The organism is Nocardia sp. NPDC056000 (assembly GCF_042269265.1).
GTDB lineage: Bacteria > Actinomycetota > Actinomycetes > Mycobacteriales > Mycobacteriaceae > Nocardia.
Genome location: NZ_JBHJXS010000013.1, coordinates 145731 through 376416 on the forward strand (window position 1 = coordinate 145731; position 230686 = coordinate 376416).

At 66.2% G+C, this 230686-nt stretch carries 199 protein-coding genes, 3 tRNA genes and 2 pseudogenes (2 of these 204 only partly in view); 90 read left to right on the forward strand and 114 right to left on the reverse strand.

Annotated elements, in window-relative coordinates:
• The 8 genes from ACFC4D_RS34160 to ACFC4D_RS34195 all read right to left on the reverse strand — a co-directional run.
• Nucleotides 1–498 carry the start of an acyl-CoA dehydrogenase family protein gene (locus ACFC4D_RS34160; protein WP_376069384.1) on the reverse strand. 720 nt of this gene lie to the left of the window's left edge, so 498 of the gene's 1218 nt are visible here — the first part of the coding sequence; it begins with the start codon at nt 496–498; its stop codon lies off the left edge, out of view.
• Complete coding sequence (gene sfnG / locus ACFC4D_RS34165) at nt 495–1646, reverse strand: dimethylsulfone monooxygenase SfnG (protein WP_376069386.1); 1152 nt, start codon at nt 1644–1646, stop codon at nt 495–497. Before sfnG ends, ACFC4D_RS34160 begins: the two co-directional genes overlap by 4 nt.
• A gap of 90 nt (nt 1647–1736) precedes the next feature.
• Nucleotides 1737–2648 (reverse strand): LysR family transcriptional regulator, encoded by a 912-nt coding sequence (locus ACFC4D_RS34170; RefSeq protein WP_376069390.1) that lies wholly within the window; start codon nt 2646–2648, stop codon nt 1737–1739.
• 121 nt (nt 2649–2769) lie between these two features.
• On the reverse strand, nt 2770–3390 hold the full coding sequence (locus ACFC4D_RS34175; RefSeq protein WP_376069393.1) for a GNAT family N-acetyltransferase: 621 nt from the start codon (nt 3388–3390) through the stop codon (nt 2770–2772).
• A 94-nt stretch (nt 3391–3484) separates the two neighbouring features.
• Nucleotides 3485–3556 (reverse strand) — tRNA-Val (locus tag ACFC4D_RS34180).
• 64 nt (nt 3557–3620) lie between these two features.
• Nucleotides 3621–4085: a peroxiredoxin gene (locus ACFC4D_RS34185; RefSeq protein WP_375968374.1), complete on the reverse strand. Its 465-nt coding sequence runs from the start codon at nt 4083–4085 to the stop codon at nt 3621–3623.
• Nucleotides 4086–4174: 89 nt separating this feature from the next.
• Nucleotides 4175–4600: a DUF3052 domain-containing protein gene (locus ACFC4D_RS34190; RefSeq protein WP_364638242.1), complete on the reverse strand. Its 426-nt coding sequence runs from the start codon at nt 4598–4600 to the stop codon at nt 4175–4177.
• Between the two features lie 126 nt (nt 4601–4726).
• Entirely contained in the window at nt 4727–5284 is a 558-nt protein-coding gene (locus ACFC4D_RS34195; protein WP_364638245.1) for a hypothetical protein, read from the reverse strand.
• A gap of 211 nt (nt 5285–5495) precedes the next feature.
• On the opposite strand from ACFC4D_RS34195, the gene aceE reads away from it, so the two are divergent.
• The 6 genes from aceE to ACFC4D_RS34225 all read left to right on the forward strand — a co-directional run bounded on the left by aceE (nt 5496) and on the right by ACFC4D_RS34225 (nt 14020).
• Nucleotides 5496–8369 (forward strand): pyruvate dehydrogenase (acetyl-transferring), homodimeric type, encoded by a 2874-nt coding sequence (aceE, locus tag ACFC4D_RS34200; protein ID WP_376069782.1) that lies wholly within the window; start codon nt 5496–5498, stop codon nt 8367–8369.
• A 45-nt stretch (nt 8370–8414) separates the two neighbouring features.
• Entirely contained in the window at nt 8415–9713 is a 1299-nt protein-coding gene (locus ACFC4D_RS34205) for a helix-turn-helix domain-containing protein (protein WP_364640355.1), read from the forward strand.
• A gap of 127 nt (nt 9714–9840) precedes the next feature.
• Nucleotides 9841–10755, forward strand: coding sequence for an ACP S-malonyltransferase (locus ACFC4D_RS34210; protein WP_376069396.1), 915 nt, complete (start codon nt 9841–9843; stop codon nt 10753–10755).
• 105 nt (nt 10756–10860) lie between these two features.
• Nucleotides 10861–11160, forward strand: a complete 300-nt coding sequence (gene acpM / locus ACFC4D_RS34215) for a meromycolate extension acyl carrier protein AcpM (protein WP_364638251.1) — start codon at nt 10861–10863, stop codon at nt 11158–11160.
• A gap of 10 nt (nt 11161–11170) precedes the next feature.
• Nucleotides 11171–12421 (forward strand): KasA/KasB family beta-ketoacyl-ACP synthase, encoded by a 1251-nt coding sequence (locus ACFC4D_RS34220; RefSeq protein ID WP_375968375.1) that lies wholly within the window; start codon nt 11171–11173, stop codon nt 12419–12421.
• Between the two features lie 168 nt (nt 12422–12589).
• Nucleotides 12590–14020, forward strand: a complete 1431-nt coding sequence (locus ACFC4D_RS34225) for a carboxyl transferase domain-containing protein (RefSeq protein ID WP_364638257.1) — start codon at nt 12590–12592, stop codon at nt 14018–14020.
• Between the two features lie 107 nt (nt 14021–14127).
• Here ACFC4D_RS34225 and ACFC4D_RS34230 read toward each other — a convergent pair whose 3' ends face one another.
• The 6 genes from ACFC4D_RS34230 to ACFC4D_RS34255 all read right to left on the reverse strand — a co-directional run bounded on the left by ACFC4D_RS34230 (nt 14128) and on the right by ACFC4D_RS34255 (nt 19691).
• Nucleotides 14128–15519, reverse strand: coding sequence for an FAD-binding oxidoreductase (locus tag ACFC4D_RS34230; RefSeq protein ID WP_376069399.1), 1392 nt, complete (start codon nt 15517–15519; stop codon nt 14128–14130).
• Between the two features lie 258 nt (nt 15520–15777).
• Complete coding sequence (locus ACFC4D_RS34235) at nt 15778–16191, reverse strand: hypothetical protein (protein ID WP_375968377.1); 414 nt, start codon at nt 16189–16191, stop codon at nt 15778–15780.
• A 65-nt stretch (nt 16192–16256) separates the two neighbouring features.
• Nucleotides 16257–16790, reverse strand: a complete 534-nt coding sequence (locus ACFC4D_RS34240) for a DUF3145 domain-containing protein (protein ID WP_364638265.1) — start codon at nt 16788–16790, stop codon at nt 16257–16259.
• A gap of 119 nt (nt 16791–16909) precedes the next feature.
• On the reverse strand, nt 16910–17722 hold the full coding sequence (locus tag ACFC4D_RS34245) for a serine hydrolase domain-containing protein (protein WP_376069402.1): 813 nt from the start codon (nt 17720–17722) through the stop codon (nt 16910–16912).
• 10 nt (nt 17723–17732) lie between these two features.
• Entirely contained in the window at nt 17733–19163 is a 1431-nt protein-coding gene (locus tag ACFC4D_RS34250) for an amino acid permease (protein ID WP_376069404.1), read from the reverse strand.
• Nucleotides 19164–19316: 153 nt separating this feature from the next.
• Nucleotides 19317–19691: a MerR family transcriptional regulator gene (locus tag ACFC4D_RS34255; protein ID WP_376069407.1), complete on the reverse strand. Its 375-nt coding sequence runs from the start codon at nt 19689–19691 to the stop codon at nt 19317–19319.
• A 45-nt stretch (nt 19692–19736) separates the two neighbouring features.
• Between ACFC4D_RS34255 and ACFC4D_RS34260 the strand changes: the two genes are divergently transcribed.
• The 3 genes and pseudogenes from ACFC4D_RS34260 to ACFC4D_RS34270 form a co-directional block, all read left to right on the forward strand.
• Nucleotides 19737–20507: an alpha/beta fold hydrolase gene (locus ACFC4D_RS34260; RefSeq protein ID WP_376069410.1), complete on the forward strand. Its 771-nt coding sequence runs from the start codon at nt 19737–19739 to the stop codon at nt 20505–20507.
• Between the two features lie 36 nt (nt 20508–20543).
• Complete coding sequence (locus ACFC4D_RS34265; protein WP_376069414.1) at nt 20544–21734, forward strand: serine hydrolase domain-containing protein; 1191 nt, start codon at nt 20544–20546, stop codon at nt 21732–21734.
• A gap of 112 nt (nt 21735–21846) precedes the next feature.
• Nucleotides 21847–22845 (forward strand): annotated as a pseudogene (locus ACFC4D_RS34270) (agmatine/peptidylarginine deiminase); the annotation flags it as partial.
• Here ACFC4D_RS34270 and ACFC4D_RS34275 read toward each other — a convergent pair.
• Together ACFC4D_RS34275 and ACFC4D_RS34280 are read right to left on the reverse strand one after the other, a co-directional pair.
• Nucleotides 22842–23438 carry a DinB family protein gene (locus tag ACFC4D_RS34275; protein ID WP_376069417.1) on the reverse strand — a complete coding sequence of 199 codons (597 nt, stop codon included), beginning with the start codon at nt 23436–23438 and terminating at the stop codon, nt 22842–22844. The pseudogene ACFC4D_RS34270 and the gene ACFC4D_RS34275 sit on opposite strands and share 4 nt — an antisense overlap.
• A gap of 122 nt (nt 23439–23560) precedes the next feature.
• Complete coding sequence (locus ACFC4D_RS34280; protein ID WP_376069420.1) at nt 23561–24616, reverse strand: phosphotransferase family protein; 1056 nt, start codon at nt 24614–24616, stop codon at nt 23561–23563.
• A 125-nt stretch (nt 24617–24741) separates the two neighbouring features.
• Here ACFC4D_RS34280 and pabB point away from each other — a divergent pair, with 125 nt between their 5' ends.
• A complete protein-coding gene (gene pabB, locus ACFC4D_RS34285) occupies nt 24742–27342 on the forward strand; it encodes an aminodeoxychorismate synthase component I (protein WP_376069423.1) in 2601 nt (866 codons plus the stop codon).
• Between the two features lie 24 nt (nt 27343–27366).
• Here pabB and ACFC4D_RS34290 read toward each other — a convergent pair whose 3' ends face one another.
• Nucleotides 27367–27855 (reverse strand): hypothetical protein, encoded by a 489-nt coding sequence (locus tag ACFC4D_RS34290; RefSeq protein ID WP_364638288.1) that lies wholly within the window; start codon nt 27853–27855, stop codon nt 27367–27369.
• Between the two features lie 104 nt (nt 27856–27959).
• Here ACFC4D_RS34290 and ACFC4D_RS34295 point away from each other — a divergent pair, with 104 nt between their 5' ends.
• On the forward strand, nt 27960–29642 hold the full coding sequence (locus tag ACFC4D_RS34295) for a TerD family protein (protein ID WP_376069426.1): 1683 nt from the start codon (nt 27960–27962) through the stop codon (nt 29640–29642).
• Between the two features lie 219 nt (nt 29643–29861).
• Here the strand turns inward: ACFC4D_RS34295 and ACFC4D_RS34300 are convergent, their stop codons facing one another.
• The gene (locus ACFC4D_RS34300) at nt 29862–30665 is read right to left on the reverse strand and encodes a hypothetical protein (RefSeq protein ID WP_376069429.1); all 804 of its coding nucleotides are present in this window, start codon (nt 30663–30665) and stop codon (nt 29862–29864) included.
• 80 nt (nt 30666–30745) lie between these two features.
• Here ACFC4D_RS34300 and ACFC4D_RS34305 point away from each other — a divergent pair, with 80 nt between their 5' ends.
• The 3 genes from ACFC4D_RS34305 to ACFC4D_RS34315 all read left to right on the forward strand — a co-directional run bounded on the left by ACFC4D_RS34305 (nt 30746) and on the right by ACFC4D_RS34315 (nt 34103).
• A complete protein-coding gene (locus ACFC4D_RS34305; RefSeq protein ID WP_376069432.1) occupies nt 30746–31975 on the forward strand; it encodes an MFS transporter in 1230 nt (409 codons plus the stop codon).
• Nucleotides 31976–31978: 3 nt separating this feature from the next.
• Nucleotides 31979–32350 carry a metalloregulator ArsR/SmtB family transcription factor gene (locus tag ACFC4D_RS34310; RefSeq protein ID WP_364638300.1) on the forward strand — a complete coding sequence of 124 codons (372 nt, stop codon included), beginning with the start codon at nt 31979–31981 and terminating at the stop codon, nt 32348–32350.
• A gap of 139 nt (nt 32351–32489) precedes the next feature.
• The gene (locus ACFC4D_RS34315) at nt 32490–34103 is read left to right on the forward strand and encodes a flavin-containing monooxygenase (RefSeq protein WP_376069435.1); all 1614 of its coding nucleotides are present in this window, start codon (nt 32490–32492) and stop codon (nt 34101–34103) included.
• 76 nt (nt 34104–34179) lie between these two features.
• Here ACFC4D_RS34315 and ACFC4D_RS34320 read toward each other — a convergent pair whose 3' ends face one another.
• Nucleotides 34180–35211 (reverse strand): alpha/beta hydrolase, encoded by a 1032-nt coding sequence (locus ACFC4D_RS34320; protein ID WP_376069785.1) that lies wholly within the window; start codon nt 35209–35211, stop codon nt 34180–34182.
• Between the two features lie 277 nt (nt 35212–35488).
• Between ACFC4D_RS34320 and ACFC4D_RS34325 the strand changes: the two genes are divergently transcribed.
• Nucleotides 35489–36859 carry a serine hydrolase domain-containing protein gene (locus tag ACFC4D_RS34325; RefSeq protein WP_376069437.1) on the forward strand — a complete coding sequence of 457 codons (1371 nt, stop codon included), beginning with the start codon at nt 35489–35491 and terminating at the stop codon, nt 36857–36859.
• 39 nt (nt 36860–36898) lie between these two features.
• Here the strand turns inward: ACFC4D_RS34325 and ACFC4D_RS34330 are convergent, their stop codons facing one another.
• Nucleotides 36899–40195: a BTAD domain-containing putative transcriptional regulator gene (locus ACFC4D_RS34330; protein WP_376069440.1), complete on the reverse strand. Its 3297-nt coding sequence runs from the start codon at nt 40193–40195 to the stop codon at nt 36899–36901.
• A 51-nt stretch (nt 40196–40246) separates the two neighbouring features.
• On the opposite strand from ACFC4D_RS34330, the gene ACFC4D_RS34335 reads away from it, so the two are divergent.
• The 5 genes from ACFC4D_RS34335 (at nt 40247) to ACFC4D_RS34355 (ending at nt 45797) form a co-directional block, all read left to right on the forward strand.
• The gene (locus tag ACFC4D_RS34335; protein ID WP_376069443.1) at nt 40247–40657 is read left to right on the forward strand and encodes a PaaI family thioesterase; all 411 of its coding nucleotides are present in this window, start codon (nt 40247–40249) and stop codon (nt 40655–40657) included.
• A gap of 103 nt (nt 40658–40760) precedes the next feature.
• Entirely contained in the window at nt 40761–41837 is a 1077-nt protein-coding gene (gene mraY / locus ACFC4D_RS34340) for a phospho-N-acetylmuramoyl-pentapeptide-transferase (protein ID WP_376069446.1), read from the forward strand.
• 131 nt (nt 41838–41968) lie between these two features.
• Nucleotides 41969–42874, forward strand: coding sequence for a metal-dependent hydrolase (locus ACFC4D_RS34345; RefSeq protein ID WP_375968393.1), 906 nt, complete (start codon nt 41969–41971; stop codon nt 42872–42874).
• Between the two features lie 5 nt (nt 42875–42879).
• Nucleotides 42880–43989 carry a PDR/VanB family oxidoreductase gene (locus tag ACFC4D_RS34350; RefSeq protein WP_375968614.1) on the forward strand — a complete coding sequence of 370 codons (1110 nt, stop codon included), beginning with the start codon at nt 42880–42882 and terminating at the stop codon, nt 43987–43989.
• A 44-nt stretch (nt 43990–44033) separates the two neighbouring features.
• On the forward strand, nt 44034–45797 hold the full coding sequence (locus tag ACFC4D_RS34355; RefSeq protein WP_376069449.1) for an SDR family oxidoreductase: 1764 nt from the start codon (nt 44034–44036) through the stop codon (nt 45795–45797).
• Nucleotides 45798–46301: 504 nt separating this feature from the next.
• Here the strand turns inward: ACFC4D_RS34355 and ACFC4D_RS34360 are convergent.
• The 3 genes from ACFC4D_RS34360 to ACFC4D_RS34370 all read right to left on the reverse strand — a co-directional run bounded on the left by ACFC4D_RS34360 (nt 46302) and on the right by ACFC4D_RS34370 (nt 48544).
• Nucleotides 46302–46793, reverse strand: a complete 492-nt coding sequence (locus ACFC4D_RS34360) for a hypothetical protein (protein ID WP_375968395.1) — start codon at nt 46791–46793, stop codon at nt 46302–46304.
• 99 nt (nt 46794–46892) lie between these two features.
• On the reverse strand, nt 46893–47906 hold the full coding sequence (locus ACFC4D_RS34365; protein ID WP_375968396.1) for a TerC/Alx family metal homeostasis membrane protein: 1014 nt from the start codon (nt 47904–47906) through the stop codon (nt 46893–46895).
• 209 nt (nt 47907–48115) lie between these two features.
• Nucleotides 48116–48544, reverse strand: a complete 429-nt coding sequence (locus ACFC4D_RS34370) for a nitroreductase family deazaflavin-dependent oxidoreductase (protein ID WP_364638334.1) — start codon at nt 48542–48544, stop codon at nt 48116–48118.
• A gap of 126 nt (nt 48545–48670) precedes the next feature.
• On the opposite strand from ACFC4D_RS34370, the gene ACFC4D_RS34375 reads away from it, so the two are divergent.
• The gene (locus ACFC4D_RS34375; RefSeq protein ID WP_375968397.1) at nt 48671–49051 is read left to right on the forward strand and encodes a DUF4234 domain-containing protein; all 381 of its coding nucleotides are present in this window, start codon (nt 48671–48673) and stop codon (nt 49049–49051) included.
• A gap of 161 nt (nt 49052–49212) precedes the next feature.
• Nucleotides 49213–49286, forward strand: a tRNA-Ile gene (locus ACFC4D_RS34380).
• A 767-nt stretch (nt 49287–50053) separates the two neighbouring features.
• Here ACFC4D_RS34380 and ACFC4D_RS34385 read toward each other — a convergent pair.
• The 6 genes from ACFC4D_RS34385 to ACFC4D_RS34410 all read right to left on the reverse strand — a co-directional run bounded on the left by ACFC4D_RS34385 (nt 50054) and on the right by ACFC4D_RS34410 (nt 58017).
• Entirely contained in the window at nt 50054–51154 is a 1101-nt protein-coding gene (locus ACFC4D_RS34385; RefSeq protein ID WP_376069452.1) for a helix-turn-helix domain-containing protein, read from the reverse strand.
• 971 nt (nt 51155–52125) lie between these two features.
• A complete protein-coding gene (locus ACFC4D_RS34390) occupies nt 52126–53049 on the reverse strand; it encodes a TIGR03564 family F420-dependent LLM class oxidoreductase (protein ID WP_376069455.1) in 924 nt (307 codons plus the stop codon).
• A 121-nt stretch (nt 53050–53170) separates the two neighbouring features.
• The gene (locus ACFC4D_RS34395; protein WP_376069457.1) at nt 53171–53947 is read right to left on the reverse strand and encodes an SDR family NAD(P)-dependent oxidoreductase; all 777 of its coding nucleotides are present in this window, start codon (nt 53945–53947) and stop codon (nt 53171–53173) included.
• A 120-nt stretch (nt 53948–54067) separates the two neighbouring features.
• On the reverse strand, nt 54068–54649 hold the full coding sequence (locus tag ACFC4D_RS34400; RefSeq protein ID WP_376069459.1) for a putative glycolipid-binding domain-containing protein: 582 nt from the start codon (nt 54647–54649) through the stop codon (nt 54068–54070).
• A gap of 21 nt (nt 54650–54670) precedes the next feature.
• The gene (gene aspT / locus ACFC4D_RS34405) at nt 54671–56353 is read right to left on the reverse strand and encodes an aspartate-alanine antiporter (RefSeq protein ID WP_376069461.1); all 1683 of its coding nucleotides are present in this window, start codon (nt 56351–56353) and stop codon (nt 54671–54673) included.
• A gap of 29 nt (nt 56354–56382) precedes the next feature.
• Nucleotides 56383–58017, reverse strand: a complete 1635-nt coding sequence (locus ACFC4D_RS34410; protein WP_376069463.1) for a bifunctional aspartate transaminase/aspartate 4-decarboxylase — start codon at nt 58015–58017, stop codon at nt 56383–56385.
• 169 nt (nt 58018–58186) lie between these two features.
• Here ACFC4D_RS34410 and ACFC4D_RS34415 point away from each other — a divergent pair, with 169 nt between their 5' ends.
• From ACFC4D_RS34415 to ACFC4D_RS34425, 3 genes are all read left to right on the forward strand, one after another.
• Nucleotides 58187–59335 (forward strand): asparaginase, encoded by a 1149-nt coding sequence (locus tag ACFC4D_RS34415; protein ID WP_376069465.1) that lies wholly within the window; start codon nt 58187–58189, stop codon nt 59333–59335.
• 93 nt (nt 59336–59428) lie between these two features.
• Entirely contained in the window at nt 59429–60091 is a 663-nt protein-coding gene (locus tag ACFC4D_RS34420; RefSeq protein ID WP_376069468.1) for a lysophospholipid acyltransferase family protein, read from the forward strand.
• A gap of 61 nt (nt 60092–60152) precedes the next feature.
• Nucleotides 60153–60329 carry a DUF6374 family protein gene (locus tag ACFC4D_RS34425; protein ID WP_375968405.1) on the forward strand — a complete coding sequence of 59 codons (177 nt, stop codon included), beginning with the start codon at nt 60153–60155 and terminating at the stop codon, nt 60327–60329.
• Nucleotides 60330–60391: 62 nt separating this feature from the next.
• Here ACFC4D_RS34425 and ACFC4D_RS34430 read toward each other — a convergent pair whose 3' ends face one another.
• From ACFC4D_RS34430 to ACFC4D_RS34455, 6 genes are all read right to left on the reverse strand, one after another.
• Complete coding sequence (locus ACFC4D_RS34430) at nt 60392–62344, reverse strand: amino acid transporter (protein WP_375968406.1); 1953 nt, start codon at nt 62342–62344, stop codon at nt 60392–60394.
• Nucleotides 62345–62524: 180 nt separating this feature from the next.
• Nucleotides 62525–63205, reverse strand: coding sequence for an N-acetylmuramoyl-L-alanine amidase (locus ACFC4D_RS34435; RefSeq protein WP_376069788.1), 681 nt, complete (start codon nt 63203–63205; stop codon nt 62525–62527).
• Between the two features lie 139 nt (nt 63206–63344).
• Nucleotides 63345–63761: a MarR family transcriptional regulator gene (locus ACFC4D_RS34440; RefSeq protein WP_364638365.1), complete on the reverse strand. Its 417-nt coding sequence runs from the start codon at nt 63759–63761 to the stop codon at nt 63345–63347.
• Nucleotides 63754–65127 (reverse strand): MFS transporter, encoded by a 1374-nt coding sequence (locus tag ACFC4D_RS34445; RefSeq protein ID WP_376069471.1) that lies wholly within the window; start codon nt 65125–65127, stop codon nt 63754–63756. Before ACFC4D_RS34445 ends, ACFC4D_RS34440 begins: the two co-directional genes overlap by 8 nt.
• A 50-nt stretch (nt 65128–65177) precedes the next feature.
• Nucleotides 65178–66089 (reverse strand): hypothetical protein, encoded by a 912-nt coding sequence (locus ACFC4D_RS34450; RefSeq protein ID WP_376069474.1) that lies wholly within the window; start codon nt 66087–66089, stop codon nt 65178–65180.
• A gap of 164 nt (nt 66090–66253) precedes the next feature.
• Complete coding sequence (locus tag ACFC4D_RS34455; RefSeq protein WP_376069477.1) at nt 66254–67243, reverse strand: zinc-binding dehydrogenase; 990 nt, start codon at nt 67241–67243, stop codon at nt 66254–66256.
• Nucleotides 67244–67834: 591 nt separating this feature from the next.
• Here ACFC4D_RS34455 and ACFC4D_RS34460 point away from each other — a divergent pair.
• From ACFC4D_RS34460 to ACFC4D_RS34495, 8 genes are all read left to right on the forward strand, one after another.
• On the forward strand, nt 67835–70075 hold the full coding sequence (locus tag ACFC4D_RS34460; RefSeq protein WP_376069480.1) for an ATP-binding protein: 2241 nt from the start codon (nt 67835–67837) through the stop codon (nt 70073–70075).
• Nucleotides 70072–70494: a roadblock/LC7 domain-containing protein gene (locus ACFC4D_RS34465; RefSeq protein WP_364638379.1), complete on the forward strand. Its 423-nt coding sequence runs from the start codon at nt 70072–70074 to the stop codon at nt 70492–70494. The genes ACFC4D_RS34460 and ACFC4D_RS34465 overlap by 4 nt, the downstream gene beginning before the upstream one ends.
• Nucleotides 70491–70847, forward strand: coding sequence for a DUF742 domain-containing protein (locus tag ACFC4D_RS34470; protein WP_375968411.1), 357 nt, complete (start codon nt 70491–70493; stop codon nt 70845–70847). Before ACFC4D_RS34465 ends, ACFC4D_RS34470 begins: the two co-directional genes overlap by 4 nt.
• Complete coding sequence (locus ACFC4D_RS34475) at nt 70828–71430, forward strand: ATP/GTP-binding protein (protein ID WP_375968412.1); 603 nt, start codon at nt 70828–70830, stop codon at nt 71428–71430. Before ACFC4D_RS34470 ends, ACFC4D_RS34475 begins: the two co-directional genes overlap by 20 nt.
• The gene (locus ACFC4D_RS34480) at nt 71427–72680 is read left to right on the forward strand and encodes a cytochrome P450 (RefSeq protein WP_375968413.1); all 1254 of its coding nucleotides are present in this window, start codon (nt 71427–71429) and stop codon (nt 72678–72680) included. The genes ACFC4D_RS34475 and ACFC4D_RS34480 overlap by 4 nt, the downstream gene beginning before the upstream one ends.
• The gene (locus tag ACFC4D_RS34485; protein ID WP_376069483.1) at nt 72677–73900 is read left to right on the forward strand and encodes a cytochrome P450; all 1224 of its coding nucleotides are present in this window, start codon (nt 72677–72679) and stop codon (nt 73898–73900) included. Before ACFC4D_RS34480 ends, ACFC4D_RS34485 begins: the two co-directional genes overlap by 4 nt.
• Nucleotides 73901–73991: 91 nt before the next feature.
• Nucleotides 73992–74693 (forward strand): hypothetical protein, encoded by a 702-nt coding sequence (locus ACFC4D_RS34490; protein ID WP_376069486.1) that lies wholly within the window; start codon nt 73992–73994, stop codon nt 74691–74693.
• A gap of 146 nt (nt 74694–74839) precedes the next feature.
• Nucleotides 74840–75103 (forward strand): GlsB/YeaQ/YmgE family stress response membrane protein, encoded by a 264-nt coding sequence (locus tag ACFC4D_RS34495; RefSeq protein ID WP_375968416.1) that lies wholly within the window; start codon nt 74840–74842, stop codon nt 75101–75103.
• Here the strand turns inward: ACFC4D_RS34495 and ACFC4D_RS34500 are convergent.
• The 10 genes from ACFC4D_RS34500 to ACFC4D_RS34545 all read right to left on the reverse strand — a co-directional run bounded on the left by ACFC4D_RS34500 (nt 75076) and on the right by ACFC4D_RS34545 (nt 90491).
• Nucleotides 75076–75960 carry a class I SAM-dependent methyltransferase gene (locus ACFC4D_RS34500; RefSeq protein WP_376069489.1) on the reverse strand — a complete coding sequence of 295 codons (885 nt, stop codon included), beginning with the start codon at nt 75958–75960 and terminating at the stop codon, nt 75076–75078. The two genes, ACFC4D_RS34495 and ACFC4D_RS34500, sit on opposite strands and share 28 nt — an antisense overlap.
• Before the next feature lie 17 nt (nt 75961–75977).
• A complete protein-coding gene (car, locus tag ACFC4D_RS34505) occupies nt 75978–79484 on the reverse strand; it encodes a carboxylic acid reductase (RefSeq protein WP_376069492.1) in 3507 nt (1168 codons plus the stop codon).
• A gap of 104 nt (nt 79485–79588) precedes the next feature.
• The gene (locus ACFC4D_RS34510; RefSeq protein ID WP_376069495.1) at nt 79589–80254 is read right to left on the reverse strand and encodes a hypothetical protein; all 666 of its coding nucleotides are present in this window, start codon (nt 80252–80254) and stop codon (nt 79589–79591) included.
• Between the two features lie 99 nt (nt 80255–80353).
• Entirely contained in the window at nt 80354–81148 is a 795-nt protein-coding gene (locus ACFC4D_RS34515) for an IclR family transcriptional regulator (protein WP_376069498.1), read from the reverse strand.
• 25 nt (nt 81149–81173) lie between these two features.
• Entirely contained in the window at nt 81174–82733 is a 1560-nt protein-coding gene (locus ACFC4D_RS34520) for a GMC family oxidoreductase (RefSeq protein ID WP_376069501.1), read from the reverse strand.
• On the reverse strand, nt 82730–84274 hold the full coding sequence (locus ACFC4D_RS34525) for an APC family permease (protein ID WP_376069503.1): 1545 nt from the start codon (nt 84272–84274) through the stop codon (nt 82730–82732). The genes ACFC4D_RS34520 and ACFC4D_RS34525 overlap by 4 nt, the downstream gene beginning before the upstream one ends.
• A gap of 36 nt (nt 84275–84310) precedes the next feature.
• Nucleotides 84311–85810, reverse strand: a complete 1500-nt coding sequence (locus ACFC4D_RS34530) for an aldehyde dehydrogenase family protein (RefSeq protein WP_376069506.1) — start codon at nt 85808–85810, stop codon at nt 84311–84313.
• Entirely contained in the window at nt 85804–86931 is a 1128-nt protein-coding gene (locus ACFC4D_RS34535) for an aromatic ring-hydroxylating dioxygenase subunit alpha (RefSeq protein ID WP_376069509.1), read from the reverse strand. The genes ACFC4D_RS34530 and ACFC4D_RS34535 overlap by 7 nt, the downstream gene beginning before the upstream one ends.
• On the reverse strand, nt 86928–88067 hold the full coding sequence (gene solA / locus ACFC4D_RS34540; RefSeq protein ID WP_376069512.1) for an N-methyl-L-tryptophan oxidase: 1140 nt from the start codon (nt 88065–88067) through the stop codon (nt 86928–86930). The genes ACFC4D_RS34535 and solA overlap by 4 nt, the downstream gene beginning before the upstream one ends.
• A gap of 3 nt (nt 88068–88070) precedes the next feature.
• A complete protein-coding gene (locus ACFC4D_RS34545) occupies nt 88071–90491 on the reverse strand; it encodes an FAD-dependent oxidoreductase (RefSeq protein WP_376069791.1) in 2421 nt (806 codons plus the stop codon).
• Between the two features lie 222 nt (nt 90492–90713).
• Between ACFC4D_RS34545 and ACFC4D_RS34550 the strand changes: the two genes are divergently transcribed.
• Together ACFC4D_RS34550 and ACFC4D_RS34555 are read left to right on the forward strand one after the other, a co-directional pair.
• A complete protein-coding gene (locus ACFC4D_RS34550) occupies nt 90714–91052 on the forward strand; it encodes a bifunctional 3-phenylpropionate/cinnamic acid dioxygenase ferredoxin subunit (protein ID WP_376069515.1) in 339 nt (112 codons plus the stop codon).
• Nucleotides 91049–92329, forward strand: a complete 1281-nt coding sequence (locus tag ACFC4D_RS34555; protein ID WP_376069518.1) for an NAD(P)/FAD-dependent oxidoreductase — start codon at nt 91049–91051, stop codon at nt 92327–92329. The genes ACFC4D_RS34550 and ACFC4D_RS34555 overlap by 4 nt, the downstream gene beginning before the upstream one ends.
• 151 nt (nt 92330–92480) lie before the next feature.
• On the opposite strand, the gene ACFC4D_RS34560 is transcribed toward ACFC4D_RS34555, so the two are convergent.
• From ACFC4D_RS34560 to ACFC4D_RS34580, 5 genes are all read right to left on the reverse strand, one after another.
• Nucleotides 92481–92819, reverse strand: coding sequence for a YdeI family protein (locus ACFC4D_RS34560; protein ID WP_376069521.1), 339 nt, complete (start codon nt 92817–92819; stop codon nt 92481–92483).
• Between the two features lie 77 nt (nt 92820–92896).
• Nucleotides 92897–93253: a cupredoxin domain-containing protein gene (locus ACFC4D_RS34565; RefSeq protein WP_376069524.1), complete on the reverse strand. Its 357-nt coding sequence runs from the start codon at nt 93251–93253 to the stop codon at nt 92897–92899.
• A 69-nt stretch (nt 93254–93322) separates the two neighbouring features.
• Nucleotides 93323–93739, reverse strand: coding sequence for a hypothetical protein (locus tag ACFC4D_RS34570; protein ID WP_376069526.1), 417 nt, complete (start codon nt 93737–93739; stop codon nt 93323–93325).
• Nucleotides 93740–93815: 76 nt separating this feature from the next.
• Nucleotides 93816–94667 (reverse strand): hypothetical protein, encoded by an 852-nt coding sequence (locus ACFC4D_RS34575; RefSeq protein ID WP_376069529.1) that lies wholly within the window; start codon nt 94665–94667, stop codon nt 93816–93818.
• Nucleotides 94668–94823: 156 nt separating this feature from the next.
• Nucleotides 94824–95279, reverse strand: a complete 456-nt coding sequence (locus tag ACFC4D_RS34580; protein ID WP_375968432.1) for an SRPBCC family protein — start codon at nt 95277–95279, stop codon at nt 94824–94826.
• A gap of 90 nt (nt 95280–95369) precedes the next feature.
• On the opposite strand from ACFC4D_RS34580, the gene ACFC4D_RS34585 reads away from it, so the two are divergent.
• The gene (locus ACFC4D_RS34585) at nt 95370–95813 is read left to right on the forward strand and encodes a DoxX family protein (RefSeq protein WP_376069531.1); all 444 of its coding nucleotides are present in this window, start codon (nt 95370–95372) and stop codon (nt 95811–95813) included.
• Nucleotides 95814–95879: 66 nt separating this feature from the next.
• On the opposite strand, the gene ACFC4D_RS34590 is transcribed toward ACFC4D_RS34585, so the two are convergent.
• The gene (locus tag ACFC4D_RS34590) at nt 95880–96740 is read right to left on the reverse strand and encodes a patatin-like phospholipase family protein (protein WP_376069533.1); all 861 of its coding nucleotides are present in this window, start codon (nt 96738–96740) and stop codon (nt 95880–95882) included.
• A gap of 83 nt (nt 96741–96823) precedes the next feature.
• Between ACFC4D_RS34590 and ACFC4D_RS34595 the strand changes: the two genes are divergently transcribed.
• From ACFC4D_RS34595 to ACFC4D_RS34635, 9 genes and pseudogenes are all read left to right on the forward strand, one after another.
• The gene (locus tag ACFC4D_RS34595; RefSeq protein WP_376069536.1) at nt 96824–97900 is read left to right on the forward strand and encodes a DUF5753 domain-containing protein; all 1077 of its coding nucleotides are present in this window, start codon (nt 96824–96826) and stop codon (nt 97898–97900) included.
• Between the two features lie 38 nt (nt 97901–97938).
• Nucleotides 97939–98088, forward strand: a pseudogene (locus ACFC4D_RS34600) (DUF397 domain-containing protein); the annotation flags it as partial.
• Between the two features lie 121 nt (nt 98089–98209).
• On the forward strand, nt 98210–98533 hold the full coding sequence (locus ACFC4D_RS34605; protein ID WP_364638453.1) for a hypothetical protein: 324 nt from the start codon (nt 98210–98212) through the stop codon (nt 98531–98533).
• Nucleotides 98533–99891, forward strand: a complete 1359-nt coding sequence (locus ACFC4D_RS34610; protein ID WP_376069539.1) for a hypothetical protein — start codon at nt 98533–98535, stop codon at nt 99889–99891. Before ACFC4D_RS34605 ends, ACFC4D_RS34610 begins: the two co-directional genes overlap by 1 nt.
• A 128-nt stretch (nt 99892–100019) precedes the next feature.
• Complete coding sequence (locus ACFC4D_RS34615; RefSeq protein WP_376069541.1) at nt 100020–100397, forward strand: hypothetical protein; 378 nt, start codon at nt 100020–100022, stop codon at nt 100395–100397.
• A 1-nt stretch (nt 100398) separates the two neighbouring features.
• Nucleotides 100399–100743, forward strand: coding sequence for a hypothetical protein (locus ACFC4D_RS34620; RefSeq protein WP_376069544.1), 345 nt, complete (start codon nt 100399–100401; stop codon nt 100741–100743).
• A 64-nt stretch (nt 100744–100807) separates the two neighbouring features.
• The gene (locus tag ACFC4D_RS34625) at nt 100808–101356 is read left to right on the forward strand and encodes a hypothetical protein (RefSeq protein WP_376069546.1); all 549 of its coding nucleotides are present in this window, start codon (nt 100808–100810) and stop codon (nt 101354–101356) included.
• A gap of 136 nt (nt 101357–101492) precedes the next feature.
• On the forward strand, nt 101493–102584 hold the full coding sequence (locus tag ACFC4D_RS34630; protein ID WP_376069549.1) for an RNA ligase (ATP): 1092 nt from the start codon (nt 101493–101495) through the stop codon (nt 102582–102584).
• Between the two features lie 271 nt (nt 102585–102855).
• Nucleotides 102856–103068: a hypothetical protein gene (locus tag ACFC4D_RS34635; RefSeq protein WP_375968443.1), complete on the forward strand. Its 213-nt coding sequence runs from the start codon at nt 102856–102858 to the stop codon at nt 103066–103068.
• A 55-nt stretch (nt 103069–103123) separates the two neighbouring features.
• Here the strand turns inward: ACFC4D_RS34635 and ACFC4D_RS34640 are convergent, their stop codons facing one another.
• The 5 genes from ACFC4D_RS34640 to hxsA2 form a co-directional block, all read right to left on the reverse strand.
• Entirely contained in the window at nt 103124–103879 is a 756-nt protein-coding gene (locus ACFC4D_RS34640) for a hypothetical protein (protein WP_376069552.1), read from the reverse strand.
• Nucleotides 103880–103996: 117 nt separating this feature from the next.
• Complete coding sequence (gene hxsC / locus ACFC4D_RS34645) at nt 103997–105157, reverse strand: His-Xaa-Ser system radical SAM maturase HxsC (RefSeq protein WP_375968445.1); 1161 nt, start codon at nt 105155–105157, stop codon at nt 103997–103999.
• Nucleotides 105154–106608, reverse strand: a complete 1455-nt coding sequence (hxsB, locus tag ACFC4D_RS34650) for a His-Xaa-Ser system radical SAM maturase HxsB (protein ID WP_376069555.1) — start codon at nt 106606–106608, stop codon at nt 105154–105156. The genes hxsC and hxsB overlap by 4 nt, the downstream gene beginning before the upstream one ends.
• Nucleotides 106609–106611: 3 nt before the next feature.
• A complete protein-coding gene (locus ACFC4D_RS34655) occupies nt 106612–106902 on the reverse strand; it encodes a hypothetical protein (RefSeq protein WP_375968447.1) in 291 nt (96 codons plus the stop codon).
• Nucleotides 106903–106976: 74 nt separating this feature from the next.
• On the reverse strand, nt 106977–107546 hold the full coding sequence (gene hxsA2 / locus ACFC4D_RS34660) for a His-Xaa-Ser repeat protein HxsA2 (RefSeq protein ID WP_376069558.1): 570 nt from the start codon (nt 107544–107546) through the stop codon (nt 106977–106979).
• Nucleotides 107547–107972: 426 nt separating this feature from the next.
• On the opposite strand from hxsA2, the gene ACFC4D_RS34665 reads away from it, so the two are divergent.
• Complete coding sequence (locus ACFC4D_RS34665; RefSeq protein WP_376069560.1) at nt 107973–110045, forward strand: AAA family ATPase; 2073 nt, start codon at nt 107973–107975, stop codon at nt 110043–110045.
• Nucleotides 110038–111294, forward strand: coding sequence for an McrC family protein (locus ACFC4D_RS34670; RefSeq protein ID WP_376069563.1), 1257 nt, complete (start codon nt 110038–110040; stop codon nt 111292–111294). Before ACFC4D_RS34665 ends, ACFC4D_RS34670 begins: the two co-directional genes overlap by 8 nt.
• A gap of 2273 nt (nt 111295–113567) precedes the next feature.
• On the opposite strand, the gene ACFC4D_RS34675 is transcribed toward ACFC4D_RS34670, so the two are convergent.
• A complete protein-coding gene (locus ACFC4D_RS34675) occupies nt 113568–114170 on the reverse strand; it encodes a hypothetical protein (protein WP_376069566.1) in 603 nt (200 codons plus the stop codon).
• A gap of 308 nt (nt 114171–114478) precedes the next feature.
• Here ACFC4D_RS34675 and ACFC4D_RS34680 point away from each other — a divergent pair, with 308 nt between their 5' ends.
• The gene (locus ACFC4D_RS34680; RefSeq protein WP_376069569.1) at nt 114479–115036 is read left to right on the forward strand and encodes a hypothetical protein; all 558 of its coding nucleotides are present in this window, start codon (nt 114479–114481) and stop codon (nt 115034–115036) included.
• A 274-nt stretch (nt 115037–115310) separates the two neighbouring features.
• On the opposite strand, the gene ssb is transcribed toward ACFC4D_RS34680, so the two are convergent.
• Nucleotides 115311–115721 (reverse strand): single-stranded DNA-binding protein, encoded by a 411-nt coding sequence (gene ssb / locus ACFC4D_RS34685; protein WP_376069572.1) that lies wholly within the window; start codon nt 115719–115721, stop codon nt 115311–115313.
• Between the two features lie 335 nt (nt 115722–116056).
• Between ssb and ACFC4D_RS34690 the strand changes: the two genes are divergently transcribed.
• Together ACFC4D_RS34690 and ACFC4D_RS34695 are read left to right on the forward strand one after the other, a co-directional pair.
• Nucleotides 116057–116470 carry a hypothetical protein gene (locus ACFC4D_RS34690; RefSeq protein WP_376069575.1) on the forward strand — a complete coding sequence of 138 codons (414 nt, stop codon included), beginning with the start codon at nt 116057–116059 and terminating at the stop codon, nt 116468–116470.
• A 462-nt stretch (nt 116471–116932) separates the two neighbouring features.
• Complete coding sequence (locus tag ACFC4D_RS34695) at nt 116933–118234, forward strand: hypothetical protein (RefSeq protein WP_376069577.1); 1302 nt, start codon at nt 116933–116935, stop codon at nt 118232–118234.
• Here ACFC4D_RS34695 and ACFC4D_RS34700 read toward each other — a convergent pair.
• Complete coding sequence (locus tag ACFC4D_RS34700) at nt 118221–118967, reverse strand: 2'-5' RNA ligase family protein (protein WP_376069580.1); 747 nt, start codon at nt 118965–118967, stop codon at nt 118221–118223. The genes ACFC4D_RS34695 and ACFC4D_RS34700 overlap by 14 nt on opposite strands.
• Before the next feature lie 133 nt (nt 118968–119100).
• Between ACFC4D_RS34700 and ACFC4D_RS34705 the strand changes: the two genes are divergently transcribed.
• From ACFC4D_RS34705 to xerC, 10 genes are all read left to right on the forward strand, one after another.
• Nucleotides 119101–119577 carry a hypothetical protein gene (locus ACFC4D_RS34705; protein ID WP_376069583.1) on the forward strand — a complete coding sequence of 159 codons (477 nt, stop codon included), beginning with the start codon at nt 119101–119103 and terminating at the stop codon, nt 119575–119577.
• Nucleotides 119577–119834, forward strand: a complete 258-nt coding sequence (locus ACFC4D_RS34710) for a hypothetical protein (protein WP_376069586.1) — start codon at nt 119577–119579, stop codon at nt 119832–119834. The genes ACFC4D_RS34705 and ACFC4D_RS34710 overlap by 1 nt, the downstream gene beginning before the upstream one ends.
• The gene (locus ACFC4D_RS34715) at nt 119834–120091 is read left to right on the forward strand and encodes a hypothetical protein (RefSeq protein ID WP_376069589.1); all 258 of its coding nucleotides are present in this window, start codon (nt 119834–119836) and stop codon (nt 120089–120091) included. Before ACFC4D_RS34710 ends, ACFC4D_RS34715 begins: the two co-directional genes overlap by 1 nt.
• Nucleotides 120091–120324 (forward strand): hypothetical protein, encoded by a 234-nt coding sequence (locus ACFC4D_RS34720; RefSeq protein WP_376069592.1) that lies wholly within the window; start codon nt 120091–120093, stop codon nt 120322–120324. Before ACFC4D_RS34715 ends, ACFC4D_RS34720 begins: the two co-directional genes overlap by 1 nt.
• Complete coding sequence (locus ACFC4D_RS34725) at nt 120324–120611, forward strand: hypothetical protein (protein WP_376069594.1); 288 nt, start codon at nt 120324–120326, stop codon at nt 120609–120611. The genes ACFC4D_RS34720 and ACFC4D_RS34725 overlap by 1 nt, the downstream gene beginning before the upstream one ends.
• A 5-nt stretch (nt 120612–120616) precedes the next feature.
• On the forward strand, nt 120617–121858 hold the full coding sequence (locus ACFC4D_RS34730) for an FtsK/SpoIIIE domain-containing protein (RefSeq protein WP_376069597.1): 1242 nt from the start codon (nt 120617–120619) through the stop codon (nt 121856–121858).
• Nucleotides 121855–122043 (forward strand): hypothetical protein, encoded by a 189-nt coding sequence (locus ACFC4D_RS34735; RefSeq protein ID WP_376069600.1) that lies wholly within the window; start codon nt 121855–121857, stop codon nt 122041–122043. Before ACFC4D_RS34730 ends, ACFC4D_RS34735 begins: the two co-directional genes overlap by 4 nt.
• A complete protein-coding gene (locus tag ACFC4D_RS34740) occupies nt 122040–122354 on the forward strand; it encodes an RRQRL motif-containing zinc-binding protein (protein ID WP_376069602.1) in 315 nt (104 codons plus the stop codon). Before ACFC4D_RS34735 ends, ACFC4D_RS34740 begins: the two co-directional genes overlap by 4 nt.
• On the forward strand, nt 122351–124096 hold the full coding sequence (locus tag ACFC4D_RS34745) for a replication initiator (protein ID WP_376069605.1): 1746 nt from the start codon (nt 122351–122353) through the stop codon (nt 124094–124096). Before ACFC4D_RS34740 ends, ACFC4D_RS34745 begins: the two co-directional genes overlap by 4 nt.
• 378 nt (nt 124097–124474) lie before the next feature.
• On the forward strand, nt 124475–125773 hold the full coding sequence (gene xerC, locus ACFC4D_RS34750; protein ID WP_376069608.1) for a tyrosine recombinase XerC: 1299 nt from the start codon (nt 124475–124477) through the stop codon (nt 125771–125773).
• A 29-nt stretch (nt 125774–125802) separates the two neighbouring features.
• Here the strand turns inward: xerC and ACFC4D_RS34755 are convergent.
• Nucleotides 125803–125875 (reverse strand) — tRNA-Asn (locus tag ACFC4D_RS34755).
• Nucleotides 125876–126049: 174 nt separating this feature from the next.
• Between ACFC4D_RS34755 and ACFC4D_RS34760 the strand changes: the two genes are divergently transcribed.
• On the forward strand, nt 126050–126295 hold the full coding sequence (locus ACFC4D_RS34760; RefSeq protein WP_364638469.1) for a hypothetical protein: 246 nt from the start codon (nt 126050–126052) through the stop codon (nt 126293–126295).
• Nucleotides 126296–126373: 78 nt separating this feature from the next.
• Here the strand turns inward: ACFC4D_RS34760 and dnaG are convergent, their stop codons facing one another.
• Nucleotides 126374–128302, reverse strand: a complete 1929-nt coding sequence (dnaG, locus tag ACFC4D_RS34765; protein WP_376069610.1) for a DNA primase — start codon at nt 128300–128302, stop codon at nt 126374–126376.
• A 94-nt stretch (nt 128303–128396) separates the two neighbouring features.
• Between dnaG and ACFC4D_RS34770 the strand changes: the two genes are divergently transcribed.
• The 3 genes from ACFC4D_RS34770 (at nt 128397) to ACFC4D_RS34780 (ending at nt 130298) form a co-directional block, all read left to right on the forward strand.
• A complete protein-coding gene (locus ACFC4D_RS34770; protein WP_376069612.1) occupies nt 128397–128987 on the forward strand; it encodes an energy-coupling factor transporter transmembrane component T family protein in 591 nt (196 codons plus the stop codon).
• 70 nt (nt 128988–129057) lie between these two features.
• Nucleotides 129058–129627: a biotin transporter BioY gene (locus tag ACFC4D_RS34775; RefSeq protein WP_376069615.1), complete on the forward strand. Its 570-nt coding sequence runs from the start codon at nt 129058–129060 to the stop codon at nt 129625–129627.
• Entirely contained in the window at nt 129624–130298 is a 675-nt protein-coding gene (locus ACFC4D_RS34780) for an energy-coupling factor ABC transporter ATP-binding protein (protein WP_376069617.1), read from the forward strand. The genes ACFC4D_RS34775 and ACFC4D_RS34780 overlap by 4 nt, the downstream gene beginning before the upstream one ends.
• Nucleotide 130299: 1 nt before the next feature.
• Here ACFC4D_RS34780 and ACFC4D_RS34785 read toward each other — a convergent pair whose 3' ends face one another.
• From ACFC4D_RS34785 to ACFC4D_RS34800, 4 genes are all read right to left on the reverse strand, one after another.
• A complete protein-coding gene (locus ACFC4D_RS34785; RefSeq protein ID WP_376069619.1) occupies nt 130300–131388 on the reverse strand; it encodes a DUF4190 domain-containing protein in 1089 nt (362 codons plus the stop codon).
• Between the two features lie 91 nt (nt 131389–131479).
• Nucleotides 131480–132742 (reverse strand): deoxyguanosinetriphosphate triphosphohydrolase, encoded by a 1263-nt coding sequence (locus ACFC4D_RS34790; protein WP_364638486.1) that lies wholly within the window; start codon nt 132740–132742, stop codon nt 131480–131482.
• A 2-nt stretch (nt 132743–132744) separates the two neighbouring features.
• Nucleotides 132745–133323: a YdcF family protein gene (locus tag ACFC4D_RS34795; protein WP_364640376.1), complete on the reverse strand. Its 579-nt coding sequence runs from the start codon at nt 133321–133323 to the stop codon at nt 132745–132747.
• Nucleotides 133324–133442: 119 nt separating this feature from the next.
• Entirely contained in the window at nt 133443–134138 is a 696-nt protein-coding gene (locus tag ACFC4D_RS34800) for an MBL fold metallo-hydrolase (RefSeq protein ID WP_375968458.1), read from the reverse strand.
• A gap of 63 nt (nt 134139–134201) precedes the next feature.
• Between ACFC4D_RS34800 and ACFC4D_RS34805 the strand changes: the two genes are divergently transcribed.
• Entirely contained in the window at nt 134202–136184 is a 1983-nt protein-coding gene (locus ACFC4D_RS34805; RefSeq protein WP_376069622.1) for a TPM domain-containing protein, read from the forward strand.
• Between the two features lie 293 nt (nt 136185–136477).
• Here the strand turns inward: ACFC4D_RS34805 and ACFC4D_RS34810 are convergent, their stop codons facing one another.
• The 6 genes from ACFC4D_RS34810 to ACFC4D_RS34835 form a co-directional block, all read right to left on the reverse strand.
• On the reverse strand, nt 136478–137083 hold the full coding sequence (locus ACFC4D_RS34810) for a response regulator (protein ID WP_375968460.1): 606 nt from the start codon (nt 137081–137083) through the stop codon (nt 136478–136480).
• Nucleotides 137080–138306, reverse strand: a complete 1227-nt coding sequence (locus tag ACFC4D_RS34815; protein ID WP_376069625.1) for a sensor histidine kinase — start codon at nt 138304–138306, stop codon at nt 137080–137082. Before ACFC4D_RS34815 ends, ACFC4D_RS34810 begins: the two co-directional genes overlap by 4 nt.
• Nucleotides 138307–138420: 114 nt before the next feature.
• On the reverse strand, nt 138421–139854 hold the full coding sequence (locus ACFC4D_RS34820) for a molybdopterin-dependent oxidoreductase (RefSeq protein WP_376069628.1): 1434 nt from the start codon (nt 139852–139854) through the stop codon (nt 138421–138423).
• Nucleotides 139855–139947: 93 nt separating this feature from the next.
• Entirely contained in the window at nt 139948–154020 is a 14073-nt protein-coding gene (locus ACFC4D_RS34825; protein WP_376069631.1) for an amino acid adenylation domain-containing protein, read from the reverse strand.
• A gap of 6 nt (nt 154021–154026) precedes the next feature.
• Entirely contained in the window at nt 154027–154740 is a 714-nt protein-coding gene (locus ACFC4D_RS34830) for a DUF6875 domain-containing protein (protein ID WP_375968464.1), read from the reverse strand.
• 190 nt (nt 154741–154930) lie between these two features.
• Nucleotides 154931–156322, reverse strand: a complete 1392-nt coding sequence (locus tag ACFC4D_RS34835) for a glycine--tRNA ligase (protein ID WP_364638511.1) — start codon at nt 156320–156322, stop codon at nt 154931–154933.
• 243 nt (nt 156323–156565) lie between these two features.
• Here ACFC4D_RS34835 and ACFC4D_RS34840 point away from each other — a divergent pair, with 243 nt between their 5' ends.
• The 3 genes from ACFC4D_RS34840 (at nt 156566) to ACFC4D_RS34850 (ending at nt 158487) form a co-directional block, all read left to right on the forward strand.
• Entirely contained in the window at nt 156566–157546 is a 981-nt protein-coding gene (locus ACFC4D_RS34840; RefSeq protein WP_376069634.1) for a hypothetical protein, read from the forward strand.
• Nucleotides 157547–157779: 233 nt separating this feature from the next.
• The gene (locus ACFC4D_RS34845) at nt 157780–158070 is read left to right on the forward strand and encodes a metalloregulator ArsR/SmtB family transcription factor (protein ID WP_364640379.1); all 291 of its coding nucleotides are present in this window, start codon (nt 157780–157782) and stop codon (nt 158068–158070) included.
• On the forward strand, nt 158071–158487 hold the full coding sequence (locus ACFC4D_RS34850) for a Fur family transcriptional regulator (protein WP_364638517.1): 417 nt from the start codon (nt 158071–158073) through the stop codon (nt 158485–158487). It begins immediately after the preceding gene.
• Between the two features lie 71 nt (nt 158488–158558).
• Here ACFC4D_RS34850 and ACFC4D_RS34855 read toward each other — a convergent pair whose 3' ends face one another.
• Entirely contained in the window at nt 158559–159530 is a 972-nt protein-coding gene (locus ACFC4D_RS34855; protein WP_375968466.1) for a hypothetical protein, read from the reverse strand.
• A 103-nt stretch (nt 159531–159633) separates the two neighbouring features.
• Between ACFC4D_RS34855 and ACFC4D_RS34860 the strand changes: the two genes are divergently transcribed.
• Complete coding sequence (locus tag ACFC4D_RS34860; RefSeq protein WP_375968467.1) at nt 159634–160260, forward strand: TetR/AcrR family transcriptional regulator; 627 nt, start codon at nt 159634–159636, stop codon at nt 160258–160260.
• A gap of 45 nt (nt 160261–160305) precedes the next feature.
• On the opposite strand, the gene ACFC4D_RS34865 is transcribed toward ACFC4D_RS34860, so the two are convergent.
• The 3 genes from ACFC4D_RS34865 to recO all read right to left on the reverse strand — a co-directional run bounded on the left by ACFC4D_RS34865 (nt 160306) and on the right by recO (nt 162515).
• Entirely contained in the window at nt 160306–160719 is a 414-nt protein-coding gene (locus ACFC4D_RS34865; RefSeq protein ID WP_375968468.1) for a hypothetical protein, read from the reverse strand.
• Nucleotides 160716–161519, reverse strand: coding sequence for an isoprenyl transferase (locus ACFC4D_RS34870; RefSeq protein ID WP_364638526.1), 804 nt, complete (start codon nt 161517–161519; stop codon nt 160716–160718). Before ACFC4D_RS34870 ends, ACFC4D_RS34865 begins: the two co-directional genes overlap by 4 nt.
• 228 nt (nt 161520–161747) lie before the next feature.
• Nucleotides 161748–162515, reverse strand: coding sequence for a DNA repair protein RecO (gene recO, locus ACFC4D_RS34875; RefSeq protein WP_364638529.1), 768 nt, complete (start codon nt 162513–162515; stop codon nt 161748–161750).
• Nucleotides 162516–162769: 254 nt separating this feature from the next.
• On the opposite strand from recO, the gene ACFC4D_RS34880 reads away from it, so the two are divergent.
• Nucleotides 162770–164191: an amidase gene (locus tag ACFC4D_RS34880; RefSeq protein ID WP_376069637.1), complete on the forward strand. Its 1422-nt coding sequence runs from the start codon at nt 162770–162772 to the stop codon at nt 164189–164191.
• 37 nt (nt 164192–164228) lie between these two features.
• Here ACFC4D_RS34880 and era read toward each other — a convergent pair whose 3' ends face one another.
• The 6 genes from era to ACFC4D_RS34910 all read right to left on the reverse strand — a co-directional run bounded on the left by era (nt 164229) and on the right by ACFC4D_RS34910 (nt 169624).
• A complete protein-coding gene (gene era / locus ACFC4D_RS34885) occupies nt 164229–165170 on the reverse strand; it encodes a GTPase Era (protein ID WP_364638534.1) in 942 nt (313 codons plus the stop codon).
• A complete protein-coding gene (locus ACFC4D_RS34890; RefSeq protein WP_376069640.1) occupies nt 165167–165577 on the reverse strand; it encodes a cytidine deaminase in 411 nt (136 codons plus the stop codon). Before ACFC4D_RS34890 ends, era begins: the two co-directional genes overlap by 4 nt.
• Nucleotides 165570–166892, reverse strand: a complete 1323-nt coding sequence (locus ACFC4D_RS34895; protein ID WP_376069643.1) for a hemolysin family protein — start codon at nt 166890–166892, stop codon at nt 165570–165572. The genes ACFC4D_RS34890 and ACFC4D_RS34895 overlap by 8 nt, the downstream gene beginning before the upstream one ends.
• A complete protein-coding gene (gene ybeY / locus ACFC4D_RS34900; RefSeq protein ID WP_376069646.1) occupies nt 166889–167455 on the reverse strand; it encodes an rRNA maturation RNase YbeY in 567 nt (188 codons plus the stop codon). Before ybeY ends, ACFC4D_RS34895 begins: the two co-directional genes overlap by 4 nt.
• Before the next feature lie 22 nt (nt 167456–167477).
• On the reverse strand, nt 167478–168551 hold the full coding sequence (locus tag ACFC4D_RS34905; RefSeq protein ID WP_375968618.1) for a PhoH family protein: 1074 nt from the start codon (nt 168549–168551) through the stop codon (nt 167478–167480).
• 170 nt (nt 168552–168721) lie between these two features.
• Nucleotides 168722–169624 carry a LysR family transcriptional regulator gene (locus ACFC4D_RS34910; protein ID WP_376069794.1) on the reverse strand — a complete coding sequence of 301 codons (903 nt, stop codon included), beginning with the start codon at nt 169622–169624 and terminating at the stop codon, nt 168722–168724.
• 367 nt (nt 169625–169991) lie between these two features.
• Between ACFC4D_RS34910 and ACFC4D_RS34915 the strand changes: the two genes are divergently transcribed.
• Entirely contained in the window at nt 169992–171059 is a 1068-nt protein-coding gene (locus ACFC4D_RS34915; RefSeq protein WP_376069649.1) for an MFS transporter, read from the forward strand.
• A gap of 88 nt (nt 171060–171147) precedes the next feature.
• Here the strand turns inward: ACFC4D_RS34915 and ACFC4D_RS34920 are convergent, their stop codons facing one another.
• The 6 genes from ACFC4D_RS34920 to hemW all read right to left on the reverse strand — a co-directional run bounded on the left by ACFC4D_RS34920 (nt 171148) and on the right by hemW (nt 177293).
• Entirely contained in the window at nt 171148–171888 is a 741-nt protein-coding gene (locus tag ACFC4D_RS34920) for a 16S rRNA (uracil(1498)-N(3))-methyltransferase (RefSeq protein ID WP_376069652.1), read from the reverse strand.
• A gap of 4 nt (nt 171889–171892) precedes the next feature.
• Nucleotides 171893–173044, reverse strand: coding sequence for a molecular chaperone DnaJ (dnaJ, locus tag ACFC4D_RS34925; protein ID WP_375968473.1), 1152 nt, complete (start codon nt 173042–173044; stop codon nt 171893–171895).
• Nucleotides 173045–173080: 36 nt separating this feature from the next.
• The gene (hrcA, locus tag ACFC4D_RS34930) at nt 173081–174121 is read right to left on the reverse strand and encodes a heat-inducible transcriptional repressor HrcA (RefSeq protein ID WP_375968474.1); all 1041 of its coding nucleotides are present in this window, start codon (nt 174119–174121) and stop codon (nt 173081–173083) included.
• 163 nt (nt 174122–174284) lie between these two features.
• Entirely contained in the window at nt 174285–174611 is a 327-nt protein-coding gene (locus ACFC4D_RS34935; RefSeq protein WP_376069655.1) for a hypothetical protein, read from the reverse strand.
• Between the two features lie 141 nt (nt 174612–174752).
• Complete coding sequence (locus ACFC4D_RS34940) at nt 174753–175952, reverse strand: epoxide hydrolase family protein (RefSeq protein WP_376069796.1); 1200 nt, start codon at nt 175950–175952, stop codon at nt 174753–174755.
• Between the two features lie 129 nt (nt 175953–176081).
• A complete protein-coding gene (gene hemW, locus ACFC4D_RS34945) occupies nt 176082–177293 on the reverse strand; it encodes a radical SAM family heme chaperone HemW (protein WP_376069658.1) in 1212 nt (403 codons plus the stop codon).
• Between the two features lie 211 nt (nt 177294–177504).
• On the opposite strand from hemW, the gene ACFC4D_RS34950 reads away from it, so the two are divergent.
• Nucleotides 177505–178341 (forward strand): immunity 49 family protein, encoded by an 837-nt coding sequence (locus tag ACFC4D_RS34950; protein WP_376069661.1) that lies wholly within the window; start codon nt 177505–177507, stop codon nt 178339–178341.
• 3 nt (nt 178342–178344) lie between these two features.
• On the opposite strand, the gene ACFC4D_RS34955 is transcribed toward ACFC4D_RS34950, so the two are convergent.
• Complete coding sequence (locus ACFC4D_RS34955) at nt 178345–178752, reverse strand: SgcJ/EcaC family oxidoreductase (protein ID WP_375968478.1); 408 nt, start codon at nt 178750–178752, stop codon at nt 178345–178347.
• A gap of 388 nt (nt 178753–179140) precedes the next feature.
• Between ACFC4D_RS34955 and ACFC4D_RS34960 the strand changes: the two genes are divergently transcribed.
• The 5 genes from ACFC4D_RS34960 to ACFC4D_RS34980 all read left to right on the forward strand — a co-directional run bounded on the left by ACFC4D_RS34960 (nt 179141) and on the right by ACFC4D_RS34980 (nt 184785).
• Nucleotides 179141–180931: a nitrite/sulfite reductase gene (locus tag ACFC4D_RS34960; protein WP_376069663.1), complete on the forward strand. Its 1791-nt coding sequence runs from the start codon at nt 179141–179143 to the stop codon at nt 180929–180931.
• A 15-nt stretch (nt 180932–180946) separates the two neighbouring features.
• On the forward strand, nt 180947–181657 hold the full coding sequence (locus ACFC4D_RS34965) for a phosphoadenylyl-sulfate reductase (protein WP_376069666.1): 711 nt from the start codon (nt 180947–180949) through the stop codon (nt 181655–181657).
• Complete coding sequence (gene cysD, locus ACFC4D_RS34970) at nt 181636–182562, forward strand: sulfate adenylyltransferase subunit CysD (RefSeq protein ID WP_375968480.1); 927 nt, start codon at nt 181636–181638, stop codon at nt 182560–182562. The genes ACFC4D_RS34965 and cysD overlap by 22 nt, the downstream gene beginning before the upstream one ends.
• A complete protein-coding gene (locus ACFC4D_RS34975) occupies nt 182562–183860 on the forward strand; it encodes a sulfate adenylyltransferase subunit 1 (RefSeq protein ID WP_376069668.1) in 1299 nt (432 codons plus the stop codon). Before cysD ends, ACFC4D_RS34975 begins: the two co-directional genes overlap by 1 nt.
• Nucleotides 183861–184053: 193 nt before the next feature.
• Nucleotides 184054–184785 (forward strand): sirohydrochlorin chelatase, encoded by a 732-nt coding sequence (locus tag ACFC4D_RS34980; RefSeq protein WP_376069799.1) that lies wholly within the window; start codon nt 184054–184056, stop codon nt 184783–184785.
• 206 nt (nt 184786–184991) lie between these two features.
• Here the strand turns inward: ACFC4D_RS34980 and ACFC4D_RS34985 are convergent, their stop codons facing one another.
• The gene (locus tag ACFC4D_RS34985) at nt 184992–185210 is read right to left on the reverse strand and encodes a hypothetical protein (protein WP_364638575.1); all 219 of its coding nucleotides are present in this window, start codon (nt 185208–185210) and stop codon (nt 184992–184994) included.
• 181 nt (nt 185211–185391) lie between these two features.
• Between ACFC4D_RS34985 and ACFC4D_RS34990 the strand changes: the two genes are divergently transcribed.
• The 3 genes from ACFC4D_RS34990 to ACFC4D_RS35000 all read left to right on the forward strand — a co-directional run bounded on the left by ACFC4D_RS34990 (nt 185392) and on the right by ACFC4D_RS35000 (nt 187596).
• Nucleotides 185392–185949, forward strand: a complete 558-nt coding sequence (locus ACFC4D_RS34990; RefSeq protein ID WP_376069671.1) for a hypothetical protein — start codon at nt 185392–185394, stop codon at nt 185947–185949.
• A gap of 62 nt (nt 185950–186011) precedes the next feature.
• Complete coding sequence (locus ACFC4D_RS34995) at nt 186012–186659, forward strand: HAD family hydrolase (RefSeq protein WP_375968484.1); 648 nt, start codon at nt 186012–186014, stop codon at nt 186657–186659.
• Between the two features lie 175 nt (nt 186660–186834).
• Nucleotides 186835–187596, forward strand: coding sequence for an SDR family NAD(P)-dependent oxidoreductase (locus tag ACFC4D_RS35000; RefSeq protein ID WP_375968485.1), 762 nt, complete (start codon nt 186835–186837; stop codon nt 187594–187596).
• A 534-nt stretch (nt 187597–188130) separates the two neighbouring features.
• Here ACFC4D_RS35000 and ACFC4D_RS35005 read toward each other — a convergent pair.
• The 9 genes from ACFC4D_RS35005 to ACFC4D_RS35045 form a co-directional block, all read right to left on the reverse strand.
• Nucleotides 188131–190578 (reverse strand): hypothetical protein, encoded by a 2448-nt coding sequence (locus tag ACFC4D_RS35005; protein ID WP_376069674.1) that lies wholly within the window; start codon nt 190576–190578, stop codon nt 188131–188133.
• Between the two features lie 573 nt (nt 190579–191151).
• Entirely contained in the window at nt 191152–192741 is a 1590-nt protein-coding gene (locus ACFC4D_RS35010) for an FAD-dependent oxidoreductase (RefSeq protein ID WP_376069677.1), read from the reverse strand.
• A 15-nt stretch (nt 192742–192756) separates the two neighbouring features.
• Entirely contained in the window at nt 192757–193761 is a 1005-nt protein-coding gene (locus ACFC4D_RS35015; protein WP_364638592.1) for a diiron oxygenase, read from the reverse strand.
• 145 nt (nt 193762–193906) lie between these two features.
• The gene (locus tag ACFC4D_RS35020) at nt 193907–194944 is read right to left on the reverse strand and encodes an Hsp70 family protein (RefSeq protein ID WP_376069680.1); all 1038 of its coding nucleotides are present in this window, start codon (nt 194942–194944) and stop codon (nt 193907–193909) included.
• 317 nt (nt 194945–195261) lie between these two features.
• Nucleotides 195262–197097 carry an N-acetylmuramoyl-L-alanine amidase gene (locus tag ACFC4D_RS35025; RefSeq protein WP_376069683.1) on the reverse strand — a complete coding sequence of 612 codons (1836 nt, stop codon included), beginning with the start codon at nt 197095–197097 and terminating at the stop codon, nt 195262–195264.
• 180 nt (nt 197098–197277) lie between these two features.
• Nucleotides 197278–197727 (reverse strand): Rieske (2Fe-2S) protein, encoded by a 450-nt coding sequence (locus tag ACFC4D_RS35030; RefSeq protein WP_375968490.1) that lies wholly within the window; start codon nt 197725–197727, stop codon nt 197278–197280.
• 93 nt (nt 197728–197820) lie between these two features.
• The gene (locus tag ACFC4D_RS35035; RefSeq protein ID WP_375968491.1) at nt 197821–198381 is read right to left on the reverse strand and encodes a DUF6529 family protein; all 561 of its coding nucleotides are present in this window, start codon (nt 198379–198381) and stop codon (nt 197821–197823) included.
• 166 nt (nt 198382–198547) lie between these two features.
• Complete coding sequence (locus ACFC4D_RS35040; protein WP_376069686.1) at nt 198548–199204, reverse strand: hypothetical protein; 657 nt, start codon at nt 199202–199204, stop codon at nt 198548–198550.
• Nucleotides 199205–199219: 15 nt separating this feature from the next.
• A complete protein-coding gene (locus tag ACFC4D_RS35045; RefSeq protein WP_376069690.1) occupies nt 199220–199798 on the reverse strand; it encodes a sigma-70 family RNA polymerase sigma factor in 579 nt (192 codons plus the stop codon).
• Between the two features lie 233 nt (nt 199799–200031).
• Between ACFC4D_RS35045 and ACFC4D_RS35050 the strand changes: the two genes are divergently transcribed.
• From ACFC4D_RS35050 to ACFC4D_RS35060, 3 genes are read left to right on the forward strand one after another with little or no spacing between them, the layout of a single operon-like run.
• A complete protein-coding gene (locus tag ACFC4D_RS35050; RefSeq protein ID WP_376069692.1) occupies nt 200032–200409 on the forward strand; it encodes a hypothetical protein in 378 nt (125 codons plus the stop codon).
• 56 nt (nt 200410–200465) lie between these two features.
• On the forward strand, nt 200466–201215 hold the full coding sequence (locus ACFC4D_RS35055; protein ID WP_376069694.1) for an SDR family oxidoreductase: 750 nt from the start codon (nt 200466–200468) through the stop codon (nt 201213–201215).
• 41 nt (nt 201216–201256) lie between these two features.
• Nucleotides 201257–202009, forward strand: a complete 753-nt coding sequence (locus tag ACFC4D_RS35060; protein WP_376069697.1) for an alpha/beta fold hydrolase — start codon at nt 201257–201259, stop codon at nt 202007–202009.
• Nucleotides 202010–202018: 9 nt separating this feature from the next.
• Here ACFC4D_RS35060 and ACFC4D_RS35065 read toward each other — a convergent pair whose 3' ends face one another.
• A complete protein-coding gene (locus tag ACFC4D_RS35065) occupies nt 202019–203398 on the reverse strand; it encodes a bifunctional lysylphosphatidylglycerol flippase/synthetase MprF (protein ID WP_376069699.1) in 1380 nt (459 codons plus the stop codon).
• A 110-nt stretch (nt 203399–203508) separates the two neighbouring features.
• The gene (locus ACFC4D_RS35070; RefSeq protein WP_375968498.1) at nt 203509–204507 is read right to left on the reverse strand and encodes a DUF5996 family protein; all 999 of its coding nucleotides are present in this window, start codon (nt 204505–204507) and stop codon (nt 203509–203511) included.
• 187 nt (nt 204508–204694) lie between these two features.
• Here ACFC4D_RS35070 and ACFC4D_RS35075 point away from each other — a divergent pair, with 187 nt between their 5' ends.
• Entirely contained in the window at nt 204695–205075 is a 381-nt protein-coding gene (locus ACFC4D_RS35075; protein WP_375968499.1) for a hypothetical protein, read from the forward strand.
• Nucleotides 205076–205184: 109 nt separating this feature from the next.
• On the opposite strand, the gene ACFC4D_RS35080 is transcribed toward ACFC4D_RS35075, so the two are convergent.
• From ACFC4D_RS35080 to ACFC4D_RS35090, 3 genes are all read right to left on the reverse strand, one after another.
• The gene (locus tag ACFC4D_RS35080; protein WP_376069702.1) at nt 205185–206129 is read right to left on the reverse strand and encodes an ARPP-1 family domain-containing protein; all 945 of its coding nucleotides are present in this window, start codon (nt 206127–206129) and stop codon (nt 205185–205187) included.
• Nucleotides 206126–207547 (reverse strand): vWA domain-containing protein, encoded by a 1422-nt coding sequence (locus tag ACFC4D_RS35085; protein WP_376069705.1) that lies wholly within the window; start codon nt 207545–207547, stop codon nt 206126–206128. The genes ACFC4D_RS35080 and ACFC4D_RS35085 overlap by 4 nt, the downstream gene beginning before the upstream one ends.
• 159 nt (nt 207548–207706) lie before the next feature.
• Nucleotides 207707–209548, reverse strand: a complete 1842-nt coding sequence (locus ACFC4D_RS35090; RefSeq protein WP_376069802.1) for an alkyl/aryl-sulfatase — start codon at nt 209546–209548, stop codon at nt 207707–207709.
• A 464-nt stretch (nt 209549–210012) separates the two neighbouring features.
• Here ACFC4D_RS35090 and ACFC4D_RS35095 point away from each other — a divergent pair, with 464 nt between their 5' ends.
• Nucleotides 210013–210633 carry a TetR/AcrR family transcriptional regulator gene (locus tag ACFC4D_RS35095; RefSeq protein ID WP_376069708.1) on the forward strand — a complete coding sequence of 207 codons (621 nt, stop codon included), beginning with the start codon at nt 210013–210015 and terminating at the stop codon, nt 210631–210633.
• A 236-nt stretch (nt 210634–210869) separates the two neighbouring features.
• Here the strand turns inward: ACFC4D_RS35095 and ACFC4D_RS35100 are convergent, their stop codons facing one another.
• Nucleotides 210870–211997: an acyl-CoA dehydrogenase family protein gene (locus ACFC4D_RS35100; protein ID WP_376069711.1), complete on the reverse strand. Its 1128-nt coding sequence runs from the start codon at nt 211995–211997 to the stop codon at nt 210870–210872.
• 9 nt (nt 211998–212006) lie between these two features.
• Entirely contained in the window at nt 212007–213170 is a 1164-nt protein-coding gene (locus ACFC4D_RS35105; RefSeq protein WP_376069714.1) for an acyl-CoA dehydrogenase family protein, read from the reverse strand.
• Between the two features lie 101 nt (nt 213171–213271).
• Here ACFC4D_RS35105 and ACFC4D_RS35110 point away from each other — a divergent pair, with 101 nt between their 5' ends.
• The 3 genes from ACFC4D_RS35110 to ACFC4D_RS35120 all read left to right on the forward strand — a co-directional run bounded on the left by ACFC4D_RS35110 (nt 213272) and on the right by ACFC4D_RS35120 (nt 216474).
• Nucleotides 213272–214225, forward strand: a complete 954-nt coding sequence (locus ACFC4D_RS35110) for a patatin family protein (RefSeq protein ID WP_376069717.1) — start codon at nt 213272–213274, stop codon at nt 214223–214225.
• Entirely contained in the window at nt 214222–214806 is a 585-nt protein-coding gene (locus ACFC4D_RS35115) for a QsdR family transcriptional regulator (protein WP_376069720.1), read from the forward strand. The genes ACFC4D_RS35110 and ACFC4D_RS35115 overlap by 4 nt, the downstream gene beginning before the upstream one ends.
• A 150-nt stretch (nt 214807–214956) precedes the next feature.
• Nucleotides 214957–216474 carry a DUF222 domain-containing protein gene (locus ACFC4D_RS35120; protein ID WP_376069723.1) on the forward strand — a complete coding sequence of 506 codons (1518 nt, stop codon included), beginning with the start codon at nt 214957–214959 and terminating at the stop codon, nt 216472–216474.
• Between the two features lie 190 nt (nt 216475–216664).
• On the opposite strand, the gene ACFC4D_RS35125 is transcribed toward ACFC4D_RS35120, so the two are convergent.
• Entirely contained in the window at nt 216665–218836 is a 2172-nt protein-coding gene (locus ACFC4D_RS35125) for a heavy metal translocating P-type ATPase (protein ID WP_376069725.1), read from the reverse strand.
• Nucleotides 218837–218909: 73 nt separating this feature from the next.
• A complete protein-coding gene (locus ACFC4D_RS35130) occupies nt 218910–220199 on the reverse strand; it encodes a serine hydrolase domain-containing protein (RefSeq protein ID WP_376069728.1) in 1290 nt (429 codons plus the stop codon).
• Between the two features lie 292 nt (nt 220200–220491).
• Here ACFC4D_RS35130 and ACFC4D_RS35135 point away from each other — a divergent pair, with 292 nt between their 5' ends.
• Nucleotides 220492–221145, forward strand: a complete 654-nt coding sequence (locus ACFC4D_RS35135) for a zinc ribbon domain-containing protein (protein ID WP_364638657.1) — start codon at nt 220492–220494, stop codon at nt 221143–221145.
• A 129-nt stretch (nt 221146–221274) separates the two neighbouring features.
• Here ACFC4D_RS35135 and ACFC4D_RS35140 read toward each other — a convergent pair whose 3' ends face one another.
• From ACFC4D_RS35140 to ACFC4D_RS35150, 3 genes are all read right to left on the reverse strand, one after another.
• Entirely contained in the window at nt 221275–221520 is a 246-nt protein-coding gene (locus tag ACFC4D_RS35140; RefSeq protein ID WP_364638660.1) for a hypothetical protein, read from the reverse strand.
• A 106-nt stretch (nt 221521–221626) separates the two neighbouring features.
• Entirely contained in the window at nt 221627–223051 is a 1425-nt protein-coding gene (locus tag ACFC4D_RS35145) for a DUF1254 domain-containing protein (protein WP_376069731.1), read from the reverse strand.
• Between the two features lie 79 nt (nt 223052–223130).
• On the reverse strand, nt 223131–224651 hold the full coding sequence (locus ACFC4D_RS35150) for an MFS transporter (RefSeq protein ID WP_376069733.1): 1521 nt from the start codon (nt 224649–224651) through the stop codon (nt 223131–223133).
• Between the two features lie 72 nt (nt 224652–224723).
• Here ACFC4D_RS35150 and ACFC4D_RS35155 point away from each other — a divergent pair, with 72 nt between their 5' ends.
• A complete protein-coding gene (locus tag ACFC4D_RS35155) occupies nt 224724–225329 on the forward strand; it encodes a TetR/AcrR family transcriptional regulator (RefSeq protein WP_376069735.1) in 606 nt (201 codons plus the stop codon).
• A 1-nt stretch (nt 225330) separates the two neighbouring features.
• On the opposite strand, the gene ACFC4D_RS35160 is transcribed toward ACFC4D_RS35155, so the two are convergent.
• From ACFC4D_RS35160 to ACFC4D_RS35175, 4 genes are all read right to left on the reverse strand, one after another.
• Entirely contained in the window at nt 225331–226593 is a 1263-nt protein-coding gene (locus ACFC4D_RS35160; RefSeq protein ID WP_376069737.1) for a hypothetical protein, read from the reverse strand.
• A complete protein-coding gene (locus ACFC4D_RS35165; protein ID WP_375968622.1) occupies nt 226590–228044 on the reverse strand; it encodes a tetratricopeptide repeat protein in 1455 nt (484 codons plus the stop codon). Before ACFC4D_RS35165 ends, ACFC4D_RS35160 begins: the two co-directional genes overlap by 4 nt.
• Nucleotides 228045–228111: 67 nt before the next feature.
• Nucleotides 228112–229392 carry a hypothetical protein gene (locus ACFC4D_RS35170; protein ID WP_376069740.1) on the reverse strand — a complete coding sequence of 427 codons (1281 nt, stop codon included), beginning with the start codon at nt 229390–229392 and terminating at the stop codon, nt 228112–228114.
• Nucleotides 229389–230686, reverse strand: partial view of a hypothetical protein gene (locus tag ACFC4D_RS35175; RefSeq protein WP_376069805.1) — the 3' portion only. It continues 334 nt past the right edge of the window; only the last 1298 of its 1632 coding nucleotides appear in the window; the start codon falls outside the window, past its right edge; its stop codon occupies nt 229389–229391. Before ACFC4D_RS35175 ends, ACFC4D_RS35170 begins: the two co-directional genes overlap by 4 nt.

Below are 230686 nucleotides of genomic sequence, written 5' to 3' on the forward strand. Positions count from 1 at the left end.
CGCCACAATGTAATCCGCGTACAGCGAGCCGGTGCTGTAGAACTTCGTGCCATTGAGCCGCCAGTGCGCACCGTCGCGAGTCAGCTTCGTGCGATAGTGGTCGACCGCGCCGACACCCGGTTCGGTAATGGCATTGCCGACCAGACTGCCCTGCGCCACCGAACGCAACCACTGCTCGCGGGCCGGACCGGGCTCGGCCAGCAATTGGTCCTCCACGAAGGAGAAATGCACCCGAAGCGCCTGCGGCAGATTGGATTCCGCGGCCGCCAGCTCGATCAACTGCCGGAACAGCTGGCGGACCGTGACGCCGTACCCGCCGAATTCGACCGGTACCCGCAGCGCGCCGAACTTCGCGGCCCGCAACAGGTTCACCTCCTCGAACAGCAGTCTGCGATCGGTTTCGCGTTGTACCGCGCCCTCGCCTATGCGAGCGAAGATGGGGCCGAAGATCGCGTCCAGTTCGGCGTCGGTGGTGGACTTCGCCTCTACGGTGGTCATCGCGCCACCCCCACCGGCTCGGGAGTGCCCGCAAGCAATTCGGCTTCGAGTTCCCGCACGATCGGCAGCACCCGACTGCCGAAATACTCGACTTCCTCGTGATAGTGCAGGAATCCGAGCAGCAGCAGATTCACCCCGCGCTTCTTGTACTCGATGATCCGGTGCGCGATCTGCTCGGGCGTGCCGATGAGCTTGGAGCGGAAACCGTCGTTGTACTGCACCAGATCCTCGAAGGACGAATCGGCCCACATGCCGCGCTTGTCGCCGGCGGAATTGCCCGCCTGCTGCACCGCGCCCCGGAACCCCTCCACCGCTTCGGGATTGGCCTTGGCGACGATCTCGCGCAGGGTCTCCTTCGCCTCTGCCTCGGTATCGCGGGCGATCAGGAATCCATTGAGCCCGAACTTCACCGTGCGGCCGTGCTCGGCGGCCGAGGCGCGGACCTCGGTGATCTGCTCGGTAATGCCGTCGTAGTCCTTGCCATTGCTGAAATACCAGTCCGACACCCGGCCCGCCATCGCGCGTGCCGCGGTCGAATTGCCGCCCTGGAAGATCTCCGGATGCGGGCGGCCCTCCGAGGTCAACGGCTTGGGTTTGAGGTCGTATCCGCGCAGTCGGTAGAAGTCGCCCGCGAATTGAGCCGCATCCTCGGTCCAGCTCTTGCGCAGCACCTCGATGAATTCCTCAGAGCGCCGGTAACGTTCGTCATGTTCGAGCCACGGTTCACCGAGCGCGGTGAACTCACCCTTGAACCAGCCGCTCACCACATTCACCGCGGCCCGGCCGCCGGAAAGGTGATCGGCGGTGGCGATCAGCTTCGCCAGCACACCGGGCTGCCACAGCCCCGGATGAACGGCCGCAATCACTTTGAGCCGTTCGGTGGCCAACAACAGCGCCAGGCTGAAACTCGTCGACTCATGTTGGTACGCAGCGCCATAACTCGCCATGTACCGCACCTGAGTCAACGCGTATTCGAACCCGTTGTTCTCGGCCAGCACCGCAAGTTTCCGGTTGTACTCATAACTCCAATCGGTGCGCTGCTCGATATCACTGATGACAAGACCGCCACTGACATTTGGCACCCAGTAGGCGAATTTCAAAGGTTCTGCGACACTGTCGAATTCGCGGTTCACGAACGATGAAGTCATGAGCACCACCTTAAAATTGACGAAACATGCTGTCCAACAGGCATTTTCGATGTCGTGATAAGTTTTCCCTACCACCGTGCGCAGGAGTGTTCAGGCCGCTCGCACACCCAGCGCACCGGCGCGTCTGACCAGTGCGTCATGCAGGGCGCGCGCCGCCTGCGGAGGTGCGGTGGATTTACGCCGTTGCGCGACCAACAGCACTTCGGTAGAACGACAATCCAGCGGACGCCACGTAATCACGCCACTCGTTTCCAGCGGATCATCCTGAATGCTGTAATCGGGAAGTATGGTGGCCCCCAAGCCATTTGCCACCATGATCTTCCCCATTTCCGCGCCATCGACGGAATATGAGAACAGCGGCTGCCTCCCATCCAGCAGCCGATGCACGAACCGGTGCATCACATATCCGGACCGCATGACGATCAACGGCTCCCCCAGCAGATCATCAACCCCCACAACGGATAACCGCGCCAGCCGACTATCGGCCCGCACGCATACCACCGGCCGCCCCCGCAACAACTCCGTACTGTGAAACTCCGGAGCCAGATCATCCCCCCGCAAATAATTCACCAACCCCAGATCGAAACTCCCCTCCCGCAGGGCGATATGAATCTCCCCCTGCTGCGCATCCACCACCTCCACCTGTGTCTGCGCATGCGACTCCCGAAACTCCCGGATAGCGGGCAAAACCAGTGACACCGTAGCCGCACTAACGGTCCCCACCCGCACCATCCGACTAACCCGATGCTGCTCATCCGCCGCCCGCCGCAACGAATCCACCGCTTCAACGACCTGCGCGATATAGGGCAACAACTCCCGCCCCTCAGCACTGATCCGAGCCCCCGACCGCCGCCGATCCAACAGCTCCACCCCGAGCTCCCGCTCCAGATTCCGCAGCGTCTCACTCAAAGCAGGCTGCGAAACATGCAATTCCTCAGCGACCCGCCGCAAAGACCCCAACCGGGTAACGGCCTGCACATACTCGAGCTGCTCGATCCGCATAGATCCCTCTCCATCAGCGATCCCGCACGCCCTCCCCTCCCCAAGGGTGCAGCGCCATCGCCCCCGGCAAGAGGGTTGCAATCACGAAGAATCAATACGCCCGACCCGAAGCCGCACGAACTCAGGGTTCGTACCGCATAAGCCAGTTACGCGGCCCGCCCTTCGGCAGCTCGAGCGTCGCAACCACTTCGAACCCGAACCGCCGGTAATACGGAACGTTCTCGGCTTTCGCCGTCTCCAAATGCGCCGGCAGCCCATCCGCCGCACACCGCGCCAACCCCGCCGTCATCAACGCCCGCCCATACCCCCGCCCCCGAACCTCCCGATCGGTCGCGATCGCCATCAAATGCCAATGATGTTCCGCGACATGCGCACCCGCCAGCTGCCGCGCCCCCTCCATCATCAGCGGCACCCGCGACCCGAAAATCCGCCGCCGCCGCACCCAGTCCGCCAGCGTCCGCGGCGTCCGCACCCGAGTGGTATTCATCCAGAGCGCCGCGCCCACAATCCGATCCCCATCCACAACGGCGAGATCGACACCCTCACTCGTCCGCCCCGACTCCATATAGGAATCCTCGAACGCCATCCGCAGCTCCCTCAACCGCGACCCCGCATGCGGATGCATCCACCGCGCATACGGATCACCCTCGAACGCCTCCGCGAGCATTCGCGCCACCGCCACCTTGTCGACCGGCACCCCGCGCCGAACGGTCTCGCCGAATACGCCCGGGTCCTCGCTCACCACTCCGCCTCGCCAATCCTGTGTTCCACCGCGCGAATCGCCCCCGGACGAAAACCGGCAGGTACCTATCGGTACCTGCCGGTTGATTCGAGAGTGGGCGCAGAGGGTTTCGAACCCCCGACCGCTGGTGTGTAAAACCAGTGCTCTACCACTGAGCTATACGCCCGAGTCGTCCCGGCGGGGCCGGGTCGGATGTCGTTCGCGGATCCGGGGGATTCGCGGGTGACGGGTTATGAATCTAGCGCGGCGAGGGCTTTCTCCCAAGCCTGCTGGTCACGGGCCTCTCCGGGGCCGTTCATTTCGGCGAAACGGATGATTCCGTCCTTGTCGATGACGAACGTTCCGCGGTTGGGGTAGCCGGATTTCTCGTTGAAGACGCCGTAGGACTGGGCTACCGCGCCGTGCGGCCAGAAGTCGGACAGCAGGGGGAAGGTGTAGCCCTGTTCGGCTGCCCAGATCTTGTGGGTGGGCGGGGGGCCTACCGAGATCGCGAGGATTTCGGCGTTGTCGTTCTGAAACTTGGGGAGTTCGTCCCGGACCTTGCACAGCTCGCCCTGGCAGATACCCGTGAAGGCCAGGGGGTAGAAGACGACCAGGACGTTCTTCTCACCGCGGTAGCTCGACAGCGAGACTTCCTGGTTGTTCTGGTCCTTCAGGGTGAAGTCCGGTGCGACCGTGCCGACCTCTAGTGGCATGCGAAACCTCCATCGTGTCCGGGCATTCGAGGACGGCGTGCCACGACATGTGACACGCCGTCCATTCGAAGACCTTAGCGAAGACGCGGTCAGCGCTGCTTCGAGGGCGTCTTGGGTTGTACCAGGCGGCTTCCCGACCAGTCGTTGCCCAGGCTGATCGACGAGGTTTGGGTCAGGCCCGCCGGAGATGCGGACTCGGCGATTTCCGCCGGATCCACATGGCCACTATGGCCGGTCTTGGGTGTCAAGACCCAGACGATGCCGTCATCGGCCAGCGGGGTGATCACGTTGAGGAGTTCGTCGACCAAGTCGCCGTCTCCATCCCGCCACCACAAAAGCACGACGTCGACGACCTCATCGGTGTCTTCGTCGAGCATTTCGGACCCGATGGCCTCTTCAACGGCGGCCCGCAGGCCGTCGTCGGTATCCTCGTCCCAGCCCAGTTCCTGAATCACCATTCCGTGAGTAATGCCAAGCTTCTGAGCGTAGTTCTGCGCGTCCGCCGCGGCGACCACGGTGGCGTCCTCCTCAACTCCAGACAATAGGTAGATGCAAGCGAACATGGTTATGGCCCGTAGCGCAAGCTGATCGGCCGAATTCGCACCCTAAATGTCGTATGTGAGACCTCACGCCCACCCGGATCACCGTGCCGGGCAAGCGTTCCGGACCGCGTTCAAAGCATCGTTGACCTTGTGACTCGCGTCATTGAGCGGTCCCACCGACGAGCTGTTCGTCATTTTTCGAACTTCCGCGGCCAATCCGCGCGCCGCGCCGATGTAATCGGTGAACTTCTGCGCCAGATCGGCCGCCAGGTCCGCACCGGACGCGGTCACCCGCCCCTCGACCGTCTTCGCCGCATCGTCCAAAGCGTTCGCAGCGGCCTCCCGCTTATCGGCCTGGTCGGCGGTCTGCCCGTCGTGCGCGTCCACGAAATCGTTGTAGCGATCCACAGCGGTGCCCGTGGTAGCGCGGAACGGATCGCAGTTATCGGTCACCGCCTTCGCCTGCGCGGCGGCGGCTTTCGACGCCGCGGCCGCCGTCGACGATGCCGCGGCCTCGGCCTTGTACGAGGTCGCATCCGCCTGATTCACCGTCGCTGTACCCTCGACGGTGCTGGCGCAACCTGCGACAACAAGCCCCAGCCCGACCGTGACGGTCGCACATGCCAATCCGAACCCACGCGGGTTCAGCAGCTTCATCGTCTCCCCGTTCCTGCCTGAGCCGGTTCCCTGGAGAACGGTACTGGATCGTCTGCTGACATGATGAGCTGGGACGCATCATGCACAAGGATGTGAGATGCGCCCCAAACCAATCGTTACGGGTATGCCGCACACCAGCGACTGCCCGGGTGAATGACGCCTATCAGATGTCCCACCCTGTGTACGAGGAGCAATCGTCTTGACCGACCTGATGCACCCCAATCCTTCGTCGAGTCCCACAAACGGCACGGCACGAAATCGCCCGGCGGGGGGCCGGGTCCGAGTGATCCGCGAGGGGGTGGCGTCATACCTTCCGGACATTGATCCGGAGGAGACCAGCGAATGGCTGGACAGCTTCGATGAAATGCTCGAGCGTGAAGGACCGGGTCGCGCCCGCTACCTCATGCTGCGGATGCTGGAGCGTGCCGGCGAACGCCACGTCGCGATCCCCGCGCTGACTTCGACCGACTATGTGAACACCATCCCCACCGAGAACGAGCCCTGGTTCCCCGGCGACGAGGAAACCGAACGCCGCTTCCGCGCCTACATCCGCTGGAACGCCGCGGTCATGGTGCACCGCGCCCAGCGCCCCGGAATCGGTGTGGGCGGCCATATTTCGACCTACGCGTCGTCATCGGCCCTGTACGAGGTGGGTTTCAACCACTTCTTCCGCGGTAAGGATCATCCCGGCGGCGGCGACCAGGTCTACATCCAGGGCCACGCCTCCCCCGGTATCTACGCGCGCGCCTTCCTCGAGGGCCGCCTCACCGAAGACCAGATGGACGGGTTCCGCCAGGAGTACTCCCACGGCGGCCCCGGAGCCGGTCTCTCGTCCTACCCGCATCCGCGACTCATGCCGGACTTCTGGGAATTCCCCACGGTCTCCATGGGTTTGGGCCCGATGAACGCCATCTACCAGGCGCGTTTCAATCACTACCTGCACGATCGCGGTATCAAGGACACCTCAGATCAGCACGTATGGGCCTTCCTCGGCGACGGCGAGATGGACGAGCCGGAATCGCGCGGCCTCATCCAGGTCGCCGCGAACGAGGGCCTGGACAACCTGACCTTCGTCATCAACGCCAACCTGCAGCGCCTGGACGGCCCGGTGCGCGGTAACGGCAAGATCATTCAGGAACTGGAGTCGTTCTTCCGCGGCGCCGGCTGGAATGTCATCAAGGTGGTCTGGGGCCGCGAGTGGGACTCGCTACTCCAAGCCGACCGCGACGGTGCGCTGGTCAACCTGATGAACACCACCCCCGACGGCGACTACCAGACGTACAAGGCCAATGACGGCGCGTACGTGCGCGAACACTTCTTCGGCCGCGACCCGCGCACCAAGGAGCTGGTGAAGGGCCTGTCCGACAGTCAGGTCTGGAACCTCAAGCGCGGCGGCCACGACTACCGCAAGATCTACGCGGCGTACGCGGCGGCCATGGCGCACAAGGGCCAGCCGACGGTCATCATCGCCAAGACGATCAAGGGCTACGGCCTGGGCAAGCACTTCGAGGCTCGCAATGCCACGCACCAGATGAAGAAGATGACGCTGGACGACCTCAAGTCGTTCCGCGATGTGCAGCGCATTCCGATCACCGATGAGCAGCTCGAGGCCAATCCGTATCTGCCGCCGTACTACCACCCCGGTATGGACGCGCCGGAGATCCAGTACATGATGGGCCGCCGTAAGCAGCTGGGCGGTTTCGTGCCCGAGAGGCGTACTGCAGCAAAGCCTCTGCAACTTCCGGGCGATGAGGCCTACCGTTCGGTCCGCAAGGGCTCGGGCAAGCAGAGCGTGGCCACCACGATGGCCTTCGTGCGCCTCATGAAGGAACTGTTGCGGGACAAGGAAATCGGCAAGCGCATCGTGCCGATCATCCCCGACGAGGCCCGTACCTTCGGTATGGACTCGTGGTTCCCTTCGTTGAAGATCTACAACCGCAACGGTCAGCTGTACACATCGGTCGACGCCGAATTGATGCTTGCCTACAAAGAGTCGAGTATCGGCCAGATTCTGCACGAGGGCATCAACGAGGCCGGATCGACCGCGTCCTTCACGGCCGTGGGCACCTCGTACAGTACGCACGGCGAGCCGATGATCCCGCTGTACATCTTCTACTCGATGTTCGGTTTCCAGCGCACCGGGGACGGTCTGTGGGCCGCCGCGGATCAGATGGCGCGCGGATTCGTGCTCGGAGCAACCGCCGGGCGAACCACGCTGACCGGAGAGGGCCTGCAGCACAACGACGGTCACTCACTGCTGCTGGCGTCGACCAATCCGGCGTGTGTCCCGTACGACCCGGCCTTCGCCTTCGAAATCGCCCATATCGTGCGAGATGGCTTGCGCCGCATGTACGGCGGCGGCGTCGGCGTCACCGGATATCAAGAAGCCTTGCCGGGCACCGATCCCGAAGCGCATTCGGAGCATCGCGACTTCGGCGGCGAGGACATCTTCTACTACATCACCCTCTACAACGAGCCGCAGTCACAGCCGGCCGAGCCGGAGAACCTGGATGTGGAGGGCCTGCTCAAGGGCATCTACCTCTACAAGCGCGGTGGTGAGGGCGCGGTGCGCGCCCAGATCCTGGTCGCGGGCGTCACCATGCCCGACGGCCTGCGCGCCCAGGAGATGCTGGCCGAGGAGTGGGGCGTACAGGCGGACGTCTGGTCCGTGACCTCCTGGGGTGAGCTGCGAAAAGAGGCTCTCGCCAAGGAGATCCAGAAGTTGCGGCATCCGGACACCGATCCGGGCCAGCCGTACATCACCCAGGCGCTCGGACAGGCCGAGGGCCCGTTCGTGGCCGCCTCGGACTGGATGCGCGCGGTACCGGATCAGATCCGCCAGTGGGTACCGGGCAAGTTCATCTCGCTCGGCACGGACGGTTTCGGCTTCTCCGACACCCGCCCGGCAGCCCGCCGCGTCTTCAACGTGGATGCCGCATCGATCGTGGTAGCGGCCCTTTCCGGGCTCGCCGAGGCCGGAAAGATCGACCGCGCCAAGCTGATCGAGGCAGCCGCCAAATACCGCATCGACGATGTGAACGCCGCGCCGAAGGCGGCACCCGGTAGTGAAGGTGGCGACGCATAACGCACGATTAACACCGTGGAACGTAAACCGCCGAGGCCGCGCCGGATCAACGAAGGCTCCTCCGAACACGAGGTCTACCTTCCGACCGGCGCGCTCTCGCCGAACCGCCAGACCCGAGATCCCCTACCGGACACGCTGCTCAAGCGGGTAAAACAGTTCTCGGGCCGACTCTCCACCGAGGCCGTGTCCTCGATGCAGGAGCGGTTGCCGTTCTTCGCCAATCTGGATGCCGCGCAACGCGCCGGCGTCCAGATGCTGGTGCAGACCGCGGTGGTGAACTTCCTGGAGTGGCTGCAGGATCCGGAGAGCGATATCAGGTTCAGCCTGGACGCTTTCCAGGTCATCCCGGACGATCTGGCGCGGCGGCTGACGCTGCGCCAGACCGTCGACATGGTCCGCGTGGCCATGGAATTCTTCGAACAGTGGCTGCCCGCGCTGGCGCGCAACGACCGGCAGCTGGTGGCATTGACCGAGGCGGTGCTGCGATACGGCCGTGAGCTGGGCTTCGCGGCCGCCTCTGTGTACGCCAGCGCGGCGGAATCACGCGGTGCGTGGGATACCCGGCTGGAAGCGCTGGTCGTGGACGCGGTGGTGCGCGGCGATACCGGTCCCGAAATGCTCTCCCGCGCCGCGACTCTCAACTGGGATGCCACCGCACCGGCGACGGTGCTGGTCGGCACGCCCCCCAAAGATCAAGTGGCCGTGGTCGGTTCGGTGCATTCGGTGGCCGCCCGGCACGGCCGCAATGCCCTGGCCGTAGTACAGGGTTCACGCCTGGTCATGGTGGTCAGCGGCCATCTGGGCGACACCATGTATCCCTCGCCCTTCCTCGCCGACCTGCTCAGCGAGGCTTTCTCGGACGGTCCGGTGGTCATCGGCCCGACCACCCGCACGCTGTCGGTCGCACATATAAGTTCTGTCGAGGCGATGGCCGGTATGGAGGCCGTGGTGGGCTGGCGCAGCGCGCCACGCCCGGTGCACGCGACCGAACTTCTGCCCGAGCGTGCGCTTTTGGGAGATCGTGCCGCGGTAACCGCCCTCAACGAGCTGCTTGTGTTACCGTTGGCCGCCGCTGCGGGCGAGCTGTCCAATACCTTGGACGCCTACCTGGACTGCGGCGGTGCTGTAGAGACTTGCGCACGGCAACTGTTCGTTCATCCAAATACCGTCCGCTATCGGTTGAAGCGAATCGCCGACATCACGGGACGTGATCCGATGAACCCGCGCGATGCCTACGTGTTACGAATCGCGTCCACGATAGGTCGCCTGACGCGAATCCGTAACGAATCGCCTACTTCGGCCCCAGATGTAACCCCCGTCACAGAACCTAAAGATGGGATGTAACGCGTCTGGGGAATCGGACGATCCGACCAACCCACGTGCCCTTTTGTAGACTCCTCACAAAAGACTCCGGCAAGCTTCATTCGCGCCGACATCTCGTGAGATGGGCACCACAGTGTTTTCTAGAGACGTGATCGCAGTGTTCGCCCCAGGACAGGGCTCTCAGACACCCGGCATGCTCACCCCTTGGCTCGAACTGCCCGGCGCGGCCGATCGAATCGCGCTGTGGTCGAAGGCTTCGGGACTGGACCTGCTGCGGTTGGGTACCACGGCGACCGCCGAGGAGATCACCGATACCGCGGTGACTCAGCCTCTGGTGGTCGCGGCAGCACTTCTGGCCTTCGCGGAAATCCCCACGGATTCGCTTCCCGCGGATACCATCGTCGCCGGACACTCGGTAGGCGAACTTGCCGCCGCCGCCATCGCGGGGATCATCTCCTCCGATGACGCGGTAGCACTGGCCGCTCTCCGCGGTGCGGAGATGGCCAAGGCTTGCGCACTCGAGCCGACCGGTATGTCCGCGGTGCTCGGCGGTGACGAAGCCGTCGTGCTCGCCCGGCTCGACGAACTCGGCCTGATCCCGGCCAACCGCAACGCGGTCGGTCAGATCGTGGCGGCGGGTAAGCTGGACGCGCTCGCAGAGCTTGCGAGCAACCCGCCCGAAAAGGCGCGCGTCCGAGCCCTTCCCGTCGCAGGCGCTTTCCACACCGCGTTCATGGCACCCGCCCAGGACGCAGTGGCAGCGGCCATCGCCAAGATCGCTCCCGGTGAGCCGATCCGGACCCTGCTGTCGAACTTCGACGGTAAGCCGGTGAGCTCCGGACAGGATGCGGTCGATAAGCTCGCTGCCCAGGTCACGCGCCCCGTGCGCTGGGATCTGTGCACCGAAACCGTTCGCGCGGCAGGTGTTTCCGCGGTGGCAGAGCTGCCACCGGCCGGCACCCTGGTCGGCATCGCCAAGCGGGAGCTCAAGGGCACCCCGAATCTGGCGCTGAAGACTCCCGCGGACATCCCCGCGCTGGCCGAACTCACCACCACGGGCTAGCTTGACTCGCGGCTCGCTTCGTCAACGGCGACGAAGGCAAACGAGCCGCAAGCACGAAAACCAAAAAATCGACCCACTACAGGAATCAAGAAGGGAGCCACCACAGTGGCCGCTCTGACCCAGGAACAGATCGTCGAAGAGCTCGGCAAGATCATCGAAGAGGTGACCGGTATCGAGCCCTCCGAGGTGACCATCGAGAAGTCCTTCGTCGACGACCTGGACATCGACTCCCTGTCGATGGTCGAGATCGCCGTTCAGACCGAGGACAAGTACGGCGTCAAGATCCCGGACGAGGATCTTGCCAGCCTGAAGACCGTCGGCGACGCCGTCTCCTACATCCAGAAGCTGGAGGCCGAGAACGCCGACGCCGCTGCGGAGCTCAAGTCCAAGTTCGGAAACGAGTAGGACCGCAACTGTGACCACTCCTTCCACCTTGAACGGGAACTTCCCCAACGTTGTCGTCACGAGCATGGCGGCGACCACGTCGATCGCCGGTGACGTCGATGCGACGTGGAAGGGACTCCTCAACGGCGAGAGCGGCATTGACGTTCTCGAGGACGACTTCATCGAGGAGTACGACCTTCCGGTTCGCATCGGCGGACACCTGAAGGTGTCGCCGGACACGCTGCTCAGCCGGGTCGAGATCCGCCGTATGGCGTATGTCGAGCGGCTGGCGACCGTCCTCGGTCGCGAAGTCTGGAAGAACGCCGGCTCCCCCGAGGTCGACCCGCTGCGCCTCGGCGTCGCGATCGGCACCGGCCTCGGTGGCGGCGACGCGCTCATCGATTCGGTCGACAAGCTGAAGAACGGTGGCTATCGCAAGATCTCGCCGCTGGCTGTTCAGATGGTCATGCCGAATGGTCCCTCCGCCGTTGTCGGTCTCGAGCTCAAGGCCCGGGCAGGAGTGATCACTCCGGTCTCGGCGTGCTCGTCGGGTTCGGAAGCCATCGCCAACGCGTGGCGGATGATCGTCATGGGTGACGCCGATATGGTCGTCACCGGTGGCGTCGAAGGCTTCATCGATTCGGTGCCGATCGCGGCCTTCTCGATGATGCGTGCGATGAGCACTCGCAACGACGATCCGAAGGGCGCTTCGCGTCCGTTCGACAAGGATCGTGACGGCTTCGTCTTCGGCGAAGCGGGCGCACTCATGGTCGTCGAGACCGAGGAGAGCGCCAAGGCTCGTGGTGCGACCATCCACGCCCGGTTGATGGGCGCGGGCATCACTTCGGACGGCTTCCACCTGGTGGCGCCGGATCCGGAGGGCACGGGTGCCGGTCGGGCCATGCAGCGCGCGATGCAGACGGCGGGTCTGTCCCCCAAGGACATCACCCACGTCAACGCGCACGCGACTGCCACCCCCATCGGTGACACCGCGGAGAAGAACGCGATTCACAAGGCTGGCGTTGCCCATGCCTCGGTCTACGCACCCAAGTCCGCCCTGGGCCACTCGATCGGCGCCGTCGGCGCGCTCGAGTCGGTACTCACGGTCCTCAGCATCCGGGACGGCATCGTCCCTCCGACGCTGAATCTGGAGAACCAGGATCCGGAGATCGACCTGGATGTCGTGCACGGCGAAGCTCGTCGTCAGGACATCGAGTACGCGATCAACAACTCTTTCGGTTTCGGTGGGCACAATGTCGCGCTCGCCTTCGGCCGGTACTGACGCACCAACTGGTGCACCGATAACTCGGCACCGCAGCGCCGGTTTGTAAGACAAGTGGTCCCGGCGGGGATTCGGATGCGATCCCGCACCCGAATCCCCCCGGGACTTCGACATTTTCGCAGCCGCTCTCAGGCGACCGCACTTCCTTAATCAAGAGGAGAGTATGCGATGACCATCATGGCTCCGGCTCATGCCGACACCGCGCTCGATCCCCGCGACCCGCTGGGTCGATTGCAGCGCTTCTTCGATCCCGGGACCGTGCTCCCGCTGCATCCCCGTGACAAGTCCGGCGTACTCGCCGCCATGGGTGAGGTCGATGGCGTTCGCACCGTCGCCTACTGCTCCGACGCGACCGTCATGGGCGGTGCGATGGGTGTGGAGGGTTGCAAGCACATCGTCGACGCGATCGATACCGCGATCGACTCCAAGATTCCCGTTGTCGGCATCTGGCATTCGGGCGGCGCCCGGCTCGCCGAAGGTGTCGAGGCCCTGCACGCCGTCGGACTGGTCTTCGAGGCCATGGTTCGCGCGTCCGGTCTCGTCCCGCAGATTTCCGTGGTGCTCGGCTTCGCCGCCGGTGGCGCCGCGTACGGTCCCGCACTCACCGATATCGTGATCATGGCCCCCGAGGGCCGTGTCTTCGTCACCGGTCCCGACGTGGTCAAGAGCGTCACCGGCGAGAACGTGGATATGGCGACTCTGGGCGGGCCGGTCACGCACGGCAAGAAGTCGGGTGTGTGCCATATCGTCGCCAATGACGAGGCCGATGCGCTGCATCGCGGGCGTCGGCTGGTGTCGATGTTCGCCGAGCAGGGCGAGTTCGATCTGGTCGCCGCCGCGCACGGCGATGTCGATCTGAAGGCCATGCTGCCCGCGTCGGCCAAGCGCGCCTACGACGTGAAGCCGATCGTGCACGAGCTGCTCGACAATGTCGACGGCGAAAGCTCTTTCGAAGAATTGCAGGGCGGGTACGCGCGGTCGATCGTGACCGGTCTGGGCCGTCTCGGCGGGCGCACCGTGGGTGTGCTGGCCAACAACCCGATCCGCATGGGCGGCTGCCTGAACTCCGAAAGTGCCGAGAAGGCAGCGCGTTTCGTGCGCCTGTGCAACTCGTTCGGCATTCCGCTGGTGGTCGTCACCGATGTGCCCGGCTACCTGCCCGGTGTGTCGATGGAGTGGGAGGGCGTGGTCCGCCGCGGCGCGAAGCTGCTGCACGCGTTCGCCGAAGCCCGCGTCCCGCGCGTCACCCTGGTGACCCGGAAGATCTACGGCGGCGCGTACATCGCGATGAACGCCCGCTCGCTCGGCGCCACCGCCGTATATGCCTGGCCCGGTTCCGAAGTCGCCGTCATGGGCGCCAAGGCCGCCGTCGGCATCCTGCACAAGCGCGCCATCGCCGCCGCTCCGGAGGAGGAGCGCGAGGCCCTGATCGAGCGCCTGACCGTCGAGCACGAGCAGATCGCGGGCGGCGTGGAACGCGCCGTGGCGATCGGCGTGGTGGACGAGGTCATCGATCCGAGCAAGACCCGCTCGATCATCGCCGCCGCACTGGCCGCGGCCCCGTCCCGCCCGAGCCACCTGAAGAATATCCCGCTGTAGGGATTCGCACGTAAAGCCCTGCGGGGCACAGTAAATGGGCGGCCTCCCCGGAGGCCGCCCATTTTCGTATCCGCACCAGCGCAGGCCGCTATGACACCGCGACCGGATCAGGCCGGGCGGATGTTGGCGTTGTGGTGCAGGATGTTGTCCGGGTCCCAGGTGGTTTTGAGGGTGGCGAGGCGGGAGTACTTGTCGCCGTAGGTGTCTCGGATGCGCTGTTGGTCGTCGTCGACGAGGAAGTTGATGTAGCCGGCGTCGGAGCGGGCGTGTGGGAGCAGGGCGTCCCAGGTGTCGCGGACCCAGGCGCGTTCGGCGTCGAAATCGGCGGGGTCGGGGCACAGGGCGCTGAGGTTCACCGCCCAGCAGGGTTGCCGGGAGCCGCCGAATGCCGTTGCGTCATCGGCTGTTTCGGAGTAGCGGCCGCGCAGCGGGAAGATGGGGGCGATGGTGAGGGGGGATTTGCGCCGGGGGAAGCGGGCCACCAGTTGGGCGATCACCTCGGCGTTGAGATCGTCTATGTAGAGCGACTTCTCGTAGGCGGGCAAACCGCGCGGGGCGGCATCGTCGAACATCTGCTGGAGCGCGGTGTACGGGATGGGGGTGACCAGTTCCCAGGCGGGGGCCGGTGCCGCCGCGCGCAGGGGTGCGACCACCTCGGCCAGTTCCTCGGGAGTGCCGAAACCTACTACGGCAGTGACGAATCCGGGCTGGCCCTGATACTGCTCGGGGACGAACGGCAGCGGCGGAGAGCTGACGGCCAGCAGTGCGCCGGTGTATCCGTCGGGCAGGGTCTGCATGCGCTCGACGCCCGCCGCGAGTCCCGCCTCCCCGTCCGCGGGGGTCCAGTAGAGCATGGTGAGCTGGGCCAGCGGCGGCAGATCATGCAGGGCGAAGGTGAATTCGGTGACGATGCCGAAATTGCCGCCGCCACCGCGGATCGCCCAGTGCAGGTCCGGATTCTCATCGGCGGAGGCCGTGACGATATGACCGTCGGCGGTCACCACCTGTGCGGAAATCACACTGTCACAGGACAATCCGCAGCGCGCGGTGAGCCAGCCCATACCGCCGCCGAGGGTGAGCCCGCCGACGCCGGTATCGCTGATGAAGCCGCCGGTGACCGCGAGCGCATGCTCGGCCGTCGCCGCGTCGACCTGTGCCCAGGTGGCCCCGCCGCCGACGCGGGCGGTCTTGGTTGCCGGATCGACGGTGACATTCGCGAGCGCACCGAGATCGATGAGCATGGCGTCATCGGCGACCGCGTGCCCGGCGTAATTGTGTCCTCCACCGCGCACGGTGAGATCCAGTCCGTGCCGCCGCGCGTGCAGCAGCGCCCTCGCCACGCCCGCGGCGGACGCGGGCTGCACGATGACCGCCGGTCGGCGGTCGAAACTTCCACTCCATACCTGCCGTGCCGCATCGTATTCGGCGTCTTTCGGGGTGATCACCACGCCGTCGATGGTGGCCCGCAGCCCTTCGATATCGAATCCAGCCGTAGTCACAGTGCCGCTCCCTCGCGTACCGCGTCAGGTTCGCCGGGGGTGAGGACCGGGGTGCGTGGCGTAATCGCACCCCGCGCGGTCTCCACCGTCGCCCGGCACTGACGTGTGTCTGTCGCCACACCAGCACTACGGGCGTGCGGGGGGCGAAGTTCATCGCGCACGATGCGGTCGGGCGAGAGGGCTCGAAAGGGTGGATCCCGGCCAAAAGCACGCCGGGATGACGGTGGGCCACCCGCCCATGACCGGGACCGAGATTATCTACGAGAGCATGCGCACCTTGTCGGCGGATTCGTTCTGGCTGGCGCACTCCTGGAACGGATTCGGATCGCCTTGGCGCTCACCGCATACCCAGCGCATATCGGCCACCTCGATGGCCACGTCCCCCTCGGACTTCTTGGTCCGCTCCTGCACATAGCTGGTGGCCACGGACAGCGCCGTGGGGCAGAAATCCGCCCCCTTGGTGGTGAAGGTGACCACGGCGAGCCCATTGGGCCCGGAGCCGCATTGCACGACCTCCTGCCCGGGGAGCGGCTGGGCCGCCATCGCGGGAACGGTGGTGGGTTTGGCCGCGCTGGTGACCGCGGCCGAACTGTCGCCGTCCCCGCACGCGGTCAGCGTGAGCGTCGTGGCGGCGAGTGCCGCGACGGCCAGCGGACCCAGGATTCCTCGCACCGCAATCTCCTTATCGCACAGAACCGATGATTACTGTCGGGCGTGTCGTGCGGCGGAGGCGACCGTCAGCCGACGTCGCGGCGCAGCCAGGTGACCTCCGCGCCCTCACCGCCGAGGCGGAAGGGTTCGAGGGCATCGTCCCATGCCGTGCCCAGTGCGCGATCGATCTCGGCGGCAATGTCATTGGCGGATCCGCGGCCGCGTTCGCGTGCCTCGGCGACTATCGAGCGCAGTCGCATCTCCCCCACCATGACATCGCCGCTGGCACCGGTCGCGCCGTGCCAGAGGCCGAGGCCGGGCACGAAGCTGTAGCGCTCACCGTCGACCCCTTCGCTGGGATCCTCGGTGACCTCGAAGGCTAGGACGGGCCAATCTCGCAATGCTCCAGCTAACCGTCCACCGGTACCGACTGGCCCGTACCAATCGGTGGTCGCCCGCAAATTTCCGGGGGCCGCGGGCTGTGCGGTCCAACGGAGTTTCGCGGGCGCCTTCAAGGTGGAGGTGAGCGTCCATTCGATATGCGGGCACAGCGCCGCCGGCGACGAATGAATGTAGACCACACCAGACGTCGCGTCGGCGAACTGACTCGTTCCGCGCACCACTAACACCTCCGGCTTCGACGGGGACGTCTTCCCCAACGACCCGCTCCAGCCAGTGTTGCCCGAGCTTACTGGAGTGCCCGGAGTTACGTGTGTTACTTGTCCGCCGTGTCGTGGTTCTAGGCAAACTCCGCGATCACGGCATCGCTGAGGGTCGGCCATGCCGCGCGCGCCCAGTCACCGAAATTTTCGTCCGCCAAAGCGAGACACGCCATGCCGACTTCCGGATCAACCCAGAGGAATGTTCCCGATTGCCCGAAGTGCCCGAAGGTGCGCGCGGAATTCGCGCCACCGGTCCAGTGCGGGAGTTTGTGATCCCGAATTTCGAAACCCAGCCCCCAGTCGTTGGGACGCTGCGACCCGTAACCCGGAAGTACGCCATTGCGTCCCGGGAACTGCACTGTGCTTGCCTCGGTGAGCAATTCGGCACTCAAGATAGTGGGGTTCAGCAATTCACCGGCGAACCGCAGGAGATCTGCGACCGAGGATTGCCCCGCATGTCCGGCGGGCCCGGCCAGCACCGAGGACGTCATGCCGAGCGGTTCGAAGACGGCCTCGTGCAGGTAGCGATCGAAGGGAATCGCGGTTTGCTCGGCGACGAAATCGGCGAGCAGTTCGAATCCGGCGCTGGAGTAGATGCGCCGCAGACCCGGTTCGGAGAGCACCTCGGTGGTGTCGAAGGCCAGGCCGGAGGTGTGCGCCAGCAGATGCCGCACGGTGGAGCCGGGCGGTCCGGCGGGCTGGTCCAGTTCGACCGCGCCCTCCTCGACGGCCACCAGAACCGCGTACGCCACAAGGGGTTTGGTCACCGAGGCCAGTCGGAACACCCTTTCGAGCTCGCCCTCGGTATCGGTGACGCCCTTATCCCGGACCACGACACCGGCCGCGGCATGCCGGACCGGCCATTGACGAATCTGTTCCAGCGCTCGCACGATCACGAGCCTACGAGTCCGCGGTGATGGCGTCCGGCCGGGTCCGATTCAACGCGGACCGGCGGCGGCCATAGCTGAAGTACACCACCAGCCCGACCGCCGACCACAGCGTGAAGGCCAGCCAGGTGACCGCGGGCAGATTCCGCAGCAGCCACAGGCACATGCCGACGCCGAGCAGCGGCACCAGCGGGACGAGCGTCCGGAAGGTGCGCGGCAGGTCGGGTTTGGTGCGGCGCAGCACCAGCACGCCGACATTCACCAGGCCGAACGAGACCAGGGTGCCGATATTGGTGGCATTGACCAACTCGCCCAAGGGGATCAGCGCGGACAGCACCGCGACCACGCCGCCGACGATCAGGGTATTGGTGGTCGGCACCCGCTTGGCCCCGACCTTGGACAGCACCTTGGGCATGAGGCCGTCGCGGGACATGGCGACCAGGATGCGGGTCTGCCCGTACAGCACGGTCAGCACCACCGAGGCGATGGCGATGACCGCTCCGGCCGCGAGAATCGTTGCGGGCCAGCTCCTCCCGGTGACCTGCTCCAGCACGGTCGCCAGCGAGGCCCCCGAACTGCTGACATCGTCCACGCCGACGGCGGCGACGGCGGTGAGCGCGACCAGCACGTACACCAGGGTCACGATGCCGAGCGAGATGATGATGGCGCGCGGGAGATCCCGCTGCGGATTCTTGGCTTCCTCACCGGCGGTGGAGGCGGCGTCGAAACCGATGAACGAGAAGAACACCATCGAGGCCGCCGAGCCGATACCGGCGATACCCGCGGGCGCGAAGGGGTGCAGGTTATCGGAGTTGAAGGCCGTAACCGCCACCGCCACAAAGAAAATCAGCACCGCGATCTTGATCAGCGTGGTGACGGTGGTGACCCGCGCACTCTCGCGAATCCCGCCGAGCAGTACCGCGGCCGCGAGCAGCACCACGACCGCGGCGGGCAGATTGACGACCCCGCCCTCGCTCGGCGCGGATGACAGCGCGTCCGGAATCCGCCAGCCGAGCGTCGATCCGAGGAATTCGTTCAGATACGCGCCCCACCCGACCGCGACCGCCGCCACCGAAACCCCGTACTCCAGCAGCAGGCACCATCCGCACACCCACGCGATGATCTCGCCGAGCGTGGCATAGGTGTAGGAGTAGGCCGATCCGGAAACCGGCACGGCCCCGGCCAGTTCCGCGTACGACAGCGCCGAGAAGAGAGCAGCCAAGGCCGCGATAGCGAAGGAGACGACCACCGCGGGTCCGGCCAAAGGCGCGGCCTCCCCCAGCACCACGAAGATCCCGGTCCCCAGCGTCGCCCCGACCGATAACGCGATCAGCGGTACGAGCCCCATGCTCCGCCGCAAGGCGGTGTGCTCACCATCGGAGGTGAGCTGCTCCACGGGTTTGGTCCGCAGCAACGCTGCGGTAATCGACGAGAATCCTGACACGTCCCGCCACGCTACCGGCTCGAACCGCTCTTACCCGCACGCAACCCCGGTGATGAGGGATGCGAGCACAGATGCAGCAATCAGCTCGCGAAGATCGGGCATATCGCGAAAGGTGTGGATCCTGCCGGATGACTACGGCGAATGCGGGTCGAATCAGGTTCCGTAGGGGCGGGATTGGACGGCCTGTTGTTGCAGGGCCAGGAGGGCGCGGCGGTGGGTCAGTTCGGCTATTTGGGTGTCGAGGCGGGTGAGGCCGTCGTGCACGATTTTTCGGGAGTGGTCGCAGTGGGTGATGCCGGTGTCGATGGCGCAGGGCAGTAGGGCGCGGATATCGCGGGTGGGCAGGCCCGCGTCGAGGAGTTCGCGGATGCGGTGGACTCGGGTGGGGGCGGAGTCGTCGTAGCTGCGGTAGCCGTTGGGGTCGCGGTGTGCGGTCAGCAGGCCCTGCTCCTCGTAGTAGCGGAGCAGGCGGGGTGCGACGCCGGTGGTCTGTGATAGTTCGCCGATCAGCACTGTGACCTCCGGCATTCGGGGTTGACCTTCACATCCATGTCAATCCCTAACGTCGCTGCCATGACGAACATTTCGCTCTCCACCACGGTCACCGGATCCGGCCCCGCACTGCTGCTCGCGCACGGTGCGGGCGGCGGCATCCAGGCGAATTTCGGCGGACTGATCCCGCTGCTCGCCGAACGGCATCTCGTGATCGGCCCCGATTACCCCGGCGATGACACCGTGCTGGAGCTGGATGCCCTGGCGGACGCGCTCGTCGCCGAGGCGGATGCGGCGGGGGCGGCGGAGTTCACGATCATCGGATATTCGCTGGGCACCGCGGTGGCCGTGCGCGCCGCCGTCCGCCATCCCGAGCGGGTCCGCGGCCTGATTCTCACCGCCGGTTTCACCCGCCCGGACAATCGCGCGCGGCTCAATGTGCAACTGTGGCAACGCGCCCTGGCCCTAGGTGACCGGGAGTTGTTCGCGCACATCGCACTGCTGGCAGGATTCAGCGCCGATTTCGTTAACGCGCTCTCCCCCGAACAGCTTTCGACGGTGCTGGAACAGCTGGCCGCGAGCGTTCCGGGCGGGACGGCCGCCCAGGCCGCGTTGATCGAGACCGTCGACACCACCGCGGATCTGGCGCGCATCACCGTGCCCACGCTGGTGATCGGCCTGACCGGCGACCTGCTCTCCGATCCCGCGAACGCGCGCCGTCAGGCCGAGGGCATCGCCGGTGCCGAATATCTCGAACTCTCCGGCGGCCATGTCGTCATGCTGGAGAATCCGGAGCCCTGGCATGCCGCGATTCAGGACTTCCTCGCGCGCATCCCCGCATCGGCGCACTGACCCCGCCCGGTGTGTCCGGTTACGATCGGACCCACCATGAGTGAGCAGGTCACGGTCCACGGTGAGGTGGACAGCGGGTTCGGTGCGGTCGCGGATGCTTTTCGGCGGAACTTCGCCGCGCACGGGGAGATCGGCGCGTCGGTCGCAGTCTTCGATGGCGACCGGCCGGTGGTCGATCTGTGGGCGGGTCATCGGGATCGCAAGCGCCGGGTGGCCTGGGAGCGGGACACCATGGCTCCGGTGTGGTCGTCCACCAAGGGCATGACGGCCTTCGTCATCGCATCCGCCGTATCGCGCGGGCTGCTCGATTACGAGGCTCTGGTAGCGAGGTACTGGCCGGAGTTCGGGGTGCACGGCAAGGAGTCGATCACCGTCCGGCAGTTGCTGGATCATCAGGCGGGCCTGGCGGCGCTGGATCGCACGGTGCGCTTGCGCGATATGGCCGATCTGGACGGCCTGGCCGAGATCCTGGCCGCGCAGAAACCCTTGTGGCGACCGGGAACCCGGCACGGGTATCACCCGATCACCGCGGGGCTGTATCAGGGTGAGTTGATTCGGCGGGTGGATCCCGCGCATCGCACGCTGGGGCAGGTATTCGCGGAGGATTTCGCGAAGCCGCTCGGCCTGGACTTCTATATCGGCCTGCCGGAATCGGTTTCGCTGGATCGGGTCGCCGAACTCTCCGCCACCGAGGGCCTGGATATCCTGCGCTACGAGCGCGATCTGCCGGTGCGCATCGGCGTGCAGCTGTACGCCAAGCGCGGACTCTCGTTCCGCGCCTTGAACTCTCCGCAGGTGGGTGCGCCCGCGCGCGCCGCACGCCGGGAATTCCTGGAGGTGGAGAGCCCGGCCGCCGGTGGCGTCGGCACGGCTCGCGCGCTGGCGCGGGTGTACGGCGCGGCGGCGGGCGGCACCGCTGAGCTGCCCATCGACGCGAAACTGTTGGACCGCTTGGCATCCGCCGAAACCGCGAAGGACGTCCCGGCCGAGGATCTGGTGCTGCTCACCCCGAGCCGCTATCACCTGGGCTTCCGGAAGTCCTGTGGCAGTTTCCGTTTCGGTACCGATGCCCGCGCGTACGGCACCACCGGTTACGGCGGTTCCTTCGGATTCGCCGATCCGGCAACGGGTCTGGGCTTCGGCTACACCATGAATCGCCTGGGCATGGCGGTGCTGGACGATGTACGCTCCCGGAATCTGCGCGAGGCCTTGCGTCGCAGCGTGTGACCGCGTTCCTACCCGGGACCGCCGGTCCCAGCGGCTAACCTCGTATTCGCCAGCGGTTTGCCCGCATATCCGGACGGGCGCCCACGAGGTCAGGAGCCGTTCGATGCAGCGATACCGCATGCCCGAGGAAGGCCGCCCGCACCAGCGCACCTGGATGGCCTTCGGTGCGAGCGAACGGGTCTGGACCGCGGATCTGCTACCGATGGCGCAGCGCACGCTGGCCGATATCGCCCGCGCCATCGCGCGGTTCGAACCGGTGTCCATGCTGGTGCGCCCCGAGGAATTGGCGGTGGCACGCGGTCTGGTCGGCCCCGATATCGAATTGCGGGAAGCGCCGCTGGATGATCTGTGGCTGCGCGATTCCGGTCCGGTCTTCGTGGTCGACGAGACCGGCGCGCAGGCCGGTGTCGACTTCAATTTCAATGGCTGGGGCGATAAGCAGGAGCATGCCGAGGATGCCCTGGCGGCCAGTTTCGTGACCGCGCAGGCGGGTGCGGAGGCGGTCCACACCGAACTGGTGCTGGAGGGCGGCGGTATCGAGGTGGACGGCGCGGGGCTGGCCATCATCACCGAAAGCTGTGTGCTGAACGACAATCGGAATCCGGGCTGGACCAAACCGGAGGTGGAGCAGGAGCTGGAACGACTGCTCGGCATCGAGAAGATCATCTGGCTGCCGGGTATCGCGGGTCGCGATATCACCGACGGCCATACCGATTTCTATGCCCGCTTCGCCCGGCCGGGCGTGGTGGTGGCCGGGCTGGAGAACGATCCCGACGCCTACGACTACGAGGTCACCCGCACGCATGTGCAGATCCTGCGCGAGGCCACGGACCAGCATGAGCGCCCGCTGCGCCTGGAGGTGATCGAGGGCCCGGACACCGTCCGCCCGGAGTGGATCGACGCCGATTTCGCGGCGGGCTACCTCAACTTCTACGTCTGCAACGGCGGTGTCATCGCCCCGGAGTTCGGTGATCCCCCGCGCGATGCCGCCGCCAAGACCACCTTGGCGCGGTTGTTCCCCGATCGTGAAGTGGTGCAGTTGAATATCGACGCCATCGCGGCGGGCGGCGGCGGTATCCACTGCACCACGCAGCAGCAACCGCGCGTCTAAGCCGTTGCGGCGCGCCGCTTCTCGACATCGTGCACGTGGTGCACGAGATCGTGCAGGAAGTAGCTGCCCAGGGTCCGCACGGTGAACAGCGATCCATTGCTGCGCTTGGCCGGGCGATCGAGTTCCGCGGCGGGCACGGATTCGTATGCGCGAGCGGTGTTCTCGGCGGCATCGCGCAGGTCGGCGGCGACCTGCGCGATGCGCTGCGCGGCGTAATCCTCCGCGAGCGCGGTCTCGTCCTGATCCCAGTTGGCGAACATGGGAATGCCGGATTCGTCGATGACGACCGCGGCGTCGTAACCGCCGATCACCGGTCCGGGCCGCGCGGATCCGGTGCGGGTGATATCGAGCCGATGCTCGAAGATCCGGCACACATCGCGCACGTGCGCGGCGTATTCGAGGGTGGACCAGGTCGAATCATCCGGCCGCACAGCGGCATTCGGGTCATCGAGGGCGGCGGTCAGAGCGGCGGCGCTGCTGCGCACCTGACCCGGGATGGCATCGAAACGCACGGCGCTCGGGTCGTACCCGCATTCGTCGCAGGTGCGTTCGAGCACCCAGGTCCAGTCCTTGGCATCGGGAACGATCGGCATGCGAACAACGTACGATGGCGCAAGCTTTTCGGCCACCAATATCCCGCCAGGCGGCATAAAGATCGCGACAAGTTTGCCGAACCGCGAGTGCCGCCCCGCCCGAGCGGGGCGGCACTTGAGCCTCACTCCATCAACTGATGCGCCTTGCCGAACAACTCCAGGGTGATGGCGTGCAGGAAATCACCAACCTGCTTGGGCGCCTTGCCCGCGGCCGCGCGCGCGTACGTGCCCTCCAGCACGATGCCGAGCTTGAAGCACGCCAGCACCGTGTACCAGGTGACATTGCTCAGATCGCGGTCGGAGAACTTGCCGTAGTGCTCGATCATCTCCGCGGCGGTGGGCAGGCCGCCGACCGCGCCGAGGGTGCCGATGAGCGCGGCCCCGGTGGTGCCGGGTTCGGGGCGGGTGGCGATCTGCCAGCCCAGATCCAGCAGCGGATCGCCGATGGTGGACATTTCCCAGTCGACCATGGCCGCGACCTCGGGGCCGTCGAAGGAGAACATCATGTTCGCGAGGTGGCAGTCGCCGTGCAGAATGCCGGGCGTCCATTGCGCGGGGCGGTTGCGGTCGAGCCAGTCGCCGACCCGGTCCACGCCCGGGATCTCGGGCCCGGCATAACCCTCGTTGACGCTGTAGGACTCCAGTTCCTTGAGCCAGCGCGGCACCTGACGTTCCAGAAACCCTTCGGGCTTACCGTAATCCGCGAGTCCGAGCGCCTCGTGATCGAGCGAGCCGAGCCGCGCGATGGCCTCCACGGCGGACAGGCCCATCTGCCGCCGGATCTCCGGATCGCCCGCGTGCAGCGGTGGCAGTTCGTTCTGCGGGTTGAAGCCGGTGATCGGTTCCATGAGATAGAAGTTGGCCCCGATGAGCGATTCATCGGCCCCGGCCGCGATCACCCTGGGCGCGCGGATACCGGTTCCGGCGAGAGCCTCGAGAATGCGCGATTCGCGGCGGATCACATTATTGCTCGCGGCCCGCAGATGTTTGGGCCCGCGCCGCAGCACGTAGTCACGACCGCCTCGAGTGAAGCGCAGCATGATGTTCTGGGTGCCGCCGCCGAGGGGTTTCACCTCCTCGAAGTCACCGCCGGGCAAGCCCTGCTCGTCCATCCACTTCCCGACAACGGCGAAATCGACGATGTCGCGATCCACATCGACCGGCTGCACTTCAGACATGTCCCACATTGTGCCGTAACCGTCCAGCACAACTGAAGGCATATGCCCGCAGAAGTGGTTTCGGCCTCGTTCACGCAGGTCGAGACCGGGGGCGCGAACGGTGGTGGCGTAAAGTTGCCAGCCAAATGCGCACGCTGCTGATCGACAACTACGACTCCTTCACCTACAACCTGTATCAGCTGATCAGTGAGGTGAACGGGGTGGAGCCCGTTGTCGTGCGCAATGACGAGGTGCGCGAGCTGTCCGAGTTGGAGCTCGGCCGGTTCGACAATATCGTCATCTCCCCCGGACCCGGCCGCCCCGATGTCGCGCGCGATTTCGGTATCTCCGCCGCGCTCATCGCGCATGCCGAACTGCCGTTGCTCGGCGTCTGCCTCGGTCATCAGGGCATCGTGCTCGGCGCGGGCGGGCTGGTGACCGCCGCGCCGCGGGCCCGGCACGGGTTCCCGGATCGCATCACCCATGACGGCCGCGACCTGTTCGCTGATGTGCCACAGGATTTCACGGCCGTGCGCTATCACTCGCTCGCGGCGGCCCGGCCGCTGCCGGAAGCGCTGGAGGTCACCGCGACCACCTCCGACGGTGTCGTCATGGGGGTGCGACACCGCACCCGCCCGCAGTGGGGCGTGCAGTTCCATCCGGAATCCATTGCCAGCGAGTACGGCGCGCAGCTGCTGCGGAACTTCAAGTCCCTCACCACCCTTCACGCCGGACGCCGATGGCTGCGCGGCGCGGTGGTGGCGCTGCGGCCCGCCGAGAGCGCGGATGTGCCCGCGCTGGCGGCGATTCGGGCGACACCCGAGGTGCGCCGCTGGTGGCAGACCGACACCGATCCGAACCCGCAGATCGAAGCCGAACTCGCGGACCCGGATTCGCGGGGCTGGGCGATCGAATACGACGGCCGGGTGGCCGGGCTGATCCAGTGGTACGCGGAAGAGGATCCCGAATACCGGCACGCCGGAATCGATATCTACCTCGATCCGGCACTGCACGGGCGCGGTATCGGCACCGACGCGGTGCGCACGCTGTCCCGGCATCTGTTCACCGAGCACGGCCATCACCGGCTGGTCATCGATCCGGCGGCGGACAATGCCGCGGCGATCGGCTGCTATCGCAAGGCCGGATTCCGCCCGGTCGGCCGGATGCGGCAGTACCAGCGCGGCAGTGACGGCAGCTGGCAGGACGGGCTGATGATGGAAATGCTCGCCGACGATATGGTCGCCGAGCCGCTCGCCCCGGACACCGAAAGCACCCTGCCCGCAATCGATTGCACGGTCGAACAGGTCGTGATCGAGCGCGCCGTGGACACGGAGGCATTGTTCCTGCGGCTCTACGCGGACGCACCGGCCGCCTTCTGGCTGGACAGTGAACATGTGGAGCCCGGCCTGGACCGCTTCTCCTTCCTCGGCGACGGATCGGGTCCGCTCGCCGAAATGGTCCGCTACCGCGTGGGATCCGGTGCGGTGCAGGTGGATTCCGTGACCGGCACCCGCACGGTGCCCGGCGGGGTACTGGATTACCTATCCGGCGAACTACGCCGCCGCCGCATCGAATTCCCGGACGTACCTTTCGATTTCGTCGGCGGTTACGTCGGCTACCTCGGCTACGAGATGAAGGCGGACTGCGGAGCCCGCGCCGCCCACCACTCCCCCACCCCGGACGCCCAGTGGCTCTTCGCCGATCGCGTCATCGTGGTCGACCACGAGGCCGGCCGCACCCACCTGCTCGCCCTCGCGGAATCCCGCACCGCCACCCCGGATTCGCTTGCCGCCGCGCGGGATTGGCTCGCCGCCACCCGGGCCATCGTGGAGACGCTGCCGACCTGGGAGAATCCGCCGGATCTGGCGCTGCGCACGGATGAGGGCGTGGTCGCGCCGCTGCTGACCCGGGGCCGGGAGCGGTATCTCGCCGATGTCGCGGCGTGCCAGGACCAGTTGCACGCGGGCGAGTCGTACGAAATCTGCATTACCGACAGCGCATACCTCCCCGCCGACAGCGACGGGTTGAGCGTCTATCGCACGCTGCGGCGCTGTAATCCCGCGCCCTACGCGGCTTTTCTGCGTTTCGAGGACCTCGAGGTGGCGTGCTCCTCACCTGAACGTTTCCTCAAACTGGATCGCACCCGCACGGTGGAGAGCAAGCCGATCAAGGGCACCGCGCCGCGCGGGGAGACGCCCGGCGAGGACGATCGGCTGGCGGAGACCCTGGCGCTGGATCCCAAGACGCGCGCCGAGAACCTCATGATCGTGGATCTGCTGCGCAATGATCTGGGCCGGGTCTGCGAGATCGGCTCGGTGCACGTGCCCAAGCTCATGGCGGTGGAGACGTATACGACTCTGCACCAACTGGTTTCGACGGTGCGCGGCACCCTGCGCCCCGGACTCGGCGTGATCGACGCACTGCGCGCGTGCTTCCCCGGCGGCTCCATGACCGGTGCGCCGAAGCTGCGCACCATGGAGATCATCGACGCCCTGGAAACCGAAGCCCGCGGCATCTATTCGGGCACCATCGGCTTCCTCGGCCTCGGCGGCACCGCCGACCTGAATATCGTCATTCGAACCGCGGTGCGCCACAACGGTTCCTGGCGCGTGGGCGCGGGCGGCGCGATAGTCCTGGACTCCGACCCGCACGACGAATACCAGGAAATGCTCTGGAAGGCCGCCGCCGCCCTGCGCGCCCTGCCCGGCCTGGCTGTCGCCCCGAAGGCACCCCTCCCCTCGGCCTGAGCGCGCGATATCCGGGCGCGAACGCTATTTGATGCGACGGGGTTTGGGCGCGGGTTCCGGTGCGGCGGTTTCGCGGATGGCCCCGGTGAGGCGGCCGAGCAGGGAGACGCCGGGGAGCTTCTCCAGGCGGCCGAAGGCGTCCTCGGCGACGGCGCTGAGGCTCTCCAGTCGGGTGAGGAGCTTGTCGTAGGCGACGAAACCCGGCTCGGCCAGCGCCAGGGTGCGGTCCAGGCGGTCGATGGTGGAGTTGAGGCGTTCGATCGCGATGGTGAGGTTTTCGATGAGGTCGGGCAGTTGCGCCGCCAACTGCATCGACGCCGGTGGCAGCCGCACGGCGGTGTCGAATGCCTGGGTCGCGGTGAGCTGGGCGGAGTCGAGCGCATCGCCCGCCGCGGCCTGTGCGGCCAGCACCGCGGCCTGTGCGGCGGCGAGGATATCGCTGGGCATGGGCACGCGCGGGGCCTGCGGCTTACCGCGCGGCGGCTGCTGGCCCGGTTCCTTCGGTGAGGTCATGAGTCCACTGTGCCGCAGCGGCGGCCTCCCGTAAATCACGTTCGGACCGGGTGTTTTCCGGCGGCTCCGAAGCTGTCGGGGGTGCGTGGCATAGTTCGATCACAATGAAACTCACCAAGGGTGGCCATGCGCCGGTTCCGACATCGCTTCTGACGGTTGTCCTTTCGTGGCAATCCGATCATGAGGTGGATGCGCACGCCTTGTTATTGGCCGAGGACGGCCTGGTCCGCTCGGACAGAGATTTCGTTTTCTTCAACGCTCCCCGGCACGTCTCGCAGGCGGTGACGCTCGATCCCGAGCCCGCGCCGGGCACCGCGCGGCTGTCGGTTTCGCTGCCGCGCACCGAATCCGAGGTGGCACGGATCGCGGTGACCGGTTCGGTGACCGGCTCCTTCGCCGACGTCCCGGGCTTGATCCTCACCGTCTTCGACCACAATCGCCCGGTGGCCTGGTTCGAGGTCACCGCGGCGGAACCGGTGCGCGCCATGCTCTTCGGCGAGTTCTACCGCCGCGACGGCGACTGGCGATTCCGCGCGATCGCCCAGGGCTGGGCGAGCGGGCTGGCCGGAATCGTCACCGAATTCGGGGTGCGGGTGGATGATCCGGCCGACGCGGGGCGGGCCGAGCCACCCGCCCGCGCGCCCGGCTCGGAGCCGTCACCGCGTCCGGGGCGGCGCGGATTCGCCATCGAACGGGAGGTGCCGCCCGCTCCGCCGGTGCTGCCGCCGAATCCCGAACGGGCGGACTGGCATCCGGATCCGCATGGGCCGGGGCTGCGGTGGTGGGATGGGGAGGCGTGGACGGCGACCACGCGCGCGGCACTGTCCGTGGACGCCCGGCACTGTGCGCGCTGCGGGCGGCCGCGCCGCTGGCGGTTGTTCGGCGGCCCGGCGCTGTGCCGGGAATGCTCCGAGGAGATCGAGAAGTACCTGTCGGGGTGGCGCGGCCGCGCCGAACGGGTCTTGCGCACCGCCGGACCGCGAGGTTCGGAGTGGGACAAGCTGTGGGCGGCGCTGCGCTATCAGCGCATCGAGGCGGCGGCCGGATTCGGCACGCTGCGGCCCGCGGCGCAGGACCATATGGAACGGCTGGTCACGTTCGCGTTCGCGGACGGAGTCATCGATCAGTCCGAACTGGACGATTTCGAGGCCGCGATCGCCGCGCTGGCGCTGGACGGCCCGCTCATCGAGGATCTGCGCCGCCGCATGGGGCGCGGCCGCATGCTGACTCGGCTGCGCTCGGGCGAGCTGCCGGTGCTGGGCGCGACCGGCCTGCACCTGGATCCGGCGGAGCGTCTGCATCTGAATGTGCCCGCCATCCACATCAGGCAGTTGGCACGCGGCCCCAAGCTCACCGAGGGCCGCCTCATTTGCAGCAATAAGAAGCTGCGTTTCACCGGCCCGGATACCGGCACCGAAATGCCTTGGGCGCGCGTGGTTTCGGTGACCGCGATGAGCGGCCGGGTCTCGGTGGCCGCCACCTCCGCGCGCGGCGGCGCGGTCTTCGAGGTGGCCGATCCCGATCATGTCGCCGCCACCATGGAGGGTGCGCTGCGGGTGGCCAAACGCCTCACGCTGTCACCGGGCCGCCGCGATACGCGCAGTATCTCGCAGGAGATCAAGGCCCAGGTCTGGCAGCGGGACGGTGGTAAATGCGTCGAGTGCGGCGAGAGCCACTATCTCGAATTCGACCACATCATTCCGTTGAGCCGGGGCGGAGCCACCAGCGCCGCCAACCTCCAGATCCTGTGTCGCGCCTGTAATCGCGCGAAGGGTGCCAATCTCTGACTGTCGTGCGCCCCATTGCGCAAACCCCCCGACCACGCTGTCGGGACGCCGTCACCAGATCCGATGGAGCCGGGTCGATGACCTGACTCCATTCTCGGCGGCCGTGACCAGGCACGACATCGGTAATTCCCCCGAGATACCCCGTATTTCTCCCGGGGTACGTATGGTCCGCGCGGCGCAGTCGCCGTCACCTTCGCGGTGTAGTCGCCCGGTGGCCGGTCAGTTGCGGCGCACGCGCTGCACGGCGGGTTCGGCGCAGAATTGCTGGGTGGCCTCGCCGAGGCTCAGTCCGGTGATATTGAGTCCGCCGGAATCGATTGTGGTGCAGGTGGTTCCGGCGACCTTGCCATTGCCGTCGTCAATCGGGCGGACCTGGGCGGTCAGCAGCGGATGCAATTTGTCCGTCATGAAGGTCCAGAATTCGATATCCCAGGCGGCATAACCGGCGCGCGAGGACACCACCACGTAGTTCGCGGCCGAGGTGTCCATACCGACTCCGGCCAGTTCGCCCGAGCGGTGATAGTCGAGGGCGTCACCGGTGGCGTGGTAGATCGCGTAGCGCGCGTTGGCGGTGGCCAGGGCGAGCGGAATGATCAGTTCATCGCGTCCGTCATTGTCCAGATCGCGGAGTTTGGGGACGGTTCCGGCGACATCGGTATCGGATTCCACGATGGTCTGCCGGGCCGAGCCGTTCGCATCGAGCACCGCGACGGTGGTGGTCATATGCGCCCGGCTGCCGGTATGCCGGATCTCGAAGCCGAGTCCGGCGATATCGTGGGATTGCAGCCGGCAGTCGGGAGCCGTTGCGGCCGTGCCGATATCGCCGCAGGGCTGCATCACCGCGCCGGGGGCGGCACTGGGCGGGGTGGCGGGTTCACCGGTGGGCGCGACGGTGGTCGAGACGACCGGGGCGGCGCTGCCCGCGAGGTTCGGCGCGGGTTCGGCGCTGCCATGTGAATCGCAGCCCGAAAGTAGTAGTGCGGCGACTGCGGCCGCGGTGCCGACCGCCGGGTTCCTCCCCATACCGGCGAGGATAGCCGTCTGCCGCCCGCTACACGACGTCATGTGCACATCTGCGCACTCATTGGCGTATGCTCGGCGCCATGCTCGATGTCCTGCGGCACACTCGATTCCGGCGACTGTTCACCGCGCAGGTGGTCGCACTGCTGGGTACCGGCCTGCTCACCGTGGCGCTCGGCCTGCTCGCCTACGATCTGGCGGGCGCTCGCGCCGGAGTGGTGCTCGGCACCGCGCTCGCGGTCAAGATGCTGGCGTATGTGGCTGTCGCGCCGTTGATTTCGGCGCTCACCGAGCGGGTGCCGCGCACCGTACTGCTGGTCTCGGCGGACGTCCTGCGCGCCGCGATCGCGCTGGCGCTGCCGTTCATCACCCGCACCTGGGAGATCTATCTGCTGATCGCACTGCTGCAATCGGCGTCGGCGACCTTCACCCCGGCATTCCAATCGGTGATTCCCAACGTGCTCCCGGATGAGCGGGATTACACCCGGGCGCTGTCGCTATCGCGCCTGGCCTACGACATGGAATCGCTGCTGAGCCCGATACTGGCGGCCGCTGCGCTCACGGTGATCAGCTATCACGCGCTGTTCGTCGGCACCGCGGCCGGTTTCGTGGTGTCGGCGACCATGGTGCGCGCCGCGCGCCTGCCCCGGTTCACCGGTGACAGTTCCGGACCACTGTGGGCACGGATCACGCACGGGGCGCGCATCATGACGCGGCGTCCGGTACTGCGCGGCCTGCTGGCCATGAATCTGGTTGTGGCGGCGGCTACTTCACTCGTCGTGGTGAATACCGTCGTCTATGTCCGGGATCGGCTCGGCGGCACGAATTCCGATGTGGCGCTGGCGCTGGGCTGTTTCGGGCTGGGCTCCATGCTGGTGGCGCTCATGCTGCCTCGCATCCTGACGGGCGTCCCGGACCGCGCGGTCATGCTGACCGGATGCCGCATCCTGCCGGGGGCATTGGCCGTGGCGGCGGTGATTCCGCTGCTCGGCCCATTCACCGGCAGCGCACTGCTGTCCGTGACCTGGATCGCGCTCGGTGCGGGCACCTCCATGATCAACACCCCGTCCGCGCGGCTGCTGCGCGCCGAATCCGATTCCGCCTCCCGCACCGCGGTTTTCACCGCGCAGTTCTCGCTCTCGCACGCGTGTTTCCTGCTCACCTATCCCATCGCGGGCGGGCTGGGCGCGGTGGCCGGGCTGCCGATCACGGCGGTGGTACTCGCGGTGATCGCTACACTGGCAGCTACGACGGCCGCGCGGGTGTGGCCCGCGCTCGCCCCGGTGGGTGGTGAGGTGACGGCAGGAAGGTGAGTCATGGTGAGCAAGAGCAATGCGAAACCATTGCCCGCCGCTGCCAGTCTCACGCATCCGGTCGATCCGGACCAGGCCCGCCTGGACGCGGCGACTGCCACCTTCCGCATGCTGTCCGACCCCACCCGCCTGCATATTCTCTGGATTCTGGCCGACGGCGAGGCCGATGTCACCGCGCTCACCGAGGCGTGCGGCGCATCCCGCACGGCGGTCAGCCAGCATTTGGCCAAGCTGCGATTCACCGGTCTGGTGGATACCCGGCGCGATGGCCGCCGCATCATCTATCGCATTCGGGACGGTCATCTGGCGCGCCTGGTCCGCGAGGGCCTGAACCACGCCGATCACATCGTCACCGGTGAACCCGCGCACGAATAGCGCGCACTCCCCCGTCGTTCCGAACGGGACTTTTCTCGTCCGTCTCCTGGTCAGTGGGACGTACCCTCGCGGCCGGTCGCCGCGCGCTCAACGATATGCCTAATCGAAATAGTTTCTGAATGAAGTCGAGAGGGCACGCATGCATGCCAGCGCCGAGCAGGCCGAACAAAACGATGTGATCATCATCGGCGCCGGATTCGCCGGTCTCTACGGTGTCCATCGGGCCGCCCGGGCCGGATTGAACGTGCTGGGCCTGGAGGCCGGCGAGGATGTGGGCGGCACCTGGTTCTGGAATCGCTATCCGGGCGCGCGCTGCGATGTGGAGAGCGTGGACTACTCCTATTCGTTCGATGACGATCTGCAGCAGAGTTGGACCTGGACGGAGCGTTTCGCCGCACAGCCGGAGATCCTGGCCTACATCCGGCATGTGGCCGATCGCTTCGATCTCAAGCGCCACTACCGTTTCGAGCAGACCGTCACCGCCGCGCATTTCGATGACGAGGCCGCCATCTGGACGATCACCACCGCCTCGGGCGATGAATTCCGTTCCCGTTTCGTGGTTTTCGCCACCGGCTGCCTGTCCGCGCCGATCAAGCCGAATATCCCGGGCGTGGAAACCTTTGCGGGCGAGGAGCTTTTCACCGCGCGCTGGCCGGAGGAGGGCGCGTCCTTCGCGGGCAAGCGGGTCGGCGTGATCGGCACCGGCTCGTCCGGTATCCAGGCCTCCCCCATCATCGCCCGGGAAGCCGAGGCGCTCACCGTCTTCCAGCGCTCCCCCAATTTCAGTGTGCCCATGCCGAATCGGCCGTGGACCGCGCAGGAGCAGCAGGATATCCGCGCCACCTACGGGCAGCGCCGGGAGAAGTCCTACTACGCCCCCGCCGCGACCCCGCATCCCAGCCTGCAGACCAAGGCGCTGGAGATGAGCCCCGCGGACCGCGAGGCCGCCATGGAGGACCGCTGGAACGGCGGCGGCGTGCTGTTCAACAAGGTGTTCCCGGATCAGAACAGCGATATCGCGGCCAATGAGATCGTGCGCGATTTCGCGGTCGCCAAGATTCGCGCCAAGGTCGAGAGCGATGCCGTCGCAGCGGATCTCATTCCCACCGATCATCCGATCGGCACCAAGCGCATCTGCACCGACTCGGGCTACTACGAGATGTTCAATCGCCCGAACGTCACACTGGTGAACCTGCGCCGCGAGCCGATCGAGGAGATCACCCCCACCGGCATTCGCACCGGGGACAAGTTCATCGAGATCGACACCCTGGTCTACGCAACGGGATTCGACGCCATGACCGGCGCGCTGTTGCGCATCGACATCCGGGGCGCGCGCGATACCCGGCTGCGGGACACCTGGGCCGACGGTCCGGTCACCTACCTGGGCTTCGGTATTCACGGTTTCCCGAATATGTTCAGCATCAACAGCGTCGGCACCCCGTCGGTGATGGCGAATATGGTGCTGCACTCGGAACAGCAATTGGATTGGGTGCTCGCGCTCATCGAACATTGCCGCGCACAGGGGATTCGACAGGTCGAGGCACGCGAGGAGGCGGCGGCCAAATGGACCGATCACCTCATGGAGGTCGCCGAGGGCACGCTGTTCGTCAAGGCGAACTCCTGGTACATGGGCGCGAATGTGGAGGGTAAGAAGCGCGTATTCATGCCGTACATCGGCGGTTTCGGCAATTACCGCCGGTTCTGCGATGACGAGCGCGACAGCGGGTATCCGAGCTTCGAACTCAGCTCGTAATCGGTAACGAGAAACCGGCTCGCCTCCACATCCCCTTGGAGGCGAGCCGGTGTCTTTGTGTGCGAAGAACTTCCGGTCAGGCGGGCAGGCCGAGTCCGGCTGCCAGCACCGGCCAGGAATTCTTCAGGTCATCCTGCCAGTAGCCCCAGGAGTGGGTTCCGGTCGGTGTGAAATTGAAGGTGGCCGGGATGCCGAGCTGGCCGAGTTTGGCCTGCAGATTATGCGAGCAGTAATTGGTCGCGGCTTCCAGGGTGCCGCCGACGGTGACCTGATTGGCCAGGCCACCGACGCCGGGCAGGGTGTGCGTGCCGTCCAGGGTGTCCCACGGGCCGGGCAGGCCGGAGCCGCTGGAAATATAGAGATCGACGCCGCGCAATTGATCGGCGTGCACATACGGGTCATTGGCGGCCCACATCGGATCACCCTGCGGGCCATACATATTCGCCGAATCTCCGCCGCCCGCGGCGACGACGGTATTGACGAAGTTGTAGCCCAGCGGATCACTGATCTGGGCGCAGCCGCTGTACGAGGCCACCGATTGATAGAGACCCGGTGCGGCGATGGGCAGCTGCAATACCGACGTGCCCGCCATCGAGAGTCCGGCGATGGCGTTGCGCCCGTTGGTGTTCAACGCCCGATCGATGAGCGGCGGCAACTCCTCGGTGAGGAAGGTCTTCCACTTGTTCACGCCCAGTTTGGGATCCGGCTCGCGCCAATCGGTGTAGTAGCTGAATTGACCGCCGACCGGCTGCACCACATTGACGTTCTTATCGGACAGGAAGTTCAGCACATCGGTCTGCTTCTGCCAGGTGGCCGAATCCTCGCCGCCGCCCGCGCCATTGAGCAGGTACAGCACCGGGGCCGGGGCGGAGGTGTCGGCGGGGCGCTGCACATCGATCTCGATGTTCTTGTCCATGGCGGCCGAGTAGACCTGGAGTTTCACGGTGCGGTCGTCGCCGGGGGCGCTGGAGACGATCTTGGAGCCGTCAGCGGAGGTGCCGGAGGGGCTCAATGCCGATTCCGGTGCGGCGGACGCGGTACCCGCGGCGATTGGTAGCAGGACGGTTGCGGTCAACGCGACAACCGCGCCGCCCAAGGTCTTCGACAATCGCACGCGGGTGATCTCCTCGTTCAGATGGCTATTTCCGCTCGGAAAGAAATAAGCCTGCCCCAGTTCACTGAGCGTTTGCTAGCGCGAACCTGATGGGCCGCTGAGAGAGGTTCCTGACCAGCGCGAAGCACCCCGGAATCCGTGCTGTCGATGATCGGTCCGGTGCTGTCAGCGCACTGTCGGCCGACTGTCAGCGGCGCTCGGCAAGCTGATTTCAGACCGGATGAGCGGCACCGAACGAGCCGCCACCGCACCCACGGAAGAGGTAATCGAAATGTCCGAAATCGCGCTCCAGGAATTCGTCGCCGCCACCGCCGAGAAGTTCGGCATCCCCGGCATCTGCGTCGGTATCCGGGTCGACGGCCGCGAGATCTTCGCCGCGCACGGCGTCACCAGCATCGAGAATCCGCTGCCCGTCGACAAGGACACGCTGTTCACCGTCGGCTCGGTCAGCAAGACCTTCACCGTCACCGCGATCATGCAGTTGGTCGCCGAGGGGAAGGTCGAACTCGACGCACCGGTGCGCACCTACGTACCGGAACTGACCCTGATCGACGAAACCTCCGCCGCGACAATCACTGTCGGGCAGCTGTTGAATCACACCTCCGGACTCGAATGGAATGTCATCAACGACACCGGTGAGGGCGATGACGCGCTGGCCCGGTTCGTCGCCGAATTGGCGGAGATCCCGCTCATCGCCGCGCCCGGCGTGCGCGCCTCCTACAGCCAGGCCGGATACAACCTGCTGGGCCGCGTTATCGAGAAGGTCACCGGGCAGCCCTTCGAGGATGTCGTGCGCACCCGGGTGCTGGCCCCGCTGGGCCTGACCGCCACCGGCTACCTGCGCAACGAGCTCATGACCCGCCGCTTCTCGGTCGGCCACGAGCGCGGCGAGGATGGCGAACTGTCGGTGATCCGCGCCTGGAACGGCACCCGCGCCAATAACCCGGGCGGCGGCATCTCCTCCACGGTCACCGAGCAATTGCGCTGGGCGCGTTTCCAACTCGGCGACGGCACCACTGAGGATGGCGAGACCGTCCTGCCCGCCGCGTGGCTGGATCTGATGAAACAGCCCACCGTGCAGCTGAAGTCGAGCACCCTCGGTGATGCCCTGGGCCTGTGCTGGTTCCTGCGCGATGTCGACGGCGTCCGCACCGTCGGCCACGGCGGCTCGGCCTTCGGCCAGTTCGCGGAACTGCTGCTGGTGCCCGAACGCGATTTCGCCATCTCGGTCATGTCCAACGCCAGCCCCGACGGCATCCCCGCCAATGTGGCCATCGTCCGCTGGGCCCTCGAGCACTACCTCGGCGTCATCGACTCCGATCCCGAACCGATCGCCCACGACCCCGACCGCGCCCGAGAACTGGTGGGCACCTACGACATCGACGCCATGACCATGACCGTCCTGATGGACGACACGGGCCTATCCCTGGAATGCAAGATCAAGCCCGAAATCCGCGCCGCCTCCGACACCGACCTCCCCCAGGACCACCCACCCTTCCCCTTCGGCCTGCTCCCCGGCGACGACGACGAATACATCATCACCGAAGGCTCCTTCAAGGGTCAGCGCGGCTACTTCAGCCGCAACACCTCCGGCAAGATCACCGGCCTCGACCTGGCAGGCCGCCTCTTCACCAGGGTCTAGCACCACCGGGTGGCGGACTACCCGCCACCCGGCTCGGTGTCAGGGCGTTGGTAGTTCGGCGCGGAGGCGGGCAAGGGCTTCGGTTCGGGGGAGGTCGGAGCCGGTGAGGTAGGCGGTTCGGAAGGGGTGTTCGCCGAGGCGGGTGATGAGGTCGGTGATGAGGGTGCGGAGTTCGGGTTCGCCGTCGTCGAATACGCCTCGGATTACGGCGCTCAGGCCCAGTGAGGTGGCTGCGGCGGATGGATCGTCTTCCAGCAGTTGCAATTTGGCCAGTAGTTCCGCCGCCTGGGCGGTGGCCTCGGTGACCGCTGCGACGTCACCGTAGACGAATGCGCCCTCGATGACCTCGGGGAGGAGTCTGCGGGCTGCGGCGGCGGAACCGTCGGCGAGCCGATCTGCCATGCGCGCCATCGCGATTCGGTTGAGTACGATGCCGTCGGGGACCGGCAACCGCCCGATGCGCTGTTCGAGCAGATCCAGATCGCGTTCGGCCTGCGCCACATCGCCTGTGCGGCGGTGCAATTCGGCCTCGCTGAATCCGAGGACGGCCGTCATTCGGGCATACCCGAGTTCCTCCGCCACCCGCTGTGCGGCGCGGATATCGTTCTCGGCTCCGGCGAAGTCCCCGCTGCGCATGCGTTCTCGGGTCAGTTCGGTGCGGCTGGTGAAGACATCGTCTTCCATCCCGAGTTCGGAGGCGATGACCACGGCTCGCCCGAAGGCCGCGATGGCGTCGTCGTGCGCGCCGCGCAGCGAATGATCCCGCCCGACCGCGAGCAGGGCCATGCCGAGCCCCCAGCGGTCCCCGGCGATCTCGAAGTCCCGCAGGGCTTCCCGCCGCTCCACGGCTCCGGCGAGCAGCTCACCGCGCCCGGTGAATGCCATATCCCGTGCGAGGTGCGCACTGGCCCGCAGCCACGGGTCGGGCCATTCCAGCGCACGTTCCAGCTGCTGCTCCCCCAGCTCATCCTCACCTGCTTGAAATGCGAGCAGCGAAGTCCACAGCGGCAGTGCGGGATGGAATTCCAGCGCCCCGGTCCGCACGCAGTCCTCGACCAGCTCACGCACCGACACCGATTCGTCGGCGGGCGCTCCGGCCATCAACTGAATCACCCGGTAGGCCGCTCGCGCGTCCTCCGGTAGCTCGTCACCGAAGCGCAGGACACCGGCGATGGCGGTCTCGAACTGGCTGCTCATCCCCCGAATCCCCCAGTACCAGAACATCGCCCGCGTGAACCGGCTCGCCAACTGTGCCCGTCCCGCAGCATCGAACTGCCCCGCTTCGCGCTCTCCGGCGGCAGGTGGTTGGGCTGCACGGAGAGCGGCGGCCATATTCGCGTGTTCGGCGTCGAAAACGGCGATGGCGCTGAGTTGTTCGCCGGTGCGAAGCAAAGGTTCGAGTTGTTCGGCAAGGACCAGGTAGTGGTGGGTGAAGACGGCGGTGAGGTCATCCCCTGAGTTCACGAGTTGCTCGGCGGCATAGGCGCGAATGGTTTCGAGCATGCGATAGCGGGGTTGATCATCATCCGACGCCTGCACCACGGACTTCTCGACCAGCGCGCCGAGAAGGTAGACGATATCGTCGGCCGGGAGCGCGTCATCGGCGCAAATGGCTTCCAGCGCTTCGATTGTCGCGCCGCCGGGGAACGCGGACAGGCGGCGGGCGAGAATGCGCTCCGAATCCTCCAGCAGATCCCAGCTCCACTCCACCAGCGCGAGCAGGGTGCGCTGGCGCGGTAGGGCGGTACGGCTGCCAGAGGTGAGCAGCCGGAAGCGATCATCCAGTCGGCGAGCAATCTGATCGATGCTCATGGCGCGGAGTTTGGCGGCAGCCAGCTCCAAAGCCAGTGGGACGCCGTCAAGTTGGCGGCAGATCTCCACGACCGGTCCGAAAGTGCGATCGTCCAGGATGAACCCTGGGCGCACGGCGACGGCACGATCGAGAAACAGCTGTACCGCCGGGGACCGCTGCGCGACAGCGGCTTCGGTAACCGATGCCGGTACCGCGAGCGGCTCCAGGTGGCACAGCGCCTCACCGGTGATGGCGAGCGGCTCGCGACTGGTGGCGAGAATCCGCAACTGCGGCAGCCGATCCAGCAGTCGCGCGGCGAGTTCGGCCGCGGCCGCGATGACGTGCTCGCAATTGTCCAGAACCAGTACCGCCGCACCGACATCGAGCAGTTCGGCAAGTCGCGCGGTCTTATCCGTCGCACTCCCGTCCGCGGCCCGATCCAACGCTCCCGCAACAGCATCGGCGAGTTGATCCGGTGCCCCGATCTCGGCCAGCGGCACGAAGAACACGGGTCCACCGCCATACCGGGACATGGCTTCGAGCGAAAGCCGAGTCTTCCCCGCCCCACCCGGCCCGACAATGGTGACCAGCCGCGATTCCCCGAGCAGCCGCGCGACGGCAGCCAATTCTCCATCCCGCCCGACGAAGCTGTTCAACCGAGCGGGCAACGTACTCCCGACGGGTTCCCTACGCACGGGCGGACTTTCGAGCTCCCCGCGCAACAGCGCGAGATGCGTATCGCGCAATTCCGCCGAGGGATCGATCCCCAGCTCATCCCCGAGCCGCTCGCGCATATCCTCGTACACCGCGAGCGCATCGGACTGCCGTCCCGCCGCGGCCAGCGCCCGAATGCGCAGCGCGGCGAGCCGCTCACTCAGCGGATGCGCACTCCCCTCGACCTCGAGATCCACGAGAATCTCCGCGAATCGCCCCACTTGAATCTCAGCGGCAAACCGATCCTCGACCGCCCCGGCCCGCATATCCTCCAGCCGCGCGGCCACGGACCGCACGAACGGCGCATCCTCCACATCCCCGAGCACCGGCCCGCGCCACAACCCGAGCGCCTCGGTAAGCGCCACCGACGCGGACTCCGCTCGCACCCGCGCGGATTCACCCCGCCCCGCGCCCGATTCGGCCTGCCCGGCCGCGAGTTCCCGCCGCCCCCGCTTGACCAGCTCCTCGAACCGCTCGGCATCAACCTCGACCCCGGGCAATCGATACCCGCCCGCCCCGAGCTCCACGGTCCCCGCCCCGCCCAGCGCCCGCCGCAATCGCGAAACCAGCGCCTGCAATGCCCCCGCCGCATCCGCGGGCGGCTCCTCCCCCCACAATCCGTCGATCAGCGCCCCCACCGGTACCGCCCCACCGGCCTCCAGTGCCAGCCGGGCCAGCAACATCCGCACCCGAACCCCACCGACCTCGATGGACGTCCCATCCTCGGCCCACGCCACCACCGGCCCCAACACACCTACCCGCACCCGCCGAGTCTGGCAGAACCGCACCGCCGCATGCGAGCCCGTGGTGAAGGCATGGGCAGTCCGCATTACCCCCGAGGTAATCGACGCGGATCACTCCCTTCAGGCACAGTCGATCTCATGACTGAATCTCCATTGGATCCGATCGGCGCGAAACTGTTCAGCACCATGCCGTTCGCGGACCGGCTCGGTATCGAGGTGCTCGAGCATGGTCCGGAGCAGGTGCGCAGCCGCCTGGCCTGGGATGAATCGCTGTGCACGCTGGGTGGCGGTTTGCACGGTGGCGCGCTGATGGCGCTGGCGGATTCCACGGGTGCGGTGTGCGCGTTCCTGAATCTGCCCGAGGGCAAGCAGGGCACCACTACGGTGGAGTCGAAGACGAATTTCCTGCGCGGTGTGCGTTCGGGCTATGCCACCGCGACGGCGCGCCCGCTGCACGCGGGCCGCAGTTTCATCGTGGTGGAGACCGAAATCCGGGATGACGCAGGAAAACTCGTCGCCAAGGTGACCCAGACGCAGGCGGTGCTCTAACCGTCCCACCCCCGTGCTGCCCGTTGAGCCGAACCCGCCTGTGAACCGTGGTACCTGCTGGCGATAGCGTCATGACGAACGTTCGGCAGCATGAGGTGGTCAGATGAGGCAGATTCTTTTCGCGGTGATGATCGCGCTCGCGGTGTCGATAACACTGACACCGCTGCTCATCAAGCTGTTCGCGAAAAGGAATGTCGGACAGGAGATCCGGTCCGACGGCCCGGCCAGTCATCAGGCCAAGCGCGGCACCCCGACCATGGGCGGTATCGCCATCCTGGTCGGTATGTGGGCCGGGTACCTGGGCTCGCATCTGATCGGAATCCGCTATGACGCAGAGGGTTTGACCGTCTCGGGCCTGCTGGTGCTGGGCCTGGCGACCGCGCTGGGCATCGTCGGCTTCCTGGACGACTACATCAAGCTCACCAAACGCCGCAACCTCGGCCTCACCGCCAAGGGCAAATATCTGGGCCAGCTCACCGCCGCCATCGTTTTCGGTGTGCTGGCGTTGCGCTTCCCGAACAGCTCCGGCCTGACCCCGGGCAGCCGTCACCTGTCCTATGTCCGCGACTACACCTTCCTGTCGTTCGGCGTGGTCGTCTTCCTGATCCTCGTGGTGTTCCTGGTGGTGGCCTGGTCGAACGCCGTCAATATCACCGACGGCCTGGACGGTCTGGCCGCGGGTTCCATGGCCCTCGCGCTGGGCGCGTACGTGATCGTCACGCTCTGGCAGTACACCAACGCGTGTTCCATCAAGCCCGGCCCGGCCTGCTATCAGGTCCGCGACCCGCTGGATCTGGCCCTGGTCTGCGCCTCGGGGGCGGCGGCCTGCATCGGCTTCCTGTGGTGGAACGCCAATCCGGCCAAGATCTTCATGGGCGATACCGGCTCGCTGGCGCTGGGCGGGCTTATCGCCGGCATCTCGATCACGACCCGCACCGAACTGCTCATGGTGGTGATCGGCGCGCTGTTCGTGGCGGAGATTCTGTCTGTGCTGCTACAGATCGCGGTCTTCCGGACCACCCGGACCCGGCTGTTCAAGATGGCCCCGTTCCATCACCACTTCGAGCTGAGCACCTGGCCGGAGACGGCGGTGATCATCAGATTCTGGCTGCTCGGGGGCATTTCCGCAGGCGTCGGCCTGATGCTCTTCTACGGTGAGCACCTCGCCACGGCACATTGACGGTTTAGCTGTTACTGGCGGTTCCATATATGCGTAGAATATTGCTACGCTCACGCAGCAAACGATGACCGGGCCCCGCGCCCGGCCGTCACGCCACAAAGTTGTGTCATTGGAACTAACCAGGAGTATCGATGAAGCTACTTCCGAAACTGGGCCGCCGTACGGTGATCGAACCCGGCGAGGTAGCCCTGCACGCCCGGAACGTGCGATTCGATTGGTCGAACACCAAACCGGTGTGGATGGCCTCCGAACCCATCGCCTCACATGTCCTCAATGCGCTGAGCATGCTGCTGCCCGAGGGCGAGCGCATGTTCCTGGTCACCTACGGCGAAGCCCTGGAACTGGTGCGCGACGAGAAGCTGCGCGAGGCCATGATCGGCTTCATCGGCCAGGAATCCATGCACGCCGAAAGCCATAACGGAGCCCTCGAAGAGGTGCTGGCCACGCACGGCATCGACGTGGAACCCTATGTGCGGCAGGCGGAATTCCTCTTCCGCAAGACCCTGGGCCACCGCGAGATGCCCACCGCCGCGGCCCAGCAGCAGGTGCTGGTGGAACGCCTGGGCGTGATCGCGGCGCTGGAACACTTCTTCGCCTTCCTCGGCGATTGGATCCTCAACGCCGATCTGGAGAAGTTCGACGCCGACCCGCAGATGCTGGACCTGTTCCGCTGGCACGGGGCCGAAGAGGTCGAGCACCGCATGGTCGCGCACGATGTCGCCGAGTACTTCGGGGTGGGCTATGTCCGCCGCGGGGCGCTCATGCTGCTCGTCTTCCCGATCTTCATCGCACTGCTGCTGCGCGGCACCAAGTACCTGGTACATCAGGATCCGGCGCTGCCCAATCACCGGTATCCGGTGCTGGTGCTGCGGATCTTCGCGTGCATGTGGCGCGGTTCGGTGCCCGGTATCCCGTCGCTGCTGATCAGCGCCCTGTCCACGTTCAAGCCCGGTTACAGCCCCGAACCCGTTGGCTCGACCGCGCAGGCCGTGGCGTACCTGGCGCAGTCCCCGGCGGCTCGGATCATGGCCTCGTGACCACCATGAACACCATCCGGCCGGTTCCCGCCACGCCGCCGGCGGACCTGTACGGCAGGGAGCGCGTCGATCGCGCCACCCGCGTGCTGGATCTGATCGCCGAATCACGGCTGCGCTGGACCACTTTCGTGAATCGGAAGCAGCCGCCCGCGGCCATCGACGACCGGCGCACCCCGCTGGTGCTGGTGGAGCGCCGAGTGGAGGCGCACGATACCGATGTCATCAGCCTGATGTTCACCGCACCGGACGGCCGGGCGCTGCCGGAGTGGCGGCCGGGCGCGCATCTGGACCTGGAGCTGCCTTCGGGCAAGGTGCGGCAGTACTCGCTGTGCGGTGATCCCGCCGACCGGCACGCCTATCGAATCGCGGTGCGCCGCATACCGAATGGTGGCGGTGGCTCGCTCGAGGTGCATGAGGCGCTCACCGTGGGCACGGCGGTCACCGTGCGCGGACCGCGCAATGCCTTCCCGTTCGTGCTGCCCGGTTACGGATCCTCCGCCGCCCGAGTGCATTTCGTGGCGGGCGGGATCGGCATCACGCCGATTCTGCCGATGATCCGCATGGCGCATCGCCTCGGCGTCGACTGGACCATGACCTATGTCGGGCGCAGCCGGGACACGATTCCCTTTCTCTCCGAAGTGGAATCGTTCGGATCGCGCGTCAGCGTGCGCACCGATGACGAGCACGGACTGCCCACCGCGGCCGATCTGCTGCCCGGTGTCGGCCCCGATACCTCGGTCTACTGCTGCGGTCCGGTCATGATGACCCAGACCATCGCCGACGCCGTGCGCGATATGCCCGGCGTGGAAATGTATTCCGAGCGTTTCTCACCGCCGCCGGTGGTCAACGGCACCGCCTTCCAGGTGGAGCTGGCCCGCACCGGTGAGGTCATCGACGTCCCCGCCGATAAGTCGGTGCTCGAAGAAGTGCTCAAAGTCCGCCCCGACAGCGCGTATTCGTGCCGTCAGGGTTTCTGCCGCACCTGCCGGGTGAGCACACTGCGCGGCGAGGTGGATCATCGCGACACCGTGCTCACCGATACCGAGCGCGCCGCGGGCGACATGCTCATCTGCGTATCGCGTTGCACCGGTGACCGTTTGGTCCTGGACCTCTAGACCTCAGCCCTGGCTCCATTCCTCCGAGCTTCGTGGAGAAGACCGTGACCGAACAAACCATCATCCCCGCCTCCGAGCGCATCGTGCGCAGCGGCGAATTCGATATCGCCGTCTACGAATACGGTGAGCCGTCCGCGGAAACCATTGTGCTGGTGCACGGCTGGCCTGATGACAATCACCTGTGGGATCGGGTGGTGCCGCTGCTGGCCGACCGCTTCCACGTGGTCACCTACGACACCCGCGGGCACGGGCGGTCCACCCGCACCGATCGCACCGAGGACTACCGGCTCGAGCATTTCGCCGCCGACTTCTTCGCGGTCGCCGACGCGGTCAGCCCGGACGCGCCCGTACACGTGCTCGCGCACGACTGGGGTTCGGTGGAGATGTGGGAGGCGGTGTGCGAACCACAAGCCGCCGAACGCATTTCGTCCTTCACCTCGGTATCCGGCCCGAACCTGGACCATATGGGCGCGTGGATGCAGAAGAACGTGGCGCGCGGCAAGCTCTGGGGGCCGTTCACCCAGCTGCTGTCCTCCACCTACACCGGCCTGTTCATGACCCCGGTACTGCCGCGCGTACTGCTGCGCCCGCTGGGCACCGAGAAGGTGTGGTCGCGGTTCGTCGGGCTGATGAACGACACCTCGCCGGAGAACATCAAATTCGGGCCGGAGTTCCGCCGCGACTTCTTCGACGGAATGCGCATCTACCGCGCCAATATCGTGCAGCGGGTGACCGGTCCGCGCGAGCGCCGCACCGAGGTGCCGGTGCAATTGGTCATCGCGCGCCGGGATGTGGCGGTGCGCGCCGCACCGTACGCCGACACCAAGGAGTGGGCGCCCAACCTGTACCGGCGTGAGGTCGGCGGCGGGCACTGGCTGCCGTTCTCGCATCCGGAATTGCTGGCCACCTCGACCATCGAATTGATCGATTCGCTGCGCACCGGGGAGACTTCGCGGGCGCTGCGCCGTGCCGAAGTCGGCCGGGAGCAGCGGCCTTTCGAGGATCAGCTGCTGGTCATCACCGGCGGCGGCAGCGGTATCGGCCGTGAGACCGCGCTGGCCTTCGCCCGGCAGGGTGCGGAGGTGGTGCTCTCGGACATCAACCTCGATTCCGCCAAGGAGACCGCGGAACTCATTGCGCGCGAAGGCGGTACGGCGCACGCGTACCAGCTGGACGTATCCTCCGAGGCCGCGGTCACCGAGCATGCCGCCGCGGTGATCGCCGCGCACGGGGTGCCGGACATCCTGATCAACAATGCGGGGATCGGGCAGGCGGGCGATTTCTTCGACACGCCCGCCGCGGAATTCGATCGCGTGCTCAATATCAATCTCTACGGCGTGATCAATGGCTGCCGCACCTTCGGTAAGGCCATGGCCGATCGCGGGCTCGGCGGGCACATCGTGAATCTGTCGTCGATGGCCGCCTATACGCCGCAGCGCGGTTTCTCGGCGTACTCGACGAGTAAGTCGGCGGTATTCATGTTCTCCGACTGCCTGCGCGCGGAATTGTCCGGCAAGGGTATCGGCGTGCATACCATCTGCCCCGGTATCGTGCACACCAATATCGTTGCCAACACTCGTTTCTCGGGCGTCTCGGCCGAGGTCGAGGCCGCCAAGCAGGAGCGCTTCGACAAGCTGTACGCGGCCCGCCGCTACGGTCCGGAGAAGGTCGCGGCGCAGATCCTCAAGGCTGTCGAGCAGAACCGTGACGTGGTGCCGGTGACGCCGGAAGCCTGGTTGCAGTACCGCTTCAACCGCTTCGCGCCGGCCGTGGCGCGGTTCTTCGCGGCGCGCGTGAAGCTCACGTAACACGAAATAAGCATGTGCCCCTCGCGGATATCCGCGGGGGGCTTTTTCGTGTCCCGAAATTGCGTGTACCCAGCAGCTCGGGCGTTCACACCCATTTCCATTCCCCGAATTGCGGGGTCTGTCGAGCCGTCTTGCGGCGCTGTAGTTTTCAACTACAACAAATGACACCGGGGAGGTGAATCGCAATGCATGGGATCATTGCCTGCATTATTTTCGTGGCTCTGGCGGTGCCGGTCGCGGTGTTGATCTGGTCGAGCAATCGCGCGGAGATCAAGAGTCGGGGGCGCCGCAATCGGAGTTCGAGCTACCGCTACGGCAGCAAATACGGCGGCAGCGGCAGCAGCGGTTCGGCAAGTTGCGGCGGCGGCGGTTGCGGCGGCGGGCACGGTCACGGCGGCGGCTGCGGGGGCGGTAGCGGGTGTGGCGGGGGCGGCTGCGGCGGTGGTGGGGGCGGCTGCGGTGGCGGCGGCGGAAGTTGAGCTATCGATTGCGGCGCTGCGGGTTTCAGGCTTCGGCCCGCAGCGCCGCTTCGATGAGATCGACCCGCTCACCCGGGACACCCCACGGGTCATCCACTCCCACAACGGTATCCAGGTCCCACAGCACGCACTTCTCATCCGGCTGCGCCACCATGCTCCAGGCGACCACGGTGCGGCCGAGTTGATCGGACATCGGATCATCCGGATTGCCCGAACCCTCACCGGCCGGGAAGTGGTGCAGGAAGCGGCCGTACGCGCTGTCGCAGAAGCGCTGATAGCGCATGGTGCACAGGATGAGTCCGTGCCAGGCTTCATCGACGGCGAACGACGGCATTCCGATCACCTGCCCGTCCCGCATGGCCGCCCCGCAGCAGCGAAGCCATTGCCGCAGACCGGTTTCCACCAGGTCGCGGGGCTGCCAGGGGCAGGTCTTGTAGACGGCTTCGGGGAGCACCAGGTCCCGCACCGCGTTATTGATCCGGTCGACCCCGAGTGGCCGGAAACGTTGCAGCATCATGATTCACGGTACTTCGAGAAGTCGGGGACGCACATGGCGGTGATTCTGGGGGCTGCCGGAACGGCGAACCGCCGGGCATGGCTGCCCGGCGGTATCGGCTCAGTTGGCGGTTTCGATGTCCCGGTTCTGGCCGCGGGTGGCGCGCAGGCTGGTGAAGGTCACCGTCGCCAGCACCACCACGATCACCACCAGCGAGGCGGCCGTCGGAATGGTCGGCACGCCGCTCCAGACGCCGTGCGCCCAGTGCAGCACCAGCTTCACGCCGATGAAGGCGAGGATGGCGGCCAGGCCGTAGGCCAGGTGCACCAGTCGCGAGAGCGCGGCGTGCAGCACGAAATACAGTGCGCGCAAACCGAGTAGCGCGAAGGCGTTGGTGGCGAAGACCAGGAACGGGTCACCGGTGACCCCGTACACGGCGGGCACGGAGTCGACGGCGAAGACCAGGTCGGTGACGATCACGGCGGCGACGACCAGCGCCAGCGGGGTGAGGGCGCGGCGTCCGGCCTCGATCACGGTCATCTTGGTGCCGCGGTAGTCATCGGTGACGGGCATGAACCGGCGCATCAGCTTCACCGATTTCATGGACGAGACATCGACCTCCTGGTCGTGCCCGCCCGCCGCGTCGGCCAGCAGTTTCACCGCGGTGACCAGCAGAATCAGACCGAACAGCAGGAAGGCCCAGTCCAGTGTGGCCAGGGCGGCCGCGCCGAGTGCGATGAAGATGCCGCGCAGGACCAGCGCGCCGGCGATGCCGTAGAGCAGCACCCGCTGTGCCAGCGCCACCGGGACCGCGAAGGCGGACAGCAGCAGCATGAACACGAAGAGGTTGTCGACCGAGAGCGATTTCTCCAGCAGATAACCGGTGAAGAACTCCAGCCCGGTCTCATTGCCGTTGCGCACCCACAGGAAGATGCCGAAGGCCACCGGTAGGGCGATGTAGAAGACCGTCCACCCGATCGCCTCGCGCATCGAAACCTCGTGCGGGCGGCGGGTTATCGCGAAATCCAAGACCAGCAGCGCCAGCACCACACCGATGGTGCTCGCCCACAACCAGGGCGTTCCGATGGATTCGATGGCGGCGGGGCTCGCCAGGAATGATAGATCAGTACTCATAGGACCTCCTCGGGCAGGAAAAACCGCCTGAGGTCTCCTTCACCCGTGTCCATGGGCAACCACCCGGGGATCACGATGGCGCGATCCGTACTGACCGGAATGATTCTTGGGAAGTACTCCCCTCGTCCGCAGAGGATAGCGGACCTTTAACTCACCTGTCCAACACGCCGCGCCGTGGTCTCGCTCACCCCGGCGCGGCTTTTGCGCCTCTACCTGGGGCTGAGCACCACGACGGCGATTTGCCGGGAAGTCTTCTTCTGATACTCCGCGTATCGCCCGCCATTGACCTTGTCGACCAGGGCGAAGCGGCGCGCGTACTCCGGATCATCCGGATAGGTCGGCGTGGCGGTCACCTGAATCTTGGTGGTCCCCACCTGAATCTCGCAGTCCGGCTTGGCCTTCACATTGGCCAGCCAGCCCGGCGGCCGCGACGATCCGCCATTGGAGGCCGTCACCAAGTAGTCCTTGCCGTCCTTGGCGTAGGTGAGCGCCGAGGTCCGCGGCTGGCCCGTCTTGCGCCCGACGGTCCGCAACAACAGCGTCGGATTCCCGAACAGCAGCCGATGCCCGACCAGCCCGCCGCTCTTCTCATAGATCCATTGATGCCCACGTAGCACATTCACGAACAGATTCGCCATGACTTCCTCCCGCTGAGTGGTAACGCCACCCTATGCGGTTCACGATCTGCTCACGAAGCCGCCACTACGGTTGCCTCGCTCGCAACACCGGGAGCTCCAACTCCCCTACACACCACCAGGATTCACATGAACCCCACCCAGCTGGCCACCCCCATCAAAGAACGCAACCCCGTCCTGGTCTGGCTAGTCTGGCCCCTGATCACCCTGGGCATCTACTTCTTCGTCTGGTACTACAAGATCCACAAGGAAATGGCCGAACTCCGCCGCGACCCAGACGCCCCCGTCGCAGGCCCCCTCCTGGTCATGATCTTCCTGTCCTGGACCGGCATCGCCTTCCTGATCAGCTTCTGGCGCACCGGCGACCGCATCAAAGCTTCCCAAGAGGCCGCAGGCCTCGAAGGCACCTGCAACCCCCTCCTCGGCTTCCTCCTGAACTTCGTCTTCGGCCTAGGCATCCTCTACTACCAGCTCGAACTCAACAAGATCCCCGCTCGCTTCGCCCAGTAGCGGAACCCACTCTCCCCATACACTTTTGAGGCAATCCACTCCCCCGCCGACCCCATCGGCGGGGGTTTCCCAACTCAACCTACGACACCGTAGCCCCCAACTAGGCATCCCCCACCTGGTCGGGGTAACATCGCGAGGCCCGCAGCTCCCCGCAGCGGTCAGGGGCGGTAGCTCAGTCGGTTAGAGCCGTGGACTCATAATCCATTGGTCGCGGGTTCGAGCCCCGCCCGCCCCACTTGCATCCCCTGAACTGCAAGAACTTGACACAGACTCATATAGACGAATCAATACACAACACGTATAGCTATGTATTCGATGCGCAAGACTCATCAGCTACCTCATCCAGAACGAACCGCCTTCTCTCGCACCGAAGATCACTCGTGACCATGGCAGCAGGTTCATCGAGTTGCTACTGACGCGACCGAACAAGTGCTCAGGCAAGTCGCTCGCCCCGAGTACGCACGAAGCAACTACCGGGTGTTGCAACAGGCCTTCAAATACCCTGCGACAGAGGGGATCAAAGTCACTGATCCCTTCGAAAAAACGACCTTGCCCGATGCTCGAAGATCCCGCAGTGGTCCCCCATACGACGCGATCCGCGCCCTGCTCGCGAGTGCGCGGGTACAGAATTCGAAGCCCTTCGCGATACCGCCACCATCCGGATATTCACCGATACCGGCTGCCGTGCAGGCGAACTCGCCGGGCTCGACATCGCGTTCGCCGAAACGCGGCCATGGTCATCCGTGAGGGGCCGCAGACCGCAGATAGCTCCGTGCGACGATGAAGCCAAAATGACGAGACCTACCGGGACGACTGCGCTCGGAGAGCCCACCAGAATCAGCTGACCTTATCGGCCGATCTTCCCCACAAATAGATATCGAAAGCGGGGTCCGTACCTGTTCCAGCCAGGCACGGGCCCTGCGCCTTGCTCAACCAACCCGGCAGTACGACTTGCACGGGCAGGCATGAGCTCCAAAGGGAGCGGCGACAACACAGCCACTATCAGTCGTCTTCGTCAAGGCTGTTGAGGCGGCGATGGATGTCCTCGATCCGGGCTGGAACGTTACAGTCGCCTTGACGCACCGGAACCTGGAACAGCGCCGAACTCATTCGGCCTTCGGTCTTGACGGCACCGCGGACGATGAACGGAATGCGATCGGGAAGCTGTTCTGGAATAAGGATCGCGAATATCTCACCAAGAGCTGCTGGTGTACGGCACATCTTGATCCCCATAATCTCGGGATAGACAAGGGCTTCGATTGCCCGCATATATCGATCCCTCGCGCCGATATCGATAGGGCACCCGTTAACCTCCGCAAGGAAGTCGCGCCCGTGCAGATCCTTCACTGTCCTGGCTCCGATAACTATAAGCCCGCCCTTGGCAGAGTTCGCGAACGCCGCAACATCACTGGCGATGTCGATACGACTGCGGTCTTGTTTCGGATAATGAGAATCCTTGGCGTCCAGGGCTTCCGACTCGACCGTGCCAAGTAGAAATTGCGTTTCACTCGATTCAATGGCAAAGAACATCTTTGCAGGCGAGGCAGAAAAAGGCTCGTTCATGACAATATCACGCATCTGTGACACCATGAACGCCATGTCGCGCACCGTAATGTCATTGGACGGTAGGACAGTCAGCTCGCAAGATGCACCGTCGCTGCTGTCAGCATAAAATTTCGTCTCTATGCAGGTCATCCCTCGGGCTGCCAGGGGAGCCTTGGTCAGTGAACGAATGGTTTGGTCGGTAAGGGTGGAATTTCGAGGTAAAACTACATCGATGTTGAACTCGAAACGGCCTTCGCGACAAGCCATTATGAGCATGTCTTTAGGATACGGATAGTTTGCTGCCCAGGCCGACCGAAAGACACCTACGGAAGCAGGAAAATAGTCGATGGAGATCGTAGACATGGGGTCAACCGTGGTGTCACTGTCCGCAACTGCCTGCCTCATCACCTCGGAAATTTCTCCGGCGGTGATGTCCTGGAACTCTTCCAGCCTCCCAACTGTGAATTCATATGGGTCATAGCTAGCAAGTACACGCTCGTTTGGATCGATAAACGCACGCCTATGTTTATCCCATCGAATTCTTGCATTATCTGTCATCGAATACCTCTCGCAGAGTAGCATTGCCTTCCAGAAGATTGCGGCAAATCGCGTACGCCGCAATCTGATCAGTGACAGAACCCTATCCGACGATTAACAGGCCAACCAACGAAATCCAAACACGACAAATCGTCAGGTACCGACACGATCGAGCCGTCTAGCGACGACCACAGGCGGTGGGCGGCGGCGAGACCAACGCCTGCCTCTCCACCCATTGGAGGGATGCACCACCCGCGGCCTTTGTGGCTCAATTGGTTGAGAACCGAATGAGTTTGGTTCCGCTCTCGATAATTCGTTACGGCGGCGTCTGGTCGGATCGAGAGGTGAGCTCATGGCCATCCCATGCACAGTCACCGCACTGGCGGTGTTACCGGTCCTTGCTGCCGCCGGGCACGGTGTAGCCAATGCCGCGCCGGGACGACCAGGTTTGGCGGTGCCGGGGGAAGACAATCCGGGCTGCGCACGACGCCAGATCCGCCAGTTGCACCGAGCATGGCGGACTATCCTCCGGACCTACCCGCGCGGGCCACGACCGCAACAGCAAAACAGCCCACAGCCAAACCCTCTGGCGCCACAGTCTCAGACCGCCGAACCTGAAGTGCAGCAATCCGACACAGTGCCAGACGTTGCACCGGCTGACCCGCATACGGTGCGCACCAGGAACACCACGATGGCGGTGCCGGATTGGATTGATACGAAGACTCTGGACAGGGCGCGGGCGTATCTGGACCATGTCGAATGGCAGATCGCCGCCGGATATGACAGTGCCGGATTCCCAGAACGAAGCCGACCGTCGCGCCGCCTCGACAGCGACCGGTGCCCTGAGCTGGCCGTACCATAGGAACGGAAAATCATTTCCGTGCCGGCATCTCTGACCGGTTGTGGGACGTCGGATATGCCTTCCTCTCGCCAGATGCCACCGAACGCCGCTTCCTTGGGAAGTGCGGTTGAGCGCGCCGCGCGCAGTCAACTCATGCCCCGACACGGTCAGCAGCGAGTTGGCCTGCCAGTTTCCAGGTGCGGCGTTCGTCCTCCTGGGTGCTCAGATCGGTGCTGGTGATGACTACTTCGGTCGCTCCGGCTTCGAAGTAGCGGTGGATGCCGGCGGTTATGGTTTCCTCGTCGCCGATCAGGGCCAGGTCTGCGGCTCGGGATGCGCCCTCCAAGTTGATTACTCGGCTGTAGGAGGGGATCTGTTCGTAGAAGGACAGTTTGTCGTGGGCGTGGGCGCGGACCGTCTCGGTGTCGGCGGTGACCACGGCTGGGACGAAAGCGACGACGCGGGGTTTGGTGGTTGATGCGCGGGTGACCGCAGGGACGATGTGGGTGGTCAGGGTTTTCGGACCGGCCAGGTAGGGGAGGATGCCGTCGGCGAGTTCGCCGCTGACGGATAGCGCCTGCGGACCCATCGCGGCCACCAGCACGGGGGGTCGGGGTTGAGCGCCGGGGACTGCCGTTGGCAGGGTCGGTGTGACGGTCAGCAGTTCGCCGTGGAAATCGGCCGTGCCGGTCTCTAGTAATTGCATTGTCGCGGTGAGGAATTCACGCAGACGAGCGATGGGGCGATCGAATGGCGTTCCGAACGCGTCGGCGACGAGTGTCGAACCTACAGCCAGTCCGAGGTGGTAGCGGCCATGTGTCGCGGCCTGTGCGGTTTGGGCCTGTGCGGCTACGTTCACCGGGTGGCGGCCGATGACGGGGATGGCCGAGGTGCCTACCTGGAGGCCGGGGACTTCGCGGCCGACGATCGCGGCCAGGGCGGGTGAGTCGTAATCCATGCGCTGGCCGAACCAGGCGGATTTCAGGCCGAGGTCGTGGGCCGTTCGAGCCTTGGCCACGATGGCGTCGACGTAGTTCTCCACGTTCGTGGCGGCCAGCGCGATTCCGAGAGTCATTCCATTGGCAACCCTGGTGCAGTATCGACTGTTCCCACATGCGCATTGAAATCAGTTTGAGCACAACGGTTTTGGAAATGCGGTACGCCCGGATACTTCCAGCGCGTCCACGACCGTCGGGTCAGTCGACGCGGTAGCGGGTGGCGAGGGTGGGGCTTTGGCTGTTGAAGGCGGCGAGGTCGGCTTCGAAGACCTTGGGGAGGAGGGTGGGGTCTTCGACGCCGGGGGCGCAGACGATTTCGCCGATTTCCAAGCCGCGGAGGCCCGCGGTGACTACGTCGTCGGCGGACATGCGCGGTACGGCGCTCAGGTCGAGGCCCTGGCGTTCGTGGAATTCGGTGGCGACTGCGCCTGGGCAGAGGACCAGGACTTTGACGCCGGTGTTTTCCAGTTCGGCGCTGAGGGTTTGGGACATGGCGACGAGGTGGGCGAGGGTGCCCGCGTAGACGGCGCGGCGGGGCATGACCGTGGTGGGGGCGGGGCCGCTGAAGGCGATCATGCCTGCGACGTTGATGATCGCCCCGGTGCCGCGCTGCTGCATGCCGCCGACCGCCGCGCGGGTGATCAGGGTGGGGGCCAGGACTTTGACGGTGACCAGTTCGCGGGCCTTGTCGGCGGGAAGATCGGCGAGGGGCATGTAGTAGGCCACGCCCGCGTTGTTGACCAGCAGGTCGAGGGGTTCCGTGGCGGCTTCGGCGACCGCGTCGATGCCTTCGATGGTGGAGAGGTCGGCGGCGAGGGGGCGGATTACGCCGTCGGGAAATTCGGATGCGAGTTCCTCGAGGCGATCGGTGCGCCTGCCTACCGCGATGACGGAATAGCCGTCACCGGCCAGGCGGCGGGCGAATGCCCGGCCGATACCCGAGGTGGCTCCGGTTACGAGGGCTAGTTTGGTCATGGCTACTCCCTGGTCTCGGACGAGGACACACGTGCGGGGACAGCGCGATACAGCGAATATCGCTCCTGCCACCGTAGCCGCTGGTCGGCGAAATTCTCTGAGGCGCGGAGCGATTCGGGATCAGACTGCGCGGGTCGCGATTCCGGGGTAATCCACCACGAGCCCGGAGGCGTCGTAGATCAGCGTGCCGGTGAAATCGAAGACGGGAGCGGCGTATTCGTACCGATGGTGCCCGTCGGAATCCGGAATGCGCTCGTAGTGCTGCTCCAGGCGATCGACCGTGAGGTCGGTGGCACGGATATAGGCCGCTGGGGCGGGGGAATTCGCGCCGACGGACAGGTTCAGCCGATGGATGGGGAAAGCGTTGGTCATAGCGGAGGATTCGAGGTCTATGTCGAGGCACCCGTCGAGATGCGGTGCGGGGGCACCGTTCACGAGCCAGTGCGCGGTGCCGTCGGTTTCGAGTTTTATCGATCGCTGCCCGGATCGGGTCCGGCTGGTGATGCGGGCCGCTCGGGTGGACCAGTCGGGTGCCAGGGCGATGCGGTACTCGACGATCCAGGTCTCACCGAGTTCGATTGCGGTGGTGCAGCCTTCGATACGAAGCCCGTTCCCGAGCCGCTCGAAGTAGGCCACCTCGAAGCCGGAACGAGCGTCGGAATGCGACCATGCCGCGGACGCGGGAGGAGGCGTGAATGTCATGGCCGCCTCCCATCTTCCGCATCAGGATATGGCTTCGGTCATGGCCACGGCTATGGGTCCGAGCAGTGGAAGCGCGACATTCGAGAGCGCGTAGACGATCGTGTACGACATCAAAGGCGTCGCATTGCCCGCCACCTGCTGCACCGCCGTAATGCCGGGCGTCGAGCATTGCTGACCCGTGATCGCGCCCAGCGCAAGCGGCGCAGGGAGTTTCATGAACTTCCAGGCCACCACGAGCGAGATGCACGCGGGAATGGCGGTCATGAGAATGCCCGCGATCGGAAGCCCGAAGCCGAACTTCTGCACCAGGTCCACGGCTTGCGGTCCGGAGGTCAAGCCGACCACGGCGATGAACACCGAGAGCCCGAGGGTCTTGATGACATCGGCTGCGGCAGGCGCGTATTGGCCGATCTCGGGATTCCTGGAGCGGAACCACCCGAAGAGCAGACCGGTGAGCAAGCACCCGCCACCGGTGCCGAGGGTCAGCGGGATACTCCCCACCTGCACAACGATTTTGCCGATCATGAAGCCGAACGCCACACCCAGCGCGATGTAGATGATGTCGGCCTTGACACTCGGATCCAACCGATAGCCAAGCGACGGAACGACTTTGGCGAGATCAGCCTTGGACCCGGTGAGCCGCACCGTATCTCCGCGCTGCACCGCCATACTCGTATGCAGCGGCAGATCCTTGTCCTCGCGGACCACGCCGGTGACGTACAGCCGGTTGCCGAGCTGTTTGTCGATATCACCGAGGGTGGCGGCGGTCTGCCGGTGATCGAGCACCACCTGATCGATCTCCAGCGCGGTCTCCAGATCCGAACTGGGCACGATCTCCGGCCCGATGGCGTCCTCCGCGGGCACCATATCCGCGCGCGGCCCCACCACCAGCACCTGATCCCCGGCCCGCAGCACGACATCATCGGCGACGGCGATCGCCTTGCCGCCCCGCAACATTCGCTCCACGGTCAAATGCCCGCCGAGATCCGCGGTCACCGTCGCGATGGTCTGCCCAGCCACCCGCTGCACCTGGAAGGCCCGCCCGATGAGATCGGGCGCGGCGGCGACTTCCGATCCATCGGAGTCGTCATCACCGCCACCGAGCTGCTTCCACAGCTTCGCCGCCTCATCGCGCAGATTGATGCGCATGACGAGCGGGAACACCTGACTCGTCAGCAACACCACCACGATTAGCCCGCAGATGTACGAAATCGAGTACGCCGTACCGACATTCGCCTGCATGGCCGCGATCTCGTCGGCGGGCCGATCGAGCCGCGAGATCGCATCCGTCGCGGTGCCGACCGCCGCCGATTCGGTCGCTCCACCCGCGAGCAGCCCGGACGCCGTCCCCGGATCGAGCTTCATGACCACCGTCGCGACCGCGGTGATCGACAGCACGCTCGCCACCTCGATCAGCGTGAAAGTGCCGTACTTCAAGCTCTTTCGGTTCAAACTGCCGAAGAACGTCGGCCCCGAGATATAGCCGAGCGTGAAGATGAACAGCGCGAAGGCGATATTCTTCACCTGCGCGTTCACCGTGATGTGCCCGGCCATGCCGACGAAGATCGCCACGATCAGGGTTCCGGCCACACCGCCCAGCGACAGTTTCCAGATCCTGATCTTGCCGATCGCGTAACCCAGTGCCAGGCAAAGGAATAGCGCGGCCTCGGGGGTGTCCTGCAGGAATCTTTTTATCGCATCCATGAAACCGTCCTCGATCGAAGCGAGCCGGATCAGCGAGTCTTGGTGCGGTTCTGAAACTCCGAGTGGTACTCATCCATGATCTGCCGCAGCCACTGCCCGATCTGCGCGTAGCTGTCCTGCCGGAGATTGGCCATCGAGACGCGCACCGACCATTGCGGTCCGTCGAACCCGCCGCCGTTGAGCAGCACGATCGACCCCTGTTCGGCCAGCCGGAAGACCGGATCGACCGGTTCGTGCTCGGTTTGCAGCCACTGGGCGAACTCCGCGCTCCAATGCTGTTTCACCCACACCATCAGATCGAGTTCGACGTAGTAGTTGGCCGCGTTGGGATCCGGCGGCACCGGCACCTGGAGACTCTCGGCGAGCGTCTTCAACCGGCGCGCGATGATCGCCTCGCAGTTCTGCTTGTGCCGCGCATCCTTGTCGAGCAGATCCGCGAGCGAGAACAGCGCCATCTGAACCTGTTGCGGCGTGGACAATCCGGCGGTGTGATTGAGCGCCACATCCCGCGAATCCGCCACCATGCGGTCGATGAATTTCAGCTTCTCCGGTTGCAGCGCGATGGTGGAATACCGTTTGGTCAGCGCATCCCGCTGTGCGGTGGGCAAATTCGCGATGCGCGGGTCGAAGATATTGTCCTTGGCCACCGCGATGACGCCCAAACGCCAACCGGTGCAGCCGAAATACTTGCTGAACGAGTACACGCCGATGGTATTCGCCGCAGCGATCGACATCAGCGATTGGAAGCCGTCGACGAACGTCCCGTACACATCATCGGTGATGATGGTGAGGTTCGGATTCTCCTTCGCCGCGATCTGCTTGATGCGTTCCAGCGTCGCCGAATCCAGCATCACCGAGGGCGGATTCGAGGGATTCACCAGAAACAGCGCCTTGACGCTGGGATCGGCGAGCTTCTCGATTTCAGAGGCCGGGTACTGCCAGGTATGCATTCCGTCCGGCGCGTTCTTCGACGCCTGCACCTCGACCACATCGAACTGATACCGCTCCAGATGCGGAATTTCCAGGTACGGGGTGAAGATCGGCGTCATGATCGCGATCCGATCACCGGGCGCGAGAATGCCGTTGACCACGCAACTGTCGAACAGATAGCACATGGCGGCGGTGCCGCCCTCGGTGGCGAACAGATCCCAGCCGCCCGCGGGCGCACCGCCCATCGCCTGGTCGAGGTACGCGTGCACCACCTGTTCGATATGCGTGAGCATGCGATCCGGGACCGGATAGTGGTCGCCGTGGATCGCGTCGGCCAACTCCCCCACCCAGGCGTCGGCGTCGAATTTCAGTGTGCCGACACCGTATTCGACCGCACCGCGCAGCAGTTCCACCTCGTCGCTCGCGGGTTCGGCGGTGAGGAATTGCTCGAATCGCGCCGCGATTCCAGCGGATTGCGGCATGCCGCCCAGCCCCGGAAACTCATCCCAGTCCCGGACGGCCTCGGTGACCGCGAATCGCCCGAGCAGATAGAACGCCGAGCGCGGTACGACGGAGGTCCAATTCGGATTGCCGCGACCCGCGTTGATCATCGCGTGCGCGGTCTTGTGCATATTCTCATCGGCCAGATCGATGAGTTCGTCTTTCAGTTCGAACGGGCTGAGCCGTTCATACTTCTTCTCGGTACCGCGATCGACCTCATTGTCCACGCTCATCGTCCAACCTCCGTATGTCGAAGTGCGGTCGATCCGTATCCAGCGCATACCGTGACATGCGTAAATGAATGCCGACTGTCACGACACGCTATCTCGCGAGGTTCGAAATCTGGTTGTCACAGCGGTGGTGCTGCAACGCTATCGCGACACGATCCGACAGGAGAGCACAATGGCGCGGATATCCATTTTCGGGATGGTCGGCTTGGCGGCCTGTTCGGCAGTGCTGGTGGCGGGATGCGCGAATGGCTCGACCGATTCCGAGTCGGCCGCGCAGTCCTCGGCCGCTTCGCAGACCGCTACGAGCACGGCGAAGAGCACCCCTGCTCCCGGTCAGCTCCCCCGCATCACCATTCTGGCCACGGGCGGCACAATCGCGGGCAAGGCCAATGCCAACTCCGCAGTCGGCTACACCGCCGGTGAGGCGACCGCACAGGATCTCATCGACGCGGTGCCCGGTATCGACAAGATCGCCAAGCTGGACGCGGAACAGATCGCCAATATCGGCAGCCAGGATATGAACGACGAAGTGTGGCTGACCTTGGCGAATCGGATCAATCAGATCTTCGCCGACGATAAGGCCGACGGCGTGGTGGTCACGCACGGCACCGACACCATCGAGGAGACGGCGTTCTTCCTCGATCACGTGGTCGCGAGCCCCAAACCGGTGGTGCTGGTGGGCTCCATGCGCCCCTCCACCGCATTGAGCGCCGACGGCCCGGCCAATCTCCGCTCGGCCGTCCAGGTCGCCGCCGATGCCGATGCTCGCGACCGCGGCACCATGGTCGTCCTCAACGACACCATCCACGGCGCGAAGGATGTCACCAAAACCAACACCACCAGCGTGCAGACCTTCGTCTCCCCGAATACCGGCCCGCTCGGCCACGTCGACGCCGCCGCGGTCACTTTCGCCGAACCCGCCTCCGCACACCCGCGCCTGACCTTCCCGGTCCCGGGCAAATCCCCCCTCCCCCAGGTCGCCATCGTCTACTCCCACGCGGGCATGGACGCCACCCAGGTGAACGACGCCCTCGGCCACGGCGCGCAGGGCATAGTCCTGGCGGGCGTCGGCGACGGCAATACCGCCAAGCCCGTAGTAGCCGCCCTCAGCGCCGCTGCGGGCAAGGGCGTCCTCGTAATCCGTTCCAGCCGAGTCGGTTCCGGCAGCGTGGTCCGCAACGCCGAACTCAATGACGATGAACTCGGCACCATCTCCGCCCTGGACCTGAACCCCGCCAAGGCCCGCATCCTCACCCAACTCCTGCTCGCCAACGGCATCACCGACAAGGCAAAAGTCCAGCAGGACTTCGCCGATTGCTGATCGCCATTCATTGAGTAGTTACCCCGTGTCGCGAGCGCGGACCGGCGACAAGGATGGAAGCTGTTCGCGGACACACCGATTGCGGGGGTTGTGATGGAAGAGGATGCGGGGCAGCGGCCGAAGGGGCTGGGGAAGCGAGCCTGGGTGGTCACCCAGTTCGTGCGGCGGATTCTGCGGGCGCTGGCCTGGTCGAATTTCGTGCGGGTGACCGTGATCGGGCGGGAGCTGGTGCCCAAGGCCGGGCCGGTCATCATCGCCAGTAATCACATTTCCATGTTGGACGCGGTGTTCCTGTGGGGTGCGCTGCGGCGCCGCGCGGTGGCGATTGCCATGGCGGAGTTGTGGACCTGGCCGGTGGTGGGGTGGCTGGTACGGCGGCTGGGGCAGATTCCGGTGGTGCGCAAGGACAGTGGGTCGGGGCAGAGTGCGCTGGAGCGGGCGGAGCAGGTGCTGCGGTACGGCGGGGTGTTGATCATCTATCCGGAGGGGCGGTTGGTGGCGGCCGGGGAGGATGAGCCGTACAAGCCGGGGGTGGCGAAACTGGCGCTGGCGACCGGGGTTCCGATCATTCCGGTGGGGACGAGTGGCACCGATCGGGTGCTGCCGATGCGGCGGGTACGCGGGGACGGTCCGAAGTTCGATCGATCGCAGCAGGTCACGATTCATTTCGGGTCCCCGGTCGACCCGGCCGAGTTCGATGATCCGGAGAAGTTGCTGGATCATCTGCGGCAGCGGATCGAGGGCCTGAAGCAGTGAGATCAAATCGCAGACCGTTCGGTATCGAACAAAGGTTCGACTCGAGGTAATCTCTCGGGCCATGCCGGAACTGTCCAGACGCGATTGGGCGACGATGAATCTCGAGCAGGTGCGGCGGCAGCTGCTCGATGCCGCCGCGTTCGGCAAGTACCTCACCCCCGAGCAGCTCGAACACGCCGCCGGGAAGATCGGTGAGGGATTGCGGGTCTTCAAGGAGGAGACCGAGCCACCCCGGTGATCGGGCATGCGAAAGCCGAGCGGGCATGAAAAAGGCCGGTACCGCGCGGGCACCGGCCTGGATCAGCTGTCCACGTGTACGTGTGGCCGCTGCGAGCGGCGCGGTACCGCGCGCCGCAGGATCTCCCGCGTCACCGGCGCCACCTCGCCCTCACCGAAGAACATGAAGCGCACCAGATTGGTGAGCGGATTGCCTTCGGTCCATTCGAAATACACGTGCGGCGGCGTACCGGTGCGATCGCGAATCGCCAGCAGAATCGCCGCGATGGAGTTCGGCACGGCCGCCGCCTCCACCGAAAGGATGTGGTACTGATCCACTTCGACATCGGTGACCAGCAGTTCCGTGCTGAACTCCGAAGGGTCCTTGACGATCACCTCGAGGAACAGGATCGGATCATCCTCCGGAATATGGCTTTCCCGGCGCTGATCGGCTTCCTTCTCCGCGTACTCCTCCGGCTCCCGCTTATCGATATCGTGCGTGACGATCCGGACCTCACCGCGCGCGGCCAGCAAATCGATCAAATCCGCCGCCCGCTCATCGAAAGTAACTGTCACAGCCCGCAATTCGAAGGCCCGGCGGAAGCGCGAGGCGAACGAGACCACCAGCGTCGCCACGATGAACAGCAGCGCCAGCTGCGCGCCCTCGGGCTTCTCGATGACATTGTCGATCGTGGTGTACACGAAGATCGCGGACACCACGCCGAACGACACCACCCGCGACCGCTGCCCCTGCCGCGCCGCCGACAGCGTCACCGCGACGGCCGCGGAGGTGATCAACACCAGCACACCGGTCGCATACGCCGCGCCCTGCGCATCGACACTGGCATCGAAATACCAGGTGATGCCGAAGGCGATCGCCGCGAAAACCAGTACCAGCGGCCGAATCTGGCGCGCCCACTCCGGTGCCATGCCGAAGCGCGGCAGGTACCGCGGCACCAGATTCAGCAGTCCGGCCATGGCGGACGCGCCCGCGAACCACAGGATGGCGATGGTGCTGATGTCATAGACGGTGCCGAAGGTATTGCCCAGCTGCTCATGCGCGAGATACGCCAGCGCGCGGCCGTTGGCCGGTCCGCCCGCCTTGAACGCGTCCTCCGGAATCAGCACGGTGGTAATGAAACTGGTGACGATGAGGAAGCCGCTCATGATGAGCGCGGCGGTGGTCAGCAGTTTGCGCGCGCCGAGGATGCGGGCGCGCGGATGCTCCTCGGTGTCCTCCGGACAGCCCTTGATCTGCGGCATGACCGCGACCCCGGTCTCGAATCCGGACAGGCCCAGCGCCAGCTTCGGAAACACCAGCAGCGCAACGCCGATCATGGCGATCGGACTGCCGTGCTCGGCGGTGAGCGCGTGTCCCCAGTCGGTGACCATGGACCCGTGCTGGATCACCGCCACCACACCGCGAATGGCGACAACCAGATTCAGCGACAGATACACACCCACGAGTACGACGGCGATCCCGATGGCCTCGCTGAACCCCTTGAGGAACACCGCCGCCAGCAATGCCAGCAGCACCAGCGTGATGAGCACGTTATGCCCGTGCAGCGCATCGGGCATGAGCGGATTCTCGACGATATGCGCCGCGCCGTCGGCCGCCGACAGCGTCATGGTGATGGTGAAGTCGGTGGCCGCGAAGCCCAGCAGCACCAGGATCAGCAGTTTGCCCCACCAGTTCGGCAGGAATTTGGCAAGCATGGCGATGGATCCGCCGCCGTGCGGACTCTCCTTGGCGACCCGCCGGTACACCGGCAGCGCGCCCAGCAGCGTCAGCGCCACGAGTACGAGGGTGGCCAGCGGCGACAGCACGCCCGCGGCCAGCGCCGCGATTCCGGGCTGATAACCGAGCGTCGAGAAATAGTCGACACCGGTCAGGCACATCACCTTCCACCAGGAATGCTGATGTTCCTTGGGCGCGCGTTTGGCCATGGGTCCGGGTAGTTGGGAGTGTTGCTCCCCCGCGTCCTCCAGCAGCCAGGCCGCGAATCGCGTGCGTAGCGCAGGCTCGGTCGTGGTCAAGAGAGTCCTCCCCGGAACCCGTGTGTCCGGTTTCCCGGAATCAGCCGAAATGTCGTGGCCAATGTACTCACGGCGCGCCGAGGACAGACACACCCCGCGCCGCGAGTCGCGCGGGGTGCTGTGCTAGCCGGGAAGGCCCGCGGAAAGACCGGAGCGAGCTAGCCGAGAAGAGGAAACGATCTAACCCAGATACGCCATGACGGCATTGGTGAGCGCCGTCGCCAATCGGGCACGCCCGTCCGGGGATTCGAGAATTGCCGCATCGCCCGGATCGCGCATATTGCCGCATTCGACCAACGCCGCCGGGCGCTCGGCGAGATTGAGCCCCGCGAGGTCCGCACGCGGGTTCATCCCGTTCGAACCGACATAGGTGGAGGGCGTGAAACCGGCCCCGACCAGTCCGTCGCGCAACGTGGTCGCCAACCGGCTGGACGGCTCGCCCTGCGAATCATTCACCGCGGGAGAGGAATAGGCCACGTGGAAACCGTGCGCACCGGCGGGCGCGCCATCGGCGTGAATGGAGACCACGGCCGCCGCGTTCACCCGCTGTCCGAGGGTGCCGCGCTCATCGACGCAGGGTCCGACGCCAGTGTCATTATCGCGGCTCATCACCACGCGAATCCCGCGCTGGCTGAGCAGATCCCGCATGCGCAGCGCCACATCGAAGTTGAATTCGTGCTCGGTGTAACCGTCATTGCCATTGGTGCCGGTGGTGTTGCAAGCCTTCATACCGCCGCGCCCGTCGGGCACCTGGGCATTGATCTCATCGGTATGCGAAGCGCCGCCGCCATTGTGGCCGGGATCGAGCACCACCACGCGTTCGGCGATCGGGAAGATCGGCAGCGCGGGCAGATCCGCCATCGGGCGATGCTGTCCGGGAACGGCCGCCGCCCCGGTACCTCCCGCCGCGATCAGCAGAGCACCGGAAATGGCCGCCAGAGCTTTCCAAGGTCGCTTGCGCACCCGGCCCACCATACGGGCCGAAGCGCGCGGCGTTAAGTCACTCCTCGAGCTTGCGGAGCAGTTCGGCGAGTGTGCGCAGTTCGTCCGGGGTGAGCGCGGCGGCCGCCGCCGGCGCGGGATCGGGCGTGGCGAGCGCGTCCAGTACCAGCTCGCGTCCGGCCGGAGTGAGCGAGACCAGTTTGACCCGCCGATTGCCGGGATCGACCTCGCGCACCACCAGTCCGCGCTCCTCGAGATCATTGACGTTGACGGTCGCCGCGGGCGCGTCCATGGTGGCGGCGTGCGCGAGTTCCTTGACCGACAGCGGTCCCGGCAGCAGCCGCTTCATGATGCGAAACCTGCTGAACGGCAACCCGGTTCGCTCGACGACGGCGCGTTTCCAGCCGTCCCGGGAGTCCATCACCAGGTGGGTCAGCTGCCGCCAGACCTCATCGGGGGTGGGCGTGTCAGACATGTGCGGGGACCTTCTGTTCGAGCAGGGGTGCGACGCGGTCGCGGGTGCGGTACGCCCACGAGGTGTTCGCGGCCACGCCGAGCATGGGCACGGTGACCGCGAGCGCGGCAATGGTCCACCACAGCCCCGCTCCGGTGAGCGCACCACACAGTGCCACACCGAGGCTGACGCCGACCTGACGGCTGGTGGAGGCGACCGCGGCGGCGGCCCCGGCGCGATCGAGCGGCATACCGCTGACCGCGGCGGTGGTGATGGGCGCGTTGACCATGCCGAAGCCGATACCGAACACCGCGAACATGATGATCAGCTGCCACTGCGGGGTGGCCGGGGCCAGCCGGGTCAGCGCGACCGACGCGATCGCCATCAGCGTGCCCGCGATGACCAGGGACGGCCGGGTGCCATAGCGGCCGACCATGCGCCCGGAGATGGGCGAGAAGATCAGCATGCCGATCGCCATGGGCAGGTACAGCAGACCGGTGTGCACGGCCGAGAACTCCCGTGTCCCTTGCAGATACAGCGAGATATCGAACAGGAACGCGCCCAGTGCCGCGAAGGCGCACACCGCGGTGATGGTGGCCGAGGCGAACGGGACGCTGCGGAAGAAGCGCAGATCGATGAAGGGCGTGGGATGCCGCGACTCATGCCAGAGGAATCCGGCCAGCGCGGCGGCGGTCAGCGCGAAGATGACGGGTTTGTGCTCGATCAGCCCGAACACCAGGGTGAACATGAAGGCGATGGCCAAAAGCTGTCCGGCCCAATCCATTCCGCGCGGTTGACTCGACTTGGATTCGGGCACGAAGAGCGTGGTGAGCACCAGGGCGACGGCCACGATGGGCAGGTTGATCCAGAACACCGACTGCCAGCCGAGCGAATCGATGAGCAGTCCGCCGACCAGCGGTCCCATGGCGGTGGAGATGCCGACCACCGCGCCCCAGACGCCAACGGCGCGTGCGCGTTCCATGCGCCCGGTGAAGACCGTGGTGATGATCGACATGGCCACCGGATTCAGCATGGAACCGCCGATGGCCTGCAAAAACCTTGCGCCGATGAGGATTTCGATGGTGGGCGCGAGGCTGCACAGCAGTGAGCCCAGCGCGAAGGTGAGCAGCCCGATGCGGAACACGCGCTTGCGGCCGATGCGGTCGGCCATCGCGCCGGACAGCATGAGCAGGCTGGCCAGGGTGAGGGTGTAGATGTCGACGATCCACTGCAACCGGGTGAGCGGTGCGCCGAGATCGGACTGGATGGTGGGGATGGCGACGTTCACGATCGTCGCGTCCATGGAGGAGATCAGCAGGCTGAGGCAACAGGTGATCAGGATGAGCGTCTTGCGCTCTTTGCTGAGTTCCCCAATAGCTGTATTCACACAACGATTGTGAAACTAAAACTATTCGATGGCAATAGCTGTGTGCCAGGTCACCGCTGAGGTGCGGGTCCGCCCGCCGGACCGGGCTGGCCGGGCAACATTCCAGCCAGGCCGGGCATCGCCGCGGGAAGACCCGGAACCGAGTCGAAGAAGTCGGCAAGCGGGGCGAGCGTCCCGCCCAGCGGTGCCAGGAAACCCGGCACCGGGCCGAGGACACCGGAGAGGGTCTCCAGCACATTGGTGAGCGGTCCGAGTTCACCGGCTTCGGCCGCGAGCACATCCTCGGTCTGCTCGGCGGCGCTGCCGTAGGTGTGCGCGGTGACGGTGAAGCCCGAACCGAAGGAGGCCGAGGCGACTTCCGGAACGCCCGTATCCGCCCAGCCCCATTTGGTGCCCTTGATATGCGGCAGCCGCGAGGTGCCCCAATCCTGCTTGGTGCCATCGGCGGCGGTCGTACTGGCCTGCTCCATCCAGTCGAGGATGGGACTGTCCGGATCATTGCGGACCTTGGCCAGCAGGAAATCGGCCATATCGGCGGTGCTGGTGGAGGACATGCCCCAGTCCGCGCCGCCGTGTGTGGCGGGGAGTTCGTATTCGGCGGCGACCGCGTCGATGGCTCCGGGATATTTGGCCGCCATGGCGTCGGCCGCGGCATCGTCGGAGTAGCGAATCATGCGCTCCCCCAACTCTTTATCCTGCGGAGAACCGTCGCCGTGCCGGAGCGCGTAATCGGCGAGGTAGAGCTTGGCGATGGACAGCCCGCCGCGCGATTCGGTTTCGTTCTCGGTGCCCCACTTCATGCCCGGCACGATCGAGCGCAGTGAGATCGCCGTGCGCGGGGGCACCTGCCGATGTTCGCCCGGCTGAGGCTCGTGCGGTTTCGGCTCCTGCGCCGCCGCCGGGGCCGAGCACACGCAGACACCCACCGCGACCGCACCGATCAGCCCTGTCCAGTAGCCCATCGCAACCTCCGCGTCGAGCCCCGCCCGCCGTCCAGCTTGCCCGCCGCCGCGCCTGGGAACTGGGAAAACGCCCCCGACACGCCGACTGCCGGGGCCGACCGCGGCGCTCTGGCGGCGATCGACCCCGGCAGTCGGTCCGAATGGACGGCCCCGGCGCTATGCGATCAGACGGTGAGGATGGTGCGCCCCGCCGCGGCCCGGGATTCGATGGTGCTGTGCGCGGCGGCGGCATCCTCCAGGGCGAAGCGCTGCCCGATGACGACCTCGAGGCGTCCCGCGGCGGCTTCGGCCTGAACGCGGTCGTGCAGTGCGACCCAGTCGGTGCCCGCGGCGGTGATATCGAAGAGGGTGAGCACCGTGATATCGCGCGCCGCCGCGGCTTCGGCGTCGACAGCCGCGAATCCGCCTGCCGCATTGCCGTATCCGAGCAGGCGCCCACCGGCGACCAGGGCCGCCACGCTGTCTCCGCCGATCCGCCCGCCCGCGCCGTCGAGCACCGCGTGCACGCCGCCGGTGATTTCCCGGACCTGATCGACCCAGTCCGGCCGGGAGTAGTCGACGACCGCTTCGGCCCCGAGTCGTTGCGCCAGTGCGAGTTTCGCCTCACCGCGCGCCGCGGCGATGACGCGGGCCCCCGCCGTGCGGGCGAGCTGGATCAGCAGGGTGCCCAATCCGCCTGCGGCAGCGGTGATCAGGACCCATTCGCCCGCGCGCAGTTCGGCGCGATCGGCAACGGCCAACGCGGTGCGACCGTCATGCACCAGGGCCACCGCCTGATCCAGGGTCAGATCCTCCGGGACGATCGAGAGGGTGTCGGCCTTGGCCAGCACCTTCTCGGCGTAGCCGCCGGTCGGTGTGCCGCTGGCGATTCCGCTGTCGGCGGTGGGGGTGGCGACTCGGCGGCCGATCCATTCCGCGTCGACGCCGGGGCCCACCGATTCCACCACGCCGGACACCGCTCCGCCGGGGACGAACGGCGGATGCACCGGGAAGTAGTCGCGACCGGCGCCGCTGCGCAGCATGGTGTCCAGGAACATGACGTCGGCGGCGGCCACCGCGACCACCACTTCACCGGCTCCCGCCACCGGATCGGGCACCTCATTCACCGCCAGCACTTCCGGATCTCCGAATGCCTTGGCTTCGACAACGCGCATCGCCCTAACCTTTCCGCCGTACCGGATAACTGACACCACCCTCCAACCTCAACATTGGTTCAGGTCAAGCGGTGCTGCGTTATCGCCGGTGTGATGCGTACTACAGGGAGCGGTCTACGGTGCCCGGGCCGCGGCCGTACCGGGCACCCGCGCTCCGCTGACAGCCCGGAAATGAATCGCCCCGACCGCCGGACATTCGACCCCCGCCGGGGCGTCATCAGTTGAACATTTCCGGTCAAGTTCGGTCGGGCGGTGTGTGTTTGCCGTGGTGTGACTGCGGGGCCGGACGTCGAGGCGATCGCGGCAGCTCACGATCACCGGGCGCGACGGCATCGGTGGTGCGGGCGTGAGCAGGTCGAAAACTGATTCTGTACAGCCGATTACGGCCCGGCGACGGTGGTCCCAACTGACGGGATAGCGCGTTGCCTGGGCGTTCGCGCTCGGGTAGCGCCGGACATGCCGGACGCATATGCTCGTCCGCTAGATCCGAATCCGCTTGCCGGTGCACATATTTGGCGTGCTCCGCCATCGAGCGGATGCGGTCGCATCGTGGAACTCGCCCCGGTGCACATGCGTGCGGAAGTGCAAAGCTTGTCGGAGTCATCGAATCCCAGGGGATCATCGAATCCCAGGGGCGGGGAGCCGGATACCGTCGACGGTGCACGGCTGCCGTTCGGGACGCTGCTGGGATGTGCCGCGGTGACCGCGATCGCGGTGGGCGGCACGGTATTCGCGGCCCCGGACGATATGCGGATCGCGGTCGGAATCGGCGGCGGTATCGCGGCGGTGCTGCTGTGCGCGGCGATCACCGCGGCGGCCTATTTCCGGTCCTTGGCCGGGCGTGCGGGTCAGGTGGGCGATACCCGGGCCGGGCACGCCGAGGCGCGGACCGCGGCCGTCATCGCCGAGGCGGAGGCGCGACTCGCGGACGGGCAGCAGCGAATTCAATCGCTCACCGAGGCGGTCGCGGTCAAGACGCGTGAGGCCAAGGAGAGTGAGAATCGGCGCGCGGCGGCCATGGCGGCGTTCGCGGGTGCGGCCGGTCGTATGCAGGCCATGAGCACCTCCATGCTCGCCGAACTGCGCGAGATGGAGCATCGGCACGCCGATCCCAAGGTGCTGGCCGATCTGCTCGAGCTCGATCACCGCACCGCGCAGGCGGGTCGGCTCGCCGACAGCGTCGCGGTATTGAGTGGTGCGCGCTCCGGACGCCGGTGGGCCAAACCCATTGCCATGGAATCGATTCTGCGCGGGGCCATGGGCCGTGTCGCGGGTTACCAGCGCATCCGGTTGCGGGCGGTCACCGATATCGCCGTCGCCGGGCACGCCGCCGAGGGCGTCATGCACGCGCTGGCCGAACTCCTCGACAATGCCTGCAATTTCTCGCCGCCGACCACCGAGGTGCACGTCTACGCCGCGGAAGTCCCCGCGGGCGTGGTGATCACCATCGAGGACAGCGGCCTGGTCATGAGCGAATCCGCCCTGCGCCGCGCCGAAGCCACCGTCTCCGGCAAATCCAATCCCTCGGGACTGGGCAACCCCGGCTCCAATCCCGCGGCGGCCCCGGGCATCTCGGACCTGTCCTCCCTCTCCGGCACCCGCCTGGGCCTGGCCGTCGTCGGCTACCTGGCCCGCAAACACGACCTGACCGTCTCCTACCGCCCCTCCGCCATCGGCGGCACCGCTGTAGTCGTGGTCGTCCCCCGCGAACTCACCACCCGCATCGACCGCACCCCCGGCGCCCTCTCCGCCATCCCCCTCCCCGCCCGTCTCCCCGCCGACCTCCCTCCCGCCTCACCCCCGCGCTCCGACACCATCCCGGCCCTCATGACCGTGGACATCACCACCACCGCCCCACCTCAGGCAGCCCCCCGCCCCGATTCCCCGAACGCCGACCCGAACCCCACCGGCCCGATCCCACGCCGTGCCGAAATCCATTCCGGCCCAACACCGGACACGTCATCGGGCGAGCGGGCGCAACCTGCGGACAGCAGTGCCGCCGAGCAGGGCAGCACCCCGGCGGCCGCCATTTCCTCTGGCGCAATCGGATTCGCCGGGCCCGAACGCGGCGGACAACCTGCGGGCAGGCCGGGAGCACCGACTCCCGGCGCGGTGCCCGATCCCTCCCGCGCACCCGAGCCCGTCACCAACCCCAACGCCAACGCAGCTAACCGGGCCCCGGGACAGCGCACCACAGCGTCCAACCCGGGTGCTCCGTTGCCAATCCCCTCCGGCACAGCCGAATCCGCACCTGTCGTGCGATCCGGCCAGCACACCGGCGGGGTGCCGGTGGGTACCGTGGCAGGACAGGACAGGGCGGCGACACCGTGGTTCCGAGAGACCGCGCCGAGCCCCGCCTCGGAGCGCAATAGATCCAATGCCGCTGCACCACATGCTGATTCAATTCCCACGCCCGCCGGTAGCGGAGTACAACCGGCAGGGTCCAGCGGCCAGCACCCCGGTCCCGTCGGTTCCGGTGGCTATCACCCCGGTTCGGCACCCGGATTCTCCGGTAGCACTTCGGTTTTGCCGGATCGCATGTTCGATTCCGGTGACAAGAGCACTGCTGTAAAGCCTTCCGCGCCCGCCGGATCGACTCCTGCGGCCCCCGGCTCGGCAGCCCCACTCCCCTCCGGATTGCCGCGCCGCGTGCGGGGGCAGACCCTCGCGCAGGTGCATCCCGAGGGGCTCGCTGCGCCCGAAGCGCCTCCGCGCGGGGTGGCGCGGCCGGTGTCGCCGGGCGCGCTGGGGGCATTTCAGCGAGCGGTCAACGGGCGCGAGAATGCCGGTACCGCAATACCTTTCCCGTCGGCCTTGGAGAGCGATAAATGATCCCGTCCGCCACGCAGCTGGGCTGGCTGCTGGAGCAGCTACTCACCCGTACCCCGCGCGCCAGGCATGCCCTGCTGCTGTCCGGGGACGGGTTGAAGATCTGCCACACCCCGGAGCTGGCCAATGACAGCGCCGATCAGCTGGCGGCCATCGCCGCCGGTATTCAAAGCCTTTCGCACGGTGCGTCGGTGGAGTTCGGGGATGGGCGCGGCGGTGTGCGCCAGTCCATGACCGAGTTCTACGGCGGCATCCTGTTCATCGTGGAGGCGGGGGTGGGCGCGCATATCGCGGTGGTCGCCGCCGAGGACGCCGACGCCGGACTGGTCGGCCACAATATGCGCGAACTGGTGGAACAACTGGGCGAGCACCTTGCCGCGCAGCCGCGGGTGCGCGATCCCCGGGGAGCTGGCGTGTCGTGACCAGGCCAGACGAGGATCCGGATCGGCTCTACACGCTGACCGGCGGCCGCAGCCGACCGGATTCGGATGCCTTCGATCTGGTCACCCTCGTGGTGAGCGAATGCGATCCGGCGCCGGGCATGCAATCCGAGCATGCCGCGATTCTGGAGATCTGCCGCTCCCCCACCGCCGTGGTGGAGATCGCGGCGGAATTGCGACTACCGGTCGGCATCGCCACCATTCTGCTGTCGGATCTGCTGCACGCGGGCAAGATCACCGTGAGGCATCCGCGGTATGACCCTGCCTCGCAATGGCATTCGCTGCCCGACACCACCACCCTGGAGAAGGTGCTCGTTGGACTCCGCAATCTTTGACCCTCGGCCGTCCCGCGCCGCCGCACCCCTGCACGCCTCCGCCAGCAATGGCCTCAAGATCGTGATCGTCGGCGGTTTCGGCGTCGGCAAGACCACCATGGTGCGCGCGGTCAGCGAGATCCGGCCGCTCGATACCGAGGCCACCATGACCCAGGTGGGCGTCGGCGTCGACGATCCGGCGGGTTCGCCCGGAAAGTCCACCACCACGGTGGCTTTCGACTTCGGCCGCATCACCATCGACGCCGAACATGTGCTGTATCTGTTCGGCGCGCCCGGACAGGAGCGGTTCTGGTTCCTGTGGGACCGGCTGTTCACCGGCGCGCTGGGCGCGATCGTGCTCGTCGATCAGCGCCGAATCTCCGACTCCTGGTACGCGATCGACCGGCTCGAACATCAGCGCACGCCGTTCATCGTGGCGTGCAACAACTTCGGCGCGGACTTCGATCCGCGCGAGGTGCGCGAGGCGCTGGATCTGGATCCGCACGTCCCGCTCATCGATTGTGATGCGCGGCAGCGTGATTCCTGTAAGCAGGTGCTGATCACCCTGGTCGAATACCTCTACACCCCGGAGACGCTGTCATGACCTCGCCCGAGCCCGCCGCCTGCCCGGTGCGGCCGGGCGTCGTACCGCTGAGCGGCCCGCGCTTCCACACCGATCCGCACCACCTCTACAACGATATGCGCCGCGAACACGGCGCGGTGGTGGCGGTGGAACTGCCCGGCGGCGTGCCCGCGTGGCTGGTCATCGGCTATCGCGAAATGCATCAGGTCACCAATAGCCCGGAGTTGTTCCCGCGCGATGTGAGCCTGTGGAATCAATGGGGCAATATCCCCGAGGACTGGCCGCTGCTGCCGATGGTCGGGCAGCCCATGCCGTCCATCTACTTCACCGCGGGCGCGGAACATCGCCGCCATCTCGCCATGGTGGAGCCCGCGCTGGAATCGGTGGATCCGTTCGAATTGCGCAGGGTCTGTGAGAGTTTGGCCGATCGGCTGATCGACGCCTTCTGCGGTCGCGGCTCCGCCGATCTCATGGCCGAGTTCGCCGAACCGCTGCCCGTGCTGACCTTGGCCGCGCTGCTCGGCTTCCCCGATTCGGACGGCCCGCATCTGGCCTGGTCCATGAAGGTGATGGCCAATGGCGGCGCGGACGCCCAGGCCGCGCATCTGCAATTCATGGGTCATATGCAGCGCCTGGTGGCGATGAAGAAGGCCATGCCCGGTGACGATCTGACCTCGCGCATGCTGGCGTATCCGACGCCGTTCACCGATGAGGAATACATCAACGACCTGATGGCGATCACCGCCGCCGGGCATCTGACCACCTGTGACTGGCTCGGAAACTCGGTGCGGCTCATGCTCACCGACGATCGGTTCGCGGCCGCGCTGGGCGGTGGCCGCCGCAGTATCAGTCAGGCCATGAACGAGGTGCTGTGGGAGGAGTCCCCGACCTCGATTCTGGCCGGGCGCTGGGCGGCACGCGATACCCGCCTGGGCGACAAGACGATTCGCGCCGGGGATCTGCTGCTGCTGGGTCTGGCCGCGGCCAATACCGATCCGCATGTGCGCCAGCATGTTTCGGAGGGTATGCAGACCGGCAACAGCGCGCACTTCGCGTTCAGCCACGGTGAGTATCGCTGCCCGTTCCCGGCGCAGCATATCGCCGAGATCATCGCCCGGACCGGTATCGAGGTGCTGCTGGATCGGCTGCCCGATATCGATCTGAGTGTGCCCGCGCGGAACCTGATGCGCCGACCGTCTCCATTCATGCAGGGAATGTCTTCTCTCCCTGTTGTTTTCAGCCCAGTTCGTGCCGTCGGAGGTTTCCAGTGAGTTCCGCATGCCCACACGCCATCGCCATCGATCCCATGGTCTCCGATCTGGCCGGTGAGACCGCGCGCCTGCGCGAGGCCGGTGCGGTGACCCGTATCGAACTGCTCGGGGTGCCCGTCTGGACCATTACCGAGCATGCCCTGGCCCGTCAGCTGTTGACCGATACCCGCCTGGTGAAGGACATCAATTCCTGGGGGCTGTGGACCTCGGGCGTGGTGACCCGGCAGTGGCCGCTGATCGGCATGATCGATGCCGGGCGTTCGATGTTCACCGTGGACGGGGCCGAGCATCGCCGGTTGCGCATCAAGACCACGCAGGCGCTGACCCCGCGCCGCCTGGAGGCGCTGCGGCCGTCGATCGAGGCGCTGGTCGCGGAATTGCTCGACAATCTCGAGGCCGCCGCGCGCGAGGGCGAGGTGGTGGATCTCAAGCAGGTCTTCGCCTATCCGCTGCCGATGCGGGTGATCAGCGAGCTCATGGGTGTGGAGCCGGGCGATCAGGCCATGCTGCTGGACTGGTACAAGAAGTTCTTCTCCATGATGACCCCGCAGGATGAGCGGCTGCGCGTCATCGACGCCATGGACGTGTACTTCACCGAGATGGTGCGCCGCAAAACCGCTTCTCCCGGTGACGATCTCACCAGCGCGCTGATCCTGGCCGATGAGGGCGGCGATCCGCTCACCGAGGAGGAGGTGGTCGGCAATCTCAAGGCGCTGGTGGCCGCCGGGCATGAGACCACGGTCAGCCTCATCGTGAATACGGTGCGCGCCTTGCTGACTCGCCCCGAACAGCTGGAGGCGCTGCGCAGCGGTGATGTGGACTGGAAGCAGGCCATCGAGGAGACGCTGCGCTACGACGGTCCCGTCACGCATCTGCTCATGCGCTTCGCCACCGAGGATATTACGGTGGGCGACACCGTGATCGAGAAGGGCGAAGGTGTGGTGATCTCCTACCGCGCCGTCGGCCGCGATACCGCCGTGCACGGCGCGGACGCCGACGAGTACGACATCACCCGCACGACCGCGAACCGCAATATCTCCTTCGGCTACGGCCCGCACATCTGCCCCGGCGCGGCGCTGGCCCGCTTGGAAGCGGCTATCGGCCTGCCCGCCCTCTTCGAGCGTTTCCCGGGCCTCAAGCTCGCGATCCCGGACGAGGAGATCACCCACCTGCCGGTCCTGACCCAGAACGACGTGGCCGCTCTCCCGATCAGCATCTGAGCTCCGGCGGCCGATGCTCGAGGCATCGGCCGCCGTACTCGCCCACCGCACCTCCCGGAATTCGCGGCAACCGCCTGGCATGCTGTGGCGCGTGATGACCAAGGGAGCGATTTCAGCGATCCTGTGCGCGGTGCTGCTCACCACGGGTTGCGGTGGCACCAAGAGCGATTCCGGCGCGGGTTCCGGTACCCCGCAACCGAGTACGCCCCGCGATCAGCTGCTATTGAGCGCTTCGGAGTTCCCGCCCGGCACCAAGCCCCTGGACATCCCCGCCGATAAACTGCGCTCCAGCGTCACCGACCTCGGCGACATCATGGCCAACTCCACCGTCACCCCGCCGGATTGCCGTGGCCCGCAAGTGGATCTGGCCGCCCTCAGCAACGATCTGCTGAGCACTTCCGCCATGTCAGCCGCCGCCACCGAGAACATGGACATCTACATAGAGTTCGTCTCCCCCAAAACCGCCGACCTGAACCTCATGATGGACACCAACACCAAGTGCGCCCACCTGAGTTCGATCAGCACGGTCGACGGCCAACAGGTCGAAACCAAGGTGGATATGGAAAAACTCCCCGCCACCCTCGACGGAGTCGATTCGGTCGCCTACAAGGCCACCAGCACCTCCGCCCTCCCCGGCACCCCCGCCACCACCCGCACCGCCTACCAGGGCTGGGCCACCCTCCGCGGCCTCACCATCGCCGCCCGCTCCGCCGCCCTCTCCGGCACCCCCGACCAAGCCGCCTTCCAAAAATTCTTCGCCGCCGCCGTGGAGAAGGTCCGCAACTCGAAATAGGGCTGCCGCGCACGGACGCAACGGGATTCGGCGGTGATGGCAGATGTTCACGAACCGGACGCGCTGATGTCGGGCGACACGCTCTTCTGGGCGGTTTGTTTTGCTACCGTCGAGTTCGCGACATCCGCACGGCTAGGAGCATTGCCATGGGCATTATCGCCATGATCATCATCGGCCTGATCGCCGGCGCCATCGCCCGGCTCCTTGTTCCAGGTAAGGAAGATTTCGGGTGGATCGCCACGATCGTGCTGGGGATCGTCGGCGGGTATGTCGGCGGTACGCTCGGCAGTCTGGTGTTCGCACCGCATAAGTTCAGCGTGCATCCGCCGGTATCGCATACCTTCCTCGGGGCGATCGTCGGCGCGGTTATCGTGCTGGTCATCTACAAGTTCGTGAAGGCCCGGGTCTGATCCGCACCGTGCGTGGCGCGCAGTACGTGAGGCATGTTGCCGGACTGCGGGTTTCGTGGTGTGCCGAACAAGTCGGCGATGATGTCGGGGGCCGTGTGGTCCTCGATATCGGTGTAGCCCAGGCCGTGCAGTAGCTCGGCCATATCGGCGGGCGTGAAGTAGCTCAGGAATGGTTCGCCGACCGCGCCCACGCGGGCGGCGCGGGCCTCTAGCGCCGCGCGTTCCTCGGCGGTCTCGCCCGGGCAGAGGTAGTCGAAGATCACCTGTGCGGTATCCGCCTGTCCGGCAATGTAATCCAGGGTGCCGAGAATGGCCTCGCGGGTGAGGTACATGATGACGCCCAGCCAGACGAATACCGCCGGCCGGGTGCGATCGAAACCCGCCGCGCCCAAACCCGCTGCCAGGGTGTTGGTTTCGAAGTCGACGGGGACGTAGGTCACCGATTCCGGTACGGGGATATCGGATTTCGCCAGTTGGCGGCGCTTCCACGACTGGGTGTCGGGATGGTCGACTTCGAAGACCCGCAGCTCGGGGTAGGGATTGCGATAGGCGAACGTGTCCAGGCCCGCACCGACGATGACGACCTGCCGGGTGCCGGTGGCGACGGCCGCCGCGACGGTGTCCTCGGCAAAGCGCGCACGGGCCGCGAGGAAGATGCGGCGACGCCGATTCAGGTCCGGATCCTCACCCGGCCGGGTGCTCGGTGTCGCGTGCCGCTGTGCGACGACCGTCGCGTCCACGCCCAGAATCCGCACCGCCAGTGGATCGGTGAAGATGCGCGGCTCATCGGCGAACTGGTGGTAGGCGCGGGCGTACGCGGTGGCGAGGGCGGTCCGGCTGGGTTGACCGTTCTCCATGGATCGAGCCTTTCGGGCTAGAGCAGTCCGCGCAATCGCAGATCGGTCACGTATTTGCGGATCAGTTCCGGTGTCAGATGCGGGATATCGCGGTCCGGGCCGATCTCGGCATCCTGTACGGCCGCGTGGAATCGCTTGGCGGGCAGGGCGGAACCGGGAATCGGCAGGCCGGGGTACCGGTAGGCGTGCAGCAGCGGCAGCACCGACGCCTGGCGTTGCGGTTCCGGTAGTGCGCGCAGCGCGGTGTCGAAACGGGTGAACCAGTTGTCGTAGTCGTCGAGGCGGTCGATGGCGTTGCCGTCATCGATCAGCCAGTCGACGAAGGTGTCCAGGGAGATGCCGTCATCGTGCGGGTTGAAGACGTCGAAGGTCTGGAAACCGGTGCTGTCCGCGCCGAGTACGGTGATGGCCGCCGCCGTGAAATCGACGGGCAGCCCGTCGTAGTGCGCGCGCTGCCGGTTGCCCTGGGAATCGGTGCGGTAGAAGGACTTCGGCGCGATCCCGGTGGCGAGCAGGCTGAGCAGCAGGCGGCTGAACATATCGGTGAGGTTGAACTGGCCCGCGTAATCGCTGTGCGCCAGAATCATATCGGAGCGGAAGACCGCCACGGGCAGGCCGAAATGCTCGTGCGCCTCGCGCAGCAGCACCTCACCGGCCCATTTGCTATTGCCGTAGCCGTTGGCATATCCGTCGCCGACCCGGCGTTCCGCGCTGATCTGGCGAATATCGGCGTCCTCGTCGAAGAGTTCCGGATCGACCTGATCGGCGACCGCGACCGTCGACAGATAGGTGACCGGCTTCATACGCGAAGTCAGTGCCAGCCGGATGATCTCGGCCGTGCCCGCCACATTGGGCTCGAACAGGTGGTTGTACGGCAGCACGTGATTCACCAGCGCGGCGGGATGCACGATTGCATCGACCTGCTCGGCCAATCGATCCCATTCCGGCTGTGAGAGACCGAAATTCGCATCGCCGATATCACCGGCCAGCACGATCAGATGACGGTCGGCCAGTTCGCGGTATTCGCGCAGCAGCCCGGCATCACCCGAATCGAACGCGGCATCGAGCCGCGCCCGAGCCGCCGCCGGGGTGCTGCCGCGCACCAGGCAGATGACCGTGCCGTCCGAATCAGCCACGCGCCGTAGCCATTCCAGGCAAAGGAAGCGGCCGAGGTAGCCGTTCGCGCCGGTCAGGAATACGGTGCGCGGCGACTCGGCGCTACCCTCCAAATCGGTGGCGGCCGCCAGTGTCGCGGCATCGATGAACTTGTCCAGGGTCAGATCAGCGGCGCGAATGCTGTCGCCACCACCGTGCACGGTCGCGGCGGTAGGACGTTGCGATCCCGAAGCACGCTGCTGCTCTACATAATCCGCGAGCGCGGCCAGATCATTGGCCGGGCTGACGATCACGCTCACCGGCACATCGACACCGAGGATATCGGTGAGCAGCGTGGCGAAGGACAGCGCCGAGAGCGAATCACCGCCGAGATCCGCAAAATGCGCATCGGGCCGCAAATCACCCGCCGCACAACCCAATAGCGCACCGGCGGCGCGGCTGACGGTCTCGAGCACAGGCCGGTGCGCCGCGTCCTGGCGCAGCGCCGCGAGCTCATTCGCCTGTGCGGCCGCGAGCTCGGCGTACAGCTCCTCGAGCCGCTCCCCGTAGCGCTCTTTCAGCTTGGGCCGCAATAGCTTTCCGAGCCCGGCGAGCAGCCCGTTGTCCATGGTGAACGGCTCGGTCTCGATGAGGAACGCCCGCGGAATCTCATACGATTCCAGTTCCGCCTCACGCGCCAGCCGTTGCAGCGATTCGTTCAACGCTTCGCGCAGCGCCGCACTGGTGGCCGCGTCCGGCCCGGCGGCCAAGGCTTCCTCGGTCGGCACGATCACGGCCAGCAGATACGCCCGCTCACTATTGCCGTACACGTAGATCTGCCGAATCAGCGGACTGGTGGCGTACACCGCCTCCAGCTTCGCGACGGTGACGAACTCACCCTGCGACAGCTTGAGCACATTATTGCGGCGATCGACGTAAACCAGTTCGTCCGTGCCGATTTCGGCCACGATGTCACCGGTGCGATAGAACCCGTCGGCGTCGAAGATCTCGGCCGTGATATCCGGGCGCTTGAAGTAGCCCGGAATCATGACGGTGGTCTTGAGCAGCAATTCCCCACGCGGATACGGCTTATCGGTGCCGTAGTACCCCAGCTCCGGCACATCGACCAGCCGGTAGTCCAGCACCGGCGGCCGGGCCAGCCGATTGTCGAACAGGATGCCGCCGCCCGCCTCGGTGGACCCGTAGCCATTGTGCAGCTCGAGTTCCAGCAGCGATTCCATGAAGGTCTTCATTTCGGCCGAGATGGGCGCGCTGCCCACCATCACCCCGAATATCCGTCCGCCCAGCACGCGTTCGCGCAGTTCGGTTTTCACCTCGCGCACGGCGTCATCGCGATCGGCTCCGGCCGCGACCCGGCCGCCGACCTCGCTCAGGAAGCGCTGGAACACCATGTCGCACACGCGCGGTACGAAGAAGAATTCGGTGGGCCGCACCAGCGCGATATCCTCGAACAGCGTCGAAAGATCGCTGACCGCCGCGAAATACGCGGTGCCACCCCGGGACAGCGCACCGAGCAGTGACAGCCGCCCCGCCACATGACTCATCGGCATGTAGCTGAAATTGATTGCGGGAATGGGTGATTGCGCAGCGCCACCGGTCCACATGGCGTTCACCAGCCGCGCCGGATACATGGCTCCCTTGGGCGCACCGGTGCTCCCGGAGGTGTAGATGAGCAGCGCCAGCGCCTCGGAGTCGACCGGGACGGCCGCGACCGGCGGCAGCGAGCGCCCGCGCTCCAGCACCTGTGCCAGCGTCTCGATCGCGATCGAGCTGCCGTCCCGCAGCAGTCGCGCCCGCGCGGATTCCAGTGCGGCGCGGTGATAGTCGTCGTCGGCATGGAAGTCGATGACGATCACCGCGGGCGTCAGTCCCTCGGGAATGGCCGTCAGCGCAGCGTCCAGCAATTCCAGACTGACCGCGAGCACCCGCGGCGCGGTCTCGGTGAGGATCGAATTCCACTGCGCCACAGCCGCACTCGCCTGCAATGGCACGCAGACCAGCCCGGAGAGCTGGCACGCCAGATCAACGGTCGTGTAGTCGGCGCTGGTGAACCCGAGCGTGGCCACGAATTCCCCGGTCCGCACCGGATTCGGATCGTCCCACCACGCGGCCCGCAGCGCGCGGATCCCCGCCGCCAGCTCGGCGTAGGTGATGGTGTCGTACCGGTCCACCGGCCGCCGCGTCTGCCGCCCCTGCGCATCGGTGACTACCTCGTACGCCCGCTCCCCCAGTGCGGGGCGCTCGGCATACCGTTCCAGCACGATCGAGATGATCTCGGCGGGCGCGAGCCCGGCCCGCCGAATCTCCGCATTGACCTCGTCACTCTGCAGTGCCGCACCAACCTGCGCATCGGCCAGCAGATTCGCGATCCGCTGCCTGCGCTCAGCCTCCGACGTGCCAGTGTCCACGACGACCCCTCAGACGTTTAGCATAGCTAACCAGATTACGGTGCGCCCGCAACCCCGGAATGTCAAGCATCCCCGCTATTCGCCCGAAAAATCACGCGTGTCCGCTATCTCCCCAGCAGATCCGCCACCCGCACCAGCGGCGCGGCATGCGCGAAGATCATATTAGGATCGCGCAGTTTCCCGGATACCGCTGTGCAACTGAGCAATTCCGCCCCCACCAGACTCCACGGCGGCACCGCGCCGGCCATTTGCGCATCGATCAGCGCCGGACCCACCAGCGCCTTGGCCGCGACCGGATCCCCGCACTTGATCCGGAACCGCGAATCGAACGAACCATTACCGGTGGCGGTCGGCTTATCGCCGAAGATCGCCCGCCCCAGCTGGGAGAACGCGCCGCGCGGCTGTATGGAGATGGCCGGGTACGGCCGATGCAGCAGCACCATCACCGCGATGAAGTGATGTGTGGTCCACGTGGTCGAGCCGTCACTACCCGAGGACGACCCGTGTTCGGTGTCATAGGAGTATTCGGCCACCGTCACCGGACGTCCGCCCAGCCAACCGGTCATGGTCACGCCGAGCCTGCGCCGCCGCAGCCCCGGCAGTCGTGCGGCCCACCCGGCGCTTCCGCGCACCTGGAATGACCAGCCCTGCGCGACCGCCCAATTCCACAGCATCTCCTGCCGCACCCGCTCGGCGCGCGCGGCCGCCGACGCCAGCGCGACCGCGAACACCACCGCGCCCAGCAGCATCAGCGCGATAATCCCCACCACGGCGACTCCCCTCCGCGTTCCACCGATCTCATTTGTCGGTGAATCCTGGCGAGTCGATCTTGCGGAGCGCTTAACAGTCGCCTGTCATGGCCGCGCGACTCAGCCGGTGTAGCCGAGGCGGCGCGAAATGGTGTGCGCGGAATCGATTGCCTGGCGCGCGGTTTCGGGGAATCGGGCGGGCGGCAGCCGGTAGGACGGCCCGGAGACGCTGAGGGCGGCGATGATTCGGCCGTCACTGTCGCGGATGGGGGCCGCCACCGCGTTGAGCCCGATCTCCAGTTCTTCCTCACAGGCGGCCCAGCCCTGGCGGCGAATCTGCTCGAGCTGGGTGCGCAGCGCGGGAAGTTCGGTGATCGTATTGGGGGCGAAGGAATCCAGGCGGCGGGACAGGTGGGTGCGCAGTTCGGTCGCGGAGAGTTCGGCGAGCAGCACCTTGCCGCTGGAGGTGGCGTGCGCCGGGCAGCTCTGCCCGACCCAGGTGCGCAGGGCCACGCCCGCGGAGCCGACGGCCTCGGCGACATTGACTATGCGGTCACTGTCCAGGATGGCGATATTGGTGGTCTCACCCAGACGCACCGCGAGTTCATCGCACACGTCCTGACTCTGGCGCGGCAGATCCATATGGGCGCTGGTGGAACCCGCCAGCCGCACGATGGTGAAGCCGAGGCGGTATTTGCCGCGCTCGGAGAGCTGTTCGACATAGCCGCGCGATTCCAGCACGGCGATGAGCCGGGACACCGTGGATTTGTGCACCCCGAGTTCGGCCGCGATCTCGGTGACCCCGGCCGCCCCCAGTTTGGCCACGATCTCCAGGGCGGTCAGCGCGCGGTCGACCGACTGCACCGCCGCGCCTTCCTGGGATTTGCCGGACCCCTCGCCCGCTCGGATAGCCATAACGATTCCAGTGTAGGTGCCGAGATCACCGCCCCGCCGCCTTGATCAGGTCCGCGCACTTCTCCCCCATCGCCATGATGGTGATATTCGGGTTCACGGCGGGCAGTTTCGGCATGGCGGAGGCGTCCACGACGCGGAGGTTTCGCACACCCTTGACCCGTAATTCCGGATCCAGCACCGCCATCGGATCATCCGGTGCGCCCATCCGGGCGGTGGCCGCCGGGTGATAGACGGTGTTGTGCGTGCGGTGCATGTAGTCGATGAGGTCGGCGTCGGTGACGGCCTCGGGACCGGGTGCGAGTTCGCGCGCCACCCAGTCGCGCAGCGGGGATTGTTCGGCTATGCGCCGCGCCAATCTGATGCCGTGCAACATGACTCGCTCATCGTGCCCGTCCGGATCGCTGAAGTAGCGCGGGTCCACGCGCGGTTTATCGCGGAAGTCGCGGGACCGCAGGCGTACCGTGCCGCGCGAAAGTCCCTGTGTCACATTGGGTGTGAGGCAGAAGCCGTTCTCGGTGGTCGGATAGCCCCAGCGCACGGTGTTCATATCGAAAGGCACACTGCCGTAATGCATCATGAGATCGGGCTGGCTCAACCCGTCCGCGGTGGTGGCGAACAGGCCGATTTCCCACCATTGCGTGGAGCTGGTGACCATGGGCCGCGACGCCTCCCAGAACACCAGACCCTCGACGTGATCATCGAGGTTGGAGCCGACGCCGGGCGCATCGGTCCGGACTCGAATTCCCATATCCCGCAGGTGGTCCGCGGGTCCGATGCCCGACAGCATGAGCAGTTTGGGGGTGTCGATGGCCCCGGTGCTGATGATCACCTCGCGCCGCGCCCGCACGGTGTCGAAGCCGGTCAGATCCGGTCGGCGGTACCGCGCGCCGATCGCGGAATCGGTGTCGTCGAACAGGATTTCGCTGACCCAGCACCCGGTCCGCACCTCCAGGTTCCGCCGCTGCCCGATAATCGGGTGCAAATAGGCGTGCGAGGACGACATGCGGTTGTTGTCGCCATCGGCATTGATTTGGAACCAGCCCGCGCCATTGCGGACGGTGGAACCCCGATTGAACTGCACCGTAGGCAATCCCACCCGCGCGGCCGCCTCCAGCACGGCGTAGCCGCACGGATCCTTGGGCGGGATATCCAGCAGCCGCACCGGTCCACCGCGCCCGTGCTGTGCACCGGGCGCGTCATTGTTCTCCAGCTTGGTGACGTACGGCAGCACTCCCTCCGCACCCCAGCCTGCCGCGCCGAGAGCCTCCCACTCATCGAGGCCCTCGGCGGGCGGCCAGAACGCGATACACGAGTTGTGCGAGGAACATCCGCCCAGCACCTTGGCGCGGGCATGCCGCAGGAAGCTGTTGCCGGTCGGCTGCGGTTCCACCGGATAGTCCCAGTCGTAACCGGATTCGAGCAGCAGCATCCAGTCGGTCAGCCGCCGGATCTTGTCATCGCCGATATCGGATGGCCCGGCCTCGACCAAACACACTGTGACCGAGGGATCTTCGCTGAGCCGCGCGGCGACCACGCATCCGGCGGAACCGCCGCCGACGATGACGTAGTCGAAGGTATCGGTCATGACGCCGCCTCGGCGGCGGGCGCGGCATGTGAGGCGAGCACGCCGATGACGCGAATTCCCCTGAGCGCGTACCAGATCAGGCCCGCGCCCAGAATCGCGCCGATGTAGATGAACGCGCCCCAGGTGTTGTACCAGGGCCCGCCGTAGACGGCCTCGCGCGGCCAGGCCAGGTTGATCGCCATGCCCAGACCCCACAGCACCGCAACGATATTCACGAACATCCCCCAGCGGCCCATGCTGAAGTAGCCGTTCTCGGCGAGGTCGCTCGGCGGCCAATTGCCCTTGAACCGCTGCCACAGCATCGGCCCGGTGACCATGAGATACGCCAGGTAGATCATGATGACCGCGATCGACGTCAGCACCGTGAACACCTGCGGCTGACCGATATTCACCACCAGGATGAGCGCCGACAGCACGCCGATGATCACCGCCGGGACGACCGGCGCGGAATGCTTGACGCTGAGTTTGGCCAGCCGCTCGGAGAACGGCAGCGCGTTATCGCGAGCCATGGCGAAGGTCAGCCGAATCCCGGCGGTGTGCACCGCCAGCGAGCACACGATCACCGCGATCACGATGCACACCAGGAACACTCGCCCGAGCCAGCCCGTCATGACCTGCTGCACGATGTATTGCAATCCGCCGTCGGTGGTCCCGAGCTTCTCATCGGACAGATTCGGCGCGGCCATCACCGCGAAGACCAGGATCGCGCCGCCGATGACGAAGGAGGCCAGCAGCGCGCGCAGAATCGCCTTGGGCGCGGTGCGCCGCGGCTCCACCGTCTCCTCACCGAGCGAACTGGCGGTATCGAACCCGTACATGACATAGCCCGAGGCCAGCGAGGCGATGAGGAAGGCGCTCAGATACCCGCCGCTCTGCCCCGCGCCATAACCGTTGGCGGAGAAGAACACACTCGGACCGCGCGTCACGTGCAGCCCCAGAATGATCGCGATCAGCACCGCGGCGATGAGTTCGATGAATACCCCGGTGCTGTTGATCCGCGCCATCAGCTTCACGCCGAAAGCGTTGACCACGGTGGTGAATACGATCAGCACGGTGCCGAGCACGACCGCGTTGGTGGCGTAATCGTGCTCGCCGGTCCCGTCCCCGATGATCTGGAATCCGCTCCATAATCGGGGCAGATTCAACTGCAACGCCAGCACCACCGCCGACAGTGTGACAATCGACGCGGTCAGCATGAGCCATCCCGCAGACCAGCCGACCAGCCTGCTGCCCAGCTTCTTCGACCAGTTGTAGACCGATCCGGCCACGGGATATTTCGCCGACAGTTCCATGAAGCACAGCGCCACCGCCAACTGCCCCAGGAACACCAGCGGCCACGACCACAGATATGCGGGACCGGCTGTGCTGTAACCGAAATAGAAGAGCTGGAAGGTGCCGGTCAGAATGGAGATGTAACTGACGCCCGCGGCGAAACTGGAGAATTTGCCGATGCTCCGGCTCAGGGATTCCCGATAGCCGAATTCTTCCATGCCGTGGTCGCTCGGTGCTGCGGAGGGAGTGGGGGGACGGGTGGTCGTCATGACGGCCCAACTTTCGAGAAAAGCAGCGGAACATATTCAGTTGTCGGCGGCGAACCATCCACCCACCGCGGGTGCGGTGTTGTGCCAGATGTGTTTGGTTTCCTGGTATTCGGCCAGGCCACTGGGGCCGAGCTCGCGGCCGGTGCCGGAACGGCCGAAGCCGCCCCATTCGGCCGCGGGGGTGTAGTAGCCGAAGTCGTTGAGCCACACCGTGCCGTGGCGCAGGGCGCGGACCATGCGCTCGCCGAGTGCGGTATCGGCGGTGCGCACACCCGCGGCCAGGCCGTAGGCGGTGTCATTGCCCAGTGCCAGCGCCTCGGCTTCGGTGCTGAAGCGTTCCACGGTGAGGATGGGACCGAAGGTCTCCTCCTGCACCAGGCGCATCCAGCGGCGGCAATCGTCGAAAATAGTTGGCGGGTAGTAGCTTCCCTCGGCGAGCGCGGGGTCCGCCGGGCGTTCGCCACCGGTGATCAGCGTCGCGCCCTCCGCGATGCCCAGGGCCACATAGGCTTCCACCTTCGCGCGATGCTGTTCGGACACGAGCGGACCGGTCTCGCTGGCGGGGTCCAGGCCCGGGCCGATGCGAATGCGCTCGGCCCGGCGCGCCAGTTCGGCGACGAAGCGGTCGGCGATGGACTCGTGCACGATCAAACGCGTTCCGGCCGAACAGACTTGGCCCGAGTGCAGAAATACCCCGGTCAGCACGGCATCCACGGCACTGTCGAAGTCGGCGTCCGGGAAGATGATGTGCGGGTTCTTACCGCCGAGTTCCAGCGCCACCCGGGTGATGTGGGTGGCGGCGGTGCGGGCGATGGTCGCCCCGGTCTGCGCGCCTCCGGTGAAGGAGATCAGGTCCACGTCGGGGGTGTCGGTGAGCGCGGAACCGACTGTCGCACCGCTGCTTTGGATGAGGTTCACCACGCCCGTCGGCACCCCGGCCCGGTCGATCACATGGACGAGCGCGATGGTGCTGAGTGGTGTGACCTCGCTCGGCTTGGCCACCATGGTGCATCCGGCCGCCAGTGCGGGTGCGATCTTCCACGACATCTGGAGCAGCGGATAGTTCCACGGTGCGATGAGCGCGCACACTCCCACCGGTTCACGCACCACGCGGCTGATGACCGCCGGATTCCCGGTATCGATGAGCCGATCCGCCTGGGTACTGGCCAGATTCGCGTAGTACCGGAAAACCGCGATCACATCGTGGATATCGATATAGCTCTCGCGCAGGGTCTTACCGGTATCGAGGGTTTCGATGTGCGCGATCCGATCCCGCTCGGCATCGAGCAGTTCGGCAATGCGCAGCAGATAGCCGACGCGCTCCGCCAGCGGGGTCTGTGGCCAGCCGCCGGTATCGAAGGCCGCTCGTGCGGCGGCCACGGCGGTGACGGCGTCCGCGCGATCGGCCTCGTCGATGGTGACGATCACCGAACCGTCGGCCGGATTGACTATGTCCCGGGTGCCGCCGCCCGCGGCGTGCACCCATTTGCCGTCGATATACAGATTCGGCGCACTACAGAGCTCTTCGCCTAACATGATTCGCCGATCTTCTTGCGGGTCCACTCGTGGAATTCGGCAATGTGATGTTCGGCCGGCACCAGTACGCCGCCCTTGCGATAGGCGCGCGAGGACATGGCGGGCTGGGTACGTTCGCACGCGGCGAAGTCCTGTTCGTTCACCCTGTGGAACAGTTCCACGGAATGGTCGAGCACACCCCCGGATTCGATGACATCGGGTGCGTACAGCCAATCGCATTCCACAATGGTGCGATCATGCGCCATCGGGTACATGCGGTGGAATATCACGTGGTCGGGCACCAGATTCACGAAGACGGTCGGCCGAATGGTGATGGCGTAGTACTTGCGATCCTGTTCGGGAGCCAGGCCGGGCAGCGGATCGAATCCGGCGCGGCCGTCGACGGTGAATCCGTCGATGCGATCACCGAATTCGGCTCCGTGGCCGACGTAGTACTGGGCCGCGAAACCGCCCGCGAACTCGGGTAGCACCTCCACCAGCTCCGGGTGGATCGTGGCGCAGTGGTAGCACTCCATGAAGTTCTCGACGATGAGTTTCCAATTGGCCGCCACGTCGTAGACCACCCGTTTGCCGACGGCCAGTTCCGCCATGTCGTAGTGATCGATGGCGGCCGGATCGCCGAGGCGGGCGGTGGCCGCGCCCATCACCTCGGTCTCGAACGAGGGCGGATCATCGGCGAGGCAGACCCAGGCGTAGCCGAGCCATTCCCGCAGGGCGACCGGAATCAGACCGTAGGCGACCCGATCGATCGGAGCTCCCGAATCATCTTGGAGGGAACCGAGATTCGGTGCGGCGATCAGCTTCCCATCCAGGCCGTACGTCCACGCGTGATACGGGCAGCGCAGATTGCGCCGCACCTGACCTTCGGATTCGGTGCAGATCATCGCGCCGCGGTGCCGGCAGATATTGAGGAAGGCGCGCAGTTCGCCATCGTGGCCGCGCACCACCAGAACGCTCTCCCGGCCGACCTGCACCCGCCGGAACGCGCCCGGGTCGGCCAGATCGCCGGAGCGGGCCGCGCAGAACCACATCTGTTCGAAGATGTGCTCCTGTTCGGCGGTGAAAACGGCCGGGTCGCAGTAGTACTCACCGCCGAGGGTGGGGATGAGATCCGAGGTCACAGGGTCACCAGCCTTTGCGGGGCGAACAGATCGATGGGGTGCCGGGTGCCGCCGGTCATGGCGAGCTCGGCCAGGATCTCGCCGACCACGGGCACGAATTTGAAACCGTGCCCGGAGAATCCGCAGGCCACGGTGACGGCGGTATGCGCCGGATGCCTGGCGATGACGAAATGCTGATCGGCGGTGTTGGCGTACATGCAGGTGGCGGCGTGCAGCAGGCGTCCGGCCAGGGCGGGCAGCAATTCGGTTACCCGGCTGCGCATTTCGGTCACCTCCTGCGCGTGCACCTCGCGATCGATGGTGTCCGGGGTGCACACGATGCCCTTGCGGAAGAACGCGGTTTTCACGCCGCCGTCCGTGCCGTCGATGGCGGGGAAGCCGTATATCTGTGCGCCCGCGTCGTTTTCGGCGATGTAGATGGGATCGCGTTCGAATTTGGCCGCGCCGATCACCGGCTCCAGCCAGTACATGACCTGGCGCTCGATCTCGATGCCGACGCCCAGGTCCGCCAGTAGTTTCGGAGCCCAGGCACCGGGGCAGATCACCAGCTGCCCGGCGGTGTGCACACCCGTGGCGGTGGTGACGGTGACTCCGCCGCCGGACTCCTTCCAGTCCTGCACCTGTTCACCGAAGCGCAGCGTCGCGCCCGCCCGTGCGGCGAGTTCGAGGTGTGCGCCGACGGTCAACTCCGGTCGCGCGAAGCCCGCCTGTTCCTCGTACAACCCGATGAAATGCGGCTCTGGCGCGAAATTCGGGAAGGCTTTGCGGATTTCGGCGGCGTCCATCACCTCGTGCGGTAGCGACCAGGCCCGGGAGGCGCGCAGGCTGCCCGCGACCGTGAGACTCTCCGGCGGGCCGACGTACAGACCGCCGGTGAGGCGGTACACCTCATCACCGGAGTCGCGGGCCAGCTGCTCCCATAACTCGTAGGAGCGCAACAGGAGTGGAACGTACGCCGGATCCTCGAAATAGGACTGGCGAATGATGCGGGAACCGCCATGACTGGAGCCCCGATTGTGCGCGGGCGTGAATCGCTCCAGCCCGAGTACCCGGTACCCCTGTGCCGCAAGGTGATACGCGGCGGCACTGCCCATACCGCCCAGGCCGATGACGATGACATCGTAGGTGTCGGACATGTGCTACCTCCGGATCAGCGACATCTCGGGATCGACCACCGGCTCGGCATGCACCCGGGCGGTGAATGTCTGCGTCAGATAGTCGATCTGGACCTGGGCACCGGGCTCGACGGCGGTGGGCAACCAGGCGTACGCGATACAGCGGCCGATGGTCGCGGAATAGCCCGCGCTGGTGATGTAGCCCGCGACGACGCCGTCGATCGTGACCGGCTCCTTACCGAGTACCACCGCGTGCGGATCGTCCAGGACCACCGAACGCAGCGTCTTCTGCGGCGGGACAGCCGATTCCAATGCGGCCTTACCGATGAACGACGCCTTGCTCTGCCGCACGGCGAAGCCGACTCCGGCGGCCTCGGGCGTGTGCTCGGCGGTCATATCGGTGCCCCAGGAGCGATAGCCCTTCTCCAGCCGCAGACTGTTGAAGGCGATGCGCCCGGCCGTGATCACCCGGTGCTCCGCACCGGCATCCCACAGCAGATCCCACAGTGCCGCACCGTGTTCGGCGGTCGTATAGATCTCCCAGCCGAGCTCGCCGACGTACGAGACGCGCATCATGGTGACCGGGATACTGCCCAGATGGGTGCGTAGCGCCCGGAAGTAGCCGAAACCCTTGTGCGAGAGGTCATCCGCGCACAGCGGCTGCACCATATCGCGCGCCCGCGGCCCCCAGACGCCGAGACAGCAGGTGCCGCCGGTGATATCGCGGACGGTGACACTGCCGTCGCCGGGGAGATGCCTGGTGAACCAGTCGAAATCCAGCGGGCCGTTCGCGCCGACCTGGAACAGCTGATCACTCAATCGGGCCACGGTGAGATCGCTGCGAATACCGCCGTTGTAGTCCAGGAGCAGGGTGTACGTCACCGCGCCGGGCTTCTTGCCGACATCGTTGGTGGTCAACTGCTGTAGGAACGCCGCCGCGCCGGATCCGCTCACCTCGTAGCGGGTCAGCGGGGTCATGTCGTACATGGCGACATGCGTTCGCGTCCAGCGTGCTTCGGCTATCGAGATGGGTGAATAGAAGCTGCCGGACCATTCGTCGCGCACCGGGAAGTCCACGCCCTGGGCCGCGAGTTCGGCCGTCAGATGCGCATTGGCGTCGAACCAGGCCGGGCGCTCCCACAGACCGCCCTCGAAGAAGTACGCGCCCAGCGCCTTTTGGCGCGAATAGAACGGGCTCGTGCGCAATCCCCTTGGCGCACTGCGGTATTGATGGGGATGAATGATGTCGTAGACCTCGACGAACGCCTGCATGCTGGTGCGCCGAATGAAATCCGGGCTGTGCGCGGCGTCCTCGAAGCGGTACAGATCGCATTCGTGCAGATCGATTTCCGGTGTGCCGGTGACGATCCACTCCGCCACGGCCCTGGCGACACCGGCCGAATGCGTCACCCACACCGCCTCGGCGACCCACAGCCCGGCCATATCGCGATGTTCGCCCAGGATCGGGAAGCCGTCGGGGGTGAAGGAGAAGATGCCGTCGAAGCCCTCGGCCAGCTCGGCCGCACCCAGGGCGGGTAACAGCCGCTGACTCTCCCGCCAGGCCGGTTCGAACTCCGCCGGGGTGAACGGCAGCATGGAGGGCATGGATTCGGATGCGGTGTCTTGCAACAGCGTTCGCATATCCACGGGCCGGGGGTCGTGACCGTAGTAGCCGATGCCGATGCGGTCGCCGTAGGTGCGGTAGTACAGGTCGGCATCCTGATGCCGGAGCATGGGCAGGCGTTCACCGCCGTCGAGGGCGGGCACCGGGCCGGTCTTGGCGAACTGGTGCGCCATGGGGACCAGCGGCACCGTCAGGCCCACCGCGCGCCCCAGTTCCGCACCCCAGAAACCGGCGGCGCAGATCACCACATCGGCGGGGAATTCCTGACCGTCGGCGGTGCGCACGCCGGTGACGCGGCCGTCACCACGCAGGATTTCCACCACCTCGCAGTAGGCCAGGAATCGTGCGCCCCACGCGATGGCGCGCCGGGCCTGCGCCTCGGCGGCGGTCAGCGCGAGCGCCAAACCGTCTGTGGGCGTGTGGTATCCGCCGAGAATGCGATCCGGATCGAGTAGCGGATGCAGTTTGGCGCATTCCTGCGGATCCAGCAGCCGGGATTCGATACCCCAGGATTTCGCCCAGCCGTGGCGGCGGTGCAGATCGGTCCAGCGCTGCGGGGTGGTGGCGACCTCCAGACCGCCGACCGGGTCGAACGCCTCCAGTTCGGTGAATTTCTCCACGGTGTACCGGGCCAGTTCCGCCATGGTCTTGGAACCGTTGGTCTGGAACACCAAACCCGGTGCGTGCGAAGTGGATCCGCCGGTGCGGAAGAGCGGTCCGCGATCGGTGACGGTGACATCGGTCCAGCCGAGCCGGGTGATTTCGTCCGCCAGCGCCGTGCCCACGATTCCCGCACCGATGATGACGACTCGCGGCTGCATCACCGAGCCTCCAAAGTGTTGCGTATTGCGCACCAAGTGCCGTAATACGCAACTATGCTCCGCCCGCCGGATCGGCCTGTCAACCGGAATGGCGAAATACGTATTCCCTTTGTTTCCCGGGTGTTTCGGCTGCTGTTGACGGGTCCGGCGGGAGCGGCCAAACTGTTGCACATAGCGCGACATAACGCGTCATTCGCAACATACCTCGTTCCGGGAGGGCCCATGCCCGCATCGATCCCATCGCTCACCCTGCTGGCCGGACGCCTGAGCGCGTTACCGGTGGGCGAGGTGCTCACCGTGAATCACCCTGGCCTGCCGCCGATTTCGATCTTCCACACCGAGCACGGGCTCTTCGCCATCGACGACACCTGCACCCACCAGGACGCCTCCCTCGCCGACGGCTGGGTGCAGGACTGCACCGTCGAATGCCCCCTGCACGAATCCTGTTTCGACCTGCGCACCGGCGCTGCCTCCGGCCCGCCCGCCAAACGCGCTGTGCGCACGCACAGGGTCGAGGTCCGCGGCGACGACATCATCCTCACCCCGAACACCGACTCATGACCCCCTCGATCGCCATTGTCGGCGCATCCCTAGCCGGACTCTCCGCCGCCCGCGCCCTGCGCGCCCGCGGCTTCCCAGGCCCCATCACCCTCATAGGCGACGAACCCCACCTCCCCTACGAGCGCCCCGCCCTCTCCAAGCAATTCCTGCACACCGGAGAGCCGATAAGCCTCCTCGAAGACCATTCCGAGACAACGGCATTGGACGCGGAATGGCTCCTCGGCCACCGCGCGATCGACTTCACCCCCGGCTCGGCTCGAACCGACACGGTCGGCGCGACCGCCGGGTCGCTCGCCGATCGGCATGCGGGCACCTGGTCAACCACATCCGGCGCGCACCGTGTCGATCGGCGCGATGAACACCCCGCCGCCGATGGCTCGCGGCATGTGATCACGCTGGAGGGCGGCGGGGCGGTCGTAGCGGACATCGTCGTTCTCGCGACCGGGGCGCGGGCCCGCCGCTTCCCGGACCTGCCCGGGGCACACTACCTCCGCAACCTGGACGACGCCGCGAGGCTGCATGAAATGCTCAGGCACACACGGAAACTCGCGATCATCGGCGCGGGATTCATCGGCGCGGAGGTGGCCGCTGCCGCGCGCGAGCTCGGCGTCGACGTCACGCTCATCGATGCCGCCGCCGTACCCGGCAGTGGTGCGCTCGGCGAGAGCGTCGCCTCGGCCTGCGCGGCGCTGCACGCGCGGCACGGAGTGCGCCTGCTGACGGCCACGCGAATCGAAGCCGTACTGCCCGGGGCGGTTCACCTCGTCGACGGTCAGCGTGTGGCAGCGGACGCGGTACTCGTCGGTATCGGCTCACTGCCGAACACGGAGTGGGCAAGTTCCGCGAATCCCCTGCTGCACAGCCCGAATGGGTTCCCGGTCGACCATCTGGGGCGCACCGCGATTCCCGGCGTCTACGCCATCGGCGACTGCGCGCGCGTTGCCGATCCGGTAACCGGCGGGCACTCTCGCACCGAGCACTGGCACGCCGCCATCGCACAGGCGAACACCATCGCGGCCGAAATCACCGGAACCGCACCGCCACCGCGAACCGCGCCCTACTTCTGGTCCCACCAGTACGGCAAGCTGCTGCAACTCGCGGGCGATCCCTCCGCCGCCACCGGCCTGCGAGTGATAGACGGCGCACTCGACGACGAATCCTTCACCGTGCTCTACGAACTCGATGACATTCCGGTGGCCGTCTGCGCCCTGGACAATCCACGCCTGTTCACCCGCCACCGCAAACAACTCGACCGGGCGTTGGCCGCAGTTCATTGACCTGCGCCACATCGACTTTCGAGCGCCGCTGCGGCCTAGTTCCGGGTCCAAGACTGTTCACGCGTCAATCAGCCCGTCATCCCGAAGGGGATTCCCGCACGATGTTTCCGGACGCGGCACCAGGGCGATCCGACCTGTTCGCGATCGGATGTCACGCCCACCGACCGTCGGACCGAGCGGCGGCGACTTCCGCGAGACCCGGGGCGCGCATGCGACCGGCTTCGGTCAGCGCTGTCACGATTTCGATATTGCGGCGCGACCACGGGCTGCGCCGCCGCCTGCGCGAATAGCGTTGCAGGAACGAATGTTCGTCGAGGGCGCGCCGGTGGCTGTCGATCCAGCCGTAGCAGAGTCCGATTTCGGCGGCCTGCTCGATGCTGATCAATCCGGTGGTGCCCTTCTTGCCGATGCGCAGCCACGCGTCATCCGCGTCGGCATGGTGTGCGGCCAGCCAGGATTCCCACTGGGCGGGGTTCTCGAACTCGTACACGGTTACCTCCTCGATCGGCGTCGAGGACCATATTCCGCCGCAAAGTGCTCACCGAATGAGCACTTTACCGAGATCGATTACGCGACGACCAAAGTCGCCTTCATACCGGAGTGGTACTTGCAGTAGAAGTCGTAGGTGCCCGGTGCGGTCGGCGCGGTGAAGGTGACCGTCTGCTTCCCCTGCACCTCGGTGTCGAACGCGCCCCCGGTCGCGGTGACCGTGTGCTCATCGGTGTCGTCATTGCGCACGGTGATCGTGGCACCCGCCTTCACACTGGCCGGGGGCATGAACATGTGCGCGGAGATGGTGACCTGATCGGCGACCGTATCGCTCGGCGCACTCGAACTCGAACAGCCCGAGGCGATCAAAACCGTTGCGGCAGCCGCGCACACGGCTCCGATGATCCGGCGGCGGACAGGGGTAGGGGTGGACATGGCGTCCTCCTTCGAGGAATTCCTATCCCCTGTTCACGCGATGCGAGCCCGCGCGGTTCACCCGGCCGATCAGATATCGGGCTCTTCGATCACATGCAGGCGGGAATCGGCGTCGCCGTCGACCGCGGGCCACGGCAGCGGAGAGGCGATCGGATCCGCGATGCCGAGCACATCGGCCGCGGGCTTGGTCGCGATCGGAATCGCCAGCGAGATCGCGCCCATCGCCGTCGCCGAGCCATCGCGCGCCGGACGCATCGGCCGCGCCGGCTCATCGGCGAACTGGTCCGCGATGCGAATGATGCGCCGCTGCAATTCGATCAATTCGATCAGATCGCGATTGACGGGCAGCCCGGAATCCGATGCCGACGCCACCGCGCGCACCGCTTCCTCGTGCGCTGCGAATATGGCTTCTCGAAGTCGCGCCGACACCCCCGCTTCCCGCCCGGACGTCCGCTGTACCCGAGGGCCCCCCTCACCGGTAGTCACCTCTCAACAGTACCGCGCGCCCACCCCTGCATCGGGGAACCGCAATCCCATACTCGCGGCGTCCATTTCGTCCTGTTCAGATTCCCATGGCGTCGCGGAGCACCCCGATACCCGCGGTGAGCGCCGCACCACCGGCCGAAATACTCACCGCCGGTTGACTGCTCAGCAGTACGACGGCATAGCGCAGATCGCGCCCGACCAATCCGGTGGTATTCAGCACCAGCGATGAGCCGTACCACATCCAGCCCTGTTTCACCGCCCAGTCACAGCCGCGCATGGCATCCGGAATGCCGAAATACTGGTCGACACCATCGGCGGCGATCTCGGCGGCCTGCCCCATGGCGTCCAGGATCACCGACCGCGCGGGCGCGGGGGCCTCATTCACCAGATACCGGTAGATGGCCATGACATCCCTTGCGGTGGTGCGGGTTTCGCCCCACTGCCCGGTATCCGACGCCGCCGCGGTGGCAGTCAGGCCGATCCGCTCGGACATGCGCGTGATGATCTCCGCACCACCGCCCGCACCCCACAGCCGACTCGCGATGGCATCGTCACTGGCCGAGAGCATGCGCTGCACGGAAGCCGAATCCTGTTGTCCGGCACCGTCTCCCAGTGCGTCCAGGGCGATCAGCAGTTTCACCACCGAGGCGGTGTAGAACTGCTTGTCATCATTCACCCCGGCGAGCAGCGCACCGGTCTCGGTGTCCACGACCTCGATACCGGTTTCCGCGCGGGCCGCCACCGCCTGCACCGCGGCCTGCATCCGCTGCGCCAGCGCGCTCGGCGGGATCGTGATGGTGGCCGCCGGTTTGGCATGCGACGGATCCGGCGGCAGGGCCGCCGGGCGAGCCGAGGCCACCGGCACGGTCAAAATCGATGAAATCCCCATCGTGGCAACCGCAATGGCGGCGCGGACCGCGAAACCCATGACTCTCCCTCACAACGAACCAGCCGGTCGAGCCGAAGAGCCCTCGTCTCAACCAACCCACGAACTACACGGATCGTACTAATTCCGCATTAATTCGCCAGTTGTACAGCTGGATTCGATGTTACGTTCAGGAGAATCAACTATTTCCGCAATGAGTCACGGCTGTTCAGCGAGCGCGGCGAGGCGATCGACAGAGGCCAGCAACCGCTCCGACGTCGTCGCCCGCGCGCGCACTTCACGCTTCTCATCGTTCAATTCGGTCCAGTCGTAGGTGTGTGTCACCTTGGTGCGGCCGTCACCGAGCGGCTGCACCGACCAGCGCCACAGATGACCCGGCGGTTCCTTACCCGGTTCGGACGGCAACCAGGCAATACGCTTGCCCTCCACGAACTCCACCACGTGGTTCTCCCGGACCGCGCCATTGGTGAGCGTCATCAGGAACACCTCGCCAACGCCGCGAACCCGCTGCCCGCCAACGGCTTCCGCCAGATTGTCATTCCCGTCCCAGCGCGGCTGCTCCGCCGGATCGGCGATCAGCTCGAAAACGCGCTCCACGGGAGCGTCGATCTCCCGGCTGGCGGAGACGACGCGTGGTATCTCGGTATCCGTCATGCCCTGATCAAAGCACAGAACCAAGCACCTCGCGGGTTCGTATTCATAGGTAGGCACACCCCCCGAGCCGCACATCCAACGGAGCACGCCATGCACCTGCTGACCGCCGCACCGACCACTGCGGCCAAACCCACCGTCCTGACCAACGTCGTCCTGGCGCTCTTCCGCGTCCTGGTCGGCGTGTCCTTCGCCTTCCACGGCTGTTCCACACTCTTCGGCAAACCCGTGGCGCCGCACGGCGCATTACCCGCGGTCGGAGCCTGGCCGTCCTGGTGGGCCGGAATGATCGAACTGGTCGCGGGCGCTGCGGTCGCCCTCGGCCTCGGCACCCGGATCGCCGCCCTGCTCTGCTCGGGCGCGATGGCTTACGCGTTTCTGACCGTGCATCTGAAGCACGGCATTCTGCCGATCAAGAATGGCGGCGAACCCGCGGTGCTGTTCTGCTGGTCGTTCTTCCTGATCGCGATCATCGGGCCGGGGCCGTACTCGCTGGACGCCCTGATCGGGCGTTACCGGCGAGGATCGGCGGACTGAGCCCCGGCCCGGGGCGTACCGGCGCGCTGGTCCGGGTTACCAGCGCACGCGGATGGGCCGGTTGGATTACCGGCCGAGTTCCGCGGCCTGAGTCCAGAGTCCGGCGACGCGCGCGGACTCCGACTTGCCCTGCGCCCGTCCGGCATTCGCGGCGGGCACGCGGGTGGCGGCGTTGAGCGGGTCGGTCCCGAATGCCTCGAGCGAAGCCTCATCGGGCGTGATCACCTCGACCCGCGCGTCCCGCTCGATCAAATCGGCGACCTGCTCCCCCAGTGCGTCATCGGGGAGCGGCGCGATCACCAGCACGCGCTCGAACCCGGACGCCAAATCCGCATTGGCCGAACTGCGCGCACCGCCGTCGATATAGCGCACCCCGTCGATCGTGTACGGCGGCCACACCAGCGGCACCGCCGAGCTGGCGGTCACGGCATCCACGAGCGAAACGCCCGAATTGCGGTCGAATACCCGCAATTCGCCGGTCAGCGCGTCGACGGCGGTGACCAGCAGCGCTCGCTCCGGCCATTCGTGCACCGGCAGCCGCGATTCGACCACCGCTCGCCGCGCGCTCTCGGGCACGGTCTCCACCTCCAGCGCCAGCTCTCCCAAATGCCGCCGCGCGCCCATCGGATCACCCTCAGCCTCGGCGTGAATCGCCGCGACCTGCTCCCACACCTCCTCGACCGGAGTCCCCTGCGGCGTCAGCTCCTGACTCCACACCGCCGAATCCACCTGCCGCCGGAACAACTCCTCCCACGACAGGCCGCTGCTGATCTGCGCGGCGACGTTCGCCCCGGCCGACGTCCCCACGATCAACTCGGCCTCGGTGATATCCACCCCCGCATCGGCCAACCCCACCACCAGCCCATTGGCCCAGGCGATTCCCGCCACTCCCCCGCCGCCGACTACCAACGCCCGCCGCACACCCATACCCGCTCCTAAGTCTCGCCCGACTCACTCCATCAACCTCAACCCTTACCAAGTCCATCCCCGAGCCTGCCGCCCGGGAGCACATGAATGTTCGATCTCTCCGCATATCGGTCAACCTCGACACTGACGATCCGGCCCGCTTCCATCCGTCTGGCACAGAACACCGGATCGCAGTCGCGGTGAATAATCGAGGCTTCGAGCGCCTCGGCCGCGTTCATCGCGATGTCGTCGTCACGAACGTGGCAGTCTTCCAATCGTTCCAAGCGCGGGCCGTAGAATTCCACGGTCTTCTCCTTCCAATTCTGTTGCCGCAGTCCGGATCTGGCGAGTTTTCCGCGATGCCTGCCACGCAGGTCCCGGCCGATGGCTGCCGTAATGCATTGGCGGTCGCGAATTTGAATACGCACCGTGCGGTTTTCATTCGCGGCGAAGCGCCGCCGATCTCACCTTCTACGAAGCGGCCACCACCGTCCGCTCTGACACTGTGGGAAGAGGTGCGCGAGCAGTCCAAAGCGCAACAGCAGCAGGGTAATTCGAAGGGATTTTGGCGACCGTACGCTGACCAGTACGAGGCCCATTTCCCGCACTATCTGCGACTGGAGTCCGCCGCGGACCGGGTGACCACACATCAACTCGTCATGGTGCCGGGGTTGCTGCAAACGCCCGACTACCGCCGCAGCGTGATCCGCATCGATGAACCGGAGCTCTCAGCGGTCGATCTGGAACGCCGGATCGAACTGACAACACGTCGGCAAGCGCGGCTGGATCAGCCCAATTTCCAACTGACGGTGCTGCTTTCGGAGGCGGTGCTGCGGCACCAACCCGCACCCCCCGAAGTTATGGCGGCACAGCTGAGTTGGCTCGCCACATCGGGTGAGCGGGAGAACTTCAGCATCCGCGTCGTGCCGTTCCGGGTCGGACCGCATCAGGGACTCACCGTTCAATCGTTCACCCTGCTCGAATTCCCACCGCTCGACAGGGGACTCGTGGAGCCGCCCGTGGTCTACGTCGAAGGTGCGAGTAACACCGCTGTCTATCACGAGCGAGCAGACGTGGTGGACAGGTATCGGACGACCATTTCGGCCCTCACGGCGGTAGCGTTATCAGAACAGGCCAGCAGAGATCTGGTGTTGCAGTGCGCAAAGGAGTATGCGGCGTGACGGGACCGGCATTCGGCATTTGGTAAAAGTCGAGCAGGTCGGAAGGCGGCAAAGCCTGCGTCGAAGTCCGGCACGATCCCGGCGCGACCCTGGTGCGCGATACCGAGGATGACGGTCGCGGGCCGGTCCTTGCGTTCTCGGGTGACGACTGGGTGACGTTCATCGCCAGTCGCGTCTGGGAGGGCTGAGAACGCCTCGAGCTGATCTTGGCGGTGCTGTCAAGCCACTGAAAGTTCGAGCTGCACAAGGGTTCTCGATCGGTTAATCTCGCGCTGTCGTGGGGCAGGACGGTTAATTGATCGGGGGAACATGACTGACATCCTCAAGGTCGACGCGGATGCGTTGCGTGAGCTGGGCAAGACGCTGACGGGGCAGGCCGATGCCATCACCGGCATCAAAATCGATGTGGCGGTGACCATGCCGGGATCTCCGGTGCACGAGGTCTCCGCCGCGATCGACGAGAACACCGAGGCAGCTTTCCACGCGCTCGGTGATCGCGTGCGAAATATGGCCCGGGTGGCCGGATCCGGCGCGAAGACGTACGAAGAGGTCGATACCGCCTTCGGTGAACAGTTCGGACAACTGATGGGCGAGGCGGGCCGCCTGCCCAACGGCAAGAAGATTCCCGACTGATGACGACGATCAGCCACGTGCGCGGCTGCCTGCCCTCCACCATGGTCGACTTCGGCAAAGCCCTCGATACGGGAACCACCGAATTCACCAAACAGGTGGGCAATATGAGCACCGCCGTCGACAAGACCACCGCCAACTGGAAGGGCGCGGCCAGTTCCGCCGCGACCGCCGGGAAGATCTCACAGCGGTTGACGGGCACCAGGATCGACGAAATCGTCACCGCTGTCGCCGACTACTACAAGACCTACGGCGGCCGCCTGGACGCGACCCGCACCGCGGTGCTGAAGATCGTCGACCAGTCCGCACCCGCCGCGGGCATGAAGGTCGCCGACGACGGAACCGTCACTGCGCCAAAGTATCCGGGCGTTCCCGGTGACATCATCGCCCAGCTCATGCAGAACAAGCTCGACGGGCAAGCATCCTGGCTGCAAACCCAATTGCAGGAACTGTTAAAGGAATTCGGCGAGGGCGAGGATCAGGCCGCCACCTCCATCAAATCGGGTGTGACCGCGCTCGCGACGCTGAAGGACACGCCGACCGGGCCGATGCCGGACCTCGCGCCCATCCCGCCGCCCGTCTCACCCGATGGCAAGTATCGGATCGGTGATCCGAAGGAACCCTTCCTCAAACACGACGACACCTTCATCTACGACTCGAAGGACGGCAACTTCAGCGACTGGCTGGCCAAGCAGAAGTGGCAGGCGAAACTGCTCGGCGGCGAATACGTGAAGTCCGACTTCGACGATGCCACCGCGCTGTACCGGCACTACTGGGACAACAACGGCAAGAAGATGGAGTTCGACTACGACGAGGCGTACCGCGAGGACAAGAACATTCGCAATTCGGTCGACTCCGAAGTCAACCGAGCCGCCATGGCGGCGGACTACTTCGCGCGCACCGGCAATACCAACTTCAAAATCACCGGCGACCCGAATACCGTTGCGGGCAAGAACTATCCGGCCACCGAGAACTGGCAGAAGGCCATCGGCGGGCATCAACAGTGGAGCCACGCCAATGTGCGGGTCGAAGGCAATCGCGTCACCATGGACGTAACCGTCGAAGCGCAGGACTACTACGACTTCGACAAGGGCAAGAGCGATATCGGCACCGGCGCAAAGGATAACGAGAACGGCCGCTTCACCGAGATCGGCTGGGCGAAACCCTTCGAAACCCACGGCACCATCACCCGCACGGTGTCCTGGGATGTCGGCCAACCGCCCTCGAGCGGCGTCGTCGCGGAAACCTCCAACCCCGACCGCAATCCGGGCCGCGAGGACCGTTCCGACGGCCGCGGCGACGGCGATGACGGCCGCATGCCCGATAACGATCGCAATACCGGCGGAGCACGACCCAAATGAGGAAGCCATCGCGGGCATACGCGCTGCGACCGCTACTCGCCGGTGCGATCGCGACCGTCCTCGCTGCGTCCGTAATCGGCTGCACCACAACATCTTCCGATCCGAATCCGCAGGAAAGGACCAGCACCGTGTCCGAAGAACTGCGCCACAACGCCGAGCCGTTGCGCAAGTACTTCCCCCTCATCGGCGACCCGGTCGCCGTGACCTGGACCAGCCGAGACAATTCCCGGGGCGGCCCCGGTCTGGTCACCTACTGGCTCGAAGCCGTAGTCGAACTGGCCCCGGCCACCGCTACCGACCTGCGCACCCGCTACGCCACCGGCGAATCCACTCAACCGACCGGACTACCCGCCGCCCTGCAAACCCAGGTCCCCGCCGGAAAGTACGCCACCAACCCGGATTTCGACACCGCCCTCGGCGGCTCCCCCGAATGGAACGGCACCGCAACCGGATACCTGCACAGAGAACTCCCCATCCTCGTCTTCACCGCCATGGCAGGAGGCTGACATGCCGAGCGAACACGACGAACTAGGCGTGAAAGTCCAACGCGCCCAACACGCCTTGGCCACCATCCGCGCCACAGCCACAGTCGACGGCATCACGGTCGAAGTAGACGCCCAAAACCATCTACTCGCAATCAGCGGCCCCCAAGGCAATTCCATCCTCACCGCCTACCAGCAAGCCCTCCACGAGATCCAATCCCAAGTGGCAGAAGCCATGCGCGAACTGAACTCCGACCCCCAAGTCGAATCCGCCCGCGCCTTCACCACCGCCAACCCCGCCTCCCTCGAAGCCGCCCGCCTCGACCGCGCCGAAGCCGAAGTAGACAACTACTTCGAACGCAGCTGGTAAAGGCACTACCGGCCCTCTGCTGACTGCAAGGCGGCCGTCGCCCCTGCAGTGTAGCGTCCTGCTCATGTCGGATCGGGGGATCGAATACAAGCCGGGGATGGATGATCCCAAGCGGGTGTCGATGAATAGGTTTCTGCCGCAAGGGGTTTTGCGGGCGGAGATCAGTTATCGCAAGCCTGGCGGGTTGAAGGGGACGCGGGTGGTGGCGCGTTCCGAAGCGGAGTTCGCGATGCTGCGGACCGCCGTCCACGAGGGGTATGGCGAAGTCTGGCGCAAGCCGGAACAACTGTCGTTGAGTGAAGCCGAGGCTTACATCAAGAAAGTTTCGGACCAGTTGGCCCAGGAGCAAGAGGAGATCAAGCGCAGGCGCGAAGCGATCGACCTATCCTGCCCGTGGTGCAAACAGCAACGCACCTACATCGGCATACTCGGGCTCGTCACCGGCACAGCCCGGTGGCTATCGGACCGCCCCTCCGAATTGAGCCAGCAGGTCATCAACCAACACGCCTACCGCTGCAACCTGTGCGGCTCGATGCAGTTCTTCGCGGATGGCTACCTTGAGCACCCGCTACCCGGCCGAGCCGCTCCCAACGACCGGCCGCCGTTCGGCTGACGCACCAACAGGTTTCGGTTGCGCGCTGAATTCAATGGCAATTTCCGCGCCGTCGGCACCCGTCCGCGCATGCGAAATCCGGTGGACTCGCTGTTGACCGCGCACCTACCCTCGCACGATCGGAGGGAGAGAATTCATGTCCACACTCAAGGTCACCGTCGAACGGCTGGTCGTGCATCCGCATCCGAACGCGGATCGGTTGGAGCTGGCGCAGGTTGGGCTGTATCGCGCGGTTGTGGCCAAGGGGCAGTTCGCGACTGGAGATTACGCGCTGTATATCCCGGAGCAGGCTGTGTTGCCGGATGTGCTGATCGAGGAGCTCGGGCTGACGGGGAAGCTGGCGGGTGGGGCGCGTAATCGGGTGAAGATCGTTCGGCTGCGCGGTGAGGTCTCGCAGGGGATCGTGTGTCTGCCCGCGCTGATCGGGGAGGTGGATCTTGCGGCGGCGGCTGCGGCGGGAACTGACTTCGCCGAACTGCTCGGGGTAACCAAATGGGCTCCGCCCGTACCGGTTTCGATGTCGGGGCAGGTTGAGTCCGCGCCGGAGTTGATCCGTTGGATCGATGTGGAGAACATCGCGCGCTACCCGGAGATCTTCACCGCCGGCGAGCACGTCATCGCCACCGAGAAGATTCACGGTAGCGCCTGCCTGTTCACCTATGACCGCGCCAGCGACCGAGTACTGGTGTCCTCCAAGGGAATCGGCGCACAGAACCTCGCCATCGCCGACAGCGATGCCAACCTGTACTGGCGCGCCGTCCGCCGCTTCCAGCTCCCGGACATCGCCCGGAAGCTGGCCGCCACCCTCGACGTCGACCGCGTCGCCCTCTTCGGCGAGGTCTACGGCGCGGGCGTACAGGACCTGCACTACGGGGCGAACGCCGGACAGAACGACACCATCGGCTACGCGCTGTTCGACATCGCCGTCGGCACGGAAACAGACCCCCGCCGTTGGCTGACCCCCGCCGAAATCGACGTCGCCCTCGAAGACCTGGCCGCGGACATCCCCCGCGTACCGGTGCTCTATGACGGCCCGTACGACATCGACACCCTGCTCCAGCTCGCGAACGGCACCGAAACCATCACCGGCACAGCCACCAACATCCGCGAGGGCCTGGTGGTCCGCCCAGCCACCGAGCGCTACTCCGAAATCCTCGGCGGCCGCGCCATCGGCAAACTCGTCTCCCCCGCCTACCTGCTCCGCAAGGACGGCACGGAATACGAGTAACCACCACCGACTGACGCCCGGCGCAACACCCGCGCCGGGCGTCAGCCATTTCCACACCGGCAGAACAGAGTTCCGGATCTCCTTCTCTGTGAAGCCGGATTGCGCGGCATCACTGCCGTGCGTAGTCTTCCCGCCGGGGCGGGGATAATCGGGGATCTCCAAGTTCTGCGTGATGCATCCCGGTACCGGGGGATCTGATGCGCATGTGCCGCAAACCAATTCACTCCGGCCCAGCAGTATGTCAGCTCAATTTCGATCAGGAGTTCACTCAGTGGCCTTGCGCAACACCATTCGCACCGCGATGACCAGCGTCATCTTCATCTCCGCCATCGCCGCGGCCGCAGCCGCCCCCGCGACCGCCGAAGCCCCCCTCACCCCGGTGGCAACCACCACCCCCGACTCCGGCTCGGCCTCGGGCAGCGCAACCGCCGTACAAACCCTGCTGGACGCCATCACCTGCCCTTTCGTAAAGGTGCACTGCTGATCGCTAGCGCATAACAGCGAAACCGTCTCCGATTCCGCTTTGGAATCGGAGACGGTCACCAGCGCAGACCAGGCGGCCAAGCCCCCGAACGAAAGCTGACACCGTACCTCTGGTGCGCACGACGGCCTTCGAGGACGGCGAGGATCGTAATCGTGACGCACCCGCCCAGCAGCAGGGTAAGATCCACCCGGGCCGGCAGCAACGTCGATTCCCGGGCGGTGAGATCGATGGCGGCAACCGTCCAGGTCACAATGACGGCCACGGTCGGCCCGAGCAGCAGATGCCCGTCGACGGCATTGAACCAATGCTTGGTAATCAGAAAAGTCGCACGGATCAGAAACGGCACGACCGCCAGCCCGGAAGCCATGACCGCCACCACCGCGATCAGACCCGGCACCGGCCCCGCGAATCGATCGAATGTCGACAACAACGCCGGAACCATGGCCAAAGCCGCGACACCTGCGATACAGATCCCCATCGTCCGCAGCGGATGAGCCAACTGTGCAGCAGTATCAGCCCGGTGCGCCGAATAGGTCACCGCCAGGATCACGACCATGGCGATCAAACAGACCGGAAACGCGACTATCGCCGACAGCACGAGACGTTGAACGCTCGCGAATGCCATACCTTCAACCGCGCTGCCCGAATACTCCCCGAGCACCAAGATATTGATAACCAAACCGAGCACCGTCCGAGCCGTCGCCAAGTCATCAACGGCCCGATCCAACGGCGCCAGCCGGTATCGCGGCTCGAAAAGCCTGCCCGCCAATCCCCACCCGTACCCAATCGGTATGGCCAGCAGTCCCCACATCATCCCCTCCCCCGCCGGACCTACCCAATCACGTTGGCGCACAACAGCTACCGAAGAACCATTCTGTTCAGCCGCGCAGCAGCGCACCCAGCGAGATTCGTGTGAATTGGCCTGACCTTAGATGGCGGCAATCCCCCGACTGAACTTCGGTCGGCCTGTCGAGAAGAAGCCGGCACATTCGTGGCGCATCGAGCAGTTGTCACACTCCGCGACGTACGCGTTCTTCCAGTCCGAGATCGACTGCACAGCGAACGGCCGGATGCTGGCATCGAGGACGCACAGGGGCAGGTTGTAGATCGAAACGTTCACCCCGGCAACGGACAGGGCGTCGACACCAGCCTTCAACTGCTCCTGGTAATCGACGGGATCGATCCACAGTGTGGCGTCGTTGGCGACCGCGAAGCCGGTGTTTTCCATGCCCATCAGAGCCACATGATCGACGAATGGAAGGTTACGCGCGATCCACGAGCAAGTCTCACGGAGACGCTGCGCGGTGATGGCGTGCAGAACAATACGAATCTCGACCCGCTGCCCTAGGTTCTTGAGTCGGAGCACGCCGAGAACAGTTTCATCGAACGCGCCCGCGGCCTGAACCACATAGTCGTGAATGTGATCCACCGCCGCATAGATCGGTATACCTGCTGAGAGCTGCGGATGCCCGACCTCGGCCCAGGCGTGCGCGACCTCGGGAACGGAGAAGGCGCGCCCGTTGGTCAACACGTGAATCGCGGTGTCCGGGAGCAGATCCCGCGACAGCTCCAGCAGCCCGATGAATCGGCGCCACTCGGTGAGCGGTTCCCCGCCGGTGAACGTCAGTGCGGGAGTCGCCGGGTCGAGCAGTGACAGTGCCTCTGCGATCTCGTCGATCAGCCAGCCATCATCAACCTTCTTCGGCGGCTGCGAACACATCAGGCAATAGTTGTTGCAGCGTTCGGTGACGAGGAAGAAGTTGTGCCGCGACGACCGACGGTAGAGCAACCTCACTCGACCCGACCGCGGGTAGATGCTCATCACATCGCCATCGCCGACCTCGGCGAACCCCGCCGGAAGTCGGAGGTAGCTCGTCGACGCGCCGTCCGGGCACACATCGCGCCCCACCGCGATCCGGAATCCATTCGCCTGCGCCGTCTTCCAGTCGCCATCATCGACGATCAGCGCGGCATCGCGATCATCAGACGGGGCACTGTTCGGGGGACGGAGCCGCACGATCCGGTTCTCGTCACCGAGGCCAACGTTGTCCGCCGCCGGTGATCGTCCTACCAGCAGAAGAGGTTTCATGACGCCCACTCCCGAAGAACGGCGGCGTCTTCGGGTGAGTGTTCCAACAGTTCGAACAAGTGAGTGATCACGCCCTTCTGTCGCTCACAGAACTCGGATAGCGGTTTGATCCCCAGCAGATCCCCCTGTGTCGCATGGTGATACACGGGGTCCGCGCCGCAGTTGGGCTCGAATACGCACGTCGAGCACTGTGGAGCCGTTTGGGTCAGCGAATCCGCCACCGCCGACACCAGCGTGTCGGACAACACGAGATCTCGGTAACCATGCTCATGAACATTGCCGAGTTCGAAGCTGCGGTCCCCCATTTCGGCGAGCATCCGCGCCTCGTCCGAGGCGAATACGGTGCCGTCATAGTTGTAGACCAGCGCACCGAGCCCGATCCCCGCCGGACTTCTCAGATCGACATACCCGATGGGCTCATCGCTCAGCATCCGGCGAAGGATCAGGGCCGAATAGAACTCGGGAAACCAGCGCCCGGACTTGTTGATCTCCAGGATGTAGCGAAGACCGCGCTTCCAGAATTCGAGCCATTCTCGGGCGTCGTACTTGTGGAACTGCTTGGTCTTGATCGCATGACCGTACGGGGACAACGGCCTCAGGAAGATGCCGTCGAGACCCTGCGCGAGGTATTCGTCGACGATCTCCTCCACACGATCCAAACTCGCTTCGGTGGTGGTCATCAACGCACCGACCCGGTCCGGACCGAGCCGCTCTCGAATGCGCCCGATTCCGGCCACCGCGAGCTCGTAGCTGTTCTGGCCACGACGGGGCCGATTCTTGTTGTGCAGATCGCGCGGCCCGTCCAGCGACGTACTGAGCAGAACATCGTGCTCAGCGCAGAACTCGAGCACTTCGTCATCCAGGAGTGCCAGGTTCGTCGTGATCACGAATTGCAACTGCTTGCCCAGGGGCATCGCACGCTCCTCGGCGGTCACGACGATCCACCGGATGAGCTCGAAGTTCAGCAGCGGCTCCCCGCCTTGAAACTCGATCTTGATCATCGGTGCCGGCGCGGACAGCGCGATATCCAGTGCCCTGGACGCCGTGGCTCTGTCCATGTCGTAGCGGACGCGGTCCTTGCTCTGACGCGACACCTGGCAGTACGGGCAGGAGTGCTCGCATCGCAGCGTGACAACGAACAGGTGCAATGGCGTGGCGGCGCGCAGGAAGCTCAGGCGGCTTCGCAGACGAAGGGCGAGAAGCTGCTGCGGTGCGCGCTGATCGGCCGATCCGATGAAGAGCTTCTCGAAAGCCCTTTCATATAGCCCGTCACCGGGGGTGAGATCGAGCGCGCACAACCGTTCCAGCTCGGTTGCCGTCATTTCCGCCATGTCGCCAACCATGTTGCCGACGAGGAAGCGGTCTGCACCGAGCCGCTCGAACCGAATGGGCAGGAGTCGCAGCCGGGATGTGTCGGGACGGAACGAGTCCGCCGAGGCGAAGCCGACCAACGGTCACTCCCCCTCTGCCAGCGATCCGAATGCCAACGCGACGATGACATCGCGATACCGGCCGGTCTCACGACCGACCTTCTCGCGCAAGTTCTCGTCCGTCACGAGATTCAGGAAATGAGTGCGCAACTCATCACCCCGGAGCTCTGACTGCGTTGGTGAGAGCCGACAGACGTATCGCCCGTCTGCTTCGTCGATCTGGCATGCCGCCTGCCCGATCAAGCGGTAAGCGGCCTCCTGCAGCGCGTCGAGCGACTGCACCGACCTGCTGAAGTCGACAACCAAATCAGACACTGACATCACTCGATCCCCTCACAGAACACGAAACCCACACTCGCCGAGAGCACCTGGCATAGTTCACCGCTCGGTCACTGAGGGGGCACCGCAGTCGCGTCAACCACCGTGCACTGGTCCAATGCTCGCTGGGCAAGATCCTCGGCCTCGGTCGCAGCGAGGCCGAAGACCTCCTGCAGTTCGCGCGCGATCTCATTCAGGCCGAGGCCCTCCTTTGCCCGCGTGCACGCCAGAGGGAACGGATCGGGAGCAGGCTGCGAGCTGGTCGGTGGGGTCGTGGTCGGCGGCGGAGCGGCCGGTGTGGTCACAGCAGGCGGTGGGATGTACGGCACATTCGGTCCGCCGAGCCCCGGACTGGAAGACGCATGAGAGGCATGCGAGGAATGGGATGAGTGAGATGAATGAGAACCATGCTGCGCGAACAACTTGCCATCGCTGGTGCGATGCGTCGTGAAGCTCATCAACTCGACGTCGTTCGGCAAGGCGACCTGACGCTCCGGCCGGGCCTCCTCCCGTGCCGCCGTGACGCGAGGTTCGTCCGTTCCCGTCGAGACGGACGCCTCCGCGATTGCCTGTGCGGCCGTGGGGATCGCGAGCGCGGCGAGGGCCGCCGTCAAACTCACGATCTTCGGCGTCTCACGCATTCGTACCTCCCGAAATCGAACCCGAGTTGACCACGGCGAACGAAATGTCCGTACGTTCCATCGCCACTCCCCCTCCATCACCACACAGATGATCTTCGAAACTTGTTGCCGCAAAGAGTATCTCGCCCGCCACCGCACCGTTACACATCGAGGCCACACGCGCCCGCCACAGCCACTACCAGCGCCGACACCGGCCGACCGCCGTGAAATCAGGACAAACACCGCATCCTGCCCTGCGGCAACGGATTACGGCTCGCGATCACGTTGTCGGCGGCCTCGTGGCGCCCTCATCTGCTGACGACGACTCAGCAACAGCACCTGGGATGTGCTCGCAGTCAAGTCTTCCCTATGTAACGACACTGTCGCCCAATGGATTTGAATACCGAGCAGCTGAATAGCCCACTTGTCGATACAACGAGGAAGCCCATGGATCTTCACGGCGCAATCGAGGATTTCGACCGCCCCGGCACTGCCGAGCATCTCGCGCTGGTCGGCCAGCAACGCCAGGAGGTCCTGACGCAGTTCCCGCTGGAAGCGTGGCAGGAACTGCCGCTGCGGCGATATGCTCTAGGTTTGGGCAGCGACGGGGACGAGGTTCCGTACTGCAAGCTGATGGAGTTCGGGACTCCGAATCTTGGCCGCCTCGGTGGTGGTAGCGCCAGCAAACACATTATCTTCCGCCATAATTCGGGGGAATGGAGACTGGCACCCGCACTGCACGGACTCGATACCGACACCGCGTGGGAACGGCTCCGCGGCGAGTTCGTCACCGCGTTCGATGCCGCCGCACGGAGTGACTTCGCCGCACTCGACGAGCTCGAGATCCTTCGATCCGGGCAGTCGCTGGTGACGAAAACCCTGTCCACCTACTTCCCGCAACACTTCTTACCGATCTCCTCGGTCTCGCACCTCAGGTCGTTCATCGAATTGTTCGGCGGCACACCCGAACCCAATGCAGCCGCATGGCGGGCGAACAGGCAGCTGCGCGAACTGGTCAACCTCGAACCTGAACTGCGCGACTGGAATCCGCACGAGGTGATGTTGCTGCTGTACCAGGCTTTCGACCCCCGTCCCACCAAACGCACCGTCTGGAAGATCGCCCCCGGCAACAACGCCCGCTACTGGGGCGACTGCCGCACAGGGGAATTCATCTGCGTCGAATGGGACGAGGTCGGCGACCTGAGTCAGTACACCAGCGACACCGAACTCAAACACGCCCTCGACCAGCACTGGCCCGAAACCACCAGCGGTAACAAGGCCAAGGCCCGGAATCTGTTGGCCTTCCGTGATCTCGAACCCGGCGACCGCATCGTCGCCAACCGCGGCATGTCCCAAATCCTCGCCATTGGCACCGTCACCGGCGGTTACCGATTCGACGAAACCCGCACCGCGTCAAAGCATGTCGTGCCCGTCGACTGGGACACTCACTACGCGCAGGAACTGCCCCAACCACAGCGCGGCTGGAGGCCGACCTTCGCCAAAGTCCCCGAGAAGCTGTTCCAGTCCATCCTCGAGAGAGGAATTGAGAATCTCGCCGAGACCGTGGCCCATTTATCGGTGCCGGTACCCGAAGACGTTGCCCCGGTTTTGGCGGCACTGGACCGGAAGAGTCAGGTGATCCTGCACGGGCCGCCCGGCACGGGAAAGACCCGTCTGGCGCTCAACGTCGCGCTCGCCACGAGCGGTCGTACGGCCTTGATCGACGCACCGGATCGTTCCCGCGCCTTAGCCGACATGCTTGCGGCAGGCCGTGTCTGCTTGGTGACCTTCCATCCGTCCTACGGATACGAAGATTTCGTCGAGGGCTACAAACCTGACCACTTGTCCACCGACCCCGGCTTGCAGCTCGCCCTGTCCGACGGGTTGTTCCACGAACTGTGCACTGCGGCCGCCAAGGACCCGGACCGCCCATTCCTGCTGATAATCGATGAGATCAACCGTGGTGATCTGCCACGCATATTCGGTGAACTGATCACGCTACTCGAGCCCGACAAGCGCGGAATTCCGGTGCGCCTGCCGATCAGTAAGCGCGAGTTCGCGGTTCCGCCCAATGTACGGATCATCGGCACCATGAACACCGCCGACCGTAGCGTCAGCCACCTCGATGCCGCGATCCGCCGCCGTTTCGCCTTCCTGCACATCGGCCCCGATCCCGAACTCCTGTCCAGCAGCATCGGTCCGCTCGATCTGGCGGCCTTTCTCGAAGCGCTGAACACCCGCATCACCGCGTGTCTGGACGCCGACCACCAGATCGGCCATGCCTACCTGCTGCGTGGGGACGAGCCCGTCGCAACCGAGGAGGAACTGGCCGCCGCCTTCTATCACGACATCGTCCCCCTGATCGAGGACTACTCCCTTGGCCGCACCGAACTGCTACGCAGGATCCTGGGCCGCCTGGTCGATGCCGACACCGGTCGGCCCGCTCAGATCGCGGTGCACGATCTCGCCACCTCTCTCGCCGCCGAGTTCACCACCGGGAGTGGCGAACTCGATGACTGACCTCTGCCTGGCCGAATACGAATCGGTCGTGGTGCGCACCGACCAAGTCACCGACAGCGACCTCGAGCGGCTGCGCGCCCTGCAGGCCTCCAAGCGATTCACCGTGACTCCCGAACGCACCGGTTGGCGCCTCACCGCGAGCGCGACTGTCGGTGTACTCGGACTCGACCGCCTGCGTCTGATCATCACTCCCAAGATCGCCTTCGACGAGCCATCGCTGCTGCGGTGGCTTTGCTATGCCGCCCACACGCCCGTACCCACCGACGCCACCCACCGCTGGATTTCCGGCCGGCACGGCCTCACCGATGTCATCGCTGCGGCGCTGCTCGATGAATGCCGAAACCTTCTGCGGGACGGGCTGCGCCGCGATTACATTCGCCGGGCCGCCGTGGACAGCGTGCTGCGCGGACGCCTGGACGTGGCAGCGCAGGTCTCCCGGCGATACGGCATGGTCGACAAGTTGCACATGCAAACCTTCGACCGCGACATAGACATCTGGGAGAACCGCGTCTGCGGCACAGCCCTGCGCGCCGCACGCACCTTGGCGATCGACGATCATCTCGCACACCAACTCGGCACCATCGCAACGGAATTCCCGACAGGGATCATTCCAGGCGAGGCGGTTCGGCTGCTCGACCGCGCCTCCTACACCCGCGTAAACCATCGCTACCGCAACGCACACCAGTGGGCGGGACTGATCCTACGTGCGGGCGGCGTCACGAATCTGCTGACCGATCAAGGACATTCGGCCGGCAGCCTGCTGTTGGACATGCCCCGTTTGTGGGAAGCCATCGTGCACCGCCTCCTCAGCGACGCCGCCGCCCCACTCGGCGGCACCATCGTCTCCTCGACCGGACAGCTCGGCCTCACAATCCGTGGTGACCTGTCCTCACGGCCGCCGTTTCGGCCCGACGTGCTGCTGCGACTACACACCGGAACGCCCAACGAGGCGCTGTTTCCAGCCGACGCGAAGTACAAGCATTACGCCACCCGCACCGTCAGCGCGGCCGACGTCCATCAACTCCTCACCTACATCGTCGGCTACAGCCCCGAACACACGCCGGTCGCCGCGATCGTTCATCCGCAGCCTGACGGCAATACCCGTCGCACTCTGCGGGTGAACGGCAACGGCCGGCAGTTGGGCAATGTCCATGTGCTGGGCATCGACACCCACACCGAACCGGCGCGGGCAGTTGAATGGGTTCGCGCGACGCTCTGGGTCGACGGCACCACCACCAACGCGAACTGAGGCCACCGCCCTGGTCGCGACGGACGTCACCGGCCGCCGAAGTGGTAAGCCCAGTACGGGTGATCGCGGAGAGTGTCGATGTCCTGTCGGGGTTTGCCGTCGAACACGAAGCCGATCACGTCGTCAGAGATCGGAGAAAGCCCGCGGGCGAGTGCCCACACCGGGTTTTGGTTGGTGTACAAGAAGTACGCCCGTGGCCGTTGCAGGGCCGGATTCCAGTCCACCTTGACCGAACAGCCGTCACCCGGGTTGGCCGTTTTCGTCCCGGTGAGGTGGAAGTCTATGACCGACAGCAGTTTTCCGCACCGGTCGAAAGCATGTCGCCGGTGGCGTTATTGCCGACTCTGTGCGGCAGCATGCTCGGTGGGATTCGCGAGATTAGCTCGACGACGAGAAAGCCCCTCATCAAGGGGCCGCTTTAGGCTCCCCCATCTGGACTCGAACCAGAAGCCTGCCGAGCGCGTGAGTCCTTCATTAATTCACGCAACCACAGCTGTCAATGATCGCTCGAAATGCGTTGTCCAACAGTCAGATCGCTCGGCAATCACAGGCGGTCAGCATTCTAGGACGACCCGACACGACTCGGATCGCCGCATACTTTGGTGAGACTTCCTTGCGGTTGAGTGCAACGGAGCAACCTCTTGTCGCCTCTGCCGGAAGTCAGTCCTGAAAGGACCTGTCGGACCCGTCAGTAGTTGGCTCGACCGCCTTCAGCTGAATCGCAAGCGCTAAGTTTGGCGGTTGAGCAGTCAGATCTGACGCTTCTTCGGTCAGATCTGACTCAATTCAAACGATGGTCGGCAATCTCGCTGTGCGAGTGGGGTTCTGCCGATAGCCTGTAGCCGCCTCGTCCTCCCGGGAGAGCGATGTCCGTCCGTGTGACGGCCGTTGCTTGCCCTGAAGGAAGGAGGTGATCGGATGGCAAAGCGCCATAACAAGAGACGGAAGACCCCGCACGCGATGAGAATCGCCGTGGAGGTCTCCGTCGGGTGTCCAGGTTGGCTGCCGGTACTACTGCTCTTGCTCTGCTGGCATTGATCTGAACCTCGGAGGGCGGCTCTGCCTGTTGCCGCAGGCATCCGCCCCTTCTTGTATCGAGATCCCGGGCGAGGGATTAGTCCCGTCCGCTGGACGGGCCTTAGGTTACTTGACGTTGAACAGCGTGAAGCCCTAATCGGGTTATATATCAACCTTCCGCCTTATGCCTTAACCATCTGGCTAAGACACCAACGCTGGTCTGCGACCTTATCGGAGACCATCCCGCTAACACATAGGCGCTGGTCCGAGACTTCGCGACTTCTCTTCCCCTCTTCCTCATATAGGCCGCCCTCGGCGGTTGCAGTGCGGGTCGAGGATGCCGAAGGCACCACGCAGCGACCACCCGGTGGGTGGTCCTAGACACGTGCTCCTGGAGCGAGATAATCGGGCCGTTGAGGAAGCGGGGGAACCCTTAGCAGGGCTAGGCGGAACCGGTTGCGGGCCTGAGTCTTAAATCTAAGTAATAGGCGAATTCGGCAGCTATTCGCGTTAGGTGGGTGCCGCGACCGGGTGCCGGATGGGCATCGGCCGCCGCGTCGGCGAGGTCGGTAAGTCCGACGCTGGGATGGGGCTGAGCGTCGGCAGAATCGGTGCCGAGTTGAAAGGCCAGGGCGGGAAGGTCATGCGGCGCTGGTGGATTCGCGGTTATGTTCGGAGCGATATCGAGGCGTTGTTTTGGACCGGTCAGAGCGGTCGGGCCTGGTGCTGACGGTCTGGGCATAGGGCTCGGCTGGCGTGGGCGGCCGCCGGATTCGCCTATTGCTTGGATCAATACAGCGGTACTGGGCGTCGTCGACGCTCCGGGCGGGGAGAGCCTGCGGAGCCCGCCCGCACGGTGGCGCAGTGCAGCGGCGGCGCACAGCACCACCCTTGATCATCATGCAGCGGCAATCTTGCACGTCACCGGCGGCACAGAGACCGGTCCCGACCAAGGTCACGAGGGAAATGGACGAGTATCGACTTTTGTGCGACTTAGTTGAGGATTTCGCCCCGTGCAACGAGAACAGGCCCCGACCGATGATTTCATTCATCGGTCGGGGCCTGTTTAGGCTCCCCCATCTGGACTCGAACCAGAAACCTGCCGAGGGTCAGTAAGGGTGCTACCTCAGACAACACGATCGGTCAACTTACAGCCGAAACCTGTTGCATACCAACGGATATTCAGATGTCGCCGGGATCTCGGACAACCCGACGCAACGGAGATGCGGTTGGGATTCGTGGACACTTGTTGGCACCTAGAGCAAGTCCCCAGGATGAATCACTCGACACACAGCGGAGTTCGACGGATCGTCCCATGCCTTCTTCACCGCGGCGAACAGCACATCGATCTGCACACCCGTCTGGGCACCCACCGACCGGCTCTTGCTCCAGTCCACAGACCGCCAAGTACCGTCTCGCTTTCTGGTGGACGCATTGGCCAAGGGCTGCAAATCCGCTTGGATGCGGTGTTCCAGCCCGAGACCAACGGCCTCACGCCCAAACTTCTGGATCAGGATTTCGGCCTCGGGAAGTTGCGGCCACGAGATCACGACAACACGATTCCAGATTTCGGGCGGGAACGTGTTGGCCAGATGATGACTCTCGCCGATCGCCAGATCTCGCAGTCGGCGCTCCGCTTCGTTGGTCTGGCCGACGTAGAGCAGACCCCACTCGAGCCACACGGCGTACAAGACAGAACCGGAGATCGCCGGTTCTCCGTTCTTTCCAGGCCCGGCGAGCGCCAGTGCGAGTGCGTGCGCAAACCGATAGCGGGTTTGCCGCCACGATTCCGCGGCCTCCCTGGTCGCGGTGATGTCCTTGAGCACATTCCGCCAAGCCGTGGCGGCTGAATCCTGCATGGTGTCAAACATACTGCTGGACTGATGATTTCAAACGTTGCACGTGGCTTCGAAGATGTCGAGGATCTTGAAAATAAGGTTTGCGCTCCTGCGGTGATCATGCTGAAGCGGCGTTTGTGCCGGGCGAATCGTCTCATTAGTTCGTGCTGCTTCCGAGCTCTTTGCAGCCGCCGACGGCCTGGTGACGGTCTGGGAGATGAAACAGGACCTCAGATAAGCGAGGGGATCCAGTTCGGGCCAATGTTGTTGCGCCCGTGGCAGTTAACAGATTCAATGCTGGCAGTGGTTCACATCATCTGGGGGGCAACATGGTCAGCCAGCTCATTGCGATCGGTGCGGTACTCGTCGGCGCGATGGCGACGTACTTCGCGACCTACCTGTTGACACGGCAGCGAAACCAGTACGAGCTCTCCACACGTTGGGATAGCAAGAAGCTCGACGCCTATGAGGCTTACATCGATCGTGTACGAGCGAATTGCTCGGCGGCGGCAACCCTGTACAACGCATACCGACGTGGAGCGCCCCAAGCGGGTTCTCTACCGGAGAGCGAGTTGCGAGACGCCGTGAATGAGGCCGCCCGCGTTCGGAGTCGCGCGTTCGAGAGGGTGGTGCTGCTTGGAAGTGGGGACGTAGTTGAAGCGGCTCATGCTCTGAATGTCGTCGTTGAAACGCTGATGTACCAGTCTCGAGGTGAGGTGGCAGGTGCACACCCAGAATGGCTGCAGCGCTTTAGGGACGTGTTTAAGGCGATCAACGTGTTCCATGAGGTTGCGCGGAAGGATCTTGGAGTACGTGGGTCCGTCAGCAGCGATGGTCGTCCTCAGCGGGAGCTCTTGATGCCGCCAGGGGAGCTCGAACAAGGTTGACATGCAGTTGCGGACTGTACTTCTCCCTGCTTCCTCATACTGGCCGTTCCCGCGGCCGGGCGGGCCTGTCAACCCCGAAGAGCGCAGCGTGGGTTGACTGGCTTGATCGGCTGTTTGGGACAATTGGCCGCTGAGGAAGCGTCCTGCGTTGGGTTCCTGCGTCTGGGTGTTCGGTTCCGATCTATCTAAGTAATAGGCGAATTCGGCAGTTGTTCGCGGTAGGTGGGTGCGGGGACCGGACCCGGTGGTGCCGGGCCCGGTCGTGCTGGGTGGTTCAGAAGGGGGGTTCGGTGCCGTTCTGGGTGGAGGCGGGGGTGCGCTGGAGTCGGGTGATCTTCACGTGCTGGCCTTTGAGCTCGGCGCTGATGGTGTCGGCGGTCAGTTCCAGTCCGGCGTTGGGCTTGCCCTCCTTGTCGAGGTAGGGGTTGGCCAGGAGCCGGTGTCCGGTGACCGTGACCAGATCGCCCTTGAAGAGGCAGTTTCCGGCTGTTTCGGCCAGGTCTTCCCAGCAGCTGACGCGGATGGCGGTCTTGTTCGCATCGACCCATTCGTTGCGGTCGCGGTCGAAGCGGCGGTCGTTGGTGATGACGGTGAAGTTGGTGACCATTTTGCCGCCCGTGGTCGCGCGGGGGACGGGGTCGGCGGCGAGGCGGCCGGTGATGCTGACGTGCAGGTTGCTGGACATGACGGTGGCCTCCTGGGGGTGGAGTCCGGAAGTGGCCGGGCTCTCGGTGGCTGGTGGGACGCCGGACACTGGGGCGGTGCCTGCGCGGTCCTGTCAAGGCTCGGCGCGGGTTCATCTCCCTGAAAAAGATTGTGCGGCAGCTCAATTGGGAGATGAATTCGTGGTGACCAGTGGCTTGGTCTTGGCGGGGGTGTGTGGGTGCTGCCATGGTGGCTTGCGCCCCGCCGGACATCGAGAGACCGGTTTCCGGGGTCCGCGCTCGGCTGGCCGCTGGCGTGGCTAGTGGCCTGAATGCCAGTGGCACTGGACGTTTCGATGGTGGCCGCGGTCCTCGCGTGAGCGTGGGTGGTGGAATGGGCGGCGGCTGCATCGTTGTCGGCGGCGGCCGCGGCTTCGATCGTGGCGCAGGGGGCGGTGCGGGCGAGACCGCGATCCGTGGCGGCCGTTGGGGAGATCAGGCAGGGACGGCCGGAAGGTGCCTCTTCACGGGTGATGTGGGCGTGGTGGCCGGGTGCTGGATGCTGGCTGGGCGCTGCCTCGATGAGGTGGGTAAGCCGGAGGCCGGACTGGGGCTGAGCGTCGGTGGCATCGGCGTCGAGCTCGAAGGTCGGGACGGGAAGGTCATGCGGCGCTGGGGCATTCGCGTCTTCGGCCGGAATGGTGGCGAGGCGTCGTTGTGGACCGGTCAGCGTGGCCGGGACCGGTGTCGCCGGGTCTGGGCATCGGGCCCGGCTGCCGTGGGCGGCTGACGAATTCGCCTATTACTTCGATCATTGCGGGGTGAGGGGGTGTGCCGCGACGCACCGACGCTCCGGCCGGACGGAGCCTGCGGAGTTCGGCCGTCGTGGGGCGCAGTGCGGCGCGGCGCGCGCCAGCGCGTCGCCTTGATCCTGTACGGCTAAATTCGGCAACCACCTGACCACACGTCGGGGCTGGAAGCCGGGGACCGCTGGAACATTCCCGTTCCAACGCAACAACTTCGGAACGCGATGGGGAGCGCAAAGCCGGGGACCGCTCGCGCTCATCCCATCTAGTCCCCAAATGCGGCAGCGCTCCAAACCAAGCGATGCCCTGCGGCACTTCCGCCGCCGAATTCATTACCGCCGCTAGTAGAATTCCCGAAAATGCGTCGAAAAACTTTGCGCAAGTTGGGTTTTCAGGTCGTACACTGAGATAGCGGGCTATCTATGGTGGGGATCAGGTGGTTACCCATGGCACGAGTTCCACAGGAAAACAAGAAGCTTACTGCGGTCATGCTGGAGGCTGGCGTTCTCGCCACCGGACTGGCAAAGCGCATGCAGGATCACAGCCGGACCGATGGCGGCCCGGAGCTATCCACCAGTCACACGCTTGTGAAGAAGTGGATGGACGGCATCGTCGGTCAGCCGAACGAGCGTTCCTGCCGCGTGATGCTGGCGGTTCTGGGGACAAAGCTCAATAGGGATCTGCGACCGGCTGATATCGGATATCCCGACATCGTTCTGAGCCAGGAACCAACTCAGGACGCACCGGAGGCATTCGAGAACCCGCTGGTGATCACACAGAGATTGCAGTGGTTGGGCCAAATTGACGTGGATGACCCGGTGCTGGATATCGTCGATTTCGCGGTTGCCGACATCATCGATCGATACGAAGTAGAGGGACCGAAACGGCTCGCTCCAGAGGTGATAGCTCTGCGATGCCGAATCGATGAACTGCTTCGCCAGCGCCAGCACCCGAGGCAAGTTACCCGGCTGTATCAGTTGGCTACCAAGCTATCCGGGATGCTCAGCTACATGGCGGTCAATCGCGGTCGATTCGTTCACGCCAGCATGTACGCAAAAGAAGCCTTTCATATCGCAACCTTGTTGGAAGATCCTCAGCTGCGTGCGTGGGTTCGTGGAACCGAGAGCTTCTGTGCGTACTACATGGGAAAGTACGACACAGCCGCGACGCTTGCCGAGGACGGACTGCGGTACGCCTCCGATGGCCCCCAGGCCATCCGCTTGCTGTCGAACGGCCTGGCGCGAGCCCGAGGAAAGATGGGCGACGCCAACGGGGTTCACTCGGCCATCAATCACGCAAACACGCTCGCTGAACGTCTTCCTACACCGACCGGACTGTCACCTGCGCTCACGTTTGAGCCGTACAGCCACGCCAGGCTCGCGGCCAATGCGGCAACCGCGTACCTATCCGCGGGCGACTACGACCGGACCCTCCAATACGGTCATCAGGTAGAAGCACTCGTAGACGAGTCCGATTCTGTCTGGAGTCGGTCGCTGGTTCGTCTGGACATCGCAACGGCGCTGCTGAAATCCGGTAGCCCAGACGTAGAGCAAGCGGTGCATCTGGGGTCCCAGGCATTGACCTTCTCAGAAGAGCGGCCCATACGGTCCGTCTGGCAACGCGCGCACGAGTTCGGTTCAGCCACAACGTCATTCGATGCGACCGGCGCGCACGAGTATCAGATCGTCCTCCGAGACTGGGCCGATCGGGTCCGCGAGTTCTCTGCGCCAGCGACTACTCGACGTTAGAGCCGAGTTCGAGCGCGGCTACATCGTGCCAGCGGTATGCGCTCGACTCACGACGCAGGCGGACAAGCTTTGCGGTATCGACACGGACGGTGACCGGGGAGATATCCCGGATCTGAGAAACCTTTGAAATCAAGGGTTCTGCACGTTGCCTGCGGTTGCTGTAACCGATACCGAGATGCGGGCGCAGATTCTGGGTTTCCGCGGTTTTCAGGTGCGGAAGAACCGACAGCGTCGCCGCTCGCACGGTTTCATGGATTGCCAGTATCTCGGACCATGGCGATACCGAGAAACGGATGGCACCGTGAGACCCCGCAAGCGGCCCTACCGTGAGTTCAAAGGGTTCGACCTTGCCGAGCCCCTTCTGCGCGCAATCGGCAATCGCTGAGATGTCGCCTTCGGCGATCTGATCGCGATTCCCAATTTTCAGCAGGGTGATGTGCAGTCCATCGATGGGGACAAAGTCCAGTTCGACTACGCCGAGTTCTCGCTGGCATCGTTCAGTCATCTGGGACAGCGCCTGGTCATCGAACGTCAGATACCAGAAATAGGTCTCCTGATCAGCTGACCACACGCTGCGAGTCCAGTGGTTTTCCATGTAATCGATGCCGCGAAATGCGTCCCAGTCGTTCTCCCGGATGGACTCATGGCTCGTAATCGATCCGGGCATTGAAGCAGGAAACGGCCCTGATTTGGCGGGGTCGTTCAGCGGCTCGGAGTCATGGCTGGTCTGCACCTCCAACACACTACGTGTGCCCCCCGTGAGTCATGTGCACCCTTCGTGTGCGCTGTTTCGCACTCTTCATTCCGAGTTTCCTGATGTGGCAAGACATTTCAGCTCAGGGACACCGAAGGAAGGAATCAGCGCAATGGGAATCAAGAAGGGGCATCGGTTTCCGGCGATGCACGATGCGGCGTTCGAGAAGGGCGTGCTGCTGCTCGATGGCATCGAGCCGGTCTACAAGTACAACGAGCGGCGGCGGGCGTACACCACGGAGCAGGACCGGGACGAGGTCACCGGGCTGTTGATGTGGAAGGCCCGGTTGATGGACCTGGACGCGGACGTCAAGGACAAGCAGGCGGGCGTCAATCTCATCTTCCTGGCCGAGGTCCGGCCGATTCCGGTCGGGCGCGAGTGGCGACCGGGTGTGTGGGAGATCGAGCTGGAGGGCCTGACCGTCGAGGCACGGGCCAGTGTTGCAGGTGATTTCGCGACCATGTCGTACACGTATCGGGCGACCGGGATCAAGGGTGACACGTCCGGGGCCAAGCAGCCGCCGGTTGATGCTCCGGCCACGCGTCCGGTTCGTTCGGACAAGTCCGCGGCGGATAAGGCGGTGGCCTGATGCCCTCGCATGTGAACGTTCCGTCCGAGCACGGAGAGCTGCGAGCGATCAAGTACGAAGCGGCTTACGTGCTGAACTACGGGCCCGAAAACCGTAGCGCGCTTGAGATTCCGGCCTATGTGTCCTTTCGGGTCGGTGATGCGCGGGTGGCGTTGACCGTCACCGATGCGCAGGACTTGCTGGAGGCGCTGCCGAGCGTGCTGGCTCAGCACGACTATTCGGAATTCGTGACCGTTGATCCGAAGGCGGTGGCGTGATGTCGGCCTCGGTTTACGCCCTGGCCCGTGAAGACCGGCTGACCGGCGTGCGCTATATCGCCGGGCATCACTACTTCTACGGCTCCAATGATCGGCACGGCATCGAGGTTCCGCCTTCGGTGTCGGTCGACTTCCTGAAGGGTTCGCTGGTTCTGGATATCGCCGACGCCCGGGACCTGTTGGAGGAGCTCGCGGTGGTCCTGGTGGAACATGCTGTGGCGCTGAAGGATTCGCACGGCCCGAAGGCGGTGGCGTGATGAGCGAACGCGTGTGGATGCAGGTGTCGTCGAGTTGCCATCAGGGCCTCGATGATCAGCGCATCGAGATCTACTACAGCACCGCGGTGGACATGGTCCTGATCACCGTCGGTACCGGGGAGATGTACATCCCGGTCGCGATGGCTGCGGCCATGGTCGGGGACTTCGTGAGCGCGGTCGAGGCGGCGCTGCGTGCCCAGGTGTCCGCTCCGGCGGACGGGCAGGTGGCGTGATGAGCCTCAAGAGCTATCACACCTGGGTCGCGGTGCTGACCGGTGTCGCAATGATCTGGGTGGTTCCGGCAGCACTGTTGATGGCGTTCGGCCACCGCCCAGAGGTTCCGATGGTCGATCCGGTGGTGTCATCGACGACGGCGTGCGTGATGTTCTGTGCGCCTTCGCAATCGGCCGCCGCGACTCCCAGCACTGCTGCGCCGGTGTGCAAGTTCCTGTGCGATGAGCCGCCGTTGCCGACTCCGGGTGAGTTGTGCCGGTTGTTCTGCGAGTTGGGACAGGGGTGATCGAGATGCTGTTCACGGTTGGGGTGCTCCTGGTGGGCACCCTGTCCGCGCTCTGGGCCTATCGACGCGCGGCCCGGGGTGTGCCGTTCACGCGAATGATGGCACAGGCTCCGGATGAATTGGTCACGGCGGTAACGCGTTTGGCGGGCAACGGCCAGCGCAACCGGATGCTCGCGACCCTCAAGCTCGGGTCGGTCGAGGCGGGGTTCCCGCGGCTGGAGTGGTGGGACTACACCGATTTCGGTCTGATCGCGGAATTCACGGTGCTGGGCGGGCAGTCCACGAAGACGTGGACCGATGCGGAAACCCTCGATGCAATGGCGCATTACCTGGGGGTTCCCAAGGTCACGGTGACCTCGCCGGGGCCCTCGCGGATCTGCTTGGAGATGAGGGCATTCGATGTCCTCGCCACGGCGGCAAAGGTGCCGCAGGTGGTCGCCGACGATGTCGATCTCGAAGCAGTACCCACCGGGATATTCGAAGACGGCAGCACCTGGTGCGTGCCGATCCAGGGAAGTCACGTGCTGCTGGCCGGGCGCACCGGGTCGGGCAAGTCCGGGGTGCTGTGGTCGCTGATCAACGGTATGGGTCCGGCGATCCGATCCGGGCGGGTCGATCTGCGGGTGATCGACCCGAAGGCTATGGAACTGTCGTTCCTGGAACCGCTGTGCACCCAGTTCCAATGCACCGAACCCGAAGACATGGTCGCGTTGCTCGAAGGCACCGTTCGCGATATGCGCGAGGCCACGCACCGCTATCGGGGCAAGGTCCGCAAACCCGTGCCGACCCCGGAGAATCCGCTCACCGTGGTCATCATCGATGAGGCGGCCACCCTGAGTGCGTTCTCTGATCCCGAACTGCGGCGCAGATTCGAACGCGCTCACGGCATGCTGCTCTCGCAAGGGCGGGCCCCGTTGTTCTCGATCATCGAAACGGTGATCGATCCCTCGAAAGACACCGTGCCGCAACGGCAGCTGTTCCCGTACCGGATCGGTTTGGGCATGGACGAGTCGGGTCAGGTGGACATGATCCACGGGCGCGGTGCCCGCGAGCGGGGCTCGCACTGCGATGAGATCCCGACTACCACGCAAGGGGTCTGCTACGTGCAGGAGGACGGCAAGGCCGGATTCCGACGGGCTCGTGCCTTCCACGTCCAGGACGCCGATGTGGACCGCATTGTGGCCGAGTACGCGCCACTGCCGCGTCCGATCAACCTGGCGGACTTCGGAGAGGACACCGCGGCATGAATGGGCATGTACAGCTACGGCTGGTCGGTCACCTCGGCGATATCACGATAGTTCTTGCAGAACTGCTGGCGTCCAAAGCCTTTCGCATCGTGGTGAACGAGCGTCCGTATCCGAGTCGGCATATTCCGGCGGTCCGGGTGTACGTCGAATTGACCCTTCCAACGGGGAAGGTGGACCGGCCATGATTCCCGAATATCCGTGGAGGTGCGCACCGCGGCACCTGAGGACTCGGCGGCAACTCGCGGCTGACGGATTACGCCCGAACGGTCAGGACATCGCCGGGCGAATCCGGTACCGGCGCTGGGGTCGACAGCAATTCACCTACCTGTATGACGTGGAATTGGCTGCGCCGAAACGGGTTCCGTCTCCAGCACAGTTGGCGGCACTGCGCAAGGCCACACGCGAGCACCAGTTACGGGCGGCGGAACGGCACGGCATCGACCGCTCGGCCTTCGACCCCGATCGGGCTGGACGTGTGGATGGAGTCGCGGCATGAGCATCACTGCCGTTGTCGAGGGCGGTCTTCCCGGAGATGATTCGGCGGAGACCGCCCCCGGTCCCTCGCTTACCCATGAGACTGCGGCTCAGCGGCGGGCCCGCCCATCATTCCTGGAGATCGCGGAAGCGGCGGCCGACAACTTCGGGGTATGCCGCCGGCCGATTCCGATGCGCGTCTACGACCCGCGCACCGGAATGGCTGAATACGTTGGCGCACCGTGCAAGGCGACCTTCGACAGCATCTGTCCCTCATGTGCGGCGCGGGCCCGCTCGCTGCGGATTCAGCAATGCCGTGACGGATGGCATCTCGATGAAGAACCCAGCACCGCCACCAACGAGATCACCACCGAACAAATCGATCTGTTGGAGACGCGGGCCCGCATGGTCCAGGACTACCAGCACGCCAAACGCGATGGCGATACCGAACGCATCGAGGCGATTCGGGCCAGTGTCCGCGGGCTCGATGAACAGTTGCGTGAGACCGGAATCCGGCGCGGCATCCCGCCCTTGGATCCGGTATCGAAGAAGCGGCGTACCCGGTCGACGCGTCGTCGGCAGGATGCGCCGGATCTTCCGCGGCGGCGAGTCGATCAGCGCACCATCGGCCGTGAATACGCGGGCGCGTTCCGGCCGTCGATGATGGTCACCTTCACCATGCCGTCCTACGGCAGAGTGCACCGCGGTGGCGCAGTGGATCGCAAGGGCCGCTCCTGCGGGGACGGCTCGCCGGTCGATCCGAAGTCCTACGACTATGCACGGGCAGCGCGGGACGTGGTCCATTTCGCTGCGCTGGTGGATCGGCTCATGCAGAACCTGCGCCGGGTGGTCGGCTGGAACGTGCAGTACTACGCGGTCGTGGAACCCCAGCGTCGCGGAGCCCCGCACGTGCATGTGCTGATCCGCGGCACTATCCCGCGTGAGGTGATCAAACAGGTGGCTGCGGCGACCTATCACCAGGTGTGGTGGCCGCACCACGATGAAGAGGTCTACGGCGCCGGGCGGATGCCGGTGTGGGATGCGAGCCGAAACACGTTCGTAGACCCCGATACCGGGGATCGGTTGCCGTCCTGGGATGAGGCGCTGGACATCCTGGACACGGTCGACGATCTCGAACCCGCACATGTTGTGCGCCTCGGTGCGCAGTTCGATCGACAGGACATCCGCGGAGTGCTCGGCGGCACCGAGGAAGCCGGACGCCATATCAGCTACGTCACCAAATACCTGACCAAGGCCATATCGGAGATTCTCGAAGCACCGAATCAACGCACCGCCGACCACTACAACCGGCTTCACGACGAACTGCAACGCACCCCGTGCTGCGAGCAATGCCCGGTCTGGCTGCGCTACGGCATCGTTCCTCAAGGCGTCACGGGCAAGACCATTCCCGGTCGTTGTCGGCGCAAAGCACACCGCCGGGACATGCTCGGGCTACCCGGTCGTCGGGTGCTGAACTCTCGGCAGTGGAGCGGGAAAACCCTGCCAGACTACAAGATTGACCGCGCCGAATTCGTCCGGCAACTCCTGGCCAAGGTCGGCATCGTCAAACCCGACACGACCCACCTGAAGATCACGCCCGTCGAGCCGGGTGACACCTCGGTGCCTCCCCGTGAGCACCTGATCATGGCGGCCGTCACCAAGCGTTCGGCTTGGCGGATCGAGTATCAAGACGCGTTAGCGAACCTGGGACCGCCTGGTGCACAACATGTTTCGTCAACCCCCGAAGTCTCGTGGAAGGAATGAAGATGCAGTTGAGTCGAACGGATACGGCGTCCGCCTCGCCCAATGTGGTCAGGTGGGTCGATACCAATGCAGCGGCGCGGATTGTGTGTTGCCACCCGGAGGTCTTGCGGCGGTGGCATCGTACGGGTACGGCACCGTTTCACCTGCCGAGCCCGAAACGGCGTGGGCGCAAGTACCTATGGAATGTCGAGGCGCTGTTGAATGCGATGGAGGAGATCGACAGCGACGACCGGCCAGCACGTCATGGCTAAGTCCGGTCGTCCTAGACAGCCCCTCGGTGTGCCGGGTGCGGTGCGGCTGATTGAGGTTCGCCCTGGTCACTGGTTGGCAGACACCTGGGTTCGTGACCGTAGTGGGCGACTGCGACGGGTTCGGCGGATGTCCCCACCGCGGTTCGACAGCATCGGTCGAAGGATTCCGGATAAGGACGGCGGCCGCGCGGATGCCGCGGTGCGGGCTGCTGCTGGGGCGCTGATTCCTGATATCGGCAGCGAGGTGACGGCTACAACGACGGTGGCGCAGTTGTGGGTGCTGTATCGGGTGCATCTGGTGAGGAAAGGCCGTGCTGACAACACCCTGCGGCTATACGACCGCTGGGCGGGGATGTTGGTGCAGGAGTATGGCTTTCGACGAATCGTGTCCGAAGAGTTCACGACGGCTACCGCGGAAGCGTTTCTGGACTGGGTTGCGGAGAACCATGGTCGCGGTTCCATGCTCAACGCACGATCGATGATGTCCGGCATGTTCCGGTTCGCAGTGCGCAAATGTCCGGCAGTTCTCGTGAATCCGGTTCGGGAAGCCGAGATTCCAGAGAATGTATCCCCCAAGGGGCGTACCGGTGGTGCCGCAAGTATCGAGGCAGAGGATCTGCGATTCATCCTGGCGTCGGTGTACTGGTCCACGGTGCCGTGTCCGCGCAAGCTGACCCATGCGGAGCAGAAGCGTGGAATCCGTTCGTACACACCGCCGACGGTCGCTGAGTACTGCGAGGACGCTGATCTGGCGGATTTGATTGCGATCATGGCGGCCAGTGGGCAGCGGCCGAGCCAGGTGCTCGGGCTGGCATGGCCCTTCTTCGATCGAAGGAAGAAGACCATTCGAACGGTCGGCAAAGTGATTCGGGTGACGGGCAAGGGTCTCGTGCGGGTGGTGAAGGACAACGATCCGAAGAACCCTCAAGGCACGATCGCTCTTCCGGATTTCGCAGTCGACATCTTGATACGTCGGTGGGATCGGATGCAGGAACGTAAGCGTGAAAACCCGCCGCCGGACGACTATCCGGTGAACCTGATCTTCCCCTCATTCGACTGGACATTGCGCGACCCAGTGAACGTCAATCATCAATGGCAGCGGGTACGCGAAGCACTCGGACTTCCGGACGCGCTGAGTCCGTACGCATTCCGTAAATTCATGGCGCTGCTGCTCGATGACGCCGGATTGTCGGCGCGGGTCACCGCTGATGTGTTGCAGCACGCTGACCCTGCGATGACCCAGCGCAAGTACATGGCCCGCGGTCGTGTCCATCATGATGCGGCGGCGCTGCTTCATAACGCCGTCGTCGGCGGGCTGGTGGATTTGGACGACCAAGGTCATCCCGAGAATGGACGTACCCCGAGTTTATGGACACTTAATGGACAATTTCGGGGTTCGGGAACGACTTCGGCCCCTGACCGGTGATTTCTCACGCTGGTCAGGGGCCGAATAGGCTCCCCCATCTGGACTCGAACCAGAAACCTGCCGATTAACAGTCGGCTGCTCTGCCAATTGAGCTATAGGGGATTGTGTCCCGGTTGCCCTCTCGGGCGACCGGAGAAAACTTTAGCGTATGGGTTGTTCAGTTCCCAAATCGTGGCTCTACCTGGGGACATGCGGGTGGAGGGGCGGCGTCGACAGGGGGCGGGGCTTCGGGCAGGATGTACACGCGGACAGGGCCAACGGGAGGAGCTTCTCGACATGCTGCGGTTGATCATCGGCGTCGCGGCCGGGTATGTGCTGGGCGCGAAGGCCGGGCGAGCCCGGTATGAGCAGATCAGTAAGACTACCCGCGCCATCAGTGAGAGTCCGGTCACACGGAAATTGGTGCAGGCTTCGCGGCAGCGGCTGTCGGACAAGTTGAGTACGCAGCCGAAGCTGGAGCCCATGGAGCCGCTGGATGAGCGCACCACGATTCTGGTGCCGCACGACCAGTTGCGGCGGTAGCTTTACCGCAAGACCACGAAACACCCGAAGTTGGCGGATCTCAGCCAGTTTCGGGTGTTTCGGCGTGTAACCGGGGGGTTAGCGACCGCCGAAGTCGTCGGAATTGCCCATGGCCTGGGTGAGCAGGCTCTTGCGGTACTGCTCCAGCGCGACCAGGTCACCGAACAGGGCGAAGTACGCCTCGGACTGTTCGGTGGAGGAGATGCGCTGCAACTTGGACTTCAGTTCGGCGATCTGACGACCGACCCACGCCTCCTGAACGCGCGCCAGCACGCCGGTGACCAGACGGGGGATATCGGCCTCGGATTTCACCGGTAGCTGCTCTGCGGCCAATTCGGACACCAAAGCGCGCATGGTGAGATCGTCGGTGTTGTCGGCGACGGCGGCCACCCACTCCGCGCCGCCCAAACCCGCTGCGGTACCGCCCGCTTCGACGATCGCGGCGCGGGTCGCCACATAGGCGGCGTGCGTGAAGGCTTCGGGTTCAAGGGAATCGAAGACCGGGCCCGCGAAGGCGGGGTACTGCAATGCCGCCGTCAACGCCTGTCGCTGCGGAGCCAGGACCGGATCGCGCGGGTTGGGGCGCGCCGCCGGTTGATCGGTAACCGGTTGCGCCGCTTCACGTTCGGGCACACCGGTGCGGCGGGTGCCGCCCGCCGCGGCGCCGCGGGCGCTCTTGCGAGCCTCGTCACCCACCCGGCGGACGACCATCTGGATGTCATCCCAGCCGACCCAGCCCGCCAGCTTGGTGGCGTACGCCTTGCGCAGCGCGTTGTCCTTGATCTGCGCGACCACGGGCACACCGCGGCGCAGCGCGTCGACCTGCCCCTCGGGCGTATCGAGATTGTGCTCGGCGAGCAGACCGCGAATCACGAACTCGTACAGCGGAACTCGGCGCGCCACCAGGTCGCGGACCGAACCGTCGCCGCTGCGCTGGCGCAGTTCGCACGGATCCAGGCCGTCGGGAGCCACGGCGATATAGGTCTGCCCGGCCAGCTTCTGATCGCCGGAGAACGCCTTCAAAGCAGCGGCCTGACCGGCGGCATCACCGTCGAACGTGTAGATGATCTCGCCGCGCCAGAAATTGTCGTCCATCAGCAGCCTGCGCAGCATGGCGAGATGTTCGTCACCGAACGCCGTACCGCAGGACGCCACAGCGGTTTTCACGCCGGACAGATGCATGGCCATCACATCGGTGTAGCCCTCGACCACCACCGCCTGATGCCCCTTGGCGATCTCGCGCTTGGCCAGATCCAGCCCGAACAACACCTGAGACTTCTTGTACAGCACCGTTTCCGGGGTGTTGATGTACTTGGCGGTCATGGTGTCGTCATCGAACAGGCGGCGCGCGCCGAAACCGATCACATCGCCGCTGAGATTGCGGATCGGCCACAGCAGACGGCGGTTGAAACGGTCCATGGGGCCGCGCTGACCCTGCTTGGACAGACCCGCCGCCTCCAGCTCCTTGAACTCGAATCCCTTGCGCAGCAGATGCTTTGTGAGGGTGTCCCAGCCGCCGGGCGCGTAGCCGCAGCCGAACTGCGCGGCGGCATTCGCGTCGAAATTGCGGTCGGTGAGGTATTTGCGGGCCGTCTCCGCCTCGGGCTCACCGAGTTTGGCCGCGTAGAACTCGTGCGCGGCGACGTTCGCGGCAACGAGCCGGGTGCGGGTGCCGCGATCGCGCTGCACCGAGGTGCCGCCACCCTCGTAATTGATCTTGTAGCCCAGCTTGTCGGCGACCTGTTCGACCGCTTCCACGAAACCGATGTGCTCGATCTTCTGAAGGAAGGCGAAAACGTCACCGCCCTCACCACAGCCGAAGCAATGGAAATGACCGTGATTGGGCCGCACATGGAACGATGGCGACCTCTCATCGTGGAAGGGGCACAGCCCCTTCATGGAGTCAGCACCGGCACGCTTGAGCGCCACGTACTCGCCGACCACATCCTCGATCCGAGCGCGTTCACGAATCGCCGCGATATCGCGGTCTGGAAGTCGGCCTGCCACGCAGCGAGTCTAGCTCGCCCGGCTCCCCTGAACTCGGTCGCACGGCCCGGGAGCCATTGACCGCACCGGGGGCGACGTCTGCCAGGATCTACCGGTGCTCAGCCTCTATCACGACTCTTCGACCCCGGTACACAGCGTGCCCGCCGGGGCGAAGCTCGTGGTACTCGCTGTGGCCGGAACCGCGCTCTTCTTCGTGCCGTCGATCATGTGGCTGGCGATCGCGCTCGCGGTTGTGCTGGCGCTGTACGCGATTGCCCGCATCCCCTGGCCCGCGACCGCCCGCCAGGTGCTGAGCCTCGCGCCATTCCTGGCCCTGATCATGCTCGCACAGCTGCTGTTCACCGGTTGGCAGAGCGCGGTCCTGGTCGGCGAACGCGTACTCACCCTGGTCCTGCTCGCCAATCTCGTGACGCTCACCACGCGCACCTCGGCCATGATCGACACCATCGAAAAGGCACTGCGCCCACTGCGTCCCCTCGGTGTGCGACCGGATCGCGTCGGCCTGCTGATCGCGATGACCATCCGATTCATCCCGGTCATTTGCGAACAAGCCGAGCTGGTGCGCGCCGCGCAACGGGCCCGCGGCATCGAACGCAGCACCGTATTCCTCATCCCCCTGCTGATTCGCACCCTGCGCATGGCCGATCAGGTCGGCGAGGCCTTGGACGCGCGCGGCCTCGACTGACGAGTTGCCGGAAGTGTGCGCATCAGACGTGGCCCACCACCCCGGACCCCGGTCCGCATAGGATGCCCCGGTGCGTAGTAGGGATTTGGCGCAGGTAGCGCTGTTCGCGGCAATCATGGTGGTACTCGGGTTCTTCCCCCTGATCCAGTTGCCGGGTGCTTTCGCACCCTTCACCTCGCAAACCCTCGGCGTGATTCTGGCGGGCGCGATCCTCGGCGCGAAGCGCGGCTTCCTGGCGATCCTGCTCTTCGACGCACTGGTGTTCATCGGCCTGCCGGTGCTGTCCGGCGGCCGCGGCGGCCTCTCGGTGATCATGGGACCGACCGGTGGCTTCGTCATCGCCTATCCGATCGGCGCACTGGTGATCGGCCTGCTCACCGAACGCCTGTGGCGGCACTACAACCTGCCGATCGCCTTGGCGATCAACTTCTTCGGCGGCGCGGTCGTGCTCTACGCCATCGGCGTGCCGTGGATGGCGGTGGCCGCGCATCTGCCGCTGCACAAGGCGATCGTCACCTCGGTCGCGTTCCTGCCGGGCGATGTGGTGAAAACCGTGATCGGCTCATTGGCCGCTCTCGCGGTGCGCCAGGCCTATCCGATGATTCCGGATCCTTCGAAGAAGAGTGCGGCCCGCGCGTGATCGAACTCGACGCCGTCTCGCACAGCTTCGGTGACCGCGAGGTGCTGGCACGCCTGGATCTGACCCTCACCGAACGCCGAATCGCGGTGATCGGCTCCAATGGCTCGGGCAAATCCACCTTCGCGCGCCTGCTGAACGGTCTCCAGGTCCCCAGCCAGGGCCAAGTGCGAGTGGACGGCCTCGACACCCGCAAACAGGGCCGGGCCGTGCGCCGCCGCGTCGGATTCGTCTTCCAGGATCCGGACGTGCAGATCGTCATGCCGACCGTCGCCGAGGATCTGGCCTTCGGCCTCAAACACCACGGTCTCGCCAAAGCCGATATCGCCGAACGGGTTTCGGAGGTCCTGGCCGAATACGGCCTCACCGAATTCCGTGATCATCCCGCGCACCTGCTCAGCGGCGGGCAGAAGCAATTGCTGGCCATCGCCGCGGTGCTGTCGATCCGCCCCGAGCATGTGATCTTCGACGAACCCACGACCCTGCTGGACCTGCGCAATAAACGCCGCATCACCCGGCTGCTGCGCGAACTCCCGCAGCGGATCGTGGTCATCTCACACGATCTGGACCTGCTCACCGACTTCGACCGGGTGCTGGTCTTCGACGCGGGCCGCCTGCTCGCAGACGGCCCGCCAGCCGAAACCATTCCGTTCTATCTGAACCACTGCGGCTGAATCAGCGCGGCAGTTTGCTGTTCAGCTTGGTCTCATCGTCCTGGATGGCGATGCACTGCACCGACGGATCGGTATTCCACTCCGACTGGCTGTGCGGCCGGTAGTAGAGGTAGCTCAGGCCGGAAACCTTGGAGTCGATCCGGTCGAACACCTCGGCGCATTTGGTCTCGGCGTAATCCTTGGACTGCTGATCACCCTGGAAGCTGGGCAGATTGAAGTTCAGGAACACCTCACCGTCATGCGCGCTGGTGCAGGAGGTGACGGTCGCACCGCTGATCGACACCTTGCGATGCACACCGTTGACGCAATCGCCGTCCTTGAGATTGCGCAGCAGCGTGTACCCGGCACCGGACGTGGACGGCGCCGTGGTGGTCGGCAGCGCGGGCACCGAGAACGACGGCATCGCCGGCATCGAGAACGACGGCGGCGGCGAGATCGAGTCGACGCTGTCCTTCGTATCCGCGACACCCACCGCGAACACGATGACGCCGACCAGCGCCCACACGCCCGTCAAAATCAAGCCGGTGATCGCCAATCCCTTGCCCTGCTGATTGCGATCCTTGATCTGGCTCAGCGAGATCACGCCGAACGGCACCGAGAGCAGGCACATGCCGAGCAGACCGGTGATCAGCGCCGCGATGGCGAAACCATTGGTGCCCTGCGGCGGACCCGCCGGACCCTGCGGCGGATACGGCTGGGGGTACTGCTGAGGCGGGAACTGCTGATAGCCACCCGAACCGCCGTAGGGGTCCGCCGGGAACCCACCGGCGGGCGCATACCCCGGCTGTTCCGGGTAGCCACCGGGCGCGGTGTAACCCGGCTGCTCGGGGTATCCGCCGGGCGCGGTGTACCCCGGCTGGCCCGGATAGGGCTGCTGCGCACCGTAAGCCGGATCCGACTGATTCGGCCACTGCGGCTGACCCCAGGCCGCCTGCTGATCCTGGGCCGGAGCGCCCGGATACGGCGGCTGCTGCGATGACCACGCCACCACCGTCGGATCCGGGGCGGACGGCTGTGCGGGCTGCTCGCCCCCGGCCTGCTTGTCCAGCCCGACGGGCTTATCCGGCGAATTCGGGTGATTCGGATCCACGATCCCCCCTCCGCGGACTCGTTGCGGCCCGCTCTAGCGAATTTTCCCGCTCACCGTAGCGGTTTCCGATTCGGTCCGCGAAACCTATATATCAGGGGATTACCGCGGCGACCCGCTCCAAGCGGCTTTCGGTGTACGAGGCGATCTGATCGACGATCACCCGAACCCGAGCGGAGTCATCGTTCGCATCCTCCCACCAGGGCAGCAGCAGCCGGTCCAGGCCACGCGGGGCGATATCGAGCAGATGATGCGCCACCATCAGGATCCGTTCGCGCTGCCCCGCCTGGCGGACCTGATGGATCGGATCGGACAGCACATAGCGCAGCGCCATGGTCTTGAGCACCGCGACCTCGGCCGCCACGATCCGCGGCACCTCCAGATCCGCTGTGTACCTGCACAATTGGCGACCGCCCCAGGCGGCGCGGGTGGCCTCGACGGCGGCGGTGGCGAAACGGCCGACCAGATCGCTGGTGAGGCTTTTCAGCGCCACCGACGACGCCAGCGAACCGTCATAGGAGGCCGCGGCGGTGACCACCGGAAGTTCGGACAGGCGCTGCGCGGCCGCCACCAGATCATCCACACTGGGCGATTTCTTCTGGCGCGCACCGAGTTCCGCGAGCGCGGCCTGTTCCACCGGATCCGCCAGCGCGCGCAGATCGATGCGGCCGACGATGATGCCGTCCTCCACATCGTGCACCGAATAGGCGACGTCATCGGCCCAGTCCATGACCTGCGATTCCAGGCACTGCCTGCGATCGGGCGCGCCCTTGCGGACCCAGGCCAGGCGATCCATATCCACGTCGTACGCGCCGAATTTGGAGCCGGGACCTGTTCTGCCCCAAGGGTATTTGATGACCGCGTCCAAAGCCGCACGGGTCGGGTTCAACCCGTAGCTCTGCCCCTGCTCATCGATGACCTTGGGTTCGAGCCGGGTGAGAATGCGCAGGTTCTGCGCATTGCCCTCGAATCCCCCGTGCGCGTCGGCGAATTGGTCCAGGGCCTTCTCGCCATTGTGCCCGTACGGCGGATGCCCGATATCGTGCGCCAGCCCCGCCAGATCCACCAGATCCGGATCACAGCCCAGACCGTCGGCGATGCTGCGGCCGATCTGCGCGACCTCCAGCGAATGGGTGAGCCGGGTGCGCGGGGTATCGCCATCGCGCGGACCCATGACCTGCGTCTTGTCCGCGAGTCTGCGCAATGCCGCAGAATGCAGCACCCGCGCTCGATCGCGTGCGAACTCGCTGCGCCGCGCCGGGGCGGGCGACCAGCTCAATCCGGCGGTTCTATCGGTCTCCGGGACCAGGCGCTCCCGATCGTGCTCGCTGTACACCCGGTCGTAGTCGATGCGCATATTCACTGCTCCGCCGTGTAGGTGAAATCGGCCGAATAGTGGGTGAGCTGGTACCACAGCAGCGCGAAGGTCTCGCGAGTTATGCCGTGCGCCTGCGATTCCCGTGTGTACACCGCGGGCCCGGTCCTGGTCGGCGCGGTCCATGCCGAGAGTCCGGCATCGCGCGCCATGGTGCGGGTGCGCAGCGAATGCCAGGGATCACTCACCAGCACCACCGACGACTTACCGCGTGCCAGTAGGGCTCTGGATACCGCTTCGACGCTCTGCAAAGTGTCCGAACCGGTTTCCACCGCCAGCACCCGATCCGCCGGGACGCCGCGATCCTTGAGATAGTTCTTGCCGGACGCGGCCTCGGTGTAGTTGTCCCCCACCTGTTTTCCGCCCACCGTCACGATGAGCGGGGCCACACCCTTCTGAAAAAGCTTGTACGCCTGATCCAATCGGGCCTGGAAGACCGAGGAGGGGGTGCCGTCGTACTGCGCGGCCCCCAGCACCACGATCGCGTCGGCGGGCGCCCAATCATCGATGCGGGCCACCTGCCAGACCCGCACCGCGGTACCGCCGATCACCAGCAGCCCCATGAGCACCCCGCCGATCAGCAGTCGACGCGCCCAGGCCAGCCATCCCGCGACATTGCCGTCATGGGACTGGTCGACCTGCGCCGGCGCCGAGGCGGGCTCGAGGTCGCGGTTCCGGAGTTTTACCAACCGCGCCGCCGCCACTCGGGCAATTGCGGGCGCTCCACACCGAGGGTGGTGTCATCGCCATGGCCGGGATACACCACGGTGTCATCCGGGTAGCGGGCGAAAAGCTTGGCTTCGACATCGCCGAGCAATGAGGTGAACTCCTCCGGCGAGCCGGTCTTGCCGACGCCGCCCGGGAACAGCGAATCTCCGGTGAACAGGTGGGTGCGGCCGTCGCCGTCGGTGTAGGCGAGCGCCACCGAACCCGGGGTGTGACCGCTCAGGTGAATTGCCTCGAACTCCAGCTCGCCGATGCGGATCTTGTCACCGTCGGTGAGGATGCGGGTCGGCGGGACGGGCAGCGCCTCGGCATCGAGTTCGTGCGCGGCGGACGGAATCTCGCGGGCGGTGAGCACATCGGCGAGGGCCCACCAGTGATCCGGATGGCGATGCGTGGTGACCAGCAGCTCGACCCCCTGGGGAGCCTCCTGATCCAGCAATTCCAGAATGCGTTCCGCCTCATTGGCGGCGTCGATGAGCAGCGTCGAGCCGGTTCTCGCGCACTGCACCAGGTACACGTTGTTATCCATGGCGCCCACCGACATCTTCACGATGCGCGCGCCGGAAACGCTCCGCTGCTGCGGGTTGGAGCCGGGGGCGAGATGACCCGTGTACGGGGAATCGATCGTGATCACGCCTTTGATCGTAGTCATGGCCGCCGACACGGGTGACCGGATGAAACCTCGCGCCCCGCGTGCGCCGGATAGATTCATACGATGCGGCTTCCGAAGCAGCTCTCCATGCTGCTGTCCGGCTTCGTGCTGGCCTTGATTGTTCCCATCGGCGGGGGCGCTCCCGCGCACGCCGAGCAGCCGCAGCGGCTGCCCAGCTATGTCACCGATCTGGCGGGCGCGTTGCGCGGCGGGCAGACGGCTCAGGTGCAGTCGGCGATCGACGAGCTGTACACGAAAGACCATGAGCGACTGTGGGTCGTGTATGTCAACGACTTCGCGGGGATGGACGCGCAGAGCTGGGGTGAGCAGACCGCGAAGGCCTCCAACTTCGGCAATCGGGATGTGCTGCTCGCGGTCGCGGTGGGTGATCGCGGGTATGCGTTCACCGGCAGCGCGCCCGAATCGGTCAGTGAGAAGCAGGTCGATCAGCTGCTGATCGATCAGGTGGAGCCCAAGCTGCGCGCCGGGGATTGGGCAGGGGCGGCGATCGCGACGGCTAATGGCTTGTCGGCGGCCATGAATGACACCGGGGGCGGGACCAGCATCTGGGTGGTGCTGATCCTCGTGCTCGTGGTGGCGCTGGTGGTGGGCGCGGTGCTGCTGTGGTCGCGCGGGCGCAAGGCGCGGCGTTCACGCGCCGAGCTGGAGGCCGCGCGCAAGGTCGATCCGGCGGACACCGCGGCGCTCAACGCACTGCCGCTCGCCGCACTGGACGCGCGATCCAAAGAGTTGCTGGTCGATACCGACAATGCGATTCGCACCAGCGCAGAGGAATTGCGGCTCGCCACCGATGAATTCGGCGCGAGCGCCACCGCGCCATTCACCGCGGCGCTGGAAGCGGCGAAGAACGCGCTCGCCAAAGCCTTTTCCATCCGCCAGCAACTCGACGACGATATTCCCGAAACACCCGAGCAACAGCACACCATGCTGGTGGAACTCATCGGCACCTGCGGGCGCGCGGATCAGGAACTCGACGCCAAAGTCACCGAATTCGACGCCATGCGGAATCTGCTCATCAACGCGGGCGAACGATTGGACGCGTTGACCCGGGATCTGGTCGAGCTGACCGCCCGCGTGCCCGGCTCGACCGCGACGCTCGCGCAGCTGGTGGCGGCGCAACCGGCGTCGGTGCTGGCACCCGTACATGACAACGTGAATATGGCGCAGGAGCGGATCACCTTCGCGGACAAGGGCATTCAAGAGGGGCGCGCGGCGGCGGCCCGGCCCGTCGGCGAACAGGGTGCGGCGGTGGCGGCCATTCGCGGGGCGGAGGCGGCCATCAATACCGCACGGACACTGCTGGATGCGGTCGATACCGCCGCGACCGATATCGACCAGGCGCGCGCCGGACTGCCCGGCATCATCGAGGAACTGCGCATGGATCTCGGCACCGCGGCGGCCCTCACCAAACACGGCGGGCCCGAACTCGCGACCGCTGCTATCGCCGCGCGCACCGCGCTCGATGAGGCGAGCCGGGACGGTGCGACCAATCCGCTCGGGACGTTCCAGCGGGCGGTGGCCGCGGATACCGTGCTGGACAAGGCGATTGCCGCCGCCACCGATCGCAAGGTCGCCGCCGAAGACCTCGCGCGCCGCCTCGATCAGGCGATGACCGCGGCCCTGAGTCAGATCAACGCCGCCACCGATTTCATCAGCACCCGGCGCGGCGGCGTCGACGCCGAACCCCGCACCCGCCTCGCCGAAGCCCAGCGCAGCCTCGACCAGGCCCGCCAACTCACCGAATCCGATCCCGCCCAAGCCCTTACCGAGGCCCAGCGCGCCACCGAACTCGGCACCCGCGCGCTACTCACCGCCCAGGCCGCCGTCCGCGAATGGCAATCACAACAGGCAAGCTCCAACTCCCAAACCGGCGCCATCCTCAGCGGCGTCCTCATCGACGGCATGCTGCGCGGCATGGGCAGCGCAAGCCGCGGCGGCGGCGGTTTCAGCGGCGGCAACTACGGCCCCGGCTCCTTCGGCGGCTCCGACGGCTCCCGCCGCATAAGCCGCGGCGGCCGCTTCTGAGCGGCGGCAGCAACAAGGGAGCGCGGCACCATTGGGCGTGGATCCCGGCCAAAAGCATGCCGGGATGACGGGGAGATCCGCTACGAAACGGTTCTGACCGCAGAGTGAAGCCACTCGCAGCGGCGGGTTCCGACCGACGGCCCCGCCGGTTCGCGCAGCGGTGAACTATTCCTGCAACCCCCGCGCCCAGGCGTGGGTTCCCCACAAGGTATCCACGGGATTGCACGAAAAGTTCACCAGCCCAGCACAGTCGGCGCGATGAGCGTGGCCCCGGCAGTGTGGGAAGGCGCGTGTCAGAGCCAGCCGAGGCGCTCGGCGGCCTTCACTGCTTCGGCGCGGGTGCGGGTGCCGGTCTTGCCGATTGCGGAGGAGAGGTGGTTGCGGACTGTGCCTTCGGAGAGGTGGAGGGATTTGGCTATCGCGCCCGCGGTGGCTCCGTCGGAGGCTGCGGCGAGGACTTCGCGTTCGCGGGCGGTGAGGGGGGAGGTGCCCGCGGTGAGGGTTTCGGTGGCTAGGGCGGGGTCCACTACGCGCAGGCCCATGTGGACTCGGCGGACGGCGTCGGCGAGTTCGCGGGCCGGGGTGTCCTTGACCACGAAGCCGTCCGCGCCCGCGTCGATGGCGCGGCGCAGGAAGCCGGGGCGGCCGAAGGTGGTGACCATGAGGATGCGGACGGAGGGGTGTGATTTGTGGAGTTGGGCCGCGGCCTCGATGCCGTCCATACCGGGCATTTCCACATCCAGCAGGGCCACATCGGGATTCGTGCGTTCGACGGCGGCGAGCACCTCATCGCCGCGGCCGACCTCGGCGACTATCTCCAGATCGTGTTCCAGGCCCAGCAGCGCGGCGAGTGCGCCGCGCACCAGTGCCTGATCGTCGGCGAGCAGAAGTTTGATCATCGCGGGTCTCCCATCGGTGCCGCCGGAAAGCTTGCCAGTACCCGCAATCCGCCCTCCGGCCGGTTCGCCACGGTGAGCGTCCCGCCGGTGGCGCGGACCCGTTCGGACAGGCCGGACAGGCCGGAGCCGAATTTCCCGTCGCCCAATCCGCCGCCGTCATCGCTGATCTCGATGCTGAGCGGGGACACCCGCACGGTGGCGTGCCGGGCTCCGCTGTGTCGGACGATATTGGTGACCGCCTCGCGCAGCACCCAGGCGAAGACGACGCTGTGCCGGGTGGGGAGCCCATCCGCGACGGGCAGATCCGCCTCGATCTCGGCGGCGCGCAATGCCGTTCGCGCATTGGTGAGTTCGCCCGCGAGCGATACCTCGCGCAGGCCGCCGACGGTGCTGCGCACCCCGGCCAGCGATTCGCGGGCCAGCCGTTCCACGTCGACCAGTTCCTGTTTGGCGCGCTCCGGATCGATCTCCATGAGCCGTTGCGCCAGTTCGGTTTTCACCGTGATGATGGTGAGCGAATGGCCGAGGATATCGTGCACATCGCGGCCCACCCGCAGGCGTTCCTCCGCGATGGCCAGTTCGGTCAGCTGCTGCCGGGCGAGATTCAACTGCTGATTGCGCTGGATGAGCTGACGGATCCCGCCCACCGCGAACGCGGACATCGCCATCGATTGGATGATGTCCCAGTCGGGCGCATCACCGGCCACCGCCTGCGGAATGACCGCCGTCACCAGGATCAACCCGATCAGTGTCGGAATAGCCTGCGCGATAGGCAGTGTGAAGGCCAGGAACGAAGCCGGATAGACCGCCAGCGGCACCGCATGCGAATGCAGCGTCACCGCGACCGCACCGAGCAGCGCCAATTGCAGGGCGAGCAGCGGGAATACCAGGCGCGATGGCGGGTTCGGCCAGGCCGGCCCCGTCATCGGCAATTGCAGCAGCCGCCAGAACGAGCCGATATAGGCGATCCCGAACGCCACGATCGCGATGAGCGTGTACACCCGGGCCACATCACCGTCGAGCTCCCAGGCCCGGCGCAGCGGTGTGATCAGGTACACCGACCATACGGCCGCGAAGATCCAGCCGAATCGCCGGCGCCGCGCAATACTCTCCCGACTGTCCACCACATCGCCGGACGTTACCGCAGGCCACGACGGCAGGCGACGCTCGAGGATCTCGTCCGCCCAGCCGACCCGACCGCGGCCCGGCACCGGAGTATTCATGACTCCACTATCGAACGGGCGGGCGGCCGAAACCCCACACGTCCGTCATGTTCTACCTATGACAGATGTCATCGTCACAGGTAGGCGCGATCCGCGGCCGTTCGCGCGACAGCCTCAGATGGTGAGGGTCACGGTGTGGAAACCGCTCGGGCCGGAGGGGAAGCTGGGGCGGTCGACGCCGTCCTGCACCTCTCCGGAGCGGCCGGTGACGCGGGCCTGGATGGTGTGCGTGCCGGGTGGCAGATCCACCACGGTGCGCCAGCGCCGCCAGGCGGCGGGTGCCGACTCCGCACCGAGTTCGGTTGGGGTCCAATCGGTTCCGTCCACCCGGATATCGACGGCGGATACACCCTGGGGCGGTGCCCAGGCGACACCGGCGACGGTGGTCTTGCCCGGACTGCCCGCACCCGGCGATGCCACATCGATGCGGGATTGCGGTGTCACCCAGAGGGTTTCATTGGTCCAGCCGCGCTTCCACCAGTAGTCGACGTGCGAATCGTCCGAGAGTTCGAGTTCGGAGATCCACTTCGCGCCCGTGTACTGGCCGTAGATTCCGGGCACGAAAACCCTTGCGGGGAAACCGTGTTCGGGCGGCAGCGGTTCACCGTTCATGCCGATGACCAGGTAGCCGGGCAGCTCCCCCGTGCGCAGCTTCGCCATATCCAGCGAGATCGTGTAGCCGTCCACGGCGCGGGTGACCAGCCGGGTCGCGTCGGTGTCCGGCATGGCGTGATCGAACAGCGCGGTCAGCGGCACCCCGAACCAGCGGGCATTACCGGCCCGATGCTGTCCCGGCGTGTTGTGCACGCACACCATGACCGCGTCGAATTCCACCGCCTGTTCGGCCAGATCCGCCAGCGACAGCCGCAGCGGATGCGCGACCTTACCGGTGATGGCGAGCCGCCATTCGCGCGGATCGATGCGCGGCGGCCGCGAATTCACGTCCGCCACATAGAATCTGCCGACCTTGGTGATCAGCGGCGACAATCCCGGTTCGGAACCGAGCCCGTCCTCGGCCATCGGCACATGCGAACCCATCGGCCCGAGCTGCCGCACCCGTTCGCCGTGCCGCTTATCCGCGCGCCGGATGAGGGTCTCGGCGGCCGCGAGCATGCCGACTCCGCCTGTGGCCCAGAGCAATCCGGACCCCAGCCCACCGGGCGAGCGGCGCAGTCCGGCGCGCAGTACACCCGCCGCCGCGATACCGCCGAACGCGCCCGCGGCCGACCGATTCGCACCGCGCAGCGCCAGCGCGCTCGCCCCCGCACCGAGCGCCGCCACCGCGGGCGTGCGCAGGCGCTCGGGCAGCAGGGCCAAACCCGCCGATCCGGCAACGACATTCGCCACCACGGCGGCGCGAGTGGCCTCCTTGTCGTACCGTCCGGCCCGGGCGACCATGGCCTCCACCACCGGAACGGGCGCGATATCGGCCCCCAGCCGCCCGATCCCGTCGATCACCGAACCGCCCCGGGTCGCGGCAAGCAGTTCTCCGGCGCCGAGCGCACCCAGCCCCACCGCCGCCGCGCGCAGCAGCCGTCTCCCGTTCACCGACACAGTCCGAGCCTTCCGTAGCCGAGCGGGTTGTCCCCGCCCATTCTTCACCAGCCGGAAGCCATGCCAATAGGATTCGCCCGGCCACCCTCATAGCCGATCCAGATATGCGGTGATCAGCGGGCCGATCTCGGCCAGCGCGGCGGCGGTGACCAGTTGGTTGTGGGTGAACACGACCGGATGTTCGGTGATCGCGCCCGCGATGAACGGACGCCAGGTCGCGATATTCGGCGTCGGATCCGGATTGCCCGCGGCGGAGACGAACATCAGATCACCGTCGAAGACATCGGGTCGATGGTCGGAGATCTGCCGCAGCAGATGCTGCAGATCGCTGTAGAAGTGCTCGATTTCGGTTGCGGTGAACGAGATTCCGGAGGCGGCCAGCAGGTCCGCTGCCTGCGCGGGGGTTATGCCCTCGAGACCCGCGGGCACATCGATGCCGCCGAATTCGGCGAGCAGCATGGCCAGCGGCGGCAGGTCGGCATCGGCGGTGATCCGTACCTGAGCGCGGGCGTCCATCATGATCAACGATGGGACTCGCGCACCGCGACCGCGCAATTCGACCGCGATGGCGTGCGCGATGGGACCGCCCGCCGAATAGCCGAGCAGGTGATACGGCCCCTCGGGTTGCACCCGGCGGATCTCCTCGACATAGCGCACGGCCAGATCGCGAATCGTGCGGTCGGCGGTGCCGCCGTCGACCACGCCCGGCGATTGCAGTCCGTAGACCGGGTGGGCGCGATCGATGTACTGCACCAATCCGCCGTAGCACCACGCCAATCCGACCGCCGGATGGATACAGAACAGTGCCGGTCCGTCACCCGCCGGGCGCATGGGGAGCAGTACCCGCAGCGACGGTTCCACGCCCGGCTGTTCGGCGGCCTCGGCGAGCCGCCGGGCCAGCGCGGCGGGGGTGGGGTCCAGGAACATCCATTGCAGCGGCACCGGGATGCCGGTGCGTTCGCGAACCAGGGTGACCAGCTGCACCGCGGCCATGGAGTTGCCGCCGACCTCGAAGAAGTTGTCGTCCACGCCGATCCGATCGGCCGCCAGCACGGTCTCGAAGGATGCGGTGAGGGCGCGTTCGGCATCGGTGCGCGGGGCGCGGTAGGGACGCCGCTGCGGCTCGGGGTGAATATTCACCGCGGGGGCGTCCTCGTCATGAATCCTCGCCGTGAGGGGCGGGAGTCCACCCGCCTCGACCACACCGATCGGGGCGTCCGGGGTGGCGGTGACGGCGGCGATCAGGGCGATGAAGGCGTCGGTCATGGATCGTGCGGTGGCGCGGTCGAACAGATCGGTCGCGAAGGTGAGCGCACCGGTGATGCCTGCTGGTTCACCCGCGGGGCCGAACTGCTCGGCAAGCATCCATTCGAGATCGAACTTCGAACCGGGAGCAGGCGCCTCGAACGGGCGAATCTCCAAGCCCGGCAGTGTGGTTCGTGGAATCCGCACATTCTGGAAGGCCAGCAGCACCTGGAACAGCGGATGATGCGCGGTGGAGCGGGCCGGGGCAAGCGCCTCCACCAGGCGTTCGAAGGGCAGATCCATATTGCCGTAGACAGCCAGATCGGCGCGGCGGGTGGCCGCCAGGGTCGCGGCGAAGTTCGCGGCCGGGTTCAGGCGCGAGCGCAGTACGACCGTGTTCACGAACATGCCTACGAGATCATCGAATTCGCCGTCACCCCGGCCCGCCACCACTGAGCCGAGCGCGATGTCGGTCTCATCGGAGAGCCGGGCCAGCAGTACCGCCAGGGCGGCGTGCACCACCATGAACGGGCTCGCACCCTGTGCACGGGCGAGCACCTGGACGCGATCGTGAACCACTGCGGGAATGGCGAATTCGATGCGGTCGCCGATACCGGACGGGAGTTCGGGCCGGGGGCGATCGACCGGGATGCGGTGCACCTCGGGCAATCCGGCGAGCGTGCCGCGCCAGAAGTCCAGTTGGCGGTGCGCGAGGCTCTCCGGATCGGTGTCGGAGCCGAGCAGATCACGCTGCCAGAGCGCGTAATCGGCGTATTGCAGCGGGAGCGGGGTCCAGTTCGGCTTCTCACCCGATACCCGGGACAGATACGCGCCCAGCACGTCTCGTGCCAGCGGGGCCATGGACCAGCCGTCGGCGGCGATGTGATGTACGGCCAGCGCCAGCACCGCGTATTGGGGCGCGGTGTGCAGGACGCAGACACGTAGCGGAGGTTCGCGGGTGATGTCGAAGCCTCGGGACAGCTCCGACATCAGGCGCTGCGTGACTTCCCCTACGTTTGTGGCGATTTCGGTGACGGGGGTGGCTCCCGGCGTGGCGGGGAGGATCTCCTGATACGGCAGGCCGTCCGAGTCCACGGGGTAGATGGTGCGCAGGGTTTCGTGTCGTTCCACCACATCGTCGATGGCGGCGCGCAGTGCCGAGATATCCAGTGTCCCTTCGATTCCGAACGCACCCGGAATGTTGTAGACGGGCGATCCGGGGTCGTAGCGGTTGAGGAACCACATGCGCTGCTGTGCGGCCGAGAGCGGAATCCGTTCGGGACGCGGCCGAGGGCCGGGGCGGGGGCGATCGGCGGCCGCCCCCGAGACGACGAACGCGGCCAGTTCGGCCACCGTCGGTGCGTCGAAGAGGGCCCGGACCGGAACTGACCGATCGAGTAGACCACCCAGCCGGGCCACCACCTGGGTGGCAATGAGCGAATTACCGCCCAGGGCGAAGAAATCGTCATCGCGCCAGACCTGATCGATGCCGAGCACCTCGGCGAAGACCGCGGCCACCGCCTCCTCCTCGGGGCCGATCGCCGCCTCGTGCGTACCGGCGATGAGCTGCGGTGCGGGCAGGGCATCGCGGTCGAGCTTGCCGTTCGCGGTGCGCGGGAGCTCATCGAGCACCGTGATGGCAGCCGGGACCATATAGGACGGAAGCCTCTGCGCCACCGAACGCTTCAGCGCCACCGGATCCACCCCGGCTCCGGTCTCCGGAATCACGTAGGCGACCAGCATTCCGCCGCGAGCGTCCTCGCGCACCAGCGCGACGGCGCGGGCCACGGCCGGATCGGCGATCAGAGCGGCCTCCACCTCACCCAACTCGATGCGCAGGCCGCGCAGCTTCACCTGGGTATCGGTGCGGCCCAGATACTCCAGATCGCTATTGCGACGGCGGACCAGATCGCCCGTGCGGTACATGCGCCGCCCCGGCACGAACGGATCGGCGACGAAGCGGGCGGCGGTCAAATCTGCGCGGTTGTAATAGCCACGCGCCAAAGGGATTCCGGACAGATACAGCTCGCCGATCACACCCTCGGGGACGGGACGCATCCGATCATCCAAGACCAGTGCCCGCACACCCGGAGCGGGTGCGCCGATCGTGATCGGATCACCCGGGCGCAGCGGTGCACTGCCAGTTGCCCACACCGTGGTCTCGGTGGGGCCGTAGTCATTGAAGTGCAGGCGATTCGGCGCGGACCAGGCCGCGACCAGTTCGGGCGGGCAGGGCTCACCGCCGGTGATGATCACTCGCAGTCGATCCACACCTGCCGGGTCGACCGTCGCCAGCGCCGACGGTGTAATGGCGATGTGTGAGACCTGCTCCCGGGCGAGCAGTTCCGCGAGGTCCGCGCCCGCGAAGACAGTGGGCGGAGCCACCACCAGTGTCGCGGCCGCGCTCAACGCCATGGTCAATTCCAGCACCGAGGCGTCGAAACTCGGTGACGCCACCTGCAATACGCGGGAATCGGAGGTGATTCCGTCACGAACACGCTGTGCCTCGGCAAGATTCGCCAGACCGGCGTGCGTCACCACCACGCCCTTGGGCGCACCGGTCGATCCGGAGGTGAACATGACGTATGCGGGGTTCCCGGGGTGTGCCCGCAGTGCGAGGCCATCGAACGATCGGCCGAGCCGATCAGACTCTGCGGTGCGGCTTTGGTCGGCATCGTCACCTCGCGGCAGACTGGACTCGTCACTACGTTCGGTCTCGGGCTGCGCCGCAGCGGATTTCGCGGTGAAGTCGGCGTCGAGGCACCACCAGTCGACGGTATCGGGCAGACGGTCACGCTGTGCGGAAACCGTCAGGCCGAGGGGCACGCCGGAGACTTCGACGATGCGGGCTATGCGCTCGGGCGGGTACGCCGGGTCGACGGGGACGAAGGCCGCGCCGGTGCGGGTGATCGCCCAGATAGCGAGGATGGATTCGATCGAGCGCGGGATACCCACGGCCACCAGGGCTTCCGGCCCGGCTCCGGCGCGGGTGAGACTGTCGGAGAGCTGCCTCGAACGCTCATCGATCTCGCGGTACGTGAGTCGGCGGTCGCCGCAGGTCACCGCGATGCCCTCGGGGTTGGCGGCGACCGCTTCGGCCATGAGTTGGGCCAGTGTGCGGGGCGCGGCAGCCGGGGTCATCTCGGTTGACAGCTGATCCCGCTCGGCGGTCGTCAGCAGGTCGATATCGCCCACCGGCAATTCGGGATCGGCCGTGACCGTGGCCAGCAGCCGCACCAGGCGATCGGCGAACGCGGCGACCGTTGATTCGTCGAAAAGGTCTGTGGCATAGGCGCATCGCAGTTGCGTGCCATCCGCATCCGCGACCACCGTCACACTCAGGTCGAATCGAGTGTTGCTCTGCGGCAGATCGATTGGAGCCACCGTCAGCTCGGGCAGGCGGAGTTCCGGAATCGTCAGGTTCTGGTACACCAGCATGATCTGCACCAGCGGATGCCGGGCCTCCGAACGCGCCGGGGCGAGCACCTCGACCAGTCGCTCGAACGGCACATCGGCATGCTCGAAGGCGGCCAGATCGGACTCCCGCACCCGGTCCACCAGGGCGGCGAAGCTCTCCCCCGGCTCGACGCCGGTGCGCAGCACCAGGGTGTTCACGAACATTCCGACCAGCTCATCGAGGTCCCGATGCCCGCGCCCCGCCACCGGGGTGCCCACCACCACGTCCCCGCTGCCGCTCAGCCGGGCCAGCAGCACCGCCAGCGCGGCGTGTACGACCATGAACGGGGTAGCCCGGTGCCTCCGGGCAAAACGGTCGATTCCGGCCGTCAGGGTGCCGTCCAGCCGGGCTGTCGTCTCCCCCGCGCGATGGCTCGCACGCGCCGGACGCGGCCGATCGGCGGGCAACTCGACGTGATCCGGCAATCCCGCCAATGTCCGTGACCAGTACTCCACCTGCCGAGCCAGCAGCGACCCGGAATCCCCCTCATCCCCGAGCCGCGCCAACTGCCACAGCGTGTAGTCCGCGTACTGCACCGGCAGCTCCGCCCACGCGGGCCGCTGCCCCGCCGCCCGCATCGCATACGCCGCCGCCACATCCCGGGTCAGCGGAGCCATCGAGAAACCATCGGTGGCGATATGGTGCGCAACCAACACGATGACATGCTCTTCCACATCCGAGTCTGCATGCGATGCCGCAGCGCCTTGATCAGATACGGCGAGCGGCCCATTCGAGGGCACCGGAAGCGACCCGCCCGGCATAATGCGGAACAGCCGCAAGCGCAAAGGGACAGCCGCGGTGACGTCGAAACCGCTTGTCACAGTATCGATCACCGCGGCAGCCAGTCCTTCGGCGGCAATCGCGACGGGTTCCAGATTCAGCGGCACCTCGTCGACGGTGAGCACAAGCTGCCCGCCGACGCCGTCGATATCGGGGTACACGGTGCGCAGGCTCTCATGCCGCTCGAGCACATCGCGAAGCGCGGCCCGCAGCGCGACCCGGTCCAATCGGCCCGAAAGCCGCAGCGCCACAGGCACGTTGTACGCGGGCGAAGCGGGATCGTAGCGATTCACGAACCACATGCGCTGCTGCGCGGGCGACAGCGGCACCGGATCCGGGCGCGGGCCCGGCACCAGCGCAGGACCGGATACGCGGCGCACCTCGGTCTCGGTCAACAGCCGAGCCAGATCGGCGACAACCGGAGCATCGAACAGCAGTCGAACCGGCACGGGAGAACCCAGCTCGGCTGCGAGGCGGGCCGCCACCCGGGTAGCGATCAGCGAATCGCCACCGAGGGCGAAGAAATCGTCACGAGCACCCACACGTTCATGACCGAGCACCTCGGCGAAAGTCTCGGCGATCAACACCTCGACCCCAACCGGCTCGACGTACTCCGCTTGCGCCACTTCAGGTTCCGGCAGCGCGCGCAAATCGATCTTGCCGGTCCGGGTCCGAGGCAATTCCGCGAGGATCTGAATGCTCGACGGCATCAGATAACGCGGCAGCCGAACCACAGCCCAGGACATGAGGTCCGTCGCGGCCACGTGCGCCGTCACAGCTGCGGCGAGGGTGACGTAAGAAACCAACATTGTTGCACCGGTAGCGGTTTCCCGCGCCACGGTAACCGAGGACTCCACCCGCGGATGGGTGACGAGCATGGCATCGACTTCACCGGGCTCGACGCGAATCCCACGCACCTTCACCTGAAAATCCGTACGCCCCACATACTCGAATCCCGCCGCGGTACAGCGCATCAGGTCACCGGTGCGGTACATACGCTGTCCGGCAGAATACGGATCGGCGACGAACCGGCTCGCGGAAAGTCCTGCGCGCCCGGCATATCCGCGTGCCACGCCCGGACCGGACACATACAGCTCACCGACGGCTCCCATCGGTACCGGGCGCAACCAGCCGTCAAGCACCAGCAGGGTCGCACCGGGGACCGGAGCGCCCAACACGGCGGCAGTCTCGGCCATCATCGGCTCGCCGTATGCGGCGGCGATCGTGGTCTCGGCTGGTCCGTACGAGTTCACCATGATGCGTCGCGGCATGTCGCGGGTAGCGGTCATGCGGGTTACCAGGGCGGGTGGGCAGGGCTCGCCGCCGGTCGCGATGACGCGGACCGAGTTCAGGGCCTCGACGTCCACGGTCGCGAGGACGGTGGGGGTGCAGATCAGGTGGGTGGTCGAGCTCGCGATGAGAGCGGCGCCGAGTTCGGCACCGGCGTTCGCTTCCGGCGGGGCCACGACCAGTGTTCCTCCGGCCGCGAAAGTGCTGAGCCACACCAGGATCGCGGCGTCGAAGGCCGGGTTGAGGCAGTGCAGCACTCGGGTGTCGCGGTTGAGGAGACAGTGCTGCGCGGTGGCATTCGTGAGGTTCGCCAGGCCGGTATGGGTGATGGTCACGCCCTTCGGTGTGCCGGTGGAGCCGGAGGTGAAGATGACGTAGGCCGCGTGGTCGGGGCGCAAGGGGGTGGTGCGGTCGGCGTCGGTGATCCGGTCGGCGGGCGACTCTGCCAGCAGGGCAGACGTTTTCGCGGAGTCGAGCAGCAGCCAGGGCAAATCCTGCGGTAGATCGCCGGATACCGTGGAATCGGCGATGCCGAGCAAGGCATCACATTCGGCGGCGATGGCCGCGGTCCGGTTCGCGGGCTGGGAGATATCCACCGGAGCGAAAGCCGCGCCGGATTTGGCGATGGCCCAGATGGCCACCATGGCGGAGAGCGTGCGCGGGAGCGCGACGAGTACCGTCCGCTCCGGCCCCGCCCCGGCTTCGATCAGCAGGCGCGCCAAACTATTTGATCGAGCGTCGAGATCCGCGTAGGTCATGACCCCCGCGCCGAGCCCGGAGCGGTCGAGCACGCCGGAGCCTTCTCGCGGGTCCATGACGCGCCCCGCACCACCGTAAGCCTCAGTACGCGCAACCGCGTTCAGTCCGGACTCGGTGAACGCGACCGTATCCACGTCGGCCTCGGTGAGCGCGACCGCGTCCGGCAGCCCGGCGGCGATGAGCAGGTCGGGGAGCAGGCGTATCGGATCGGCCGGTGCGCCGTGCCGGACGGCCGGGGAATCCAGCACATCGCCGGAGGACAAGGCGCTGACTCGGCGTTGCGGATCCTCGGTGAGGGCGATCAGCAGGTGCGCGAGGGACGCTGCTATCGAATTCGCTTGCGTGTCATCGAAATAGCGGGGTGATCTGGTCAGCTCCAGGCGTAATCCGGTATTGGCGTAGGTGGCCAGGGAGAGGGGGTAGTGGGTGCCGTCGTGTGCGCGGATGCTGGTTACGGACAGTTCGGCTTGGTGGGTGGCGGCGGTCAGGGCGGCGGCGTCGACCGGGTAGGACTCGAAAACCGTTGCGGTGTCGAAGAGGGGGCCGAGGCCGGTGTGGGCGTGGATCTCGTCCAGGCCGAGGTACTGTGCGTCGGCGAGGGCGGCCTGTTCACGCTGTACGCGGGTCAGGAGATCGGCGACGGTTTCGCGCGGGTTCAGGGTGATGCGGACCGGGACGGTGTTCACCAGCATGCCAACCATGCGGTCGGAACCCGGTAGCTCCGGTGGCCGTCCGGAAACCGTTGCGCCGAAGACGATATCGGCCGAGCCGGTGAGCGTGCCGAGCAGCAGCGCCCACGCCGACTGGACGATGGTGTTCACGGTGACCTGGCAAGAGGCGGCCAGTGCGCGCAGACGTTCGGCGGCGTCATCCGGCAGGGGAACCGCGTGCGCGACCGGTGCGGTGGCTGTATCGGCGCGCGGGGCGGCGGGCGCGACCAAGGTCGGGCCGTCGAGATCGGCCAGCGAGCGCGCCCACACGTCCCGGGCCCGCTCGGTATCGCGGCCGGAGAGCCATGCGAGGTAGTCGCCGAACGGGACCGGCGGCGCGAATCCGCTGTCGTCCCCGGAGGTTTCGTACAGGCCGACGAGTTCGGCGAACAGCAGCGGCATGGACCAGCCGTCGAGAATCAGGTGGTGGTTCGTGATGACGAGCCGATACCGGTGCTCGCCCATCGCGAGGCACAGGAATCTGATGAGCGGCGGCTTCGGCACGTCGAAAGGCTTCGAAAGCTCCTGCGCCGCTATCGCATCCAACTCCGACTCGGTCGCGCCGAAAGCCTCGCGATACTCGCACGGGGCCTGCGCGCGGGCGGCGATGACCTGCACCGCGTGCTCTCCCGACTGCGTGAAACCCGCCCGCAGCACTTCATGCCGTTGGACCAGCGCCTGGGTGGCCGCCGTCAGGCGAGCCGGATCCAGATCGCCTTCCACATCGATGACTGCCTGCACCGAATACCCATCGGCCTCGCCCCCGGCCAATTGCGCCTGGAACAGCAGTCCGCGTTGCAGCGGGGTCAGCGGCAGCGCGGTGTCCAACCGTCCGTAATCCCGCTCCCACGAATCAATTTCGCACTGCGTGACAGCCAAGAGAGGCACATCGACCGGTGTGATTCCACCGGCCTCCGGATCGCGAATCGAATCGGCGATCTCCTCCACCGCCGCCGCCCAGTCGCGCGCGAGTGTCTCGACTTCACCGCTCTCGATAGCCCCGGGGGCGTACTGCCACACCGCCCGAATCCGCAGTCCGCGCTCCGACTCCAATGCCACCGCGTCCACGGAAACCACGGCGGCCAAAGGCATTTCCGGGTCAGCGTGACCGCCGAGACGGGCCGCCATCCCTACCGGCAACCACTCCCCCGCAATCTCGAGCGCCGGAATCACGCCGAGATAGTTGAACCCCACCTGTGGCTCCGGTAACCGAGCCAGGCCCGCACCGGTGTTCCCGTTCGAATACCGCAGCAGCCCGTATCCGAGTCCGCCCCGGGGCACACTTCGCAATTGCTCCTTGACCAGTTTCAACGCTCCCACCGCCGAATCCACGGCAACGGGTCCCAGTCGTACCGGCACCTGCGCGGTGAACCAGCCGACGGTCCGCGACAGCTCCGCGCCCGGCACCACCGTCTCGTCCCGCCCGTGTCGCTCGACTGCGACAACGGTTTCCGAGTCGACGGTCCCGCGGCGACGAGCCAACGCCAGGGCCAGCCCGGCCAGCAGCGCATCTTCGACGCCGCAGCGATAGGCGGCGGCGATCCGGCTCACCAATATTGCAGAGGCGGTATCGGATATCTCGACTTCGAGCCGCCCAACCGAGTTGTGCGTATCGACCGCCGGGTCCAGCCGCCTCGTGCCCAACAGCGGGTCCTCGGCCAAAACCGTTCGCCAGTAGCCATATTCACTGCTGGGCCACACCGGGGTCTCGACGCCCGGCATTGCCTCCGTGCCCGCCAAGTCGCGGGCTTCCGCGATATCGCGCAACGCGTGCGCCCAAGCACGCATGGAGGTGCCGGTGGGTTGCAGGACCGGAACGGCCCCGGCGGAAGCCTGGGACCAGGCAGACATCAGGTCCGGCAATAGAATTCGCCACGACACCGCGTCACAGGCCAGATGGTGCACCGCGATCACGAGTCGGCCGGATACGCCGGGACCCGCATCCAGCCAGGTGAGCGCGACCATGATTCCGGCACGCGGGTTCAACCGCGTCACCGCCGCGGCCAACTCGGGTCCGATCGCATCGGCAATATCTGATGCCGTATCGCGGGACGGTCGGGTGACGGTCTGCGAGACCGTCGAATCGTATTGGGCACAAGCGACTCTCGCGAGCAGAGCGGCGGCATCCACCAGGTGCGGCGGCTGCACCTCCAACTCCAGCCCGGATGCGGCCGGAACGATACGAGCGCGCAGCATGTCATGCCGCTCCAGCAGCGCCTGAACGGTGCGGGTCAGCGCCGCACGGTCGATTCCCAGCGGCAGCTGAACGACCATCGATTGGGCGAAATGCTCCCAGCCCGGCCGGGACAACAACCACGCCGCGACCGGGGTGAGCGGCAGCCGACCCACACCACCACCGGGCAACTCGGCGAGCTGCGCGGGACGATCATCCGCGAGAGCGACAACGGCGGCCAGACCCGCCGGGGTGCGGTGCTCGAAAACCTCCCGCGCCGAGAAGATCAACCCCGCCGCCCGCGCCCGCGAGACCAGCGTGATCGCCATGATCGAATCGCCGCCCAGCGCGAAGAACGAGGTATGCGGCCCCACCTCGGCCGTACCGAGAATCTCGGCGAACAGCGTGCACAGCATCCGCTCGGTCGCACTCGCCGGTTCCGCGCGCTGAACAGGCTGCGCGACAACGGGTTCGGGCAGCGCCCGCCGATCAACCTTGCCATTCGCCGTCAGCGGCAACGCCCCCAGCACGGTGACCGTGCCCGGCACCATATAGGGCGGCAGCCGCCGCGCGGCATGATCCAGCAGATCCGCCTCGGTGACATTCACCCCCGCGTGCGGCACGACATACGCCGCCAGCACCGTCCCCCCACTCGGCCCCGGCCGCGCCACCGTAACCGCGATCTCCACCGCCGCATGCGCATTCAGCGCCGCATCGATCTCCCCCAGCTCGATCCGCATACCCCGCAACTTGACCTGGAAGTCTCCTCGCCCCACGTACTCCAGCACCAGGGCGGGGCGGCTGCCGCGCAGTTCGGAATCCACTTCCGACGCAGCGGGAGTCGAGACCGACCCGAGCGTCCAGCGGACCAGATCGCCGGTGCGGTACATGCGACCGCCACCGGGGGCGGGGACGAAGCGTTCGGCGGTCAGGCCGGGTCTGCCGACGTAGCCGCGTGCGACACCGGGGCCGGTCACATACAACTCACCGGCGACGCCGATGGGGACCGGGCGCAGCCAGCGATCCAGGACCAGCATGCCCGCACCGGGGATGGGGTCGCCGATGCCCGCGTTCTCACCGGGCACCAGGCCCTTGGTGTAGGTGACGGCTACGGTGGATTCGCTGGGGCCGTAGGAGTTGAGCAGGTCGCGGCCGATTCCGAAGCGCGCCACTATATCCGGCGGGGTCGGCTCGCCGCCGGAGGAGACCGCGCGCACGCCGTCCAGAGCATCCGGCTCCAGGGTGGACAGCACCGCCGGGGTGGAACACACCTGGGTGATGCCGTAATCGCGGACCAACGCCGCCAACTCGTCCCCGAGCACCGGATCGGATTCGGCGACAACCAATGTCGTGCCGGAGGCAAAGGCCATCAGCCATTCCAGCACCGACGCGTCGAAACTCGGGTTCAGGCATTGCAGCACCCGGGCACCAGGGGCGACCCGGTATGAATCAACCACCGCCGCAGCCAAACCCGCGAGACCCGCATGGGTCACCACCACACCCTTGGGCGTCCCCGTCGACCCGGAGGTGAACACCACGTACGCCGGGTTGGCCAGCCGTGGCCGACCGCGCAGCTCATGCGCGGCCAGCGGATCGGCGGAGTACCGCACCCCGGGGCCTTTGCCGCCCAGGTTATTCGGCGAATCCGGGCCTGCGCCGCGATGCAGCGCATCCACTGCAGCAGGCGCAGAATCCCCATCGGGGCGATCGGACGCGGGAATACCGGGAACGTCCTCGGTGGGCGCTCCAACGGAGTCAGGGGCACTCGGTCCAGCGGTCGCGACAGGCGGTGCGCTCCGCAGACCCTGGATGAACGATTCGTTCGTCACGCGTTCGGCCGGGCCGTCCGCGTCGGGCTGCTCGGAGAGCAAGTGGTCCAGGGGAATCCAGCGCACCGCGTCGGGCAGGTCGGCGCAATTCGTAAGGGTCAGGCCCAGGGTCGCGCCGCATTCGGAGGCGATGCGCGCCATTCGGTCGGCGGGCATGGCGGTGCCCAGCGGTACGAAGGCGGCCCCGGTCTTGGCCACCGCCCACAGCGCGACCATCGCCTCGATGGAGCGTGGGAGGGCCAGCAGCACAGTGGATTCCGGGCCGAGCGCCGGGGATGACGCGTGTGCGGCTTCGGCGGATTCGTGTAGGAGCCTGCGCGCCAGGCGATTCGACAGCGCGTCGAGTTCGCCGTACGTGAGTTGGCGGTCTCGGCCTATGACGGCGAGGCCGTCACGCCCTGCCTGTCGCAGCCCCGCTGCCAGAATCTCCGGTAGCAGGCGGGGTTCCGGGGCTTTCGCGCCGTGTGAACCCGCGAGCAGTGGCTTCTCGTCGGCGGTGTAGTACTCCAGGGATGTCAGCGGCGTATCGGCCTCGGCGGACAGCAGGGATTCGAGCAGGGTCAGGAAGCGGCGGTGCTGGCGGGAGAGCGAATCCTCTTCGTACAGACGGGGATTCGCCGCGAAGTCGACGTGAATCGGTGCGCCCGCACCATGCTGGTAGAAGTTGACGAACAGGTCCTCGATCGGGCCTGAGGTCAGCACGTGCAGGCTGGAATCGACTCCCGCGAAGTCGATTCCGGCCGGGAACAGCATGATGTTGATGACCGGGCCGACGAAGCCGCGACCGAACTCCGGCCGTGCCGCGTCCCCTCGATCCTCGCCCGGCCGCATACCGTCGCCGCCCGACGGCACCCCCGAATCAGACTCGGCATCCACGCCGTTCGTGGGCCGATCCCCCGCACCCCAGTGCATATCCTCGGCGCGAAAACGCTGGTGGCGCAAGGCTCCCGAGGCCGCCACCCGAACCGCGTCGAGAACCTCGCCCACCGTGCCCTCGCGGGGCACGCGGAGGCGCAACGGCACCACATTGGCGATCATGCCGCCGGAGCGGCGCAGTACCGCCGTGGTGCGGCCCGAGACCGGCAGGCTCAGCACCACATCCTCGGTGGCGGTCAGTCGCGCGTAGTACAGCGCGAGCGCCGCCATCACCACGGTCGCCGAACTGGCGTCGAAGCGATGCGCCGCGCTCTCCAGGCGTGCGGCGATATCGGCTCCGAGTTGGGCGCGGGCTTCGCGGCCCAGGGCGCAGGCGGGGGCGGTGGCCGAGACCAGGCTGCACCGTTCGGGCATGCCCGCGGTGACCTCGCGCCAGTACCGCTCATCGGAGCCGAAGCGGCTCGAATCACGGTATGCCAGTTCGGCTTCGTGCACCTGTAGCAGGGAAGCGGCGGTGCCCGCGGGCGCGGGTTCGCCGCGTACGGCCGCGTTGTACAGCTCGGCGACCCGGTACAGCATGGTCACCGAACCGAATCCGTCGATGAGAATGTGGTGGGCGCGGGTGTACCAGAGGTGATGGTCGGGCCCGACCCGGATCACCACGGTGATGCCCGCCCGCTCACCCAGCAGATCGATGGGGGCAGCCACATCCGCGCGCATCCATTCCAGCGCCGCCGCAACGGGTTCCGCCCGATCGGCGAAGTCCGCGAACTCCACCGCGGGCTCGATATTGGGGTCGACGACCTGGTAGGGCCGGTCCTCGATCTCCACCAATCGCAGTACGCCGGAACCGAATTCGCGCCCGGCGACGGCCGCGGCGTTACGCAGTGCCCCCAGATCGAGCGGCCCGCGCATCTCGATGTACTGCGCCTCCGACAACGGCACGCTCGGATCCAGTTGCTGCGCATACCACATGCCGAGCTGGGCCGGGGAGAGCGGGAAGACTGTGGCGGTCTGTTCCGCCGCGAGTTCGCGCGTCATAACGCCTCATCGAGTACCGGTCGAACACGATTCGTCTTCCCGCTGTTCCTCATACGCCGGAACCCAGGAGTCGGGACGGGCCGTCAGGCGACCCACCATGACCGTCCGCACATGTGCGGGCAGACCGGGTGCGAACTTGCGCACATACGCGTCCATCCATTCCGGCTTTTCCAGCAGGAAAGGAAAATCGGTTGTCATCATCGAGCGCACCACCAACATGGGCAATGGCGCGTCCAATGGCCGGAAGTCTTTGTTCCACAATCCCGGCTGATCGCATCCCGGATAGAATTGCCCGAGCATCGCACCGCGTTCGACGAATTTGGTCTTGAATTCCGCGTGAATCTCGTCGATCAATGAATAGTCAACTAAATTCGGGAATACCGTGATCATTCCGCGCAACACCGATGTCGAACTGCCATTGCCCGTCGGCAGTTCGGGATAGACCTCGAGGGCGTCCTCGATGATGGCCCGCACCCACATCGGTCGCGGCTCCGCGGCCGGGACCTGCGCGAGCCACAGCAGGTCCCGCCGCATGGACGGTTTCACATACGGACATACCGGTCCGTCACGGCCCAGTTCGGGACTGGGTCGGGTCAGAAAGGAATCAGCCCAAGATCGAAAGGCCGCAACCGTGGAACGGGCGGCAGGACAAGACGATCCAGAGTCCCCCAATGAGACCCATTGCAGCCCCGAACGGGGGCCGATAACAAGCTCGCTCATGACTCACCTCGACAGATTGAGCTACAGCGACAGGCGCCGTTGCCCCATACCTATCAATACTGCTCCGGTCATGGGCCGTTAACACGAGTAGTGGCATACCCAATTGCCAATCAGCGCCCCGAATTTCAGGGGCAACCGAATAAAGAAAAGACCGGTCAGGCATTGACCGGTCTTCCTCGGGAGTCGGAAATCAGGCGCCGATCAGGCGCGCGGCCAGGTAGCCCTCTACTTGATCAAGCGCGATTCGCTCCTGCGCCATGGAATCCCGCTCGCGCACGGTCACCGCGTGATCCTCGAGCGTGTCGAAGTCGACGGTGATGCAGAACGGGGTGCCGATCTCGTCCTGACGGCGGTAACGGCGGCCGATGGCGCCCGCGTCATCGAACTCGACATTCCAGTTGCGGCGCAGCTGCGCGGCCAGATCCTTCGCCTTCGGCGACAGCTCGGCATTGCGCGAGAGCGGCAGCACCGCGGCCTTCACCGGCGCGAGACGACGATCCAGGCGCAGCGTGGTGCGATCCTCCACACCGCCCTTGGCGGTCGGCACCTGCTCCACGTGATACGCGTCCACCAGGAACGCCATCAGCGAACGGGTCAGACCGGCCGCGGGTTCGATCACGTACGGCGTGTAGCGCTCACCGCTGGTCTGATCGAAGTAGCTCAGATCCTGTCCCGAATGCTCGGAATGGGTCTTCAGGTCGAAGTCGGTGCGGTTGGCGACGCCCTCGAGCTCACCCCACTCGCTGCCCTGGAAACGGAAGCGGTACTCGATATCCACCGTGCGGGTGGAGTAGTGCGAGAGCTTCTCCTTCGGATGCTCGTACAGACGCAGGTTCTCCGGATCGATGCCCAGATCGGTGTACCAGGCCAGCCGGGTGTCAATCCAGTACTGATGCCACTGCTCGTCCTCACCCGGCTTGACGAAGAACTCCATCTCCATCTGCTCGAACTCGCGGGTGCGGAAGATGAAGTTGCCCGGGGAGATCTCGTTGCGGAAGCTCTTGCCCATCTGGGCGATACCGAACGGCGGCTTCTTACGCGCGGTGGTCTCGACGTTCTTGTAGTTCACGAAGATGCCCTGCGCGGTCTCCGGCCGCAGGTAGTGCATGCCCTCTTCGGACTCGACCGGGCCCAGGTACGTCTTGAGCATCATGTTGAAATCGCGCGGTTCGGTCCACTTGCCGACGGTGCCGCAATCGGGGCACACGATGAGCTCCATGGACACCGAATCCGGATCATCGAGCTTGTGCTTCTCGGCGTACGCCTCCTGCAGGTGGTCCTGCCGATGCCGCTTATGGCAGTTCAGGCATTCCACCAGCGGATCGTTGAACACCGCGACGTGACCCGAGGCGACCCACACCTGACGCGGCAGGATGATCGACGAATCGAGGCCGACCACATCCTCGCGGCTGGTGACCATCGAACGCCACCACTGCCGCTTGATGTTCTCCTTGAGCTCGACACCCAGCGGTCCGTAATCCCACGCCGATTTGGTGCCGCCGTAAATCTCACCGCTCGGGTACACCAGACCCCGTCGCTTGGCGAGGTTGGCGACGGTGTCCACCTTCGACTTGGGTGCCACTGAGGAAATCTCCATCCGGTCCGTGAAAACTACAAGGGACGTGCTCAAGCCTATCGGTACCGGGCTAGGCGATATTCGCCGGGAGCGAGCATGGCCCCGAGGGTGGGTTCGCAGGTCGCTGCCCCTGGGATTCGGGGATACGTTCCGGGGTCGCCCACGCGAGATAGTAGGTAGGGCGACCGGTCTTTCCCTCGGGATCACGCCGCTGTCGCGGGCAGTGATGACGGCAGGGCCGGGGGCGACATGACGTGGAACTATCCGAGCGACGACGACGAGTACAAGCCTTGGGACCACATCTCGACGCCCGCACCGCCACCCGCACAGCAGCCCGGGGTACAGCCATCCGCGCCGCCGCCGGGACCGCAACCGCCGCGCAGGTGGATGTCGATCGCGCTCTGGCTGTCGCTGCCGGTACTGCTGGTCGCGTGGTTCACGGTGCCTCGGCTACTGCCGCACGATGATCGGTCGATCAAGGCCACAATTCCGGCGATACCGACGCTGACGACGCTGCCCAACGGGTATCTGCGTGTGAATCCGGACCATCCGTTCCGCGATACTCCCGCGAATCAGTGGCGGGAAGGGTCGGACGGTATCGAGGAACCGCCCGCGGTACCGGTCGGCCGCTTCCCGATCGAGCAGGTGGCGGCGGCGCAGGACCGTGCCAAACAGCTGATCGTGCTGGCGCGACTGGATCAGCACACGCTCGACACCGGGGACGCCGAACCGATCATCGCCCTCGTCGCGCCGGGGCAGGGCGCTGAGATCCGGTCCAAGTCGGCGCCGGGGAACGAGGCCGAAACCTGGTGGGTCACAACCAAACTCGCACCGGGATTCAAGCTGCTCCCGGCCCGCCCGCGCGTCAACGGCTCCATGTCGGCCACCCAGGACGACAAGGGCGAGCTGGTGATCAAGACGAATTACCTTGTCGCGTACGCCTTCCAGGCGCCCGATCCGAAGGCGATCAGCGATCCGATGGAGATCATCGTGCTGGTGCGCGAGGAGATCGACTACACCTGGGTCGACGACTCGGCCTACGACGCCCCCTCGCAGGGTATGTGGCTCGACCACGCCAGCTCGTTCACGTACGCGGGCAACTGTGCCTGGTTCAAGAAGGGCTTCCTGGCCCCCTCCTACAGCGACACCCCCAGTTACGGCACCCAGGTCCGACCCACCGAACAGTACTTCGACCCCACCATCCCACTCCCCACCGAAAACGATTGCTGACCGGGCGCTGGAAGCCGCCCGCGACATGCCCGGCCGTCTCCTTCGCGAGAACTCCTCCGAGTGTCGGGTTTGACATGCATATGCTTGCATATAAGAATGGCATCGGTTTCCAATAAGGAGTTGGTTCGATGACCACCGACAGTGGTGCCCCCCTGCGGCGCTCACGCGTCGCCACCGAGGCCCCGACCGCGATTCCGCACGACCCGTACCCGTATCGGTCGCCCCAGCCGCCCATGGTGCCCTCCCGCACCATTCTGGACTCGGCCGGCGAACTGCTGCGCGCCCTGGCCGCACCCGTGCGCATCGCCATCGTGCTGCAACTACGCGAATCGCCGCGCTGCGTCCACGAACTGGTCGACACCCTCGGGGTGACCCAGCCGCTGATCAGCCAGCACCTGCGAATCCTCAAGTCCGCGGGCGTGGTGCGCGGGGAGCGCACCGGGCGCGAAGTGATCTACGAACTGGTCGACGAACATCTGGCGCATATCGTCATCGATGCCGTCGCACACGCAGAGGAGGGGTGAGTGGTGGGAACAACCGAGAAGACGGTCGGCGTCCGCAGCACCCGTCAGCGCAGCGCCATCGCGGCGCTGCTCGCCGATATCGACGAGTTCCGGTCCGCCCAGGAGCTGCACGATGAACTCCGGCGGCGCGGTGAGGGCATCGGACTGACCACGGTCTATCGGACGCTGCAATCACTCGCCGAGGCCGGACTGGTCGACATGCTGCGCACCGACTCCGGCGAGTCCGTGTACCGGCAGTGCTCCACCGGACACCACCATCACCTGGTGTGCCGCCATTGCGGGCGCACCGTGGAGGTCGAGGGACCGACCGTGGAGGCGTGGGCGGATTCCATTGCGGCGGAACACGGTTTCACCGATATCAGCCACACCATGGAGATCTTCGGCACCTGCGGCGGCTGCGCGAGCGGCAAGAGCTGAGAGCGTCGGCCGAACGACGTATTGCGCCTCTTGCAGTGAGACTGCAAGGGGCGCAATGCATTCGGCGATTGTCAGCCAGCGACGGGAACGGGCTCCCTGAGATCGGCCGTCGCGGTCGCGGGGCGCGAGCGCAGAATGCCGATGCCCAGCAGCGCGAGAGCGGCCGCGGCCCAGACCAGTAGGACCGTCAGCGGGCCGCCCGCCTTCGCGCCGTCGAAGAAGGCGACCGAGCGGAGCAGACTGGCGGCGGCACCCGGCGGGAGCAGCTGGCCGATCGTGCCCCAGGGCCGCGGGAGCAGTTCGGGCGCGGAAGTGGCCGCGGAGAACGGGTTTCCGATCAGCACGATGAGGATGGCGGCCAGCCCGATACCCGCTCGGCCGACCGCCGCGGCGAGGCCGACGACTGTTCCGGCGACCGCGAAGGACACCAGCCCGGCTATCGCGGCGAGGGTCAGGTAGGAACCGGGGAGCAGGGACAGCCAGCCGCTGATGATGCTCATGCTGAGCAGTCCACCGGCGATCGCGAAGGTCGCCAGACCCAGGCCGCGCGCGGGAATGGACGGGATCAGCAGGGTCAGCAGAACGCCCGCGGCGATGCCGGACAGGGCCAGGGGCAGCACCATCGCGCCGAAACCGGTGCCGCGCGGGTCATCCGGATCGGCGGCGATCACATCCCGCACGGCCGGGGCGGGAGTCCCGGACAGCTGCTGCGCGATGGCCGAGAGCTGTTGTGCCACCGCCGGACTCGCGGCGGAGGCGATCAGCACCACCGGCTGACCGCCGGTCACGATGGCCCCGTACACATCCCGGTCTGCTATAGCGGTACGAGCGGCGGATTCGTCTGCGACGGTACGGATATCGAAGGCGTCGGCGTCATGTTCGGCCAACTGCTGCGCTACGGCCGCGGCCTGCGGGCCGGTGACGGCGATGGGCAGTTCGCGGGGCTTGATATTGGTGGCGGGCCAGGCGAAGGCGATGAGCATGATCGCTTGGATGAGGGCGGCCGCGAGGCCGAAGGCGACAGCGCGCTGGGTGGTGGTCATCAGGCACTTCCCGTAAATCGGATGTTCGTTCTCTTTTATTGGGACAACCCTGACATCGAGCTGTCAGCTTGTCAAGAACGGATATTCGTTTTACTTTGGGCGTATGCCCAGAGTCAGCGAAGAACACCTGGAACGCCGCAGACAGCAGATCCTCGACGCCGCGCAAACCTGCTTCGCCCGCAAGGGTCTGCACACCACCACCATGCAGGACGTCTTCGCCGAATCCGGGCTGTCCGCGGGGGCGGTGTACCGCTACTTCAAATCCAAGGACGACATCATCGCGGCCCTCACCACCGAGGCCACCGTCGATCTGCGCGCCGCCCTGAGCGAAGCGGTCTTCAGCGATCCGCTGCCCACTCCCCCGGAGCTCATCCTCACCATCTCCGAAACCATCGTGCGACTCTCCGGACCCGGCGGCCCGGTCCGGCTCATTCCGCAGGCCTGGGCGCTGGCGCTCACCGACGCCAATATCGCCGACTACGTGCGCACCAATATCGGTGGCATTCGGCGACTCTGGGTCGACTACGCCATCCGGATGCGCGAAATCGGCTGGCTCCCACCGGATGCCGATGTCGAGGCGGTGGCCAAGGCATTCCTCGGCCTGCTACCCGGGTTCATCCTGCAATTCCTGATCCTGGGCGATACCGACCCCGAATCCTTCGCGCGCGGAGTCGAACAGATGCTGCCCGCCTACGCGAGACTGCCGCTGCCCGAAACCTCGCCCAACTGAGCCGGATTCACCGGCGGCAGCGAAAACCGTTGCCGCCGTGCGGATTCAGGGCAGCACCAGGCCCTGGCGGGCGCGGCCCGCACCGGACAGCACCAGCAGCAGCATGGTCGCGAGCGCTTCATCCTCGAGGCCAGCGGCCGGGAACGTGTAGCGCAGGATGATGTCCGCCAGCTTGTCATGGCCGACGATCGTGATCGAGCCGAACTGCAGCGCCGCGTTGCGTTCGGCAACGCGCTTGTGCAGCTGCGGTTTCAGCGGGCGATCCCAGGCCAGCACACAGGTGAGGGTGAGCACATCCAGGCCGGGGGCCAGATTCACCCCGCGCAGTGAGCAGAGCGCGCCGTCGAATTCGAAACCCAGACCGCCGCCCTCCTCGACCCGGACCGCGACGTCATAGCGGGACAGCGCGGCTCCGGCGCGCGCCTGCAATTCCGCCGCCGGGGCGATCGCATCGCTCACTTCGCGCCACCGAAGCGGCGGTCGCGCTTGGCGTACTCCAGGCAGGCGTCCCACAGGTTGCGGCGGTCGAAATCCGGGAAAAGCGTTTCCTGGAACACGAATTCGGCGTACGCGGACTGCCACATCAGGAAGTTCGAGGTGCGGAACTCACCCGACGGGCGCAGGAACAGATCCACATCAGGCATATCCGGCTCATCCAGGAAGCGGGCGACGGTGTCCTCGTTCACCTTCTCCGGATCGATCTCGCCGGACTTCACCCGGCGCGCGATTTCCCTTGCGGCATCGGCGATTTCGGCGCGACCGCCGTAGTTGACGCACATGGTCAGCGTCATCACGTCATTGTCCTTGGTGAGCTCCTCGGCGATCTCGAGCTCCTTGATCACGCTGCGCCACAGGCGCGGCCGGCGGCCCGCCCAGCGCACCCGCACACCCATCTCGTGCATCTCATCACGCCGACGCCGGATCACATCGCGGTTGAAGCCCATCAGGAACTTCACCTCGTCCGGGCTGCGCCGCCAATTCTCGGTGGAGAAGGCGTACGCCGACAGCCACTTCACCCCGATCTCGATACAGCCCTCGACGGTATCCATGAGCACCGCTTCCCCGCGCTCATGCCCCGCGGTCCGCGCCAGCCCGCGCTCCTGCGCCCAGCGGCCGTTACCGTCCATCACCAGCGCGACATGCCTGGGCACGAACTCGGCGGGAATCGCGGGCGGCGTCGCACCCGAGGGATGCGGCGAAGGCGGACGCACCGCGCGCTGGACAGCGGAAGGTTTGCGAGTACCGATCACGCCCACCATCCTGCCCGATGCCCCCAACCCCGCGAACACACCCACGGACTTCCCACCGACTCCCCACACTTCCCCCACACCGACCGGGTCGACGCGGTATCGGGAGCACGGTATGCCGCCACGACGAAACGCACCGAGCGCGCGTGCCGGAGCAGCTATCTCGCCACGCGGCGAGCCGGCCGATACGACGAGCCGGACATGGACACGCTCGCGGCAGGGGTTGCGCGACTTGCGGGATCAGCCGACGGCGGCGGATTCGGCGGCTTCGTGTGGGCGGGTGCGCTCGATCAGGGGCAGGGTGCGGAGTTGGCGTTCGAGGTGCCATTGCAGGTGGGCGGCGACCAGGCCGCTGGCTTGGCGGCGGAGGTTGTCGGGGACGGCGTTGACGCCGGACCAGTCGCCGCGGTGCAGGGCGCTGAGGTGTTCGAGGACGCCGAGCATGGGGGTGGCCGAGCCCGGGGGACGGCAGTGCACGCAGACCGCGCCGCCCGCCGCCACGTGGAAAGCGCGGTGCGGGCCGGGGGTGGCGCAGCGGGCGCAGTCGTCCAGGGCAGGGGCCCAACCGGCGAAACCCATGGCGCGCAACAGGAATGCGTCGAGGATGAGTTCATGCGGGCGGATGCCCTGCGCGATGGCGCGCAGAGCCCCGGCGGTCAGGGTGTGCAGTCGAGGCGCGGGCGCGCGCTCTTCACCCGCTAGGCGTTCGGCGGTTTCCAGGACTGCGCAGGCGGTGGTGTAGCGGCCGTAATCGGCGACGATGTCCGAAGCGAAGGCTTCGACCGTATGCACCTGGGTCACCACATCCAGATTGCGCCCGGGATGCAACTGCACGTCCACATACGCGAACGGCTCCAGCCGCGCACCGAACTTGGAGCGGGTGCGGCGCACGCCCTTGGCGACCGCGCGCACCAGACCGTGCTGGCGGGTCAGCAGGGTGACGATACGGTCGGCCTCGCCCAGCTTGTGCTGGCGCACCACTACCGCATTGTCTCTGTACAACTGCACCGCAACAGTCTCGCACGCGATACCGACCGCGCGACGACCCATGCGAGCGCGCCGAAAGATTTGGTACGGGCGCGAATACCGGAAACTCCCGATGCCCGGCATCCGATCGCCCGTCTGTGCAGCGCCGGGATCGCAGCAGCCCCGAGGATATCGCCGACTGAGAACGCTCGGGTTCCTAAATGCCCGCGAACCCTGGACGTGTGACCAGAATCGCGCTAGGTTTCCGGCGTGCGGCAGGGAGACGGGACTCACGAATGACCACGGCATCGGTACATGAACTCGGGTTGGCGGAGCTGGCGGCGGCGCTCGAGCGGGGGAAGATCAGTTCTGTGGCAGCTACCGGCGCGGTGCTGGATGCCATCGACGCGAGTCAGGATGGGCTCAACGCGTTTCGGATCGTGCGGCGGGAACAGGCGCTGATCGAAGCCGCCGAGGCCGATCGGAAATTGGCGGCGGGTGAGCGAGCACCGCTGCTGGGAGTGCCCATCGCGGTGAAGGATGACACCGATATCGCCGGCAGCCCAACGGCTTTCGGGTGCGGTGGCGAATTCCCGGACAAGACCGAGGATGCGGAATCGGTGCGCAGACTGCGCGCGGCGGGTGCGGTGATCGTCGGCAAGACCAATACCTGTGAGCTGGGGCAGCTTCCGTTCACGAGCGGTAATGCGTTCGGGCACACCAGGAATCCGTGGAGTGCCGAGCACACGCCGGGCGGGTCGTCCGGTGGGTCGGCGGCGGCGGTCGCGGCCGGATTGGTGCCCGCCGCACTGGGTTCCGACGGTGCGGGGTCGGTGCGCATTCCGTCGGCGTGGAACAACCTGGTGGGCATCAAACCGCAGCGCGGGCGCATCTCCACCTGGCCGCTGGCCGAGGCGTTCTACGGGCTCACCGTGAACGGGCCGCTGGCGCGCACGGTCGCCGACGCGGCGCTGCTGCTGGATGTGGCGGCGGGACCGCACGCGGGCGATCTGCATACGCCGCAACCGATTCGGGCCTCCGACGCGGTCGGCCGCGATCCGGGCAAGCTGCGCATCGCGCTGTCGCTGCGCACCCCGTTCACGGCCATCAAGACCGCACTGGATCGCGAGGTGGAGGCGCGCGTGCACGACACCGCCAATACCTTGCGCGGTCTCGGGCACGAGGTCACCGTCGCCGATGTGCACTACGGCGTACTGCTGGGCGCGACCTTCCTGCCCCGCTCCATGGTCGGCATCCGCGACGCACTGAATCGCCTGCCCGGCGCACAGGTCGATCCGCGCACCCGGAGCAATGCCGTCACCGGCCGCGTACTCGGCCCGGCGCTCTTCGCCGCCCGACGCGCGGAACCGTTGCTGCGCATGCGAATCGGCCGCTTCTTCGACAATTACGACCTGGTGCTGGCCCCCACCACCGCCACTCCCCCGCCCGGCGTGCACGAGATCGACGATATCGGCTCGTGGGCCACGGACCAGCTCATCACATCCTCGTGCCCCTACACCTGGCCGTGGAACGTGCTGGGCTGGCCCGCAGTGAACATCCCCTCCGGCTTCACCGACGCGGGCCTGCCCGTCGGCTCCCAGCTCATGGGCCCCGCCAACTCCGAACCCCTGCTGATATCGGTTGCGGCCCAACTGGAATCCGAACTCCAATGGCACAAACACCGCCCCACCCCTTGGTGGAATCGCCCCGCCGCCTGACCAAGATCAGGCGGCGGCATCACGCGGGTAGCCGGTGTCAGAAGCCCAAGCGGCCCAGCTGTTTCGGGTCGCGCTGCCAATCCTTGGCCACCTTCACGTGCAGGTGCAGGTAGATGCGGGTGCCGAGGATCTTCTCGATCTGCTTGCGGGCGCTGGTGCCGACCTCTTTGAGGCGGGCGCCGCCCTTGCCGATGATGATGGCCTTCTGACTGGGGCGCTCCACGTAGAGCAGGGCGTGCACATCGAGCATGCCCTCGTGGGTGCGGGTGCCCTCGGTGGCGGTGTCCTCGTTCTCCTCGCGCTCGAGGATGTCCTCGATCACGACCGCGAGGGAGTGCGGGAGCTCATTGTCCAGGCCCTCGAGCGCGGCTTCGCGAATGAGCTCGGCCATGAGGGTTTCCTCGGGCTCATCGGTGAGTTCGCCGTCCGGGTAGAAGGCCGGGCCCTCGGGCATCTGCGAGGCGATGACGTCGATCAACGTCTCGACCTGCTCACCCTTGACCGCGGAGACCGGCACCAGTTCGGCTTCGGGGCCGAGCAGCGCGGATACCGCCATGAGCTGATGCGCGATGGCGTCGCGGCTCACCTTGTCGATCTTGGTGACCACACCCAGCAGCTTGGTCTTGGGGGCCATCAACTTGATCTGCTCGACGATCCACCGGTCACCCGGGCCGATCTTCTCATCCGCCGGAATGCAGATGGCGATCACGTCGACCTCGGAATAGGTATCGCGCACCAGGTCATTGAGCCGCTGTCCGAGCAGCGTGCGCGGCCGGTGCAGACCGGGGGTGTCCACCAGGATCAGCTGCGCGTGCTCACGATGCACGATGCCGCGAATGGTGTGCCGGGTGGTCTGCGGGCGCGAGGAGGTGATGGCGATCTTCTGCCCCACCATGGCATTGGTCAGCGTGGACTTGCCGGTATTCGGCCGCCCCACGAAACATACGAAGCCCGAACGGAATACGTCTTTACTGCTCATTCGAATACCTCCGACTCGGTTTCCAGATCGAAGCCCTCGGGAATACCGGGCCGGGTAGCCGGGTCACCTTCGACCGGCCCTTCCACTACCTCGAACACCGAGCCCTTGGCATCGGTGAACACGATGCGCGCCGTCGCCGACACCTCACGCACCGCGTGCACGCCGGGGTCGGAGAACCGCCCGGCCACCACCACCGCGGCCTCGAAACCCTCTGCGCCACTGGAGATCGCGGCCGCCACCGCGGCTTGCAGAGCGGTCAGCTTCAGACTGGTCAGACCGACCTCGCCCGCCGCGTAGGTGCGCCCATCGGTATCCCGGATGGCCGCGCCCGCCGCACCGCCGGTGCGGCCCATCGCGCCGCGCGCGAGGATCAACAGTTTGCCGTCCTCGGCGTCCAAGTCAGTCATCGGATTCTCCCTCTTGATGTGCGCCGTCCGGTTTCCCTTCGGCCGCTTCGTTTTTGGCTTTCTCCAGCGGGCGGCGCACCACGACCGTGTGCACCCGCACCCGGCCGCGCGCATCCGAACCGCCCTCACCGCGCAGCTGCAGACCGTGGATCACGGCCTTGGAACCCGGCAGCGGGACACGGCCCAGCGCATGCGCGAGCAGGCCGCCGACGGTGTCGACATCCTCGTCGTCGATTTCCATATCGAACAGGTCGCCCAGATCCTCGACCGGAAGTCGCGCGGAGACACGGTATTTGCCCGGGCCGATCTGCTCGACGGGCGCGGTCTCATCGGTGTCGTACTCGTCGGCGATCTCACCGACGATCTCCTCCAGCACATCCTCGATGGTGACCAGTCCGGCGATACCGCCGTATTCGTCCACCAGCACCGCCATATGGTTGCGGCGGCGCTGCATCTCATCGAGCAGGGCGTCCAGGGGCTTGGAGTCCGGCATGAAGACGGCGGGGCGCATGACCTCGCGCACCTTCACCTTCTTGGCCCGATCCGCGTACGGCACAAGGTCTTTCAGGTACACGACGCCGAGAATGTCATCGACGTTCTCACCCACCACCGGAACTCGGGAATGCCCCGACCGCACCGCGAGCGACATGGCCTGCGCCGCGGTCTTCTCCGCCTCGATCCAGACCATCTCGGTGCGCGGCACCATGACCGCGCGCGCGGTGGTCTCGCCGAGTTCGAATACCGACTGGATCATCCGGCGTTCCTCGGCGTCCACCACCCCGCGCTCACCGGCCAGATCGACCACCTCGCGCAATTCGATCTCGGAAGCGAAGGGGCCGTTGCGGAATCCCTTACCCGGGGTGATGGCATTACCGACCAGAATCAGCAGGCGGCTGATCGGACCGAGCAGCGTGCCGATGGCCTGCAAGGGCAGCGACGCGCCCAGCGCCAGCGAATACGCGTGCTGGCGGCCCAGCGTACGCGGGCCGACCCCGATCACCAGATAGTCGACCAGCACCATGACCGCGGCCGTAACCACCAGTGCCGCAACCTCGTTCAGCCAATCCAGCAGCACCGCCGCCAGCAGCACCGTCGCGGTGATCTCGCACAGCACGCGCAGCAGCACCATGAGATTCACATAGCGCGGGCGATCGGCGATGATCTTCGCCAGCCGAGTCGCACCGGTGCGATCGGCGCGCACCATATCGTCAACGCGCGCAATCGAAATCGTGTTCAACGCCGAATCCAGCGCGGCGAAAACACCGCCGGCCGGAACCAGCACTACGGCCAGCAGCAGCAGGACGAACGAATTCACGCGGGATCCAGCGGATCACCGGAATCGGTGAAACCGGTCTTACCCAGCAGGCGGCGATCACGCTCACGATCCCGCTCGGCGATCTCGGCACGCACCTGCGCCTGGCGCAGGCTCTCGTACCAGCCCTCCAGCAGCGAGGCCTGGAGCGCGAACATCTCCTTCTCCTCCTCCGGCTCGGCATGGTCGTAGCCGAGCAGGTGCAGGACGCCGTGCACGGTCAGCAGGGCGAGCTCGTGATCCATGGAATGCCCGGCCTTCTCGGCCTGCTGGGCCGCGAACTCGGGGCAGAGCACGATATCGCCGAGCATGGAAGGGCCGGGCTCGGCGGCATCGGGCCGCCCGCCCGGCTCCAGCTCATCCATGGGGAAGGACATGACATCGGTCGGACCCGGCAGGTCCATCCAGCGCATGTGCAGGTCCGCCATGGTGTCGAGATCGACCAACACCATCGACAGCTCCGCGGCCGAATGGACATCCATCTGACCGATCGCGAAGCGCGCGACGCTGACCAGTTCCTCTTCGGATACTTCGATACCCGATTCGTTGGCGATCTCGATACTCACCCGCTCAGCCTATCGGCCGAGTTCAGTGCCGCCCCTCCCGGCTCGCGGCACGCCGCTGCGCGCGGTTGCCCGGATAGTGCGCCACCTGTGGCCGGGACTCGGCCTCATAGCGGTCGTAGGCGTCCACGATCTCGCCGACCAGGCGATGCCGGACGACATCCGCGCTGGTGAGCTCGGCGACGTGAATATCGTCGACATCGGCCAGGATCTCGGTCGCGGCCCGCAGCCCCGAACGCGAGCTGCCGGGTAGGTCGACCTGGGTGACGTCACCGGTCACCACGATCTTCGACCCGAAGCCAAGACGCGTCAGGAACATCTTCATCTGCTCGGCCGTGGTGTTCTGCGCCTCGTCGAGAATGATGAACGAATCGTTCAGGCTGCGGCCACGCATGTACGCCAGCGGCGCGACCTCGATGACGCCCGCGGCCATGAGCTTGGGAATGGCCTCGGGATCCATCATGTCGTGCAGGGCGTCGTAGAGCGGGCGCAGGTACGGATCGATCTTCTCGTTGAGGGTGCCGGGCAGGAAGCCCAGCCGCTCACCCGCCTCGACCGCCGGACGCGTCAGGATGATGCGGGTGACCTGCTTGTTCTGCAGGGCCTGCACCGCCTTGGCCATGGCCAGATACGTCTTGCCGGTACCGGCCGGGCCGACACCGAACACGATGGTGTGATGGTCGATGGCGTCGACATAACGCTTCTGGTTCAACGTCTTCGGGCGAATGGTCTTACCGCGCCGGGACAGGATGTCCAGGCTCAGCACCTCCGCCGGGGAATCGGAGGAACCCTCGGTGAGCATGGAGTAGGTGTGCCGCACCGCCTCCGGACTGACCTGGCGATTGCGCGCCGTCAAGGCCACCAGCTGCGCGATGACGCGCTCGGCGAGGGCGATATCGGCGGGCTTGCCGGTGAGAGTGACGGTATTGCCGCGGACATGGATATCGGCATCGAGGAGTCGCTCGAGCTCACGCAGGTTCTCATCAGCCGAACCCAGGAAACCGAACACCGATTCCGGTGCCAATTCAATGCTGGAGCGAACGGTCCGGCCCGCCGGTCCGGACCCATTGTCGCCGGCGCCGATGCCGACATTGGGGATGTTCTGGTCGCCGATTTTGCCTGGTGTACTCAAAAGTGACTATGGCCTGCTTCCCGGTCTAGAGAGTCACATCTTTGATGGAAGTTTACCGCCGCCCACCGACACCGCCCAGTGAATAAGCCGCTACCGGCAGGGTGACGCGAGAACGCCGCATCGCCGCTGCCTGGGCGTTATGCGCCGCCGGAGCGCTGTTGCGCCCAATCGACGGTGAAATCGCGAAAACGGCGCACCGCGTCCGACGGCGCGCCGCCGGTGCGCCAGATCAGGCCGACCTCGCGCACGGCGTCCGGTTCGGCGAGCGGGATGAGCGCCGCGTCCGGTTGCGGGCCGCCGGTCAGCGGATATTCCAGCGGCACCACCGAAACGCCCAAACCGACCGCCACCAGACCCGCGATGGTGCCGAGATTGCTGCATTCGAACCCGATGCGCGGCCGGAAATCCGCCGCCGCGCACAGCTCGTCGAGCACCTGCCGCATACCGAATCCCGGATGCATGGCGATGAACTCGGCATCGGCCACCTCCGCCAGCCGCACCTGCCGCCGCGCCGCCAGCCGATGATCCGGCGGCACCGCCAGCGCCAGCCGCTGCCGCAGCAGCGGCCGCCACCCGACTCCCGGCCGCTTCGGCCGGGGCGACAACATCCCCAGGTCGGCGCTGCCATCCAGGACCACATCGGTGACGATGTCGGCGGCGTCCTGTTGCAGGGTGAAGGTGATCCGGCCGGACACCCGCCGGAATCCGGCGATCAGCTCCGGCACCACCCGAGCGCCCAGCGAATGCTGGAAAGCCAGCCGCACAACGCCTTTCGCCGGATGCGCCAGATCCGCGAGTTCGCGTGCGGCGGAGTCGAGCTCGGCCTGCGCGCGCCGCGCGTGCTCGTAGTAGACCCGCCCGAAATCATTGAGCGCCAACCGCTTTCCATAGCGATCGAACAGCCGGACACCCAACCGCGCCTCCAACCGGGCCAGCATCCGCGACAGCGTCGGCTGCGTCAGATGCAACCGCTCCGCCGCCACCCCGACCCGCTCGAGCTCGGCCAGCGTGATGAACCAGTGCAGATCCTCACCGGCCACGAGCGCCCCCGTCAGTTGGACGACCACGCATGGCCCGCTTCGACTCCGCATGGGTCACCACTGACGAGTGCGGATTGTCACTCCGCATGGTCGGCCTCCCTCCGAGTAGCTGTACTAATACCGCAGGTGCATGAACTAGGACTTGATTATGCATTTCCTTTGGAATCGGGGCGCGCTCATGCTCGGATGATGACCGCCACCGTGCTCGATTCCGATGACATCGCGGTGCATGAGCGTCGAATCACGGTCGCGCTCTTCGCCGCCGGGCTGACCACCTTCGCTTCGATGTACAGCGCGCAGGCGCTGCTGCCGAGCCTGTCGATCGCGTTCGGGGCGACTCCGGCGCGTGCGGCGCTGGCGGTATCGCTTGACCACCGGGCTGCTGGCATTGGCGATCGTGCCGATGAGTGTCCTGTCCGATCGAGTCGGGCGCACCCGCGTGATGATCGGATCGGCCGTGGCGGCCAGCGTCATCGGGCTGTTGCTGCCGTTCAGCCCGACGCTGGACGTGCTGCTGGCCGGGCGGGCGATACAGGGTGTGGCGCTGGCCGGGGTGCCCGCCGTGGCCATGGGGTATCTGGCCGAGGAGATCGGGGCGGCCGGACTGGGGGCGGCCATGGGCGTCTACGTCGCAGGGACCAGCCTGGGCGGATTGACGGGGCGGCTCATCCCGGCGTTCACCTTGGAAGTCGGATCGTGGCGCTGGGGCGCGGCAACGATCGCCATCGCAGCGGCGGTATGTGCCGGGATCTTCGTGCGAATGCTGCCGCAATCGCGCCGATTCACCCCTCAGCCGCTCCAAATACGCACTGTCGCCGCCGGTTTCGCGGCACACCTGCGGGATCGCACCCTGCTGCCGCTGTACGGTCTGGCGTTCGTGATGATGGGCGGTTTCGTCTCGCTGTACAACTTCCTCGGCTACCGACTCACCCGCGAACCATTCGGGTTATCTGCTGCCACAGTGGGTTTGGTGTTCGTGCTGTATCTCGCGGGTACGGCCACCGCCGCCGCCTCCGGCCGGATGACGGCGCGACTCGGTCGATCCCGCGTCATGGGGCTGGGGCTGCTCGGCATGATCATCGGGCTGCTACTGACCCTGCCAGACCTCTTGCCGGTCATCCTCTTCGGCGTACTGCTCTGCACCGCAGGCTTTTTCGCCATCCACGCCGCCGCCAGCAGCTGGGTCGGCGCGGCGGCCAACGGCAATCGCGCGGCGGCGTCCGCCCTGTACATGTGCGCCTACTACCTGGGCAGCTCCATCGCCGGTGGACTGGGCGGGCTGGTCTTCGGCCGCTTCGGCTGGCCCGGACTGGCGGGGTACGTCGCGGCACTGGTCGCGCTCGCAGCGGGTCTGATCGGCACGCTGACGATGCGCTCGCGACCCGCGCCGATCGAATCACCGGTGACCGCAACCGATTCCATGCGGTCTTCGTAGCGCACTCGATATCGGGGCGGCAATGATGGCCTCGAACACAGCATCCGGTGCGAACTCAATGACCGGGTCGGCTCGGCCGGGGTGCGCGTTACCAGCGCGGGGTCAGTGCGCCCAATGCGCCGAGAGCCACGGCCGCGGCGGTGGACGTGCGCAGCACGGTGGGACCGAGCAGAACTATGTCCGCGCCCGCGTCGGCGAGGGCCGTCAGCTCCGAATCGTCCAGGCCGCCTTCGGGACCGACGATGAGGACGACCTCGGGGACGCCGTCGAACGGCAGATCGGTGAAGCGGCCCGCGCCGGATTCGTGCAGGGTCGCGACGATCGCGCCGTGGGATTTGGCTTCGCGCACCAGGTTCAACAGGTCGCGGGTGTGGTGCAGGTCGGCTACATCGGGGATATAGGGGCGGCGGGATTGGCGGGCGGCCTGTTTGGCCGCGGTGCGCCATTTCTCGACGGCTTTGTGCGCCTTGTTCTCCCATTTGGAGACGCAGCGAATGGCCTGCCAGGGGACGATGGCGTCGGCCCCCGCCTCGGTCATGAGTTCGACCGCCAGTTCGGAGCGTTCCGATTTGGGCAGCGCCTGGACGACCGTGACCTGCGGGGTCGCCGGTGCGGCGACCCGGCGGTCCAGCACCTTCAGTTCGAGGCGATCCTTTTCGGCCGCAACCACTTCGGAGTCGGCGAGCAGCCCGTTGCCGTCGGAGAGCGTGATGGGCTCTCCGACGCGGATGCGGCGGACGGTCGCGGCGTGGCGGCCTTCCGGGCCGTCCAGCACGGCCGTGGCACCCGGTTCCGGGATGTCGTCGAGGTAGAAGACGGTGGCGGCCAAGGGATCAGCGTCCGCTGAAGGAGGCGCGCAGGCGGGCGAACAGACCGCTGTTGTGCTCGGACTGCGTGGAGAGCACCTCGGTGCGCTCATTGGGTCGCATGCCCTTGTACTTGCGCAACAGTTCCTGCTGCTTGGAGTCCATCTTGGTGGGGATGACGATGTCCAGGTGCGCGATCAGATCACCGCGGGAGTTGGCGCGCAGCTTGGGCATACCGTGGCCGCGCAGCACCGAGACCTCGCCGGGCTGGGTGCCCGCGGGAATGGTGAGCTCGACCGGGCCGTCCAGGATGGTGTCGATGACGACCGTGGTGCCCAGCGTCGCGTCCACCATGGGCACGCGAATGGTGCAGTGCAGATCATCGCTGTCGCGCACGAAGGTGTCGTGCGGCTGCTCCACGATCTCGACGTAGAGGTCACCGGCGGGACCGCCACCCGGGCCGACCTCACCCTGTGCGGCCAGGCGCACGCGCATACCGCTGGCCACACCCGCCGGAATCGGCGCGGCGATCTCGCGGCGCGAACGCACGCGACCGTCGCCACCGCACTTGCGGCAGGGGTCCGGAATGGTCTCGCCCGCGCCACGGCAGGTGGGGCACGGCCGCGAGGTCATGACCTGACCCAGGAACGACCGCTGCACGGTCTGCACTTCGCCCGCGCCACCGCAGGTTTCGCAGCGCACCGGCTTGGAGTTGCCGTTGGTGCCCGAACCCACGCACACATCGCAGAGGATGGCGGTGTCGACGGTCAGGTGTTTGGTGACACCGACCGCGCACTCCTGTAGCGAGAGCCGGGTGCGCAGCAGCGAATCCGCGCCGGGCTGCACCCGGCCGCGCGGCTTGCGCGGGTTGGACGTGTTCATCCCGCCGAAGAAGGCCTCGAACACATCACCCAGACCGCCGAAGCCCGCACCGGAGAATCCGCCGCCGGCGCCGCCGCCGGATTCCATCGGGTCACCGCCGAGGTCGACGATGCGCCGCTTCTCCGCATCGGTCAGTACCTCGTAGGCCGTCGACACCTCGCGGAAGCGCTCCTGCGCCTCCGGTTCCGGGTTGACGTCGGGATGCAGTTCACGCGCCAGCTTCCGATAGGCGCGCTTGATCTCCTGGTCGGTCGCGTTGCGTGCGACGCCGAGCAGTGCGTAATAGTCCCGTGCCACTTGTGCTCTCTAGTCCTGTTTCGTCTCGCTGGTTGCTCACCGTTCGGCGAGCACCTCACCGATGTACCGGGCCACGGCCGCTACCGAGGCGATGGTCCCCGGATAGTCCATACGCGTCGGGCCCAGCACCCCCATGCCGCCAAGAACGGTACCGGGCATCCCGTATCCGGTGGACACCACCGCCGTTCCACGCATCTGTTCGACCTTGGTCTCCTCCCCGATCTGCACGGTCACGGTACCCGGCTGCTGTGAGGCGGCCAGCAACTTCAGCACGATGACCTGTTCTTCCAGGGCCTCGAGGACTGAACGCAGGGAGCCCGGGAATCCGTTCCCGGCGAAGTCCCCGGCATTGCGGGTGAGGTTCGCGGTGCCGCCCAGCACCAGGCGCTCCTCGGGATGTTCGACGAGGGTTTCCACCAGCACCGTGGAGACTCGGATGAGCACATCGCGCAGCTTGCCGGTGGAGTGCTCGGGGAGTTCGGCGACCGAGGCGGACGCGGAGGCCAGGCGCTTGCCCTCCATGGCCTTGCCGAGCATGGCGCGCAGTGCGCCCAGATCGTCATCGCCGACGATATTGCCCAGATCCACCAGACGCTGATCGACGCGACCGGAATCGGTGATGACCACCAGCAGCAGCCGGGCCGGATTGAGCGCCACGACTTCGATATGCCGGACGGTGGAGGCGCTCACGGTCGGGTACTGCACCATGGCGACCTGACGGGTCAGCTGCGCGAGTAACCGGACACCGCGGCGCAGCACGTCATCGAGATCGACACCGCTCTCCAGGAATTCCATGATGGCCCGGCGCTCGGCATTCGAGAGCGGCTTCACCTCGGAGATGTGATCGACGAACTGCCGATAGCCCTTATCGGTCGGTATCCGCCCCGAGCTGGTGTGCGGCTGGGTGATGTACCCCTCGGCCTCGAGCACCGCCATGTCATTGCGGACGGTCGCACTGGAGACACCCAGATTGTGCCGTTCCACCAGCGTTTTCGAGCCGATCGGCTCCTTGGTCGAAATGTAGTCCGCGACGATCGCCCGCAGGACCTCGAGCCGCCGTTGCTCCGTGGTCGACATTCAGCCCCACCTCCTCGCTCGCGTTCGGGTTCACCGTGACCGCTGCCGTGGGCAGTGCGCGGATGATTCCCTGATAGTCGCGCTCCAGTTTAGTTGCCGATCGGCAAATTACCTGCGCGACCTCAGCGCGATCCGGGGGCGGGACGGAACGCCGGGGTGTGGGTCAGCCCGCGGAACCGGATCGGTAGAGACTCGTCAGCAGGGCGTCCAGTCCCCTTCGAGTCGTATTGCAGGGCACCTGACTCGAATTGTCGGTACTCCCGGTTCCGGTCGCCCCGTCGTAGAGCAGACCGAGCACGTTCGCTCCCAGATCGAGGACGGCCGAACCGGTGCCCAGGAACTGGACTCGCGTGCCGTCGTCACAGTGGATGGTCTCGGTGCTGCCGGTGCCCACGCTGCCGATCGTGGCCGGGCCCTCGGCCTGGGCGGGCGCTGCCGATACGGCAATGGCGGCGGTGGCGAGTAGTCCGGTGGCTATGGCGCGTTTCATCGATCCCTCACGAAAACAGCTGTGCGACAACCGACCTCGATAGCCGGTTGTACACGATGCTATTGCGGCCCTGGTTTGAAATAGGCGGATTTCAAACCGAGAGGAATGTAACGCCCATCACATTCTCGATCGGTCCGCGCGCTAACGCAGTCCCGCGAAGAATGCGCGAATATCCGAAACAAGCAGGTCCGGGGTCTGCATGGCCGCGAAATGGCCGCCGGTGTCGAACTCGGTCCAGCGCACGATGTTGTTGAGCTGCTCGGCATAGCGGCGGATGGCCGGGTCGCCGGCGAAATTGGCCACGCCGGTGGGGACGCGGGAGTGGGTGGGGTGCTGCGGGGAATGCAGGGATTCGTAATACATTTGGGCCGAGGAGCTGCCGGTGTTGGTGAACCAGTAGATGGAGACGTCGGCGAGCATGTGGTCGCGGTCGATGCGGTCTTCCAGGGCGCCGCGGGATCCGGTCCAGGCGTGGAACTTCTCCACGATCCAAGCCAGTTGGCCTGCAGGGGAATCCGCCAACGCGAAGCCGAGGGTGTGCGGGCGGGTGCCCTGGATCTGGTAGTAGCCGCTACCGTCGGTGAGGAATTCGCCTATGAGCGTGAGCTTTTCGCGCTCCAGCTCGGTGAGGGTGGCGGCGTCGTCATCGGGCACCTGACCGTGCGGCATGAAACCCCAGGTGGCGGCGTTGACATGGACGCCGAGCACGCGATCGGCATCGATGCGGCCCAGATCGGGGCCGATGAACGCGCCGTAGTCGCCGCCCTGCACGGCGTAGCGCGGATAGCCCAGGCGGCGCATGAGTTCGGCGTAGGCGCGCGCGGTGCGGATGCTGTCCCAGCCGGAATCGGTTGTGGGACCGGAGAATCCGAAATTCGGGTGCGAGGGGATGATCAGATCGAATGCGGGACTGCCGTCCTCGGGATCGCTGAGCGGTTCGATCACGTCCAGGAATTCCAGCACCGAACCGGGCCAGCCGTGCAACATGATCATCGGCGTCGCACCCGTGCGATGAGATCGTATGTGCAGGAAGTGAATTCGCGCACCATCGATGACCGTCGTGTACTGCGGATAGGAATTGAGCCGCTTCTCCCACGCCTGCCAGTCGAACCGCTGCGCCCAGTACTCGGCGAGCTCGCGCAGATAGTCACCCGGCACCCCGCGCGCCCAGCCGGTGCCGGGAATCTGTGCGGGCCACCGGGTTTGACTCAAGCGCTGCCGGAGATCACGCAGCTGTGCCTGCGTGACCTCGACTTGAAAGGGAATGATGTCCTCGTCGAACGTACTGATAGAGGCCAGGGTAATCCCGCATCCGACCGCTCGTGGCCGAATAAACGGGATCACCGGAGGACGGGCGAGGCAGCGACCAGGTTCGGCGATCCCGGCGAGCCCGGTGCACCGGAGCGCAGAGCGCGCGATGGGCCTGCCCCGCGAATGAGCAACGCGACAGTCGAATGAGCCGCGTGCCGATCAAGTGAGCAGGGTGCGGACGACGGCATCGGCCAGCAGGCGACCACGATCGGTAAGCACCAGCCGATCGGCGTGCAGTTCGGCCAGACCGTCCGCCACCACGCGCTGTGCCGCCGCCGCACCATCGGCATCCAGATCGCCCAGCGGCAATCCGGCGCGCAGGCGCGCGGTGAGCATGACCCGCTCGGTATAGCGCTCGGAGTCGGTGAGCTGCTCCCATCCGGCCGCGGGCAGGCCGCCGAGCGCGACCCGATCCGCATAGCGCGCAGGGTGTTTCACATTCCACCAGCGCACGCCGCCGACATGGCTGTGCGCACCCGGACCCGCGCCGAGCCAATCGCCGCCATCCCAGTAGCCGAGGTTGTGGCGGCAGCGCGCGGCATCGTTCGCGGCCCAGTTGGAGACCTCGTACCAGCCCAGTCCGGCGGCTTCGAGGCGCGAATCGATGCGTTCGTAGCGAGCGGCGAGCACATCGTCATCGGGTGCGGGCAGTTCACCGCGGCGCACACGACGAGCCAGCGCGGTGCCGTCCTCGACAATCAGCGAGTAGGCGGAGACGTGATCGACCCCGGCGGTGAGCACCGCGTCCAAGCTGGCATCGAGATCGGCGTCCGTCTCCCCCGGCGTGCCATAGATCAAATCCAGATTGACGTGCTCGAACCCGGCCGCCCGCGCCTCCTGAGCGGCGGCGACAGCTCGCCCCGGAGTGTGCGTGCGGTCCAGCACCTTCAGCACATGCGCGGCCGCGGACTGCATGCCCAGGGAGATTCTGGTGAAGCCCCCGTCCAAGAGCCTGGCGAAGAACTCCGGCGAGGTCGATTCCGGATTCGACTCGGTGGTCACCTCGGCCCCCGGCGCGAGCGTGAAGTTGTCCCGAATAGCGGTCAGCACATTCGCGAGCCCATCCCCGCCGAGCAGCGAGGGCGTACCCCCGCCAACGAAGATCGTCTCCACCGGCGGCGTCGCACTCGGGAAGGCCGCGAATTGCTCAGCCGCAGTTGCCAATTCCCCTCGCAGCGCCTCGAACCAGGATTGCGGCGACGCCGAAGTCCCCAGTTCCCCCGCCGTATAGGTATTGAAATCGCAGTACCCGCACCGCGTCGCGCAGAACGGCACATGGATATAGATCCCGAACGGCCCGCCCCCGAAGTCCCGCAGCTCCAGCGAAGGCTGATCTGCGGAAACGGTTGGGGCGACACCGACGGAATTCACCCCTCCAGTGTGACCGGTAGCCCAGCTCACACCGCACGCGCCCGGGCACCGGATGGCGAGAGGCCACGATGCGACCGCCATCCGCTCACCGCACTCACGCGAATCCAGCCCGTGTGCACCACGGATGACGCAACCCGCTGTTTCTCCCGGCAGGCGCTACCGAGCACCGACTGACATGCTGTCCCCGCACATCCGCGAACAGGGGGGATCTATGTGGGATGACGACAAGCGGCCGGGTGATGTGATCCCTCGGCATGCGATCGATGTGGCGGAGCTCGCGATTGTGGATGCCGGATCGGTGGCGCCGATCGTCTATCACGTGCCGATGCCCGCGGTTCGGCCCGACGGCCCGAATTTCGCGCGGTCGTTCGGCGGAGAGTTGTTGGCGCGCACGCTGATCTGGGATCCGCACGCGACGCAGGAGATGACGTGGCGGTACGCGAAGATGGCGGTCGAGACGATTACCGATCGATTCCGGGCCGGGGGAATCGAGTCCGGATTCGATAACCATGATCGGGTCACCGGGTGGCGGGCGGCGTTCTTCTGGGCGCTGATCGCACGCGACCCCGATGCCATGAACGAGATCGTGGCGTATCCGATCGAGCGGTTGCGGGAGACCGGCGGGAACTCCTTCGACGAGTTCCAGTACGAGTGGGCGCGGATTCTCCAGGATGCCTGGAAGTTCGGGCCGGAAGCGGTCGGTGAGCGGGCGCGGGCACTGGACACCACCAGCCGGGTGGGGGCGCAGGACTCCGTGAACGGGTTGCTGCGGCCGGCTATCGAGGTGTTCGCCCGGTTCGCCGACGGTGATGCCGATGGCTTCCTGTGGGAGCTCGGCAATGGTCTGCGCATGCATCGGTCGTTCTTCGACACCGACATCTGGCGGCATGATCCCGAAGGCGTGTTCTCGCTGCCGTTGCTGGCGCTGGCCTGCTGGGCGAGTGATCTCGGACTGCGGATCGATATCGAATCCGAGTATCTGCCTTCGGGTTTCATCCTCCGCCCGGATTGGCTGCTCGCGCTGGAGGCGGTCGAGCAGCCGGGCTGAGGCTCAGTCCGTGACGACCGGGGTGTTCTGGCAGAAGGTGAGCAGCCAGCGGCCGTCCTCCTTGGTCATGCCGTAGAGCGGTGTGCCTTCGGAGACGAGTTCGTCATTGTGGGTCAGGTACTGCTGACGAACCTTGACCACGGCGACATCGGGGCGGATGAAGCGGATGAAGAACGGTTCGTAGGTGGCATAGCCGTCCTTGGTCGCGCCGGGGAGCACCGCGCGGGTGAAGGTGGAGATCTCGTCGCGCCCGTTGAGGAATTTGCCGTGGCCGGTGGTCCAGATGGCGTCGGGGTGGAAGAGGGCGAGGAAGGCGTCGGCGTCCTCGGCGCGCTGTGCCGCGGCGACCTGGGCGACGACGGCGTGGATGGCTGCGGTCTCGGCCGCGGTGTCGAGTTCTACGGTGCTCATGGGTCCAGTTTCGAACCTCGAGTGCGGTGAAGGTCAACTGTCCAAGATCGATAACGCGGTGATCTATGACTGTTGTCACAAACCGGGTGCGCTTACCAGGGGATTTCCCTCTAAAGTCCGGAAAATATCGGCGGGCGGTCGGAACAACCCATCTGACATGGCACAATAAGCTCCATGACGGAACTTGGAGTGCGACTCGTGGCCCGGCGCCACGTCGACTTCAAGCGTGTCTGCAGCGCGAGCTGTCTGGCCGGAAGCCTCCGGTAGATCGGCTCCCCCCTTTCCCGGATCGACGCCAATTCTGCGGCGTCGAACTCACCGGTTCGCTGATATCGGAGGCGTGAGTCAGCCCCTCTCGCCTGCCCGCAAGACCTTCAGGAGCGACCCCATGACGTCGAGCACCGACGCCGACAGTTCCGAATCCGCTCGTCCCGCACGCCCCGAACGGCCCGCCGCCGAACGCCGCGTCCGACCGGACCGCCCCCGCTCGGACGCGCCCGTCGCGCCGCGTGAGCGCACCGGTAAGCCGGTGCGGCGCAAGTCGGAGGGACAGTGGGCGCTCGGCTATCGCGAGCCGCTGAACGCGAACGAGCAGAGCAAGAAGGACGACAACCCGCTCAACGTGCGCGCGCGCATCGAGAACATCTACTCGAAGCAGGGTTTCGCCTCCATCGACAAGAGCGATCTGCGCGGCCGCATGCGCTGGTGGGGTCTGTACACCCAGCGCGAACAGGGCTACGACGGCACCTTCACCGGTGATGAGAACATCGATCTGCTCGAGGCCGAGTACTTCATGATGCGGGTGCGCTGCGACGCCGGCGCGCTCAATGTGCGCCAATTGCGCACGCTCGGACAGATTTCCACCGAGTTCGGCCGCGATACCGCGGATCTGTCCGATCGCGAGAACGTGCAGTACCACTGGATCGAGATCGAGAACGTGCCGGAGATCTGGCGGCGGCTCGAAGAGGTCGGCCTGCAGACCACCGAGGCGTGCGGCGACTGCCCGCGCGTGGTGCTCGGCTCCCCGCTGGCCGGTGAATCGTTCGGTGAGGTGCTCGATCCGACGCCCGCCATCGACGAGATCGTCAAGCGGTACATCGGCAAGAAGGAATACTCCAACCTGCCGCGCAAGTTCAAGACCGCCATCTCGGGCCAGCAGGATGTGGTGCACGAGATCAACGACATCGCGTTCGTCGGTGTCGAACATCCCGAACACGGTCCGGGACTTGACCTTTGGGTCGGCGGCGGCCTGTCCACCAATCCGATGCTGGCGCAGCGCCTGGGCGCGTGGGTGCCGCTGGACGAGGTGCCGGATGTATGGGAAGCGGTCGTCTCGCTGTACCGCGATTACGGCTACCGTCGCCTGCGCACCAAGGCGCGGATCAAGTTCCTGGTCAAGGACTGGGGCGTGGAGAAGTTCCGCGAGGTGCTCGAGACCGAGTATCTGAAGCGCAAGCTGATCGACGGTCCCGCGCCGAAGCAGCCGGAGCGCCCGATCGATCACATCGGTGTGCAGAAGCTGCGTAATGGCTTGAACGCCATCGGTTTCTCCCCCATCGCCGGTCGCGTCTCGGGCACCATCCTGCAGAAGGTCGCCGACGCGGTGGAATCCATCGGCTCGGACCGGATTCGGTTCACCCCGTACCAGAAGCTGATCGTCCTGGACGTCCCCGACGACAAGGTCGAATGGCTCATCGATGAGCTGAAGCCGCTCGGCCTGCACGGGCGTCCGTCGCATTGGCGGCGAAACCTGCTGGCGTGCAGCGGTATCGAGTTCTGCAAGCTGTCCTTCACCGAAACCCGCAAGCGGTCCCAGGTGCTGGCTCCCGAGCTGGAGACCCGCCTCGCCGATATCAACGCCGACCTCGATGTGCCCATCACGGTGAACATCAACGGCTGCCCCAACTCCTGCGGTCGTTCGCAGATCGCCGATATCGGCTTCAAGGGCATGCTCGTCGACGACGGTGAAGGGAATCAGATCGAGGGCTTCCAGGTTCACCTCGGAGGCAGCCTCGGACTCGACAGCGGCTTCGGCCGGAAACTGCGCCAGCACAAGGTGACCAGCACCGAGCTCGGCGATTACATCGAGCGCGTCGTACGCAACTTCGTCAAGAACCGTGACGAGGGTGAGCGTTTCGCGGTGTGGGCTGTCCGCGCCGAAGAGGCAGACCTGCGGTAGTTGGAGGAAACAGCAATGACCACAACGAAACTCGCCGAAGCAGACCTGCGCGCGCTCGCGGAGCAGGGCAATCAGGACCTGGGCCCGAACGCCACCGCGCAGGATCTGCTGCAGTGGACCGAGAAGACCTTCGGCTCCAATTACATTGTCGCGTCCAATATGCAGGACGCGGTGCTGGTGCAGCTGGCCTCGCAGGTGCGACCCGGCGTGGACGTGCTGTTCCTCGATACCGGCTACCACTTCGCCGAGACCATCGGCACGCGGGACGCCGTGGAACTGGTGTACGGCGTGAACATCGTCAATGTGCAGCCGGAAAACACTGTTGCCGAACAGGATCAGCTGCTCGGCAAGGATCTATTCGCCCGTGACGCCGCCGAATGCTGCCGCCTGCGCAAGGTGGTGCCGTTGACGAAGTCGCTGGCGCCGTACAACGCGTGGGTCACCGGCATCCGCCGCGTCGAAGCCCCCACCCGCGCCAACGCGCCCCTGATCTCCTATGACGAGGGCTTCGGCCTGGTGAAGATCAATCCGATCGCCGCCTGGTCCGACGAAGAGATGGCCGCGTACATCGAAGCCAATGGCATCCTCGTCAATCCCCTTGTGGAAGAGGGATATCCGTCCATCGGTTGCGCTCCGTGCACACGGAAGCCGGAACCGGGATCCGATCCGCGAAGCGGCCGCTGGGCCGGCCTCGCCAAGACCGAATGCGGGTTGCACGCCTCATGACTTCAACAGAGACGGAATTCGACACTCTTGCCGCGCTGGAGTCCGAGTCCATCCACATCTTCCGCGAGGTCGCGGGCGAGTTCGAACGGCCGGTGATCCTGTTCTCCGGCGGTAAGGACTCCACCGTCCTGCTGCACCTGGCGCTCAAGGCCTTCTGGCCCGCCAAGCTGCCGTTCGCGCTGCTGCACGTGGACACCGGGCACAATCTGCCCGAGGTCCTCGAATTCCGCGATCACGTGGTCGAGAAGTACGGGCTGCGTTTGCATGTCGCGTCCGTCGAGGAGTACCTCGCGGACGGGCGGCTCACCGAGCGGCCGGACGGCATTCGCAATCCGCTGCAGACCGTACCGCTGCTGGACGCCATCAACGAGAACCGTTTCGACGCGGTCTTCGGCGGCGGCCGCCGCGATGAGGAGCGTTCGCGCGCCAAGGAGCGCATCTTCTCGCTGCGCGACGCGTTCGGGCGCTGGGATCCCAAGCGACAGCGGCCCGAACTGTGGAACCTGTACAACGGCAGGCACGCTCCGGGCGAGCACGTCCGCGTGTTCCCGATCTCCAACTGGACCGAGCTGGATATCTGGCGCTATATCGCCCGCGAGAACGTGGAGCTGGCGAACATCTACTACGCGCATGAGCGCCCGGTGTACCAGCGCGACGGCATGTGGATGACGCCCGGCGTCTGGGGCGGCCCGGCCGAAGGTGAAGAGCTGTCGGTGAAGTCGGTGCGCTACCGCACCGTCGGCGACGGATCCACCACCGGCGCAATCATTTCCGATGCGGCCGACAATGCGGCGATTCTCGCCGAGGTCGCCGCCTCCCGGCTCACCGAACGCGGCGCGACCCGCGGCGACGATCGCGTCTCCGAGGCCGCCATGGAAGATCGCAAGCGAGAGGGTTACTTCTGATGTCCGACCTACTCAGACTGGCCACCGCCGGCAGTGTCGACGACGGCAAGTCCACCCTGGTCGGACGGTTGCTGTACGACACGAAATCGGTGCTGGCGGACCAGATCGACGCGGTCACCCGCGCCTCGGTCGACAAGGGGCTGGCGACGCCGGACCTGTCGCTGCTCGTTGACGGCCTGCGCGCCGAGCGCGAGCAGGGCATCACCATCGATGTGGCGTATCGCTACTTCGCCACGCCCGCACGGTCTTTCGTGCTCGCCGATACCCCGGGGCATGTGCAGTACACGCGGAACACGGTGTCCGGGGCGTCGACCGCGCAGCTGGTGATTCTGCTGGTGGACGCCCGCAAGGGTGTTATCGAGCAGACTCGGCGGCATGCCGCGGTGATGGCGCTGCTGGGTGTGCCGAAGCTGGTGCTGGCCGTGAACAAGATCGACCTGGTCGATGATCCGGCCGGGGTGTTCGCGCGCATCGTCGCCGAATTCTCGGAGCTGACAGCCAAATTGGGCTGGGCGGCCGAGGATGTGGTGGAGATTCCGGTGTCCGCGCTGCACGGTGACAATGTCGCCTCGCGGTCGGACAAGACGCCGTACTACACCGGGCCCTCGCTCATCGAGCATCTGGAATCGGTGCCGGTGGATGCCGACAGCACTCGCCACGAGGTGGGTCTGCGGTTCCCCGTGCAGTACGTGATCCGGCCCCGCACAGCCGAATACCCGGATTACCGCGGTTATGCGGGTCAGGTCGCGGCGGGCACCGTGCGCAAGGGCGATGAGGTCGTGGTGCTGCCGTCCGGCACCCGCACCACCGTCGAGCGCATCGACACCCCCAACGGTGAGCTCGCCTCCGCACAGCCGGGTCGCAGCGTAACCCTGGTGCTGGCCAATGATGTCGACGTCTCGCGCGGTGACACCATCGTGGCCGCCCATGACGCCCCCGAGCCGATCGAATCCTTCGACGCGACGGTCTGCTGGCTCGGCGACAAGCCGCTGCGCCCCGGCGCCCGGCTGCTGCTCAAGCACGGCACCCGCACCACGCAGGCCATCGTCGGCGCGCTCATCGAGCGCTTCGACGAACAGCACCTGTCCGCGGATCCGGCCCCGGAAACGCTGGCGCTCAACGATATCGGCCGCATCTCGATCCGGGTCGCCGACCCGATCGCGGCCGACGACTACAGCGTCAACCGCTACACCGGCAGCTTCCTGCTCATCGACCCGGCGGGCGGCAACACCCTCGCCGCGGGCCTGGTCGGCGACGCCCTGACCAAGGTCGAGGTCGGCACGGAAGCCGGAGCCTGACATGAGTTCGCCCGGCAGCGGCGCGTTCTCGACCGCGCCGCTCCCGGTCCCCCTCCGCCACACCACGATTCGGCCGGGATCGGCAAGCGTGACCTCGCTCGATGCCGCCGCGCTCCCCGCGACAGCGGAAACCTCCAGCGGAGCAACATCTTCGGCGAGCACGCGGTCGCTCGGCCTGATCAGGACCAGCGGGATGCGCCCGGCCCTGATCGCTGTCGCGCACGGTAGCCGCGACCCGCGCTCCGCGGCCACCATGTACGCCGTCGTCGAACAACTCGCGGCGGCCCGCCCCGACGTGGATGTACGCCTGGCCTTCCTGGATCTGAACGCCCCCTCGGTCGACCAGGTCGTGGACGCCATTGCCGCCGAAGGCCATTCACACGCGGTAGTGGTCCCCCTCCTGCTCGGCAAAGCATTCCACGCCCGAGTGGATCTCCCCGGAATGCTCGCGGCCGCCCGCAGCCGCCATCCCCGCCTACGCCTGACCCAAGCCGACGTGCTGGGCCCGGACCCACGATTGATCACCGCCCTGCGCGACCGTGCCCTGGATCGGCTCGGCACCGATCCCGTGGGACGCGTAGGCATTGCCGTGGCAGCAGTGGGATCGTCCTCCGCGACAGCGAACGCACGCACCGGACAGGTAGCGCGCGACCTTACGGCCCTCACCGGCTGGGATACCGAAATCTGCTTCGCCACAACCGAACCCAGCATCACCGAAGCACAATCCCGCCTGCGCGCACGCGGCGCGGACCAGATCCTGGTGGCCCCGTGGTTCCTGGCCCCCGGCCTCCTCACCGACCGACTCTCCGCCGCCGCCACTCAGCTGCCACACGCCGAAGTAATCGGCGCTCATCCGCTCCTGATCGATATCGTCTGCGATCGCTACGCCGCAGCGGCGACAACCGCACTCACCCTCTCCGCCTGATCAGATCGTGTCGCAGAGCGGCCATCGTGATCTCATCGATAGCACTCAGCCGGTCGGTCGAATCCGTGCGGATTCGCGGGTTTGCCGGATCGGCTGGTGCACAGGCGATTCAAGCGGGGCACGTAGAACCTACGGGCGGGTAGGCGAATCCGCTCGATGTGGGCTCGGTGTGGACCGTTCCCACGGTCGAGGGTGCCGCGGTTCTGCTACATGCAGGCGAGGAAGTGACCTGCGGAGCCGGAGGACTTGGAGCACATGGCGTAGTCGTCGCTGGCGATCGGGGCGGGGTTGGTGGTGCCGGGGGTGACCGAGACGTCCGCCGAGGGGGCGTCGACGAGGGGGATTTCGGCGGAGGCGGTCGCGGCGGAGAGAGCGGCGGCGGCGATGCCCAGGGTGAGGACGCTGGCGCGGAGGACGGGACGCATGAGCGGGCTCCTTGTGAAAAGAATTCATTTCATAACAGCAGCTCGCATGCTACCCAGACACATCCACCCGCAACAGGTATAGCGCAGATTCGGCGCGGACGTTGCCGAATGGTCATTCGGACGAGTTCGGATTTGCGTCGCGAATAGTTTAGGCTTTCCTAAGTTAGTGGAAGGTTTGGGCATGCTCGGAGAGATCGGCGCTGGGCGCGCTACCGCGCGGGGATGGGATTCCTGGCAGGCGTTCTGTGGGTACGCGGTGTTGGCCACCGGGGTGCTGGCGGGGGCGGTGTGGATCGCGGGGCATGCGCGGATCAGTCCCGAGGTGCATTTCTGGGGGTTGTCCGTTCATCTCGCTTCGTTGGTGGTGGGGTTCGGGGCGGTGTTGATCGCGGATTCATATGCGCTGCGCTGGGCGATCGGGCGGGTCACGCTGAGTGAGATGTTGCGGGGGATGAATCGGCTGCATGTGCCGATTTGGGCGGGGTTGGCCGGGCTGGTCGGCAGCGGGTGCGTGCTGGAGCCGAATCTCGCGTCGTCCATGACTCGGACCAAGTTGGTGATGGTGCTTTTGTTGACGCTCAACGGGATTCAGGCCGCCGCACTCGCTCGAAGACTGCGGGCGCGCGGGGACGCACCGCTCACCGGGCGGCTGCTCGCGTGGGGTGTGGCGACCGGGGTGGTGTCGCAGGTGTGCTGGTGGACCGCGACCGGCATCGGGGTCGTCAACGCGCAGCGCTGAGCCCTCGGAGCCGCATCGGGTTCTCCGGCGTGGGGTGTTCGCGCGCCCGATAGGCTGGGCCGATGATCAAGGCAGTGGTGTTCGATGTGGGCGAGACGCTGATCGACGAGACCCGGATCTGGAGCCGATGGGCGGACCGGCTCGGGATTCCGCGATTCGCGCTACTCGGGGTGATCGGTGGCATGGCGGCGACGGGGCGACCGCTCACCGACGCGTTCGAACTGCTGCTGCCCGGGGTGGATCTCGATCGCGAGCAGGTCAGCTGGGCCACCGATGAGCCGGAGAGCCTGCGCAATAACTTCGACGCCGATGACCTGTACCCGGATGTGCGGCGGGCGCTCGGCGAGCTGAAGGCGCGCGGGCTGATCGTCATCATCGCGGGAAATCAACCGCCGCAGGCGAAGTCGGCGCTGGAGAAGATGAACCTGCCGGTCGACGGCATCTACACCTCGGCCGAATGGGATCTGGAGAAGCCCGATCCCAAGTTCTTCCACAAGTGCGCCGAGGTGGCGGGCGTGGAGCTCGGCGAGGTCTGCTACGTGGGCGATCGCGTCGACAACGATGTGCTGCCCGCGAACGGGGTGGGCATGATTCCGGTGCTGATCAAGCGCGGGCCGTGGGGTTATCTGCATTCGGAACTGCCGCAGACCTCGTACGGGGTCGTGGTCAACAGCCTCGACGAGTTGGCCGAATTGCTCGCTCCCGCCTGAGTTCTCGCGCTTTCCGCACCTGCCCACCGGGTCTCGGTGATCCGATCGGGGCGGGGCTCCGTGCATTTACATGACGTATCAACTCAAGGGCCGATTCCCGCCAGCCAAGGTATGCCGTTTCTCGTTTACTAGACGTGTCAACAAAAACGGCTCTACCGCAAAAGGAATGGTCATCATGGGTGCACGCTTCGAGTCCAAGGTTGTTCTGATCACCGGCGCCACCTCCGGAATCGGCGAGGCCGTAGCCCGCCGCATCGCCTCCGAAGGCGGCGCGGTGGTGCTCGGCGCACGCGGCAAAGAGGTCGGCGATCGCATCGCCGAGGAGATCCGCGCCACCGGGGGCCGCGCCCTGTTCATCCCCACCGATGTCACCGTCGAAGCCGATGTGGCCCGCCTGACCGAGGCCGCCGTCAGCGAATTCGGCCGCCTGGACGGGGCTTTCAACAACGCGGGCGCGATCAATGCCTTCGGCGATATCCAGGATATCGACGAGGCGGGCTGGCGCGCCGATCTGGAACTCAACCTCACCTCGGTGTATTACGGTCTGCGCCACCAGGTTCCGGCGATCGCGGCGTCCGGTGGCGGTGCGATCCTCAATAACGCCTCGAATCTGGGCAAGGTGGGCATGGCCCAGGTCGCGCCCTATGTCGTGGCCAAGCACGGCGTCGTCGGCCTGACCCGCGCCGTGGCGCTGGAGGGCGCGCCCAAGCAGGTCCGGGTGAACGCCCTGGCCTCCGGTGCGGTAGACACCCCCGCGTTCCGCAACTCCATGGGCGCGACCCCCGAGGGCGAGGCTGCTATCGCCGCCCTGCATCCGCTCAATCGCATCGCCCAGCCCGAGGAGATCGCCTCGTTCTGCGCGTACCTGCTCAGCGATGAGACGACGTTCATCACCGGTGCGGTGCTGTCCGTCGACGGCGGTTTCACCGCCCGCTGACACGACCGCGCCCACCACCGCGCCCTGGGCACTGACAGCGCGGCGGTGGGCCGGTCGTACTCGACGCCGCGGTGGAGCGTTCGAGGGGTTCACCCCACCCGCGTCGCCGTCTTCTATTGCGGGACTTGGTCTTCGCGGCCGCCGGAGGACAACACGGCGACCGCGATATCAAGCCCATGGAGGTGGCGGCCGGCACTATCCGCCACCCCCGGAGCCGCGTCGAGCAGCGGCATGCGGTCGGACAGCCGGTGGCCAGCACGTCCACCCGCCGCATCATCGCCGCCGCTCGAACGGCCAGGCATCTCGATGGCACTCCACGCCCGCGCGAATCTCTGTGCCGCACAAGCCCGATGCGCACACTCCCCGGCAAAACACGCCCGCACGGAACCGCGCCGCGACGAATCCCGCTCCGCCACCGCACGAATCGCTCCCGAACGCGAGAGCTGTGACTCAGCTGACGACCACCACACGTGCCGCCAAGCCGCCGCATCTTCCGCAGCACGGGGCAGGTCGGTTCGGTAGACGAGCAGTGGGTTAGCGATGGCCGCCACCCCCGCCGCCTCCGCCGCCACCGTGGCCGCCTCCGCCGCCTGCTCCACCGCCGCCGCCCATACCGCCGCCGCCCATGCCGCCACCGGCACCCGCACCGCCGCCTGGAGAACCGCCGCCTGCGCGACTGCCGCCGCCCGAGGGTGAACCGCCTTGTGCGCCACCGGCACCGGCTCTGGAACCGGCTCCTGCGCCTGCGCTACTCGCGCCGCCACCAGCGGCTCCGGCACCAGCGCCGCCACCGGCACCAGCACCACCACCAGCTCCGGCACCCGCACCGCCGCCAGCGCCCGCACCACCACCGGCTCCAGCGCCAGCACCGCCGCCAGCTCCGGCACCACCGGCACCAGCTCCGCCACCGGCACCAGCACCGCCGCCAGCTCCGGCACCACCGGCACCAGCTCCGCCACCGGCACCAGCACCGCCACCGCCGCCTGCTCCGGCACCGCCACCGGCTCCCGCTCCGCCTGCGCCGCCACCTGCGCCACCGGCTCCGGCACCGCCACCGGTTCCAGCGCCTGCTCCGGCTCCCGAGCCGCCGGTTCCGGCACCGGCCCCGGCGCCACCCGTACCCGCACCGGCACCACCGCCCGAGGTGTCACCGCCGCCGGAAGTTGTTCCGCCACCGGGTGTTCCGCCGGTGCCCGCGGTGCCGCCGGGGCTTGTCGTTCCGCCGCCCGTGGTGCCGCCGGGGGTTGATCCGCTACCGGCGGGGTCGCCGGTGGTACTGCCGCCCGGGGTGGTTTCTCCGCCCGGACCCGTGGTCGATCCGCCGGGGGTGGTCTCGCCGCCGGGGCCCGTGGTGGAGCCGCCCGGGGTGGTTTGGCCGCCATTGCCGCCGCCCGCGTTCTCGCCGGGAGAGGTTCCGCCGCCGGGGGTTTGGCTACCCGGGGTGGTTCCGCCCGGAGTCGTGCCGCCGGGGGTCGTGCTGCCCGGAGTTGTGCCGCCGGGCGCGGTTCCGCCCGGTGCGGTACCGGGGGTGCTCGCGGGGTCTCCGGTCGTCGAGCCGGGGGTCGCGGGTGCACCCGGGGTGCCGGGAGAGCCGGGAGTTGTTGCGCCGGGCGCTGTTCCGGGCGCGGTGCCGGGTGCTCCCGGCAGCGTGCGGGGCATGCTGATCGAGGGGATCTGCCCCAGTCCGAAGGGCGAGGTCAGGGATTGCGCCGCCAGGAACGGCAGCGGGTTGGTGAACTGCGCCGGATTGGCGTAGGTGAGAGAGTTTGCGGCGCTGCGGCTTTCGCAGTGCGATCCGGGACGGGTGTCGACCGGGCGGCCGCCGGACCAGGCGGGCGTGACCGTCGCCGCGACCGGGGCGTAATTGCTGATCGCCGCGGCGGTGGTCACCATGTGCACCCGGTTGGGTGCGCCGGGGGCGGCGGTGGCGTCTTCCAGGAGCAGGACATCGGCCGCGCCGCGGGTGCCGGAATCGGTGGGTCCGGGCAGGGCTTGCAGACCGGTGGTCCCGGCGACGGTGCCGCCCAGGACGGTGGCGGCGGACATGGCCAGCGCGGAAGCCACTGCGGCACCGGAGAATACGGCAGCGCGCGGGGCATAGCGGCCGATGGCCGAGCCGGTGTCGGCGGAACGGAATGCGGCCAGGGCCGCGCCGACCGCGACGGTATGCGCCGGATCGGGAGACATGATGACGGGGCGGCCCAGATCGCCGAGCACCCGGGCCACTTCGATGGGCCGGGCCGCGCCGCCGATCAGCAGTACACGGTCGATATCGTCCATGGTGAGCCCGGTGCCGTGCACACAGGAGCGCACCACCCGTAGTGAGTTGCGAATGTGCCAGCTGCGCAATCTATTCGTATCGGCGGCGGGCACCACGGCCGAGACCGGCTGATGTTCGCCGGGCGCGATGCTGCGGGCGTAGCGGGCGAGCAGCGCGCCGAGCGGCCGTCCGCCGAATTCGGTGGAGCGTTCGGCGACACCGAGAATGCCGCGTTCCTCGCGGTCGGCCTCGGTGCGCACCACAGCCACGTCGAGACAGTTGCCGCCCAGGTCGTAGACGAGAGTTATTCCGGCACTGGAGATTCCGTATTCGGAGTCCAGCCATTCCACCGCCGCGACCGGTTCCGGCATGAGTGCCACATCCGCCGCACCGGACCAGTCCAGCGCGCGCCGCAGCCGGGTCACATGCTTCTCGGTGTAGCTGGCCGGATAGGTGGTCACCGCGGGCGCTTCGGGCGCATTGGTTTCGATCAGCCCGTTCACCACCGCTGCCACCAGATCGGCCGGCGACCAGATGCGCCCGTTGATGACGACCGGATCCGGATCGGTGGTCAGATCGGCGAAATCGGTGACCACCGGCGCGAATCGAGGAATGCCGCCGATGCGTGGCCCGCCCGCACTGTCGAAGGTGACGGCTGTCCGGCGAACCCGTACGGCGGGCCGGTTACGTTCACCGGCGGCGGTCGCCCATACGGAGTTCACTGTGCCGATGCTCATGCCAAAGCCAACAGTCATTGCTATCCCGTCAACGCACCGTGACCACGGCCTCACAGGCGTACCAACCATGTGGACGCGGTCGTTTTCCAAACAGCGCGTTCAGGTTAGCTGGCACATGCCGGATGTGAATATCGAATCAGGAGAAAAGATTTCGCGTCCAGTAGCGAAGTTGGCGAATCTACTGGTCAGACAGATGTAGCTTCAAGATCGAATCGAACTGGACACCAAGAGAGTTGAAAAAGGGTCGTCGTGTGGCAACGACACAGCGAACGCTGAATTCATACCGACCGGTAGGCGATTAGTGTCCGGAAAAGAAAACCGCAGCGTCAGTTTGCGCGCGTGAATTGCCGATCACTGGTCGGTTGCTGTGCCCGAGTTCCCCACTCGCGCAGGCGCACCGACCGCGATTCGACGTCGTTTCGTCTCTACTACCCGAGATGTCGTCCTGGGCAAACGCAGCATTACAACTCACACAACACAATCCGTACACAAAACAGACCGCCTCACACGACGGGGTCGTATGAGGCGGTCCGAAGTACAGCGGAACCAGCGGTGGAGCTAGCGACTGCGCACCAGCAGCGGCAGTCGCCGCCGCACCGGACGGTTCACCGCGCCGCCGCGAATCGCATGCGGTTGACGTGAACCGACCAGTCGGTCGAATTCTCCTGCGCCCCGGCCGGGTTGAGCCAGCCGCCCCGCATTGAAGTCATCCACCAGCTGCCGCACCGTCTCCTGCGCGCACGACTTATTGGTACCGATGAACCCGGTCGGCCCGCGCTTGATCCAGCCGGTCACATAGGACCCCGGCACCACGTTCCCACCGGCGCTCTCCAGCACCCGCCCGTCGAGATTCGGGATCACGCCCGCCCGCTCGTCGAACGGCAGCCCCGCGAGCGGAACGCCCCGGTAACCCACCGAGGTGAGCACCAGACCGGTCGCCAAAACCTCGGTGTCCGTGGTGGCCTCGGCCCGCAGCACGCCGTCGTCACCGGCCACCAGCTCATTGCGCACCACCGCGACACCGGTCACCCGATCCACGCCCTCGAACGCGGTCGGCGCGGACAGATACCGGAAGGTGATCCGCTTGCGCCCGCCCACCGGCCGATCGGCCAAGCCGCGCAACAACTTCAGCTTCTGCTCGACCTTCTGCGAAGCGTCGGCGGGCGTCTCGGGAATCTCGCCCTCGACCACGATGTCCACATCCGCGCCGAGCAGTCCCACGAATTCCGGCACGGTGAAAGCGGATTCGGCCGGACCGCGGCGGCCGAGCACGACCACTTCCTCGATCTTGCTGCGCCGCAACGCCGTCAGCGCCCGCGGCGCGATATCGGTGCCCGCCAGCAGTTCCGGATCGGTGGTCAGAATGCGCGCCACGTCCAGCGCCACATTGCCGTTGCCGACGATCACCGCACGCTTTTGCGACAGATCGAAGAAGCGGCCCGCGTGATCGGGATGCCCGTTGTACCAGGCCACGAACTCGGTCGCGGAGACGCTGCCCGGCAGCCCCTCCCCCGGAATCCCGAGCTTGCGATCACTGGACGCGCCCACCGCGTAGATCACCGCGTGGTGGTGCGCCAGCAGCTCCTCATGCGAAACATGTTCTCCGACATTCACATTCAGGTACGAGCCGAACCCGTCCTGCGCGGAGATGACGTCGAACAGCTCGCCGACCTGCCGGGTCTTGGTGTGATCGGGCGCGACGCCGAAGCGGGCCAGACCGTACGGCGTGGCCAGCCGGTCGAACACCGTCACCGAGACACCGGGCTGGGTCAGCAGTTCATCGGCCGCGTACATGGCCGAGGGACCGGAGCCGACGATCGCCACCCGCAACGGCTCGCGTCCCGGCTTGACCTCCGCGGCCTCGATCGGCCGGGCCAGCAGCGGCCGCGGCCGCTCCTGGCGATAGAAGTCGGCATTGATCTCGATGAAGGGCAGCTGCTCATCGGTCAGCTTCTTCGTCGAGACAATGGCGTCCACCGGGCAGGCGGTCGCGCACGCGCCGCAGTCCACGCACGCCTGCGGGTCCACGTACAGCATCTCCGCCGTCCGGAAATCCGGTTCGTCAGGCGTGGGATGGATGCAGTTGACCGGGCAGGCGTAGACGCAGGAGGCGTCGCTGCAACAGGATTGGGTGACTACGTACGGCACTGTACGTCCCTTGTCTCAGGCGGCCTTGCCGGAGCGGATGGGCTCCGAGCGGTAACGGGAGGCCGCGCCGGCGATTCCGAACATCTTCCAGACCCGCTTGGAAATCGGGTTCATCAGACCGATCTCCTTGGCGAGCGCGCGCACATCGATGAAGTAATCGCTGAACGCCTGCTTGGAATCCTCGGAGCCGTAGAACAGCTCCTTGCGCACCTTGTCGGGCACGTTGAACTCGTCGAAGAACGCCTTGGGCGGGGTCACGATGGAACGGCCCAGGATGAACATGACGATCGGCATGGCGATCGAGAGCACCAGCTTGCTGGCCGGATTCGCTTCCGGCACATGGCGCTTGAGGAATTCGTGCGCGAACGAGATGTGCCGCGCCTCCTCGGCGACGTGAATCGCCATGACGCCGCGCATGATCGGGTGCACATCCTCGCCGGAGCGCAGGATCTGCTTCTGGATGTGGTCGATCGGCTCCTCGCCGGCGAGCACGGCCATGAAGAACAGGTTGGGGAACAGCACCGCCACCGGGACGGCGACCTGGCGGAACTGCCGCACCAGCGGGCCCATACCGGGTACGTCCAGGCCGATGCGGTTGACCATCTCCTGGAACATCTGGGTGTGGTTCAGCTCTTCGGACATCTCATGGGTGCAGTACCGGAATTCCGGGTCACCGTTGGCGAGACCGAAGGTGTGGTTCACCATGCCGCTGATCAGGATCGACTCGAACTGCAGGCCGACCTTGGCGACATTGGCCTGGCGGTACTTGCCGACGGCGATCTGCTGCTCCTCGCTGAGGGCGAGGTACCAGGGGTGGCGGCCGATCGGGTCTGCCGAGGCGGGCAGAATCCAGCGCTCGGGCTTGGTGTTCGCGTCGAAGTCCGGGTTTTCCCAGTCGATGTCCTCGAACGGATCGAAGCTGCGGTTGACCGAGCCTTCGGAAAGCAGCAGCAGCTTCTGCGCGTATTCGATAGCTTCGGCAACCACGGGGTCGTCGACGTGGGTCGTGGTCGGAGACATCGTCGTCACCCTCCAGTCGGTGATTTATGTGTATCCCATGGTTACACCAAACTGGAGCAGCGTCAACACGTGCTAGCAAGATGCTTGCACGTGTTGACCCGAAACGTCCCATGATCAAGGGCAAACTGCCCGGTAACCGGCGGATCTAGAGTGCGGCCACCCGGGTGACACGCCGGAAGAGATCAGCTAGCACATGATGCCGATGACCCCCGGAATCCTGCGCGAGTACCGACTCCTTGGCCGCGATGGCCGCGCCGTCCGCGATGGTGCGCTCCGGATCGGGAGCGACCGTCACCGGGCGGGCCAGCTGTTCGGCCAGTACATCGGCGACCTCGGGCGGCCGGGCCGCACCGCCGACCACCAGCACCCGATCCACATCGGCCATGGTGACATCGGCGATGCGCAGGCAGCGGTACACCAGTTTCATCGAGGCCAGCACGTGTTCGGCGCGCAGTTCACCGGTATCACAGTCCGAACTCACCCGGGAGATGACGGGCGCGTCCGGAGTGCGCCGCAAGCGCCCCGCGACCATGCCGCCGAATGCCCGGCCACCGAAATCGGCCGAATGCAAAGGCAATCCGACGATCGGATTGCTCGGCGCGCCCGCGCCCACCCGCACCAGCGTCACATCCAGACCGGAACCGCCCAGGTCGTACACCAGGGCCAGGCCGGGCATGAGCGGACCGCGCTGCGCCGCCAGCCAGGCCGCCGCGGCCACCGGTTCGGGCAGCAGGCGCACATTCGTGAGCCCGATCCCGTCGAGCGCGGAACGCAGGTCGGCCACCAGATTCGCGGAGTACCCGGCCGGATGGGTCACGGTGATTCCGGTATCCCCGCTCCCCTGCTGCCCGGCCGGAGCCTTCCCCAGCACCTCCTCGAGCACGCTGTCGGCCACGGTGGCGACGAGATCCGCGGCGGAGAGCGCTCGGTGACCGACCCGCGCGACCGAGGCCCCGCGCTGGGTCAGATCGGCGAATTCGGTGATGACCCGGCCGTGCCGCGGAATGCGGCCCACCCGTGCCAGCCCGGAACTGTCGAAGGTGAGGGTGGTGCGCCAGGTGGTCGGCGGCGGTGCGCCGCGGCGGGCCGCGAACGGCGTGCTCCCCCGCCGAACCGAGCGATCGGCGGCCGTGACGCACACCGTATTGACCGTGCCGATACTCAAGCCCACACCGAACGCCATCTCATCCACCTCGATCGACGAGTCGTTCTCAGCCGTCCTGACCCGACCCGGGATTCATGCAACTCCTGCGCCGGATGCTTGCCAACCACCGGACACGCGGTTGTCCGCAACTGCACCTATCCGTGAGCGCAACCGCGCCAGCCAGCGCCGGGGTGCGAAACACGCCCGGGGGCAATGGCGGTCGCGAGAAGTTTGCTCGACCTGGACATTTCACAACACACGCGACAGCCGATACCGGTCGGACCGCAAGTGCGCCGGGACGACGAAAAACGCCCCCGCACCGAATGATTCGATGCGGGGGCGCTCGCGCTGTGCGGTTACTTGGCCGGAGCCGACAGAATCGTCGAGCTCAGCGCAGACACCATGCTGTACGCCAGGTTGATCAGATCCGAGGCGACACCGTTCTGACCCATCAGCATCTTGGCCAGCGGTCCCACCATCTTGATGACCGACTGCACCAGTCCGCTCATCGACTCGGTGTCGAACAGTTCACCGGTCTTGGAGCTGCGATCGGTGGACGGCGACTGCGTACCCGGCGTACCCGGGTTCGGCAGCGTACCGGGGCTGGTCCGAATGCCCGGGCTGGTTTGCGTTCCCGCACTCGGGGGTTGCGGTGCGGCGGCCGGCGGCGCCTTGGGCACGATCGGAGCCGCGACCGGCTGCACGCCGGTCATCACATTGGCCCTGGGCAGTTCACTCGCACCCGGAATCGTGGCGGGCAGCACCCGGCTGTCGGCCGCCGGCTGCTGACCGGGCACCACCGAATTCGGCTGTGCCACACCGGGAGCGGGAGCGGCCGGTTTCGACTGACCCGGCTGCGCCACCTGCGGCTTGAGCAGATCGCTCAGTTGCGGGAACAGCAGTTCCGGCGAGAATCCCTGCGGCGCGGGCGTACCCGGCTGCGTCTTGGGATCCACCGCGCCACCCTGGGACTGCGGTTGCGGTGCGGCGCCCGGAGCCTGCGGTGCGGGCTGGACTCCACCCGGTGCGGGCTTGGCGTCCGGCGCGGGCGCGGCCTGCGGTGCGGGCGCGGTACCCGGTGCCACCTCGGCGGGCGCGGCACCCTGCGGAGCGACCTGCGGTGCGGCCGGAACACCCTGCGGTGCAACCGGTTCGGGACCACCGGCGGCCGGACCACTCGGTTCGGGCAGCCCACCGGGCATGGCACCCGGCGATTGCGCGCCACCCTGCGGCGAGTTGGCTCCCGGTCCACCCTGCGGAACCGCTTGCGGCTCAGCCTGAGTCCCGCCGGGTTCGGTCTGCGGTTCGGTACCCGGCGCGGCCGGAAGCTGATGCTGTGCGGGCTGCGCGGGCGGTACGTTCGCGGGCCCGACCACCTGATCGGCGCTCGGCGGCGGGACCGGCATGCCGAGCAGGTACGACACCACACCGGTGGTGATGGTGACCGCGTGCCGCAGCTGGCCCTCCTGCGACTCCAGCAGCGCGGCATCCTCGGCATTGGCGCCATTGCCCATTTCGAGGAACACGTCGGGCACCTGGGTCAGGGCCGGTCCGGCGATATCGGAGCGCGGTTGCAGACCCTCGACCGCGCCGTTGTAGGCGGCGGCCGGGAATCCGGCCTGAATGTAGGCGTCGCGCATGGCTTTACTGGCGGCCAGTCCGGCGACGGACTGCACCTCGTTGGCCTTGGCGTCCGGAATCGGCAGCTGCGGCACGATGAGGTGGAAGCCGCGGGCATCGGCGGGCGCGCTGTCGGCGTGAATGCTCACGGCGATATCGGCGCCGGATTGATTGGCGGCGCGGGCGCGTTCGTCGACGCAGCCGCCCCAGCCGGTGTCATCGGGGCGGCTCATCACGACCCGCGCGCCGAGACCTTCGAGGGAGGTGCGCACCAATTGCGCCACATCCCAGTTGATGGTGTGTTCGGGGACGCCGTGCAGGCTGGTCATGCCGGTGGTCTGGCAGGCCTTGGTGCCGCCGCGACCGTCGTCGACCTGTTTGGCGACGTCCTGACTGTGATTGGGACCCTGATGACCGGGGTCGAGGAAGATCGTCTTACCGGCGAGCCTTTGCGGCAGTTCCGGCAAAACGGGCGAAGCTAGGACGATGCCCGGGATCAGCCCGGAGACCGTCGAGAATGCCGCGGCCGTCACGGCGGTGAAGATACCGGCCTTGACCATATTCGGCTTCATAAGCTGGCGGCGCTCCCGGGATCGAGGCGCCCCTCCCTTCCCACTAGTAACACCAAACCCAGCGGTTCACTTTCGCAACACCAGTTACCTTCTGGCAAGCCTCGTGATCGAACTGTTACTAGTGGTCAGGGCTATTGGACGCTTGATCCCGCCGCTCGAGTGCGGTATTTCAGCTATCGATCAGGCCGACACGATGGAATCGCCCTCGACCCGTACCGCACGGGTATCGAGCGCACGTGGCGCGGGACCGCCCGCGACGCTACCGTCGAGATTGAATTTGCTGCCGTGACATGGGCATTTGATAACGCCGTCACTCACCTCGCTGACCTTGCAGCCCAGATGCGTACAGGTGGACGAGAACCCCGCGAAGGCACCCGCGGTGGCCTGGGTGATGACGGTGTCGCCCTTGATGACACCGCCGCCGACGGGCACCTCGGAGGTTTTGGCGAGCTCGGTGCTGCCGTCCTGACGCTTGTCCTGAGCGCCGTTGGTCGAGGCGGCGGCCTTCTCGGTATTGCCGTAGCTACTGCACGCGACGGCGGTCAGGGCGGTGGCGGCGATGCCGGTGGCGGCGAGCGCGGTGCGGCGATCCATCCGGAATATGTCCGGGGCCGAAATCTGGTCGGTCATGATTACTCCTCGCTTGTGGCGGCCGTGGGCTGACGGCCACACCTTGTGGACGTGTTTACGGGGGTGACGGGTTCACTCGGCCGGGACCGGAAATCACGGGGCAAACCCCTGGGTGCGGAAATACCAGACCGCCGAGGTGAACCAGAGCGCCACGAAACCGGTGAACAGCACCCCGCCCATGACCGGAATCACCCAGCGGGGCAAGCCTTTTCGAGTCAGCAGCAGCATCTTCGCGACGAAGACGCCGTAGACGGCGCAGCCCAGCAGCGAATGCAGAAGCACCCGGCGGTCGGTGGCCTCGAAACCGAAGGCGTACAGGCAGTGCGCCGCAACGGGAATGCTCACCAGCACCGCCAGCCGCCCGGACCACACATGCCATACCGAGGCCCAGCGCCCGCCGCGAATCCTGGGCAGCACCCCGTACATGGCCAGCGCGCTGATGTCCTGCCCGACCGCGAGCAACACCACGACCGTGGCGAGCCACGCCTTCACCGCCCCCGGACTGGAGAATCCCGCCAGGCTCACCGCGTAACCGCGTGCGGGATGGGTGGATCCGTACACACCCAACAGCACCGACACCGCCGCCCCGGCAATCACTATCAGCGCGATCGTGAGTGCGGTGCGCTGGGGAGACGCACCGGCGGACAACGGCATCGAGTCGCCTGACACGGACTGGGAAGGGGCATTGGCCACCGGCTGCGACGAGTCATCGCGCGCGGGCTGGACGCCATCTGCGGACGGGGGTCGGGCACCCCGTGGAGGCTGGACAGCGCCTCGGATCACCGTCGGTATCGAGCGCTGGGTGTTGGGGTCGCGGGGGTCAGAAGTCGGTGTCATCGCCGTGCACCTTTCGTGCGTCCGGGGCGAGAGTCGGTGCGGGGGCGGTGGTTCCGTCGGCTTGGCGGCGGACGCCGGTGACGGTGCCGTCGGGGCGGACTATCCAGCTGTCGCGCGCGCCGTTCGAGCGGGCGTAGTAGATACCGGCCGGGGCCCGCACCAGGGGTGCGGTGAAATCCATGGCGCGGTTGGCCAGGGTCAGCGTGCCGGTCAGGACATTGTCCTTCAGGGTGGCCTGTAGTTCGGAGTCCTTGCCGGTCAAGGACATTCGACCGGCGTCGGCCGCACCGCGCAGCCAGCTCTCGACCGATGCGCCGTCGCAGGCGTATGCCACGGCCTGTTTGCCGGTGACGGTGATGGACAGGGTGATCGAGCGGGGCTGGGCGGGGATCACCGCGACATAGTCGGCCTGGGCCGGGAAGGCGGAAGTGGCCGAGGGAGCGGCGGGAACGTTCGCGGCGCTCGAGGGGGCGGCGCTCGGCCCTGCCCCGGCGGAAGTGGTGGCCGCTCCGGCGGATGTGGTGACCGCGGCACGGTCCGCGGTGTCATCGGTGGGGTCGGTAACGATATCGGTGATCAGCAGTCCACCGCCGAGTAGAGCGGCGGCGGCGAGGGTGAGGAGGGGGCCCGCCCGTTTCATGACTGTTCTCCGTTGTCAGGCGCTGAGCGGAAGACGCCGCAGCGAGCGCAGTGCGTAATGCACGCGGGTTTTCACGGTGCCGACCGGAACTCCGAGGTCGGCGGCGACGTCCTGATACGCGCGATCTCGCAGGATCACCTGGACGACCGCATCGCGCTGCGGTCCGGGCAGATGTGCGAGCAGTTCGTCGACCAGCAGTCCGTCGGCGAGCCCGTCGGTGAAATCGGGCCGGGCGCAATGGCCCTCGGCGACGTCGCCGATCTCGTCCCAGTGCGCGTCGCCGGGCCGGGCCGAGCGCATGCGGGCGATATCGGTGAGGATATTGCGCTCGATGGTGAGCAGCCAGGTGCGCACGCTGCCCCGGCTCGGGTCATAGCTGGCGCAGGCTTTCCAGCCGCGCAGCAGGGTTTCCTGAACCGCGTGCTCGGCCAGACCGGTATCACCGAGGCGGCGCATGGCTCGCCAGTGCAGCAGTGCCTTGTCGGCGCGGAGGACGGCGGAGAGTCCGTCGTGGGTGCAGAGCCGGGCGCAATCTTCGGCGCAGGTGGAGGGGCCGGGCGAACTCGCGTCGGGGAGGGGTTGGAGTCGTCTCATGCCCTGAATATCGCGAGCGGCGACAAGAAGAGAATCGGTGATTACTACCTATTTCGGTGTTAACAGTTTTGCTCGTGATTTCCGAATCGAAACCGGTTTGTACGCAATCAATTACACGGAACAACCGAAATGGACGGTCGATTTCTGATAAACCTCCCCGGGAGATGCGGGGATCTCCACACCGGGCGGAAGCGAGGCCGCCCGGCTCACAGAGATTTCAAGGGAGGAACACTGTGCGTACAGGCGCGCTGATGATCGCGGGAGCCCTCGCTTCCGCACTGCTGACCACCACCGCGGCCATCGCCGCCGCCGATCCGGCGACCGAGATCCCGGGCGACGGCCTCTACCTGGTGAATGTCGATATCAAACCGGGCACCTACGTCTCGGACGGCACCCCCGACAATGCCACCGGCTGCTTCTGGCGGCGGCTCTGGCACGTCCAGACGCCGGCCGATTACAACGATCCGAACTTCTACATCATCGCCAGCGATTTCACCCGGCAGCATCCGCTGCGGATTGTCATCAAGTCGACCGATGTGGCCTTCAGTAGCGAGAGCTGCGGCGCGTGGCGACTGGTGCCGGACGTTCCGACGGGCTCCTTCGGCGGCTGACATTTCGGCGTTCACTGACAATTGTCAGTGACACGGGTGCGGCTAGGGTGTCCGATATGACGCGGCAGAAGATTCTCATCACCGGTGCGAGCTCCGGGCTCGGCGCGGGTATGGCTCGCGAATTCGCCCGGCGCGGACGCGATCTCGCGCTCTGCGCCCGGCGCACCGAGAATCTGGAGGCGCTGCGCACCGAACTCCTGGCCGCCCGCCCGGATATCACGGTGGCCGTGCGCGGGCTCGATGTCGATGATCACGCGGCCGTACCCAAGGTCTTCGAGGACCTGCGCGCGGAATTGGGCGGACTGGACCGGGTGATCGTCAATGCCGGGCTCGGCAAGGGCGCGCGCATCGGCACCGGGCGCGCGGATGCCAATATCGCCACGGCCACCACCAATTTCGTGAGCGCGCTGGCGCAGACCGAGGCGGCCATGAGCATCTTCCGGGAGCGGAAAGCCGGGCATCTGGTGCTCATCTCGTCCATGAGCGCGGTGCGCGGACTGCCCGGTAAGAAGGCGGCCTACGCGGCCAGCAAGGCCGGGCTCACCGCGCTCGGCGAGGGCCTGGCCATCGAATTGCGCGGCACCCCGATCAAGGTCACCACGGTGCAGCCGGGCTATATCGCCACCGATATGTCCGGTCGCGCCGGTGACACCACCCTGCTCACTCCGCTGGACAAGGGCGTCGCGGCCATGGTCGCCGCCATCGAACACGAGAGCGTGCGCGCCTCGGTGCCGCAGTGGCCGTGGCGGGTGTTCGGCGCGGTCATGCCGCTGCTCCCCCGCGCCGTCATGGCCCGCATCTCCTGACCCCGCCCCGGACAACGGCTTTCGCCACTAGCATCGGCCGCATGGCGAAGTTCACCAGCTGGGATGGTCTCGAACTCAACTACCGCGTGTGGGAGGGCGAGGGCATGCCGGTCGTGCTGCAGCACGGCATCGTCGCCGATACCAATGCGAACTGGATGAGCGTCGGCGTGGTGGCGGCGCTGCACACGGCCGGGCATCACGTGATCTCGCTGGACGCACGCGGGCACGGGCGCTCGGAGAAGCCGCATGATCCGGCGCGATACTCCTGGCACGCCATGGCCGATGACGTGCGGGCGCTCTACGACCACCTCGGACTGGATGAGGTTGCGCAGGTGGGTTATTCGATGGGCGGGATCATCTCGATCCTGGTCGCACAGGCCGATGCGCGGGTGCGCAAACTGGCGGTCGGCGGTATCGGCTCCGGGGTGGTGGATTGCGGCGGTATCGACTGGCGGGTGATCAATGCCGAGGACATCGTCACCGCCATGCGCGGTGACGGGTCCGAGACGGTGGAGCGGGCCAAGATGTTCCGCATGCTGGCCGATGTGCTGGGCGCGGACCGCGAGGCCATCGCCGCGCTGGCGGGCGGGTTGAACGAGGCCCCGATCAAGACGGTCGCCGATATCACCGTGCCCACGCTGGTGCTGGCGGGCGATGCCGATCCATTCGCCGCCGAACCCGAACGGCTGGCGGCCGCCTTCCCGAACGCGAAGCTGGCGGTGGTGCCGGGTGATCACCTGGTCGCCACCGCCGATCCGGGTTTCTCCGCCGCGCTGGTGGAATTCCTGGCCTGAGAACAGCTCTCAGTACTCGCGGCGGTGTGGGACGAACTCCAGGGTGAGCAGTGCCGCCGCCGCGATGAGCACCTCGCGCCAGCGGATCAGCACGAATCGCTGATCCGAGAACGAATTGAACTTGCGCAGGAACCGGTACAGCGATTCCAGCCGGATGAGCGGATCACCCAGTCGCACAGCCGTATACGCCAGCTGTCCGAGCCTGCCGCGTTCCTTGTCCGCGAACATCTCCGGAAAAGCCGCGAACGCCAGCGAGATTCGGGTGATGCCGCGCGCCTTCGCGTAGTCGATCAGATCGACGATCATGCGCTCGTCCAGCCCGTTGGGCGCGTCCTTGCGCCGCCACGGCACATCCAGACTCAGCTCCCGGCCGTTGCCGGAGACGCCGTAGCGCTGGAATCCGGCGATCTCGCCGTGCTCATCGCGGGCCAGCACGATCAGCATGCCCGGATGCCGACCGTCCAGCAGATGGTCCAGGATCATCGAGAAGCCGCGGGTCTGCCGCCCGTGCCCCCAGTCGTCGACAATGCTCAGCAGGTTCTCGCGTTGCGGCTCGGTGAGCGCGACCTCGGGCACGATCTCGGTGGTGACGCCGAAATTGCGGGTGCGGCTGACCGCCTGCCGCAGATTCCGGAACCGCCTGCCGACCATGTCGAAATCGCCGACCTCGACGACCACGTCCCGTCCGATCGGGACCTGGCGCAGCCCGCGATGTTCGAAGGCGCGCAATTGCCACAGCTGGGTGAGTTCCGGGCTCGCGCCGAGCACCGCGACGCGCCACCCGTGTGAGCCGGCGAATTCGGAGAATTCCGAGACCAATTCGCCGAAGCGCGCCTTATCGCCGATCGGATCGCCCGCGACCACGGCGATACCGAACCGCGCCCGATAGGCGATGGCCGCCGAGGAATCGGTATTGAAGAAATAACTCTTGGACGAGTGCAGCGCGAATGGCGCGACCGGATCCAATTGTGTGCGGCGCACCAGTTCGGCCACCCGGGGTAGCTGTTCGGGCTGCGGTTTACTGCCCAGCGGGGCCATCAGCACCAGCCCGCTGGCCGCCAGGAAGACGAATCCGATGCTGGTGTGCTCGGCTCGGTAGGCGAAGTTCGCGATCACCAGCACCACGGTCGCGGCCGTGAGATGCGGGAGCGTGATGGGCCGCCGCAGATGCAGGCCGCGGGCTATGAAGAGCCCGGCTATCGAGACCGCCACGAACCAGCCGTGGTCGGTGCCCTCGCGAGCGGAGCGTTCGGCCGCCCACACCAGCACCAGGGAGCCGAACACGAGCACACCCATGAGTGGTATCCGGGTGGTCGGTCCGGCGGTGAAAACGGTGTCGCGATACGCGGTCAGACCGGTGGTCCGCACCGCCATATTCTCGTCACGCATGCTGCTCCCTTTGCTCCACATGCGGCCCGCTCACCAAGCGTATACCCATGGTGATCCTCCCTCGGTCCCTACAAACACACTAAACGGGACATACGACGGGAGGCACTCGGTTATTCCGGCCAGCCTTTCCAGAGGCTGCCCAGGACCGGGTCGGTGATGCCTCCGGGGCAGGCCAGAGCGGGTGCGTCCCAGCCGGCGAGACGCGAGCCCGCGGCGTAGGCGGAGTGCAGGAAATCGAGGGAGGCGCCGACCGGATCGGCGCTGCGCCGGGCCGCGTCATAGGAGTAGTAGGCGGCGTGCGCGGATCCCGATGGCACCCAGCGCGCTTCGGGCGGCCGCAGCGGAAGCTCGGTCAGCCCTTCGGGTTCGGGTGCGGTGTAGGAGTAGAAGGTCGGCTCGGGGACCTTATCGTCGCCGAACCAGAACCCGGCGCTGATCTCCTCGCGCGAATAGGCTTCGCGGGTCACCGGATCCACGTTCTCCGGCATGTCGATCTTCCGGTCGGAGAAGCGCTGCACCGCGAGATCGAAGGTGTGCCAGAACAGTTGGACCGGGCTGATCTTGCCGGAGTAGCTCGCGCTGAAATCCTCGAGAATGCGGCCCACCTGACTGGTGACCCGGAAGGCGCGCTGGGCGGCGGCCGGGTCGTAGTGGTGGTGTTCCTCGTCCTCGGCGAAGGGGCGGCCGTGATCGGGCAGGTCGTACGGGGTCGGGAAGGGCAGCTCCACCTCGACGCCGAGATCGCGCAACCCGCGCATGGTTTCGGCGTAGAAGCCCGCGACGGATTGTTCGGCGAGCGGAATTTCCTCCTGGCTGCCGCGATCATTGGAAATGCGCAGCACGTGATCGAAGAAATCGAAGGCGCAGGTGAATACCGGGCCGTCGGTGGCGCTGCCGAGCGGCAGGGTGGTCCAGCCGCGCGCATTGACGCGATAGGTCATATGCCACCAGTGATTGCGGCGAATACCTTTCGCCAGTGCGACTTTGCCGACGATCTGAATGTAGCGGTGCAGGGTTTCCTTGGTCGGCCGCCAGACTCCCAGCGGCAGGGCCGGGAGCACATCGCTCGAATCCGCCGCGATGATGCCGGTAACCGAGGAATCGCCCATGCTCCTGCCCACTTTCGTTCGAGACGGTCGTGTTTCAGATCGGCATTGCGCCGACAATCCTACACACTCGCAGGCCACCTGCGAGTACAGCGAAACACGCAGTAGTGCAAGATCTTTCAAAGTAACCTGAACATTCCCCGCGCAACGCGCGAGACAGCGCCGGAACCGAGAACAGGGGTGAATCCGCATGACGGACATCAATACGGCCTACGCCGTCGTCGTCACAGCGGTCAGCGACCCGACGCAGGTGCAGGGTCTGGAGTGGGAGCGGGCGGTGGAATATCTGCCCAGCCTGGCGTCCAATGCCATGCGCAGCTGGGTGCGCGCGCAGGAGGCGGGGGACGAACCCGAGGGCGAGGAATTGCGGCACGGGGTGGTGATACCCGGGCCGCAACGACGGGTGGAGCCGCGCCAGCCCTATCGCGAGGTGTGCGTACCGCCGGCGGAGTATCTGCTCTTCAGTGACGCGGTACGGCAAATTCCCCAGCGCGGTGTGGCCGCGCCGGGGAATCGCCCGGTAGGAACGGGACAGGCGGCCGGCGCGATGGCGGGTCGGCTATTCGCTTAACAGGCGAGTTTTTTCTTCATCTGGAATGAAGCTGGTTCCCGCCGTGCCCGGCTCAGTTCCCGTAGTACCTATTCAATCTCGTATTCGGTTGTGGCGCAATCCATTTAAATCAGGCCGCGAACAGGGAGGCGTACACCGGCCGGTCGTGCTCGACGACCAGCTGGCCGGTGAGGCCGCCGCCGGTCACGGTGTGCAGGCGCAGGTCCAGGTAGCGCTCCTCCTCGGTGAGCCGCACCTGCGCGGGTGCGGGCATCCAGGACAGCACCTCATCCGCCCGGCGTTCACGCGCGCGGGTGAGCTCGGCGCGCAGCGCGGCCAGGCCGTCCACCTCGAACGGCTCGGCCGCGGTGCGCTCCGGTTCGGCGTGCCAGGCGGCGACGCCGTACGCGAAACACACCAGCGGCATCCACATTTCGGCGAAGTACCGGGGATCGGGCGCGATCTCCAGGCCCGCGAACTTGCGGTCGACGAAGAACAGCGCGCCGAGTTGGCCTGGCAGCAATTCCAGCCGACTGCGAAACTGGGTCAGCACCGCGCGCTTACGCGTGAGCAACTGCTCCAGATGTCCACGCGCGGGCAGCCGGTAGCACGCGTTCACCGCCGAAATATCCTGCCACAGCTTGGAATAGCCCGGCTTCCCGCGCAATTCCAGTGCCCGGGCGCGCAATTCGAGCGGCAGTACGAAGAACCACTGATCGCGCGCCTCGAGGTAGCCGCCCTGCGCGGCCTGTACGCAGCAGGCATCGTCGAACAGCCGAGTCTGCCCCGCACCCATGAGCGCCGCCGAGCACAGCGCGTGATTCTGCGCGCCCTCCTGGATGTATCCGATGTGCAGCGGCACGATGGCCACGCCCGCGGGCGCGCCATTGTGCAGCTCCACACTGCCGTATCCCACCACGCGATTGAGCTTCAATCCCGAGCGCGGCGGCACGATGCCGGGCCGCTCCGGTCCGTGGATCGGCACCATGGTGAGCGCCCCCGCCTGCTGCGGCGCACCCAACCGGTACCCGCTCAGATCGACCGGCGCGTGTACGAGCGTATCGAGTCGGTTCATGTCCTCACTCCTTCCCGCCCGTCCAGGAACGCCCGGGCCGCGGCGAGAACCCAGTCCTTCCCGGCCGGGCACCGCACGAACATCCACGGCAGCAGCGCCGCGAAATCGTCCTGATGCCAGCACCGCTGATGCGGCAGCGCGGGCGCGGGATCCCGCAGCGACAATTCGTCCCGCCCCGTGAACGTGCTCTGGCACAGCACGATCGGCGTCCGCACTCCGATCCGCGGCAGCGTCGCCACCACCCGAGCCAAATCCCCCGGCAGCCGATTCTCATACCCGTCGGTCACGATCACCACCAGATCCGGCCCACCCGCCGCCAATGCCCCGGCGTCCCGTGCCGCAACCGAGGTCGCCGCCCGTGTGGCCGTTACCGATTCGACCAAGGGCATGGACGTACCCGACTCGGCGGACCGTGTAGTCGTGTCCGCGAAGGCCGCTCGGCTGGGTCGTCCGGCAAGGGCGTCGAGCAGGGCGGTGGCCAGGTCGGTCGGACCGGTCTGGGCCGCGCCCGCCTCGATGACGGTGAGGTTGTCGCAGAGCCGGGCCAGTACCAGGCGCAGCGCCTCGGCCTGGGACAGCAGGGCCCATTCCCGCTCGCCGTAGCCGCGCATGGAGTCCGAGGTGTCCAGCACCAGCGCCACATTCGCGGCCAGACGCGGGAGGCCGTCCGTCGCGGCCGATACGTAACCGGCCAGGGCGGAACGCAATTCGGGACTGGCGTCGCCCCGGTACGCGTGCACCAGGGTCGCCGCGATATCGCCGCGATTGGTCACGGTGACGATCGGCTCGCGATGCCGCGTCGGCTCCAATGGCGCGATGGGTTCGGTCAGCACGGGCACGCCGTGGGTGCCGGGCGCGTACAGCTGGCGCACCCGTTCGACCGCGACGGCCGGATTCGCACTGAACCGCAGCAGCTTTCGATGCGACTCCGAGCCACCGGCGATCTCGCGCACACACCCCCGCGCCGTCGCCTTACCGAGCGCGTGCTCGAAGCAGTCGCGCAGGGCGGGGCGGCGGGCGGCGATGAGGAGTTCGGCGTCCGGATGATCGAGGATGAAGGTGAGGATGGCCCGGGTGACGTGCTTATGGTTGACGCGGCGCTGCCGCAGTGCCAGCAAGACCGTGATGACGTGGTTCGGCGCGAGTGCGAAAAGCAGTGCGCGCGTTGCCTTGTCGAGGGTCACACGGGTGTGCTGATCGATCCCGACACGGCTGGCCGACAGCACCTGGAGCAGAACGCGGGCGCGCTGGTGCTCGTGGACGCCCGGCGTCAGGGCCAGCAACACGTAGGTCTCGGGGTCGGAATCGTATGCGGTGCGGTGGAATTCCGCGTCATCCCAGGTCAGAACACCGGCGCGGGACAGCGCCGGGTGCATGCTGTGGGTGCGGAGGTGGTCCAGCAGGGTTGCGGTGTTCACTATTCGAGGGTAGGGAACCTCACACTTGACAATCCACTGATTTTCCTTGAACCCCAGCGGGTTTGGCGGAGATGGAAACGGGGCCCTGCCGGACGGTCGGCGGCAGGGCCCCGCAATGGGATTCGCGGCACGGATGGGGGGACGCGCCGCGAATCCGGTCTAGGGGGTGACGATGGCGAAACCGGGATCCGGCTTGTCGAACAGTCCCTTCATCTGAATGAGAGCGGCGGCATTGCCGTCGATCTTGATGTCGCCCTTGGCGACCGCGTCCTGCATATTGCCGCCGCCGACCATGTTCTGAATGAATCCGCCACGGGTGAGGGTGACGGTTGCGTCGGGTGCGGGCAGGCCGTCGTCCGGCCAGCGGTCGTAGTGCACGAGCACGCCGTTGCGCAGTTCGGCGCGATGCACCTTGTCCTGCTGATCGCTGAACTTCCAGTCGGTGACCAGGTGGGTGTCCCAGGCTTTGGGGCCGTTGACGAACAGCGAGATGGCGTCGAACGCCTGATCCACGGTGAGCGCCGCCAGCAGGCCCTTGGAATTGGCCGCGGTGGGCGTGCCGAAGGACCCGTTGCGCAGCTCGTACGCCCCGGAGAGGTAGAAGTTGCGCCAGGTGGCGTTCTCCGAACCGTAGCCCAGCTGTTCGAATGCGCTGGCCTGCAGGTCTTTCGCCTTCTTGTTGTTCGCGTCGGCGAAGATCGCGTAGTTGAGCAACTGCACGGCCCAGCGGAAATCGGCGTCGTCATAGGCCTTTTGGGCCTTCTTCAGCACCTCGTTCGCACCGCCCATGGCATCGACGTGCCGCTTGGCGTTGTCGACGGGCGGATGCTCCCACAGGTGCGCGGGATTGCCGTCGAACCAGCCCATGTACCGCTGGTAGATGGCTTTCACATTGTGGCTGACCGACCCGTAGTAACCGTGTGAGTACCAGGCTTTCTCGATCGCGGGCGGCATCCGCATGGCCTCGGCGATCTCACTGCCGACCATGCCGGTGTTGAGCATTCGCAGGGTCTGGTCATTGAGGTATCCGTACAGATCCCGTTGCGCGGAAAGGTATTCCACGATCTTGTCGGTGCCCCAGATCGGCCAGTGATGGGAGGAGAAGACGATATCGGACTGGCGCGCATAGAGATTGATGGATTCGGTGAGGTACTTGGACCACACGTGCGGATCACGCACCAGCGCGCCGCGCAGGGTGAGCAGGTTGTGCAGGGTGTGCGTGGCGTTCTCGGCCATGCACAGGATGCGGCGGTCGGGGAAGTAGAAGTTCATCTCCGACGGCGCTTCGGTGCCCGGTGTCATCTGGAACACCATGCGAACACCGTCGATGGTCTCCTGCTGTCCGGTCGCGGTGATGTTCACGGTCGGATCGATCAGGCTGACGGTGCCGACCGAGGTGGTCTGCCCCAGGCCCGCGCCGATCTGTCCTTTCGGCCCGCGCGGCAACGCCGCGCCGTACATGTACGCGGCGCGGCGCGACATGGCGGTGCCCGCGTAAATGTTCTCCGCGACAGCGTGTTCCAGCAGTCCGGACGGCGCGACCACCGGACAGCGGCCCGCGGCCACATCCTCGCGGGTGGTGACGCCGAGCGAACCACCGAAGTGATCGACGTGCGCGTGGGTGTAGATCAACCCGGTCACCGGCTTGTCGCCGCGATGCTTGCGGTACAGCGCCAGCCCCGCGGCCGCGGTCTCATTGGAGATGAGCGGGTCGATCACGATGACGCCGGTATCACCCTCGATGAGCGTCATATTCGACAGGTCCAGGCCACGCACCTGGTAGAAGCCGGGCGCGATCTCGTACAGACCCTGTTTGACGGTGAGCTGGGATTGCCGCCACAGGCTCGGATTGGCCGAGGACGGGCAGGTGCCCTGCAGGAAGCCGTAGGAGTCGGTATCCCAGACCACCTTGCCCTTGTCGTCCTTGATGACGCCCGGCCGCAACGCCTCGATGAACCCGTGATCCGCGTCGGCGAAATCGGTGGTGTCGTCGAACGGCATGGTCTGGGTGACCTTCTTGTTCGCCGCCGCGATGGCATCGGTGGGCTCGGTCTGGGTGGTGGACGGATTCACCTCGTCCGAAGAGCCGCACGCGGTGAGGGCACCGCCGACGCCGACCGCGGCCAGTGCGGCCGCGCCGACGCCGAGCATGCCGCGCCGGGATACCCGGGCGGCGCCGTTGTCCTGATTACCCGCGCCCTTTATCGGATTGCCGTCGACCACGCCGTCTCCTCGATCTTCCGTTAGCGCGCACCGCAAACCAGCCAAGCAGCCGATAGCTGTGCGTTCGCCAATTTCGCCATAACGATTCGTTCACGGCATTGAGAACGCCTTCTATGGTTTCTTCAGCGTTTGCCGTGCACTGCCACCATAACCACTATTGCAGTTAGACTGCAATAGCAATGGCCGAAATGCTCCCCCGACCCCGCGTAGGTCGACGGAAGCCCATGTGATCGGATGCAGAGATGAGCGAGGGCACCACCGAGCGCCACCCGAGCGGGGAGCGCCGCCGCAGGCGCAATCCGGAGCAGACCCGCAAGGCGATCGTGGAGGCGCTGCTCGCGGCCCTCAAGGACGGCAGTTACGCACCGACCACCAAGGACATCGCGGACCGCGCGGGCGTGTCCGAACGCAGTATCTTCGTGCATTTCCCGGGCCGCGAGGACCTGCGGGTGGCGGCCGTGGACGCACAGTCCGAACTGGTGGAATCACTGGTGGTCGCACCCGATCCGAGCCTGCCGCTGAATGAGCGGATCGCGGCGGTGGTCGAACAGAGCGCGATCGTCTTCGCACATCAGCGCACCCCCCGACTGCTCGGCCTGCTGGAGTCGCCGTCCATTACCGCTATCGATGAGCGAATGCGGCTGACCGACGGCAAGATCCGCGCCGGACTGGCGCGGATCTTCGCTGCCGAGCTGAATCGGGACGGTACGCAGGATCGTGAACTACTCGATCTGATCGAGGCCACGGTGGGCTGGGCGTATCGGCACCAGCTGGTCGACCGGCGCGGGCTCTCCCAGCGCGCCGCCTCGCACGCCATTACCCGTGCTCTACGAACCCTGTTGTCCGGCAACGACTCCGACTGAGCGTCCGATTACATGGAACCCCAGGACTGCAACAGATAGGTGATATTGGCGAGCACACTCGTGATGGTGCTCGCCAAATCCAGGGTGGCGGATCCGAGGTTGATGATCGGGAAATTCATTGCGGCATCCTCGCTTTCGTTCGATCACTGCGTCGCCTTCACCGTAAGGACTCGAGCAATCGTCCAGCAAGCATTCGGACACACACTGTTCCGCACCCACACCGGCCAGTCACATCGTCAGATCTCGACCATCTGGTAGTCGCCGACGTACTCGCCGAGGCGGCGCAGGTGATCGCTGGAGTCACCGAGGGTGTGCTCGATGGCGGTGAGCCGGGCGGTGTAGTGGCCGACCGGATACTCCGCCGTCATGCCGATGCCGCCGTGCAGCTGGATGGCCTCCTGCCCGATATGCCGCGCGGAGCGGCCAACGCGCAATTTGGCGCGCGAGGCGACCACCGGATCGGTGATGCCGTCCGCCAGCGACATGGACGCGTACATGCTCATACCGCGCGCCAGTTCCAGCGAGACGTACATATCGGCGGCACGCTGGGTGAGGGCCTGGAATGCGCGCAGCGGAACGCCGAATTGCTTGCGGGTCTTCAGATATTCGGCGGTGAGCCGCAGCGACTCCTCCATCGCGCCGACCGCTTCGGCGCAGAGCGCGGCCTGCGCACCGGCCAGCGCGGCCTCGATGGGATCGGAGACATCGGTCGCCGAACCCAGGGGTTCGGCGGTCGCACCCTCGAATTCGATTGTCGCGCCGCGCAATCCGTCATGGGTGCGGTAAGTGGTGCGTCGCACGCCCGGATCGGCGGGGTCGACCAGGAACAGCCCCATCCCACCGTCGGTGAGCGCGACGCTGACGATCAGCAGATCCGCGCAATCACCGTGCGCCACCGGATGTTTGACACCCGTGATCTGCCAGCCGTCACCGTGCTGGACGGCCTGGGTGGTGAGTTCGGCGGACGGCCAGCGCACACCCGATTCGGCGTGCGCGAAGGCGAGCCGCAGATCGCCCTCGGCGACCTTGGGCAGCAACCCTTTACGCTGTGCGTCCGAGCCGACGGCGGCGATCAGCCCGCCGGGCAGCAGTGCGCAGTCCAGCAGTGGTTCCGGGGCGAGTTTGCGGCCGATCTCGGTGAGCACCAGCATGGCCTCCAGCGGTCCGGCACCCATACCGCCGTCCTCTTCGGCGAAGGTGAGCCCGAGCAGTCCGACCTCGGCGAAGGTCTGCCAGAGCTGCGGGTCCCAGCCGAGTTCGGTATCGGTGATCCGGGTGCGGGCTTCCGGGCTGTAGCCGCGGGCCAGGATGTCACGCACGGTGTCGCGCAGCATTTCCTGTTCGGTGGTCAGATCGAAATCCATGGTGCTGCCTCACAATCCGAGGATCGTCGAGGCGATGATATTGCGCTGCACCTCGTTCGATCCCCCGTAGATCGATGTCTTGCGATAGTTCAGGTAGGTGGCGGTGCTGCGGCGCGCGGTGTCGGGGGTATCCCCTTCGCGCACAACCGAATCCGGTCCGGCGATATCGACCATCAGTTCGGTCACGGCCTGCTGTAGTTCGGTGCCGCGCAGTTTGAGAATCGAGGAGACCGGGTTCGGCTTACCGTCCGAGGGGCCGGAGGCCACCCGCAGCTGCACCAATTCCAGTGCCAGCAGCTCGTTTTCGAGTTCGGCCAGCCGGGTGGCGAAGACCGGATCGTCGAGCAGGGTGCGCGCGCCGAGCCGGGTGGCGCGGGCCTGCTCCTTGGCCAGCCACAGTCGCACCTTGGTCTGCCCGACCGCGGCGATACCGGTGCGTTCGTTGCCGAGCAGGAATTTGGCGTAGGTCCAGCCCTGATTCTCCTGTCCGACAAGGTTTTCCGCGGGCACCCGGACGTTCTCCAGGAAGACCTCGTTGACCTCGTGGGTACCGTCGATGAGCTCGATGGGCCGTACGGTCACGCCGGGGGTGTCCAGCGGGAACAGCAGCATGGAGATGCCCGCCTGCTTCTTGGGCGCGTCCGGATCGGTGCGCACCAGGCAGAAGATCCAGTCGGCGAACTGGGCCAGGGTGGTCCAGGTCTTCTGACCGTTGACGATGTAGGAATCGCCGTCCCGCACGGCGGTGGTGCGCAGCGAGGCCAGGTCCGAACCCGCCTCGGGCTCGGAAAAGCCCTGGCACCACCAGATATCGAGGTTGGCGGTGGCCGCGAGGAAGCGTTCCTTCAGCTGTTGCGAGCCGAATTGCGCGATGACCGGGCCGATCATATTCGCGTTGAAGGTGAGCGGTTCCGGTACCGAGGCCAGCTGCATTTCCTCATGCCAGAGGTGCCGCTGCACGGGGGTCCAGTCCCGGCCGCCCCATTCGACCGGCCAGTTCGGCACCGCCAGCCCGTGCGCGTTCAGGATGCGCTGGGTGGTGACGACATCGTCCCGGCTCAGCTCCTGTCCGTGCCGGTTGCGATTGCGAATGTCGGCGGGGATTTCGCTCCGGTAGAACGCGCGCAGTTCATCACGAAAGGCGAGCTCGTCCTCGGTGAGCGCCAATTTCATGCTTGGCCTCCAATGTCTTCGGGTAGCGCCGGATATGATACACAGACTATCCAATGTCTCAAATAGCTCTCGTAGACTCGGGAGGCCACGAAAGGGGACCCATGCCGGAGCAGGACCAGACCCTCGGAGTCGGAGAGCTCATCGCCCACCGCCACCGCGCGGACAGCGCACCTGGAGCACGCACCGACGGGCATCGACTCGCCCTGGTCATCGAGGGCGGCTCCTCACGCGGCGCGTTCTCGCACGGTATGGCCATGGCCATCGAGGAGCTGGGCATACTGCACTGCTTCGACGCGGTCTACGGCGCGTCGGCGGGCGCACTGAACGCGGCCTGGCTGCTGTGCGGGCGCGCCCGCAATTCCGAACGGGCCTGGCATCCCGAGGTCATCAACCGGGTCATCTCCCCCGCGCGAGCGCTGCGCGGCGGGCGCGTGGTGGATACCGAATATCTGGTGCACACCGTGTACGAGCGCATCGTGCCGATGGACTTCCCGGCGATCCTGGCCAATCCGGTCACCTTCCATCCGATCGCCACCGACGCCGACACCGGCGCGGCCGTCGACCTACACCCCGAACTGACCGACAGCGCCTCGGTGCAGGCCGCGCTGCGCGCCTCCACCTGCCTGCCGATCCTGGCCGGTCGGCCGGTCCGCATCGGCGCGCACCGCTACGTGGACGCCGGAATCTCCGAATCGGTGCCCATCCGAACCGCGCTGGCGCAAGGTGCGACCCGGGTGCTGGTGCTGCGCACCCGCCGCGAGGACGAGAACATGAGCGCGCCTTCAGCTTTGGAGAGCAGGGTGGTGGCACGCTACCTGGCCCGGCACGCACCCGGCACCGTCGACCCGTGGCTCGGCCGAGTACAGCAGCACCACCGCGACGAGGCCGATTTCGCCACCGATCCGGCCGTACTCCAGATCCGCCCGCCGCACACCGCACCCGCCATCGGCCGCACCAATCGCGATCCGGCGCTACTGCGCGAAGCGCTCAGCCTGGGCCGCGCGGTCACCGCCCGCACGCTGTCGCCATATCTGACACCTATGCTTTCGGCGTGACGCGCGCGGAGGGGACACGAGCACCGGGACGGCCGGCATCGGCCAGTCGAGACGATGTACTCAAAGCCGCCATCGATATGTTCCTGGCCGGAAAACGCCTGGATGTGAATGCCATCGCCGCCCAGCTCGGAGTGGGCCGGGCCAGCATCTACCGCTGGTTCGGATCCCGCGACGGACTGCTCGGCGCGGCCATCGCCCGGCAGTTGGAACGCATGGTCGCGCACGCCGACAAACGCTGCCGAGCCGAGGGCGGGCAGCGCCTGAACGAGATCCTCGACTACACCATCCACTGGCTGGTCGAGGACGACTCCCTGCGCACCTACTTCGACAATGAATCCACCGCGGCGCTGCGCCTGATCACCCGCAGTGACGGCGTGGTCCATCCGGCAGCGGTGGCGATCGTGGAGCAGCTCATCGACAAGGCGCAGGCACAGGGCTATGAACCGCCGATCGAGCGAAACACCTTGGCATACGCGCTGGTTCGACTGTGGGAGGCATTCCTCTACAACGACGCCGTAGCCGGATTCCGCGGCGACGTGGACCGCCTGCGCCAGGTACAGGCCGCACTACTGCGCACCTGAGACCGGCACCGCTTCCTGATCCTCGAGCCCGTGAGAACGTCGATCTCGACATCACACAGACCGAAAATGAAAGGGTAAGAATTCTGAATATCCTTATATCACAACGTAATTCGACTTTCGAGGTCGGTTTTGCGGGAGTAGAATAGGGATATGAATTCAGGGGAGACAATCGCAATCACGGAGAGTGCATCAGCGCTCTCCGCTGCGATCGACACCCTGACCTCCCAGCCGCTTATTCCGGTGTCGGACAACGACATTGTCGAATTGATGCAGCAGATCGAGACCGCTACCCGCAAACTCGACGCGCTCAAACTCGACCTTGTTGTGCAGACCTGCTCACGGTCACTGCCCAAGCGCGCCGGAGCGGGTTCGGTGGCACTGTTCCTGCAAGACACACTGCGGATTTCGCACGGGGACGCGTTGAACCGCTGGCACTGCGCCGAACAAGCAGCCATCTGGCCCCGCGTCGGAGACAACGCCGAAATCTCCATCCCGGCACCGATACTGCCGAACACCGCACTGGCACAAGAAGAAGGCGCGATCGGCCTCGACCACGTCCGGGTTATCCGGCAGGTCATGGACCGACTCCCCAACAAGGTCACCGCGGAAGACCGGGCGCTGGCCGAAGAGCACCTCGCGCGGCATGCCCGTGCGCTGAACCCGAACCAGCTCCCCAAAATCGGCGACCGGATCCTGGGCCACTTGGATCCCGACGGCACCCTCACCGACGATGCGGACCGCGCTCGCTTGCGCAGCATGCGGTTGAGCCCGCAAGGGTTCGACCTGATGTCCACGATGACCGTGGTGTTGACCCCCGAAGCACGCGCGGCGATGGATGCGGTGCTGGCCAAGCTCGCGCGCCCCGGCCTGTGCAACCCGGCTGATCCCGAGAGCCCGTTCGTGGTCGATGAGAACCTCGACCCCGAGGTCGTGAAGGCCGCCGCCGTACGCGATACGCGCACCACGGTGCAGCGTCAGCACGATGCGCTGTTCGCGCTCCTGCACCCCGACTTCAACCCCGCCCATCTCGGCTCGCACCGGGGCCTGCCCGTCACCACGATCCTGACCATGAGCATCGCCGATGTGGAACGCGCCGCCGGAGTGGCCACCACCGCCACGGGCGGGACGGTGCCGGTCGCGGTCGCGTTGGAAATGGCTGCACGCAAGAGCAAGACGTTCTCCGTCGTCACCGATGGCAACAACATGCCCCTGCACATCGGTGAAGCACGCCTTGCGAACCCGGCACAGCGGATGGCGTTGATCGCCACCGAACGAGCTTGCACCCGCCCCGGATGCACCGCACCAGCCAGCATGGCCGCTGTCCACCATGTCACCGAGTACATCAAGGGCGGACCCACCGACATCGAAAACCTCACGCTGGCTTGCGATCACTGCCACGCCTTGGTCAATGACTCCCCGACCGGGTGGACCACGATCAAGCTCGGTAAGGATTCAGCCTTCGCAGGCCGCACCGCCTGGATCGCACCAGCGCACATCGACCCGACCCGGACACCGAAGGTGAACCACCTTCACCACCCCGACGAGTTGATGGCCACCGCACCGGCGGCACCACCGTTGCCCGCTCGCCCCTCTCGGGCCTGTGTGCCGAGTCGGATGCGTCAGCGACCCTGGGTATTGCCTCGCCCGGCTTGCCCAGCCCGGCAATAGCTTCCACCGCTTGCCTCCACCGTCAGGAATCCCCTGCCGGTGCTACAGGCATGTCCCGCACGGCCTCTGCCAAGTCCGTACGGCTCGATGCCGGTGTCTCGAGGCCCTTCGGGCCTTCTTTTCTTCTTGTCCAGGCGTCTTTTATCTTTTGTTCTTTATTCTCTTGTTCTTTTCTTCTCTTGTCTATCGATCATCGCTGCGCCGGAAGGCGCAACCGCTTGAGCGACAAGGCATTCAAAGCCACGATGACACTGGACCCGGACATGGAAAGCGCCGCGATCTCCGGCCGAAGCGTGAACCCGAAAGCAGGCTCGAAGACACCCGCGGCAATCGGGAGAGCGATAGTGTTGTAACCAACCGCCCAGGCAAGGTTCTGATGCATTTTCCGAAGCGTTCCACGACCGATGCGAAGCGCGGTAGGAACATCGAGCGGATCAGACCGCATCAGAACCAAATCCGCGGTCTCGATCGCCACGTCGGTCCCAGCACCAATCGCGATGCCGAGATCAGCCCGGGCAAGCGCAGGCGCGTCGTTCACCCCGTCCCCGACCATGGCGACTTTCTTTCCGGTGGCCTGCAATTCGGCGATCCGGTCGGACTTGTCGCCCGGCAGAACTTCGGCGATCACCGTATCGATGCCGAGTTCGGCGGCGATACGTTCCGCGGTGGCCTGATTGTCACCGGTCAGCATGACCACCTCGACACCCATATCGTGCAGGTCTTGCACTGCGCGAGCAGAGGTTTCGCGCACCGCGTCCGCGATGCCGATGACCGCGGCGGCCTTCCCGTCCACGGCCGCAAGCACTGCGGTCTGCCCTGCTCCCGCGACGCGATCGCGTGCGGCGGCCAGCTCGCCGAGCTCGATACCTTCCCGCTCCAGCAGGCGACGATTGCCCACCACGACGCGCCGCCCGTTCACAGTGGCGATCGCACCGTGGCCGGGAACGTTCTCGAAGTCCTGTGCGCGTTCACCATTCGCGCCGTGCCCCTCGGCATAGTTCACGACCGCCTCGGCGAGCGGGTGTTCGGATTCGCGTTCCACGGCGGCCAGCAACGGGATCAATTCCTCCGCGCTGATCACCCCGTCGGTGACGATCTCGGTGACCTCGGGTTCGCCCTTGGTGAGCGTCCCGGTCTTGTCCATGACGACCGTTTGAATGCGTGCCGCGCTCTCCAGCGCCATCGCATTCTTGAATAGCACACCGCGTTTCGCCCCCAAGCCGGTGCCGACCATGATGGCGGTCGGCGTCGCCAGGCCGAGCGCGTCCGGGCAGGTGATGACCACGACGGTGATGGCGAAGAGCATGGCCTTGGCGAATGTCGCCCCGGCGAGCAGCCATACGCCCAAAGTCAGTGCGCCGCCTATCAATGCGACCAGCACCAGCCAGAATGCCGCACGGTCGGCCAGTTTCTGTCCGGGAGCCTTCGAATTCTGGGCTTCCTGAACGAGATTCACGATCTGCGCGAGCGCGGTGTCGGACCCGACCTTGGTGGCGCGGACCCGCAGCACACCGTTCTTGTTGAGGGTCGCGCCAATGACGGCCGACCCGGGTTCCTTGTGCACCGGCAGGCTTTCGCCGGTGACCATGGCCTCGTCGACCTCGCTCTCACCCTCGACGACCTCACCGTCGACGGCGATCTTCGCGCCGGGCCGCACCAGCAGCAGATCTCCGACAATCACTTCGGCCGTGGGGATTTCGACTTCCCGGCCGTCGCGGATCACCACGGCCTGCGGCGGCGCGAGGTCGAGCAGGGCGCGAATGGCGTCATTGGCCCCGCCGCGCGCCCGCATCTCGAACCAGTGGCCGAGCAGTACGAAGGTGGCCAGCATGGTGGACGCCTCATAGAACACCTCGCCGCCACCGGTGAGGGTGATGGCCAGCGAATACAGCCAGCCCGCACCGATACCGACGGCGACGAGCACCATCATGTCGAGGGTGCGCGCCTTGAGCGCCGCGACCGCTCCGGTGAAGAAGATGGTCGACGAGTAGAAGATCACCGGCAGGCTCAGGATGAGCGCCCAGATGTCCTGCCGCAGCCCGAACGGCGTCGGCAGATCCAGGCCGAACATATCCTTGGCCATCGGCGACCAGAACATGACCAGCAGCGAGAACACCAGCGCGACCAGGAATCGATTGCGCATATCGCGCGCCATGTCATCCATGGACATGCCCGCGTGCCCGGCATGGCTACCGTGTCCCATGGCCGCGTGATCCATGCCCGAGTGATCCATGCCCGCCGCCCCGGCATGATCCATGCCCGCGTGCTCGGCGTGGCTCATTTCCGCAGTTCCGGCGTGGTTCATCGCCTCGTGCCCGGCGTGGTTCACGTCCTTGTGCGCGGCATGCTCGTCATGATCCATATCCCGACCATATACCCTCGGGGGGTACCTGGCGAGTCTGTTGTGACCGGCGAGTCATTCCAGCTGTTCGCCGCTACCGGATCCCCGGAGTCGCCGGATCGGTCCCGAAGCAGCCGACGATGTAGCAGCCGGGCGGCCAATCCGACACCGGCGGCGCGAGCGGCTTGTCCAGGCACGACAGCATCCCGCAGCCCGGATAGGCCATCGGCCCCAGTCCCAGCGCGGCGAGGGTGGCCGCCGGATTGGAGATCATCGGATCGGCCAGGCTGATATCCGGATGATCCTGATACGGCCCGGGATCGGCGAGCACCGGATCGCGGAAGGCGAAGGTGAGCGCGCGCAGCACATCGTGCGGAAAGCTCACCGAACTTCCCGGCACCGTGATGCCGGTCCAGCTCACCAGCAGCCCGAGACTGGGCACAATCGTATTGTCCTGCCGCATCATTCCCGACATCTGCACGGCGTCGGCGGGCATACCGGGGAAGATGGAGCCGCAATCCGGACCGTTCACCACGAACAGGAAGCCGTAGCAGTCGTTGGCGGCGGTGCCGGTGGTGGCCTCACGCAGGTAGTCGGCCGAAATCACCTGTGTCCCAGCCCAATCACCATGATTGGCAACCAGCAGACCGAGCTTGGCGAAATCATCCGGCGGCAGCACCAGATGCGCGTACCCGTACGTGTTCTGACTGCGGTCCCGCGCCCAGTGATAGTCACCGCGCTCAATCCCCAAGGGCGTGAACAGTTTCCGCTGCGCATACGCCTGGAAGTCCTCGCGCACCGCCTGCTGCACCACGTACACCAGCAGATCCACCGCCCGCTGGCTGTACTGCCACTGCGTACCCTGCGGATGCACGATGGGCATCGCGAGCGCCTGCGCCACCACATTCGGGTCGAGCTGTACCAGTCCGGTGACGCCCTCGGACGCCACCGCGACCTGCATACCGGAGGTCTCGGTCAGCAGGCTGCGCACGGTGATGGCGCGGTGCGCCGAATCACCAAGTCCGGCAGGCAGATACGCGTCGATCGGACTGTCTATCCGAAGCAGCCCGTCATCCACGGCCGCACCGGCGACCATGGCCACCACACTCTTGGTGCTGCTCCACAGGTTCCACGGCATACCGCCCGCGCGTTTGTTGTTCGGCCCGCCCGCGACGAGGCAGTTGTTCCGGAAGATCTGCACGGTGAATCGTGTCGGGTCCGCCGCGAAGTCGACGGCGCGCTGCAACTCCGCCGGATCCAGCCCGACCGCTTCCGGTTTCGCGGTCGGCTGGGTGCGCCCGCTGCTCACCTCGCACCGCTGCTGTGGCGCGGCCTGTGCCGGTTGCCCGACGAGCAACAGGCTCGCCGTGACAGCCGCCGCCACGGCGACCGCCCACGCTCGAAACACCCTTGTCCGAAACACCCATTCCGCCTCTCCCGAAGTCCCTGTCCGGCACATCGGCAGCGGAATTGGCCCGTTATCGATTCGTGACCCCCGACTTACCTGGACGATGCTTCTCGGGGCCATGGTTTTCGGGGCGTAGGCGATGTCCGTATTCGTCCCTCCTGTTGCGGACCTCGCACGTCATACGATAAGAACCTGACGACACGTGGTCCGGGGGGCTCCGGTCGCGTCCGTTCGTAGTCCGCTGAGCCGCAAAGGAATAACCCGCGCCATGACCGCACCGGTCGTCTTCACCAGCTCGTATTCCGACAATTCCAATGACAATGGCTTCCAGTGGGAGTTCCATTGCGATCGCTGCAACACCGCGTACAAGTCGCCGTTCGAGCAGAACTACCTCTCGCGCGGACGCGGTGTGCTGCGCGTGCTGCGAGATCTGTTCGGCGACTACTCCAAGACCATCTACAAGGTCTCCAACGCCGCCGACGACTTCTCCAACACCTGGAGCGGCGGTTCGGCCTCGGCCACCAAGGACAAGGCGTTCGCCAAGGCCGTCGACCTGGTCAAGGACGATTTCCGGTCCTGCGCGGGCTGCGGCTCCTGGGTCTGCGCGCGCATCTGCTGGAACGATCACGTCGGCCAGTGCACGCGCTGCTCCCCCATGGCCGCACATCAGCTGGCGCAGGCGCAGGCCGAAGCGCGCGGTTCCCAGTTCCGCGACGCCGCCAATCAGCAGAACTGGACCCAGAACCAGGACATGTCGGTGCCTGCCCGGGTCACCTGCCCCACCTGCGCGGCCAGCACCACCGGCGGGCGCTTCTGCGGATCCTGCGGCACCGCACTGGATTTGCGGGTGCACTGCACCGGATGCGGACATCAGATCCAGGCGGGTACGGCGTTCTGCTCGAATTGCGGTCGCTCGCAATAGGAGTCCGCACACAAAACAGCGCCCCTTCCCGAATTCGGCAGGGGCGCTGGGTTTTGGGTGTTAGGCGATCAGCCTCGGATCAGCTCCGCGTCAACACGGATCGGCTCCGCGTCAACACGGAGTCGGGCGTCAGAAGGAGCCGGTGCCGGGCAGCGGCGGCAGGCCGGGCCAGTTCTGGTTCCAGTCGCCGGGGTGATCGTGGTGGTGCCGCCACTCGCCGTGGTGGTCCCAGTCACCGTGATGTCCGGGACGGCTGATATCGGCGGGAGACGAGACATTGGCGTCGGCGCTGGCCGGAATCGCCAGTGCGGCAAGAGGTACTGCGGCGAAGATGCCGATCGCTGCGATTCTGGCTACTACTGCGGTACGAGTCATCCACCTATCGAACGACTCATTCCTCACAGGTCCATCGGAGTTGCCTGGCAAACGGCTGGGAGTCGGGTGCCGGGCGTCGGTGCGACGCCCGGCGATCATCGGATTGTCAGCCGACTTTCGTCAATGCCGGGGGCTGCCAGCTGCCGTCGACGGCGCTCTGGTCCGGCGCGTACAGCCGCATGGTCAGGGAGAACTTGCCGCTCGCCGGAATCGGCAGCCAGTTGCCCTGCGGTACAGCCGGACCCGGATCGGCGTTCTGCACGGTGATGTCCACCGAACCGTCGGCGTTCTTAGTCACCGGGATCTGATGGCCGACCGCGTAGATATTCGCGGGATTGTCGATCAGGAAGCTGTCGGCGTCATAGGCCGTGATCGACCAGAACGCCTTGGCGGGCGGCAGCTTTCCGTCCGGGAAGTGCAGGGTGTAGCGGATCGGCGTGCCATTGTCATCGGCCGTGCTGAAGACGGTCGGGTAGAGCGCGTCCTTGGGCAGGTTCGCGCCCAGACCGCGCAGTGCGACATTGGCGCGGTTCAGGTAGTCGGTGCCGTAGGTGCCGACATTGGTGGCGAACTGCCAGCCGTTCTCATTCTTCATCTGCGGATTCTGGTAGGCCGCTATGGTTTTCGTCGCGCTCGCGACCGCACCGTTGAGCACATCCGCGGACACCTTGTCGGCGGTCGCGCCGGGCGCGACGCCGATCTTGGCGAAGCGTGCCATGGCCGGAGCGTCGGCCACGGCGGGCGGATTGTTGACCATGAGCTGATTCAGCTTGTCGAAGAAGGCGGGGCCGTCCATCTCCGCGACCTGCTTCGACGGGTTCTGCGATTTGTCACCGGGGGTGCCGCCACCCGGATTGTCGTGATTACCGCTCTCCCACTGGCTCAGTGGCACCAGCTTCATCTGATCCTGGATGGCCTTCACGTTCGCGAGATCGTCTTGCCCGTTGACCTGCACGCGCCCCAGCAGCCAGACGGTGTCGGTGGGCATGGGCAGCGGGGTGACGCCCTCGGGCAGCTGCCCCTTCCACGCCGGACCGGTGATCGCATAGGTGAACGGGCCCTTATCGCCCGAGCTCAGCTGCGGATTGACGCTGCCGGGATCGTGCACGGTATTGGTCCAGGCGTCCAGGAACTGCATGAGCCAGTACCGGTTCGGGTCCATCTCCGGTATCTGCACGATCATCGGCTCGTTCTTCACATCGAGCCAGGCTTGCGAATAGAGCGTGTCCAGGTTCAGGCGCACCACCTGGCGGTCGGCCGGGGTGGGCAGGGTTTCGGCGTGGTCGAAGTGGTTGGCCGAGGCCGCCGACGCGCGGGTGGCGTCCATCAGGACCAGGGGGTAGCCGAAGACGTAGGCGTCCGCCGCGATGGCCGCGGGATCGTCGGACGGTGCGGCGGTGGAGGTTGCCGAATCCTTGCTAGATGAGGAATCGCTACCGCACGCGCTCAATGCCACGGCCGCCAGCACCACGGACAGGGCGGCGGCCGCGCCGATCAGCAGTCGTCGAAAACGTACTCCGCGAGTAGTCATCGCATTACGCTCGCACGCGCGCGAACGAATTCGATTCACCCGGAATGGGCGAGTTGTCGCACCCGGCACGGTAGCCGAATCAACGCCGCACACCCGGAGCCAGCGCCGCGATGAGGACAGCGGACAGCAGTCCGGCACAGCCGAGGGCGACGCTCGCCTGCTGGAATCCGTGCAGGAAGGCCTGTTTGGCGAAATCCGCAAGGGGTGCGCCCGCCGGACCCGCGCGCTCGGCCACCTGTAGCGCGGCGGCGAGTGAATCGCCGACCGGGCCGCGCGCCGCTTCCGGCAGCCGGGGCAGAGCGGACGCGATACGACCGGAGTACCCGGCCGCGAGCACACTGCCCGCGACGGCAATGCCGAGGGCCGCGCCGATTTCGCGGGCCGCGTCGTTCACGGCGGCGGCGACCCCGTGCTTTGCCACGGGTGTGCCCGCGACGATCGCGGCGGTGGCGGGCGCACTGCACAGGCCCATACCGGTACTCATGATCACCAGCGACCACAGCAGGCCCCAGTAGCCGCTGTCCAGATCCAGTCGGGAGATGGCGAGCAGGCCCGCACCGACCGTCGCCAAACCGATCAGCGTCACCCAGCGCAGGCCGAAGCGGTCGGCCAGCATGGGCGCGATGAGCGAAACCAGCACCAGCGGAACGATCATCGGACCCAGCGCCAGCGAGGAAGCCAGCGGCGAATAGCCGAGGATCAATTGCAGATACTGCACGATCAGCATGAACAGGCCGAACGAGATCAGGAACTGCACGGTGAGTGACAGTGTGCCGCTCGCGAATCCGCGATCGGCGAACAGCCGCACATCGAGCAGTGGATGCGCGGTGCGCAATTCGATCAGGGCGAAGGCCACCGCGGCGAGCAGTCCGCCGGCCAGCAGGCCGAGCACCGGTGGATCGAGCCAGCCGCGGCTCGGAACCTCCATGGCGGCAACGACTATCGCGCCGACGGCGGCGATGACCGTCACCGAACCCCATGGATCCAGGGGCGGCCGGTCGGCATCGATCGATTCCGATACGGTGCAACCCGCCGCCAGCAGTACCGCGCCGACGGCGGTCATGGCGACGAACACCGACTGCCAGGGCAGCCATTGCAACAGGATGCCGGAGCCGATAATGCCCAGTGCGCCACCGGATCCCGCGACACCCGCCCAGACGCCGACGGCCTGACCGCGCCGCTCCTCCGGAAATCCGGCGGTGAGCAGGGAGAGCGTCGAGGGCATGACGAAGGCCGCGCCAGCACCGGCGGCCGCGCGAGCTCCGATCAGCCAGAGCGGGCCGTCGAAAATCAGCGGGAGCGCGGAAGCCACCGTGAATACGGCCATTCCGATGATCAGCACCACCCGCCTGCCCAGCCGATCGCCGAGCGCGCCTGCGGGCAGCACCAGACAGGCCAGGGCGAGGGTGTAGCCGTCGACCACCCAGGTCAGCTGCTGCTGGGTGACGCCGGTATCGGCGGCTATGCCGGGCAGTGCGGAATACAGTGCGGCCATGGCCGCGACCACGAGCGCGATGCACAGGCAGGACACCGTGAGCATCCAGCGTTGCGGGCGTGACAATCTGGTGGTGACGGCCGTGCCCTGCCCGGTGGATACCATGGCAACTCCCGAGAAACGATACTGACAGTAGCGCTACGGTACTACCGGTAGCGCCGGAAAGGAACCGGTGCGGTGGCAGCGAATACGCCCGACGACGACATCGATCCGCGCAAGCTGCGCTCGCGGGCCCGGCTGCTCGATGCCGCCACCACCCTGCTGAAAACCGGTGGGGTGCAGGCGGTCACCATCGACGCGGTGACCAAACTGTCCAAGGTCGCGCGCACCACCCTCTACCGGCATTTCGACAGCTCCGCCGAACTGCTGGCGGCGACCTTCGAACGGCTGGTGCCGCAGGTGTCACCGCCGCCGGACACCGGCACGCTGCGGGACCGGCTGGTGGAATTGATCGTGCGCCAATCCGCGCTCATCGACGACGCACCGGTGCAACTGGCCACGCTGGCCTGGCTGGCCATGGGGAGAACAGAGACGAAAGACACTGCGTCCCAAAGCTTCACGAGTCTCCAGCACCGGGTGATCGAACAGTATCGCCAGCCCTTCGACCGACTGCTGAATACCGCCGAGGCACGCGCCGAACTGGGCGAGTTCGACCTGAATCTCGCACTGGCACAACTGATCGGCCCGATCGTCTTCACCAAACTGACCGGGCTGCACACCTTCAGCCGGGCCGATATCAGCCAGGTGGTCGACGACTTCCTGCGAGCTCGCCGACGATCTTGAATTACCGACCCGCGTCGACCGTGGCGAAGGCTGCCCAGACCAGGGGCGAATGTTCGACAGCGCCGGTCGCACGCCAGGACGCGAGCCGACTGCGCTGCCAATCATTCAGTGCGGCAACCGGATCGGGACGCTCGTGGGCGGTATCGATGGCGCACACCGCGTCCTGTAGCGGGCGGCTGTCCGGGGCCGCGCCGCCGAAGCGTTGGAAGGCCAGATCCGTCGGTAGCGCCCAGCGGCCCGCGGTCACCAATTCCGCTCCGCCGGTGAGCATTGCGGCCACCAGGCCGAGTGCCTCACCGAAACGCAGATCGCCGCCGCTCTCGCAGGCGATAAGGGCTACTCGGCTGGGAATGGGCCAGAGTTGCGGGCCGGTGCGGGGGTCCTCGGTCAGGGTGTAGGTGCCCAGCAGCAGATCCCGCGCGGATAGTGGACGGTGATCACGCTGCGCGGGGGCGAAGCCGAGTGTTTCCGCGGTGCACGCCAAATGCATTGTGGCCGACTCGCTCTGGCCGGAGTCGGGAGCGGCCGCGGTCACGTGCCCGATGTAGAGCAACCGAGAAGCGCCCGCGCGCAATGCCTCTCCCAGCCATACCCGGTCCACATCGGTTCGGCGGAACGCGGCGACCGGATCACTGACCTCGGGCGTCAGCCGATCCTGTCCCGCGTACTCGGCGACGAGCTTGGTCAGCGGCGCGTCCAACTCCATTCGGCCGAGCACCGAGCCGAGGGCGGAGTCCGCGCGGAAGCCGGGGACCCGGGGGTCCAGCACCGCGACGACGGGCAGCTCTCGCGCATCGGCCCAGGAGCGCCCCACCCGCGCGGGCGCGTGCACGATGCCCGGCGGCGCGAGCAGGCTCACCTCGGCGATATCCACCAGTCGCACACCGGAATCCGGGGCGATCAACTCCCACGGAATCTGCGCCACCCGGGGCGACGGCTGGATCCGGATACGCGGGCGCACCCCCGCCACGTGCAATTCGTAGAGCCGGACCGCGAGCTGATACGGCAGGAAGGTCGCCGACAGGAATCCGGCCAGCGCCTCCTCCGCGGCGACCGTGGCCAATTCGCCCGTGGTCAGCGCGGATTCCAGCCCCGCCTCCCCCGTGGTCGGCAGCGCCGCCGCGAACCGCCGCACCGCCGCGACGACCTGTTCCTCGGGCACCACGCCGATTCCCGGTGCGCCGCCGTCGTTCTCCCATCGCCAGGAGATGAACAGATCCCCGGCGTCGGCCATCCGGACGTAGGCAGTGGGTTGAGCGGTCATGAGTGCACCACCCGGCTGTCACGCAGGGGGCGGCCGTAGCGCTGTTCGGCGACGGAAATCGCCGCGGCCAGCGCGATATGGCCGTCGGGGGCCACGGCTACCCGAGGCGGCAGAGCTACCGGCAGACCGGCGCGCGCGGCCACGGCGGCCAGGGCGTTACCCAGTTGCAGAGCGTCGTTGATGGGACCGGGGTTGGCGGGCAGGGGTTCCAGTGGATCGAGGGTGTCCAGGGTGGGGTGGTTCGGTTGTGCGGCGAGGCGGTCGATATCGAGGGTGGTTCCGGCGCAGGCGGTTTCGATGAGGTCGGCGATCAGAGTCGCGTCACCGGCCAGGAATCCGAAGCGGAAGGCCAGGCGCATGGCGGGATCGGCCATGCGGCGGTTCCAGTTCTCGCGCTGTGCGCCGTCGGGGAGTTCGTAGCGCACGGCGTCCAAGGCCAGTGCGGCGGGCACGGCCAGGTCGACCGCCCTGGGCAGCAGTTCGGGCGTGGCTTCGAGCAGGGGCTCGAGCAGACCCGCATGCCAGAAGTCCACCTGCGCGCAGAGCAGGCCGAGGCCGTGTTCGGCGTAAATGGCTCGGGCGGTGGCCAATTCGGCTTCACCGTCCGGGTAGCGACCGGCGGCGAACGCCAGGGTGGCCAGGCGGGTGCGCACATCGGCGGCATCGACGATGACGCCGGATTCCTCGAAGTGCCGCAGTGCGCGCCGATAGTGCGCGTCCGCCAGCTCGGGCCGATCGCGGCGTTCGGCGATCAAACCCATGACCTTCCAGCCGATTCCGGCGCGATGCGCGTGACCGGAGGTCTCGAAGTACTCCTGCGCGGTGGTGAGCAGTGGTTCGGCCGCATCGTATCTGCCGGTGCGGGTGTGCATTACGGCCAGATTCTGCTGTGTCTCGGCCACGCCGTCGCCGTCACCGGCGGCGGTGAACGCGGCCAGGGCCTGCCCGGCGAAATCCTCCGCCAGCTCCCAGCGACCGGTCTCGAAATGCGCGGCGGCCAGATTCATCAGCGAATGACCGACCTGATCGGGGGCGAAACGGGTTGCCGCGTCCAATGATTCGGTGGCGATCTCGATACTGCGCGCCCACTGCTGCCGATGCAGGGCGACCGCGCTCAATGACACCAGGCAGGCGTACCGCAACTCCAGCGGCGCTCCCTCGCCCGACAGTAACTCTCGAGCCTGTTCCAGCGCGTCCTGCGCACCGTCCAGATCGCCGAGCAACTGCAAAGCCTGCGACATATTGATCAGCGCCGCCGGGCGCATGCGCGGCGCATCGGGGCCCATCTGCGCCAGCGCGTCCCGGAACAGTTCGGCCGCACCCGCGTGATCACCCAATTGATCGGTCACGCAGGCCGCGTTCACCATGGCGCACACCCGAATATCGCCGGTCTCGGTCGATACCGCGGTCTCGAATATCCGCAGCGCCTCCCCCAGCTCACCCCGCGCCATCGCCTCGGCTCCGGCCCGCAGTACCGCCGATTCCCCGGGTGTTCCACCACCGGTGGTCGCGACCACGTCAGAAGTCCGAATCGTCTGCGGCGGCGGCGATTTCGGCCAGCAGCGGCGCATCGGGGGAAACCCCGCCGAAGGTCGCACCGGGCACATCCGAGGAGACACCGAGGGGTGCGGCCGCCCGCCGCAGCCTTCCCGAAGCGAGTTCCCTTATACGACTGCGCAATTCAGACTCACCGGGCACCGACGGCGACGCGGCGTCGAGACGGGTCCCGGACGACCCTGGAAGCCGAGATGCGCTGGCTGAGCCCGCGACCGGCGATCCCACCGTCGCGGAGTATGACTCCGCACCCGGCGCGAGACCGAACCCGGGGACATAGACGTCCACACGAACTGTCGATCCCGTTGTGGCGAAAGCGATTTCACTGGACCAGCTACCACCGGACGATCGCAGCGCGACCTCGCGGACGTCTCCCCCGGTGGCCACCCGTGCCCACGGCCGCAGGTAGGCCGGGACCGCACCGGTCAACCCCGGGGCAGTTGCCACGGCGACCGCGATCGTAGTCACGCCCGCATCGCGAATCACCTGCCAGGACACCGCCTTCTCCGAGGCGTCCACCAGCCCGGGCGGACAGCAGCGCCAATCCCAGCCGCCCACGCCCCGCCCGAGCACCATCCCATTCGGGATCTCATCCCCCGCCGCCAGCGCGTAATCCGAAGCGCGCCCCAGACTCTCGACCCGGGCCTCGACCTCGGGCCCGATCGCGTCCGCGCCGTCGAGCAGGGATTCACATTCCTCGGTGAGCTCGGCGATCTCCTGATCGAGTAACCGCTGATCCAGCGCCGCGATCCCGTCCAACGTGGACGCGGGCCACCACCGAGAAACCCACAGCGCGAACGCAAGCCGCCAAGCGCTCGCCGCGAGCCCGGACAGGGGTGCACCCACCGCGAACTCACCCGGCCGGGATTCCCCGGACGAGTCCGCAACTAGCTCTCGGTCGAACCCCATAGGGAACGAACCGTCGGACCGCTCGGAGCTGGTCGCGTCCGACGAAGGGGGCGCTGGCCGATCCGTCCGAGCCCCCACATCCGGCTGATCGAGCGCGAGGGCGATGGGCTCGCCGTAGATGGCCCACACCCATTCCTGGGCGAGCTCCACATCGTCGATGACGGCCGCCGGAAGTGCCGGTCCCGCAAGCACATTCCAGGTGAGGTGGCCGCCCGCGACCTCGAGCACCATGACATCCAGGCGTGGCGCGGCATCGAGCACGGTCGCGGCTCCGGCGGGCATGATGCCGCGCAGCCCGTCGCCGAGCCGCCGAATGAGCAATCCCGTCTCCGTCATCCCGCCCTCGATTCCAGCTCATCGAGTTCGGCCGCCACCGCGGTCGCCGCCAATGCCTTCTTCACCCGCATCCGATGATCCAGCATGACCGACCGCGCCACCCCGTCCAGCAGATCCCACAGCTCATCCGCCTCGTACACCGGCACCTCGCGCACATCCCGCCCATGCACCCGCGCCCATAATCGCCGCAGATACGGCCGCCACGGCACTTGAAGATCGGCCGCGATCACAGCCAGCGGCCCGGGTGCGCTTACGACTCCCGGTGTTTCGAGACTCCCCAGCGTCTCGGCACTCACGGGCGGCACCGCACCACCCGAGCCGCTGCCCGTGCCGATACCTGCGGCGGCACCGTTCGAAGCGGCCGCGCCGTGGAAACCCACCACGTCGGTCGAAACCACCTCGCCGATCGAACCGCCCACCGCGGACATCGCCGCCGTCGGTGCCGCGGCGGCTGCGAGCGATGCGTGGCACACCATCATCCGGCGCGCCTGGAGCACGTACGCCTCGCGCTGCCAGCGACCGTTGATCACTCGTGCGGCGGCCGACGTGACACCGGTTTCCGGCCCGCGCGTGCTGTGTCCGTTGGCGGGCGCGCCCGCCAACGACGATCCGATATCGTTGGGCGCGTTGACAATCGGCCGCAGTTGCAATGCCAGATGCGCTCCCGCCGCCGCGGCCAGGCGCAGCGATTCATCCAGCAGGGCCCAGGGCGAACAGGACCGCGCGATCTCGGCGTCCACCAACTCCGGGATGGGCGGCAGGTCCGCACGCTCGCTCGCCGCTTGCAGGACGGTGAACACCCGCTCGTGAATGGTCCGGTCGAATGGCAGACCCAGGCTCGCCTTCGAGGCGGATGCGCCTACACGCGGCGGCTGCGGCGCGGGATAGGCGGTCAGCCCGAGGTATTGAGCGGAGGGGACCGGACCGGCGGCTGCCACCGGGCCCTGCCCCGCCGGAATCGCGGCCGCCGCGTCACTACCCTGTGCGAGCCAGAGGCGGATGCCGTGGTGGGTGCCGATGGAGGCCGCGATCAGATCGTCGATATCCACATCGGGTTCGGGTTCGCCGAGGCGGGCGGCGGCGCAGGCGTTGAGCAGATCGGTGAGCGGCTCGGTGTGGTCGGGGGTGGTGGTGAGGGGTCGGCGACGCCAGGCGGTCGCGATCAACTCGGCCAGGTCCCCGGACTGTTCCGGATCGGCGAGGAATTCCTTGAGCGCCTGGGTGGTGCGGCCCGCTGTGAGGTTGTGGATTTCCAGCAGGGCGTCCTCGGCCGCACCGCGATCGGCGACCGCAT

What these genes read in the sequence shown, in the direction of transcription:
- ACFC4D_RS34525 (WP_376069503.1), bottom strand. Translation starts at nt 84,274, where the DNA reads ATGACGACCACCCGTCCCCCCACTCCCTCCGCAGCACCGAGCGACCAC.
- ACFC4D_RS34500 (WP_376069489.1), bottom strand. Translation starts at nt 75,960, where the DNA reads ATGGAGAACGGTCAACCCAGCCGGACCGCCCTCGCCACCGCGTACGCC.
- ACFC4D_RS34365 (WP_375968396.1), bottom strand. Translation starts at nt 47,906, where the DNA reads ATGAGTACTGATCTATCATTCCTGGCGAGCCCCGCCGCCATCGAATCC.
- ACFC4D_RS34845 (WP_364640379.1), top strand. Translation starts at nt 157,780, where the DNA reads ATGGTGCCCTCCCGCACCATTCTGGACTCGGCCGGCGAACTGCTGCGC.
- ACFC4D_RS34710 (WP_376069586.1), top strand. Translation starts at nt 119,577, where the DNA reads ATGCCCTCGCATGTGAACGTTCCGTCCGAGCACGGAGAGCTGCGAGCG.
- ACFC4D_RS34520 (WP_376069501.1), bottom strand. Translation starts at nt 82,733, where the DNA reads ATGACCGATACCTTCGACTACGTCATCGTCGGCGGCGGTTCCGCCGGA.
- ACFC4D_RS34300 (WP_376069429.1), bottom strand. Translation starts at nt 30,665, where the DNA reads ATGGGGAGGAACCCGGCGGTCGGCACCGCGGCCGCAGTCGCCGCACTA.
- ACFC4D_RS34695 (WP_376069577.1), top strand. Translation starts at nt 116,933, where the DNA reads ATGGCACGAGTTCCACAGGAAAACAAGAAGCTTACTGCGGTCATGCTG.
- aceE (WP_376069782.1), top strand. Translation starts at nt 5,496, where the DNA reads ATGCACCCCAATCCTTCGTCGAGTCCCACAAACGGCACGGCACGAAAT.
- ACFC4D_RS34795 (WP_364640376.1), bottom strand. Translation starts at nt 133,323, where the DNA reads ATGGGGCTGCTGGTGATCGGCGGTACCGCGGTGCGGGTCTGGCAGGTG.
- ACFC4D_RS35045 (WP_376069690.1), bottom strand. Translation starts at nt 199,798, where the DNA reads ATGAGACGACTCCAACCCCTCCCCGACGCGAGTTCGCCCGGCCCCTCC.
- ACFC4D_RS34360 (WP_375968395.1), bottom strand. Translation starts at nt 46,793, where the DNA reads ATGATGCTGCAACGTTTCCGGCCACTCGGGGTCGACCGGATCAATAAC.
- ACFC4D_RS34435 (WP_376069788.1), bottom strand. Translation starts at nt 63,205, where the DNA reads ATGGCGGATCTGCCCGCGCTGCCGATCTTCCCGATCGCCGAACGCGTG.
- ACFC4D_RS34985 (WP_364638575.1), bottom strand. Translation starts at nt 185,210, where the DNA reads ATGCGTCCCGTCCTCCGCGCCAGCGTCCTCACCCTGGGCATCGCCGCC.
- ACFC4D_RS34870 (WP_364638526.1), bottom strand. Translation starts at nt 161,519, where the DNA reads ATGGTGGGCGTGATCGGTACTCGCAAACCTTCCGCTGTCCAGCGCGCG.
- ACFC4D_RS34555 (WP_376069518.1), top strand. Translation starts at nt 91,049, where the DNA reads ATGACCCCCTCGATCGCCATTGTCGGCGCATCCCTAGCCGGACTCTCC.
- ACFC4D_RS34960 (WP_376069663.1), top strand. Translation starts at nt 179,141, where the DNA reads ATGACGTCGAGCACCGACGCCGACAGTTCCGAATCCGCTCGTCCCGCA.
- ACFC4D_RS34545 (WP_376069791.1), bottom strand. Translation starts at nt 90,491, where the DNA reads ATGCAGCCGCGAGTCGTCATCATCGGTGCGGGAATCGTGGGCACGGCG.
- era (WP_364638534.1), bottom strand. Translation starts at nt 165,170, where the DNA reads ATGAGCAGTAAAGACGTATTCCGTTCGGGCTTCGTATGTTTCGTGGGG.
- ACFC4D_RS34830 (WP_375968464.1), bottom strand. Translation starts at nt 154,740, where the DNA reads ATGAGCGAGCTTGTTATCGGCCCCCGTTCGGGGCTGCAATGGGTCTCA.
- ACFC4D_RS34530 (WP_376069506.1), bottom strand. Translation starts at nt 85,810, where the DNA reads ATGTTAGGCGAAGAGCTCTGTAGTGCGCCGAATCTGTATATCGACGGC.
- ACFC4D_RS34955 (WP_375968478.1), bottom strand. Translation starts at nt 178,752, where the DNA reads ATGAGCACCGTAGAACTCGACACCGCGGCCGAGACCGCAGCCATCCAC.
- ACFC4D_RS34735 (WP_376069600.1), top strand. Translation starts at nt 121,855, where the DNA reads ATGAATGGGCATGTACAGCTACGGCTGGTCGGTCACCTCGGCGATATC.
- ACFC4D_RS34465 (WP_364638379.1), top strand. Translation starts at nt 70,072, where the DNA reads ATGATCCCGTCCGCCACGCAGCTGGGCTGGCTGCTGGAGCAGCTACTC.
- ACFC4D_RS34670 (WP_376069563.1), top strand. Translation starts at nt 110,038, where the DNA reads ATGACTGACCTCTGCCTGGCCGAATACGAATCGGTCGTGGTGCGCACC.
- ACFC4D_RS35035 (WP_375968491.1), bottom strand. Translation starts at nt 198,381, where the DNA reads ATGCCGTTGTCCGCCGGTGCGTCTCCCCAGCGCACCGCACTCACGATC.
- ACFC4D_RS34725 (WP_376069594.1), top strand. Translation starts at nt 120,324, where the DNA reads ATGAGCCTCAAGAGCTATCACACCTGGGTCGCGGTGCTGACCGGTGTC.
- sfnG (WP_376069386.1), bottom strand. Translation starts at nt 1,646, where the DNA reads ATGACTTCATCGTTCGTGAACCGCGAATTCGACAGTGTCGCAGAACCT.
- ACFC4D_RS34565 (WP_376069524.1), bottom strand. Translation starts at nt 93,253, where the DNA reads ATGTCCACCCCTACCCCTGTCCGCCGCCGGATCATCGGAGCCGTGTGC.
- ACFC4D_RS34410 (WP_376069463.1), bottom strand. Translation starts at nt 58,017, where the DNA reads ATGAGCGTGGACAATGAGGTCGATCGCGGTACCGAGAAGAAGTATGAA.
- hrcA (WP_375968474.1), bottom strand. Translation starts at nt 174,121, where the DNA reads ATGTCGACCACGGAGCAACGGCGGCTCGAGGTCCTGCGGGCGATCGTC.
- ACFC4D_RS34295 (WP_376069426.1), top strand. Translation starts at nt 27,960, where the DNA reads ATGAAACTCACCAAGGGTGGCCATGCGCCGGTTCCGACATCGCTTCTG.
- ACFC4D_RS34935 (WP_376069655.1), bottom strand. Translation starts at nt 174,611, where the DNA reads ATGAAACGCGCCATAGCCACCGGACTACTCGCCACCGCCGCCATTGCC.
- ACFC4D_RS35170 (WP_376069740.1), bottom strand. Translation starts at nt 229,392, where the DNA reads ATGACGGAGACGGGATTGCTCATTCGGCGGCTCGGCGACGGGCTGCGC.
- ACFC4D_RS34990 (WP_376069671.1), top strand. Translation starts at nt 185,392, where the DNA reads ATGCTCGGAGAGATCGGCGCTGGGCGCGCTACCGCGCGGGGATGGGAT.
- ACFC4D_RS35000 (WP_375968485.1), top strand. Translation starts at nt 186,835, where the DNA reads ATGGGTGCACGCTTCGAGTCCAAGGTTGTTCTGATCACCGGCGCCACC.
- ACFC4D_RS34345 (WP_375968393.1), top strand. Translation starts at nt 41,969, where the DNA reads ATGAAGCTACTTCCGAAACTGGGCCGCCGTACGGTGATCGAACCCGGC.
- ACFC4D_RS34680 (WP_376069569.1), top strand. Translation starts at nt 114,479, where the DNA reads ATGGTCAGCCAGCTCATTGCGATCGGTGCGGTACTCGTCGGCGCGATG.
- ACFC4D_RS35080 (WP_376069702.1), bottom strand. Translation starts at nt 206,129, where the DNA reads ATGAACCGACTCGATACGCTCGTACACGCGCCGGTCGATCTGAGCGGG.
- solA (WP_376069512.1), bottom strand. Translation starts at nt 88,067, where the DNA reads ATGTCCGACACCTACGATGTCATCGTCATCGGCCTGGGCGGTATGGGC.
- ACFC4D_RS35145 (WP_376069731.1), bottom strand. Translation starts at nt 223,051, where the DNA reads ATGACTACTCGCGGAGTACGTTTTCGACGACTGCTGATCGGCGCGGCC.
- ACFC4D_RS34305 (WP_376069432.1), top strand. Translation starts at nt 30,746, where the DNA reads ATGCTCGATGTCCTGCGGCACACTCGATTCCGGCGACTGTTCACCGCG.
- ACFC4D_RS34455 (WP_376069477.1), bottom strand. Translation starts at nt 67,243, where the DNA reads ATGCGCGTTGTCGAAGCCAAGGCATTCGGAGATCCGGAAGTGCTGGCG.
- ACFC4D_RS34675 (WP_376069566.1), bottom strand. Translation starts at nt 114,170, where the DNA reads ATGCAGGATTCAGCCGCCACGGCTTGGCGGAATGTGCTCAAGGACATC.
- ACFC4D_RS35075 (WP_375968499.1), top strand. Translation starts at nt 204,695, where the DNA reads ATGACGGACATCAATACGGCCTACGCCGTCGTCGTCACAGCGGTCAGC.
- ACFC4D_RS34400 (WP_376069459.1), bottom strand. Translation starts at nt 54,649, where the DNA reads ATGACATTCACGCCTCCTCCCGCGTCCGCGGCATGGTCGCATTCCGAC.
- ACFC4D_RS34705 (WP_376069583.1), top strand. Translation starts at nt 119,101, where the DNA reads ATGGGAATCAAGAAGGGGCATCGGTTTCCGGCGATGCACGATGCGGCG.
- ACFC4D_RS34790 (WP_364638486.1), bottom strand. Translation starts at nt 132,742, where the DNA reads ATGCGCATCGACTACGACCGGGTGTACAGCGAGCACGATCGGGAGCGC.
- ACFC4D_RS34625 (WP_376069546.1), top strand. Translation starts at nt 100,808, where the DNA reads ATGTCGGATCGGGGGATCGAATACAAGCCGGGGATGGATGATCCCAAG.
- ACFC4D_RS35055 (WP_376069694.1), top strand. Translation starts at nt 200,466, where the DNA reads ATGACGCGGCAGAAGATTCTCATCACCGGTGCGAGCTCCGGGCTCGGC.
- ACFC4D_RS35090 (WP_376069802.1), bottom strand. Translation starts at nt 209,548, where the DNA reads ATGCCGTTCGACGACACCACCGATTTCGCCGACGCGGATCACGGGTTC.
- xerC (WP_376069608.1), top strand. Translation starts at nt 124,475, where the DNA reads ATGTCCCCACCGCGGTTCGACAGCATCGGTCGAAGGATTCCGGATAAG.
- ACFC4D_RS34715 (WP_376069589.1), top strand. Translation starts at nt 119,834, where the DNA reads ATGTCGGCCTCGGTTTACGCCCTGGCCCGTGAAGACCGGCTGACCGGC.
- ACFC4D_RS35020 (WP_376069680.1), bottom strand. Translation starts at nt 194,944, where the DNA reads ATGGCGTTCGGTGTGGGCTTGAGTATCGGCACGGTCAATACGGTGTGC.
- ACFC4D_RS35040 (WP_376069686.1), bottom strand. Translation starts at nt 199,204, where the DNA reads ATGAAACGGGCGGGCCCCCTCCTCACCCTCGCCGCCGCCGCTCTACTC.
- ACFC4D_RS34975 (WP_376069668.1), top strand. Translation starts at nt 182,562, where the DNA reads ATGTCCGACCTACTCAGACTGGCCACCGCCGGCAGTGTCGACGACGGC.
- ACFC4D_RS34170 (WP_376069390.1), bottom strand. Translation starts at nt 2,648, where the DNA reads ATGCGGATCGAGCAGCTCGAGTATGTGCAGGCCGTTACCCGGTTGGGG.
- ACFC4D_RS35070 (WP_375968498.1), bottom strand. Translation starts at nt 204,507, where the DNA reads ATGGGCGATTCCTCGGTTACCGGCATCATCGCGGCGGATTCGAGCGAT.
- ACFC4D_RS34330 (WP_376069440.1), bottom strand. Translation starts at nt 40,195, where the DNA reads ATGCGGACTGCCCATGCCTTCACCACGGGCTCGCATGCGGCGGTGCGG.
- ACFC4D_RS34665 (WP_376069560.1), top strand. Translation starts at nt 107,973, where the DNA reads ATGGATCTTCACGGCGCAATCGAGGATTTCGACCGCCCCGGCACTGCC.
- ACFC4D_RS34610 (WP_376069539.1), top strand. Translation starts at nt 98,533, where the DNA reads ATGACGACGATCAGCCACGTGCGCGGCTGCCTGCCCTCCACCATGGTC.
- ACFC4D_RS34280 (WP_376069420.1), bottom strand. Translation starts at nt 24,616, where the DNA reads ATGTCTGAAGTGCAGCCGGTCGATGTGGATCGCGACATCGTCGATTTC.
- ACFC4D_RS35160 (WP_376069737.1), bottom strand. Translation starts at nt 226,593, where the DNA reads ATGACCGCTCAACCCACTGCCTACGTCCGGATGGCCGACGCCGGGGAT.
- ACFC4D_RS34290 (WP_364638288.1), bottom strand. Translation starts at nt 27,855, where the DNA reads ATGACCTCACCGAAGGAACCGGGCCAGCAGCCGCCGCGCGGTAAGCCG.
- ACFC4D_RS34515 (WP_376069498.1), bottom strand. Translation starts at nt 81,148, where the DNA reads ATGGCTATCCGAGCGGGCGAGGGGTCCGGCAAATCCCAGGAAGGCGCG.
- ACFC4D_RS35030 (WP_375968490.1), bottom strand. Translation starts at nt 197,727, where the DNA reads ATGACCGACCAGATTTCGGCCCCGGACATATTCCGGATGGATCGCCGC.
- ACFC4D_RS34440 (WP_364638365.1), bottom strand. Translation starts at nt 63,761, where the DNA reads ATGTCTGACACGCCCACCCCCGATGAGGTCTGGCGGCAGCTGACCCAC.
- ACFC4D_RS34965 (WP_376069666.1), top strand. Translation starts at nt 180,947, where the DNA reads ATGACCACAACGAAACTCGCCGAAGCAGACCTGCGCGCGCTCGCGGAG.
- ACFC4D_RS34350 (WP_375968614.1), top strand. Translation starts at nt 42,880, where the DNA reads ATGAACACCATCCGGCCGGTTCCCGCCACGCCGCCGGCGGACCTGTAC.
- ACFC4D_RS35150 (WP_376069733.1), bottom strand. Translation starts at nt 224,651, where the DNA reads ATGGTATCCACCGGGCAGGGCACGGCCGTCACCACCAGATTGTCACGC.
- ACFC4D_RS34805 (WP_376069622.1), top strand. Translation starts at nt 134,202, where the DNA reads ATGCGGCTTCCGAAGCAGCTCTCCATGCTGCTGTCCGGCTTCGTGCTG.
- ACFC4D_RS34760 (WP_364638469.1), top strand. Translation starts at nt 126,050, where the DNA reads ATGCTGCGGTTGATCATCGGCGTCGCGGCCGGGTATGTGCTGGGCGCG.
- ACFC4D_RS35165 (WP_375968622.1), bottom strand. Translation starts at nt 228,044, where the DNA reads ATGGCGCGGGGTGAGCTGGGGGAGGCGCTGCGGATATTCGAGACCGCG.
- ACFC4D_RS34590 (WP_376069533.1), bottom strand. Translation starts at nt 96,740, where the DNA reads ATGGGTGTGCGGCGGGCGTTGGTAGTCGGCGGCGGGGGAGTGGCGGGA.
- ACFC4D_RS34390 (WP_376069455.1), bottom strand. Translation starts at nt 53,049, where the DNA reads ATGACTCTCGGAATCGCGCTGGCCGCCACGAACGTGGAGAACTACGTC.
- ACFC4D_RS34840 (WP_376069634.1), top strand. Translation starts at nt 156,566, where the DNA reads ATGACGTGGAACTATCCGAGCGACGACGACGAGTACAAGCCTTGGGAC.
- hxsC (WP_375968445.1), bottom strand. Translation starts at nt 105,157, where the DNA reads ATGAAACCTCTTCTGCTGGTAGGACGATCACCGGCGGCGGACAACGTT.
- ACFC4D_RS34265 (WP_376069414.1), top strand. Translation starts at nt 20,544, where the DNA reads ATGAGTGAGCAGGTCACGGTCCACGGTGAGGTGGACAGCGGGTTCGGT.
- ACFC4D_RS34385 (WP_376069452.1), bottom strand. Translation starts at nt 51,154, where the DNA reads ATGACAGATAATGCAAGAATTCGATGGGATAAACATAGGCGTGCGTTT.
- ACFC4D_RS34480 (WP_375968413.1), top strand. Translation starts at nt 71,427, where the DNA reads ATGACCTCGCCCGAGCCCGCCGCCTGCCCGGTGCGGCCGGGCGTCGTA.
- ACFC4D_RS34395 (WP_376069457.1), bottom strand. Translation starts at nt 53,947, where the DNA reads ATGACCAAACTAGCCCTCGTAACCGGAGCCACCTCGGGTATCGGCCGG.
- ACFC4D_RS34745 (WP_376069605.1), top strand. Translation starts at nt 122,351, where the DNA reads ATGAGCATCACTGCCGTTGTCGAGGGCGGTCTTCCCGGAGATGATTCG.
- ACFC4D_RS34995 (WP_375968484.1), top strand. Translation starts at nt 186,012, where the DNA reads ATGATCAAGGCAGTGGTGTTCGATGTGGGCGAGACGCTGATCGACGAG.
- mraY (WP_376069446.1), top strand. Translation starts at nt 40,761, where the DNA reads ATGAGGCAGATTCTTTTCGCGGTGATGATCGCGCTCGCGGTGTCGATA.
- ACFC4D_RS34890 (WP_376069640.1), bottom strand. Translation starts at nt 165,577, where the DNA reads ATGACTGACTTGGACGCCGAGGACGGCAAACTGTTGATCCTCGCGCGC.
- ACFC4D_RS34425 (WP_375968405.1), top strand. Translation starts at nt 60,153, where the DNA reads ATGCCGGAACTGTCCAGACGCGATTGGGCGACGATGAATCTCGAGCAG.
- ACFC4D_RS35015 (WP_364638592.1), bottom strand. Translation starts at nt 193,761, where the DNA reads ATGTCTCCGACCACGACCCACGTCGACGACCCCGTGGTTGCCGAAGCT.
- ACFC4D_RS34815 (WP_376069625.1), bottom strand. Translation starts at nt 138,306, where the DNA reads ATGAATACTCCGGTGCCGGGCCGCGGTCGGGTCGGCTGGGCGGACGAG.
- ACFC4D_RS34370 (WP_364638334.1), bottom strand. Translation starts at nt 48,544, where the DNA reads ATGGCGAATCTGTTCGTGAATGTGCTACGTGGGCATCAATGGATCTAT.
- aspT (WP_376069461.1), bottom strand. Translation starts at nt 56,353, where the DNA reads ATGGATGCGATAAAAAGATTCCTGCAGGACACCCCCGAGGCCGCGCTA.
- ACFC4D_RS34580 (WP_375968432.1), bottom strand. Translation starts at nt 95,279, where the DNA reads ATGACGGATACCGAGATACCACGCGTCGTCTCCGCCAGCCGGGAGATC.
- ACFC4D_RS34800 (WP_375968458.1), bottom strand. Translation starts at nt 134,138, where the DNA reads ATGACTACGATCAAAGGCGTGATCACGATCGATTCCCCGTACACGGGT.
- ACFC4D_RS34605 (WP_364638453.1), top strand. Translation starts at nt 98,210, where the DNA reads ATGACTGACATCCTCAAGGTCGACGCGGATGCGTTGCGTGAGCTGGGC.
- ACFC4D_RS34315 (WP_376069435.1), top strand. Translation starts at nt 32,490, where the DNA reads ATGCATGCCAGCGCCGAGCAGGCCGAACAAAACGATGTGATCATCATC.
- ACFC4D_RS35135 (WP_364638657.1), top strand. Translation starts at nt 220,492, where the DNA reads ATGACCGCACCGGTCGTCTTCACCAGCTCGTATTCCGACAATTCCAAT.
- ACFC4D_RS34325 (WP_376069437.1), top strand. Translation starts at nt 35,489, where the DNA reads ATGTCCGAAATCGCGCTCCAGGAATTCGTCGCCGCCACCGCCGAGAAG.
- ACFC4D_RS34225 (WP_364638257.1), top strand. Translation starts at nt 12,590, where the DNA reads ATGACCATCATGGCTCCGGCTCATGCCGACACCGCGCTCGATCCCCGC.
- ACFC4D_RS34375 (WP_375968397.1), top strand. Translation starts at nt 48,671, where the DNA reads ATGAACCCCACCCAGCTGGCCACCCCCATCAAAGAACGCAACCCCGTC.
- ACFC4D_RS35125 (WP_376069725.1), bottom strand. Translation starts at nt 218,836, where the DNA reads ATGGATCATGACGAGCATGCCGCGCACAAGGACGTGAACCACGCCGGG.
- pabB (WP_376069423.1), top strand. Translation starts at nt 24,742, where the DNA reads ATGCGCACGCTGCTGATCGACAACTACGACTCCTTCACCTACAACCTG.
- ACFC4D_RS35065 (WP_376069699.1), bottom strand. Translation starts at nt 203,398, where the DNA reads ATGCGTGACGAGAATATGGCGGTGCGGACCACCGGTCTGACCGCGTAT.
- ACFC4D_RS34335 (WP_376069443.1), top strand. Translation starts at nt 40,247, where the DNA reads ATGACTGAATCTCCATTGGATCCGATCGGCGCGAAACTGTTCAGCACC.
- ACFC4D_RS35095 (WP_376069708.1), top strand. Translation starts at nt 210,013, where the DNA reads ATGAGCGAGGGCACCACCGAGCGCCACCCGAGCGGGGAGCGCCGCCGC.
- ACFC4D_RS34810 (WP_375968460.1), bottom strand. Translation starts at nt 137,083, where the DNA reads ATGATCAAACTTCTGCTCGCCGACGATCAGGCACTGGTGCGCGGCGCA.
- ACFC4D_RS34420 (WP_376069468.1), top strand. Translation starts at nt 59,429, where the DNA reads ATGGAAGAGGATGCGGGGCAGCGGCCGAAGGGGCTGGGGAAGCGAGCC.
- ACFC4D_RS34185 (WP_375968374.1), bottom strand. Translation starts at nt 4,085, where the DNA reads ATGCCACTAGAGGTCGGCACGGTCGCACCGGACTTCACCCTGAAGGAC.
- ACFC4D_RS34980 (WP_376069799.1), top strand. Translation starts at nt 184,054, where the DNA reads ATGCGCCCGGCCCTGATCGCTGTCGCGCACGGTAGCCGCGACCCGCGC.
- ACFC4D_RS34825 (WP_376069631.1), bottom strand. Translation starts at nt 154,020, where the DNA reads ATGACGCGCGAACTCGCGGCGGAACAGACCGCCACAGTCTTCCCGCTC.
- ACFC4D_RS35110 (WP_376069717.1), top strand. Translation starts at nt 213,272, where the DNA reads ATGCCGGAGCAGGACCAGACCCTCGGAGTCGGAGAGCTCATCGCCCAC.
- ACFC4D_RS34880 (WP_376069637.1), top strand. Translation starts at nt 162,770, where the DNA reads ATGACCACGGCATCGGTACATGAACTCGGGTTGGCGGAGCTGGCGGCG.
- ACFC4D_RS34415 (WP_376069465.1), top strand. Translation starts at nt 58,187, where the DNA reads ATGGCGCGGATATCCATTTTCGGGATGGTCGGCTTGGCGGCCTGTTCG.
- ACFC4D_RS35025 (WP_376069683.1), bottom strand. Translation starts at nt 197,097, where the DNA reads ATGAAGCCGAATATGGTCAAGGCCGGTATCTTCACCGCCGTGACGGCC.
- hxsA2 (WP_376069558.1), bottom strand. Translation starts at nt 107,546, where the DNA reads ATGCGTGAGACGCCGAAGATCGTGAGTTTGACGGCGGCCCTCGCCGCG.
- ACFC4D_RS35060 (WP_376069697.1), top strand. Translation starts at nt 201,257, where the DNA reads ATGGCGAAGTTCACCAGCTGGGATGGTCTCGAACTCAACTACCGCGTG.
- ACFC4D_RS34640 (WP_376069552.1), bottom strand. Translation starts at nt 103,879, where the DNA reads ATGTGGGGACTGCTGGCCATACCGATTGGGTACGGGTGGGGATTGGCG.
- ACFC4D_RS35105 (WP_376069714.1), bottom strand. Translation starts at nt 213,170, where the DNA reads ATGAAATTGGCGCTCACCGAGGACGAGCTCGCCTTTCGTGATGAACTG.
- ACFC4D_RS34550 (WP_376069515.1), top strand. Translation starts at nt 90,714, where the DNA reads ATGCCCGCATCGATCCCATCGCTCACCCTGCTGGCCGGACGCCTGAGC.
- cysD (WP_375968480.1), top strand. Translation starts at nt 181,636, where the DNA reads ATGCGGGTTGCACGCCTCATGACTTCAACAGAGACGGAATTCGACACT.
- ACFC4D_RS34195 (WP_364638245.1), bottom strand. Translation starts at nt 5,284, where the DNA reads ATGAAGCTGCTGAACCCGCGTGGGTTCGGATTGGCATGTGCGACCGTC.
- ACFC4D_RS34720 (WP_376069592.1), top strand. Translation starts at nt 120,091, where the DNA reads ATGAGCGAACGCGTGTGGATGCAGGTGTCGTCGAGTTGCCATCAGGGC.
- ACFC4D_RS34585 (WP_376069531.1), top strand. Translation starts at nt 95,370, where the DNA reads ATGCACCTGCTGACCGCCGCACCGACCACTGCGGCCAAACCCACCGTC.
- ssb (WP_376069572.1), bottom strand. Translation starts at nt 115,721, where the DNA reads ATGTCCAGCAACCTGCACGTCAGCATCACCGGCCGCCTCGCCGCCGAC.
- ACFC4D_RS34740 (WP_376069602.1), top strand. Translation starts at nt 122,040, where the DNA reads ATGATTCCCGAATATCCGTGGAGGTGCGCACCGCGGCACCTGAGGACT.
- ACFC4D_RS34495 (WP_375968416.1), top strand. Translation starts at nt 74,840, where the DNA reads ATGGGCATTATCGCCATGATCATCATCGGCCTGATCGCCGGCGCCATC.
- ACFC4D_RS34595 (WP_376069536.1), top strand. Translation starts at nt 96,824, where the DNA reads ATGAATGTTCGATCTCTCCGCATATCGGTCAACCTCGACACTGACGAT.
- ACFC4D_RS34950 (WP_376069661.1), top strand. Translation starts at nt 177,505, where the DNA reads ATGTGGGATGACGACAAGCGGCCGGGTGATGTGATCCCTCGGCATGCG.
- ACFC4D_RS34260 (WP_376069410.1), top strand. Translation starts at nt 19,737, where the DNA reads ATGACGAACATTTCGCTCTCCACCACGGTCACCGGATCCGGCCCCGCA.
- ACFC4D_RS34310 (WP_364638300.1), top strand. Translation starts at nt 31,979, where the DNA reads ATGGTGAGCAAGAGCAATGCGAAACCATTGCCCGCCGCTGCCAGTCTC.
- ACFC4D_RS34620 (WP_376069544.1), top strand. Translation starts at nt 100,399, where the DNA reads ATGCCGAGCGAACACGACGAACTAGGCGTGAAAGTCCAACGCGCCCAA.
- ACFC4D_RS34450 (WP_376069474.1), bottom strand. Translation starts at nt 66,089, where the DNA reads ATGGGCTACTGGACAGGGCTGATCGGTGCGGTCGCGGTGGGTGTCTGC.
- ACFC4D_RS34275 (WP_376069417.1), bottom strand. Translation starts at nt 23,438, where the DNA reads ATGCCGATCGTTCCCGATGCCAAGGACTGGACCTGGGTGCTCGAACGC.
- ACFC4D_RS34255 (WP_376069407.1), bottom strand. Translation starts at nt 19,691, where the DNA reads ATGCCGGAGGTCACAGTGCTGATCGGCGAACTATCACAGACCACCGGC.
- ACFC4D_RS34575 (WP_376069529.1), bottom strand. Translation starts at nt 94,667, where the DNA reads ATGGGTTTCGCGGTCCGCGCCGCCATTGCGGTTGCCACGATGGGGATT.
- ACFC4D_RS35120 (WP_376069723.1), top strand. Translation starts at nt 214,957, where the DNA reads ATGAATTCAGGGGAGACAATCGCAATCACGGAGAGTGCATCAGCGCTC.
- ACFC4D_RS34860 (WP_375968467.1), top strand. Translation starts at nt 159,634, where the DNA reads ATGCCCAGAGTCAGCGAAGAACACCTGGAACGCCGCAGACAGCAGATC.
- ACFC4D_RS34730 (WP_376069597.1), top strand. Translation starts at nt 120,617, where the DNA reads ATGCTGTTCACGGTTGGGGTGCTCCTGGTGGGCACCCTGTCCGCGCTC.
- ACFC4D_RS34855 (WP_375968466.1), bottom strand. Translation starts at nt 159,530, where the DNA reads ATGACCACCACCCAGCGCGCTGTCGCCTTCGGCCTCGCGGCCGCCCTC.
- ACFC4D_RS35140 (WP_364638660.1), bottom strand. Translation starts at nt 221,520, where the DNA reads ATGACTCGTACCGCAGTAGTAGCCAGAATCGCAGCGATCGGCATCTTC.
- ACFC4D_RS34630 (WP_376069549.1), top strand. Translation starts at nt 101,493, where the DNA reads ATGTCCACACTCAAGGTCACCGTCGAACGGCTGGTCGTGCATCCGCAT.
- ACFC4D_RS35100 (WP_376069711.1), bottom strand. Translation starts at nt 211,997, where the DNA reads ATGGATTTCGATCTGACCACCGAACAGGAAATGCTGCGCGACACCGTG.